This is a genomic window from Sutcliffiella sp. NC1 (assembly GCF_027594365.1).
GTDB classification, from domain to species: Bacteria; Bacillota; Bacilli; order Bacillales; family Bacillaceae_I; genus Sutcliffiella; species Sutcliffiella cohnii.
The window spans coordinates 385172-615857 of the sequence record NZ_CP115153.1 but is presented as its reverse complement, the minus strand read 5'-3'; the positions used below and the strand labels follow the sequence as shown (position 1 = coordinate 615857).

Annotated in this window: 213 protein-coding genes, 3 pseudogenes and 2 riboswitches (1 of these 218 only partly in view); of the genes and pseudogenes, 54 read left to right on the top strand and 162 right to left on the bottom strand. The window is 37.1% G+C overall.

Annotated features, from left to right (window positions below; all coding sequences use genetic code 11):
• Positions 1 to 290 precede the first annotated feature (290 nt).
• The 4 genes from O1A01_RS03065 to O1A01_RS03050 form a co-directional block, all read right to left on the bottom strand.
• Positions 291 to 491, bottom strand: coding sequence for a hypothetical protein (locus O1A01_RS03065; RefSeq protein ID WP_235858325.1), 201 nt, complete (start codon positions 489 to 491; stop codon positions 291 to 293).
• Positions 491 to 757, bottom strand: a complete 267-nt coding sequence (locus tag O1A01_RS03060) for a hypothetical protein (RefSeq protein ID WP_066421288.1) — start codon at positions 755 to 757, stop codon at positions 491 to 493. Before O1A01_RS03060 ends, O1A01_RS03065 begins: the two co-directional genes overlap by 1 nt.
• 126 nt (positions 758 to 883) lie before the next feature.
• Positions 884 to 1489: a YczE/YyaS/YitT family protein gene (locus O1A01_RS03055; protein ID WP_066421287.1), complete on the bottom strand. Its 606-nt coding sequence runs from the start codon at positions 1487 to 1489 to the stop codon at positions 884 to 886.
• Between the two features lie 323 nt (positions 1490 to 1812).
• Complete coding sequence (locus tag O1A01_RS03050; RefSeq protein ID WP_066421286.1) at positions 1813 to 2196, bottom strand: OsmC family protein; 384 nt, start codon at positions 2194 to 2196, stop codon at positions 1813 to 1815.
• 212 nt (positions 2197 to 2408) lie between these two features.
• Here O1A01_RS03050 and O1A01_RS03045 point away from each other — a divergent pair, with 212 nt between their 5' ends.
• Together O1A01_RS03045 and O1A01_RS03040 are read left to right on the top strand one after the other, a co-directional pair.
• Positions 2409 to 3572 carry an MFS transporter gene (locus O1A01_RS03045; protein WP_270065534.1) on the top strand — a complete coding sequence of 388 codons (1164 nt, stop codon included), beginning with the start codon at positions 2409 to 2411 and terminating at the stop codon, positions 3570 to 3572.
• Positions 3573 to 3884: 312 nt separating this feature from the next.
• Entirely contained in the window at positions 3885 to 5807 is a 1923-nt protein-coding gene (locus tag O1A01_RS03040; RefSeq protein WP_443081795.1) for a heavy metal translocating P-type ATPase, read from the top strand.
• Between the two features lie 114 nt (positions 5808 to 5921).
• Here the strand turns inward: O1A01_RS03040 and O1A01_RS03035 are convergent, their stop codons facing one another.
• The 6 genes from O1A01_RS03035 to O1A01_RS03010 form a co-directional block, all read right to left on the bottom strand.
• Complete coding sequence (locus O1A01_RS03035; protein ID WP_066421281.1) at positions 5922 to 6299, bottom strand: SET domain-containing protein; 378 nt, start codon at positions 6297 to 6299, stop codon at positions 5922 to 5924.
• Positions 6300 to 6484: 185 nt separating this feature from the next.
• Complete coding sequence (locus O1A01_RS03030; RefSeq protein ID WP_270065533.1) at positions 6485 to 7267, bottom strand: hypothetical protein; 783 nt, start codon at positions 7265 to 7267, stop codon at positions 6485 to 6487.
• Between the two features lie 14 nt (positions 7268 to 7281).
• Entirely contained in the window at positions 7282 to 7830 is a 549-nt protein-coding gene (locus tag O1A01_RS03025; protein WP_270065532.1) for a papain-like cysteine protease family protein, read from the bottom strand.
• A gap of 348 nt (positions 7831 to 8178) precedes the next feature.
• On the bottom strand, positions 8179 to 9012 hold the full coding sequence (locus O1A01_RS03020) for a YihY/virulence factor BrkB family protein (RefSeq protein WP_066421275.1): 834 nt from the start codon (positions 9010 to 9012) through the stop codon (positions 8179 to 8181).
• A 253-nt stretch (positions 9013 to 9265) separates the two neighbouring features.
• Complete coding sequence (locus O1A01_RS03015; protein WP_066421651.1) at positions 9266 to 9604, bottom strand: YtxH domain-containing protein; 339 nt, start codon at positions 9602 to 9604, stop codon at positions 9266 to 9268.
• A gap of 15 nt (positions 9605 to 9619) precedes the next feature.
• The gene (locus O1A01_RS03010) at positions 9620 to 10090 is read right to left on the bottom strand and encodes a low molecular weight protein-tyrosine-phosphatase (protein ID WP_066421649.1); all 471 of its coding nucleotides are present in this window, start codon (positions 10088 to 10090) and stop codon (positions 9620 to 9622) included.
• A gap of 133 nt (positions 10091 to 10223) precedes the next feature.
• Here O1A01_RS03010 and O1A01_RS03005 point away from each other — a divergent pair, with 133 nt between their 5' ends.
• The 3 genes from O1A01_RS03005 (at position 10224) to O1A01_RS02995 (ending at position 11728) form a co-directional block, all read left to right on the top strand.
• Positions 10224 to 10451, top strand: a complete 228-nt coding sequence (locus O1A01_RS03005) for a DUF1128 domain-containing protein (protein ID WP_066421646.1) — start codon at positions 10224 to 10226, stop codon at positions 10449 to 10451.
• Between the two features lie 157 nt (positions 10452 to 10608).
• Positions 10609 to 10761, top strand: a complete 153-nt coding sequence (locus O1A01_RS03000) for a hypothetical protein (RefSeq protein ID WP_270065531.1) — start codon at positions 10609 to 10611, stop codon at positions 10759 to 10761.
• A 103-nt stretch (positions 10762 to 10864) separates the two neighbouring features.
• Positions 10865 to 11728 carry a metal-dependent hydrolase gene (locus O1A01_RS02995; protein ID WP_270065530.1) on the top strand — a complete coding sequence of 288 codons (864 nt, stop codon included), beginning with the start codon at positions 10865 to 10867 and terminating at the stop codon, positions 11726 to 11728.
• Positions 11729 to 11742: 14 nt separating this feature from the next.
• On the opposite strand, the gene O1A01_RS02990 is transcribed toward O1A01_RS02995, so the two are convergent.
• Positions 11743 to 12174, bottom strand: coding sequence for a DUF1801 domain-containing protein (locus O1A01_RS02990; protein WP_270065529.1), 432 nt, complete (start codon positions 12172 to 12174; stop codon positions 11743 to 11745).
• A gap of 139 nt (positions 12175 to 12313) precedes the next feature.
• Between O1A01_RS02990 and O1A01_RS02985 the strand changes: the two genes are divergently transcribed.
• Both O1A01_RS02985 and O1A01_RS02980 read left to right on the top strand, forming a co-directional pair.
• Positions 12314 to 13114, top strand: a complete 801-nt coding sequence (locus O1A01_RS02985) for a DUF4397 domain-containing protein (protein WP_270065528.1) — start codon at positions 12314 to 12316, stop codon at positions 13112 to 13114.
• On the top strand, positions 13107 to 13646 hold the full coding sequence (locus tag O1A01_RS02980; protein ID WP_270065527.1) for a class F sortase: 540 nt from the start codon (positions 13107 to 13109) through the stop codon (positions 13644 to 13646). Before O1A01_RS02985 ends, O1A01_RS02980 begins: the two co-directional genes overlap by 8 nt.
• A gap of 27 nt (positions 13647 to 13673) precedes the next feature.
• On the opposite strand, the gene O1A01_RS02975 is transcribed toward O1A01_RS02980, so the two are convergent.
• Entirely contained in the window at positions 13674 to 14108 is a 435-nt protein-coding gene (locus tag O1A01_RS02975) for a DUF4275 family protein (RefSeq protein ID WP_333482923.1), read from the bottom strand.
• Between the two features lie 388 nt (positions 14109 to 14496).
• Here O1A01_RS02975 and O1A01_RS02970 point away from each other — a divergent pair, with 388 nt between their 5' ends.
• A complete protein-coding gene (locus O1A01_RS02970) occupies positions 14497 to 14664 on the top strand; it encodes a hypothetical protein (protein ID WP_157076722.1) in 168 nt (55 codons plus the stop codon).
• A 51-nt stretch (positions 14665 to 14715) separates the two neighbouring features.
• Here the strand turns inward: O1A01_RS02970 and O1A01_RS02965 are convergent, their stop codons facing one another.
• The 14 genes from O1A01_RS02965 to O1A01_RS02900 form a co-directional block, all read right to left on the bottom strand.
• Positions 14716 to 14877, bottom strand: a complete 162-nt coding sequence (locus O1A01_RS02965; protein ID WP_270065525.1) for a hypothetical protein — start codon at positions 14875 to 14877, stop codon at positions 14716 to 14718.
• 25 nt (positions 14878 to 14902) lie between these two features.
• Positions 14903 to 16129 carry a S1C family serine protease gene (locus O1A01_RS02960; protein ID WP_270065524.1) on the bottom strand — a complete coding sequence of 409 codons (1227 nt, stop codon included), beginning with the start codon at positions 16127 to 16129 and terminating at the stop codon, positions 14903 to 14905.
• 434 nt (positions 16130 to 16563) lie between these two features.
• The gene (locus tag O1A01_RS02955; RefSeq protein WP_270065523.1) at positions 16564 to 17982 is read right to left on the bottom strand and encodes a sensor histidine kinase; all 1419 of its coding nucleotides are present in this window, start codon (positions 17980 to 17982) and stop codon (positions 16564 to 16566) included.
• Positions 17979 to 18659 (bottom strand): response regulator transcription factor, encoded by a 681-nt coding sequence (locus O1A01_RS02950; protein WP_270065522.1) that lies wholly within the window; start codon positions 18657 to 18659, stop codon positions 17979 to 17981. The genes O1A01_RS02955 and O1A01_RS02950 overlap by 4 nt, the downstream gene beginning before the upstream one ends.
• Before the next feature lie 259 nt (positions 18660 to 18918).
• Positions 18919 to 20034: an RNA-guided endonuclease InsQ/TnpB family protein gene (locus O1A01_RS02945; RefSeq protein ID WP_270065521.1), complete on the bottom strand. Its 1116-nt coding sequence runs from the start codon at positions 20032 to 20034 to the stop codon at positions 18919 to 18921.
• Positions 20035 to 20849: 815 nt separating this feature from the next.
• The gene (gene fsa, locus O1A01_RS02940) at positions 20850 to 21512 is read right to left on the bottom strand and encodes a fructose-6-phosphate aldolase (RefSeq protein ID WP_270065520.1); all 663 of its coding nucleotides are present in this window, start codon (positions 21510 to 21512) and stop codon (positions 20850 to 20852) included.
• 81 nt (positions 21513 to 21593) lie between these two features.
• Positions 21594 to 23609: a transketolase gene (gene tkt / locus O1A01_RS02935; protein WP_270065519.1), complete on the bottom strand. Its 2016-nt coding sequence runs from the start codon at positions 23607 to 23609 to the stop codon at positions 21594 to 21596.
• 65 nt (positions 23610 to 23674) lie between these two features.
• On the bottom strand, positions 23675 to 24151 hold the full coding sequence (gene larC / locus O1A01_RS02930) for a nickel pincer cofactor biosynthesis protein LarC2 (RefSeq protein ID WP_270065518.1): 477 nt from the start codon (positions 24149 to 24151) through the stop codon (positions 23675 to 23677).
• A 22-nt stretch (positions 24152 to 24173) separates the two neighbouring features.
• A complete protein-coding gene (locus tag O1A01_RS02925) occupies positions 24174 to 25130 on the bottom strand; it encodes a nickel pincer cofactor biosynthesis protein LarC (RefSeq protein ID WP_270065517.1) in 957 nt (318 codons plus the stop codon).
• Positions 25130 to 25885, bottom strand: a complete 756-nt coding sequence (gene larB, locus O1A01_RS02920) for a nickel pincer cofactor biosynthesis protein LarB (RefSeq protein WP_270065516.1) — start codon at positions 25883 to 25885, stop codon at positions 25130 to 25132. Before larB ends, O1A01_RS02925 begins: the two co-directional genes overlap by 1 nt.
• Before the next feature lie 14 nt (positions 25886 to 25899).
• Entirely contained in the window at positions 25900 to 27375 is a 1476-nt protein-coding gene (locus O1A01_RS02915; RefSeq protein ID WP_270065515.1) for a gluconokinase, read from the bottom strand.
• A gap of 110 nt (positions 27376 to 27485) precedes the next feature.
• On the bottom strand, positions 27486 to 28289 hold the full coding sequence (gene larE, locus O1A01_RS02910; RefSeq protein WP_270065514.1) for an ATP-dependent sacrificial sulfur transferase LarE: 804 nt from the start codon (positions 28287 to 28289) through the stop codon (positions 27486 to 27488).
• Between the two features lie 172 nt (positions 28290 to 28461).
• Positions 28462 to 29232 (bottom strand): SDR family oxidoreductase, encoded by a 771-nt coding sequence (locus O1A01_RS02905; protein WP_066420565.1) that lies wholly within the window; start codon positions 29230 to 29232, stop codon positions 28462 to 28464.
• Positions 29233 to 29275: 43 nt separating this feature from the next.
• Positions 29276 to 30544: a nickel pincer cofactor-dependent isomerase, group 22 gene (locus tag O1A01_RS02900; protein ID WP_270065513.1), complete on the bottom strand. Its 1269-nt coding sequence runs from the start codon at positions 30542 to 30544 to the stop codon at positions 29276 to 29278.
• A gap of 279 nt (positions 30545 to 30823) precedes the next feature.
• Here O1A01_RS02900 and O1A01_RS02895 point away from each other — a divergent pair, with 279 nt between their 5' ends.
• On the top strand, positions 30824 to 31984 hold the full coding sequence (locus O1A01_RS02895; RefSeq protein ID WP_270065512.1) for an ROK family transcriptional regulator: 1161 nt from the start codon (positions 30824 to 30826) through the stop codon (positions 31982 to 31984).
• 108 nt (positions 31985 to 32092) lie between these two features.
• Here the strand turns inward: O1A01_RS02895 and O1A01_RS02890 are convergent, their stop codons facing one another.
• The 9 genes from O1A01_RS02890 to uxaC form a co-directional block, all read right to left on the bottom strand.
• A complete protein-coding gene (locus tag O1A01_RS02890; protein ID WP_066420562.1) occupies positions 32093 to 33571 on the bottom strand; it encodes an MFS transporter in 1479 nt (492 codons plus the stop codon).
• 435 nt (positions 33572 to 34006) lie between these two features.
• A complete protein-coding gene (locus tag O1A01_RS02885) occupies positions 34007 to 35473 on the bottom strand; it encodes an MFS transporter (protein ID WP_270065511.1) in 1467 nt (488 codons plus the stop codon).
• A gap of 2038 nt (positions 35474 to 37511) precedes the next feature.
• Positions 37512 to 38375: a sugar phosphate isomerase/epimerase family protein gene (locus tag O1A01_RS02880; RefSeq protein ID WP_270065510.1), complete on the bottom strand. Its 864-nt coding sequence runs from the start codon at positions 38373 to 38375 to the stop codon at positions 37512 to 37514.
• A 3-nt stretch (positions 38376 to 38378) separates the two neighbouring features.
• Positions 38379 to 39383 carry a Gfo/Idh/MocA family protein gene (locus tag O1A01_RS02875; RefSeq protein ID WP_270065509.1) on the bottom strand — a complete coding sequence of 335 codons (1005 nt, stop codon included), beginning with the start codon at positions 39381 to 39383 and terminating at the stop codon, positions 38379 to 38381.
• 70 nt (positions 39384 to 39453) lie between these two features.
• Positions 39454 to 40611, bottom strand: coding sequence for a Gfo/Idh/MocA family protein (locus tag O1A01_RS02870; protein ID WP_270065508.1), 1158 nt, complete (start codon positions 40609 to 40611; stop codon positions 39454 to 39456).
• Between the two features lie 2 nt (positions 40612 to 40613).
• Positions 40614 to 41501 carry a sugar phosphate isomerase/epimerase family protein gene (locus O1A01_RS02865; protein WP_270065507.1) on the bottom strand — a complete coding sequence of 296 codons (888 nt, stop codon included), beginning with the start codon at positions 41499 to 41501 and terminating at the stop codon, positions 40614 to 40616.
• A 23-nt stretch (positions 41502 to 41524) separates the two neighbouring features.
• The gene (locus O1A01_RS02860; RefSeq protein ID WP_270065506.1) at positions 41525 to 42427 is read right to left on the bottom strand and encodes an AraC family transcriptional regulator; all 903 of its coding nucleotides are present in this window, start codon (positions 42425 to 42427) and stop codon (positions 41525 to 41527) included.
• A gap of 253 nt (positions 42428 to 42680) precedes the next feature.
• Entirely contained in the window at positions 42681 to 44096 is a 1416-nt protein-coding gene (gene gndA / locus O1A01_RS02855) for an NADP-dependent phosphogluconate dehydrogenase (RefSeq protein WP_066421414.1), read from the bottom strand.
• Between the two features lie 100 nt (positions 44097 to 44196).
• On the bottom strand, positions 44197 to 45600 hold the full coding sequence (gene uxaC / locus O1A01_RS02850; protein ID WP_270065505.1) for a glucuronate isomerase: 1404 nt from the start codon (positions 45598 to 45600) through the stop codon (positions 44197 to 44199).
• 477 nt (positions 45601 to 46077) lie between these two features.
• On the opposite strand from uxaC, the gene O1A01_RS02845 reads away from it, so the two are divergent.
• Both O1A01_RS02845 and O1A01_RS02840 read left to right on the top strand, forming a co-directional pair.
• Positions 46078 to 47241, top strand: a complete 1164-nt coding sequence (locus tag O1A01_RS02845) for an ROK family transcriptional regulator (protein ID WP_066421401.1) — start codon at positions 46078 to 46080, stop codon at positions 47239 to 47241.
• Positions 47242 to 47425: 184 nt separating this feature from the next.
• Complete coding sequence (locus tag O1A01_RS02840) at positions 47426 to 48271, top strand: MBL fold metallo-hydrolase (protein WP_066421398.1); 846 nt, start codon at positions 47426 to 47428, stop codon at positions 48269 to 48271.
• Positions 48272 to 48328: 57 nt separating this feature from the next.
• On the opposite strand, the gene O1A01_RS02835 is transcribed toward O1A01_RS02840, so the two are convergent.
• From O1A01_RS02835 to O1A01_RS02820, 4 genes are all read right to left on the bottom strand, one after another.
• On the bottom strand, positions 48329 to 48559 hold the full coding sequence (locus O1A01_RS02835; RefSeq protein WP_066421396.1) for a hypothetical protein: 231 nt from the start codon (positions 48557 to 48559) through the stop codon (positions 48329 to 48331).
• A 401-nt stretch (positions 48560 to 48960) separates the two neighbouring features.
• On the bottom strand, positions 48961 to 49650 hold the full coding sequence (locus O1A01_RS02830; protein WP_066421392.1) for an N-acetylmuramoyl-L-alanine amidase family protein: 690 nt from the start codon (positions 49648 to 49650) through the stop codon (positions 48961 to 48963).
• Positions 49651 to 50176: 526 nt separating this feature from the next.
• Positions 50177 to 51595, bottom strand: coding sequence for an alanine/glycine:cation symporter family protein (locus O1A01_RS02825; protein WP_066421387.1), 1419 nt, complete (start codon positions 51593 to 51595; stop codon positions 50177 to 50179).
• Positions 51596 to 51841: 246 nt separating this feature from the next.
• On the bottom strand, positions 51842 to 52291 hold the full coding sequence (locus O1A01_RS02820; RefSeq protein ID WP_066421385.1) for a hypothetical protein: 450 nt from the start codon (positions 52289 to 52291) through the stop codon (positions 51842 to 51844).
• A 151-nt stretch (positions 52292 to 52442) separates the two neighbouring features.
• On the opposite strand from O1A01_RS02820, the gene O1A01_RS02815 reads away from it, so the two are divergent.
• Both O1A01_RS02815 and O1A01_RS02810 read left to right on the top strand, forming a co-directional pair.
• Positions 52443 to 53573 carry a winged helix-turn-helix domain-containing protein gene (locus O1A01_RS02815; RefSeq protein ID WP_066421382.1) on the top strand — a complete coding sequence of 377 codons (1131 nt, stop codon included), beginning with the start codon at positions 52443 to 52445 and terminating at the stop codon, positions 53571 to 53573.
• Positions 53574 to 53636: 63 nt separating this feature from the next.
• Entirely contained in the window at positions 53637 to 54923 is a 1287-nt protein-coding gene (locus tag O1A01_RS02810; protein WP_270065504.1) for an MFS transporter, read from the top strand.
• Between the two features lie 266 nt (positions 54924 to 55189).
• Here O1A01_RS02810 and O1A01_RS02805 read toward each other — a convergent pair whose 3' ends face one another.
• Positions 55190 to 55561, bottom strand: a complete 372-nt coding sequence (locus tag O1A01_RS02805; protein ID WP_066421466.1) for a DnaJ family domain-containing protein — start codon at positions 55559 to 55561, stop codon at positions 55190 to 55192.
• A 174-nt stretch (positions 55562 to 55735) separates the two neighbouring features.
• Between O1A01_RS02805 and O1A01_RS02800 the strand changes: the two genes are divergently transcribed.
• A complete protein-coding gene (locus O1A01_RS02800; protein ID WP_270065503.1) occupies positions 55736 to 57031 on the top strand; it encodes an NCS2 family permease in 1296 nt (431 codons plus the stop codon).
• Positions 57032 to 57355: 324 nt separating this feature from the next.
• On the opposite strand, the gene O1A01_RS02795 is transcribed toward O1A01_RS02800, so the two are convergent.
• Entirely contained in the window at positions 57356 to 57916 is a 561-nt protein-coding gene (locus tag O1A01_RS02795) for a hypothetical protein (protein ID WP_066421460.1), read from the bottom strand.
• 227 nt (positions 57917 to 58143) lie between these two features.
• Between O1A01_RS02795 and mreBH the strand changes: the two genes are divergently transcribed.
• Together mreBH and O1A01_RS02785 are read left to right on the top strand one after the other, a co-directional pair.
• Positions 58144 to 59148: a rod-share determining protein MreBH gene (gene mreBH, locus O1A01_RS02790; protein WP_066421458.1), complete on the top strand. Its 1005-nt coding sequence runs from the start codon at positions 58144 to 58146 to the stop codon at positions 59146 to 59148.
• Between the two features lie 114 nt (positions 59149 to 59262).
• Positions 59263 to 59508 (top strand): cytoplasmic protein, encoded by a 246-nt coding sequence (locus O1A01_RS02785; RefSeq protein WP_066421455.1) that lies wholly within the window; start codon positions 59263 to 59265, stop codon positions 59506 to 59508.
• A 41-nt stretch (positions 59509 to 59549) separates the two neighbouring features.
• Here O1A01_RS02785 and O1A01_RS02780 read toward each other — a convergent pair whose 3' ends face one another.
• From O1A01_RS02780 to O1A01_RS02750, 7 genes are all read right to left on the bottom strand, one after another.
• Complete coding sequence (locus tag O1A01_RS02780; protein ID WP_066421453.1) at positions 59550 to 59978, bottom strand: hypothetical protein; 429 nt, start codon at positions 59976 to 59978, stop codon at positions 59550 to 59552.
• A gap of 156 nt (positions 59979 to 60134) precedes the next feature.
• A complete protein-coding gene (locus O1A01_RS02775; RefSeq protein ID WP_066421451.1) occupies positions 60135 to 61220 on the bottom strand; it encodes a nitric oxide synthase oxygenase in 1086 nt (361 codons plus the stop codon).
• Between the two features lie 85 nt (positions 61221 to 61305).
• Positions 61306 to 62031, bottom strand: a complete 726-nt coding sequence (locus O1A01_RS02770) for a 5-formyltetrahydrofolate cyclo-ligase (protein ID WP_066421449.1) — start codon at positions 62029 to 62031, stop codon at positions 61306 to 61308.
• Between the two features lie 13 nt (positions 62032 to 62044).
• A complete protein-coding gene (locus O1A01_RS02765; protein WP_066421447.1) occupies positions 62045 to 63373 on the bottom strand; it encodes a polysaccharide biosynthesis protein in 1329 nt (442 codons plus the stop codon).
• A gap of 149 nt (positions 63374 to 63522) precedes the next feature.
• The gene (locus tag O1A01_RS02760) at positions 63523 to 64083 is read right to left on the bottom strand and encodes a hypothetical protein (RefSeq protein ID WP_270065502.1); all 561 of its coding nucleotides are present in this window, start codon (positions 64081 to 64083) and stop codon (positions 63523 to 63525) included.
• A gap of 142 nt (positions 64084 to 64225) precedes the next feature.
• Positions 64226 to 65356, bottom strand: a complete 1131-nt coding sequence (locus O1A01_RS02755) for a S1C family serine protease (protein ID WP_270065501.1) — start codon at positions 65354 to 65356, stop codon at positions 64226 to 64228.
• Positions 65357 to 65370: 14 nt separating this feature from the next.
• A complete protein-coding gene (locus O1A01_RS02750; RefSeq protein WP_066421323.1) occupies positions 65371 to 66537 on the bottom strand; it encodes an FxLYD domain-containing protein in 1167 nt (388 codons plus the stop codon).
• 248 nt (positions 66538 to 66785) lie between these two features.
• Between O1A01_RS02750 and O1A01_RS02745 the strand changes: the two genes are divergently transcribed.
• Positions 66786 to 67994 (top strand): cytochrome P450, encoded by a 1209-nt coding sequence (locus O1A01_RS02745; RefSeq protein WP_270065500.1) that lies wholly within the window; start codon positions 66786 to 66788, stop codon positions 67992 to 67994.
• A 49-nt stretch (positions 67995 to 68043) separates the two neighbouring features.
• Here the strand turns inward: O1A01_RS02745 and O1A01_RS02740 are convergent, their stop codons facing one another.
• The 9 genes from O1A01_RS02740 to O1A01_RS02700 all read right to left on the bottom strand — a co-directional run bounded on the left by O1A01_RS02740 (position 68044) and on the right by O1A01_RS02700 (position 77327).
• Positions 68044 to 69606, bottom strand: coding sequence for a hydantoinase/oxoprolinase family protein (locus O1A01_RS02740; protein WP_270065499.1), 1563 nt, complete (start codon positions 69604 to 69606; stop codon positions 68044 to 68046).
• The gene (locus O1A01_RS02735; protein ID WP_270065498.1) at positions 69606 to 70697 is read right to left on the bottom strand and encodes an S-methyl thiohydantoin desulfurase family protein; all 1092 of its coding nucleotides are present in this window, start codon (positions 70695 to 70697) and stop codon (positions 69606 to 69608) included. Before O1A01_RS02735 ends, O1A01_RS02740 begins: the two co-directional genes overlap by 1 nt.
• A 5-nt stretch (positions 70698 to 70702) precedes the next feature.
• On the bottom strand, positions 70703 to 72034 hold the full coding sequence (locus tag O1A01_RS02730) for a cytosine permease (protein WP_270065497.1): 1332 nt from the start codon (positions 72032 to 72034) through the stop codon (positions 70703 to 70705).
• The gene (locus O1A01_RS02725) at positions 72031 to 72630 is read right to left on the bottom strand and encodes a TetR/AcrR family transcriptional regulator (RefSeq protein ID WP_270065496.1); all 600 of its coding nucleotides are present in this window, start codon (positions 72628 to 72630) and stop codon (positions 72031 to 72033) included. Before O1A01_RS02725 ends, O1A01_RS02730 begins: the two co-directional genes overlap by 4 nt.
• Before the next feature lie 184 nt (positions 72631 to 72814).
• Positions 72815 to 72973 carry a hypothetical protein gene (locus tag O1A01_RS02720; protein ID WP_270065495.1) on the bottom strand — a complete coding sequence of 53 codons (159 nt, stop codon included), beginning with the start codon at positions 72971 to 72973 and terminating at the stop codon, positions 72815 to 72817.
• Positions 72970 to 73992 carry a nuclease-related domain-containing protein gene (locus O1A01_RS02715; RefSeq protein WP_270065494.1) on the bottom strand — a complete coding sequence of 341 codons (1023 nt, stop codon included), beginning with the start codon at positions 73990 to 73992 and terminating at the stop codon, positions 72970 to 72972. Before O1A01_RS02715 ends, O1A01_RS02720 begins: the two co-directional genes overlap by 4 nt.
• Positions 73993 to 74467: 475 nt before the next feature.
• Positions 74468 to 75718: a DEAD/DEAH box helicase gene (locus tag O1A01_RS02710; protein WP_084380767.1), complete on the bottom strand. Its 1251-nt coding sequence runs from the start codon at positions 75716 to 75718 to the stop codon at positions 74468 to 74470.
• A 77-nt stretch (positions 75719 to 75795) separates the two neighbouring features.
• Positions 75796 to 76749: an SDR family NAD(P)-dependent oxidoreductase gene (locus O1A01_RS02705; protein ID WP_270065493.1), complete on the bottom strand. Its 954-nt coding sequence runs from the start codon at positions 76747 to 76749 to the stop codon at positions 75796 to 75798.
• Positions 76749 to 77327: a TetR/AcrR family transcriptional regulator gene (locus O1A01_RS02700; RefSeq protein ID WP_270065492.1), complete on the bottom strand. Its 579-nt coding sequence runs from the start codon at positions 77325 to 77327 to the stop codon at positions 76749 to 76751. The genes O1A01_RS02705 and O1A01_RS02700 overlap by 1 nt, the downstream gene beginning before the upstream one ends.
• Positions 77328 to 77457: 130 nt before the next feature.
• Here O1A01_RS02700 and O1A01_RS02695 point away from each other — a divergent pair, with 130 nt between their 5' ends.
• Positions 77458 to 78999: an FAD-dependent oxidoreductase gene (locus O1A01_RS02695; protein ID WP_270065491.1), complete on the top strand. Its 1542-nt coding sequence runs from the start codon at positions 77458 to 77460 to the stop codon at positions 78997 to 78999.
• Between the two features lie 562 nt (positions 79000 to 79561).
• On the opposite strand, the gene O1A01_RS02690 is transcribed toward O1A01_RS02695, so the two are convergent.
• The 7 genes from O1A01_RS02690 to O1A01_RS02660 form a co-directional block, all read right to left on the bottom strand.
• On the bottom strand, positions 79562 to 80971 hold the full coding sequence (locus O1A01_RS02690) for an alanine/glycine:cation symporter family protein (RefSeq protein ID WP_270066365.1): 1410 nt from the start codon (positions 80969 to 80971) through the stop codon (positions 79562 to 79564).
• Positions 80972 to 81559: 588 nt separating this feature from the next.
• The gene (locus O1A01_RS02685; RefSeq protein ID WP_094366017.1) at positions 81560 to 81751 is read right to left on the bottom strand and encodes a hypothetical protein; all 192 of its coding nucleotides are present in this window, start codon (positions 81749 to 81751) and stop codon (positions 81560 to 81562) included.
• A 36-nt stretch (positions 81752 to 81787) separates the two neighbouring features.
• Complete coding sequence (locus O1A01_RS02680; RefSeq protein ID WP_270065490.1) at positions 81788 to 81952, bottom strand: hypothetical protein; 165 nt, start codon at positions 81950 to 81952, stop codon at positions 81788 to 81790.
• 106 nt (positions 81953 to 82058) lie between these two features.
• Positions 82059 to 83825, bottom strand: coding sequence for an ABC transporter ATP-binding protein (locus O1A01_RS02675; RefSeq protein ID WP_084380743.1), 1767 nt, complete (start codon positions 83823 to 83825; stop codon positions 82059 to 82061).
• The gene (locus O1A01_RS02670) at positions 83806 to 85545 is read right to left on the bottom strand and encodes an ABC transporter ATP-binding protein (protein ID WP_066421304.1); all 1740 of its coding nucleotides are present in this window, start codon (positions 85543 to 85545) and stop codon (positions 83806 to 83808) included. Before O1A01_RS02670 ends, O1A01_RS02675 begins: the two co-directional genes overlap by 20 nt.
• 149 nt (positions 85546 to 85694) lie before the next feature.
• Positions 85695 to 86456, bottom strand: a complete 762-nt coding sequence (locus tag O1A01_RS02665) for a TatD family hydrolase (RefSeq protein WP_066421301.1) — start codon at positions 86454 to 86456, stop codon at positions 85695 to 85697.
• A 12-nt stretch (positions 86457 to 86468) separates the two neighbouring features.
• Entirely contained in the window at positions 86469 to 87584 is a 1116-nt protein-coding gene (locus O1A01_RS02660; protein WP_235858327.1) for a D-TA family PLP-dependent enzyme, read from the bottom strand.
• Between the two features lie 112 nt (positions 87585 to 87696).
• Here O1A01_RS02660 and O1A01_RS02655 point away from each other — a divergent pair, with 112 nt between their 5' ends.
• The 4 genes from O1A01_RS02655 (at position 87697) to O1A01_RS02640 (ending at position 92840) form a co-directional block, all read left to right on the top strand.
• Positions 87697 to 88014, top strand: coding sequence for a TM2 domain-containing protein (locus O1A01_RS02655; protein WP_066421297.1), 318 nt, complete (start codon positions 87697 to 87699; stop codon positions 88012 to 88014).
• Between the two features lie 64 nt (positions 88015 to 88078).
• Positions 88079 to 89488: a 4-hydroxyphenylacetate 3-monooxygenase, oxygenase component gene (gene hpaB, locus O1A01_RS02650; protein ID WP_270066364.1), complete on the top strand. Its 1410-nt coding sequence runs from the start codon at positions 88079 to 88081 to the stop codon at positions 89486 to 89488.
• A 155-nt stretch (positions 89489 to 89643) separates the two neighbouring features.
• Complete coding sequence (locus O1A01_RS02645; RefSeq protein ID WP_066421290.1) at positions 89644 to 90882, top strand: MFS transporter; 1239 nt, start codon at positions 89644 to 89646, stop codon at positions 90880 to 90882.
• A 488-nt stretch (positions 90883 to 91370) separates the two neighbouring features.
• A complete protein-coding gene (locus tag O1A01_RS02640) occupies positions 91371 to 92840 on the top strand; it encodes an amidase family protein (protein WP_270065489.1) in 1470 nt (489 codons plus the stop codon).
• Positions 92841 to 92903: 63 nt separating this feature from the next.
• Here the strand turns inward: O1A01_RS02640 and O1A01_RS02635 are convergent, their stop codons facing one another.
• The 5 genes and pseudogenes from O1A01_RS02635 to O1A01_RS02615 form a co-directional block, all read right to left on the bottom strand.
• On the bottom strand, positions 92904 to 93800 hold the full coding sequence (locus O1A01_RS02635; RefSeq protein WP_270065488.1) for a macrolide 2'-phosphotransferase: 897 nt from the start codon (positions 93798 to 93800) through the stop codon (positions 92904 to 92906).
• A gap of 417 nt (positions 93801 to 94217) precedes the next feature.
• Positions 94218 to 95427: pseudogene (locus O1A01_RS02630) on the bottom strand (MFS transporter).
• 45 nt (positions 95428 to 95472) lie between these two features.
• Positions 95473 to 95883, bottom strand: coding sequence for a GNAT family N-acetyltransferase (locus O1A01_RS02625; RefSeq protein WP_270065487.1), 411 nt, complete (start codon positions 95881 to 95883; stop codon positions 95473 to 95475).
• 499 nt (positions 95884 to 96382) lie between these two features.
• Positions 96383 to 96613 carry an excisionase family DNA-binding protein gene (locus O1A01_RS02620; RefSeq protein WP_066418781.1) on the bottom strand — a complete coding sequence of 77 codons (231 nt, stop codon included), beginning with the start codon at positions 96611 to 96613 and terminating at the stop codon, positions 96383 to 96385.
• 29 nt (positions 96614 to 96642) lie between these two features.
• The gene (locus O1A01_RS02615; protein WP_066418783.1) at positions 96643 to 97602 is read right to left on the bottom strand and encodes a LacI family DNA-binding transcriptional regulator; all 960 of its coding nucleotides are present in this window, start codon (positions 97600 to 97602) and stop codon (positions 96643 to 96645) included.
• Between the two features lie 86 nt (positions 97603 to 97688).
• Here O1A01_RS02615 and O1A01_RS02610 point away from each other — a divergent pair, with 86 nt between their 5' ends.
• Entirely contained in the window at positions 97689 to 97853 is a 165-nt protein-coding gene (locus O1A01_RS02610) for a hypothetical protein (RefSeq protein WP_157076680.1), read from the top strand.
• Between the two features lie 182 nt (positions 97854 to 98035).
• Here O1A01_RS02610 and pssA read toward each other — a convergent pair whose 3' ends face one another.
• On the bottom strand, positions 98036 to 98737 hold the full coding sequence (pssA, locus tag O1A01_RS02605) for a CDP-diacylglycerol--serine O-phosphatidyltransferase (RefSeq protein WP_066418786.1): 702 nt from the start codon (positions 98735 to 98737) through the stop codon (positions 98036 to 98038).
• Between the two features lie 170 nt (positions 98738 to 98907).
• On the opposite strand from pssA, the gene O1A01_RS02600 reads away from it, so the two are divergent.
• Both O1A01_RS02600 and O1A01_RS02595 read left to right on the top strand, forming a co-directional pair.
• Positions 98908 to 99282 (top strand): DoxX family protein, encoded by a 375-nt coding sequence (locus tag O1A01_RS02600; RefSeq protein WP_066418789.1) that lies wholly within the window; start codon positions 98908 to 98910, stop codon positions 99280 to 99282.
• 76 nt (positions 99283 to 99358) lie between these two features.
• Positions 99359 to 99712, top strand: coding sequence for a hypothetical protein (locus O1A01_RS02595; protein WP_066418791.1), 354 nt, complete (start codon positions 99359 to 99361; stop codon positions 99710 to 99712).
• Between the two features lie 178 nt (positions 99713 to 99890).
• Here the strand turns inward: O1A01_RS02595 and O1A01_RS02590 are convergent, their stop codons facing one another.
• The 3 genes from O1A01_RS02590 to O1A01_RS02580 all read right to left on the bottom strand — a co-directional run bounded on the left by O1A01_RS02590 (position 99891) and on the right by O1A01_RS02580 (position 102543).
• Positions 99891 to 100643 carry an ABC transporter permease gene (locus O1A01_RS02590; protein ID WP_270065486.1) on the bottom strand — a complete coding sequence of 251 codons (753 nt, stop codon included), beginning with the start codon at positions 100641 to 100643 and terminating at the stop codon, positions 99891 to 99893.
• Positions 100640 to 101362, bottom strand: coding sequence for an ABC transporter ATP-binding protein (locus O1A01_RS02585; RefSeq protein WP_270065485.1), 723 nt, complete (start codon positions 101360 to 101362; stop codon positions 100640 to 100642). Before O1A01_RS02585 ends, O1A01_RS02590 begins: the two co-directional genes overlap by 4 nt.
• Before the next feature lie 131 nt (positions 101363 to 101493).
• Entirely contained in the window at positions 101494 to 102543 is a 1050-nt protein-coding gene (locus tag O1A01_RS02580; RefSeq protein WP_270065484.1) for an NAD(P)/FAD-dependent oxidoreductase, read from the bottom strand.
• A 192-nt stretch (positions 102544 to 102735) separates the two neighbouring features.
• On the opposite strand from O1A01_RS02580, the gene O1A01_RS02575 reads away from it, so the two are divergent.
• The 4 genes from O1A01_RS02575 to O1A01_RS02560 all read left to right on the top strand — a co-directional run bounded on the left by O1A01_RS02575 (position 102736) and on the right by O1A01_RS02560 (position 106573).
• Entirely contained in the window at positions 102736 to 103581 is an 846-nt protein-coding gene (locus O1A01_RS02575) for an ABC transporter ATP-binding protein (protein WP_270065483.1), read from the top strand.
• On the top strand, positions 103532 to 104458 hold the full coding sequence (locus tag O1A01_RS02570; RefSeq protein ID WP_270065482.1) for an iron-hydroxamate ABC transporter substrate-binding protein: 927 nt from the start codon (positions 103532 to 103534) through the stop codon (positions 104456 to 104458). The genes O1A01_RS02575 and O1A01_RS02570 overlap by 50 nt, the downstream gene beginning before the upstream one ends.
• A 97-nt stretch (positions 104459 to 104555) precedes the next feature.
• Entirely contained in the window at positions 104556 to 105566 is a 1011-nt protein-coding gene (locus O1A01_RS02565) for a FecCD family ABC transporter permease (protein WP_270065481.1), read from the top strand.
• The gene (locus tag O1A01_RS02560; protein ID WP_270065480.1) at positions 105563 to 106573 is read left to right on the top strand and encodes a FecCD family ABC transporter permease; all 1011 of its coding nucleotides are present in this window, start codon (positions 105563 to 105565) and stop codon (positions 106571 to 106573) included. Before O1A01_RS02565 ends, O1A01_RS02560 begins: the two co-directional genes overlap by 4 nt.
• 81 nt (positions 106574 to 106654) lie before the next feature.
• On the opposite strand, the gene O1A01_RS02555 is transcribed toward O1A01_RS02560, so the two are convergent.
• Positions 106655 to 107998 carry a GntP family permease gene (locus O1A01_RS02555; protein WP_066418809.1) on the bottom strand — a complete coding sequence of 448 codons (1344 nt, stop codon included), beginning with the start codon at positions 107996 to 107998 and terminating at the stop codon, positions 106655 to 106657.
• A 32-nt stretch (positions 107999 to 108030) separates the two neighbouring features.
• Entirely contained in the window at positions 108031 to 108927 is an 897-nt protein-coding gene (gene gnd / locus O1A01_RS02550; protein ID WP_270065479.1) for a phosphogluconate dehydrogenase (NAD(+)-dependent, decarboxylating), read from the bottom strand.
• Positions 108928 to 109070: 143 nt separating this feature from the next.
• Here gnd and O1A01_RS02545 point away from each other — a divergent pair, with 143 nt between their 5' ends.
• Positions 109071 to 109925 carry a MurR/RpiR family transcriptional regulator gene (locus O1A01_RS02545; RefSeq protein ID WP_066418816.1) on the top strand — a complete coding sequence of 285 codons (855 nt, stop codon included), beginning with the start codon at positions 109071 to 109073 and terminating at the stop codon, positions 109923 to 109925.
• 80 nt (positions 109926 to 110005) lie between these two features.
• Here O1A01_RS02545 and O1A01_RS02540 read toward each other — a convergent pair whose 3' ends face one another.
• The 10 genes from O1A01_RS02540 to O1A01_RS02495 form a co-directional block, all read right to left on the bottom strand.
• Entirely contained in the window at positions 110006 to 110890 is an 885-nt protein-coding gene (locus O1A01_RS02540; RefSeq protein ID WP_270065478.1) for a glycine betaine ABC transporter substrate-binding protein, read from the bottom strand.
• 62 nt (positions 110891 to 110952) lie between these two features.
• Entirely contained in the window at positions 110953 to 111807 is an 855-nt protein-coding gene (locus tag O1A01_RS02535; RefSeq protein WP_066418819.1) for an ABC transporter permease, read from the bottom strand.
• Positions 111800 to 112999, bottom strand: coding sequence for a quaternary amine ABC transporter ATP-binding protein (locus tag O1A01_RS02530; protein ID WP_066418822.1), 1200 nt, complete (start codon positions 112997 to 112999; stop codon positions 111800 to 111802). The genes O1A01_RS02535 and O1A01_RS02530 overlap by 8 nt, the downstream gene beginning before the upstream one ends.
• A 375-nt stretch (positions 113000 to 113374) precedes the next feature.
• Positions 113375 to 115339 carry an ABC transporter permease gene (locus tag O1A01_RS02525; protein ID WP_270065477.1) on the bottom strand — a complete coding sequence of 655 codons (1965 nt, stop codon included), beginning with the start codon at positions 115337 to 115339 and terminating at the stop codon, positions 113375 to 113377.
• The gene (locus O1A01_RS02520; protein WP_270065476.1) at positions 115329 to 116093 is read right to left on the bottom strand and encodes an ABC transporter ATP-binding protein; all 765 of its coding nucleotides are present in this window, start codon (positions 116091 to 116093) and stop codon (positions 115329 to 115331) included. The genes O1A01_RS02525 and O1A01_RS02520 overlap by 11 nt, the downstream gene beginning before the upstream one ends.
• A 119-nt stretch (positions 116094 to 116212) precedes the next feature.
• Positions 116213 to 117262 (bottom strand): sensor histidine kinase, encoded by a 1050-nt coding sequence (locus O1A01_RS02515; RefSeq protein WP_270065475.1) that lies wholly within the window; start codon positions 117260 to 117262, stop codon positions 116213 to 116215.
• The gene (locus tag O1A01_RS02510) at positions 117255 to 117956 is read right to left on the bottom strand and encodes a response regulator transcription factor (protein WP_270065474.1); all 702 of its coding nucleotides are present in this window, start codon (positions 117954 to 117956) and stop codon (positions 117255 to 117257) included. Before O1A01_RS02510 ends, O1A01_RS02515 begins: the two co-directional genes overlap by 8 nt.
• A 467-nt stretch (positions 117957 to 118423) precedes the next feature.
• Entirely contained in the window at positions 118424 to 119068 is a 645-nt protein-coding gene (locus tag O1A01_RS02505) for an LbetaH domain-containing protein (RefSeq protein ID WP_270065473.1), read from the bottom strand.
• Between the two features lie 128 nt (positions 119069 to 119196).
• On the bottom strand, positions 119197 to 120309 hold the full coding sequence (locus O1A01_RS02500) for a metallophosphoesterase (protein ID WP_270065472.1): 1113 nt from the start codon (positions 120307 to 120309) through the stop codon (positions 119197 to 119199).
• A 164-nt stretch (positions 120310 to 120473) separates the two neighbouring features.
• Entirely contained in the window at positions 120474 to 120647 is a 174-nt protein-coding gene (locus O1A01_RS02495) for a hypothetical protein (protein ID WP_169714863.1), read from the bottom strand.
• 136 nt (positions 120648 to 120783) lie between these two features.
• Here O1A01_RS02495 and O1A01_RS02490 point away from each other — a divergent pair, with 136 nt between their 5' ends.
• The gene (locus tag O1A01_RS02490; protein ID WP_270065471.1) at positions 120784 to 120915 is read left to right on the top strand and encodes a hypothetical protein; all 132 of its coding nucleotides are present in this window, start codon (positions 120784 to 120786) and stop codon (positions 120913 to 120915) included.
• A 308-nt stretch (positions 120916 to 121223) separates the two neighbouring features.
• Here O1A01_RS02490 and O1A01_RS02485 read toward each other — a convergent pair whose 3' ends face one another.
• The 6 genes from O1A01_RS02485 to O1A01_RS02460 form a co-directional block, all read right to left on the bottom strand.
• Positions 121224 to 122207: a hypothetical protein gene (locus O1A01_RS02485; protein WP_270065470.1), complete on the bottom strand. Its 984-nt coding sequence runs from the start codon at positions 122205 to 122207 to the stop codon at positions 121224 to 121226.
• A 166-nt stretch (positions 122208 to 122373) separates the two neighbouring features.
• Positions 122374 to 123375 (bottom strand): aspartate--ammonia ligase, encoded by a 1002-nt coding sequence (gene asnA, locus O1A01_RS02480; protein ID WP_270066363.1) that lies wholly within the window; start codon positions 123373 to 123375, stop codon positions 122374 to 122376.
• A gap of 146 nt (positions 123376 to 123521) precedes the next feature.
• Positions 123522 to 125537 (bottom strand): hypothetical protein, encoded by a 2016-nt coding sequence (locus O1A01_RS02475; protein ID WP_066418842.1) that lies wholly within the window; start codon positions 125535 to 125537, stop codon positions 123522 to 123524.
• Between the two features lie 101 nt (positions 125538 to 125638).
• Positions 125639 to 125833 (bottom strand): YwbE family protein, encoded by a 195-nt coding sequence (locus O1A01_RS02470; protein ID WP_066416289.1) that lies wholly within the window; start codon positions 125831 to 125833, stop codon positions 125639 to 125641.
• Between the two features lie 78 nt (positions 125834 to 125911).
• On the bottom strand, positions 125912 to 127753 hold the full coding sequence (locus O1A01_RS02465; RefSeq protein WP_235858126.1) for a YhgE/Pip domain-containing protein: 1842 nt from the start codon (positions 127751 to 127753) through the stop codon (positions 125912 to 125914).
• A gap of 2 nt (positions 127754 to 127755) precedes the next feature.
• Positions 127756 to 129699 carry an efflux RND transporter permease subunit gene (locus O1A01_RS02460; RefSeq protein WP_425319483.1) on the bottom strand — a complete coding sequence of 648 codons (1944 nt, stop codon included), beginning with the start codon at positions 129697 to 129699 and terminating at the stop codon, positions 127756 to 127758.
• Positions 129700 to 129970: 271 nt separating this feature from the next.
• Here O1A01_RS02460 and O1A01_RS02455 point away from each other — a divergent pair, with 271 nt between their 5' ends.
• Entirely contained in the window at positions 129971 to 130534 is a 564-nt protein-coding gene (locus tag O1A01_RS02455; RefSeq protein ID WP_066416284.1) for a TetR/AcrR family transcriptional regulator, read from the top strand.
• A 417-nt stretch (positions 130535 to 130951) separates the two neighbouring features.
• On the top strand, positions 130952 to 132175 hold the full coding sequence (locus O1A01_RS02450; protein WP_270064820.1) for an IS110 family RNA-guided transposase: 1224 nt from the start codon (positions 130952 to 130954) through the stop codon (positions 132173 to 132175).
• Between the two features lie 206 nt (positions 132176 to 132381).
• Here O1A01_RS02450 and O1A01_RS02445 read toward each other — a convergent pair whose 3' ends face one another.
• The 11 genes from O1A01_RS02445 to O1A01_RS02395 form a co-directional block, all read right to left on the bottom strand.
• Entirely contained in the window at positions 132382 to 133524 is a 1143-nt protein-coding gene (locus O1A01_RS02445) for a DUF2812 domain-containing protein (protein WP_066416281.1), read from the bottom strand.
• The gene (locus O1A01_RS02440) at positions 133521 to 133814 is read right to left on the bottom strand and encodes a PadR family transcriptional regulator (protein WP_443081806.1); all 294 of its coding nucleotides are present in this window, start codon (positions 133812 to 133814) and stop codon (positions 133521 to 133523) included. The genes O1A01_RS02445 and O1A01_RS02440 overlap by 4 nt, the downstream gene beginning before the upstream one ends.
• A 240-nt stretch (positions 133815 to 134054) precedes the next feature.
• Positions 134055 to 134579 carry a YcxB family protein gene (locus O1A01_RS02435; RefSeq protein ID WP_270065468.1) on the bottom strand — a complete coding sequence of 175 codons (525 nt, stop codon included), beginning with the start codon at positions 134577 to 134579 and terminating at the stop codon, positions 134055 to 134057.
• A 173-nt stretch (positions 134580 to 134752) separates the two neighbouring features.
• Positions 134753 to 135112 carry a hypothetical protein gene (locus O1A01_RS02430; RefSeq protein WP_270065467.1) on the bottom strand — a complete coding sequence of 120 codons (360 nt, stop codon included), beginning with the start codon at positions 135110 to 135112 and terminating at the stop codon, positions 134753 to 134755.
• Positions 135109 to 135846 (bottom strand): class I SAM-dependent methyltransferase, encoded by a 738-nt coding sequence (locus tag O1A01_RS02425; RefSeq protein WP_270065466.1) that lies wholly within the window; start codon positions 135844 to 135846, stop codon positions 135109 to 135111. The genes O1A01_RS02430 and O1A01_RS02425 overlap by 4 nt, the downstream gene beginning before the upstream one ends.
• Positions 135847 to 135858: 12 nt before the next feature.
• A complete protein-coding gene (locus O1A01_RS02420; protein WP_066416268.1) occupies positions 135859 to 136206 on the bottom strand; it encodes a hypothetical protein in 348 nt (115 codons plus the stop codon).
• Positions 136207 to 136739: 533 nt separating this feature from the next.
• On the bottom strand, positions 136740 to 137108 hold the full coding sequence (locus O1A01_RS02415) for a PH domain-containing protein (protein ID WP_066416265.1): 369 nt from the start codon (positions 137106 to 137108) through the stop codon (positions 136740 to 136742).
• Between the two features lie 144 nt (positions 137109 to 137252).
• Complete coding sequence (locus tag O1A01_RS02410; protein ID WP_270065465.1) at positions 137253 to 138323, bottom strand: M14 family zinc carboxypeptidase; 1071 nt, start codon at positions 138321 to 138323, stop codon at positions 137253 to 137255.
• Between the two features lie 269 nt (positions 138324 to 138592).
• Entirely contained in the window at positions 138593 to 138979 is a 387-nt protein-coding gene (locus O1A01_RS02405) for a hypothetical protein (RefSeq protein ID WP_270065464.1), read from the bottom strand.
• 45 nt (positions 138980 to 139024) lie between these two features.
• Positions 139025 to 139198: a hypothetical protein gene (locus O1A01_RS02400; RefSeq protein WP_157076650.1), complete on the bottom strand. Its 174-nt coding sequence runs from the start codon at positions 139196 to 139198 to the stop codon at positions 139025 to 139027.
• Between the two features lie 35 nt (positions 139199 to 139233).
• Entirely contained in the window at positions 139234 to 140943 is a 1710-nt protein-coding gene (locus O1A01_RS02395; protein WP_066416257.1) for a transglutaminase-like domain-containing protein, read from the bottom strand.
• A gap of 361 nt (positions 140944 to 141304) precedes the next feature.
• On the opposite strand from O1A01_RS02395, the gene O1A01_RS02390 reads away from it, so the two are divergent.
• Genes O1A01_RS02390 through O1A01_RS02380 form a run of 3 tightly spaced genes read left to right on the top strand, consistent with a single transcriptional unit; the run spans position 141305 to position 142605 of the window.
• On the top strand, positions 141305 to 141880 hold the full coding sequence (locus O1A01_RS02390; RefSeq protein ID WP_066416256.1) for a TetR/AcrR family transcriptional regulator: 576 nt from the start codon (positions 141305 to 141307) through the stop codon (positions 141878 to 141880).
• Between the two features lie 60 nt (positions 141881 to 141940).
• Positions 141941 to 142288 carry a DMT family transporter gene (locus O1A01_RS02385; protein WP_066416254.1) on the top strand — a complete coding sequence of 116 codons (348 nt, stop codon included), beginning with the start codon at positions 141941 to 141943 and terminating at the stop codon, positions 142286 to 142288.
• A 2-nt stretch (positions 142289 to 142290) separates the two neighbouring features.
• Positions 142291 to 142605: a DMT family transporter gene (locus O1A01_RS02380; RefSeq protein ID WP_066416252.1), complete on the top strand. Its 315-nt coding sequence runs from the start codon at positions 142291 to 142293 to the stop codon at positions 142603 to 142605.
• 208 nt (positions 142606 to 142813) lie between these two features.
• On the opposite strand, the gene O1A01_RS02375 is transcribed toward O1A01_RS02380, so the two are convergent.
• Both O1A01_RS02375 and aspA read right to left on the bottom strand, forming a co-directional pair.
• Positions 142814 to 143926: a DUF2974 domain-containing protein gene (locus tag O1A01_RS02375; RefSeq protein ID WP_066416250.1), complete on the bottom strand. Its 1113-nt coding sequence runs from the start codon at positions 143924 to 143926 to the stop codon at positions 142814 to 142816.
• A 151-nt stretch (positions 143927 to 144077) separates the two neighbouring features.
• Positions 144078 to 145508: an aspartate ammonia-lyase gene (gene aspA, locus O1A01_RS02370; protein ID WP_066416249.1), complete on the bottom strand. Its 1431-nt coding sequence runs from the start codon at positions 145506 to 145508 to the stop codon at positions 144078 to 144080.
• Between the two features lie 231 nt (positions 145509 to 145739).
• On the opposite strand from aspA, the gene O1A01_RS02365 reads away from it, so the two are divergent.
• Positions 145740 to 146117, top strand: coding sequence for a VOC family protein (locus O1A01_RS02365; protein WP_066416247.1), 378 nt, complete (start codon positions 145740 to 145742; stop codon positions 146115 to 146117).
• Positions 146118 to 146211: 94 nt separating this feature from the next.
• Complete coding sequence (locus O1A01_RS02360; RefSeq protein WP_066416246.1) at positions 146212 to 146421, top strand: hypothetical protein; 210 nt, start codon at positions 146212 to 146214, stop codon at positions 146419 to 146421.
• Between the two features lie 226 nt (positions 146422 to 146647).
• Here O1A01_RS02360 and O1A01_RS02355 read toward each other — a convergent pair whose 3' ends face one another.
• From O1A01_RS02355 to O1A01_RS25390, 8 genes are all read right to left on the bottom strand, one after another.
• The gene (locus tag O1A01_RS02355; protein WP_066416244.1) at positions 146648 to 146836 is read right to left on the bottom strand and encodes an HlyC/CorC family transporter associated domain-containing protein; all 189 of its coding nucleotides are present in this window, start codon (positions 146834 to 146836) and stop codon (positions 146648 to 146650) included.
• 205 nt (positions 146837 to 147041) lie between these two features.
• Entirely contained in the window at positions 147042 to 147848 is an 807-nt protein-coding gene (locus O1A01_RS02350) for a TerC family protein (protein WP_066416243.1), read from the bottom strand.
• Between the two features lie 389 nt (positions 147849 to 148237).
• Entirely contained in the window at positions 148238 to 148363 is a 126-nt protein-coding gene (locus tag O1A01_RS02345) for an FbpB family small basic protein (RefSeq protein ID WP_084380431.1), read from the bottom strand.
• A gap of 323 nt (positions 148364 to 148686) precedes the next feature.
• Complete coding sequence (locus tag O1A01_RS02340; RefSeq protein ID WP_084380429.1) at positions 148687 to 149628, bottom strand: D-alanyl-D-alanine carboxypeptidase family protein; 942 nt, start codon at positions 149626 to 149628, stop codon at positions 148687 to 148689.
• Between the two features lie 198 nt (positions 149629 to 149826).
• On the bottom strand, positions 149827 to 150273 hold the full coding sequence (locus O1A01_RS02335) for an SRPBCC family protein (RefSeq protein ID WP_066416242.1): 447 nt from the start codon (positions 150271 to 150273) through the stop codon (positions 149827 to 149829).
• A 17-nt stretch (positions 150274 to 150290) separates the two neighbouring features.
• Positions 150291 to 150719, bottom strand: coding sequence for an ASCH domain-containing protein (locus tag O1A01_RS02330; protein ID WP_066416232.1), 429 nt, complete (start codon positions 150717 to 150719; stop codon positions 150291 to 150293).
• A gap of 81 nt (positions 150720 to 150800) precedes the next feature.
• Positions 150801 to 151622, bottom strand: coding sequence for an MBL fold metallo-hydrolase (locus O1A01_RS02325; RefSeq protein ID WP_443081794.1), 822 nt, complete (start codon positions 151620 to 151622; stop codon positions 150801 to 150803).
• A 342-nt stretch (positions 151623 to 151964) separates the two neighbouring features.
• Positions 151965 to 152186 carry a YjcZ family sporulation protein gene (locus O1A01_RS25390; protein ID WP_066416230.1) on the bottom strand — a complete coding sequence of 74 codons (222 nt, stop codon included), beginning with the start codon at positions 152184 to 152186 and terminating at the stop codon, positions 151965 to 151967.
• 316 nt (positions 152187 to 152502) lie between these two features.
• On the opposite strand from O1A01_RS25390, the gene O1A01_RS02315 reads away from it, so the two are divergent.
• The 3 genes from O1A01_RS02315 (at position 152503) to O1A01_RS02305 (ending at position 156160) form a co-directional block, all read left to right on the top strand.
• Positions 152503 to 153486: a TAXI family TRAP transporter solute-binding subunit gene (locus O1A01_RS02315; RefSeq protein WP_066416229.1), complete on the top strand. Its 984-nt coding sequence runs from the start codon at positions 152503 to 152505 to the stop codon at positions 153484 to 153486.
• 141 nt (positions 153487 to 153627) lie between these two features.
• Positions 153628 to 154158, top strand: coding sequence for a DUF1850 domain-containing protein (locus O1A01_RS02310; protein WP_066416227.1), 531 nt, complete (start codon positions 153628 to 153630; stop codon positions 154156 to 154158).
• Positions 154151 to 156160 (top strand): TRAP transporter permease, encoded by a 2010-nt coding sequence (locus O1A01_RS02305; RefSeq protein WP_066416222.1) that lies wholly within the window; start codon positions 154151 to 154153, stop codon positions 156158 to 156160. Before O1A01_RS02310 ends, O1A01_RS02305 begins: the two co-directional genes overlap by 8 nt.
• 102 nt (positions 156161 to 156262) lie before the next feature.
• Here O1A01_RS02305 and O1A01_RS02300 read toward each other — a convergent pair whose 3' ends face one another.
• The 4 genes from O1A01_RS02300 to O1A01_RS02285 all read right to left on the bottom strand — a co-directional run bounded on the left by O1A01_RS02300 (position 156263) and on the right by O1A01_RS02285 (position 160509).
• Positions 156263 to 157165 carry a protein-glutamine gamma-glutamyltransferase gene (locus tag O1A01_RS02300; RefSeq protein WP_270065463.1) on the bottom strand — a complete coding sequence of 301 codons (903 nt, stop codon included), beginning with the start codon at positions 157163 to 157165 and terminating at the stop codon, positions 156263 to 156265.
• A gap of 232 nt (positions 157166 to 157397) precedes the next feature.
• Entirely contained in the window at positions 157398 to 158324 is a 927-nt protein-coding gene (locus O1A01_RS02295) for an IS3 family transposase (RefSeq protein WP_157729300.1), read from the bottom strand.
• The gene (locus O1A01_RS02290; RefSeq protein WP_270065462.1) at positions 158225 to 158773 is read right to left on the bottom strand and encodes a helix-turn-helix domain-containing protein; all 549 of its coding nucleotides are present in this window, start codon (positions 158771 to 158773) and stop codon (positions 158225 to 158227) included. Before O1A01_RS02290 ends, O1A01_RS02295 begins: the two co-directional genes overlap by 100 nt.
• 80 nt (positions 158774 to 158853) lie before the next feature.
• Entirely contained in the window at positions 158854 to 160509 is a 1656-nt protein-coding gene (locus O1A01_RS02285; RefSeq protein WP_270065461.1) for an alkaline phosphatase, read from the bottom strand.
• Between the two features lie 299 nt (positions 160510 to 160808).
• Here O1A01_RS02285 and O1A01_RS02280 point away from each other — a divergent pair, with 299 nt between their 5' ends.
• The gene (locus O1A01_RS02280; protein WP_270065460.1) at positions 160809 to 161303 is read left to right on the top strand and encodes a hypothetical protein; all 495 of its coding nucleotides are present in this window, start codon (positions 160809 to 160811) and stop codon (positions 161301 to 161303) included.
• A 112-nt stretch (positions 161304 to 161415) separates the two neighbouring features.
• On the opposite strand, the gene O1A01_RS02275 is transcribed toward O1A01_RS02280, so the two are convergent.
• The gene (locus O1A01_RS02275; RefSeq protein ID WP_270065459.1) at positions 161416 to 166599 is read right to left on the bottom strand and encodes an ATP-binding sensor histidine kinase; all 5184 of its coding nucleotides are present in this window, start codon (positions 166597 to 166599) and stop codon (positions 161416 to 161418) included.
• 113 nt (positions 166600 to 166712) lie between these two features.
• Here O1A01_RS02275 and O1A01_RS02270 point away from each other — a divergent pair, with 113 nt between their 5' ends.
• Positions 166713 to 166862, top strand: coding sequence for an anti-repressor SinI family protein (locus O1A01_RS02270; RefSeq protein WP_084380427.1), 150 nt, complete (start codon positions 166713 to 166715; stop codon positions 166860 to 166862).
• Here the strand turns inward: O1A01_RS02270 and O1A01_RS02265 are convergent.
• The 23 genes from O1A01_RS02265 to O1A01_RS02155 form a co-directional block, all read right to left on the bottom strand.
• Positions 166850 to 167566 (bottom strand): response regulator transcription factor, encoded by a 717-nt coding sequence (locus O1A01_RS02265; RefSeq protein WP_066416211.1) that lies wholly within the window; start codon positions 167564 to 167566, stop codon positions 166850 to 166852. The genes O1A01_RS02270 and O1A01_RS02265 overlap by 13 nt on opposite strands.
• Positions 167567 to 167756: 190 nt before the next feature.
• On the bottom strand, positions 167757 to 168518 hold the full coding sequence (locus O1A01_RS02260) for an RQC-minor-1 family DNA-binding protein (protein WP_066416208.1): 762 nt from the start codon (positions 168516 to 168518) through the stop codon (positions 167757 to 167759).
• A gap of 245 nt (positions 168519 to 168763) precedes the next feature.
• Complete coding sequence (locus tag O1A01_RS02255) at positions 168764 to 169609, bottom strand: MBL fold metallo-hydrolase (RefSeq protein WP_084380425.1); 846 nt, start codon at positions 169607 to 169609, stop codon at positions 168764 to 168766.
• A gap of 67 nt (positions 169610 to 169676) precedes the next feature.
• The gene (locus O1A01_RS02250; RefSeq protein WP_066416203.1) at positions 169677 to 170594 is read right to left on the bottom strand and encodes a nucleoside hydrolase; all 918 of its coding nucleotides are present in this window, start codon (positions 170592 to 170594) and stop codon (positions 169677 to 169679) included.
• Between the two features lie 49 nt (positions 170595 to 170643).
• Positions 170644 to 171525, bottom strand: a complete 882-nt coding sequence (gene rbsK / locus O1A01_RS02245) for a ribokinase (RefSeq protein WP_270065458.1) — start codon at positions 171523 to 171525, stop codon at positions 170644 to 170646.
• Positions 171526 to 171899: 374 nt separating this feature from the next.
• Entirely contained in the window at positions 171900 to 173657 is a 1758-nt protein-coding gene (acsA, locus tag O1A01_RS02240; protein WP_270065457.1) for an acetate--CoA ligase, read from the bottom strand.
• Positions 173658 to 173675: 18 nt separating this feature from the next.
• Positions 173676 to 174410 carry an ABC transporter ATP-binding protein gene (locus tag O1A01_RS02235; protein ID WP_066420720.1) on the bottom strand — a complete coding sequence of 245 codons (735 nt, stop codon included), beginning with the start codon at positions 174408 to 174410 and terminating at the stop codon, positions 173676 to 173678.
• Positions 174411 to 174421: 11 nt separating this feature from the next.
• Positions 174422 to 175267, bottom strand: a complete 846-nt coding sequence (locus O1A01_RS02230; RefSeq protein ID WP_066420719.1) for an ABC transporter permease — start codon at positions 175265 to 175267, stop codon at positions 174422 to 174424.
• Positions 175267 to 176268 (bottom strand): aliphatic sulfonate ABC transporter substrate-binding protein, encoded by a 1002-nt coding sequence (locus O1A01_RS02225; RefSeq protein WP_270065456.1) that lies wholly within the window; start codon positions 176266 to 176268, stop codon positions 175267 to 175269. The genes O1A01_RS02230 and O1A01_RS02225 overlap by 1 nt, the downstream gene beginning before the upstream one ends.
• 197 nt (positions 176269 to 176465) lie before the next feature.
• Positions 176466 to 176578: riboswitch (SAM riboswitch) on the bottom strand.
• A 508-nt stretch (positions 176579 to 177086) separates the two neighbouring features.
• The gene (locus tag O1A01_RS02220; RefSeq protein WP_270065455.1) at positions 177087 to 179303 is read right to left on the bottom strand and encodes a carboxypeptidase regulatory-like domain-containing protein; all 2217 of its coding nucleotides are present in this window, start codon (positions 179301 to 179303) and stop codon (positions 177087 to 177089) included.
• On the bottom strand, positions 179293 to 179604 hold the full coding sequence (locus O1A01_RS02215) for a hypothetical protein (protein ID WP_270065454.1): 312 nt from the start codon (positions 179602 to 179604) through the stop codon (positions 179293 to 179295). Before O1A01_RS02215 ends, O1A01_RS02220 begins: the two co-directional genes overlap by 11 nt.
• Positions 179597 to 180148 (bottom strand): RNA polymerase sigma factor, encoded by a 552-nt coding sequence (locus tag O1A01_RS02210; RefSeq protein ID WP_333482922.1) that lies wholly within the window; start codon positions 180146 to 180148, stop codon positions 179597 to 179599. The genes O1A01_RS02215 and O1A01_RS02210 overlap by 8 nt, the downstream gene beginning before the upstream one ends.
• A 207-nt stretch (positions 180149 to 180355) precedes the next feature.
• A complete protein-coding gene (locus O1A01_RS02205; RefSeq protein ID WP_066420709.1) occupies positions 180356 to 181105 on the bottom strand; it encodes an SDR family NAD(P)-dependent oxidoreductase in 750 nt (249 codons plus the stop codon).
• Between the two features lie 11 nt (positions 181106 to 181116).
• Positions 181117 to 184302, bottom strand: coding sequence for a hypothetical protein (locus tag O1A01_RS02200; RefSeq protein WP_270065453.1), 3186 nt, complete (start codon positions 184300 to 184302; stop codon positions 181117 to 181119).
• A 118-nt stretch (positions 184303 to 184420) separates the two neighbouring features.
• On the bottom strand, positions 184421 to 185428 hold the full coding sequence (locus tag O1A01_RS02195) for a LacI family DNA-binding transcriptional regulator (protein ID WP_066420705.1): 1008 nt from the start codon (positions 185426 to 185428) through the stop codon (positions 184421 to 184423).
• A gap of 39 nt (positions 185429 to 185467) precedes the next feature.
• Positions 185468 to 186070 carry a YesL family protein gene (locus tag O1A01_RS02190; RefSeq protein ID WP_066420372.1) on the bottom strand — a complete coding sequence of 201 codons (603 nt, stop codon included), beginning with the start codon at positions 186068 to 186070 and terminating at the stop codon, positions 185468 to 185470.
• A 135-nt stretch (positions 186071 to 186205) separates the two neighbouring features.
• A complete protein-coding gene (locus tag O1A01_RS02185; protein WP_270065452.1) occupies positions 186206 to 187054 on the bottom strand; it encodes a carbohydrate ABC transporter permease in 849 nt (282 codons plus the stop codon).
• 11 nt (positions 187055 to 187065) lie between these two features.
• Entirely contained in the window at positions 187066 to 187983 is a 918-nt protein-coding gene (locus tag O1A01_RS02180) for a carbohydrate ABC transporter permease (RefSeq protein WP_270065451.1), read from the bottom strand.
• Between the two features lie 199 nt (positions 187984 to 188182).
• Positions 188183 to 189475 carry an ABC transporter substrate-binding protein gene (locus O1A01_RS02175; protein ID WP_270065450.1) on the bottom strand — a complete coding sequence of 431 codons (1293 nt, stop codon included), beginning with the start codon at positions 189473 to 189475 and terminating at the stop codon, positions 188183 to 188185.
• 288 nt (positions 189476 to 189763) lie between these two features.
• Complete coding sequence (locus O1A01_RS02170; protein WP_066420357.1) at positions 189764 to 191107, bottom strand: GH1 family beta-glucosidase; 1344 nt, start codon at positions 191105 to 191107, stop codon at positions 189764 to 189766.
• A gap of 507 nt (positions 191108 to 191614) precedes the next feature.
• Positions 191615 to 192370, bottom strand: coding sequence for a MerR family transcriptional regulator (locus O1A01_RS02165; RefSeq protein ID WP_066420356.1), 756 nt, complete (start codon positions 192368 to 192370; stop codon positions 191615 to 191617).
• Positions 192371 to 192390: 20 nt separating this feature from the next.
• Entirely contained in the window at positions 192391 to 193215 is an 825-nt protein-coding gene (locus tag O1A01_RS02160; RefSeq protein WP_066420354.1) for a VOC family protein, read from the bottom strand.
• A gap of 145 nt (positions 193216 to 193360) precedes the next feature.
• A complete protein-coding gene (locus O1A01_RS02155; protein WP_066420352.1) occupies positions 193361 to 193915 on the bottom strand; it encodes a DUF1836 domain-containing protein in 555 nt (184 codons plus the stop codon).
• Between the two features lie 144 nt (positions 193916 to 194059).
• Between O1A01_RS02155 and trhA the strand changes: the two genes are divergently transcribed.
• Positions 194060 to 194707, top strand: a complete 648-nt coding sequence (trhA, locus tag O1A01_RS02150; protein ID WP_066420350.1) for a PAQR family membrane homeostasis protein TrhA — start codon at positions 194060 to 194062, stop codon at positions 194705 to 194707.
• 391 nt (positions 194708 to 195098) lie between these two features.
• Complete coding sequence (locus O1A01_RS02145) at positions 195099 to 197042, top strand: endonuclease MutS2 (protein WP_066420349.1); 1944 nt, start codon at positions 195099 to 195101, stop codon at positions 197040 to 197042.
• A gap of 165 nt (positions 197043 to 197207) precedes the next feature.
• On the opposite strand, the gene O1A01_RS02140 is transcribed toward O1A01_RS02145, so the two are convergent.
• Positions 197208 to 197390 carry a hypothetical protein gene (locus tag O1A01_RS02140; protein ID WP_066420348.1) on the bottom strand — a complete coding sequence of 61 codons (183 nt, stop codon included), beginning with the start codon at positions 197388 to 197390 and terminating at the stop codon, positions 197208 to 197210.
• Between the two features lie 521 nt (positions 197391 to 197911).
• Between O1A01_RS02140 and O1A01_RS02135 the strand changes: the two genes are divergently transcribed.
• Positions 197912 to 198265 (top strand): hypothetical protein, encoded by a 354-nt coding sequence (locus tag O1A01_RS02135; protein WP_066420347.1) that lies wholly within the window; start codon positions 197912 to 197914, stop codon positions 198263 to 198265.
• 418 nt (positions 198266 to 198683) lie between these two features.
• Here O1A01_RS02135 and O1A01_RS02130 read toward each other — a convergent pair whose 3' ends face one another.
• The 7 genes and pseudogenes from O1A01_RS02130 to O1A01_RS02095 form a co-directional block, all read right to left on the bottom strand.
• The gene (locus O1A01_RS02130; RefSeq protein WP_066420346.1) at positions 198684 to 198983 is read right to left on the bottom strand and encodes a hypothetical protein; all 300 of its coding nucleotides are present in this window, start codon (positions 198981 to 198983) and stop codon (positions 198684 to 198686) included.
• A 95-nt stretch (positions 198984 to 199078) separates the two neighbouring features.
• Positions 199079 to 200050, bottom strand: coding sequence for a DUF4179 domain-containing protein (locus O1A01_RS02125; RefSeq protein WP_270065449.1), 972 nt, complete (start codon positions 200048 to 200050; stop codon positions 199079 to 199081).
• 5 nt (positions 200051 to 200055) lie between these two features.
• Positions 200056 to 200591 (bottom strand): annotated as a pseudogene (locus O1A01_RS02115) (sigma-70 family RNA polymerase sigma factor).
• 113 nt (positions 200592 to 200704) lie between these two features.
• Positions 200705 to 202072, bottom strand: a complete 1368-nt coding sequence (gene mgtE, locus O1A01_RS02110; protein ID WP_066420342.1) for a magnesium transporter — start codon at positions 202070 to 202072, stop codon at positions 200705 to 200707.
• A 233-nt stretch (positions 202073 to 202305) separates the two neighbouring features.
• Positions 202306 to 203568 (bottom strand): group II intron reverse transcriptase/maturase, encoded by a 1263-nt coding sequence (gene ltrA, locus O1A01_RS02105; RefSeq protein ID WP_270065448.1) that lies wholly within the window; start codon positions 203566 to 203568, stop codon positions 202306 to 202308.
• A 637-nt stretch (positions 203569 to 204205) separates the two neighbouring features.
• Positions 204206 to 204372: riboswitch (M-box (ykoK) riboswitch) on the bottom strand.
• A gap of 70 nt (positions 204373 to 204442) precedes the next feature.
• The gene (locus O1A01_RS02100; RefSeq protein ID WP_066420340.1) at positions 204443 to 205090 is read right to left on the bottom strand and encodes an MOSC domain-containing protein; all 648 of its coding nucleotides are present in this window, start codon (positions 205088 to 205090) and stop codon (positions 204443 to 204445) included.
• 145 nt (positions 205091 to 205235) lie between these two features.
• Positions 205236 to 205418 (bottom strand): hypothetical protein, encoded by a 183-nt coding sequence (locus O1A01_RS02095; protein WP_066420339.1) that lies wholly within the window; start codon positions 205416 to 205418, stop codon positions 205236 to 205238.
• A 534-nt stretch (positions 205419 to 205952) separates the two neighbouring features.
• Between O1A01_RS02095 and O1A01_RS02090 the strand changes: the two genes are divergently transcribed.
• Positions 205953 to 206378, top strand: a complete 426-nt coding sequence (locus tag O1A01_RS02090) for a hypothetical protein (RefSeq protein WP_066416194.1) — start codon at positions 205953 to 205955, stop codon at positions 206376 to 206378.
• Positions 206379 to 206443: 65 nt separating this feature from the next.
• Positions 206444 to 207007, top strand: a complete 564-nt coding sequence (locus tag O1A01_RS02085; protein WP_066416180.1) for a hypothetical protein — start codon at positions 206444 to 206446, stop codon at positions 207005 to 207007.
• 85 nt (positions 207008 to 207092) lie between these two features.
• On the opposite strand, the gene O1A01_RS02080 is transcribed toward O1A01_RS02085, so the two are convergent.
• The 4 genes from O1A01_RS02080 to O1A01_RS02065 all read right to left on the bottom strand — a co-directional run bounded on the left by O1A01_RS02080 (position 207093) and on the right by O1A01_RS02065 (position 211687).
• On the bottom strand, positions 207093 to 207398 hold the full coding sequence (locus O1A01_RS02080) for a hypothetical protein (RefSeq protein WP_066416171.1): 306 nt from the start codon (positions 207396 to 207398) through the stop codon (positions 207093 to 207095).
• Between the two features lie 269 nt (positions 207399 to 207667).
• Positions 207668 to 209122: a protein adenylyltransferase SelO gene (locus O1A01_RS02075; protein ID WP_066416170.1), complete on the bottom strand. Its 1455-nt coding sequence runs from the start codon at positions 209120 to 209122 to the stop codon at positions 207668 to 207670.
• A gap of 180 nt (positions 209123 to 209302) precedes the next feature.
• A complete protein-coding gene (locus O1A01_RS02070) occupies positions 209303 to 211063 on the bottom strand; it encodes a dihydroorotate dehydrogenase (RefSeq protein WP_066416168.1) in 1761 nt (586 codons plus the stop codon).
• A 69-nt stretch (positions 211064 to 211132) separates the two neighbouring features.
• On the bottom strand, positions 211133 to 211687 hold the full coding sequence (locus O1A01_RS02065; protein ID WP_066416166.1) for a hypothetical protein: 555 nt from the start codon (positions 211685 to 211687) through the stop codon (positions 211133 to 211135).
• A 262-nt stretch (positions 211688 to 211949) separates the two neighbouring features.
• Here O1A01_RS02065 and O1A01_RS02060 point away from each other — a divergent pair, with 262 nt between their 5' ends.
• Positions 211950 to 213200: an MFS transporter gene (locus tag O1A01_RS02060; protein ID WP_066416164.1), complete on the top strand. Its 1251-nt coding sequence runs from the start codon at positions 211950 to 211952 to the stop codon at positions 213198 to 213200.
• Positions 213201 to 213235: 35 nt separating this feature from the next.
• Here O1A01_RS02060 and O1A01_RS02055 read toward each other — a convergent pair whose 3' ends face one another.
• From O1A01_RS02055 to rlmD, 5 genes are all read right to left on the bottom strand, one after another.
• On the bottom strand, positions 213236 to 214306 hold the full coding sequence (locus O1A01_RS02055; RefSeq protein ID WP_066416162.1) for a Gfo/Idh/MocA family protein: 1071 nt from the start codon (positions 214304 to 214306) through the stop codon (positions 213236 to 213238).
• 129 nt (positions 214307 to 214435) lie between these two features.
• The gene (locus O1A01_RS02050; protein ID WP_066416160.1) at positions 214436 to 215812 is read right to left on the bottom strand and encodes a DUF4179 domain-containing protein; all 1377 of its coding nucleotides are present in this window, start codon (positions 215810 to 215812) and stop codon (positions 214436 to 214438) included.
• On the bottom strand, positions 215805 to 216329 hold the full coding sequence (locus tag O1A01_RS02045) for a sigma-70 family RNA polymerase sigma factor (protein ID WP_066416158.1): 525 nt from the start codon (positions 216327 to 216329) through the stop codon (positions 215805 to 215807). The genes O1A01_RS02050 and O1A01_RS02045 overlap by 8 nt, the downstream gene beginning before the upstream one ends.
• A 171-nt stretch (positions 216330 to 216500) precedes the next feature.
• Positions 216501 to 216995, bottom strand: coding sequence for a YehS family protein (locus O1A01_RS02040; protein ID WP_066416156.1), 495 nt, complete (start codon positions 216993 to 216995; stop codon positions 216501 to 216503).
• A gap of 132 nt (positions 216996 to 217127) precedes the next feature.
• Entirely contained in the window at positions 217128 to 218516 is a 1389-nt protein-coding gene (gene rlmD, locus O1A01_RS02035) for a 23S rRNA (uracil(1939)-C(5))-methyltransferase RlmD (RefSeq protein WP_066416154.1), read from the bottom strand.
• 774 nt (positions 218517 to 219290) lie between these two features.
• Here rlmD and katG point away from each other — a divergent pair.
• The gene (gene katG / locus O1A01_RS02030; RefSeq protein WP_066416151.1) at positions 219291 to 221477 is read left to right on the top strand and encodes a catalase/peroxidase HPI; all 2187 of its coding nucleotides are present in this window, start codon (positions 219291 to 219293) and stop codon (positions 221475 to 221477) included.
• Positions 221478 to 221552: 75 nt separating this feature from the next.
• Here the strand turns inward: katG and O1A01_RS02025 are convergent, their stop codons facing one another.
• From O1A01_RS02025 to O1A01_RS02010, 4 genes are read right to left on the bottom strand one after another with little or no spacing between them, the layout of a single operon-like run.
• Positions 221553 to 222617 (bottom strand): YkvI family membrane protein, encoded by a 1065-nt coding sequence (locus O1A01_RS02025; RefSeq protein WP_066416150.1) that lies wholly within the window; start codon positions 222615 to 222617, stop codon positions 221553 to 221555.
• A gap of 14 nt (positions 222618 to 222631) precedes the next feature.
• A complete protein-coding gene (gene menC / locus O1A01_RS02020) occupies positions 222632 to 223738 on the bottom strand; it encodes an o-succinylbenzoate synthase (protein WP_066416148.1) in 1107 nt (368 codons plus the stop codon).
• Positions 223735 to 224550, bottom strand: a complete 816-nt coding sequence (locus tag O1A01_RS02015) for a GNAT family N-acetyltransferase (protein ID WP_066416146.1) — start codon at positions 224548 to 224550, stop codon at positions 223735 to 223737. The genes menC and O1A01_RS02015 overlap by 4 nt, the downstream gene beginning before the upstream one ends.
• Positions 224543 to 225682 (bottom strand): M20 peptidase aminoacylase family protein, encoded by a 1140-nt coding sequence (locus O1A01_RS02010; RefSeq protein ID WP_066416144.1) that lies wholly within the window; start codon positions 225680 to 225682, stop codon positions 224543 to 224545. Before O1A01_RS02010 ends, O1A01_RS02015 begins: the two co-directional genes overlap by 8 nt.
• Before the next feature lie 390 nt (positions 225683 to 226072).
• Between O1A01_RS02010 and O1A01_RS02005 the strand changes: the two genes are divergently transcribed.
• The 4 genes and pseudogenes from O1A01_RS02005 to O1A01_RS01990 all read left to right on the top strand — a co-directional run bounded on the left by O1A01_RS02005 (position 226073) and on the right by O1A01_RS01990 (position 230344).
• A complete protein-coding gene (locus tag O1A01_RS02005) occupies positions 226073 to 227194 on the top strand; it encodes an ABC transporter ATP-binding protein (protein WP_270065447.1) in 1122 nt (373 codons plus the stop codon).
• A pseudogene (locus O1A01_RS02000) lies at positions 227191 to 228086 on the top strand (carbohydrate ABC transporter permease). Before O1A01_RS02005 ends, O1A01_RS02000 begins: the two are co-directional and overlap by 4 nt.
• A 2-nt stretch (positions 228087 to 228088) precedes the next feature.
• Positions 228089 to 228898, top strand: coding sequence for a carbohydrate ABC transporter permease (locus O1A01_RS01995; RefSeq protein WP_412766326.1), 810 nt, complete (start codon positions 228089 to 228091; stop codon positions 228896 to 228898).
• 48 nt (positions 228899 to 228946) lie between these two features.
• Positions 228947 to 230344, top strand: coding sequence for an ABC transporter substrate-binding protein (locus O1A01_RS01990; protein ID WP_270065446.1), 1398 nt, complete (start codon positions 228947 to 228949; stop codon positions 230342 to 230344).
• 174 nt (positions 230345 to 230518) lie between these two features.
• Here the strand turns inward: O1A01_RS01990 and O1A01_RS01985 are convergent, their stop codons facing one another.
• Positions 230519 to 230686: the 3' end of an LLM class flavin-dependent oxidoreductase gene (locus tag O1A01_RS01985; protein WP_270065445.1), read on the bottom strand. It continues 891 nt past the right edge of the window; only the last 168 of its 1059 coding nucleotides appear in the window; its start codon lies beyond the right edge, outside the window; its stop codon occupies positions 230519 to 230521.

The window sequence follows — 230686 nt, the reverse complement described above, 5'->3', positions numbered from 1 at the left end:
AATTCTGTTCAACATGCGCTCCATTCTGGACAACTACTTCTTGTTCGGAGTTACAGCTCCCAGCCGATTTCTCTTTCTGTTCAACTCAACAGCATTTCTGTACAACAACTTGAGGGTTCTGTTCAACATGCCCTCCGTTCTGAACAACTACTCCTACTCAAACACAAAAAAGACCATATAAAAATATGGCCGCATATATGGAATATTTAATTAGTTTTCACCTGGGAAAAGGACGGCTAAAACAATAACATCCTTTTCTACCAATTTGTAATAGACTCTAAATTTCTTTACTACAACTCTTGAGATACCTTATATTTACCATATTCTTCTGTATACAATTTACCTATTACATTATTTTGCAGTAGTTCTTCGGTTTCTAAGATAAACTGAGAAATAAAATCAAGCGTTTCTTCTGGTGTAAACCTTTCACTTCTAAACGAAGTTAGTTTTTCCTTAACAGCAGGGGACCAAATAATATTTCGACCAATCATTACATAAAATCCTTTTTAGTAAGTGATTTTAATAACTCTGTCGTAGTCATACCACGCCCATTTTCGTACTGTTCCATACTCTCCTTTAACATAAGCTCGAGTTCAGGATTTTCTTCTGATTCAACCTTTATGGTTTTTTTATCTTCTTCTTGTAGGACAAGAGTAAATTTCCCTTTACCTGGAATAGAAAACTGAAATACAGAATTTTCACTATTCATATTAGCAATATGATTCATCAGTTCTTCGGAAGAATGTATTTTCCCCATAAAAATCACCACCATTATAATTCTTTCTATTATAATAACATATTGATTTCATGTAATATACTACAGATTATCCCCAAAGCGCTCTGTTTCACTGCTTAATATGCAAAAATAAAACACGAGAGATCCTCACCCCTCGTGCATCCATTTCCCATATAGTTTTTCCATTGTCGGAAAGAACAATTGAATGATTGGTCCTACTCCAAACGTAACGATAATAGTCCCTAATCCAATTGGGCCGCCGAAGATTAAAGCAAGTACTAGTGCAATTAATTCGCCTGTCATTTTTGCTGTCATTAGCTTAAATCCAAGTCGGTCTTGTAGTGCCAACATTAAGTTATCGATTGGGATAACTGGGAATTTCGCCTGTAAATACGTTGCAATTCCAAGGCTCAGTAACGTCATACCGGCAAGTAAAACGAGCAATTTGAATAGGAAGCCCGTTGGTTCTAAGTTGGACAACATATATAGCCAAAAATCAATAAACGATCCGACTAAAAAGATCGTAATGACTGCTAAATAATCAGGTTTATGTTTTCTTAAGAAAGCATTAACTACAATTAAAATAATACCTACGATAAATACCCAACTACCAACCGTTAGGCCGATTCTAATTGAGAGACCAACGTTTAACGCGTCCCACGCTCCTGCACCTAAATCTGACACAATCGTTAAACTAACGCCAAACGATAAAATGAGTAATCCTATTAAGTAAAAAACAGCTCTTTTTAACATGTGTATCTCCTTCTTGTTATACCTTGTCCTACTATTGTAAACAAAAAATATCTCATTTATGAAAAAAACTTTAAATTTATCAGAATATTTACAACTGTCCAACTATATAGTATAGTATACTTAAAGTGAGGGAGGGATATAGAGTAACTACAACCTTGAAAGGAGGTAGCATTACTCCGAACATCAGTTAACCTTTTAAAAGTTAAGTTCCTACTATCCTTCAGTGTAATACTTAAGAAATTTAATTTTTCACATTGTCCTATGTTCTTGAAGACTCTAGCGGCTTCCCCCCGCGGAGTCTTTTCTTTTTTTTGAAACTTAATTTATTCTACTATTTCAAATGATTCCGTTACTTCGATGCTATTGATAACAGATTGGACCATTGGACAGTTTTTTCGAGCAAGTTCCATTGCTTGCTCTACATGTTTTTCAGGCAAATTCTCACCTTTAATAATATAGTGCAAGTGGATTTTTTCAAGTCGATTTGCCTCCTGCTCGTTTCGTTCCACCTTTGTATGTATATGCATATCTTTTACGGTTAGACGCTTTTTTTGAAGTATTTTTCGCAAGACCCCTCCGCTACATACTGCAATGGATGAAACCATTAACTGGTATGGTCGAAAGCCGAACTGCTCATCACCTGATACGTGAAGTTCCCCATAAGGTAAATCAGCCAAGAATCCTCCGTCTTTCATTTTAAATTCCATCATTATCCCTCCTATTCTCTCTTCATTCAATTATATTACAATTACTTTTTAGTTACTTCTTTCTAGCTTGAACTAATTGATGAAAAACTCTTGTTTTGTCTACATTTTACAGTTAACATCTATTATGGTGTAAAGATAATATTATATCTTAATTAACAGCATAATTCTACAATTGTCGACAACAGGCAATTTCGTATATGTAGGAGGGTTTTATGAATCGGTTTCGGTTTTGGATTTTAGTTAGTATTGTTGCAATATCCGGTTTTAGTCAAGGGATGCTACTGCCACTTATTGCGATTATTTTTGAAAATGCAGGCGTATCTTCCTTTTTAAACGGAGTAAATGCAACTGCTTTATATATTGGAGTACTTCTCGCTTCTCCTTTTATGGAACAACCTTTACGGAAGTACGGTTATAAACCAGTCATTATTATTGGTGGCTTGCTCGTATTTCTTTCTCTTGCGATGTTTCCACTCTGGAAAACGTTTTGGTTTTGGTTCGTGTTACGACTATTAATTGGAATCGGTGATCACGCCCTCCATTTCGCAACGCAAACTTGGATTACTGCTTTTTCACCCGAACATCGCCGTGGTAGAAACATCTCTCTTTATGGGCTTTTCTTCGGAATAGGATTTGCTGCTGGGCCGTTAATGACTCCTTTAGTACAAATTAATGAGGCATTACCGTTTATCGTCTCGTCTGTTCTTTGTTTAATCGGTTGGGCGTTTGTATTCTTCCTGCACAACGATTATCCAGAACAAGATATTGAGATGAACTCGTTTTTCCATACGTTGAAAAGGTTTAAACTAGCATGGAAATATGGATGGATCGCGTTTCTTCCCCCGCTCACGTATGGGTTTTTAGAAGCTTCATTGAATGGTAGTTTTCCAGTTTATGCGCTCCGAATAGGGTTCGAAGTAAGCAATGTTTCCATTATATTAGCTGCCTTTGCAATTGGAGGAATTGTTTTTCAGCTGCCACTCGGGATGTTAAGTGATAAATGGGGACGGAAAAACATTCTTGTCGCTGTATTCCTTTTAGGATTTATCACCTTTACAACAGCGGGATTTTTAGAAGGCTACTTTTTCGGTCTTGCCATTACTATCTTTCTAGCCGGTATGTTTGTTGGCTCGACTTTTTCATTAGGGATAGCATACATGACCGATCTTATGCCTAAAAACTTATTACCAACCGGAAATTTAATGTGTGGGATCTTTTTCAGTTTTGGAAGCTTACTAGGTCCTATTCTCGGTGGATTGTTCATTCAACTGTTTGAAGGAATTAGTTTCTTTACCATTATTAGTACGTTATTTTTAGTCATCACTATACTTCTCATCACAAAAGGAAAAAAATCTTTAGTTGGGAAAACGGCTTAAAAGTAGTGACATAACGAGCTGTTGTTGTTTATAATAAAGGTAACTAAAAAATTAAATAATCTAAAAAAGAAAAGCTATAATGCTGCTATCGTAACCCGATGGCAGCTTTCGTCGTTTTATAGGGGAAGTGACGTTGATAATCATTAGCAAGAAGAAAAGCGGAGGTAGGTCGTTGGGTTTTTATAAAATAAAAAATAACTAGCTTTTTCCCTTGACTTAATTTATAATAATTACTATATTATAATTATTATAAATAAGAGCATCACTGTAAAATACAATCTATTAATCTTATACTAAGGAGCGTGGAAAAGGATGAATGCTGAAACGAAGCAAATGACTACACCTATTGCGATGAACAATGAAGAAAAAGTTAGCTTAATAGAAAAAGGGAAACAACATATTGAATTACTATTTGCCATTATTTCAGGTGTACTTATTTTAGTTGGTTGGTTATTAATGAACGTTGAGCTTACAGCCGTTTCCGTACCTATATTTATTTTAGCTTATGTTATTGGTGGCTTCTTCAAAGCGAAGGAAGGCATTGAAGATACAATTGCAGAAAAAGAATTGAATGTTGAAATGTTGATGATCTTTGCGGCGATTGGTGCTGCTATTATCGGGTATTGGATGGAAGGAGCTATCCTCATTTTCATTTTTGCATTAAGTGGTGCACTAGAAACGTACACGATGAACCGAAGCAATCGTGAAATATCTGCGCTAATGGACATTCAACCTGAAGAAGCATTGCGTATTGTTGGTGGTCGTGAAGAAAAAGTTCACATCTCTGAATTACAAATTGGCGATACGATTTTAGTAAAGCCTGGTGAGAGAATTCCAGCTGATGGCGCGATCCTTCAAGGAACTTCAAACATTGATGAAGCTGCTATTACTGGAGAGTCGATGCCACTAAGTAAAAAAGAACAAGATATTGTTTATGCAGGAACGATGAATTTAAATGGTTCGATTACAGTGGAAGTAAAAAAACGAGCAAACGAAACTCTTTTCCAAAAAATCATTAACCTTGTCCAAAACGCTCAAAGTGAAAAATCCCCTTCTCAACAGTTTATTGAACGTTTTGAAGGTCCTTACGTAAAAATCGTTCTAATCGTTGTCGGACTTATGATGTTTTTACCTGTTCTACTTCTAAGTTGGAGTTGGAACGAAACGTTTTATCGCGCGATGATATTACTCGTTGTTGCCTCACCGTGTGCCTTAGTTGCATCTGTTATGCCAGCAACTCTTTCAGCTATCTCTAACGGTGCTAGAAAAGGTATTTTGTTCAAAGGTGGCGTTCACTTAGAGAACTTAAGTAACCTACAAGCGATTGCTTTTGATAAAACTGGAACGTTAACGAAAGGGAAGCCTGAAGTTACCGATGTTATTGTTCGGGACGATTGGACAAAAGAAGATTTCCTATACACGGTTGGCTCGATTGAAAGCCATTCAAACCATCCGTTAGCACAAGCGATTACGGCGTATGCGAAAAAAAACAGCACGAAACCGTTACAACGTCCAGACCAACTAGAAGATAAGGCTGGTTGGGGAATTGTCGGAACTATAAATAATAAAACGATACTAATCGGGAAAGCTGATTTTGTTGGTAGAGATGAAGCGCTGAAATTTGCAGATACGTCAGCATTTGCCCAAGAAGGAAAAACAGTCGTATTCGCAAAAGATGATCAAGGAATTTGTGGTGTTCTTGCATTAAAAGATATTGTTCGTCAAGAAACGGCTGCAGCCATTAAACAGCTTACTTCCTTAAACGTTCAAGCTATTATGTTAACAGGTGATAGCAAAACAACAGCTAGTGCGATTGCAAAAGAAGCAGCCATTACTAACTATATTGCGGAATGTTTACCAGAAGAAAAAGTGAGTTCTATTAAAGATTTAAAACAAAAATATGCAGCAGTTGGGATGGTTGGTGACGGTATTAATGACGCACCTGCACTTGCTACTGCAAACGTCGGAATTGCAATGGGTGAGGGTACCGATGTTGCATTAGAAACAGCGGACGTTGTATTAATGAAGAACGATCTAAATAAAATCGCGGAAGCCATTGAATTATCGAAACGAATGAACCGGATTATTAAACAAAATGTTATTTTCTCCATTACCGTTATTATGTTACTGATTGCTTCTAACTTTTTACAAATTATTGACTTACCTTTCGGTGTGATCGGTCACGAAGGAAGCACGATACTCGTTATTTTAAACGGTTTAAGACTGTTAAAATAACGTAAGCAAAACAAAAAAGCTCGAAAAATAAATTAAAGGACGGGGTTATTCTAAAAGTCAGTCTTTACTGACTCTTAGAACAACCCCGTCCTTTCTTATTCAACTAACGATCGTTTAGTCCTGATTAAACCATAACGGATCTTTGTCATCGACATCGCCATTATAATTGATTAGAATCTCATCGCCCTTTTTAATATTTGTGAATGCATAGAATTCAAATGTATGATTTCTAAAATTAATTTCATAATTTGCATTAGGTTCATAAGAATGGTTAAATAACATTCCATATCCTAGAAGGATTGCTGAATGGTTTTCCCCATACTCAAAAGCGTAATCAGCGAGATTTGTTTTCTCGATATGTTGATGCTGGTCGTTCGGATAAGATAGTACAGGCGCTTCATGTATAAGCTCTCCTTTTTTAATATCACGTGTAGCAAATACCCCTCTATTGAATTCCCCATCACTAACTGAAGATGTTTTTACTTCAATCATGTTGTTCACCTACTCATTTTTAAGAATTAATCTTTCTTACTATAACATTAATTTTAACATGGGACTCTAAAATGATACTTTTAAACCATCGTAACCTTTCAAAAAATCACCATAAAGAATAGGATAAACAGTATTAAAGTATACTATCTATCCTATATGTAAATATTAGCACTTTTTTGCGTATTTTAACTCTCTTTTTTGCGATACCTTTCTCTCACGAAAAAGAATAACGTCATTACAATAGCTATTAGTGTAATCGATACTAAACCTTTTTCTGCCGATATTATAGGAGATGCTTCTTTCGATTGAGCCGTCTCAATTGGAAAAATTCCGCCATCAATTCCCCCACGCTCACCCGGCTTTAATTTTTTCACATTTTCTAGTAGCTTCTCACCGAAATCTTTAGCATCTACATCACTATACGTCGTAAATTCAGACGGTTCTGGAACCTTCATCATATACTCTTTTCCATTCACAGTTTCGTAAAGTATGTAATATTTATTTCCGATTACGATTAGTAGAGGATCTATTATCGAGGTTGACTTTTCTACTGAATGGATCATGCTTATAAGATTTTTTGCGTCGCCTCCAAACGAAACGGCACTATAGTTACCGTTATTAGCATCTTTCGCTACCCTTAGTATAGAAGACACATCATTACTAGAAGTAACGAAAAACTCCCACTCGTCCGTCGCAATTGTAGCTTCTCTTATTTTTTTATATTTTTTACTTTCTAGCACATCAAAATCTAATTGAAAAATTTCTACTCCAAAAGCTATTTTTGCCTCGTTTAGCTGTTGAACGCTTTCGTATCCGTAGCCAGCATACTCATGGGCAACGACGCGCTTAAACGTTTCTAGCCCTTCATTTGCCGCTTCTAGTAGTTCTTCGGATTGGTCGGAAGCTTTCGCAACATGTAAACTAAGCGACAATAAAATAACTAATATACTACCTATCCATTTCATCAAAATATCCTCCCCTCCTATCTAACGTTATATAAAGTACCATCCCAATGTCTTGATTTCGATGTTCCGCCACGAAAATCGTTGTACGCCATTGAATATCTAGTTCCATTAGCTGGATCCATGTAGGAAACATAATTAGTTCCTGATTCTGTTACGTATCCTCTTATGACAACGGCATGCCCACCCGTTCGATTTCCGGAGCTGTACCATGATAGCCCCGCATAAATGGGACGATTATTGTTTACTTGGTTGACAACTTCGTTAAAGCTGATCGCACTAGTAGATTGTGAACTACTAACACCCCAATTTAATAACCCTGACCTCACTTCTCTGTCTGTTGCTGATTGGTTCGCTGTTGACCCTTTTACAGTTCGAGCAAAACTAGACTGATTGATGTTTTTTCCTTTATACCCTAATATCGATACACCTGAAGCTGACCAGCACCAAAGTGATTGTTCCTGTTTAACATTCGGTACAGCTAAAAACTTAGAAGAGATATTGGCTTTTACTTCTATTGTCGTAACGATAAGTAGAAAGGTTACAAAGATGATTATTTTTTTCTTCACATACATTCCCTCCATTTCATTTCCACTTATATAAAATTTTTCCGTAATATGTAAGCGAAGTCAACATTCTTTTGGGAATAATACGAATATTCACACCCTTACAATTAGCAACAAAAAAACGCGTCATAGAGGCGTAAAGCTCTACAACGCGTTTTTCACTATTTAATGATATCCGTTTTGGCCGTTAGCACTTCCGGACGTTTTATTTTTTGGTTTTTGGTTTTTATTTTGTTTCGTACCGCCGTCTTTTTTCGTATGCTTTGCCATGAAAAAAACCTCCATTTAACATGTTGTGGTCTTTCTCTTATATCGTTCCCTCATGTCATGTAAAATTGACAGGTAATTTCTTCACGACTTTCTAATAATTCTTTCATGATGAATTTTTAACAATAGAGCATTAATTTCTCCACCTATAATAATGAGCAAGCCTGAAATGTAAAACCAAATAAGTAGGACGATTATTCCACCGAGTCCACCGTACATGGCGGAATAATTACCAAAATTGCTAACATAGTATCCAAAAAGGTAAGAAACTGCCATCCAGCCTATCGTCGTAAACAAAGCTCCTACTAGCACATGGCGAAGTTGTAGCTTCACATTAGGTGCAACGAAATACAGTGCGATAAAGACAAAGAAAAGAATAATCGCGCTCACTACTAGACGAGTGGCTTCCCAAAACGTTAAAAATTCCTGCGATAAGCCGAAATGAGAGAAAATAAACAAACCGATCTCTTTCCCGAAAACCGGAAGTAACAAGGCAACGATAATAATGAACACCATGGCAAAAGTTAATAGTACTGCCATTCCTCTTGCGATAAGGAAGGGGCGGCCTTCGTCAACATCGTATGCACGATTAAATGAACGTACGATGGCGTTTATGCCGTTTGAGGCAGCCCAAATTGCTCCGATTAAACCGAACGATAATAGTCCGCCTCGTTGTTCATTCATGATTTGTCCTAAGTTGACTTCAATGATTCGCATTGTGTCCCCTGGTGCGTATTGGCGGATGACGTTTAATACGTCTGCTTGAGAAATTGGAAGGTAGGCGATTAATGTTAGTAAAAAGATTAAGAAAGGAAACAGGGATAGGATGAAAAAGTAAGATAGTTCTGCCGCTCTTCCTAATGCTTCGTCTGTGTCTAAACGAAAGAGGATCGTTTTTGCGAAAGAAAAAATGTTCATCGTTTTGTCTCCTTTCGTTTTATTTTCTACCTTAATATTGAGTATATAGCTAGTCCGTTCCTCTTCGCTACGGGAACTTGCTTGGTCGACCGTAGCGCGACGTCCTGTCGCACGGTCCGACACTAGCACGTCCTGTGCGTCGCCGCGGGGAGGGAGTCAGGAGTCAAGTTCCCTCCGCTCCGATCCACTCATGGTTTCAAACTTTAATGCTTAAACCTCTACGACCACTCAAACTCTAATTAGGTCATATACCTTACTTATCCATTTTGTCTACTCGTTTGGAGATGACTTCGCTTGTGTCTTTTACGATTTCAACGATTTTTGGAGTAGTTTCTTTTAGTTCGTCCATTTTTCCTTTTAAATATTCAAGGTCGTCTGAAACGTCTTCAACTGCTTCTTTAATGTTGTGAAATTTGTCTCGAACTGACTGAGTGACTTCGTCTGGATGTTGAATAACATATTTCATTTTTTGCCCATATCTTTTGGAATTATGTATAACCGTTTCTCTCGTTTCGCGGTCTAATAGTGAGATTGCTGCTCCGACTACTGCTCCAATTAACATACCTTCTAATAGTTTGTTCCGATTACTCATTTATGTTTCTCTCCCTTAAAGTTGCTTTTCTTCTTTTATTTTTTGTAGTAGATTCCGACATCCTTTTCCCACTAACTCGTAAGTTTCCTCAAAATTACCTGTATAATATGGATCTGGTACATCTAGTATTTCACTTTCCGGAACAAAATCGAGCAGTCTTCCGATAAAACCTGTTTTCGTGTAACCAGCCAATTTACGAAGGTTTCCTAAATTTTCTGCGTCCATCGCAATTACGTAATCAAAAGCAGTTACATCTTCCGTTTGAACTTGGCGTGCTTTCATTCCTTCAAAGCTAATGTTATTTTTCGTTAATATCGATTGTGTTCCTTCATGCGGTGGTTTCCCAACATGCCAGTTCCCTGTTCCGGCAGAATCTACTTCTATTTTTCCAGCTAATCCTTCTTCTTTTATAAGAGATCTAAAAATAGCTTCTGCCATTGGCGATCTACAAATATTCCCTAAACACACAAATAATACTCGTACCATCTTTTCACATTCTCCCTTTTCATTTTCTATTCCCATTATATACAATTATGAAAACTTTCTCTCGATGTTTTCTTGATTACTGACTAAATTCTGATAGTATAAATAGTACGTATATACACGAAAGGATGATATTGTGAATCTTTCTGAAAAGTCTATTGAAAATGTAGAGTACATGATAGAAGAAATTAAACAAAAACTAAAAGTATTAAATTTAGGTGCCATTAAACCTTCTCATTTTGATGGTGAAATGTACGAAGAGCTAAAAGAAATTTATGAATTAGTAATGAAAAAAGATTCCTTTAGTCCTAACGAAATGCAAGCACTTGTGGAAGAACTAGGTAATTTAAGAGCAAATAAATAGATTGTAACGTGTTGGCCCATCTGCTTCCTAGCGATGGTGCTTTTTTTATGCTTTTAAAATCTATCATGTTTTCCTTCTTTGTCACATAAATTGGTTATACAGTGAAACTTCACAGTATAGAGTTCACGCTTTACTCACGACAAAGGGAGGGTTTATTTTGATAGGAGGATACGTTGCATTTTTTGGATTCATGTTAATTCTTGCTATTGGCGTTGGTTTATTTTACGGCACTTTATATTTAGGGTTAAACGGAAAAGAGTCTGTTGAAATTGACCCATTACCTCCAGAAGATGATAATGATAAGCAATAAAACAACCGCTTCTGGTTGTTTTTTTCTTTCCAGTTTGTATCGCTTTCTTTCATCCTTCCTTTTTCAGTATAATAAAGCAAACAGTGCTAGAAGGAGTTGAAAGATGGATACCATTACACATACATTATTCGGATTAACTATATACGGTTCTGTCGATAAAAGACAAGATGATATAAAAACTAAACGAGCTATGTTCGTCACCGCCATTGCCGCGAGTCAAATCCCTGATATTGATGTAATTTCGCAGCTTTGGGATACAGAAGGAATGTATCAATTATGGCATCGTGGCATAACTCACTCGCTCTTTTTAGTACCGGTATGGGCACTTCTATTCTTTTTATTAAGCATGATTTACTTAAAAAGAAAAGATTGGCGTTTCTTTTATGTTTCCCTCCTTGCTGTGTTTATACATAATACGAGTGATTTATTTAATGCTTGGGGGACAGGCTATTTAGAACCTTTTTCCAGTATCCGAATTACGTTTGGAACGATTCCAATTGTAGATTTAGTTATTTGGTTCATTATTGGGGTTAGTTTTTTCTCTAGACGATATTGGAAGTACAATCGTCATCAACTATATCGTCTCGTTTGGGTGCTCATTATTCTACACGTTACGGTTCAATCAGCACAAGGCTTTGCTCTTTATCAAAAATATAAAGACGATTATGATCAAATTGCTCTGTCCGCAAGCTTTTTACCTTGGCATTATTCTTTAATTGGTAAGCAAGATGATACCGTCGTAATTAAAGATGTTAGTTTATTTACAGATCCAACTTTACAGTACTCTTTACAGTCAGAAGAAGAGGCTGATTTAAATACGCTTTTCTCCGAAGTTCCAGAAGCAAGAACGTTGTATGAATGGTCGCCATTTGTCGTTATTGTTGATGATGACGAGCGACTTGGTATATATGACCCTCGCTTTTATCGGAATGGACAATCCTTTTTATTCGAGTATATGGAAAAGTAGCTTAAACTTCTAAGCTACTTTTCGTTTTTTGGAGGATATGTTTTTCTTAAAAATTGTATTGACTGTGTAATTAACGCCTTTAATACATCTACATCGATGTCGTTCACTTTATTAACATACACACAAGCCTTCCCTGCTTTATGCTTACCAAAGTTTTTTAGAAGCTCTTCTCGCTCTGTGTCTCCTGGTGCAAAATAAAGACTAAAATTCGCTTTCCGCGGTGAAAAGCCAACGAGCGGTGCATCTCCTTCATGACCTGAATTATATTTATAATGATAAGAGCCAAATCCAATAATGGACGCTCCCCACATTTTCGCTTCATAGCCAGACGTTTCTGTAAAGATGTCCAATAGTTTGTATGCATCCTCGCGCTTTTTCACATTTTCTACACTTTCGATAAATTCAATTACACTTGAATCTGTTTCCTTCGTTTTTAACTCGTACATGATTTCCCTCCATTCTTCTTTTCTAACCTTTCTATATGAACGTGAGATTTCCTTCTTATTATGAAATATTACCCTCCATTATGAATACTCTTCAAATATTTTACAAATGTTAATGGTAGATTTTGAAGGAGGTTTATATATGAAAAGAAAACTGTTTGCTTTTTTCACGTTGGTGCCACTACTATTATTTGCACTCTACATCCCATCTGCGCACGGAGAAGCAACGGACGGCACTTCTATGATTCGAGCTCTTCACGCTGTGCCAGATGCTCCTGCTGTTGATATTTATTTAGATGGAGAACTAATTGCAGAAGGAATTCATTTTAAAGATGCTTCTGAGTACATAAATGTGAATGAAGGTAATTACACAGTAGAAATTTATGAAACAGGTACGAAAGGTGAGAACGATGCACTTGCAGATACGACACTTTCCATTCGAGCTAACGAAGTTTACACACTAATAGTGGCCAATAGAATTGAAAACATCGATGTGAAATTAGTAGAAAATGCAATGGATGTACCACTAGGTCAAACGATGGTACGTATTGGACACCTATCTCCTGACACACCAACCGCTGATTTCGCTATTATGAATGACGCGATTCTATTTAGCGATGTTTCCTTTGGGGATATTACTGATTATGAAATTCTCGATGCAGGGGAATACGGAATTCAACTTCGTGGAGAAAATAGCAATGTTGATTTAGCTAACGTAGAATTTAAGCAAAATAATATTTATACGGTGTATGCATTTAATACAGAAGATGATTTAGAGCCGATCGTTTTAGTTGATTACACGATGCTACCAGGTAGCCTACCGAAGACGGGACTTGGAGGAACGGAACAACCTGCACCAAATGTTCTACCTCTTTTAATCGGACTTGGTGGCATGCTTATCTGGTCATTGTTTACGTTATTTAGAAGAAAGAAAAATGCGTAAGTCATTCTTTTTATTTGTTCTAATTTTGTTGTACGGTAATGTAGTTTCTGCTGAAGTTCATTCGTTTAAAGAAGCAAAGCCTGTACAAATCGTGATTCCAGCTATTGATGTTGCGGCATCTATTTACCCTTCTCATTTAAATGAAAACGGGGTTATGAATATTACCGATCAAACAGAGGAAGTAGCTTGGTTTGCTGATGGCGTTTCCCCTGGTGAGCCTGGTAATGCTGTTTTAGCTGGCCATGTGGACGGTTATGTTGGTCCTGCTATTTTTTACAACTTAAAAAAGCTTCAGCAAGGAGATTTTGTTTCCATTATAGATGAAAACGGGCATAAGCTAGTTTTCGTTGTGATCAAAAAAGAAACATTTCCTTATCAAGATGCACCACTGCAGCAAGTGTTTGGGCCAACTAATAAAAGAAGACTCAATTTAGTCACTTGCACAGGAACATGGAATCGCAAAATAAGAACACATATGGAACGACTAGTCGTTTTTACAGAGTTTGTTTATAAGATTGAGGCGCGGCAATAGAATTAAAAACAGTGAAAACGCTCGGATTTATTTTGAGCGTTTTTTACTTTTCCGAGATGCATTAATAAAATATGGTCCACATTCACTTTCGTGCGTCATTATAAACGTCCACTGACCATTCCAATCCATTACGTACATGTCCCCATAATACATGTGAAATTGGTCATGGGGTAAATCTTTAACAGATAAGTTTTTAGCGTTATCAATGAGATAAGCCTCTTCCGTATGTTCATAAAATATCGTACACTTCATTTTTTCCTGTTTCTCAAACATCTTGATTGCGTCGTGTTTTTCATAACAATCTACTTTCTCCCAGCTACATAAATGCCATAAAAAAGATTTAAAATAGATTGCTTCTTTTTCAACCGTTGATAAATGACTAGCGAATGATGCTTCCCATTTACCGCGTAAATAACGTCCCCATTTAGGAATTTCATAAAATTTTATCGTACTCTTACTCAATTGTTTTTTCTCCCTCATTGTAAGATTCTTGCTATAAAAATATTTTAACACGCGCCATGAAATCTGCTAGAATAAATCCCTATAGCATAGGGAACAAATTGTTCTCAATCAAACGTTTGTTTGACACGATAAAGGTAACTGTTACCATGCGAGAACCCGTCACACCTCCTAATCTTTTTACATAAAATACAACGTAAAACCGTTTACAAAATTTTTTTAATAATTTGTAACTTAATGAATAGGTTTACGTATTATAATAGAGTTGGATATTTCGCAATAAATCTAGTTAAGAAGACTCATTTCTTATCTTTTATGTATATAAATCTATGAAAATGGAAAAATAATAATAATACTACTAATCATTAAGGAAAGATGGCGGTGAGATAAGATGATAATTTCTAGAAAATATTTTTTGACAGACTATGAACGAGAAAGTGTAGAACAAACTTTAGTAGATTACGGATTTCATTTAGAAGAAGATTTGTTACCACTAGATGATGACCAAATTATTCATCTATATCAAAAAGTACAAATGGATCAATTAATATCAAAATAAAAAACGGCCAAATGTGATGGCCGTTTTTTTATGTTTATGTTTGTAGCTTCTTTATAATGAAATTTGTAAGTCTAGCTGTAATTCTTTTATTAAACTAATCCGTGGTTTACATACTTCTACTTTAAACCCTTTTTTACTATATTTCTCCGCAATTTTTCGAACATCTAAACATTTGGCTAATGGCTTCTTTACTTGCTCTTCTTTATTTTCCATCTAATCGCCTCAATTCGTTTTTTGATTAAAATACTTGTTCGATTAACGTCATTTCCGTTTCTTGTAACTTACCGTCCCGATAATATGTGACTTTCATCGTATCTCCGACATTTTTGCTGTTATATAAGTATTTTCGTAGTTCTAATGTGCCTTTTATTTCGGTATCGTCTAATTTTACGATAACGTCATATTGCTTTAACCCTGCATTAAAGGCCGGTGATTGCTGCTCTACACCTGTCACGACAATACCGTGGGTCACTTCTTCTGGAAGTTTCAATGTATTTCGTTGATGTTCTAGTGAAATATCAGCAAGAGACATTAGTCCTATACCCATAAATGGTCTTTTTACTTCATTATGCATTTCCAAATCTTCAATGATTGGTTTTGCCGTATTGATCGGAATCGCAAAACCGATACCTTCTGCTTGTGATTGAGCAATTTTCATGGAATTAATTCCGATGACTTCACCTCGTAAGTTTACGAGTGCACCACCGCTATTACCTGGGTTAATCGCTGCATCTGTTTGAATAACATCTGCTTCCCATTGTGGTTGGCCACTTCTATCATAAAGCACTGGTATCGTTCTTTCTGTACCACTCACAATCCCTTGTGTAACGGACCCGAAAAACTCTAATCCTAGTGGGTTACCAATTGCAATAACTGGCTCACCAAGCGTAATCGTATCGGAGTCACCAAAGACCGCAACTTGAGATACGTGCTCTTCTTCAATCGTTAAAACTGCTAAATCTGTTAAACTGTCACTACCTAACAATGTAGCTTCCACTCTCGTACCGTTAGATAAGCTTACTTCAATTTTGGATGCTTTATCAATTACGTGATGGTTTGTAACGATATACGCTTTGCCGTTTTCTTTTTTATACACAACACCCGATCCAGTTCCTGCTTCTGTCGCACCTGGTGGACTAAAGATGGAACCTCCACCTTGTTGAATATTTACAACCCCTACTACAGCGTCGCTTACTTTGCCAACTGCGTCTGTTACTTCTGTTTGGATTTGTTTAAATTCTATTTGTTCACTTGGGATCGTTGTTGTCGTTGCTACACTTTCCTGGGCTGATGCTTGATTGTCTGGTTGCATATAGGCACCCCAGTCGAGCAAAATTGGAAGCATCGCCACGACGATTAATGCTCCTACAATTCCACCAGAGATAGCAGCTATAAAAACTTTGCCGCTTCCCCCTCGCTCTTTTTTCATCTTTTCTGATCTCATATGATCATCGTAATAACCCATTGTAACTCACCTCATCGTGCTAATTGTTTTTATCTTCATCTCTATACTATTATTTAACCTTATTAAGTTAAAATTAACCTTAAAGTAAAATGAGATTTTGATTAAAAAACTTTCGAATCGCGTTGCTTTTGGTTGGGTTTCTACCATAAAAATAGGTTGGGTGGGTTTAAGTTAGTCCGTTTCACTTCGCTGCAGGTACTCGCTTTCCGCGGGGAGGGAGCCGAGCCTCCTCGGCTTCGCCTGTGGGGTCTCGGCCTTCCCTCTATTCCCGCAGGAGTCTCGCACCTTCCGCTCCGTTCCACTCTCGGTTCTAAACCGTAATACTGTACAAAAATGAAATCACTATTTTCATTCTCAATGGTAAAAAACTTAATTGCATAAATGCATTAGGTGCCTTCTGTCTAAGTGAAGCGAAGCAATGAGATATTCACTTATTATGGTGCGTTTGGGATGGTGACGATTACTTCTGTCCATTGTTCTTCTTTGCTTTCGGCTTTTATGTTCCCTTTGTAATGGGAGACGATTCGTTGTGCGATGGATAGTCCAAGACCGTGGCCACCTTTCGCTCTACTTCTTGCCTTATCTACACGGTAAAAACGATCAAAGATTTTTTCAATATCTTCTTTCGGTATCCCGATTCCATAATCCTTTATACGAAAGACCCATTCCTTCGACATTTCGTTCGTTTCCGCTGTAATCTCTAACAACTTTTTGTCTTGTGAATATTTAATGCCGTTATCTAGTAAAATCATGAGCAACTGTTCTAAATGGCGCTCTGCAACTCGAAGGCTATTGTTTTTCTTATCTTTTACTAAATTATGAAACACAAATTTAAAGTCTGGATGAACTAATTCGAAGTTAGCAATAGTCTTTTCGATAATCGTAACAGGGTCTATTTCCTCTTCACCTATTTCAAATTGGTCCGATTCTAGCCTTGTTAGTTCTAAAAGTTCCAATACTAGCTTTCTTAATCTCTCTACTTCTTGTTGGGACGCTTTTAATGATTCCTCTAACACTTCAGGGTCTTTTTTCCCCCAGCGATTTAATAGCGATAAGTGCCCCTCTAAAATTGCGATTGGCGTTCGTAATTCATGTGATGCGTCTTCCACGAATTGCTTTTGCTTTTGAAAAGATAATTCTACGTCATCCATCATTTCGTTAAACATTCGCGATAAGTCTGCCACTTCGTCCTTTTGATTAGCATCTAACGGTACCCGTTCTTTTAGACCGCGCATTTTTATTCTTTTCATCGTTTCTGTCAACGCCGCTATCGGTCGTAACAACTGTTTTGCGATAATCATTCCACCTAATCCACTAAGGAGGATTGCACCCATTCCTGCTGAAAAGGTGACTAAAAAGATTAAACCTCTTAGTCGTTCATACGTTTTTAAATCACGAATTACCTCTACATACCCAACAAAACCAGGCGTGATAAGCGGTCTGCGATAAATTAATATATGCTTTCCATCTATTAAAACTAACTCTAAATCTCCACTCTCAATGGGACTCACAATAATTTCTTCTGAAAAATTGTTGGCAACTCCAACGATTAAGTTGCCGTTGCGATCCATAATTCGAATCAATTCATCCGCTTCTACGATATTTTCTAAAAAGCGACTACTATTAATAATGGAATTCCGGTCTATTAAATGAGAAGGATCCGCAAAGAAGTTTTGGACCTCATTCATCTTTTCTTTTATGTGACGTTCTTCTTGATCCATCATCCAGCTATTTAACACGTAATATTGTAATGAGTTGTATGTAGCGAACAAACCGAATAATACGATAGAAGACCATAGTGCTAGCTTCCATCTAATCGGTAAATGTCCGTAAAATCTTTTTATTCCATTCATTCTCGCATCACATATCCAGTCCCACGCACAGTTTGAATATAGCTATCTTGTTTTGGCTTATCTAATTTATTGCGCAGATATCTAATATACACATCTACTACATTTGTCTCGGCATACGAGCCAAGGCCCCAAATTTTATCTAATAGTAGTTCACGTGTTAACACTCGGTTTTTATTACTCATCAGTGTGACTATTAAATCAAATTCCCTTTTCGTTAGCTCAATTTCCTCGTCCCCACGATAAACGGTTCGGGCACTTTTATCGATAACTAAATCTTTAAAGGAAAGTTTATCTTCTTCGCCTTCATGAGAGCGGTTTTCTGTTCTTCTTTTTAACGCGCGAATGCGAGCTAGTAGCTCTTCAATTGCAAACGGCTTGGACATGTAATCATCTGCTCCACTATCCAGCCCAGAAACTTTATCCATGACGCTATCTCGCGCTGTTAACATAATAATTGGTGTATCCTTTACCGCACGAATTCTCCGGCAAATTTCCATTCCACTAAGGCCGGGAAGCATTAAATCTAAAAGAATAACATCCCACTCTTCGTCAAGCGCAAGCGCAAGTCCTTCCCTACCTTCAAAGGCAGTTGTTACTTCGAAGCCCTCATATTGAAGCTCTAGTTCTACAAACCGCGCTAAGTTTTTTTCATCTTCTATTAATAACACTTTATTCATATGAAACACCTCAATGGTATTACTTATCTATCTTTAGTTTAGTCAACTTGCTTCTATTTTATCTTACGTCAACGACCCACCACTTAACAACCTTGCGGTCTGTTTGAAGTGGGGGCTTGCGTCTGTCAGAGTTTGACAGTGTTTCTGCCCTCGCAGAGAACAACTACGCTTATACCTACCCAGTAGTTCGACGAGCCATGCTCTCCTACCTTAGCGTGGCGGAACATAAGGACGGTTGACTTCGCCCCTACCGCAAGAGTTATACTCCTGTGGTAACTACACCAATATGTTCAATTCCTTTACGGTGTAGATTCATTGCACCAATACGGTCATCATTTGATTGATATTGGCAATTTTTACATGTAAAAGTGTGTAACTTTTTATTGCGATTTGCTTTTTCAATGTGTCCACATTTAGGGCAAGTTTGAGAAGTATATTTAGGGTCTACTGTTATTACTGTTTGACCATTTAATTCAGCTTTGTATTCAAGCATTTGACGGAACTGATAGAAAGCCCAAGATACAGAAACATAGCGGTTTTTCACACGTACTTTTTCTGTTGCAGAACGAACACCTGTTAAGTCTTCTAAAACAAACATCGTACCTCTAGGGTATTTATCAACGAGTGCCTTTGTAATTTGATGATTTACATCCGTTACATAACGGTTTTCTCTTGAACCGATTTGTTTTAGTTTCTTACGAGCAGATGGTGTTTGTCGCATTTGTAACTGTTTGCGAGTAGCTTTAAATACACCACGCTTATGCTTAACAACATTTCCGTTGTAATAAGTGGTTTTACCTTGACTATCATAAGTAGTCGCAAGAAAGTTAATGCCTAAATCAACACCAACGATATTGTTTACATTTACAAAATCTAGCTTTTGATAATCTTTAGTCATCGGAATATGTAAGAACCACTTCTTGGACTTATTAACTAATTTAGCAGTACCGAATTTCCAAGTGCCATTGAAGTATTTCTTCATAGCCTTTCGCTCATATTTTATCTTTAAACGACCATCCATTGTATTCACGCTAAATTGATTTTGGGTTAGGGAGTAATCACGATTCCACACAAGGTCATATTCTGGAAGTTTAAATCCAATAAAAGACCATTCATGTCCATTCGATTTAGCTGACTTGTAGCGAGCGATTACAGTCTTCATCACAGATTGAGCCATTTGGCTTTTTAGTCCAAATTTATTTCGTAAATCAAAATAATATAAGTCGTTAAGTTTTCCTTGATTTAGATTTTTTGTTTCGAATATGTGTTTCGAAATCCAGTTACAAGCCTTACGATAAGCATTAGTTGTTATTTTTAGACTTTCAGCTTGACTATCAGAAACATAGATTTGTATTTTTGCAGTAATGGTAGACATTATTTTCACCACCTTTCACTAACTAAATTATACTAAAAGTTTAGGTGAAAGGTACATAACGAAAATAGAGAAACGAGGGGCAAGGTGGAAGTTTCAGATACTTAATATGGTACAAAGTCTTACGATTTACTGTACCATACCGTATCTGATGGCAATTCCTCTCCCACTTATCGTTGGACTACGCCCTTCACACGATTGAAGCGGGGGTATCCTTGCCGATTTAGATAAAAAAGAGAGGAAAACATGAGAATTGGATTAGAATTGTGGGGTGTTTGGTGGCTCTGTAATGATCGGTTCATCGTTTTCCGGCTTCTACGGAGACGCGGGGACACATAAATGGATTCAAAACCCACATAAATCAGTCGTTGTCCCACATAAATTGGTTCATCTCCCACATAAACTGAGGGCGGACTCATTTAACGGACACATAGTACACATAAATTGGTTCATAACCCACATAAATCAGTGGTTGTCCCACATAAAACGTTTTGTCACCCACATTAACCGAGTACGGACTCATTTAACGGACACGTGGGACACATAAATTAATTTATTACCCACATAAATCAGTGGTTGTCCCACATACATTGGTTCATCTCCCAGATTAACCGAGGGTAGGCTCATTTTACGGTTACGCGGGACACATAAATGGATTCATATACACCACATAAATCGAGGTGATTACATCTATTCGAAGAGAAAATGGAAGGTTTTAACCTTAATATAGCTAAAAATAAGTACGTTCTACTTTAATACTAGTTAAAACAAAAAAAAGACCACACTTCCCATCAGAAGTGTAGCCTCAATGTCACTTATTAAAATGTTGTTTTCCAGTCAGCCGCGAATTTTTCTAAGCCTTGGTCTGTTAATGGGTGCTTAGAAAGTTGCTCGATTACGTTGTAAGGAATTGTTGCAATGTGTGCTCCAGCTAGTGCTACGCGAGTAACGTGGTCTGGGTGGCGAACAGATGCAGCGATGATTTGTGCATCTAAGTTATGAACACGGAATAATTCCGCGATTCTTTCTACTAGTTGTACTCCATCTTGAGAAATATCGTCTAAACGACCTAAAAATGGAGAAACGTATGTTGCACCTGCACGAGCAGCTAATAATGCTTGGTTTACTGTGAAGATTAACGTTACGTTTGTTTTTACACCTTTTTTCGCTAAGTAACGAGTCGCCTCTAAACCAGCTAACGTCATTGGCAATTTGATTGTGATTTTGTCATCGCCACCGTTAATTTTTAAAAGCTCTTCTGCTTCTGCGATCATTTCTTCTGCAGTTACTGCATTTGGGCTTACTTCTGCAGATACAGATTCTACTTCCGGTACTGCTTGTAGGATTTCTTCAATACGGTCTTCAAATTTTACGCCTTCTTTTGCTACTAATGAAGGGTTCGTTGTAACTCCAGAAAGAACACCCATTTTGTACGCTTTTTTAATATCTTCTAAGTTAGCTGTATCGATAAAAAATTTCATGTTTATTTCCCTCCACAATTTTTATATTAGGAAGCCTGGCACCATCGTTTATACGGTGCCCGGCCATCTCATTTACTATAATTAGTTATTTAATAATTGTTTAAAGTTGTTCACTACGTTTTCTACCGTGAATCCGTACTCTTCTAGTAGTTTGCTAGCAGGTGCAGATCCTCCGAATTGGTCGATACCTAGTACTTTCCCTTCGTCGCCAACGTACTCTCTCCAACCAATTGTAGAGCCCATTTCGATTGCAAGACGTGCTTTTACGTTTTTCGGTAAAACTGTCGCTTTGTATTCTGCTGATTGTTTTTCGAAACGATCCCAGCTTGGCATACTTACGACAGATACGGAAATACCTTCTGCTTCAAGTGCTTTTTGTGCTTCCATTGCTAGAGCAACTTCAGAACCTGTTGCAAGTAATAAACCACTTACTTCACCGTTCGCAGGAGAAACTACGTATGCACCGTTACTTACACCGTTATATACTTCTTCTTGGCTTACACTTAAAGTAGGTAACCCTTGACGAGTTAATACAAGTGCAGTTGGAGTGTCTGTGCTTTCAATAGCCAATCTCCATGCTGCTACTGTTTCTTTTGCGTCAGCTGGACGAATGACAGAAACTCCAGGCATTGCACGTAGCGCTGCTAAATGTTCTACAGGCTCATGAGTTGGTCCATCTTCTCCAACAGCGATACTGTCATGTGTGAACACATACGTTACTGGTAGTTTCATAAGTGCTGCTAGACGAATTGCTGGACGTAAGTAGTCAGAGAATACGAAGAATGTTGCACCGAATACTTTTACTCCACCGTGAAGTGCCATACCGTTCATTGCTGCACCCATTGCGAATTCTCTTACACCGAACCAGATGTTACGAGCTTCGTAGCCGTCCATCGCGTAGTTTTTCTCAAAAGTTAAATGTGTTTTATTTGATCCAGCTAAGTCAGCTGATCCACCGATTAGTTGTGGAATTGCTTTAGCTGCTGCATTTAATGCTTTTCCAGAAGAATCACGTGTTGCCAATCCTTCACCGTCTGCGAATGCAGGTAATGTTTCTTCCCAACCAGCTGGAAGTTCTCCATTGATTGCTGCTACTAATTGTTGAGCTAACTCAGGGTGAGCTGCTTTATAGCTTTCAAACAATTCGTTCCAAGCTGCTTCTTTTTGTTTACCTTCTTCAGCAAGCTGTTGGTAATGCTCTCTTACTGCAGCTGGTACGTAGAATGGCTCGTCGCTTTCCCAACCGTAAGATGCTTTCGTTAGGGCGATTTCTTCTTTCCCTAGTGGGGCACCGTGAGAAGCTGATTTACCAGATTTGTTCGGTGAACCGTATCCGATAACTGTTTTAATTTCAATTAAAGTAGGACGATCAAGGTCAGATTTTGCTTCTTGTAACGCTTTTTGAATTGTATCGATGTCTGTACCATCTTCTACACGGATTACTTGCCAGCCGTAAGCTTTGAAACGATCTTCTACACTTTCAGAGAATGATAGGTGAAGGTCACCGTCTAAAGAAATATCGTTAGAATCATACATAACTACTAATCTACCAAGTTTTAAGTGACCAGCTAAAGAAGCCGCTTCTGCAGATACACCTTCCATTAAGTCGCCGTCACCACAAATGCTATACGTAAAGTGGTCTACTACGTTATAACCTTCTTTGTTATATGTAGCTGCTAGATGTCTCTCAGCCATCGCCATTCCAACAGCCATTGCAATTCCTTGTCCAAGTGGACCTGTAGTTGCTTCTACTCCAGGAGTGTGACCAAATTCAGGGTGACCAGGTGTTTTACTACCCCACTGACGGAAGTTTTTAAGATCTTCCATGGAAACATCGTAGTTGAATAAATGTAATAAACTGTATAAAAGCATAGAACCGTGGCCTGCTGATAAAACGAAGCGGTCTCTGTTAAACCAACTTGGGTTATATGGGTTATGGTTCATTTCTTTTGCCCAAAGTGCGTAAGCCATAGGTGCTGCACCCATTGGCATTCCTGGGTGACCTGAGTTTGCTTTTTCAATTGCGTCGATTGATAATGTACGAATCGTATTTATTGCTACTTGTTCGATTTGTGTTTGCTTATCTGTTGTTGTCATACATCAACACTCCTATTCTATAAAAATAGTTTTTTAATTTATGTCAACCTAAACCGTTTTGCGATTTAGGTAGAGCTTTCCATTGTTTTCCAAACTTCTTCGTATACTGTTTTTAACGGAACATCATGTTGCTGTGCTATTTTTTTACACTCATCAAACTCTGGTGCTTTTTGAACAGCATTTTGTTCTAACATTCCTACCTTTACCGTAACTGGTCCCCATTTCGTTTCTACTTTCGTAAAACGCCTTTCGAGACGGTGTACCGATAATGGGTAGTATCTAACACCGAGAGTTGTTGTTTCTTTAAACAATATTTCCTTCATTGTCCCTACCTTCTGTTCGGAACAGAGGAGTTGTAGCTGTACGGCGGGACGATTCTTTTTCATGTAAATAGGGGTATAGTATACATCATTTGCCCCTGCTTCGAAAAGTAAGTCCATCACATATCCTAGCAGCTCACCGGAAATATCGTCCAAATTCACTTCCATTTTTACCATCTCGGAATCGATATGTTCTTTATTTGGTGGTAACGAATTATTCATTGCACACACACCTTTATAACGGCTATTCTCCTATTAACACTCGCAGAACGTTCGGATGGTCCTTAAACGTTTTTGTACCTGCACCATACCCAATTTTTTCGACTTTCATTGATGGAATCGAGCAAAATTCTTCCGCCAGTACAGCTACAATTGCTGCACCAGTTGGAGTGGTCAGCTCAAAACGAACGTCCGATTGTTCTAACTGGACTCCGCGTAAAATTTCTAACGTTGCCGGTGCTGGCACTGGATAAATTCCGTGGTCGATACGAATTTTCCCTTTGCCAACTGGAACTGGAGACGATTTTACGACGTCTACTCCTAGCTGATGGATTAGTATCGCTGCACCAATAATATCGACAATCGAATCTACCGCTCCAACTTCATGGAAGTGAACTTTATCTAACGGAACTCCGTGAATAAGTCCTTCCGCTTCGCCAATTTTACGAAAAATACGTTGTGCCGTTTCTTTCACATCATCTTCTAACTCAGACTGTTCAATCATTTCTACAATATCTTTGTAAGAACGATGATGATGGTGATGATCGTGACTGTGGCTATGCCCATGATCGTGATCATGACTGTGACCGTGCGAATGATCGTGATCGTGGTCGTGACTGTGATCGTGCGAATGATCGTAATCGTGGTCGTGACTGTGATCGTGCGCATGTGTGTGATCATCGCTATGGTCATGGCTATGCCCGTGGTCGTGATCATGTGTGTGATCGTTCCCATGACTATGTTCATGATGCGAATGGGAATGACTATGATGATTGCCTTCATTCCATAACACAACATCAAACTTTGTACTCGTAATTCCGTTTTTTACAACTTTCGTCCACTTCAGTTCGTACTCATCATCGATTTTTAATTTTTTCAGTTGTTGTACGAGATGGTTTGGATCTGCTCCAGCATCAATAAGAGCGCCAATAACCATATCTCCACTTATACCAGAAAAACAGTCAAAATAAAGAGTTTTCATTATTCACTTTTCTCCTTTTGTGCGAGTTGATGAATTAAAACAGCGTTGTATCCTCCGCCGAAGCCGTTATCGATATTCACAACACTAATTCCGGATGCACAAGAGTTTAACATCGTTAATAGTGCAGATAATCCTTGAAAGTTTGCTCCGTAACCGATGCTCGTCGGAACTGCTATAACCGGATGGGATACGAGGCCACCTACGACGCTCGGGAGCGCTCCTTCCATTCCAGCTACGACTACCGATACGGTTGCGTTTTGAATCTCTTCCGCATGACTTAACAATCGATGAATACCAGCCACTCCTACATCATAAATACGATGTACTTTACTGCCAAGCACTTCTGCCGTTATTGCCGCTTCTTCCGCCACTCTTAAATCAGACGTGCCTGCCGCTACAACCGCGATGTATCCTTCATTGTTACGAAGCGGTGCCTTTTCATCCTTCCAATAAAGGATTTGAGCTACTTCTGCATACGTGAATTGTGGAAGAACAGCCTTTACTAATTCTGCTTTATCCTTCGAAATTCTCGTTACTAACACTTGATTGTTTTTCTCGCGTAAAGCTTTAGCGATGGAAATGATTTGTTCCGCTGTTTTGCCTTCACCGAAAACAACTTCTGGTATGCCTTGTCTTTTTTTACGATGATGGTCCACTTTCGCAAACCCTAAGTTTTCAAACGTAGCTAACTTTTCTTTCGCTTGCTCTATTGTGATCGAACCTTGTTGTACTTTTTTTAAAATTTCTTCTAGCATAGGAGTCTTCCTCCCTAGTTAAAATGCTTTACCATATCTTTTGCAAGCTTCTCGTAATCTTTATACAGCTGTTTGTAAAGTTTACTTGTTTGCTCATCTGGTTTTACTGGTGCACTCATTGGAATGTTTTCTTTAATTTCTTCAAACGAGTTTACTTTTCCTATTCCAACTAAGCCTGTCCACGCTGCACCCCAAGCCGCACTATGGTGACTTTCTGGAACATATATTTCTGCATTAAATACATTCGCCATCATGCTTAACCATAATGGAGATCTAGCAAGACCACCGTTCACATAAATCTTCTCAGATTCACCAGCAAGTCTTTCTAAAGCATTCCCTATTTGGTATAGATTAAAAGTAATTCCTTCTAAAACTGCACGAATGAAATGCTCTCTTTTATGCGTTAATGTTACTCCATGAAAGCTACCTTTCGCTTTTTGGTTCCAGATTGGAGCTCTTTCGCCATTTACGTACGGTAAGAAAATAAGGCCGTCTGCACCAGGAGCAACTTTTTCTGCTTCTGCAAGTAACTCTTCAAAGCTTCCTTCAAAGTTTAATAGGTCTTTTGCCCATTGTAAAGCAATGCCACCATTATTGGTAGGACCTCCTATAATGGCAGTGTCCGCAGTAAAGGAGTAACAGAAAGTTTCTCTTTCCTCACTAACCTTCACACCTTTTGTTAATTGACGAATTGCACCGCTTGTCCCAACAGAAACAGCTACTTCACCAGGGAGGATTGCACCTATTCCTAAGTTTGCGAGCTGTCCATCTGCTGAACCGATGACAAATGGAAGGTCACGATTGATTCCCATTTCGGCTGCAACTCTTTCATCTATTTCTGTAAAAATTGTCGTTGGTGCAACAATTTCAGATAGTTGGTTTTCTTCAACGTTTGTAAGCTCTAGTAAACTTTTTTCCCAACTTAAAGTTGCTGGGTTAAAAAGACCTGTTGCTGAAGCCATCGAATAGTCAATTACTCGTTTGTTAAACCAACGGTAGAAAACATATTCTTTTACTGACATATAGTAAGCAGCGTTTCTATATGGCTCATACTCGTTTTCTTTCATCCAAAGCAATTTGTTTAGAGGCGTCATTGGGTGAATTGGCGTACCTGTCTTTTTGTACACTTCCTCTCCCATCTTTTCATCTAAACGTTGTGCTTGTCCGTCACTTCTACCGTCTGCCCATATAAGTGCTGGGGAAATAGCTTTTCCATCTTCTCCTACACAAAGAATCGAATGCATAGCTGCGGAAAAACCTATCGTTAATAATTCATCTTTAGTGATAGAAGCTTCTTCCATTACTTCTTTAATTGCTACTACTGCTGCTCGTTCAATCTCTACTGGGTCTTGTTCAACCCATCCTTGTTTCGGATAGTGGAACGTGTTCATTTTCTCCACTTCAGCCACTAGTTTTCCATTTAAATGAAAAACACAAGCCTTTACACTTGTTGTTCCGATATCAAGACCGATGACGAATTCTCTAGACACGATGCATCTTCCTAACATTTTTTATTACAGACTTTAAGCTGTTATCATCACGATTATTTTATACTTTCTCCCTAGTTTAGAAAAGGCTTTGGATTCCAAAGCCATTTATTTTAAAGAGATAACACTTTATTCATACTACCACTTTGATAGCCAACTAAGTCTAGTGTAATATATTTATAACCGAATTGTTGTAATTGCTTTGAAATCGTTTCGTGCTTTTGTAAAACAATCGGCATATCGTTCGGTTCTACTTCTATTCTTGCAATTTCTTCATGTGTACGAACACGAACTTGGCGAATACCTAAGCTTTTTAAATAAGCTTCGGCTTTTTCTACTTTTGTTAGCTTTTCTTGCGTAATATATTCTCCATAAGCAATTCGAGAAGAAAGACATGCAAACGAAGGTTTATTCCATGTTGGTAGGTCTTTTTCTTTTGAAAGCTCTCTTATTTCTTCCTTATATAAGTCAGCTTCTAACAATGGACCTCGAATTCCTTTTTCTTTTGCCGCCTTCATACCGGGACGGTGTTCATTTTTATCGTCCGCTATGACACCGTAAACGATATTTGTGAACCCCTTCTCTTCTAAAACAGGCAGTATGTGGTCGAATAAACTACTTTTGCAAAAATAACATCTGTTTTGCGTGTTTTCTGCGTAGCCTGGAATTGCTAACTCTGATGTTTCGATTACTTGATGCTCTACACCTATTCGACTAGCTAATGCTCGCGCTTCTTCTAGTTCACTAGATGGATATGTTTCAGAATCCGCTGTCACTGCTAATACTCTATCTTTTCCTAACGTATCAACCGCAACTTTTAATAGAAACGTACTATCCACTCCACCAGAAAATGCTACAACGACGCTTCCCATTTCTCGGAGAATAGACTGTAATGTTTCATATTTCTCAGTTAGCATTCTCCACTCTCCCTTCTAATTAGAAAACTTTCGCACCAAAAAATTCAAGGCGTTTATCGTTTCTAATAGTAGATGTTAGCTACTTACATTTTCAAATGTTTTTTCTATCTATTCGCATACCGTTCAAGTAGCTAACATTACATCCTCTAACTATTTTATTGTATGTGTTTTATTATATTGTCATGCTGCCAAATCCGCCATCAACACGGATTAACGCACCAGTTACGAAGCTAGAAGCATTTTCAGAAGCTAACCAAACAGCTGCACCTTGAAGCTCATCAGGTGTTCCGAAACGATTCATCGGTGTATGGTTCATGATAGACTCAATACGCTCTGGGCTTAAAATCTTTTTGTTTTGTTCTGCTGGGAAGAATCCAGGAATAATGGCATTTACACGAATACCATGTGGTGCAAATTCACGTGCTAAAAATTGTGTTGCACTGTTTAAACCAGCTTTTGATACAGAATACGTAAATACTTTAGATAATGGTGTTGTAGAAGATACGGAAGAAATGTTAATAATGCTTCCTTTTCTCTCTTGTTCAATCATTCTTTTCGCAAAGATTTGCGTTGTTAATACGATACCTTTTAAGTTAACGTCCATAATGTCGTCCCATTCTTCCATATCAAGATCGAAGAAAGGTGTTGAACTATTTTTACCTGGTGCATTTAATAAAATGTCCCAACCGCCAGACCATTTTTCAATTTCATCTGCAACTTGAACTATCGCTTCTTTAGAGCTAACGTCTGCTTGGAATGCTTTCGCTTTTCCACCATTGCTTTCGATTTCTTTTACTACTTCGTTTGCTTTATCTAAGTTACGTCCAACGATTGCAATGCTTGCTCCATGCTCTGCAAGACCGTGCGCGATTGAAGATCCTAGTACACTATTTCCACCGATTGCTACTGCTGTTTTTCCTGTTAAGTCAAATAAACGTGTCATAATAAATTCCTCTCCCTTTTCCATATCATTAAGTTTGTATAAATTAAACTAAGTTTCCTTCTTCATTAAACGACCAATCGTAAAGGTCTGAAACAACTTCCATATTCGGATGATTGTTCACATAATCTAGTAACGGTTCAGAAACCTCGATTTCACTAATTTCTAAAGTGTTATTAATACGAACTAATTTAACTGTTGTAAAATCTAAAATATTACAAGTTTTAATAGCAGCTTTAATTGTTTCGCGGTCGTTCGGTAACGTTGTCGCGATTTTCGTAGGAGCCACAACTGTTGACGTTAATCCGTTCGCATACGTTGCTTCACGGTCCATTTTGTCTACAAGGCGTTGCGTTGTAAAATCTGCTGTTCCTACTCCATTTGCATTTCCTTCTGTTTCAGGAGTTAAGTCTAGAACGACCATTTTATTTACTTCTGGGCCACCATGAGCATATGGAGTTGGATAACGACCAGTTATGTTCGGATCCATCCCATCGCCACTAATGTTTTTCCCAATTTGATTAATGACAAGTACATCTAAATCTTTGAAAAATAATTTAGGCAATAGCCCTTTCGCCTTTTCTTGTAAGGCTGATTCTTTTTCTTTAATTTCATCTGGAGTTAACACATCAACAATCGCAACTTTATCAAATGCATTTTCAACAGTTGCCACTCCAAATAAAACAGGCTTTTTTTCCATAATCACTTTTGCCATTGCGGGTACATTTTCCGCCATATATTTAAAGCCAAGCTGATGACAAGCTTCTGCTCCTTTTTGTTTCCCTAATCCAATACTAATCATTTTCATAATGCCACTTTCAACCGGACCTCTAAACGCTGTATGAGGTTTTACGCGATTGATGATGACAATTCCATCTGCTTCTGAAGCATATTTATCTACATAAATAGGTAACCCATTTTCAAGTTCATCAATTTTTACTACTTCCATAGATGAGCGAATTTCACAACCAGCGCTCTCTTCTGTAACGCCAAGATGAGCTAATACTTCACGTTGACCTTCCGCTGTTGCACCACCGTGACTTCCCATACTTGGGACGATAAATGGTTTTGCACCTAAGTCTTTCAAAAATTTCACCGTCACTGCAGTTAACTCAACGAGACGATCTAAACCTCTACTACCAACCGCTACTGCAATTTCCATTCCAGGCTTTACCGTTGCACGAATATGTTCTTGGTCTAATTTTTCCATTAAAGCAGACCCTAAATCTTCAATCTTTGATTCATCAAAATTCACTCTGACTTTCGCCATTTTCGGTACTGGAATATCTTTTAACAATTCTTGAAGAATTCCCATTCCTACCATCCACTCCTTCAACTACGTAGCTAAGATAAAATGAGTATCATTACAATTTTAATATTTACATGTAATCCCTTACAACATACAGAACAGCGGTTTCACACCAATGATAGCTCACAATTCACTATCATTAGTTATCTGCATCATTCTTAGTTTCTATTAGTTTGTTTAAAACATTTTTTAATTAATTTGTTTACCAAACAAACTAACTACCTGTATAATACCATTAGGAGATATTTCCGTCAAACAAAAAGTGAGATTTTTAGGAGGGGTATTATGGTTACGGGAGACGCTTCCTATATTAAGAAAATAAACCGCAGTATCATCATAAGCAAGATCATCGAACATGGAATGATTTCTCGCGCAGACCTTGCAAAAATAACGGGATTAAATAAAGCAACTATATCTGTTCAAGTTTCTGAAATGTTAAAGGAAGAACTTATTTTTGAAACACAGCTTGAACATAAAAATCTCGGCAGAAGACCGATTATGCTTTCGATAAATGAAAACGCTGGTTATGCGTTAGGGATAGATTTAGATCAAGAGACTATTTCCTTTAATCTTTCCAACCTACTTGGAAAAGAAGTAAGTAGCAAATGTATTAGTATAAATACTTCTGATTACGAAGAAATTGAAGAGTTGTTATTAGAACATATTATGAGCTTTCAAGACCAGTGCGCTCACTCTTCCTATGGTTTAGTCGGAGTGGTTATCGGGATTCACGGGATCGTCAATAAGGATGAGAAAATCTTTTTCGTCCCACATCATCAATGGAGAAATGTTGATTTAAAGAAAGGTCTAGAAGAAAAAACCGGTATTCCTATTTATATTGAAAACAACGCCAATCTTTGCTCTTTTGCAGAAAAAGTATTTAAGCATCATCAAAGTGATAACTTACTGTCCGTTACGTTATATTCTGGGATCGGTCTTGGTATAATCGTAAACGGTGAAACGTTAAAGGGACACCACGGTTACGCTGGAGAAATTGGCCATATGATTATTATGCCTGACGGAATACGCTGTAAATGTGGAAACGCCGGATGCTGGGAGCAATACGCATCTGAAGCAAGTTTTATGAAGCAATTATGTAAAACAGCACAATCAGAAGTTTTAACGTATGAAGAAATTGCTAACCTAATAGCCGAAGCAGACCCGCAAATTATGAATGAGTTAGAAAAATATATAAATTATTTATCAATCGGTGTTAACAATATTATTAATTTATACAACCCGGAAACGTTAATTATTAATAGTGAATTACTGCGATTATTCCCAGAAACAGAAGAAAAGATTAAAGCTAAGCTAAATTCATCTGTCGGCCATTTCAGCCGCTTGCTCATTTCCGATTTTGGAAATAAAGCGTGTATTATGGGTGCCAGTGCATTAGCAATTCAACATTTCTTTTGTATATCTGATTTGTGTTTGACGGTGGAATGATATTACTCTTGGGTCAGAACATTCTCTGACCCTACTTTGTATTTAGAACATAAAAAGAGAGCTCCGCTTAATTTTAGGAGCCCTCCATTATCTATTAAAAGCTTTTTATTACACTGCTTGTTTATTATCGTTATTTGCACTGCGTTTCACTTCTGCAATAGAAGCTTGAATTTCCTCCATCTTCGTTCCATCTAAGTTATAGAACTTCATCGCTATAAGGGAAATTGCGAGACCAACAGCTGGAATTCCAAACATTAGTACTAGTGTCATGACCATTAATGACGGTGTTAATGCTTCTCCAACTTGCGGTAAAGCATCCGTATATCCAATCGTTGCTACTAAGAACCCAACGATTGCCGGCGCTAACGATGAAACCATTTTATCCACAAACGAGAAGAGAGTACCTACCATACCTGGTACATATCGACCAGATTTATAAGTTTCATAATCTGAAACGTCTGCAATCATAGGGATAACAATTGAACTTGATAAACCAGTTAAACCTTTTAAAAGTGCATATAAAACTAAGAAAACGATCGTAGTTATGCCAATATTTGTTAGAGAAATTGTTGCAGTGTCTATCATCATTAAATATATGGATAGAGCGATTGCACTAATTAATCCTCCCCAAGTAGCTCCAACTAACGCTTTTTTCAGCCCTAATTTTCCAGCATACCTTACCCCAAGGAATGTAATTAAAATGGTTGGTATAATAACAATTAATGAAATAGTACCACTTAATGCATAGTCTCCAAGTAAAATACCGAAGAACATAACATATACTACCGGTTGGCGAAGTACTAAGTTTGCTAGTTTATCAGTTGATGCTGCAATAACTAACATTTGAAGTGGACGATTACTTTTTAATACTGGCCAATAATCACGAAATTTAACTTTTACCGCTTTTTCAGCTAATCCGAAATATTCTTTACGGTCTTTTGGAGCAATTGCTGTTACAGCTAAAATAGTAAATAATGCAGAAATAATTATTGCATAAGTATTTAATTCTGTGAATAATCCCATATTGAATTCGTTGCCATGTTTCACCATTAAATAGGAAGCCACAAATATTTGACCACCCGTAAATATACCAACATTATACGTTGCATCAAAAATAGTGAAAAGTGGGCGCTGCTTCGGATGATTTGTTAAAACTGTTTGCGCTGCTCTCGTTACTGCAGTTTGAAGCGTATATCCAACGATATAAATAGCATAAATAAATACAAAAAATAGAAATTGGAATGATTCTGGTAATAAATGTGTTACGTTATACATAATTAACACGGTAGACGCTAGTATAACGTTCCCTATAATCATCATCGGTCGGAACTTACCAAATTTCGTTTCCGTTTTATCGATGATAAATCCTATAATCGGATCTGTTACGGCGTCAAATGCTCTCATCGCTGTTAAAATCGAACTAATAATAACTACTGATAACCCTGCAATTCCAGTTGCGTAATATGATACGAAACCAACAATAAATAAATAGAGATTAGTAGCTGTGTTGTTTAATGCGAAAAAACCAATCTGCCACATTTTTGCTCTATGGTACTGCTCTGCAAATTCCCCTACTTTGTTTGCCATTATTTTTTCCCCCTTATTTAAGTTTGATTAAAACGCTTTCAAAACCCTTTGTAACTAGTTGAAAATCTATTACTTTACTTTTGTCCTCCCTATAGTGCTTGTTAAAAAGGATAGGGAATACGCTTACATTTTAAGGACAAAAGTTTATCTATCTCTCTTTTTTATCCCTTTATATGTAAGCCTTTACATCTCGGCGCTGAAAATAGCGAATTTTGCTAGTTCGCCCTTGATTTACCATTAGTTAGTATACTAAACTAACTAATGATTAAATATAGATTATCACCGTATGTATGCGTTGTCAATGCTTTTTGAAGAGTCTAAAAATTTTGTTTGCACAGTGCAAAATAGGATAGACAAATAGAAAAAATTATGATTAAAACCGCCCTTCGACAACGAAAAATCAGCCCCCTATTTAGAAGGCTGATTTTCACTAATCTATGAAGCTACTTTCGCATTGTTTTTTACTTCTGCAATAGCAGCTTGAATTTCTTTCATTTTCACATCATCTAGTGGGTAGAATTTCATTGCAATTAATGAAGTAATCCAACCTAAGATCGGGAATCCGAATTTTAATAGTAACCCGATCATTAGTAGTGACGTTGTTAATGAATCATCCACTTGTGGGAACTGCTCTCTAAAGCCAATCGATGCTAGCGCTACTCCGACGATAGTTGCTGCAAGAGAGGAAATTAATTTATCTACGAATGAGAATAATGTTCCTAACATTCCTGGGATGAATCTTCCTGTTTTATTCGTTTCATAATCCGAACAGTCGGCAATCATTGGAATAACCATGTTTCCAGTTAAACTGCCAAATCCTAAACCGATACAATAAAGAACTAGGAAGACTATCGTTACAAGGTTCAAACTAGTTAAGGAGATTTGTGTAGCGTCTATGAAGAAGAACATAACTAGTAAAATGGAGAAAGGTATTAGTGCTAACCAAGTACCAGCGACAAACGATTTCTTCAAACCTCTTTTTCTCGCATAACCTATTCCTAAGAACGTTAATAATAGAGTAGGAATTAGTGTAACTAAAGACACGGTACCACTTAGTGCGTAATTCCCCATCATAATCCCGAAGAAAATAACGTGTACTGCAGGTTGTCTTACGATACTACCAGCAAGCTTATCAGATGATGCTGAAATGACTAACATTTGAAGTGGGCGATTTCCCTTTAAAATTGGCCAGTAATCGCGAAATTTCGTTTCTACTGTTTGCTCAGCTAAACCGAAAAATTCTTTACGATCTTTGTCCCAAATACCGATTACTGCGAGTACTGTGAAAATGGCGGAAGCGATGATTGCGTATGCATTTAACTCTACGAATAGCCCCATTTGAAAGCCACCGTATTTTGGTACTAAATAAGATGCGACAACGATTTGCATACCAGTAAATAATCCAACGTTGTATGTTGCATCGAATATGGAGAATAACGGGCGTTGCTTCGGATGATTGGTTAAAACAGTTTGAGCTGCTTTTGTTACGGCAGTTTGTAAAGTGTAACCGATAATGTGAATGGCATAAATGAAGATAAAAAATAACAATTGCAAATTAGTAGGTAAAAGATGGGTGACACTATACATAATAATGACAGACCCAGCTAAAATAATATTTCCAAGAATCATTAACGGCCTAAACTTTCCAAACTTTGATTCCGTCTTGTCAATAACAAATCCAATGATTGGGTCCGTTACCCCATCAAATAAACGCATTGCTGTTAAAATTGTACTTACAATTACTACTGTTAAACCTGCTATTCCTGTTGCATAGTAAGCAACAAACCCCATTGCGAATAGATAAAAGTTAGTAGCCGTATTATTTAATGCAAAAAAACCTATCTTCCAAAGTTTTGAAGAATGATAATGTTGATCATTCATTGTAGTATTGACCGCTCCCATCGGATTCCCCCCATTAATCAATGTTTTTGAAGCCATTTCTGAATACGTTTACATTTTGCAATTTAAACACTAAACCCCTTTACCCCTTCAGCCCTTTCTTTAGAGTGTAAGCCCTTTCATACGTGAGCTAAAAATAACGAACCTTTCTAGTTCGTTTAACAATATTTGTTAGTTCAATAAACTAACAAAATGATTAAAATTAGATTACCACCATCTTTATGGTGTGTCAATATATTTTGAAAGTTCTAAAAATATTTTTTTTACACGTCCTAGAGGTGAGCAGGAGGTTTGGTAAAACAGCATTTCGTTTCTCGTTAATATCAGCTTGATTTTGTAATACTACGACTGGTTCGGGCATGGATTTTTTTAATGTTGTTTTCTCTTCTATACCGCTCAAACTGGGTTCTGTTTCACTTGTTCGGGTTTGTGTTTCACTTGTGTTTGGTTCTGAACCACTACGTATGGTCTAGGCGTGCATTTCCGAGCCAATTTTTACTTTCTGTTCCGCTCAAACCGGTTTCTGTTCCACTTCCACTCGGTTCTGAACCACTTCTCATCGTTCAGACGATATTCCTTATCCTCATTGTTGTTCTACGCTCTCCCTTTTGTTTATGTGATAATCCGACATTTTTATGTGGGTTATAACTTTTCCCTTTATGTCGTCCAACAGCTTGTTCTAGGCTTTCTCCGACGTTTATGTGCATTAACCGCTGTTTTATGTGGGTTACGCTTTTATTTATGTGGGTTATCTTTCCTTTTATGTGCGTCCAACAGCTTGTTCTAGGCTTTCTCCAACGTTTATGTGCATTAACCGCTCTTTTATGTGGGTTACGCTTTTATTTATGTGGGTTATCTTTCCTTTTATGTGCGTCCAACAGCTTGTTCTAGGCTTTCTCCGACGTTTATGTGCATTAACCACTCTTTTATGTGGGTTACGCTTTTATTTATGTGGGTTATCTTTCCTTTTATGTGCGTCCACAAGCTTGTTCTAGGCTCCAACAGACTGGTTCTGTCCAATATCTTGCAGTTTCTGGCCAACATCCGATTCATTCTGAACAACTACTCCTCTTCCAGTTGTACATTCCCTATGCATTCACATTTTCTAAACAACACAACGCCGGTTCTGTTCAATAACCTGCAGTTTCTGTTCAACATCCAATCAAATTTGAACAACTACTACATGGTCATACGTACATTTCCTATGCATTCTCAATTTCTGAACAACACAATGCCGGTTCTGTTCAATATCTTGAAACTTCTGTTCAACATCCGATTCAGTCTGAACAACTACTCCTCGGTCATACGTACATCTCCTATGCGTTCTCACTTTCTAAACAACACAACGCCGGTTCTGTTCAATAACCTACAGTTTCTGGTCAACATCCGATTCATTCTGAACAACTACTCCTCTTCCAGTTGTACATTCCTATGCATTCACATTTTCTAAACAACACAACGCCGGTTCTGTTCAATAACCTACAGTTTCTGGTCAACATCCAATTAAATCTGAACAACTACTTCTCTTCCTAACGTACATTTCTTATGCATTCACATTTTCTAAACAACACAACGCCGGTTCTGTTCAATAACCTACAGTTTCTGTTCAACATCCGATCAATTCTGAACAACTACTCCTCGGCCAGACGTACATTCCATATGCGTTCTCACTTTCTGAACAACAAAACGTCGATTCTGTTCAATACCCTGCAGTTTCTGGTCAACATCCGATCAAATCTGAACAACTACTTCTCTTCCAGACGCACATTTCCTATGCGTTCTCACTTTCTAAACAACACGATGCCGATTCTGTTCAATAACCTGCAGTTTCTGTTCAACATCCGAGCAAATCCGAACAACTACTACTCCTCTTCCAGACGTACATCTCCTATGCATTCCCACTTTCTGCACAACACCATGCAGTTTCTGTTCAACATCCGAGCAAATCCGAACAACTGCTATCGGATTAAAAAATTTCAATTGACACGGCAAAAAAAAGAAGACCCTATACAAAGGCCTTCCCAATAAGTTTATTTATCTATTAAAACCAATCCGCATATCCGATGCTTCTTAAATGTTCTGCTGAGTCTTTTAAGCAATCGAATGGATCGCGTCCGTATACGTCGTCTTGCTCGATTAAGAAGTATTGAGATCCACTTTCTAGGCCAGCATCAATAATCGCGTTAAAGTCTAAACTACCTTGGCCAAGCTCTGCGAATTGAACTGTATTATTAAACGCTTGGAAGAACTTATCTCTATCAAATCCGCCTTCCATTACACTTAAGTCCATTTGACCAATACGGTAATCTTTTAAGTGAATTAATGAAACGCGTCCTTCGTATTTACGAATTACATCAACCGGGTTTAAGCCGCCTCTATGAACCCAATGAACGTCTATTTCAAAGCCAAGCTTAGATGTGTTGTTTTTAATAATATCGAATAAATATTCGCCGTCGTATTTTTGGAATTCAATATGGTGATTATGGTAATAAAGGTCAATTCCGTGCTCTGCTAATCTTTCTGCTACCTCATCTGCTTTTTGAACGAATTCCATAATTTTATCTTTATGGCCAATTGTTGTGAGTGGTAGCATTCCGATGCGAAGGAAATTACAATTTAACGTTTTGCAGTCATTTACGATCTTGTCAAAATCAGCAGATAACGTTTCCCCTGGCATTCCTGGCATCATTGGTTCTAATGCTGCTGATAACGCGGCGATTTCAATTCCGAAGTCTTCGCTCGCACGTTTTAACTCTGCAACATTTTCTTCTGTCATTGGAATTTGTGATACTTCCACCGCACTGAAACCTAGCTCGTGTATCTTTTTCATCGTCTCGTACACACCAAGTTCTTCTACTTTATCTTTTAACATCATCATTTGTACGCCAATTTTACCTTTTTTCATTCCTTATCCCTCCATTTGAATTCGTTTGTTAGTTTCAGAAGACTTTCGAATTGCATCGATAATTGTTAAGGATGGTAAAGCATCTTTCGCATGTATATAATCGTTCGTATCATTTGCAATACACTTGTAAAAATGGTGAATGAGCTTCATATGACTTGCACCGTAGTAAAACTTTGTACCAGGTAATCTTGAATCTTCTATTAATCTTTCTTTTTTACCTTCGTCATCCACTCGAGTTAAAATACTGTCTTTAATCGTTAACTTGCCGTGCTCAAATATAACTTGTAGCTCGACACTAGAGTTACCATAGTTCGAATTTGTTGCGAAAAATAAACCGGTTGCGCCATTTCGAAATTGAATTCTAGCAGTTGCCGTATCTTCCACTTCAATGTTATAGTCTAGCAATTGGTCGATAGAGCCTTTAATCGATTCGATTTCTCCACCTAGTAATTGCATTAAATCTACAGTGTGTAACGCTTGGTTAATCATCACTCCGCCACCTGCTAAGTCCATTTGACCACGCCACGGTTTCGTTTCATAATAAGACTTCGGTCGATACCAAGTTACTAACCCTTTCACACCTAATACTTTCCCATACTTTTCTGTTTGAACAGCGTCGTGTAGCATTTCAAACGTCTCATTGAAACGATTTTGGAAGCAAACGCATATTTTTACATTTGGATTAGCTTCCTCTAGTTTCACGAGTTCTAGTCCTTCTTGTTCGTTCAGTCCGAGAGGCTTTTCAAGAAACACGTTCACGCCATGTTCCACACAAGTTTTTGTCACAGGGTAATGTAAATTGTGTGGTAAACATATATGAACACAGTCTAACGATTCGTTTTTTAACATCGATTCATAATCCGTATAAAATTGGATGTTAGAGTCATACACATTTTTCGTTTCATCTATATCACATACGGCAACAAGTTGAACATTTGGGTTAGCTTGTATCGCTGGAATGTGTATTTGAGATATATCTCCTAAACCTATAACTGCTATTTTTAGCATATGACGATCCCCTTTAGGAAACGAACTTAAGGGGAAAATGCGCCTTAAGTTCGTCTGTCTTTTATGAAGTTTACTTTACTTCTACTTTCTTTTCTTCTTCGATTTTTTTATTTAGCTCTGCAAGGAATACATCTTCGTCAAATGAAGTTTCTACTTCTTTACCTAACCAGCTAGATAAGTGAATCGCATTCGCTAAACGTACTCCGAAAATCCCATCGCTACCAGGAGCTAAAAGATCTGTTCCATCTAAAATAGCTGCCGCGAAGTTTTCTAATACCGCGGAGTGTTGAACGCCCCATGCACTACCGAACTCTAATACTTCTTCACTATAAATATCATCTGTGCTGCCACCCATGAAGATTCTCATCACATCTTGCATGCTCATGCTTGCGCTCATTTCGTTTTCTGGTTTATTTAAACGTTTAATCGTTACTTTTTTGCTATCTTCTACAACGATTTTCCCTTTATCTCCAAGGATTTCAAAGCGGTCTGTTCCGACAACGTCATGTGTACAAGTAACGAATACGCCTGTCGCACCATTTCCGTAGTCTAATACAGCTGTTACTTCGTCTTCTACCGCAATGTCACGTTGGTAACCGTATTTTACGTTTGAGTAAACTTTTTCAGGCATTCCACAAATCCATTGTAGTAAGTCTAATTGGTGAGGAGCTTGGTTTACAAGGACACCGCCACCTTCACCGCTCCAAGTTGCTCTCCACTCACTTTGGTCATAATATCCTTGTGGTCTCCACCAGTTCGTAATAATCCAGTTTGTACGGCGGATATTTCCGATTTCCCCGTTATCAATAATCTCTTTTAATTTTTGATAAAGTGGGTTTGTTCTTTGGTTGAACATGATAGCGAACTTCACTTCTGGTTTCGTTGCTGCATATTCGTTTAACTCTTTAACTTGCTTTGTATAAACACCAGCCGGCTTTTCTACTAGTACGTGTACATCACGTTTAATAGACTCGATTCCCATTTCTGGATGTAAGTAATGCGGTACGCACGTTACAACTGCATCAACGTCGCCACTTTCTAACATTTCAATATAGTTATCATAAAACGGAACTTCTGGATATTTCTCTTGAGATTCTTGCTTTTTAGCTGGATCGATGTCACAAATTGCACCGATTTCCATGTTTGGTACTCTACCTTCTTTAATAAACCCTGCATATGCTCCACCTTGTGCACCTAACCCGATAATACCTAATCTTACTTTTTTCATTATTACTCCCCCTTACTTTCGATTTGATTTAGTATATTTAATAGAGCTTCGTATTGAAGCTTATAACCGCCAGCACCGTCTAAACCTTTATCATCTTTAATTACTTCTGTAGCATCTTCTAGTTCTAAGTCTTTTAATGAGTCGAAAAGTACTAAATGTGGTTCTAATGTTAAAAATCCTTTATAACCAGAGGAAATAGCTTGTTCTAAAATCTCAGGTATTTTCCCTTCCCCTGTACCACATACAACGTTTTGACTATCTGTTGTTACTGCATCTTTTATATGAATGTACTCTACTAAATCTTTTAGTAGGTCGTAACAAACTTGGGTATCTTCTCCACATTGAACGAAGTTAGCGAAGTCGAAAATTGCTTTAAAGCTTGGAGAATTCACAGATCTTAATAGGTCGTCACAACGTCTGCCGGTATCACCGAAAATATCTTTCTCGTTTTCATGTAAAAGAACGATTTCGTGCTTTTCCGCAATTTGAGCAAATTCCTTCACTTTGCTAATAACATCATCGCGATACCCGTCTGGATTTTCCCCTTTCGGTATATAAAAACTGAAAATACGAATGTACTTACAATCTAGTAGTTTACTAATTTGACAAAGCTCTTCTAGCATACTTTTTTGCTTTTCAAAGCCTTCTTCATCATTAATGAACACTTTTCCAATTGGAGAACCGACAGAAGATACTTTAATTCCAGCAGCATTTAACCTTGGTAGTACAGATTCTTTTACTTCATCTGCTGTAAAATCCCCGATATTTTTCCCATCAATACCACGTAGTGATATATAGTTCATCCCAAGATTAGCGACAACTTCTAACTGAGTGTTAAAATCTGATGAAATTTCATCAGAAAAACCCGAAATATGGATTCCTTCCAACATTAAGTATTCCTCCCTACAAGCAATTACTGTAATCTTGTTTTACGATATTGAGACGGTGTCATCCCGACTTTTTCTTTAAAAAATCGACTAAAGTGGGCGACACTTTCAAAGCCTACTTCTCTTGAAATGTCGGCCAACGTTTCTTTTGGCTTCGTTTCTAATAAAAATTTCACTTCTCGTAATCTGCATCCCATTACATATTCCATCACGGTAAACCCGGTAACTTCTTTAAATACGTGGGAAGCGTAATATTTACTAAGATTTAGTTCTTCCGCTAGGCGATCTAAACTAATCTTTTCTTTAAAATGGTCATTAATCCATGTTGCGATATTTTCAGCATGTAACTCTTTTTCTGATTTCTTATTGGACACTTGAGCTAATTCTTCTTGGCTCATTTTATAAATTTTGACTAATAACTGAATGAGTTCCAGTTTTACTTCTGCTTTTAGTACTTCATTCTCTTTACCTGTTCGTTGCTTTTCTTCCCCTAATTGGGACTGCATCATTGCAATTCTTTTCATTTTTTCGTCAACATATTGACCTGACTCGTTATAGCCTGTTCGAATTAAAAAATTGTTGAGCTTTCGAAATGGATCAAGTAGATTCGGTATTCCTAAAGAAGGTAAAAGCTCCTTCACCCAATCTGGTGAAAAATGAAGCATACTTCTCGTATAAGCCTTATTTTTATTCGGATTTGGTTTATGCAACGTTAACCCATCTAACAAAATAATGTCGCCAGGCTCTAATTCATAAATGTGGTTATTTATTAAATATTTACAATCACCTGAGCAGAAAAAATAGATTTCATATTCGTGATGGGAATGAAATGGAAACTCATACGACTCTAGCCCTTGAATTCGATAAAAGGCGTTGAGCCAGTTATCTGTCATATTTAGTTGTTTATATATGTCGTTAAATTGATCCATTTTTCCACACCCTCATGTAACCGTTAACAATCATTTTTATACGTAACATCGCTTCTTGTTAAAGCAATGTATTTACTAGTAACGGTATAGTTATATTGTAATGTAACTGCTTACAAAAATCGTTTTCTACAAATGCTTAGTTTTTTATAAAATTTGACTGAGATTGCTCTATCATATCAATTTTAACTAAAAAAATGTTAAAAAAGAGGCAAAACAAGCTCTTTTTTGCTAGTTTTGCCTCTGATGTCACTTATTATTTACTCATCCAGTTTGTATGGAATACTCCTTCTTTATCAACACGTTGGTACGTATGAGCACCGAAATAATCACGTTGAGCTTGAAGAAGGTTTGCAGGTAATGTTTCTGTACGGTAGCTGTCATAATATGCAATTGCACTAGCAAATGACGGTACAGGTATTCCACGCTCTACTGCTACTGCCACAACTTGACGTAGTGCTTGTTGGTAACCTTCTACGATTTCTTTAAAGTATGGGTCTAATAAAAGGTTCGCTAAGTTTGCATCACGATCATACGCATCTTTAATTTTTTGTAAGAATTGCGCACGGATGATACAACCACCACGGAAGATCATTGCAATCTCACCATAGTTTAAGTTCCAATTACGTTCCTCACTTGCAGCACGCATTTGCGCGAAACCTTGTGCGTAAGAAACAATTTTACTCATATAAAGTGCTCTACGAACTGCTTCGATAAGCTCTTCTTTATTACCAGCAAATGGTTTACTTTCTGGGCCAGCAAGCATTTTACTAGCTTTCACACGCTCTTCTTTCATTGCTGAAATGAAGCGAGCAAATACGGATTCTGTAATGATTGGTAGTGGAACACCAAGATCTAATGCATCTTTACTTGTCCATTTACCTGTACCTTTTTGTCCAGCAGTATCTAAAATAACGTCTACTAACGGTTTACCTGTTTCTTCATCAACTTTCGTGAAGATATCAGCAGTAATTTCGATTAAGTAGCTATCTAACTCACCTTTATTCCAGTCAGCGAACACTTCATGAAGCTCTTGTGCGCTTAAGCCTAATACATTTTTCAAAATGAAGTATGCTTCTGAAATTAATTGCATATCGCCATACTCAATCCCATTATGAACCATTTTCACATAATGGCCTGCACCGTCTGGACCGATGTACGTACAGCAAGCATCGCCTTCTACTTTTGCAGAGATTGCTTCTAAAATAGGCTGAACTAGCTCGTAAGCTTCTTTTTTACCACCTGGCATAATAGAAGGACCAGTTAACGCGCCCTCTTCTCCACCTGAAACACCAGTACCAATGAAGTTTAGTCCCGCTTCTGCTAATTCTTTGTTACGACGAACTGTATCTTCGAAATACGTATTTCCGCCATCGATAATAATATCGCCTTCTTCAAGGTATGGTCTTAAAGAGTCAATTGTTGCATCCGTTGCATCCCCTGCTTTTACCATAAGTAAAATTTTTCTTGGTTTTTCTAAAGAGTTAACAAATTCTTCAACTGTTTCTGCACCAACGAAGTTTTTACCTTTTGCTTCATTTTGTAAAAATGCTTCTGTCTTGTCGAAAGAACGGTTAAATACTGCTACGGAATAACCTCTGCTTTCAATGTTAAGTGCTAAGTTTTTACCCATTACTGCTAAACCAATTACACCAATTTGTTGTTTGGACATATTATATTCTCTACCTTTCCTATCAAATGGTTTTAGTATTAGAGTGACCATCTCACCCGCAATACTATCGCGAGTAGACAGCCACCTTTATAAAAATGAATTAGCGCTCTAAGAAATATTTTTCAGCGTTGTTGTATCCGATATTACGAACCATTTCCTCTAAAAACTTCGGATCGTTTGGAGCTAAACCTCTCTCCATCCAGTCACCTAAAATGTTACATAAGATGCGGCGGAAATAGTCATGACGAGCATAAGATAGGAAGCTTCGAGAATCTGTAAGCATTCCGATGAAGTGGCTTAATAAACCAACGTTTGCTAAGTCTTTCATTTGTCTTTCCATTCCGTCGATATGGTCATTAAACCACCAGCCAGAACCGAATTGAATTTTTCCAGGTACTCCAGCTTCATAGAAGTTACCCATCATTCCAGCTAAAACGGCATTATCTTTCGGATTTAAGTTGAAAAGAACCGTTCTTGGCAATTTATTTTCCATTTCTAACGCATCTAAATATCTAGAAACGCCTTCTGCAAAATTCTTTTCGCCAATAGAATCAAATCCAGTGTCAGGACCGATTAATTCTTTCATTCTCGTATTATTATTACGCATTGCACCCATATGAAGCTGCATTACCCAGCTCTTTTCTGCGTACATCATACCTACTTGTTTTAGTAAGAAAGATTGATAAGCAGTTAATTCGTTATCAGTTAGTTCTTCACCATTTAAGCGTTTTGCAAAAATAGGAGCTGCTTCTTCTTTTGTTGTTTCTACATATTCTAACTTTTGAATGTCATGGTCAGATGCTCTACCACCATTTTCATGGAAGTAATCAACACGTTGCTGTAATGCTTGTAGGAAGCTATCTAAATCAGTAACTTTTACTGCCGATACTTCTTCTAACGTTTTTACCCAATTATGAAAAGTTGGACGTTCAATATATAACGCTCCATCCGGTCGGAATGTTGGTGCGATAATTGCATCAAATGTTTCATCTGCTTTTAATTTTTGGTGATATTCTAATGTAGAAACTGGGTCATCTGTAGTACCGATAAACTTTACGTTTGCTGTTTCAATAAATGATCTTGGTCTATAGTCAGGCTGTGCAAGTTTCTCATTACACTCATCATAAATTTCACGTGCTGTTTCTGGGCTTAAAATTTTCTCGATTCCGAAGAACATTTTTAACTCCATATGAGCCCAATGATGTAACGGATTTCCGATTAAATAAGGCATTGTTTTTGCCCAAGCTTCGAATTTTTCCCAGTCGCTTTTCTCTCCAGTAATGAATTCTTCACCAATACCATGCATACGCATAGCTCTCCATTTGTAATGGTCCCCACCTAGCCATAATTGCGTAATATTTTCGTAAGGTTTATTTTCCCAAACCTCTTCTGGTACAAGGTGACAATGGAAATCAAAGATTGGTAAGTCTTTCGCTGCATTTTCATATAAATCTACAGCAGCCTTCGTATCTAATAAAAAATGCTTATTTAAAAAAGTGTTCATTCATTCTCCCCCTCTTTCACACATAATGACCTATTTTATTTTCTGTAAACCTTTTCATAAATATAAAAAATTTGAAGAAAAACGATTTAAATTAACCTATTACTTTAATTTGTTTATTAAACAAATTAATTACATGTCTAATTTAACACTTTTTTATATATTCGTCAATCCGAAATGCGGAGGCGGCTCGTTTAGGTCCAATCAAACTGGAGGTTTTCCGCAGGAGATATAGGAAACACGGCGAACGTAGAGAGCCGATGTTGACTTATCGTACGGAGGAAAAGTGAAGTTTGAGCCGGACCTAGCCGCCGGAGCTGGACAATAGAAATGCGGAGGGCGTTTGGGTAGCGGCGTACAAACTGGACAATCCGTATTCTTTTCTTCCTATTTAATCTAACGCAAAGTTATCCGTATCTTTTCTTAGATGAAAACTGTTATAATGAAAGTAAACTTTTACGCTTGAAATGGAGGATTATTATGGTTACTGGTGATGCTTCTTTTATCAAACAAATAAACCGATCAATTATTATCGGAGAGATTGTGAAAGAAGGATTTATATCTAGAGCTGATTTATCAAAAGCAACAGAACTAACTAGAGCGACAATCTCAGCCCAAGTGGCCGATTTAATAGATGATGGACTTGTAGTAGAGACTCATGTAGAACATAATGCGGTTGGACGTAAACCAATTATGTTATCTATTAATCGTAAAGTAGGTTACGCACTAGGAATTGATCTCGATTATGGACAAGTAACATTTATGTTATCTGATTTATTAGGTAGCCCCGTTTCATCACATACGGTTGAGTTACATACTACGGACTATTCAGAAATTTTATCCATATTAGTGGAAGAAATAAATAAACTGAAGCATACGTTTACGGATACTGACCTTGGGATTATCGGAATTGTTATTGCCATACACGGACTTGTTGGAAAAGATGAAACCATTCATTTCGTACCTCGTTTAAAATGGAAGAACATTCATTTGAAAGTAGATTTGGAAAAAGAAATTGGTATTACTGTCCATCTTGAAAACAACGCAAATTTAAGTTCATTTGCAGAACGAGCATACATCCATCACGAAACAAATAATTTACTTTGTACGACGCATTATTCTGGAATTGGATTAGGAATGATGATGAACAATGAATTTTTCCGCGGTCATAACGGTTTCGCAGGAGAGATTGGGCATATGATCATCGTACCTGAAGGGATTACTTGTAATTGTGGAAATAAAGGGTGTTGGGAAAAATACGCTTCTGAATCAAGTTTTTTTGCTCATCTTTCCGAATTAAAAAACGAACAGATGACTTATGAACAAGTAGAAGAGTTCCTCGCACAAGGTGATGAAGAAGTTCAGCAATTAATGGACAAGTTTATCTATTACATCTCAATCGGACTTAATAATTTAATTAATATGTACAACCCGGAAGTAATTGTATTAGATAGTGAACTGTTACGTATATACCCGAACGCTTTAGAAAAGATAACGGCGAACTTACATTCATCTATTAGTCATTATCATTCACTATCGATTTCAACGATTGGGAAAAGATCTTCTGTGTTAGGTGCATGCGCTTTAGCAATAAAACATTTTCTAAATGTACCTACTTTAAATTTACCTGTAGAGCAAAAATGAAGTGTCTTTTAATGAAAACGCTTCCCTTTTTCAAAACAAAAGCTACCTATCATGTCTAAAATGTTCAGTCGCTAAAGGCTGAGCATTTTTCCTTTCTCCCCTTTAAATGACAAATGCCCGTTCATTTAAAAATGATTACTTTAGGGAATTCTAACTCCGAATTAGATTTTTTGGAGGGATTTTTTTGGAAAAGGAAATGAGTTATGGAAGTGATTATAAATTTATTCCAGCTACTTCTATTGGGAGTGGTGTCGGAATAGATATTTTACCTGACCTTTACAACTATACCATTCAAATAGTAAATATTCATTTAGTTGGTGATCCAAATACTAATGATTTTGTTTTGATTGATGCTGGTATGCCAGATTCAGCAGAAGAAATTATTTCTGTTATTGAAAATCGATTTGGAGAAAATAGCCGTCCTAAAGCAATTATTTTAACGCATGGCCATTTCGATCATGTTGGAGCAATTATTGAATTAGTAAAACGGTGGGAAATTCCTGTCTACGCACATGAACTAGAAATGCCGTTTTTATTAGGAGAAAAAAGTTACCCTGAACCAGACGCAACGGTCGAAGGTGGCATGGTTGCGAAAATGTCCCCAATGTTTCCTAATGAACCAATAAATTTAGGAAACCACATAAAACCATTCCCGTCTGATGGAACAGTACCGCATATGCCTGGATTTAAGTGGATTCACACTCCAGGTCATACTCCAGGTCATGTTTCTTTTTATCGAGAAAATGATGGTACATTAATCGTTGGTGATGCATTCGTCACTGTTAAACAAGAATATTTATATAAAGTATTTACACAAGAACTAGAGATTAGTGGGCCACCTAGATATTTAACAACGGATTGGAATGCGGCGAAGGCATCTGTTGCTAAATTAGCAGCACTTAAGCCAACTGTCGCAGTTACTGGACATGGTTTACCACTGTCTGGTGATTTGTTAACAAGTAGCTTAGAAAAATTGGTTCATGATTTTGATGATATTGCAAAACCTGATTACGGGAAGTATGTCCATTAAGGTTTCTTTTATCATGATAACGCCTCTGTTTTGAAAAGCAGAGGCGTTATTTTTTTGCTATTCGTGGACTAAGTGTTTCGTACCACTATATAAACCGCTCGCCGATAAACCAAATACTAGTCCGATTATAATCCCATCTTTGAAGGGGATATCCATATACAAAATTCCAACTAGTAACCCTATCAAGACAGCTATTACTGGAGCATACTTTACAGGCAATCCTAGTCTTTTAAACATCTCAACCAACCCTATAATTAGTGGAATGAACACTGCATCTGTTATTTCCATTTTTATACCGTCCTTTCTACCTTTGTGATATAGCCTTATTTAGGAAAATAGCATTTCATAATACATCAACAATACTTTATACTTTAAGTCTACATTGAAAATAGGTTGGTTTTCTTAAGTTTGTCCGTTTCACTTCACTGCAGGTACTCGCTTTCCGCGGGGAGAAACGGGAGCCTCCTCGGGCTTCGCCCTGTGGGGTCTCCCGATTCCTCTTCTTCCCGCTGGAGTCTCGCACCTTCCGCTACGTTCCACTCTCGGTTCTAAATTTCGAAAGGTAAAATATCGTAGCAACTCCCTAACCACCCGATTTCATATGCCATGGTGCAAAGTTCGTTTGCATGGTGGTCTACTTTGATAAAAATAAGAAGCAATGGCTATTGCCACTGCTCCGTTTTCCCATGTTACTTCACTCGTAAAACTTGTCCAACATAAATAGTGTAATTTGCATCTAAATTGTTCCATTCTCTAATTTGTTCAATTGTACTTCCATATTGTCTACTTAAGGAGTAAACTGTGTCACCGGAAACTACAGTGTGGTAAATCGCTGTGTTTTTCTTTGGGAGGTTAAAGCATTTCGCTACTCCATTTACATGACCTCGAGCTACTGCTGTAAGCCAACTATCACTTTTCATCTTTGTTGAATCACTTGAGTGGTCGATAAATCCGTTTTCTGTTAAAAGCGCAGGCATATACGTTTCTCTTAACACATGGAAGTTTTGTTGCTTCTTCCCACGGTCATTTAATTGATTGACCTTCATAATTTCATCGTGAATATTCGTTTGATACGTTGTTGTCGGTGCCCCAACACCTGGATAGACAAAACTCTCAAAGCCCGTTCCCCCACCTGCATTTACATGAACAGATAGGAAAAAGTCTGCACCCCATGAGTTTGCTTGATTTGTTCGCTCACTTAATGATCTTGTAGTATCACCTGTTCGAGACATGAGTATTGAGACGTTATCATACTCCGCTACTAAAATATCCCGAATCTTTGTTGAAATACTTAATGTAATGTTCTTTTCTTGAAGTCCATTACCGATTGCACCCGGATCTGTTCCCCCATGTCCTGGATCAATAAAAATTTTAACCATTTCTTCATCCCCTTGTTTAAAAATTAATTTATACAAACAATTTACCAGAACGCGCGTTCGTATTTATTGCTTGTACACTTATTTTAAGCAAACATATGTTCGTATGTCAACTATTAATTTTAAATTTTCTAAATACTTATTCTTGAGATATTAAAGTTCTTATTTAGTAATTCAGACTAATTGCGGGAAACCAGTTTATTTGTGGTAGGTAGACACCTTTTATTTGGGTTAAATCCTTTTTTATTTGCGATAAGCACCCTCTTATTTGCGATAAGCCCCCTCCTATTTGCTATACTCCTTTCTTATTTGCGATAAGCACCCTCTTATTTGCGATACTCCTTTTTTATTTGCGATAAGCACCCTCCTATTTGCGATACTCCTTTCTTATTTGCGGTAACCACCCGTTATTTTTATTTGCACTAAAAAAATGTTCACTCAACACAAAAACGACCAAATCAACAGCGATTCGGCCATACCATTTTAAAAGAAAAAAGAGGCCGAAACTAACTCGACCTCTCCTAGTACATTATTTTTTCTCTGAAGGTGATACGTCCTTCCAATGATCTAAATCACGTAATCCTTCAACGTTTTTAGAGTAGAAGACCGGATCTTGTCCAGCTTTTTTCTGCTCTAAGTAATCTTTTAATGCTCCAAATGCAAACTTACCTAGTAAAGTAATAGCAATTAAGTTTACGACCGCCATTAATCCCATAAATAAGTCGGCCATATCCCATACAATTTGAAGACTTGCTACTGAGCCAAATAGAACCATACCGACTACTGCTGCACGGTAAATAAATAACGCTGTTTTACTAGAACGGATAAACTCAATATTCGTTTCTCCATAATAGTAGTTACCGACAATAGAACTAAAAGCAAAAAACATAATAGCAATCGCAATAAAGCTGCTTGCCCAAGCACCAATATGCTCACTTAATGCTAATTGTGTTAGTTCAATTCCTTGGGCTCCACTTGCAAATCCATCTGAAAGTAAAATCATTAACGCAGTTGCTGAACAGATGATAATGGTATCAACGAATACACCTAAACTTTGGATGAAACCTTGTTTTGCAGGATGGCTAACATTTGCCGTTGCAGCCGCATTGGGCGCACTTCCCATCCCTGCTTCATTGGAGAATAGACCACGTTTAATCCCCATCATTAAAGCAGCACCTACTCCACCACCAATTGCTTGCTCTAAACCGAACGCACTTTTAAAAATAAGGGCAAACATCGCTGGAACTTCTGTAATGTTAATTATTAGTACATAGATCGCAACGACTAAATAAATCGTAGCCATAATCGGTACAACAATAGAAGAAACTTTCGCCACACGCTTTACTCCACCGAAAATAACAAGTGCAACGAAAGCAGCAAGAACAATACCTAACATTAGTCGGTCTGTTCCGAATGCGTTGTTAAATGCAAATGTAATGGTATTAGCTTGTACACTATTAAATGCTAAGCCAAAACAACAAATAATTAACACTGCAAATACGATCCCTAGCCATCTTGCCTTTAAACCTTTTTCAATATAATAAGCTGGTCCCCCACGGAAACCTTCTTTATCATTTATTTTATATATTTGAGCTAATGTACTTTCCACAAATGCTGTAGCAGATCCAATTAAAGCGATAAGCCACATCCAAAAAATAGCACCAGGTCCACCTAACGCAATTGCACTAGCAACACCTGCTAAGTTACCAGTACCGATTCTACTCGCGGCACTAATAAAAAATGCAGATAATGACGAGACACCTTTTTTCTTACCGCTTATTGCCGTATTTTTATCCCCTAATAAGCGGAACATTTCTAAAAAGTTTTTGAACTGGACAAAACCTGTTTTATACGTAAAATAAAGTCCTAAACCGATTAACATAACAATTAATAAATACGACCATAGTACGGTATTACCGAAGTCTAAAATCTTCACAAACCAATCCATACGTTACCTCCTTCATTTTTTCCCTTTTTCTAGGTTACCTCTTCATGAGAAGGATGTTCAATACAAACATTCTTCCAATTATATATGGATAACAGTTTCTCTCCACAATTAATTCATATAAAAAAATATTATAGTAGAAGAATCTATTTTAGTGAAGTTAGAAAATACCAATTCGATATTTAATGCACTATCTCGTTTTTAAAAATAAAAAATATGGCCGTAAATGAGTCGGCCATATTCCTTGTATTATCCGTTATTTTGTACAAACGTTTTAATCGGTTCACTTAATAGTACTTCATCATCATTAAAAAGCTCGATATAAACTGCATTTTCTTTTTCAATCTTTTTTTCTAGTTCTTTAACAGAATATTCTCCAGTCACCATTCGCATTTCGCCAACTGGGACAACTTCACCATTCCCTCTGAAATATTGCTCTGGTAGGACAATTTCCGTTGATTTAATGATATTTTCCACTTCGCCATCTTTTACAAGGAATCTAACAGAGAAGGGCTGGTCTGTATCTAGTTCTGTAACTTTTATGTTTCCAGAAAACTGTAGATATTCAATGTTTGTGTTTTCCATCTTTTTTAATGCAACTTGTCCATTTTCAATGACAGAAGATGTTTCTTCGTTATTATTACTACAACCTACTAATACAATAAATATCGTAATTATTATCAGCGCTAACTTTTTCATCTGTCTACCCCTCGTCCATAGTCTTTTTTATCTATTATAGTACAAAACAGAATGGTTTGAATAGTTAGTATTTTTATTTTGGAAGAATATCCAATTACTCTTTGAAAATGGTAATATAAAATATATTAGTCAAAAAAGAAGGGATGCCGGTATGTCGATATCGTTCAATCTAAATGAATATAGTATAACTATCGAGGGAACAACACTGAAGCTATTACGTAAAGAGTTTTTATTACTCGATTTCTTATATCAAAACAAGAATCAAACTTTAACTAGGGATCAGTTGTTACAAGCAGTATGGCCACTTCAAGTGCCCTCTGATCGAACAGTTGACGACCATATATATAGGTTACGAAAAAAGTTAAAAAAATGGGACAATGTGGTAACTATTGAAACTGTAAAGGGGTTAGGTTACAAATTGGTCTTATATGTACCTTTTCATGAAAGCCACGAAATAGCTCATGATATGGAGTTCCAGTCTTTAACGAAGAACCTTATTTCGAAGTATCATCTCTATGGTCACGGACAGGCAATACAGCAATTAATCGATGGGTCAACATTCGGTATTCAATTGGATGATAAACATAGACTGTTAGTGAACTTTTTACAGGGAGATTTTTTATCCATTCTCCATTCTGCCGAACTAACTAATAAGGAAAAAGCACTCCCGTTATTCGGTCTTTATTTACTGTTAGAAAAGGATACAAAACTTGTAGACTACTACTTAACCAACTTAGAATTAAAACAATACTTTGGTGAAGATGATAAAGAAGAAATTGACTTGATTCGAATTTTATTCGAACTTCGAAAAGGAAATAATGACCTGGCAAAGAGTCTACTAATACAGGCCGATTCGAACATATCACCAAAATTAGTCGGTTTTTACGGTTTTTTTCAAATTAATTGGCTTACATATGCAATCAGTATAAAGGATTGGGATTTAGCCGAACAGAAAATAGATGTGCTTAGTTCCTTTTTTGAGCAGCACCCTTTCCAACGTGAATATGGTTTATTTTTAACGCTAAAAGGAATTTATCACTTCTATGTAAAAAGGAAAGTAATTGCTGTAAATTATTTCACTCAAGCCTTTACTGTCCTGAAAAAGACCAAATTTGCTTTTCCGACCATTCACGCTCTATATATTGCTGATATATTACGTGTTAAGGACATATCAGAAGAGGCAAGTGAGATGTTAGCGATGAAAACAGAAGAAGTATATGAACAATATGAGCTACCATTATTAACAATTAAAATAAAAAAATTTCTTGATTCGATTCTCTGATATTCCTCTGACATTCCTACGATATCTTTTAAATACAAAGATTTCAGAAGGGATGTATGAAAGATGACAACAAATTTAAGAAAAGAAGAAACAATTTGGCAAAATTCGATATTTATGAGGCTTTTTGCTTCCTACTCGGTATCCATGCTTGGACATTGGTTCGACATGGTCGCTATTATTGTTTTATTCGGGTATGTATGGAATGCCGACCCAATGATGATTGCATTAATTCCGGTTGCTTATGCATTACCACAAGTAGTGCTAGGACAATTCGCTGGAGTGTTGAGTGATAAATTCCATAAAGTGAAGATCATGATGGTCGCTGATTTTACTACCGCTTTATTGACCTTTATTTTATTATTTTCGAATCATCCAATCACAGCTATTATCGTTATTTCATTACGAGCAACTGTAAATGTCGTGCACTCCCCTGCTCAACAAGGTCTAGTTAAATTAGTAGTAAAAGAAAACTTAATAATGAAAGCTATTACCTTAAACGGTTCGGTTAATCAATTATCAAAAATCATCGGGCCATTTATAGGTGCCAGTTTAGTCGGAATTGCATCACCAAAACTATGTATACTTATAAATGCTATCGCCTTTACCATTTCTGCCATTATTCTTCTTACTATTATCGTTAATAAGGAAATGGTTAAGAAAACAACAATGATTGGTCAACAAAATGCTGAAACAGAAAAGGAACATTTCTGGGGCTCTTGGAAAAAAGGCTGGGTGATTGTTTATCAAAAGAAAGTATTATTCGTTAGTTTGATAGCTTGTTTTCTAGCTTTTACAGCCATCCAAATGATTGACTTTCAATTTCCTGTTTTTTTCCGTGAAATTGCACCACATCTACCACAATTAGCTGGGTGGATTATGGGTAGCTCAGGTCTTGGAGCTCTAGTTATGATTCTTATGTTAAACCGCTATAAAAATCTAAAACAGTATGGGTGGCTTATTGGAGGTAGTTTAGTATTAATTGGTGGAGGATTTGGAGGGATTGGTTTTTTACAGGAAGGATTTATACTAGCTATTCCTTTAGCTCTCTCCTTTATTCTTGGTTTAGGAGTAGGTCTCCTTTCTATTACATCCCAATACATTATACAAATGGAGACAAAACAAGACGAAATCGGTCGTGTTACAGGTATCTCTAATTCAGTGATAAGCTTCACTGTATTAATATCTCCAATAATGGGTGGTGTATTAATCCATCATTTCGGCTTCATCCCAGTTTGCCTATGTGTCGCTAGTTTTTTAGTTATCATTGGTATTTCCCTTTTTGGTGGAAACAACGTTTTATTTAAAACACGTCGGGAAGAGGATGAAAAAGCAATTTCTTTGGCTGAATAGTTTCTATTTCTTTAGAGTTGCTTTGTCCTAAAAGAGGCTGAGACAAAACTAAATTTATCATGATAAAAAACGAACAATCGCAGGATTAGCGGAGGAAATATACGTAGACTCCACGGGAGGAAAGGCATAGGTGAGACCCCGCAGTGCGAAGCACGAGGAGGCTCACCAGCCGCCCGCGGAAAGCGAAGTATATTTCAGGAGCGAGTTTTCCCTGGATATTTTTTTGTTCGTTTTTTACTTTCATGAAAAAAGTTATGTCCCAACCTCTAATCAGAAAAACGATCATATATTTTGGATTGGTAGTTTTTAAAGGTGGCTGAGTTTGTTTCTTTTTTCTTTTTATCCATTATTTGATTAAAGCGAAGTAGTTTTTCATTTAGGCGTTGCGTTAGTCTTTGTTCTTCTAAATCATCGTGGGCATTTTTGATTAAGTCTTCTATATATTCAATTTCCGAACGAACTTGTTGCTCCTCCATCATTCCAGCGTTTTTCATCATTTTATAGGCCATTCGCATTTCTGGGGGAACATTCGAAAGGTCTTCTAGTTGCAGTTTTTTGCCGTAACCAGGTAAGTTTTCAAACTCACCTTCTTCATACGCTTTCCGAATTCGGTCATCCGTTAATCTTGAAAAATCCAATTCACTCACGTCCCTTCGCTCTCTTATTTTTATTTTACCCTATTTCCACTATGAAAAATGTGAATATTTTAAAAACTATTTTAAGTTTACGAATCCGGATTTCAGTTATATAATAATTGTTTGTGGGTCCTTTGAGGCCGGGCGGGAGAGGGAAACTGAATAAGGATGTTTTTCATGCTTCAATGGCTAAAGAGCTATTTTGATTTATCTGGACATGAAACGAACTTGAAACGTGAGTTCATGGCTGGTTTAATTTCTTTCTTTACCATTGTGTACATTATTGCTGTTAATGCTTCCATTCTTGCAGAAGCAGGAATTCCTCTTGAAGCTGGAATTATAGCCACCATTTTAACTTGCGTTGTTGGGTGTTGGTTAATGGGAATATGGGCAAATGCTCCAATTATTCTCGTTCCAGGTATGGGAATTAATGCGATGTTTACGTACACGTTAGTCCTTTCTATGGGGTTATCGTGGCAAGAAGCATTGGGCGTTGTAGTAGTGTCTGGGATTATTGTTACCATTGTTTCCTTCACACGTTTGTCCCAACTACTACTTGAAGCAATTCCACACTCTTTAAAGCATGCTATTACAGTAGGGTTAGGTTTATTTTTAACACTAATCGGATTAGAAAAAGGTGGCTTAATTGTTAAAGGAGAAAGTTCTCTTTTAGCGTTAGGCGATATGACAAATCCCTTTGTTATCGCAACGATCCTTTCTATTATCGTCACTGTAATACTATTCATTCGTAACGTTCCAGCTAATTTTTTAATTAGCATTATCGTTGGAACTGTTATAGCAGGATTGCTTGGTGTGGTTAACTTTTCAGATGTAGGCAATAGTTCTATTTCATTTGAAAGTTACGCTTCCTTATTTGGTGCTATTTCGTTTGAAAAGGTAGGTAGCTTCGCGTTTTTAGTTGCTGTCTTTTCCTTAACGATGGTCCTATTATTTGAAAATATCGGACTGATCAACGGGCACCTAAATATGATTAATCGACCTGACAAATTTAAACGTTCCTTCCAAGCAAACGGAATTTCTATTTTAACGAGTGGACTTTTCGGATCTAGCCCTACCGTTTCTACTGTTGAGACGGCTGCCGGAATTGCTGCTGGAGGTAGAACGGGTGTCACAGCAATTGTTACTGGTAGCTTATTTTTACTTTCCATTCTTGCTATTCCTTTCATGGCTATTATTCCTGGTAGTGCGATTGCACCAATTTTAATTATTATTGGTGTTCTCATGCTTCAAAGTGTGAAGCAAATCGACTTCCACGATTTATCAGAAGGAATTCCAGCATTTTTAGTGGTCGTGATGATTCCATTTTCGTACAGTATTGCAGATGGAATTGCATTTGGATTTATTGCTTACCCACTAGTAAAGCTTGCAATAGGAAAAGCAAAAGAAGTACCAGCAACCTTGTACATCATTGCAGCGCTATTTTTCTTAACATTTGTAGCGCACGTGTATTGATAAGAACACTTATCGGTTTAACTAACACTCAGACGTCATTGTCTGAGTGTTTTTTCATTAGAAAAAAATAAGCAGACCCGCATCTATAGAGGGTCTGCTCTGTTCAATCAAACGTTTGATTTAATTAGAATTTGTATTAGGATTATTATTTTTCTTTCTTTCACGTAAGTAACTAAAACCTTCTTTTATAATGATTGGTAGTGCCAAAATGATTACTTGTCTAACAAACCTTCCCATAAGGAATCTCCTCCTTGTTCTTCACAAGTATAGTTTCTATCGTAGAAATAAAAAGTATTCATTTTAGCCTAGCACTTCATACTTACATCATTTCCTTATGTAATATCTTATCGTTCCGTCTTCTAATAATTCGTATTTTATTTGTGCCGCTTCTAAAGAGGCAAATAATTGTTCTTTTTCTAAATCCACTAGTTCTTGTGATGCTGCCAATAATTCCTCAATCGTATTTACTTGATAATTATTTATTTCTACCATAAGTGCCGCTGAAGACACAACCGAATAACGCTTCAATATAAGCTGTTTAACTGCTTCTTTATGTTTAGTAAATGCGGAAGGTGCGTTTAAGCTTTGGGCAGTAGCAATCCACTCTTTTCCTGATGCTTCAATTATCGGTAATAATTCAACAGGGACATCTTCTCCTTCTTTAAACGTTTGCAGTGTTTGTTCACTTTCTTTTAATAACTGCTCCACTTCTTGTAAATAATGGTTTGTTCGTTTATGTTTATAAGCTTCTACTTGATCGATGCCAAAAAGTAAAGCAATTACTATTACCATTAAACTTACCGCACTTACGATGATCCAGACGATTTGCTTTTTCGTAAACAACCGCTCTTTCTCTTCATAGAGTACTTCTTCTCTATCTTTCATCTTTCCATCCCCCACTTTTTAGGAAAACTCGCGACTCCCTTGGACGAAGCGAGCTGTATTAGTTACACTTTAGAAATTTTATACATACATTCCTATAAATTAAAATATACCATAATTTTCCCTCTGGTGGTTTCCATATTTATCTAGAGTTTTAACCCCCAAAAATCGACAACATTTTTAGAACGACTATATGAGACTCCAATAATAAGGAAGATTAGGTGAATATTATGTTTTCAAATGCAGAAATTGGGATTGATTTAGGAACAGCAAATACGCTCGTTTATAGTAAAAATAAAGGTATTGTTTATAACGAACCTTCCGTTGTTGCTTTAGATATAGAAACAAAAACTGTACTAGCAGTAGGGCAAGAAGCGAAAAATATGATTGGAAAAACTCCGGGTAAAATTGTCGCTGTTCGCCCACTAAAAGACGGCGTAATTGCAGATTTTGACGTGACGACAAGTATGCTTAAGCAAATTATGAAAAAAGCAACGAGAACGTTAGGTTTTACTTTAAAAAAGCCAAACGTAGTAGTATGTACGCCTTCTGGCTCTACATCTGTAGAAAGAAGAGCTATTCAAGATGCCGTTAGAAATTGTGGAGCAAAGCACGTTCATTTAATTGAAGAACCTGTCGCTGCTGCTATCGGTTCTGACTTACCAGTAGAAGAGCCTGTTGCGAATGTTGTTGTCGATATCGGTGGTGGTACGACAGAAGTTGCGATAATTTCTTACGGTGGCGTTGTATCTTGTCACTCCATTCGAGTTGGTGGGGATCAATTAGACGAAGATATTATCCATCACGTTCGCAAACGATATAACCTCCTCATCGGAGAAAGAACGGCAGAACAAATTAAAATGGAAATTGGCTACGCTCTAGTCGAACATCCAGAGATGACGATGGAAATTCGTGGCCGTGATTTAGTATCGGGGTTACCGAAAACAATTGAACTTCAATCCACTGAAATTCAAAAAGCACTTAAAGAATCACTACTTCATATTTTAGAAGCCATTCGCGCAACATTAGAAGACTGTCCTCCAGAATTAAGTGGAGATATTGTTGACCGCGGTGTCATCCTAACAGGTGGAGGTTCTTTATTAAACGGCATGCAAGAATGGTTAAGCGAAGAAATCGTCGTACCTGTTTACTTAGCACCAAATCCATTAGAATCCGTCGCAATCGGTACAGGCCGTTCGTTAGCGGTTATTGATAAAATTCAAAAAGTGAAATAACAGTAAAAACGAAAACGTAGAGATAAAAGTCTCTACGTTTTTTTGCATGATACTTTTTCGTATACATTCTTATGATCAAAATGTAAAATTATCCTTATAATGAGGTGAGATATTATGAATGAATTACTTAAACAAGCACATCGGTTCAGTAGCAAAAATAGAAAAAGTTTAGAGGAGAGCAATGTTTGCGGCTGTTTTTATTGTTTAAAAATCTTTTCTCCAGCACTAATTGAGGAATGGTGGGATAATGAGGAAACTGCCGTTTGTCCTCATTGTGGTATTGATTCCGTTATCGGTGACAGCTCTGACTTCCATATAACGAAAGAGTTTTTACAAGAAATGCATGAGGCGTGGTTTTAAAACAAAATGAAAAACGTACAGTTTCAATAGCACTGTACGTTTTACCATTTAGTAGAAAGATACTCATATACTTCATCTGGTACTTTGAAGCTAAGGCTAACATTTTTTATAATAAATTCGATGTATGGTCCTGTTTCATACGTAATAATAGTTGAAATTTCTTTTAACTCTTCTTCATTTTTATTAGAATTAATGACTGTTTTCGTATCTTCTTGAAACATTTTATATATTTTTCCTTGCTTTTCACCGGAAGGAATTTTTTCACTTTCCCATTGTTCCACTTTTAACGATTCAATAAATTCATGGATATCCTCACCGTCTATAACAGTCACTACAGTATTCGGTTCCTCTAGAACTTCAATTCTTTGAGCTTTTTCCATCCCTAGTTCTGTCTCATTGTTATCCTTTACACTATTACAACCTACAACTGTCAAGATAATGAATAGAAGCAAGAAACTTAGTTTTTTCATCTTCAGTTACTCCCCCTCCTTTTTCAACTTTTTTCCACTAACATAACCTTAACGTTAATTGCACTCGGCTTCAATACCTCTGTAGCCTTTATTTATATAGCCCTTAAGGCTTAAAAACGTAAAAAAGGTATACGAAAAAAACGCATACCTTCTCTTCTACTTATATGGTAAATCTTGATAAAAATAATTCGGCGTTACAATTTTATCTTCATATGATTGATGGAAGATATGTGTTGCTGCTGGAGAAACCGGTGGAATCAGCCATGTCCAATCTCCTGTTACGTGCCGGCATTTCTCTCCTTCTTGACGTTCAAAATGTTGAAATTGCATCGAAGCCGTATGATGATCGACAATACTTACACCGTACTTTTTAAAAGAATGTAACACCGCAATGTTCAGCTCAATAAGCGCCTTATCCTTCCAAAGCGTTGCATTACTAGAAGTATCCAATCCCATTATAGACGCTACTTTCGGTAACATGTTGTATCGAAATGTATCCGCTAAATTTCTTGCACCAATTTCCGTTTCCATGTACCAACCGTTAAAAGGCGCAGCGGTGTAATGAATTCCACCAACTTCTAACTTCATTTCTGAAATAATCGGAACGCTATACCATTTCAAATTCAAATCAGCAAACTCGTTCAACTCTGGATGAGTTAACGGCACCTCGAGCACAACGTCTCTCGGAATTTCATACACAACCGGCTCCCGGCCTATCACTTGAATAACAAGAGGTAGAAGGTCAAAGTGAGTTCCTTCCCCTTTCCATCCTAGCTTTTCACATTGTTTTGTAAATGCTATAGATGCCGGGTCTCCAATTACTCCATATTCCGTCTCATATCCAGCGTACCGAAGTAGTTGATGATTCCATATTCGTATTTCTTCCTTATCGCGCTTTGGCTTGTAAATTGTAATGGCTGGTCGTATTTTTCCGTTATTCGTTGCAAAATCAATGTGCTCGATTAAAGATTGCGCTATTTCTACTTCATCGTTTACATGTCTCTTATCAAAAACATGAAGCGAGTTCCAAAAAAGTCGACCGATACAGCGATTGCTATTGCGCCAAGCCATTTTCGCTCCATGCGCAAGTTCTTCATACGTATGATCGTAATACCCAGTTTCTTTTATTTCTCTTTCCACTTGCATTAATCTTACTTGAAGCTCTTCTTCCCTTTTTCCAAGCTCTTCATAACAAGTGACGAGAAATTTTTTTGCTTCTTGCCATAATTCCTTCGCTTGCAAAAAAGCCACCTCATTATAATCTTGTCATACTTTTTATTATATAGCTTTGCCCAAATGAAAAGTATGAACAACAAATGAACATTGCCTAACGGTTCGTTAACCTTTTAATTTCTCGCAAAACTGGCATTTCTTCTAATTCTTCATCTGTAACTTTCTCCCAAACAATTCCTTTTGGCTTGTCGTATGGAGAATGGGTTTCCAGTATTCCTTCTTCTGTTACAATCCAATCTGCAGTTAAATCGTATTCATCACGAGGTATGTCGTCGTCCACAAGTTGGGCACTTTGCACCGTCGTAATGACCGGTACTAACGGGTTTCCAAGTTCTCTAATAATAGCATACTCTCGGTCGGCATAACCCTCTCCTTTTCCTAATCGACGACCATCCTTATGCATGGCGACAGAACCGACAACAATTAGATCTATTGGAGGAATTTCTGTTAGGGGGATCACTTTTCCGTACGAAAGAATATGCTTTAAGCTAGCTGCTTTCCTTTCTTCACCTGGAGGTACCCATGATGGCTTAACTTGAATAAAGCCATCTTTCAAACGCGGTGTTGGAACTAACAATGTTTTTCCATCTTTTAAAATTTGAGTTCTTAACGGTAACTGAGGCGAATCAGGATTCACTTTAATTACTTTCGCATCTTTATAAACTTGCATCGTCGTGACAAAGCTAGCAGCCTTTTCCGCTCCTTTAAAATTTGGAATGCGACCTCTTAATGGAAACGGAAACCTCCCTAACTTTTCGTCCTCTAATTTAGTCCATACTTTACTTCGAATCGAATCTTTTAGCTCTCGGGTTTGACTCATTTTTTCCACCTATCTATCTCCACTCATTTTTTGGTACTTGTAACGTAAAGGATACCCCAATTTTATTACATACTGTTAAATAATGCATCATCATTAGTAGTACCGTACCAGTGTTCATTCCGATAATGACTCCACCCATGTTAAAGCTAGACATTGACCCTAAGAAAAAGATAAGCGCAAAGCCTACGACGTGCGACCAAACGATATGAATAAACGCATCTTTTATTAAGCCAAGCCCAATCATAAACGCTTGTAACGGAATGACAATAAAGTTAAAGAGGAAATTCGGCCACAACAATTGTAAATAGGTGGATGCTGATGAATTTTCAAAAAAGATATGTGTTAACGGATCAGCGAATATGTAACAAACAATGACTGCTGGAATGCCGTATAAAAAAGTAATGAACATTACTTGTTGTAGTAGCTTTTGTAACTTGACATGGTCTCCTTTTGAATGAGCTTCTGACACAGTTGGGATAAGAACAATCATTAAAGAGTGAGCAATGAATGCTGGGAAAAATCCAATCGTAATTGCAACTCCAGCAAGTAGCCCGAATTGTTCTAACGCCATCGTTTCCGTAAAGCCTGCTTTTAATAAGGCAATTTTAATTAAAAACGGTTGAACTGCATGCGTTACAGAATGAAAAATTCTCATCGCTGTTGTTGGGATAGAGACTTGTAAAAGACTCGCATGTACTGTACTTTTTGCTAATTCACTGTTAGGCTCTGTTTTCATTTTTCTCCATTGAGTGAAATACATAAGTACTAAGTAAAGACAAACAACGAGCTCTGTTCCGATAAACGTACAGATTGCAATAAGGATCGAAGTTTGTAAACTAAATTGAAACAAGTAGTAAACGACTGTGAGTAAAACTAGTTGCACAGCTTTTCTTAAAAAGTTGGAAAAGGCGATTTTCCCCATCATCTGTTTTCCCATAAAGTAGCCTCTTACAATTGAAGTAAACGAGATAATCGGAATTAATAGTAGAACGAGCCACTTTACTAACGGATGATAACTTTGGAAAACTGGTATATTTGGTAAGACGATCGCTGCTAATAGTAAATAAATAATAGTAAATTTCAACGTTAATTTAAACGTATGACGAAGCATACTAACGTGATATTTTTGCTCTTTTTCCGCCACAAATTTCGAGACCGATACCGGCAACTCAAGACTTGCAATAATGACGACTAAAAAAATGACTGGCATAATCGACATGTAAAGCCCTAGTCCAACTTCTCCTAGCTGCTTCGCTAAAACCATGTTGACAAGAAACTCTAAACTTTCCCCTAAAAATGCTGCCAGCGCTAATAGGAGTACTCCTTTGTAAAACTTCTTCATGCTTCTTTCTCCCTTCTCCCATTAAGAGGTCGTCCACGTATTCTAGACTACTAACCATCATATGAGACAAGTTTTCAGATTATAGCTATCGATTGGAGAAAAAGTTAGACAAGGTCGAGTGAATTTGTTTGATTGTGTTGCAGGTTCTGCTATTTATGGTTTAGTTGCAAGTAGATTGCGTCTATCGGATTTTTATTTCGGCCAACCTCATGAGCTTTTTTTGCCAAGAGCACAAATTTTCGGCCATCTATCCGCGCTTTTACGCCAACTGGACACCTTTTTCGGCCAACCACCCGCGCTTTTGCGCCATCTGGACACTTTTTTCGGCCAACCACCCGCGCTTTTGCGCCATCTGAACTCTTTTTTCGGCCAACCACCCGCGCTTTTGCGCCATCTGAACTCTTTTTTCGGCCAACCACCCACGCTTTTGCGCCAACTGAACTCTTTTTTCGGCCAACCACCCACGCTTTTGCGCCAACTGAACTCTTTTTTCGGCCAACCACCCGCGCTTTTACGCCAACTGAACTCCTTTTTCGGCCAACCATCCGCGCTTTTGTGCCAACAGCACTTATTAATTGACGCACTTGGCGAACTTTTCGACGCAGCTGGATAAGTAATTGACGCACTTGGCGAACTTTTTGACGCAGCTGGATAAGTAATTGACGCACTTGGCGAACTTTTTGATGCAGCTGGATAAATAATTGACGCACTTAATGAGCTTTTTGACGCAGCTGTCCAAAATCGGTTTGGCTCCAACAGACCCCCGTGCTAAACGTACCATTCCAAACTCAAATGGACGAACAAAAAAAGCCCCAAAAGTCAGGCTTCTACTAACTTTTGGGACAACCACTTCTAGTCTATTTTTTCCCGATCTTTGGACAGTATTTTCATTTGATCATTTTCTAATCCAAGTACAAAATTGCATTCATAATTAGTGAAAGTTAGACCATCATCCCCACGCTGTTGAGTTTGGATGAGTACTGTTACGTTCACATTTCGATCCACCATTTCCGTGAACGTGCTGTTTATTTCAACAGCTAATACATTCATAAAATCGGCACGAAACTCTTCGTATGATAACGTTGATTGCAACTCACTTCCGAGTAAAGAATACGCAGTAACATAGTCTCGATGATTAATACTTTCAAAATAATATTGAGCAATATAGTTTGCAATGTCTTCGTTACTGGAAGATTGCCCGTTGTTGTTTCCAGGTACCGCTACACCCACTCTCGGCAGTGATGTCATCGGTGTTTCCGACCAACTTCTTATTAAACTAATGACATTGTTGATTGGAATACTAAATCCGATTACTCCTTGCTCCATGACAGCTGAATTAATCCCGATTACTTCGCCCGTTCTTGTATCGATTAATGGTCCACCACTATTTCCTGGAGCAATTGGTGCGGATATTTGGTACATATCCTCGTATCGGAAAGGCTCGATGTGAAAAGATCTGCCAACACCACTAACAATTCCAGTTGTGACTGTGTTTTGTAGCCCAAGTGGACTTCCTAAAGCAATTACTTCATCTCCGAGTTCTGCTTTTTGATTGTTTGCTATTCTTAACGGCTTCGTTCCTTCTAGTTCCGGTACACGAACAACCGCAATATCTGTATCCACGCTAATGCCAATCACTTCACCTGTTAATTCTTTTGAATCAACAGTAATTACTTTTACTTCTTTCGCATTCGCAACGACATGCGCATTCGTTATAATATCTCCTTGATTATTGTAGAGGAAACCTGACCCAAAAGATCCGTCCGCAATTTCTATTTTCACGACTAATTTTTGCGCCTCATAAATGATTTCCTTTAATTGAGGATTCACTTCCTCTTTTTTTGTTTCCTCTGCTTGAATATATAAACTAGATGGGGCCGCTAATTGTTTCGGTAACGTATTTTTCACCCAAGACCAAGCATATACACCAGCTGCGACTATTAATAAGGAGAGTATTGCGTTTAACACCCAAACTTTTTTCAATTACGTTCTCCTCCTTATTCTACAAACCAAGTAATGTTATCAATTTCAACCGTCACTTCATCGTCTACGTCAAAATAGTAGTCTTCAAACTTACCAGTTTCTCCAGGGCTTAGCGTATATGGGAAAACAGTTGTCGAACGTTCCTCTATTTCTTTCCGGTTTTTATCTAATATTTTGTAAGAAACAGTAATCGATGAAATGTCTGCTGTTGCCACATTTTTTATTTCTCCTGATACGACTAACCCTTTGAATTCATCCATTTCTGCTTCAAAAGAAACAACTTCAACGGCTGCTGTTCTATTTTTTAATTCTTCTTGTGCAGCAGCTTCTTTCGCTCGTTCTATTCTCTCTATTTCCGCTTGTTCAAATGCTTGTTGATCTAGCTGCACTTTCTCTTTAAAAGCTAGCAACCTTTCATCGTTTAACGCATATTGCAAGCCTCTATCCGCAATCGCAAGTGCTCTCGTAAATTGTCGATTTTCCAGCTCTTTTTCCGCATCTTCAATCGATAGTTGAACGATTCGATTCATAATTTGTTCTTTTACTACTTTCCCATCTTCGCTCGGAATTGAAGATAGTATTTGTAGCTGTTTTGCTAGTTCATCAACAGTCGTTAATTTTTCTAAGTCCATCACAATTTTGGCAATTTTTATCGATCCTTCAAGACTGTTAATTTCACTTTTAATTTTATCTGCAAGCGGGCCCTGTATATTATTCATCCCTTCTCGCATCTTTTGTAATTTTTTCTCTGCCTCTTCAAAGTCTCGCTCTTCTAGTAAGCTAGCTACTTTTTGTAGTTCCTCTTCATATTCTTCTACTATCGAAACTACTTCTAAATTATTTCTTAATACAAAATAATTCGGGCGCTTTTCTAACGCATCTTTTAAATACGTTTTTGCACGATCATAATCTCCGTCTAGTGCTAAGCTTTCGGACGTTTCCTTCCAAGCTAACACTTGTGCATTTACTTTTTTCTCATAGGAATAATAGGCGAATATAGAAGCGAACACGACAATAGCTGTTAGGATGGGTAAAAAGAACGGAACCATTCGTTTTCTTCTTGATGTTGTACTTTTTCTATTTCTCTCCAAAAGAGTAGGCTCTTCTTTTAAACTAACTCCACAATTGGAACAATAGTTAGCGTCTTCCACTACTTTCACACCACAGCGGTGACAGAACATTTACATTTTCCTCCTTAAAAAACTTACCCTTTGTTATGCAAGTAAAGGATCTGTTATTACAATGCGAATCTATCAATAATTTCAAAGTTAAAATCGAGTCATTCTTACTTCTATCATTTTAACGCATATTCATGTCAAATTGTGCAACATATACTTTAAAATTTAAAACTAACTGAGGGGATTTTTTCCATAAAGAAAAGGATACTATCATTTTTTAGCGAATATATTTGAAAAAAGGAGTGATGAATTTGAATAAAGAAGTTTTACAATCGTTTATACATAACCCGTTTCCGTATTTAGAACAATTTAGCCAAGGCAACAACGTTCAGTGGGTTCACCTTTTTAATACAACCGGCTGGTTAGTTACTGGCTACAAAGAAGTAGAAACGGTATTAAAAGATGGTAGATTTATGAAAGAAATCCGCAACCTATTACCTCCAGATCAAATCTTTACACCACCTGCTCATTTAATGCCCGCGGTCATGACGGTTAGAAATATGATGCTTTTTAAAGATGCACCAGACCATACACGATTAAGAAGCTTAGTAACGAAAGCTTTTACACCTCGAATGGTAGAAAAACTTCGGCCAACGATAAAAAGTTTAGCCTCTTATTTAATGGAGCAACGAAGAGGAAAAGAGCAACATGAAATTATTCACGATTTCGCTTATCTGTTACCTGTTATGGTAATAGCCGAGCTCATTGGGGTAGAAAAAGAAGATCGTGACCAATTTAGAATATGGTCCGAAGCGTTTATTAAATTCATTGATTTTAATACGACAGCAGAAGAATGGGAGGCTGCTACTCCACATGTTGAAGAAGCAAACAATTATTTTCGTGAATTAATTAAAAAAAGAAGGCTAGAGCCTGCAAATGACCTTTTAAGTGGGCTCATTACTGCAGAAGAAGCTGGCGATAAATTAACAGAGCAAGAAATTATTTCAACATGTTTACTTCTATTAATTGCTGGTCACGAAACGACAGTAAATTTAATTACGAACGGATATTATCAACTATTAAAGCATCAGGATCAGTATGAAAAAGTTCGGGAAGACCGCTCCCTTCTTTCCAATCTAGTCGAAGAAACGTTACGTTATGACCCACCTGTATTACTAACTTCAAGATGGGTTGGGGAAGATATGAATCTATTCGGTGTTGAGATGGAAAAAGCACAGATGGCTTTTGTCGTATTAGGAGCAGCAAATCGAGACCCAGCAGTAGTAGAGCGTCCTCACGAATTTGATATTACTCGTAGCACGATTAAACATTTATCATTCGCATCAGGACCTCATTTTTGCTTAGGTGCTCCTCTCGCTAGACTAGAAGCAGAGATAGCATTTGAAACATTGTTAGACCATTTTCACCAACCAGAATTAATCGAAGAACCAACACGGAGAGCAAATGTCGCTTTCCGCGGTTTTGAAACGTTGAAGGTGAAGGCTGAGGTAAAAATTTAGTTATAAAAAAAACCGCAAACCTTTTGAGTAGTTTGCGGGTTTTTTTCGTTTAATTTAAAAATAACGGGCCTGCAGCTTTTGCTCTTATTTTCGTTGCATTTCCTGGTAAGTATGCTAATGGAACATCTTCAAAATCTACGATGTATATTTGCTCCGGATCTGCTCCTGCTTTAATTGCTTCTTGACGGGCCATATCTTTTGCAAGTTCCATCGTTTTTTCTCTGCCTAGTTCATCTACGGAAAAGATTTTTTCAATTTGACCACTTACTTGAGAAATAGCAGAACCGATCGCATTGGCTACACCAGCATTTGTCGGCTTTATCACTTCTGAAGCGCCTTGAAGCTCGCCTGGGAATAGGACACTTCCTCCTCCAACTAAAATTACTGGGATAGGCTCTTGACTAGTCTTCATTTTATCAATCGTTTCTTCTACCATTTCAATCATTCGATCATAAATTTTTTGGAGTAATTCTTTGTTTAAGTGCGCGACTTTACTTGGGTCACCAAGTTTGACAATCCCTAAGGCAACCGCTACATCAGTTGTCGTTAACGTATCTCCACCAAAAATTAAACTTTTTTGTGGGAGCTTATGTCCGACACTGTCAGGTCCAATTTGGAAGCTTTTGTCTTCGGCAATTCGGACAATTGTTCCTCCACCTAGGCCAATTGCTGTTATATCCGGCATACGGAAGTTCGTACGAACACCACCAAGTTCTACCGCTAAAAACGATTGACGAGGGAAAGAATCAACTAATACTCCAACATCCGTTGTTGTTCCACCTACATCGATAACAAGGGCATCGGCTCTGTCTGATAAATAAGAAGCACCACGCAAACTATTCGTCGGTCCACAAGCAATTGTAAGAATCGGATATTTCACCGTATATTCTACCGACATTAACGTTCCGTCGTTTTGACCGAAAAATACTTGTGCATCAATCCCTTCTTGTTGTAGTGCATTAATGAAGCCAGAAGCTGTCGTACGAGCAACATTTACAATCGCTGCGTTTAAAATCGTAGCATTTTCACGCTCTAGTAAACCGACACTACCGATTTCATGCGAAAGCGATAGAGCAACTTCATCACCTAACACTTCTTGAAAAATTGCTGCCGCTCTCTGCTCATGGTCAGCGGATACTGGTGCAAACACGGATGTAATCGCAACAGAGTCTACTTTTCCTTTTACTTCATGAGCTATTTTGTATAAGTGCTCCTCATCTAACTCAGCAATTGTTCTTCCGTCGAATTCATGTCCGCCACGAACTAAGTAAACATGTTTTCCGAGCATTTCTCTTAAATCATCTGGCACTCCTACTAACGGTTTAATCGCTAAAGTAGCTGGGGCCCCAATACGAACGATTGCTATGTTATTTAATCTTTTTCTTTCTACAATTGCATTCGTACAGTGCGTTGTACCTAACATTGCGTGCTTTATTTCGTTTACAGGTACATTTGCAGAAGCAACTACTTTGCTTAATGCATCATATATTCCACTACTAACATCTTCGGTAGTTGAAGCTTTAACTTCAGCTACTACGTTATAGTTTTCATCTATCACTACGGCATCTGTATGGGTTCCCCCAACGTCAATTCCAATTCGGTAATTCGGCATTAGTTATTCTCCTTTCGTAACAGCTGTTCAACTGGTGTAAAATCTAGGTCATAGCCAAAATAGCGCGGACCGGCTACTTCAATCCCTTTTGGTGTACGCCATTTCTTGTCTGCTGGGATACCGATCACAACACAGCGCGCTCCGTATTTTAATCCTTCTGTCGTAATCGGCATTCCTGTTTCTTTGTCCAACACTGTTATTAAATCAGGAGTAACACATAACACATTATCTTTCGTTTCTGCTAGCAAATGTTCGTTTTGGAAGTGGAGGTAGCATTCTTCCCCTTTATTATCTTCCAGCCCTTCAATAGTCGCTGTTCCTTTCGCGAACCCTTGCTGTGTCTTTCGGTTTATGTCGGTAACTTTTCCTTTAAATAATGAATAACCGTTCGTTAAGGCAATTACTTCATCAATTGGGTTTTTATTATTTTTCTTCGCATCACGAATCGCTTTTCCAATTTGCTCTTCAAATGTTAACGAATCATGAATGGCAGATTGTTTTATATTTTTCCCCGTCATTGGATAGATAGATAGCATAACAGAACCACCCATTTCAATCGTAGCTCCGCGGGCAATTCTTTCCGCCCAAACACTATCAATCGTGTTAAATAATAAATTGTTTCCTTTTTCGTCGGATAAAACCATCGGTGTTGCCTTTACGCCATCTAAATGGAACGTCACCATTTGCAACTCAGGGAATGCTCTCCCCATCCCATCAGCATCGATGACTGGTAAACCTAACCTAGCAGCTAGCGCTAGCGGCAGAAGGGAATTCACCCCACCAGCTTCAATCGGCATCGTTGCAAAAATTTCTTTTCCTAAATAGTTTTGTAAAGTTTGAAAAGATTCAATTGCTTCTTCCCCGCTAGGTACTTTTTCGATCATAACAGTTGGTGCACCCATCATGGCAGTTGGCACGACTAATGCATCGTCGGGAACTTCATCGATACTTAAAAGTTTAATAGGCCCGTACTCTTCAATCGCTTGTAACGCCATAAGTTTTCCAATGTAAGGGTCACCCCCGCCTCCTGTACCTAATAGAGCCGCCCCAATCGCAATATTTTCAATCTCTTCTTTTCCTATATATCTCATGAATGTTATGCTCCTTTCGCCTTTAGTTCGATATCAGCTTGTTCATTTTTATTTAACGTTTTACTTACGATAAACTGAAGGATAAATGCTACTAAAAATGCGTCAAATCCAGATGCGCCGGTTAGTGTGAACCAACCGAAACCATTCGGACTTGGTGTCGTACTGAAAGCAACGAACGATGCGATTCCCCAAATTGCGATACTTACAAGATTAATATTTTTTACATTTGATAAGTTACTAAATTGATATTTAGATCTATTATTTAAGAAATCACCTACATAAATTCCTCCAATCGGAGGGATAAGTGCACTAAGGAAAATTAAAAATGGAATAAAGTTATCATAAATGCCACCGACCGCCATTAGTGTACCGATTGTTCCAGCTACTACTGTTAACATAGATTTTGGTACTTTTTTGAACACTACAGAAAAGCCAAGTGCCGAAGAATATAAGTTATTATCATTGGTTGTCCATTGAGCGAGAATAAGAATTAATAAAGCCGCTGATCCCCAACCTAAACCGAGCATAATCGCTACAATATCAACCTCTGTTGTTGCTTTCGCTAAAATTGCTGCAATAATTAAAACGATACTAAATCCAACGAAGAAGCCGACGAATGAAGAAATAACTGCATCTTTCGTAGAGCGCGCATATCGAGAAATATCTGGGCCGATAATCGCTCCAGTCGCTAATGAACCGATAATTAGCGAAACAGATAATCCTACCGTTAACGCATCTCCAAATAGTGGTGCATTTGCAACTGTTGAAAAATCACTATTGCTCATTACTTTTCCTAACGATGCAATTAGTAAAACCGCTAATAATGGCACTGCAACTAAGCTTAATTTTTCAATTGCTTTATAGCCGATAAATGCAGTAAGCGTCATACAAATTCCACCGATTACTACTAACAACTTCGGATGTACACTTACATTAAATACGGACAAAATAACGTTGTGTAACGTTGCTCCGAATATATCTAGCTGTACCCCGAACCATCCAAATAGCGCAATTGCGATGATGATGGAAACTGCATAAGAGCCGTAACGACCGAGGGCGAACATCGAAACAAACGATGTAGAAAGGCCTGTTTTTGCTCCAACCACTCCACATAAAGCACTTAAAATAGCTAAAATAAACGTCCCTACAAAGGAAGCGATAATTGCTTGTGATAGTGGCAATCCTCCACCTAACGCTCCACCTAGCGCCGTTGCGGAAAGAGCAACAATACCACCTAGCCACACGATGGAAAGCTTTAACCAACCTTTTCTTTGTTCTAACGGCACCGGTTCTCGTTCATAATCTTTTGTAATAGCTTGATCTTGTTTGTTTGTCATGAGATTGTCTCCTTTTCTTTTTTATCTAATCCGATAAAAAGTGATTGTATTAATGAATCTGCTAATTCCACTTGCTCTTTAAAACTTTCCCCTTCATACAAGTTAATTCCCCAAAACACACCGTTACCGATTAGCACATATTGCTTAATAATTCGATCTACCTCTTGATCTGATATTGTCGGGTAATCTTGTTTGATTAGAGTTTGCAATGAATCTACTAACCAATTATTAAACTTCAGCATGTACTTTTTTAAATAAGAATCTATTTCTGGTATTGGAGAAGTGACAAGGGAAATGAATGCAATCGTTCCTTGCATATCGCCTGTATGGTGAGAAGCTATACCGTGTAACATTTTTGAAAATATTTCTTCTACCGGATGATCCTCGTTCTCGGCTAACACAGTTTGCATCGCCTGAAAATGAGCTTCTAAAAGTTGTTCAAATGCAGCGATGAATAGTTCTTCTTTATTTTCAAAAAAGAAATATATAGATGCAGGCTTTATCCCAACCTCATCAGCAATTTTTCGCATCGTTGCTCCATGATAACCATGTAAAGAATATTGGTGCAGTGCCGCCTCAATTAATTTTCGCCTCATTTTCACACCACCTAACGTTTGTTAGGTAACATTATATTCTGATAATTAATAGAAATCAATGAAATATTTTTACAATTTTGATAACCTAGAATATTTCGTAAATTTTGTAAGCACAATCATTGCTTGTTATGGATTTTAATGGGTGATTTGTAAATAAAAAAAAGCCCGCTAACGAGAGCGAACTTTAGGTGAAACTTCTTGTGTGAAATTGGGATACTCCGTAATCTGACGAATATACAATGGCCGTACCCACTTGCCAATAATCTTTTGTAATCCAATAACTTCCAACGATGATAACTATTAAAATAATTATCATAATTGCTAGTAAATAGGCTGGTTTCATGTTTGGCCTCCGACTTCTTTTTTTAACGATGGATATTCAAAAATACAGTAATTATGATCATATTCAAGTAAATACACTCTATTTTTCTTACTCGTTCCAATATATTTATATCTCTTTAATATTCTAAAAATTGTATACGGCGAGTCAATATCAAAAAAGCTTCGAATGGAAGAATTTCTTGCTTCTATACCGAAAATTAAGTAATAATCATTCAACGAGTATCGATATATACTTCTGTCTGTTTTCTTACAACTTGGACAGAACCACTTTTTTTCCGCCCTTTCTATTGGTAAAGTTAAACATTCAGGGCATATTATACCTTTTATAATGTCATTATAATCAATTGAATAGTATAATAAAAAGTTTTCTGCTCTATAGGGTTCGTTAGCCTTTCTTAGTAACTTATCCATCTTTTTCAATTCTTTTGAAGAAAGGATATTTGTACGATATTTACTCTCTATATTCTTCAATATAAATGGGACGTTTTCACTCTTAATAATGTTCGGAGGCAATTTAATATTTTCAGGAATGGTTGTTATAAAAAGGTTAGAATTTGCGAAGACAACATAAGATAAAATGGGTAGATTGGGTAGGTTATTGGAGCTTAAAAAACTTTTAAATTGTGAAGCTTGTCTTCCTAATTGTAAAATCGGATTAGTGAAGACTTCTTTTACTTCACCGTTATCACGTATAAACTGATCATGAGTCTTATCATAAATGACTGTTCCACTAAAGTTTTTCACTTCAAATATTAATATATATTTTTTTGTTATTACGATTCTATCAATTTGAAAGTAGAAATCACTTTTGCCTTTTAATCGAAGTCCTGGTATGATAACTGCTTCCTCATTTAAAAACGATAAATAGTATTCCATTGATTGCTCGCCTTTGTACCCTGCGTAATAGTTGCGCAAATCATTCTCCACTATTCTTTTTGCACGGTGACTAGGTGGTAAACGTCTATGCAGTGCGTCCAGCTGAAGAAGATAAAGCGGTATTTCCTTTTGTAAAACTTTCATTTTTCTACTCCTTTCAATTATTCTATAAAAATAATACGACATGACCGTTTGAAATCCTGCTATAAAGTTATTTTTTTAAAAAATATATGAGTTGTACGTTTTTCATTTGCGGTACACATGCCTTTAATTTGTCGTTAATTCATTTCTATTTGCGGTACAGACCCACTTATTTGCGGTAAACCAGATTTAATTGCGATACTCATCTGCTTATTTGCGGTAGGACCGGTTTATTTGCGGTAGGGCCAGTTTATTTGCGATACTCACCCCTTTATTTGCGGTAAACCATTTTTATTTGCGATACACAACCGCTTATTTGCGGTAAGGCCAGTTTATTTGCGATACTCAAGCCTTTATTTGCGGTAAACCATTTTTATTTGCGATACCCACAACTTTATTTGCGGTACACCTGTTTTATTTGCGATATCCCTTTGCTACCCTCCCCATCCATATAAAAAAACCACCCTCTGAAGGATGGTTATTTCGAACGTGATTTAGTTTGTGAATTTCGCTTTGACGGTCCGGGTCCAGCATTTTTTGGACGGGTATTGTTGGATGAGTTAGGACGTTTTTCTTTCCCAGCAGGTTTTGCAGATCCTTCTTTCGGCTCGACTAAGCGCCCCCCGTAAACTTCGCGTTTGTTTAGCGTAAGGTTTAGGTCACGAGCGATTCTTTTTAAATCGCGTTCTTCCGTTGGAGCAACGAGCGAAATGACTGTTCCGGTTGCACCTTGACGGCCAGTTCGACCAGAGCGATGTGTATAGGCTGCTGCATCTAACGGTACGTCAAAATGAACAACGTGGGTTACTTCATTAATATCTAGTCCACGTGCTGCTACGTCCGTTGCTAGTAATATCGGATATTCTTCACGTCTAAAATCTTTTAAAGCCGTTTCTCTTTCTTTTTTAGAAGAGTCACCGTGTAAAACACCGACGTTTAGTTGTTTGTATGTTAATTTTTCCGTTACAACCGCTAAGTTTCCTATATCACGGACGAACGCTAGCGCTTTTATGCCTGGTTGGCGAAGAACGTTTGCTAGTACGTTCACTTTCTCACGTTTTTCACAAACAACGTAAAAGTGTTCCACTTGCGCTTTACTCTTTTCATCTCTTTCTACTTTCACTGTTACAGGGTCTTGCATGAACTCTTTCGCGACGGCATTTGCTTCTTCCTTAAGAGTTGCAGACACTAACATTACTTGGCGTTCACTCAACGTTGACTTCACAATATTTTTAACAGACTTCATATTCTCTGACGTTAATAGCTGGTCTCCCTCATCTAATACGACCGTCTTCATCTCATGCATTTTTATTTTCTTCATTTGAATAAGTTCTGCTAAACGACCTGGGGTACCGACGATGATTTCTGGCTTTTTCTTTAATTTTTCAATTTGACGTTTGATGTTTGCTCCACCGATAAAAGATGCACCAGTAATGTCTGTTCCTTCTGTCCATTTCTGGATTTGCTCTAAAATTTGCATCGCTAATTCTTTTGAAGGAACTAGTATGATTGCTTGTGGATGTTGTTTATTAGCCTCTACTTTTTCTAAAATAGGTAGCAAATACGCTAACGTTTTTCCAGTTCCAGTCGGAGATTCAATTAATAAATCTTTACCTTCTAAGGCTGCTGGAATTGCTTGTTGCTGTATAGCTGTCGGTTCTTGAAATTCACTTTTTTCCCATATTTGTTGGATAAATGGCTTTAAAGTTGAAATGAATGATGTTGTCATAGATTAACTCCTTTATATTCCGTACCTTTATTCATATGTTTTACAATGTTGTCTCACTCATTCTACTCTTTTTTCACCTATATTCCAACTTTCTCTAAAACTTCCTTCTTTAAATAGTCTAACGTTTCACGTAAACCGTCTTCGTAGCTCGTTTTCGGTAGTGGGCCAATGAGCTTTTCGTACTTACTACCATCTAAAATCGTTGGTTCTTCCGTTATATAAAGCATTTCGACTACTTCTCGCATTTGAGGCTGGAATAGACCTAGTGCCCCAATCATAAATTTATGAATTGTGTAAAAAGATTTTGTGTAATGAAAATGATTCCGTAGAATTGCTTCTACTTCTTTTCCGGTAATCGGCTTTGTAGCAGGAATGTTCCAGTTTTGTCCGTAAGCTGCTTCGGTTAACGATAGCTCTACGATAGCTTTCGCCCCATCTGGTGTAAAAATAAATTCCCGTTCAATTTGTTTATTGCCAACAAATCCTGCTTTTTTCCCTTCCACCACATCTTTAAGCGTATAGTGAAGTATGGCGTTTGTTGCGTTAGGTCCGTAAAAATCAGGGAAATGGGCAATGACGTATGGTACGGTTGAACTTTTAATAATATTTTCCGTTTGTAATCGAATTTTCCCTTTTTTCGTATGCGGGTTTTTCAAATGATCCTCAGTGATTTTCTTTCCACCACTTCGTCCAAAAGCGTAAATATTATCTACGACCGCAAGCTTCGCATCTACTAGTTCAGCTACTGAAAGAATATTTTTTACGAGAGAAGCTAATGACTTTTCCCACTGTTCGTACGGAATGTTCATCGCATGAAAGATAACATCTACTCCGTCTGCCGCCTCTTGTAAGTCTTTTAAGTTAGCAACATCTCCGGGAACAATAGACACACCAGTAATATTGCCAAATAAACTGTTCAACCTTTCTTCATTTCTAGCAAAAGCAACCACTTCTATTCCTCGACTTACTAGTTCATGAACAATCGCGTAACCCATTCCGCCAGAAGCACCTAACACTAACGCCTTTTTCACTACATCATCTCCTCTAATTTTAATCCTTTCCATATAAAATCAACATGAGATTCCGCCAACTGCTTCACGTCTTCAAATGTTTGATTTGTCCAACAGTATTGACTTACAAATCCGTGTAGAGCTAAAAAGACAGACCAAATTTGTTTTATAGAAATAGTGCCACCACCTAATTGATGAAGTGCATGAGCAAACTTTTCGTACGCTACATTTGGTCCCGCTTCACTTCCCCCGCCTTCTCTTTTCATTAAAAACATCACTTCATAATGACTCTTATTTTCCAACCCGAACTGAAGATAGCTAAATAGAATAGTTCGTAGCTTTTCACCGTTAGACTGATTTGATTGTAAAATAGAATCCATTAGATTGTTCAAAAGTTGGAAATCAGCGTTAATAATAGCATAGAGAAGCTCAGCCTTATCTTTAAAATAGTAGTAAATGGCACCGTGACTACAGTTTAACTCTTTCGCTATTACTCTCATTGATGTGTCTTTGTAGCCTTTTTTCACAAATATTTCTCTGGCCGTATCTAAAATCATTTCTTGCGTTAATTCGTCCTTCTTCGATTTTCTAGGTGTCATCTTAACTTTCTCCTTTTATTGACCACTGGTTAATAAAATTATATTCCTTCTTTTTGTTATTTGCAATATATAAATACATGTTTTTCTCTTTCTTGGAAAAATTATGAACATAGATGTTATAGGAGGAAAGATGATGAACGTACAAAACGACAATAACGAACTGCCGAAATCACCCGAGCCTTATTGGCGACAAAGTGTGGACTTACCCTCTTTTGAGAAATTGACCCATGACATTGAAGCCGAAGTTTGTATCGTTGGGGGTGGTATCACGGGAATTACAACCGCCTATGAATTAACACAAGCCGGGGTAAAAGTAGTACTTATTGATGCCGACCACCTTTTAAATGGGACTACCGGTCATACAACAGCTAAATTAACGGCACAACACGGCATCATTTATGATGAATTCATTAATCATTTCGGAGTAGAAAAAACAAAACTTTATTACGAAGCAAGTACAGATGCCATTCATTATGTAAAAAATCTTGTTAGTCAAAAAAGAATTGAATGCGACTTTAAAACACAAGACGCGATTATCTATTCCATTAGTGACGCAGACGATCAAAAGGTTAGAAAAGAGTATGCAGCCTATGAACGACTTGGCATTCCAAATGAACTGAAAAATAGCATTCCTTTTTCCATTGAGACACAATCAGTTCTTGCCATGAAAGAACAAGCCCAGTTTCACCCGTTACAATATTTGAACACGCTACTTACCGAAATAGTTAATAACGGCGGGCAAATATTTGAACATACTGTAGCAGTGGATGTAGAAGAGACACCAGAGCTAAAAGTGATTACAAGAGAAGGACCAAAAATTAAATGTAATTACATTGTGGCGGCTTCTCATTTTCCTTTTTATGATGCAAAAGGCTTTTATTTTTCTCGCATGTATGCAGAAAGATCATACGTGCTTGCAGCAAAAATTGATGCTCCATATCCTGGAGGGATGTATTACAGCTCTGATAGCCCTAAAAGGTCGCTACGTTCCGTGACAATTAAAGGGCAAGAGTATGTACTTATTAGCGGGGACGGCCATAAAACTGGTCAAGGGAAAAATACGAAAGAGCACTACGAAGCATTACAAACATTCGGCGAGCAAGTGCTTGGTATGAAAGAAATTGCCTATCGCTGGTCAGCCCAAGATTTATACACGTTAGACAAAATGCCGTATATCGGACATATTACCGAAAATAGCCCACGTATTTTAATTGCCACCGGCTATCGAAAATGGGGGATGACAAACGGCACATTTGCAGCCACGTTGCTAAAAGATATCATTCTAGAAAATGATAACAAATATAAGGAGTTATTCTCTCCTTCTCGATTTGTAGCGGATCCAAGCTTGAAAAAGTTTATCACTACTAACTTTGATGTTGCTGGACATTTAATTGAAGGTAAGCTTGAAAGACCTACAAGAGAGATAAAAGATTTAAAACTAGATGAAGGTGCAGTCGTTACTGTTAACGGGGAACGAGTTGGTGCTTACAAGGACGAACAAGGAAATGTTTATTGCGTTGATACAACGTGTACACATATGAAATGCGAATTAGAATGGAACGATGGAGAACGGTCCTGGGATTGCCCTTGTCACGGATCAAGGTTCTCCGTTAAAGGCGAAGTATTAGAAGGCCCTGCCGATAAACCGTTAAAACAAATTAACGTAAACTAGGCGAGTTCCACTTCAAACAAACGTTTGATTGATACATATTGTTGAGCCCACCTTTGTATGGTAAGGTGGGTTTTTGTTGCTGTTGGGTTGTAAACGTCTGACGGGTATGCGTTTGCCAATTGATTATGTGTGTCGCAAAATTCATGGTGCGGTGGGAAACTAATTTCTGTTTTACAGGAGGGCTGCCTTATATTTCTGCTTGCGCCCCACATAAACGGTGACTTGGCACACATAAATTCGCGGGTTCCCCACATAAATTGATTCACGACACACATAAATGGAGCACGTGCTCTTATTTCTGATCGTGTCCCACATAAACGGTCACTTGGCACACATAAATTCGCGGGTTCCCCACATAAATTGATTCACGACACACATAAATGGGAAATAGGGTCACTTTTCTGTTCGTGCCCAACATAAACGAAGACCTTGCACACATAATTTGACTGTTGGCCCACATAAATCGATTTGCAACACACATAAATAGTTCACTGGCTCATATTTCAGCTCGCAGAACACAAAAAAGGTGCGGGCTCTGCATGAACCACGCACCTTACATTGTTTACGAAACTTTATCTTCTTCTTTTTTATATTCTTCTGTCCAGAACTCTGCATTTTTAATACCTAGTTTTTCTGGATCAAAAGTCGGGTCTAAACCTTGCTTACGTTGTTCGTCGTAATCCTTCAATGTCTTCAACGCTGGTTTTGCTAAAATAACAATGGCTATTAAGTTGAGCCATACCATTATACCGAGCCCGACGTCACCTAAATCCCATACCGCCCCAGCCTCGTCAACCGTTCCAAGATAAACAGAGATTAATAGAATTACTTTTAAAGCAAGCATTCCATATTTATTCCATTTCCCTTTGAAAATATAGGCAACATTTGTTTCGGCAATATAGTAATAAGCCATGATTGTTGTAAATGCAAAGAACATCAGAGCGATACCTACGAATCCAGCCCCAAATCCAGGTAGAACGGATTCAATTGCGGCTTGCGTATAGGCAGGACCAGCAGAAACTGTTTCACCTAAATTACTTCGAAGCATCGTATCATCTGGACCTTGAACGTTGTACATACCTGTGAAGAGAATCATAAATGCTGTTGCTGAACAAACAAGTAACGTATCGATATAAACAGAGAAAGATTGCACAAGCCCTTGTTTTGCTGGGTGAGATACTTCCGCTGCCGCTGCTGCGTGCGGTCCTGTACCTTGACCAGCTTCGTTGGAATAAATACCACGTTTTACTCCCCAAGCAATGGCCATACCGATAATTCCACCAAAGGCAGAATCAACTGCAAAAGCACTTCTAAAGATTAAACCGAAAACTTCTGGTAATGCTGTAACATTCATAATAACGATAATAATAGATAAAAACACATACGCAATTGCCATAAATGGAACAACTACTTGCGCTACAGAAGCAATCCTTTTAACTCCACCAAAAATAATCGCTGCTAAAACTACTACTAAAATTACCGCAATCCACGTTTTGTTAAAACTAAAGGCGTTACTTAACCCTTCACCAATCGCATTTGCTTGAATTCCAGGCATTAGCAAACTCATTGCTAAAATTGCTGAAATCGCAAAAAGAATGGCATACCATTTCCAACCTATACCTTTTTCAATGTAATAAGCTGGTCCCCCACGATATTGCCCATCACGCTTTTCTTTATAGATTTGTGCTAGTGTAGACTCAATGAATGCACTTGCTGCACCAATAAAGGCAATCGTCCACATCCAAAATACTGCCCCAGGGCCACCATAAAAAATAGCCGTTGCAGTACCGGCAATGTTACCTGTTCCTACGCGTCCTGATAATGAAATCGCTAGCGCTTGGAACGATGAAACTCCAGCACTAGAACTTTTCCCTTTAAACATTTGAACGACCATGTCCTTAATAAGCCTTACTTGTACGAACTTTGTAAAAAACGTAAAGTATAGACCTACTCCTAGACAAAGCACAATCATTGGTGTGCTCCATAAAATGTCTACTAAAAAACTAACCACTTTTTCTAACTCTGTTTTTTCAGCCAAAATATTCCCTCCCCTTCACACATGTACAATTTCCACTTTTCAGAAAATTATATTAATTGAATTATAATTTAATGATATAAATAAGACAACACTTTTAGTAAAAAAAACAATTGATTTTGTAGATGTTTGTAGAAATGCACAAAATAGATAGTTATTCTTTATAATTTAACTGCTAATCACTTTCACATTCTGAATAACATTGCTGGTTCGAATGTAATTTTTCAAGCCTGATTTGCGGTTCTGTATTACATAACACGATTTCCGTTCAACATTCTCGAGTTTCTGTTCAACATCCTATCGGTTCTGTTCCACATCGACCGTTCGGACGGACTTTTCCCAGCCTGGTTCGTGTTTCTGTTTCACATAACACGATTTCTGTTCTACATCCTCGGTTTTCTGTTCAACATCCTATCGGTTCTGTTCCATATCGACCGTTCGGACGGACTTTTCCCAGCCTGGTACACGTTTCTGTTTCACATAACACGATTTCTGTTCTACATCCTCGGTTTTCTGTTCAACATCCTATCGGTTCTGTTCCAAATGGCCTGTTCGGACGGATTTTTCCCAGTCTGGTTCGTGTTTCTGTTTCACATAACACGATTTCTGTTCTACATCCTCGGTTTTCTGTTCAACACCCTGTCGATTCTGTTCCATATCAACCGTTCGGATGGACTTTTCCCAGCCTGGTACACGTTTCTGTTTCACACAACTCAATTTCTGTTCTACATCCTCGAGTTTCTGTTCAACATCCTATCGATTCTGTTCCACATCGACCGTTCGGACGGACTTTTCCCAGCCTGGTTCGTGTTTCTGTTTCACATAACACGATTTCTGTTCAACAACCTCTATTTTCTGTTCAACACCCAACCGTTTCTGTTCCACCACGAGCTTTTCGCAAATCGTTGCGGCCCCCATTCACTCCTTTGATACAAGCCAATCAGATAGCCACACCATTCAACAAAAATAAAAAAGCCCAAAAGCCAGTAACTCCTGACTTTTTGGACAGCCTCGACTCAATAATCTACCCAACTCTTTTTTGACTTGAAAATAACTCGTAGTAAAATCCTTTACTCTCCATTAACTCTTCATGGTTGCCTTTTTCGATGATTTGACCTTCTTTTAATACTAAAATTTGATCTGCTTTTTGAATGGTGTTTAGACGGTGAGCGATGACGAAGCTTGTTCGCCCTTCCATTAAACGTTGTAGTGCTTCTTGAATCTTCACTTCGGTAATTGTATCAATACTACTTGTTGCTTCATCTAGTATTAAAATAGATGGGTTGGCAAGGATGGCTCTCGCTATCGACAATAGCTGTTTTTGTCCTTGGCTAATACCGCCGCCGTCTTGGGATAAAACAGTTTCATATCCTTTCGGTAGTCTCATAATAAAACTGTGTGCGTTTGCCTCTTTTGCCGCTTCTACTATTTCTTCATCAGTTGCATTCAATCTTCCGTAGCGAATATTTTCTAAAATAGTCCCCTCAAACAGGAAGGAATCTTGGAGCACAAATGCCATATGGCTTCGTAAACTTGCTCTTTTCACTTTAGAGATGTCATGACCGTCAATAAGAATTTTCCCGCTATCTAAATCGTAAAAGCGTGAAATTAAATTAATAATCGTCGTTTTTCCTGCACCAGTAGGTCCAACAAATGCTACCGTTTCTCCTGGAGAAGCGATAAAGCTAACATTTTTAATCGTTTGGTCATCGTCTTCATATGAAAAAGTTGCGTTTTGAAACTCAATTTCTCCTTTAACAGAGGAAATTTCCACCGCATTCTTTTCATTAGCGGCTTCCACGTCTTCATCCAAAATATCAAATACTCTTTCCGCTCCAGCAATCGCTGAAAGAAGTGTATTAAACTGGTTCGCCAAGTCATTCAATGGACGAGTAAATTGGCGCGAGTACTCTGCAAAAATAACGATAACCCCGATCGTAATGCCACTAACACCGTTGAGCGCTAGCACTCCACCAACACCCGCAATAATGGCAAAGCTTAAGTTATTTAACATATTCATTAATTTTGGGATGAAACCGGAGTATGTTTGTGCCCAATAGGCTGTTTTTCTTAAAGTTGTCGCCTTTTCTTCAAACTCCTCCATCACTCTTTCTTCTTGTGAAAATGTTTTAACGATACGTTGTCCGGAAATTGTCTCTTCGATAAAGCCGTTTAGCTCTCCGAGATTTTTTTGCGTTTCTTTGAACAACGGGCCAGTTCTCTTCGTGATCCAACGTAAACCTAAAAACATTGCAGGAACAATCGTTAATGTAATGGCCGTCATTAAAGGGCTTAAGTACAACATAACAGACACTGTTCCGACTAATGTTAAGACACTTGAGAAAACTTGAATAACGGAGCTATTTAATGTAGAACTTACGTTTTCAATATCATTTGTTACTCTGCTCATTAACTCTCCGTGTTGTCGCTTATCGAAAAATGGAATCGGTAATCGATGGAGATGATGGAAAAGTTGCGTTCTCATCGTATATACCGCATCTTGGGCAATTCCAATCATCCAATAGTTTTGTAGCCACATCGATAAGGAATAAAAAATGTAAATGAACACGAGACCGATTAACACCGGAATGAAGCCACCAAGCTGTTGTTCTACAATATAGTCATCTATTGCCATCCCAACGAGAAACGGACCGAGTAACCCTAATGCCGAACTGACGATAACCATTAAAAATACTAAAATTAGAATGCCTTTTTTCACGGCAAGATATTGCCAAATTCGTTTTAGAGTCCCGAACATATCTTTTGCTTTTTTATTTTGCTGTTTTTGCATAAGATACCTCCTCTCCGAACTGTGACTCGTAAATTTTTTGATAGAGAGAAGACTCTTTCAATAGTGATTCATGTGTTCCTTGCTCGAGTAACATACCATCATCCATAAGTAATATTTTGTCCGCCTCTGTTGCGGTACTCACTTTTTGTGTAATGATAAATGTCGTGCATTCGTATTTTTTCAAAGCCTGTAACAGTTTACCTTCTGTTTTTAAATCTAGCGCACTCGTACTATCGTCCATCATTAAAATTTTCGGCTTTCTTATTAATGCTCGCGCAATAGAGAGTCGTTGCTTTTGTCCGCCTGATAAGTTAATTCCCTTTTGCCCTAATCTCGTTTCATAGCCTTTAGGTAATCTTTCAATCGTATCATGAATTTGTGCTGCTTTCGTCGCTTCTATCATTTCTTCCATCGTTGCATTTTCTTTTCCCCATGAAAGGTTGTCACTAACTGTTCCGGTAAAAAGAAGCGATTCTTGTGGAACGTATCCAATTAATCTTCTTAAATAAGCTAGTTTTAATTGTTTAATATCTTGCCCATCGATATAGATGGCCCCTTCATCAACGTCGTACAGCCGTGGAAGTAATTGAAATAAACTAGATTTCCCCGAACCTGTTGAGCCTAATATCGCCACTGTTTCACCAGGCTTTACTTCAAATGAAATATCCTCAATAACAGTAGTGTTCGTTCCTGGATAGCGGAAGGAAACAGCATCAAATTCAATATGAGGAGGGTCGACTGTTTCCATTTCCTTTGCTTGCTCTATGTCTACTAAATCAATTTCCTCCTCTAACACTTCTGCTAAACGTGTGGACGATGCTTTTGCCCGTGAGAATGCCATAATAATAAAAGATAAAATGGACAGTGCACCCGTTATTCTCGTTACGTAGTTAACAATCGCAACAATTTCTCCTACTCGTGCATTGTTATTTTGAACCCCGATATTTCCGAACCATAATACTGCAATGATTGTTAAGTTCATGACGAGTAAAAGAATTGGCATCGCAATTTCCATTAAGCGAAGTGCACGAACGGTTTTATCTTGTAGCTCGCCACTCGCTTTCGTGAACCGTTTACTTTCATGATCATGACGTAAAAAGGCTCTAATTAAGCGAATCCCGCCTAAATTTTCTCGCATTACATTATTTACTCCGTCTACTTTCTGTTGAACAGCAGTAAACAATCCAGATCCTTTCCTCATCACCCAAACTAAGAAAAAGAAAAGAAATGGAACAGCAATTAAAACGAATAAGGCTAAGCGGAAGTTAACGAATAGCGCCATAATTACTCCGCCAATAACAAGAAGCGGTGCACGGAGCATAATACGTAAACTCATAAAAACAGTATTTTGTATTTGGGTAACATCGTTTGTCATTCTCGTTATTAACGATGATGTTGGAAAAAAGTTAAAGTTTGCAAATGAAAATGACTGTATTTTTTCATACATTGCTCTTCTAATATCAAATCCAAAGCTTTGACTTACATGTGCCGCAAAAAAGGAGTTAATGATTCCCGCTGCAAATGCAACAAACGAGAGACCAACCATTATTCCTCCCCACTTCATGACGACAGACAGATCCCCTTGCAAAATACCGTCATCAATAATTTTCGCCATTAATAACGGATGAAACAGTTCTACAAATAGCTCTGTTAACATTAAAGCTAAAGCGATAAAAACGGCTATTCGGTATGGTTTAATAAATTTTAATACTCTTAACATACTTTATCCCCCAAACGTCTGAAAAACCATGTTGAAACTTACTTCTTTGTAAACCGAATATTTCGTAACACTTAATATTTTTCTTCTATTATTATCATACAATTATTTTCCTAATTTTTAAATAGTTTGACTTATGTTTTTTAACTGTTTTAAATTTTATAAAAACTAGATGTATTTAGTATTATTTGACGCTCCACTACTTCTAGCGGCACCATCTTTATTTCTGATATACACTTCATTGTTTTTTCGATTAACAGTGGAGTCGTTTGCTGCCCTTTAAATGGACCTTCAAACGGCCATGGTCCATCTGTTTCTACCATTAATAATGTTAACGGGTAATCTTTTACTAATTGCTGCGTTCTTTCCTTATAGACGATATCGGGAGTTATCGAAATATAATATCCGTTGTCTTCTAAACGTTCCAGCGTTTTTTTATCACCTTTGAACCAATGAAAATGAGCTTTTTCCACATTATGCTTTTCAAGTAACTCACATGTTAATGGTGCATCCTCATAAATCGAATGGAGCACGATAGGCTTATTTAATTGTTTAGCTAGTAGGATAAACTGTTCTAACATTTCTATGTACGGCTCCTGATTAGCCACTTTCCCCTCTTTTTCCAAATAATAAGGCAACCCAACTTCGCCAATTGCCACCATTTCCTCCCTATGATCTTTAATGAATTGAAAGATCGCTGTTTTCTCTTCTTCTGTAGGGAGTGCTTGTTCGGGATGGTACCCAAAAGCAGGCTTTACTTTTGGATGTTTTCGAGAAAGCAGTAAATTTTTCTCACAAGATGCAATATTATTTGAAACCGTTACGAGGGAATGTAACTTCGGATTTGCTAAAATTATATCCCGGTCCTTTTCTTCATATTGGTCGAAATGAATATGTGCATCGATGTAATTCACGAAAACACCTCCTTACTTGTTCATCCCACGTGCGTCTACTTTCCAACGGTTGATTACTTTTCCGTCGTCGTGTACAACATATTCATCAAATAGATTTGCGACCGTACATGCATGATTCGGAATGATTTGTACTTTATCATTCATTTGTAAGTTCGTATGACCATTAATCGTGCCTACTCCATGTTCTTCTGATAATCGTTCGATTGTTATTTCTTCATGTCCGACAACAGTCCCAAACCCGTTTACGGTACTATTCCCGTGTGCCCCTTTATCTAAATTCAAAGCTTTACTACCTGTGTCAAAAACGATTCGTTCCTCCCCATATTTACTAACAACCGATGCAAGTACTGTTAATGCACAATCTTCTTCTTTTGCCACACCTAATCCGACTTGGATGCTATCAAAGAACGCCGCATTTCCTGGTCGTATTTCTGTAATCCCTTTAACTTTTCCAGCGATTCGATATGTCGGTGTCGACCCAACACTTCTCACAGAAATCGGAATGCCAGCGGCCTCACATGCATTTGCACTTTCAATAACAGCATTTGCTTCTTGAGCACCAATTTGTTCTATTTTGTAGTAAGATGTCGCCCCATAAGAGTGACCAGCATGCGTAAAAATCCCACCTAATTTTAGTTTAGATAAAAACAGAATTGCTTGAGCAAGCTTTACGGCGTCTTTCCCTGGCTCTACTCCACATCGGTTAAGACCACTATTTACTTTTATCCACACTTCTAACGTAAATGGAGTTTCTTCTAATTCTTTTTGCAAATATTTTAGCTGTTCTACGCTATCAACAGCCAACTTCACATTAATGTTTTCCTGTAAAAGCTGCACAATACGCTTTATCTTTTGCGGACTTGCGATTGGATAAGCAATTAAAATATCCTTTATACCGCCGCTCGCCATCACAAGCGCTTCGTCAACTTTTGCAACGGTTATCCCGACTGCCCCATGCTCCACTTGCATTTTTGCAATATGTATACTTTTATGTGTTTTTATATGAGGACGGAGTGCGATTCCTTGCTCACGAGCAAATGAACTCATCTCTCCTATATTTTTCGTTAATTTTTTATAATCTACTAAAAGTGTTGGCGTATCTAACTCTTGAATATTTGAAGCCATCATCTTCCTCATCCTCTCTAAAAAAACTACTTGTTCTGAAATATTTTACTCCTTAATAAGCTATAAAAGTAAGTATATGGCCATTTTTTATTCGTTTTCTTAAGGAGGAATCAACATGAGCAATTTATCACTGAAGCAAAACCTCACTCAAGAACAACTTTCTATCCTTTCATCTGAACTAGAACATCGGAGAAAGTCTAAGCTTATAACATTTTTATTATGGTTTTTCTTAGGTATGTTTGGCGTTCACCGTTTTTATTTAGGTGATTTCGGACTTGGGATCGCCTTACTTTTACTCGGCTGGTTAACGTTTGGCATTTGGAATTTAATTGATGGCATTTATTGTTTATTAAAACGAGTCGATGAGATGAATAGTATGTTGGAACGTAAACTTATTCATGATATCGCCGCTGAAAGACAACATTCTTATTAACACAATCTGCTGACACTAGATTTTAAAGGGGTGGTAATTTGGGGCGGCTACAGGTAAGCAATATATAGAACGAATTCAAAATTTAAAGAGTAATGTTTGGGTTGATGGAGAGAAAGTGACAGACGTAACGACTCATCGAGCATTTCAAGGAGTCATTAAAAGCCAAGCATCATTATATGATTTACAACATGATCCAACGATAAAAGATATTATGACATTCAAGTCTCCTACAACTGGTAACCGTATTGGTACTTCTTTTTTACGACCTCTTACGAAAGAAGATTTAGAGAAACGGAGAAAAATGGTACAGTATTGGGCAAAAACGTCGGCAGGGATGATGGGACGATCACCTGACTATATGAATACAAACTTAATGGCATTAGCTGCTGCAAACAGTTTATTAGATGCCCAAGGATCTCTATTCGCAGAAAACCTCGCAAATTTTTATGAGCATGCAAGAGAACATGACCTTTCCTTTACTCATACATTCGTCACACCACAAGTGAATCGTTCCGAGTTATACTACGAATCAGAAGAAAGAATCGTCGCTGCAAGAATTGTTGAAAAAAATGCGGACGGCATCGTCATAAAAGGAGCACGCCTCCTCGCAACACAAGGTGGCATTACCGATGAAATTATCGTTTCTTCTTCCGGATTAAAAATGTTTGATGAGCCGTTTGCCTATTTTTTTAGTATTCCTAGCAATACTGACGGCTTAAAATTTCTTTGTCGAGAACCTTTTTCCTATCGTTCTTCCACGTGGGATCATCCGCTCGGAGCAAGATTCGAAGAGATGGATGCAATCGTTACGTTCGACAGCGTGTTAGTCCCATGGGAAAGAGTATTCGTCGTTGAAAATGTTGAAGTTGCTAATACGTTATATACGGAAAGTAGCTATAAACCGTTAGTTCTTCACCAAGTTGTATCAAGGCAAGTGGAGAAAACAGCTTTTATTCTCGGACTCGCCCAAGCAATTGTAGATACGATTGCAATTGGAGAATATCAACATGTGCGTGAGAAAATAGTCGAAATTATCGCCTTTTATGAATCAATGAAATCACTTTTACTCGCTTCTGAAATCCATGCTTCCTTTGATAAATGGGGTACGATGGTACCTGATTTAAACCCGTTAGCTGCGGCTATTACTTTATATCCGAAACAGTATCCGAGATTAGTAGAGATAGTTCAACTATTAGGTGCGAGTGGGCTCGTCTCTATTCCGACAGAAAAAGATTTTTGCTCTCCTATAAAAGAAGATGTGAAGCAATACATGCAAGCGGCTACCTGTGATGCCGCAACAAGAGTAAAGCTGTTCCGACTAGCCTGGGATGCTACGATGAGCGCTTTCGGGTCCAGACAGACTCTTTATGAACGATTTTTCTTTGGAGATCCAGTCCGCTTCGTTCACGGGACTTATCGCGAGTATGATAGGAAAGAATTTGTAGACGATATTTATAAATTTCTTGAAAAGTAAAGGGAGGAAGCAGTTACCGCTGCTCCTCTTTTCGTTTTTTGGTGAGTATCTCCTTAAGTACTTATGAATGGGATACGTCCTTGGACTTTTTTCCTCTGTTCCATTTACTTTTCTAAACACATACTGTAACGTCTTAACTAAAAGGGGAAATATGTATGAATGCACACTTAAAGGGATGGAGAGATCCTACACTGTTACTAACCTCCATTGGGATATCTAGTATTGGAGACTTTATTTATTTAGTAACGATTAATATTATTGTCTATCAACTAACAGGATCAGCAGCAGCTGTAGCAGGACTTTGGATAGTTAGTCCACTTACGAATATTGTTACGAAGTTTTGGACTGGTAGTTTTATCGATTATCGTAGCAAGAGAAAAGTAATGATTGTCACTTACATAATGAGAGCGGTCTTCATCTGCTTCATCCCTTTTGCACCAAATATGGTAGTGATATACGGAATATTAGTTGTATTAAGTGTGGCGAAAGCATTTTTCAATCCATCCTCTATGACATATATCGCCATGCTAGTCCCGAAAGAAAAAAGAAAGCGCTTTAACTCTATTCGTTCTTTTGCAAGTTCCGGAGCATTTATTGTTGGACCAGCAATTGGAGGCGCGCTTATTTTATTGACCTCTGTTGAAACAACATTATGGCTTAATGCATTATTTTTTCTGATTTCTGCCTTCTTATTAATTTTTCTACCGGAAAAAGAAAACATTGATAAAGGAACTATTCCACCGTTGACTATTCCCCAAGTGTTTAAAGATTTTACCGTTGTACAAAACTACATGTCTCATAATAAATATGTATCATTTATTTACTTTGGTTTTATTATCATTATGATTTTTTCTTTTGCGATGGATGCGCAAGAAGTTGTGTTTACTCAACAAGTGATTGGGCTATCTGAGATGGAGTATAGTTTGTTAATAAGTATTACTGGAATTGGTTCTGTAATAGGTGCCTTGTTGCTTTCCATTTTTTCGAATTTCTTTTCTCTTCGATATATGATAGTCATTGGTCTTATCATGATGACAATCGGTTATGTCATTTATGCTTTTTCATGGTCATTCTTATCGATTGTAGTTGGGTTTGTCATTTTAGGATTTTTTAATGTGTTCTTAAATGCTGGAATTACGACTTTCTATCAGAACAATGTTCCAGTAGAAATAATGGGTAGAGTAACGAGCATTTATCAGTTAATACAAAGCGCTATTCAAGTAGTATTTATTTTAGCAATTGGATTTACAGCAGATATTATTTCATTACGATTTACTATTATCACGTTAGCACTCGTCATGCTTGTCTCCTCTATCCTATTTGCATTTTTTGTGTTAAATCGAAGAAAAGTATATTTTTATCGGGAAGACAATACGGAAAATATAACATTTTAAATATTGCTAACAGAACAAATACTACAAGGTTGGGATATAACTATTTCTATCAAATTTATAATCGAACCCAAAAATAGTAGACGGGAATAAACCGCTTCGGAAATATACTTCGCTTTCCGCGGGCGGCTGGCTGGTGAGCCTCCTCGTGCTGCGCACTGCGGGGTCTCACCTATGCCTTTCCTCCCGCAGGACAAGGAAGGCTTCGGCAGCGAAACATCGCACGAAGAAAAATGCGGAGGCATTTTTCGAGGAGTCTACGTATATTTCCTACGCTAAACCTGCGATAGTTCCTTTTTTACATGATATAATATAGTTTTGTCTCAACCTCGTTCGTTTATTTATTATATTTATTACTAAAATCACTTTCCAACTCGAAACATTCGCAGAACGAAATAAATTGTTTTCAGACTAGTATTGTTCATGTAAAATGAGATTTAGATAATAGTAGAAATTAACATATTTTTTCATAGAAAGAGTAGGTGAACTCGATGCATAATCCTAGATTAGCATCATTTGCTGCAGAAAATTTATTAGAAGCTAATATTGAATCTCTTCAACAAGCTATGGATACTGGTACCATTACTTCTAAAGACCTTACTCTCATGTATTTACACAGAATTGCTACATATGACTCTATCAATTCCGTGTTAGAAATAAACCCTGATGCTGTACAAATTGCGGAGAGCTTAGATTTAGAAAGAAAACAGAAGGGTGCTCGAAGTTCATTACACGGGATCCCTATTTTACTAAAAGACAATATTGATACAGGGGATAAAATGCATACTAGTGCTGGCTCGCTTGCACTTGAAAATCATGTTGCAGTAGAAGACTCCTTTGTTGCCAAACAATTAAGAGAAGCTGGAGCCGTAATTCTTGGAAAAACAAACATGACAGAATGGGCAAACTTCATGACAGATAACATGCCTAGCGGATATAGTTCGCGCGGAGGTCAAGTGTTAAATCCTTATGGACCTGGAAAGTTTGATGTTGGCGGTTCTAGTAGTGGCTCAGGTGCTGCTATTGCGGCAAATTTTGCTGTTGCTGCTATTGGTACGGAAACTTCTGGATCTATTCTTAGTCCGGCAAGTTCAAACTCGATTGTCGGTATAAAGCCAACAGTCGGTCTAATTAGTCGAACTGGTATTATACCAATCTCCCACAGCCAAGATACTGCTGGGCCAATGACAAGAACGGTTAAGGACGCTGCCATACTTCTATCTGCTCTATCTAAAAAAGATGAACGTGATCCAGCTACATTAACGAACCCTTATCAACATATTATTTATACGGACTATATTAAAGATACAGACTTAACAGGAATAACGATTGGTGTAGCTAGTGAACCATTCTTTGCTTATTTAAATGAGGAAGAACGGGAATTAGTTAAAGACGCAATCACGAAACTTAAAGAGCTCGGGGCAACGGTTATTGACTCGATTGACATCCCTTCAGCAATGGAGAATTGGGATTACAATACACTCATTTACGAATTTAAAACGGATTTAAATGCATACTTGCAAAACACTGGTGTAAATGTACCCGTTTCTAATTTAAAAGAACTAATTGATTTTAATCTTGAAAACCCTAGTAAAATGCTAGCGTATGGCCAAACTTTACTAACAAAATGTGAAGAAACAAGCGGAACATTAACGGAAGCAGCGTATATACTTAGTAGAGAAAAAGATATCTACTTCTCCCAAGAGCAAGGAATTGATGCTGCATTACAAAACAACTCGTTAGATGCTATTCTGTTCCCAAACAACTTTGGTGCAGCTATTCCAGCTAAAGCAGGCTATCCTTCGATTACTGTTCCTGGAGGATATACTTCGGAAGGAAAACCGTTAGGCGTCACATTTACTGCTGGAGCATTTGAAGAAGGGAAATTAATTCAAATTGGTTATGCTTATGAACAAGCAACCCAACATCGAAAAGTACCAGAACTGACAGAAGCCGAATAATTTTTCTTCTTCTAACCGACAAAAAGCTCAGAATTGCTCTGAGCTTTTTCGCCGTTTATAACATTAACCTTCACTTGCAAGCATATGTTTAGCTGCTTCATGCATGTCTTCCATACGTGAAGCTTGAGCATATTCTGCAACTGTTATTCCGCTCGTTGTTAGAAGTTCCACAATATGTTCATCCATTCTCGACCAAGTTCTCCCTCCAGCATTGTCATACGCATCCATTAATTTTTTCAACCCCTCTTTACCAAAAAGTAGTTGATGTGACATGAAATCAACAGATACATCCCCAATTCCTACTTCTGTCCAATCAATTATGCCTGTAACATAGTTATCGCTATTAATGAGGATGTGCCCTGGATGTATATCTCCATGTTTCACCCCTATATGAGATGGCCAATATGAATCTTCCGCTAACCAAGCTTGCCAACGGTCCCATAGTGTTGGATTAACATCATATTTTTCTTTTACACGTTCCATTCTTGTTCTCATAGAGGATCTTAATTCATTTGTACGTACCATCTCCACACCGAAGTATGTGAACGGCTGCTGCGATAAAGAGTGTAAATTTGCTAGCACACTACCTAATGAGGAAAAATATTCGGCCGGTACATTGTTTTCGTCGAAGCTCCATACATATGCTTGTTTTTCCATATCAATTGTAGCGGCAGGAATACCATCTAGTTGCTTATAAGCAATTAAATCCTCTGAAAAAACGGACCAATTCGGAACTTGAAATGTTGTAACGTTGTTAATTACCTCTAATGCCTTTTTCTCTTGTAAAGCATGTCTCATTGATTGTAATCTGCGTGGTATTCGTAGTATCCATTTATCGCCGTTATCATCTGTTGCATGCGCTACTCTAAAGTCAACACCAGACTCATTTATTTTTATTGTTTCTTCTAAAATGTTTAACCCTTTACTGTTTGCTAGTTGTTTAATTTCTAATGTATTCATAACTTACTTCCTCCAATTAATTATTTATATCATTTCTATTTAACTTGAACTTGCATAAATGTTCTCATAAAAAAACCACAAACAAGCTTCTGTTTGTGGTAAAAGAGTAAACGGGCTACTAAATAGACGTCTCCCTTTTATATAAAAATAAAACACAAAAAAAGACAGATAGTATCTGCCTTTCCTCACGTAAGAACTGTAAAACTTCCCGTTGAAGATTATTAAAAATGTGCAGACTAATCCCGTTTACTCTGTTTTATGAAAACAGAGCCTTTGAACATATGAAATTACTTATTGTTCAAAGTTTGCTGGCGTAGTCTTCCTGCATGCATCATTTTTAACAACCCTCCTTTCAATATTTACATAAACTATACTCTATTATTATATAAATATCAATAATCTCTAAAAGGTAAAAAGTTACATCGCTGTGGAACTAGTACTTTTACCTTTTAGTGCTCTGTTTAATTTTTCCGTACTTAAAAACATTACTCCTACTAATATAACGACGCAAATTGGAAATATTCCCATTGTTGTATTTGATGCCATCACACCAAGAAGCGGTGGCACAAACGTACTTCCTGTATATGCAACGGCCATTTGATAACCCATAATAGTTTGGGAATGCTTTTTTCCAAAACGTGCTGGCGTTTCGTGTAACATACAAGGAAAAATCGGTGCTAATCCTAACCCTACCAAAATAAAGCCGGCAAGTGAAAAGTAGAGTGGTAAGGGTAAGAATAAGAGTGCTGCACCAATTAAGGCAATAAATTGTCCTGACCGAATAAGAACTACATTGTTTACTTTAAACGTGATAAATCCTGTAATAAATCTACCAATTGTAATTCCTCCAAAATAAAAGGAAACCCATTGTGCTGCTGTAGCGGCTGGCAAATCTTTAACATTCACTAAATAGCTACTTCCCCAAAGCCCAATCGTAGCTTCCACTCCGCAATAAAACAAAAACGACGCCAAAGCTAGCTTCACTCCACGAATTTTCAAAGGTTTGTCATTCACATTTTCATCTTTATATGATACATTTTCCACTTCCGACTTTTCGTTTGAGTCGATAGCGCTATTTTTATTTCCTCTGTTCCATAGGGGTAAACTGAGTAAAAGTATGATTGCTAACACAAATTGGATAACTGCAATCGTTAAATAACCGCTACTCCAGGAATTTTGTCTTGAAATATAGTATGCCATGATGAAAGGTCCTAATGTAGCCCCAACTCCCCAAAAACTATGTAACCAACTCATATGATGCGCTTTATAATGTGTAGCAACATAATCATTTAATCCCGCATCAATTGCCCCCGCTCCTAAACCAAGTGGGATAGCACATAGAAACAACCAAATAACGGAAGGCGCAAAATAAAATCCAAGTAAAGCCCCAGCCGTTATTAAAGTACTAACGAATGTTACTTTACCAGTTCCAAACCGTTTAAGGACCTTTCCGCTAAATAAGCTCGAGATAATCGTACCAGCAGCAATAGTCATGAAGAGCAATCCAGCGGTCTCAAGTGGAGCTTAGGTCTACCTGCATGACTGGCCACGCTGCTCCTAGCAATGAATCTGGTAAACCTAGGCTAATAAATGCTAAATATATAATTAGTAATAAAAAGGTTGCCATTTTCTTTCCCCATTTGCCTATTATTCTTCTATTATAAAGTAGTCCTTATAGGTACTTCTCCATTATTACGTTAGATTTTCCCCCTTTTATAAATGTGAAACTGGTCTCATCCAAACCGAATTTACTATAAAAATCGGCCTTATTCTGTCTGGCATTACACCATATTCTTTTTACACCGTGAACTTCAGCTTCCTTTAAAACATACTTAAGCAATGCGGTACCATAGCCTTTTCCTTGCTCTTCTAGAAGAGTTGCAAACTTCCTAAATTGGGCTTCTTCGTTGTTAACAAAAAGGGATACGACTGAAATTAATAGGGTATCATTGAAAAGACCAAAGTGAATACCAGCATCATCGTCTTTTAATTTTATGTATTCGAAAGGTTTATCTGGCCACATGACCTTATGCCGTATTTTCCAGGCTTCTTCCTTATCTATTTTTCTAATTACAGTTTCCATCGTTGCGCCCTCCTTTTGCAACTCTAATTCTATCTTTTCTACGAATATGGCTTCAGTTTGTTTGGACCTAAGCGGGCCGCCTCCGCTTTTCTTTTTGTCTAGCTTCGGGCGTTAGCGGCTATCAAACTTCACTTTCCTTCTGTACGATAAGTCAACATCAGCTCACTTACGTTCGCTGTGTTTCCTTTATCTCCGCCAGGAAAGCTCCAGTTTGTACGCCGCTAAACGAACGCCCTCCGCTTTTCTAGCTGTCTAGCTTCGGCGGCTTGGCCCTCGAGGTCATAAGCCAGTCACTTCCGGTGGACAAAAAGCGTCCACCTGCAGCGCCTGTCTTATGCTTGTCGGGCCTGAGCGAGCCGCCTTCGCTTTTCTATCTGTCTAGCTGTAGGGGCTAGCGGCTCGAGGTCACAAGTCAATCCGTCCAGAAGGTCAAAGAGCGACCTTCTAGCCGGCTTGCCTTGTGCTTGTCGCCGCTAAACAAGCCCCTTCCGCTTTTCTGTTAATCTTCGTCTTTTATGTCGGGGTCTTCTGGGATTGGTTCGTTTAGTATTTCTTCGATCATTTCTTTGTATTTTCCCATTTGTTCTAGATGGGTTTTGAATTGATCTTTGTTAATAATATATTGTTCTCCATCCCATAGTGCACGGATTTTTTTCTCTTTTACTAGTTTTTGAACAGCTTCTTCTGTAACCGATAAGTGTTCTGCTGTTTCTTTTATTGTTAAGTACATCCTATATATCCACCTTCTATTATGTATAGTTACACAGTCATTCGCTCAATTAGTTTCACCTTGATTTCCTCATGAGAAATAGTATGTTCAATCGACTGTAAAAACAACTTTTTTCCTAGTTCTACTAACGGAATTTCAAACGTTGTAATATTCATTACTTTTGCAATCGGTTGATTATCAAAACCTAATATTGCTAGTTCATCCGGAACGGGAATATTTTGCTCTTTACAACATGTTAAAATTCCTGCTGCTACTTGATCACTAGTAACGAGTAAAGCAGTTGGTTTATTATGCAAACTTCTAAGCTTATTGACCACTTTTTCACCGTCTTCGAAATATAAACAGTTATCGAAAATAAACTCTGGTAGAATTGGTTCCTTTATTTTTTCATGAAAATCTTTGTACGCTGCTTCTCGCTGTTTGCTGTTCAAGCCCGTTTTCCTTCCTATACAATACCCAATTTTAGAATGACCCTTTGTATGTAAATATGCTAGCGCTTTTGAAAATACTTCGTAATGGTTAATATACGTGGAAGAAACTTCTCTTTCTCTCGCATCTTCACATAATACAATTGGACCGTACGAAAGATATTCTTCCATAACATCCCATTGGCAAACTCTTGAACAAATAATAAGTGCATCAATTTGTTTATTTCTTAACATCATTAAAGCTTCCATTTCTCTTTCTTCCTTATAATTTGTTTGAAAAAGAACGAGCTTATAATTATTTTCCACTGCTTCCGTTGCAATTCCTTCTACTAACGATCCGAAAAAAGGGTGGTTCGAAAAAGGAATCACTACTCCAATTAAAAATGTTTTTCCTTTACTTAAGTGTACCGCATTAATGTTTCGCTGGTAATTGCTAAGCTGAATTGCTCTTTCTACGGCAGCTTTTTTTTCTTCACTAACGTACGGATGATTGTTTAATACTCTCGAAACAGTTGTGACGGAAACTCCAGCCATTTTTGCAATATCTTTAATATTTGTCAATACAATCACCTTCTGTTCAATCTTTTTCTTGCTCTGAAATGCGTTTCATATTTTATGCTTACATTGTAGAAAGGAGGCTGTCATAGATGGACATAATGATCGGTATCGTTAGTATTATCTTTATGTGTTCTGTCATTTTAGTGTTAACATCACTAGTTGCTTCACAATTACCGGAAGGAATAAAAAAATCTGCCCAAAACAAGAACGACCCTTATTCATATTTATTTAACGTCTATCAAGATTTAAAATAATGAAAAATTTCCGTTCAACTCTATTTTATCTCTTTTTTAGACAAATGGAAAAGGAGTGCTAAAATTCGAATGAACTTTAACACTCCTTATGCTACCCCGCAGTAGGGAGCTGATAGTAGTGGTCAGTGTTTTTTCATATCACTGTGGATTTTAACAAAAACCACTCTACTATTATCTAACCATTAATCGATGTGCTTTTTATTTTTTCCTTTTACAAATCGGTATGCTACAAAAGCGATATATAATGGAGTTGCTATATATATTAAATAAGGAAACTGAGCATATGTACCTCTATAAATTACATACAGTAATCCACCCATAAAAATGGTTATAATTGTACCGTATTTCGGTAGCGGCACTTCTTTAAAGCTAGGGATTTTAATACGACTTACCATTAAGAAACATAGTGCTGTGAATATAACAGTTGAAACAATTTGAGGAATACTGTTACCAAAAAGAGTGAGCAGAGCCATTATTCCCCCTGCTGCAGTAATCGGTACTCCTGTAAAGAAATTCGAGTTACTATTTGTTGCTGTGACGTTAAAGCGAGCTAGACGATACGCTCCAAACAACGGGAATAAGCCCGCAATAATTAACCCTATTAAACCGAACTGGTGAAAATACGTATAATATACTAAAAATGCCGGTGCTACCCCAAACGTAACGACGTCTGCTAACGAATCTAATTCTTTACCTAGTTGACTGTCTGCTTTTAACATTCTTGCAAGTCTTCCGTCCATACTGTCAAGCATCATACCTATTAATATTAATATAGCTGCATTGCTAAATTGCCCGCCAGCAGCATAGCCTACAGATAAGAAACCACAAAACAAATTTCCTAGCGTAAACATATTAGGAATCATCTTCACAAACCGCTTGTACATGTACAACCTCACTCCGTATTAAATCAAATTTTTCTGTATTAACATCATATCATTTCTTTTTCGATTATGGTGATTTTTTCTATATTCCTATCACAATTTATATCGTCGTTGTTCTTCGTTTCATATTTCATAGTTCGCTTTCATATGTTTGTTTCAGGAGGGATAAGCCTATGAGAAGATCAATTTCTAATTACGATTTAATTCGTTACGTTGTTGCTTTTGTGTTCATCGTTTCAGGACTAATGAAGTTAACACAACCAAATATGTTAACTACATTTAGTGAAATTGGGATACCGTTTCCTTATTATATGATGTACGTTCTCGCATTATTAGAAGTTATCCTTGGTTTACTTATTTCTATTAACAAATGGGTACGAAACGCTACGCTACCATTAATCATTATTATGATAACCGCGCTCGCTTTTACAAAACTACCTGTCATTTCTAACGGAATTATTCCGTTTTTATTCCAGTCAAGATTAGATCTAACGATATTAATTTTGCTTTTTGTTTTGTATCGTAGCTCCAATAAAATTTCTTTTTAAAGAGTACGCTACTTTTCTCTGAATTGGATTTATATAGAGAGTGAAAGATTTACAATCCATTGAAGGAGGAAATAACATGTCTAATGTAGCAAGTGAAGATTTTAAACCATTTCATTCTATGGAGGTGAAACCTGTATGTAAGTTTGATCATTGGCAATATTTCTTACCTAAAGATTTTATTGTTCACGCAGCACCTTATTTAAATGCAAATAATATTATTGAACTTTGGGATGTAGTTGTTTGTACTTACGAAGAAGTTAATTTAAACAAGTCTTTAGATGATGAACAAGTAATAAAAGCAATTGTAGAATCACTTCGGATAACAATTGAAAGGGAATTACAGCAAAAAATTCATAAAACATTTAAAGGTTATTTCGCAGCTGTCTTAATTAACGAACTACGCGATTTAAAATCGTATAAAATATATTAGATACTGGGCAGAATTTAAGGAATTTATGTTTGGTAACATATAATTCAATCTGCCTTCCAATTAGTGTCTTATTTGCGGTAATCGTTATTTTATTTACGTTAACAATGATCTTATTAGAGTTTACTTCTTTTATTGGCCTTTCAACAGGATCCCTTAACAAAAGGGAGCCTCATTTATTTCACCGCAGCCGCTTTAACTGCATTCGTTCATTGAACAAGCTCGGGTACGTCAATAAACCAAGCATGATACTCGTTACTGATGCAGTTGTTAATAGTAAGAACAAAATGAGTAATTGAAATTGAACAGCTTCAATAGGACTAGCCCCGGCAATAATTTGTCCACTCATCATACCTGGCAGTTGTACTAGTCCTATCGTCTTTTGACTTTCTATTGTTGGGATCATGCTAGCTTTAATTGATTGAATAAGTTGGGTATGAATAGCTTGCTTTGGGTTTCCACCGAGCGATAAAATGAGTTCAATTTCATCATCACGAGATTTTACTTCGGATGTAAATCGGTTAAGAAATAGGATCCCTAACACCATTGAATTTCCAATCACCATTCCGCTAATTGGTATAATATATTGAGCTGTTGCCGGAATAATACCAAACCCAAGTAGGATACCTTGTGTGAGTATCTCAATAAAAATAAGTGTTACTGTAGCTTTCCACGCAATTCCCTTAAACGGCATATCCTTTTTCGCAACGTTTTGTGCAGCAGCAGCAATCATTACGATTACCATTAAGATAATAAAAATTAAACTTTCTGCTGAAAATACGAACGTTAAAATATACCCAACTGCAAATAGTTGAATGATTGACCGAACAACAGCAATGACTGTATCTTTTCCTAAACCAAGGTTAAATGTTTTAGATAAAATAATCGGGATAAGAACGAAAACTAGTGCCATTATTAATGCGATTGGACTCATTCGATTTCCCCCTTTACGAACGCTTGTACATGTTCATTCGCGGAGGTATGTAACAGGTCGATTTTCCCACATTCTAACAATTCTCCCTCTTTTAACATCCAAGCGTATGTGCCGACTTTAAGAGCTTGCTGTAAATTGTGGGTAATCCAAATTATCGTTACTCCATAATTTTTACTTATCTTCACAATTAGCTCATCTATTTCTTTTTGTGACACTTGATCTAGCGAAGAAGTTATCTCATCGAGCAACATAATTTTCGGTCGATTTACTAATGTCCTTGCAATTGAAACTTTTTGACGCTGCCCCCCTGATAAATCTTTAATATTTCGCCTTAAATGCTCTCCCTCTAGTCCAACATCATCTAATAATTTTACCGCTTCGTTTTCGGGTAATGACTTTCCTTGCAATAGCATCGGCAACGCTAAATTATGAAAAACATCCCCTTCTACCATCGGAGCACTTTGAAGAGCCATTCCAACTTCTTTACGCAATTGAACTGGATCATAGTCATATACATTTTTATTTAATATTCTTATCTCCCCAGAAGTCGGGGAAAGTAGCCCATTACATAATTTTAGTAGCGTTGACTTTCCAGCACCTGAAGGACCAACTAATGTTGTAACTTCTCCTTCTATGATAGAGCCAGTAATTCCACGTAATATATGAATACCATCTTCTGATTTATAATGCACATCATGAAACTGAATTGCTCCGCTCAAATCTTCTTCCTGCCTTTCGATAGCTTATATGTTTCTTAATCTGCTCTTACTATACAAAATTCAGTCATTGACTGCACATAATTAGAATCGTATCAAACCTAAAAAAAGACAGAATCTGCTGATCTGCCTTTTCATACAAACATCTTTTTAATTAATTCTCTATTTCTTTTTTTGAAAACTTCATTATGGGATGATACCATCGCCACTTTATTCGCTTCTGGTTGGATAAATTGCTTCGCTCGATTTACCGCATTCGCTGCATCTTGGAACGCACCTGCAATTAGATTTAATTTACCTTCATGCATTAAGATATCTCCCGCCGCGTAAAGACCCGGTATCGACGTTTCTCCATTTGCTTGCCCTTTCAAATAAAAACTATCGACCATTTCGATATGTAAAGGACTATTTTGTAATAGCGTAGTATCTTGTTCGAATCCGTGATTAATAATCACTTCATCGATTGGTAAGTACGTAACTTCCCCCGTCTCCGTATTAGTAAGCTCTACTCGTTCAATCTTATCTTGATTAAACGTAGCCATTAGTTTTGTTATTTCTGTTTGAAGAAGACATTGCACCGAACTATTCATCAATTGTGCCACTTGTGCTTCATGACCCTTTAAGGCATCCTTCCGATACGTAATGTACACTTTTTTCGCAATCGGCTCTAATTCATTTGCCCAATCAATCGCCGAATTTCCACCACCAGAAATAATAACGGTTTTATCTTTAAAGCGTTTAATCGATTTAACCGTGTAATTTAAGTTAGAAACTTCAAACCGTTCTGCGCCCTCGATATTTAACTTTTGTGGATTCAAAATTCCACTACCTACTGCTACGATAACTGTTTTAGTAAGATGCACATTACCTGACGCCGCTTTCAAAACGAAGAGCACTTCATCATCTCTAGTAATAGCATTAATTTTTTCACTTAACACAACAGTTGGCTGAAAAGTTAACCCTTGTTCTACTAGCTGTTCAATTACTCTTGCTCCAGGCGCGGGCGTCAACCCACCAATATCCCAAATCATTTTTTCTGGATATATATGAATCTTCCCACCTAAATGAGGCTGATACTCGATTATTTTCGTTTTCATCCCACGAAGACCGCTATAAAAAGCTGAATAAAGTCCAGCAGGCCCTCCACCAATTATTGTCACATCATATAATTCTAACTCGTTCATTACTTCCACTCCTTTGAAAGCGAAGCTCTAAAATGATTATCATTCTCAATTAACATAAATATACGATACTTTTCTCATTCTTACAACCAAAAAAATAATTGTTGACGAATTGCTGAGATGGAATTATATTAAATGATATACATGAAATTGATAATCATTTTCAATTACGAAACAATTTAGAGGAGGTTAGTTATGATTCGTCTTTTCACGGATGAGCTAACCATTGGCTATGGCGAGCAGTTAATTGTTAAGGATCTTACTATTGAGATTCCCGACAAAAAAATTACAACAATTATTGGTCCAAATGGCTGTGGGAAATCTACTTTACTAAAAGCAATTACTAGAATTATTTCCTATCAATCCGGTTCTGTTATTTTGGACGGAGAAAATATTTTAAAAGAAAATACGAAAGAACTAGCGAAAAAGATGGCAATATTACCGCAAACCCCAGAAAGCACTAGTGGTTTAACGGTTGGAGAGCTAGTTTCATACGGTCGATTCCCTTATCAAAAAGGTTTCGGACGTTTAACCAAACGAGATTATGAAGTAATCGATTGGGCTCTTGAAGTAACTGGTACAACTGATTTTAAATATCGAACAGTAGATGCGTTATCAGGTGGACAACGTCAACGAGTTTGGATTGCGATGGCGTTAGCACAAGAAACAGAAATAATTTTTCTCGACGAACCTACTACCTATTTAGATATGGCTCACCAACTCGAAGTACTCGAGTTGCTTCAACAGTTAAATAAAGAGCAGTCTCGAACAATCGTTATGGTTTTACATGATTTAAATCAAGCAGCACGCTTCGCTGATTACATTGTTGCTTTAAAAAATGGCTCGATCGTTAAGGCAGGCACGTGTGAAGAAGTAATCACTAGTGAGGTTTTACGAGAAGTATTTCATATTGATGCTCTTATTAGTAACGACCCAAGAACAAATAAACCAATCTGCATGACTTACAACTTATTAAAGGGAGAACTGAACAATGAAGAAAATCTTATTTCCAATCATTCTAATCTTAGTGTTATTTATTAGTGCTTGTAGCAACAACTCTTCTACTACTTCCAATAACGAAGAAAAAGATACTACCGAAAAGAACGAAACAATCGTGTTCGAATCAGAAAACGGTCCAATTGAAGTGCCCGCTAATCCACAACGCGTCGTAGTATTATCATCATTTAACGCAGGTAGTGTCATGGCACTAGATGTAAACATCGTTGGCGTTGATACTTGGGCAAAAATGAATCCGAACTACGAGCCATATTTAAAAAATGCAGAAGAAGTTACAGATGAAAGCTTAGAAAAAATTCTTGAGTTAGAACCAGATTTAATTATTGCCGCTCCTTCTAACAAAAACCTAGACAAACTTAGTGATATCGCTCCAACTGTTACATTTACATATGGAGCAGTTGATTACTTAACTCAACATATTGAAATTGGGAAATTACTAAATAAAGAAAAAGAAGCAGCTGAATGGGTAGAAGATTTTAAAAAACGTGCACATGAAGCTGGTAATGAAGTAAAAGCTCATATTGGTGAAGATGCAACAGTATCTGTTATTGAAAACTTTAACAAACAGCTTTACGTCTTTGGAGATAATTGGGGGCGTGGTACTGAAATTTTATACCAAGAAATGAAATTAGCAATGCCTGAGAAAGTTCAAGAAATGGCACTAAAAGACGGTTATTACGCTTTATCTCTTGAAGTACTCCCTGAATATGCAGGAGATTATATTATCTTGAGTTCCGACGGTGTTGATATTTCCTTCCAAGAAACAGAAACATATAAAAATATTCCAGCAGTAAAAAATGATCATGTATTTACTTCAAATGCTTCAGAATTTTACTTTAACGATCCAATTACATTAGATTTCCAATTAGAATTCTTTAAGAACAGCTTTCTTGGAAACTGATTAATTTTTGTAGGGTGCGCAAAGGTGTCATTACCTATGGGACACCCTTTCTTTTTTTGTAAAAATACTTTATTTCATAAGAAAAGATGAGGATTAAATGAATAGAGAAAAGCTACCTATCATTTCTTTTACATTTAAATTAATCGTTGGCTGCTTACTATTGATGCTTGTGTTTATGCTAGCGATTCGTTTTGGAGCAGCGGATGTGACTATAAGAGACATTTGGTTAGCGATCACTACGAATACGGCTGGTGAAAAATTATCTATTTTGCGAGAAATACGTTTCCCTCGAGCTGTTGCTGCAATCTTTGTTGGTGCAGCCTTAGCCGTTGCTGGTGCAATCATGCAAGGATTAACGAAAAATGCATTAGCTGATCCTGGTTTACTAGGTTTAACCGCCGGTGCCAACTTAGCGTTAGCGGTAACGATGGTTGCAATCCCAGGTGCTAATTACTTTACGATTATGATTGCCTGTTTCATTGGAGCAGCAGTTGGAACTTTTATGGTCCTCAGTATTGGGGCAATACGAAAAGGAGGCTTTTCTCCTTTTCGCATAGTTTTAGCTGGTGCTGCCGTAACTGCCTTTTTATCTGCAATTGCGGAAGGAATTGGGATTTACTTTAAAATATCAAAAGAAGTTTCGATGTGGACTTCTGGTGGGCTTATCGGGACTACTTGGGGACAGCTGCAAATGATCATTCCATTTATTTTAGTAGGAATATGTTCTGCCATTCTCTTATCTAAACAGTTAACTATTTTAAGTTTAAGTGAAGAGGTGGCTGTTGGATTAGGTCAGAAAACAACACAAGTAAAAATTGTATTATTTATTACGATTGTAATTTTAACTGGTGCTGCTGTAGCACTAGTTGGTAATATCGCGTTTATTGGTTTAATGATTCCACATATCGTTCGCTCTTTTGTTGGTAGTGATTACCGATTTATTATTCCGATGAGCGTATTTATTGGAGGAAGTTTCATGTTGTTAGCGGATTTAGTAGGGCGCACGATTAGCGCTCCTTACGAAACACCTGTAGTAGCAATAGTCGCCATTATCGGGCTTCCTTTCTTCTTATTCGTTGTCCGTAAAGGAGGTAAAGCCTTTTTATGATCCATCCTATCCTTTTGAAAAAACAACGAACAATTATTCTATTATTAGTTTTGTTCATTATTATTACGATGTTCGTTAGTTTAGGGCTTGGTTATTCCTCCCTCTCCTATGACAGGCTACTGCCTACACTGTTTGGTCAAGGTACTTTTAAAGAAGAGTTTATTCTATTTTCTATTCGGCTTCCGAGAATGATTGTTGTCCTTTTGGCAGGAATGGCGCTTGCTTTATCAGGAGCTATTTTACAAGGTATCACTCGTAATGATTTAGCGGACCCTGGTATTATTGGAATAAATGCTGGAGCTGGGATTGGTGTTGCTTGTTTTTATTTGTTTTTCCCGATACAAAGCGGTTATTTTGTATATTTACTTCCTATTATCGCTTTTGGTTCTGCTCTGCTCACATCATTTGCTATTTATGCTTTTTCCTATAGTCGAACGGACGGGTTCCAACCAATTCGATTAGTTCTAACAGGTGTTGGTTTTTCATTGGCACTTTCGGGTGTCATGATTTTACTATTCTCTTCCTTCGATCCATTTCAAGTAGATTTTATCGCTAGATGGCTTGCCGGTAACATTTGGGGAGATGATTGGCCATTCATTTGGGCGCTTCTTCCGTGGTTAGTCGTCCTAATACCATTTACGCTATATAAAGCGAGTCGGTTAAACATTTTAAATCTAGGAGATTCGGTCGCCATAGGGGTTGGTATCGCAATCCAAAAAGAACGAATCGTTCTATTATTAGCTGCAGTAGCTCTTGCGGCGTCAGCAGTATCTGTTACAGGAGGAATTGCGTTTATCGGTCTGATGGCTCCACATATTGCAAAAGCATTAGTTGGACCAAGACATCAATTATTCATTCCGATTGCAATTTTATTAGGTGGGTTTCTATTACTTCTTGCCGATGTAATAGGTCGAAATATTATAGAACCTGAAGGAATTCCTACTGGTATTATGGTTGCGTTAATTGGGGCTCCATACTTTATGTATTTGTTGATGAAAAAAGCGTAAATAAGGGTAAGTAAAAAAGGTCAGTTTAAAAACTGACCTTTTTCTTCTAACTATTCATATTTTATTTGAAACATAACGTCCTTATGAAATAAACACACTTAAAATAAGAGCAACACTTAAACCTACAAGTCCGATAATCGTTTCCATTACTGTCCATGACTTTAATGTATCTTTTACATCTAAGCCGAAGTATCTACCTACAAGCCAGAAACCTGAATCATTTACGTGTGAAAGTACAGTTGCTCCAGAAGCAATTGCAATAACAATTAAGCCAAGAACTGGTCCTTCTAACCCCATTATTTGAATTAATGGTGAAATTAAACCTGCTGCTGTTACCATCGAAACGGTTGCAGAACCTTGTGCAACGCGGACTGCCGCAGCAATTAAAAATGCTAGTAAGATTGGTGGTAATGCAGAGCCAGCCATCATATTACCAATAACATCACCAACACCTGAATCAATTAAGATTTGTTTGAAAACACCACCAGCACCTGTTACAAGTATAATAATACCAGCTGGCTCTAATCCTTTATTAGCAATATCTTGTACTTCCTGACGAGATAAACCACGCTTTGTTCCTAAAAACACAAACGTGAGAATTGTAGCAAAAGTTAATGCAACAAATGGATGACCTAAGAAAGTAAAGATTTGTCTTGCCATATTACCTTCTTCTAATAACACACCTGAAACTGTATTAAGTAGTATTAAAACTAATGGCGTTAAAATAATTGCCGTGATTAATTTAAAACTCGGAAGATCACGATTATCTTCTACTTCTTCTATATTCATATATTCCGGTACAACGACGTGAAGTCGTTTGGAAATATAACGGGCAAATAATGGCCCTGCAATAATCATCGAAGGAATCCCTGCTAGTACACCGAATAAGATAACCCAACCTAATTCCGCTCCTACTAAATCAGCAACCGCAATCGGTCCTGGTGTTGGTGGAATAAAGGAATGCGTAACAGCTAATCCAGCTAGCAACGGAATTCCATAATACAATAACGATTTACCTGTTTTCTTCGCTAATCCGTAAACAATTGGAACAAGAATAATAAAACCAACATCAAAAAAGACTGGAATCGCTACCAGAAAACCTGTGAAACCTAACGACCATTGTGCTTTATCTTCTCCAAAACGATTGATCATCGTTTTCGCTAGTCTATCCGCTCCTCCAGAAACTTCTAGCATTTGTCCAAACATTGCACCAAGACCGACAACGACGGCAACGAATCCGAGAGTTCCGCCCATCCCACGTTCCATCGATTTAATTACTTCATCTAGAGGCATCCCTGCTAGAATTCCAACAATTAAACTTACTAGTAATAAAGCAACAAATGCATGTAATTTTGTACGCATTACTAAAAATAATAGTAAGAAAATCCCTGCTAACGCTATAAGTAGTAATAAATGATCTGCCATAATGTACTCATTTCCTTCCTATTCATTGAGGCTTACTTCTTTTCAACCGCATGGCCGCCAAATTCATTTCGAAGTGCAGCAACGACTTTCCCAGTAAATGTATCATCTTCTTGAGAACGGTAACGCATCAATAATGCTAGTGTAATAACTGGAGCTGCCATTTCTAAATCTAGTGCCGTCTCGACAGTCCATTTCCCTTCTCCCGAAGAGTGCATAACCCCTTTAATATCATCCAGTTTACTGTCTTTTGAAAAGGCATTTTCCGTTAACTCCATTAACCATGAACGAATAACAGAACCGTTGTTCCATACTTTTGCAACTTTTTCATAATCATAGTTAAAAGAACTTTTTTCTAAAATGTCAAAGCCTTCCGCTATTGATTGCATCATGCCATATTCTATTCCGTTATGAACCATTTTTAAGAAATGGCCACTCCCTACTTCACCTGTATATAAATAACCATTTTCAACTGTTAGATTTTTAAATAATGGCTCAATCTCCTTGAAAACCTTTTCATTTCCACCTACCATTACACATGCTCCTTGACGTGCACCATCTACTCCACCGCTCGTACCACAATCAAAGAAGTAAATCCCTTTTTCTTCACAACGCTTACTTCTCGCAATAGAGTCTTTATAATGAGCATTTCCGCCATCAATAATGCGGTCTCCCTCTTCTAAGTGAGCCAAAATGGATGTGAATACTGATTCTGTTATATCACCTGCTGGCACCATCATCCAAACAGTTCTTGGTTTTTCTAAAGATTGTACGAGTTGCTCAATCGTAGCCGTCGTTTTTCCACCGTCTATCGATAGTTTTTCCATTGCTTCTACATTTACATCATTTGCAACTACATCATATTTTTTATCTAATAGATTAAGAGATAACTGATATCCCATTTTTCCTAATCCAACAATACCAATTTGCATATATATCATTCCCTATCGAAAAAATTTTCTTATTAAGTTCATTATACGAAAAAATTTTTTTTTAGCAAGCGTTTTCAAAAAAATATTTTTTCTCGACCTGTTTTCTTGTATAATATAAAGAAAGCCTTATCAGAGGAGTCGTTATGAAAAAACAACAACAATCCGTTCTTATGAATGTCCGGACAAACTATCCAAGATTTAGTGTAACGGAGCGAAAGATTGCAGATTATATATTAAAAAATCCGAATAAAATTATTCATTCTTCTATTAATCAATTAGCGGAAGATTTAGATGTGGCAGATTCTACTGTATTTCGTTTTTGTAAACGAATTGGCTATAAAGGGTATCAGGCAATGAAAATCGCACTAGCTTCAGAAGTAGTTTCCCCGATAAAAGATATTCATGAAAATGTCGATGAAGGAGATAGCTTTGATACGATTGCGTCGAAAGTTTTTCGAGCAAACATTGAAACGTTGGAGGATACGTTACAAATTGTAGATGAAGAACAGTTGCAGCTTGCTGTTGATACGATCGTTTCTTCTAAATCCGTTCACGTCTTTGGCAGTGGCGGATCGAGTATTATCGCTTTAGATGCCTATCATAAGCTAGTTCGAACAGGGGTAAACGTTCACACCGTAACAGACACTCATTTTCAACTAATGGCAGCATCTCAATTAACAGAGCAAGATTGTGCTGTCCTTATTTCACATTCAGGTTCTTCGAAAGACATTCTTCATATTTTAAATGTTGTGAAGAAAAATAATGTAAAAACGATCGCTATTACGAATTTTGCAAAATCCACTTTGAGTGCAGCCGTACATGTACCTTTATATACTAGCTCGAAAGAAACAGATTTTCGTTCAGAAGCATTATCGTCGAGAATTGCACAGTTAACGTTAATTGATGTCCTTTACGTTAATATTCTTTTGAAAAAGGGCGAGGAAGGACAAGCAGCACTAAAAAAAATGCGTGAAGCAATTTTAGTTAAAAGAATATAATTTTTTCCACGAACAAAAGCATGAGTCCGATGTTATCGAACTCATGCTTATCTTTTTCCATATTATAAGCTGTTATATTATTATTCTAATCCTGCTGTCCATTCCGCAACGATATCTTCATTTGCTTCTACCCATTCAGCTGCCGCATCACTTGGGTCTTTTCCGTTTTGAATTTCTAGCATTACTTTTTCCATTTCTTCTGTTTCCCAGAAGAAGTTATCTAACACTTTGTACGCTGCTTCTAAATCTTCTTCTAGTCCTTCACGAACCATAGTTTTAATGACTTCTTCGCCACCAAATGTTCCTTCTGGATCATCTAAATATTTTAAGTCATACGCACCGAACTTCCAATGTGGAGACCAACCGGTTACAATAATATCTTCTTCTTTTTCATACGCTTGGCTTAAAGCTGTAACCATTGCACCACTTGAAGAAGTTTGAACTCTCCAATCGCTAAGATTGCTGTAATCTTCTAATGTTTGCTGTGCAGCTTGAACAACGCCAGCTCCAGGTTCAATCGCAGTAATGGATTGGTTTGCTTCACTTGATAGGTCTGCAATAGAATCAACGTCCATATATGATGGAACAACTAAACCAATTTTTGCTCCTTCTAAGTTAGCTCCTAAGTCAACCATTTTATCGCCATACTCAGCGAATTGAGCAGCATGTGTTGCTGGTAACCAAGCTGCTACCATTGCATCCGCTTCTCCGTTTGCAACTGCTTCCCACATAACAGCATTATCTAGTGGTCTTAATCTAACATCATACCCTAGGTCTTCTAATACTTTTCCAACAACATGCGTAGAGGCAATTTCCGTATCCCATTCTACATATGCTAACTCAATTCTTTCACCTTTTCCAATCGTGTCTTCCGATCCACTTGTATCAGAAGAACAACCTGCTGCAAAAACAGCTAATGAAAGTGCCGCTGCACCTAACATCTTTTTCCATTTCGATTTAAACATTTCGTAATCTCCCCTTCTATTATTATTTATGGAAACTTTTCACGTTGAAAAGATATACCAGTTTAATCATTTTTCTTATTTAAGTTTTGTGTGATTCGATCAATAATGATTGCCAGGATAACAATTCCGATTCCTGCAACAAATCCAGGTCCTACTTGCGCACGCTGTAAGGAAGAAAGAACAGCATTTCCTAATCCAGGCGCACCAATCATCGAGGCAATAACAACCATCGATAGTGCCAGCATAACTGTTTGGTTAATTCCTGCCATAATGGTAGCCTTTGCAACGGGTAGCTCCACTTTCATTAACTTTTGAAAGCCAGTACTTCCGAAAGCATCGGCTGCCTCTACTAATTCTTTCGGCACTTGGCGTATACCTAAATTCGTAAATCGTACAGTTGGCGGTGTCGCAAATATTAAAGATGCAAATACACCTGGAACCATTCCGATTCCAAAAAAGGCAACTGCAGGTATTAAATAAACGAATGCTGGCATTGTTTGCATAAAATCTAGTATAGGAGAAAAGATTGCATTTGCCGTTTTACTTTTCGACATTAAAATCCCAATTGGAACTCCTATAATAATGGATAAAATACTTGCGATTAGTACTAACGTTACCGTGTTCATTAAGTCGTTCCAATGACCTTGGTTATAAATAAGCCATAGTCCTAAAATTGTGAAAGCCGGTAATCCTAACTTTTTCTTTGATGCAAAAAATGCAATGACCGCTATAACGATGATGACGATAATAGGCGGAATCGGCATTAGCACATCTTCTGCTAGAAATTCCATGAAATTACCGAAATGTACTTTAATAGGGTTAAAGATAAATGCAAACACGTTCGTAATCCAATCAACAAAAGCTTTTATTCCTTCTGCAATTGGTATTTTTGGAATAAAATCTAATATACTATTCATTGTCCACATTCACCTCACCGTCTCCAGCAAGAGCAGCAATAACTGATCCTCTTACAACAATTCCTACTAATTTCTCATTTTCTAAAACAGCTACTGGAACTGGTGAATCATGAATAATCGAGAAGATATCATTCAATGTTTTATCCTTTTCCACTGTTGGTATGTCTGTTTTAATAATGGAGGTGATGTCTGACACGTCTTTTTTTCTTGCCTCCGACGCATCTTCAGCCGTTATGTAACCTTTTAAATTCCGTTTACTATCAGTCACAAAAATAATCGATATTCCTGACTCTCGCATTCGTTCTAACGCAACGCGCGGTCCATGCTTTTCTATGTTGATTGTTTCAGGACGCTTCATAATGTGCTGTGCTGTTAACACTTTTGAGCGGTCTACGTCTTCCACAAATTTTTCAACATACTCATTCGCCGGGTTCATAAGAATTTCTTCCGGTGTACCAATTTGTACGATAGACCCGTCCTTCATGAGCGCTATTCTGTCGCCTAATCGTAATGCTTCATCTAAATCATGAGTAATAAAAATGATTGTTTTTTGCATAGTAGATTGTAAATCAAGGAGTTCGTCTTGCATTTCTTTTCGAATAAGTGGATCTAATGCGGAAAATGCTTCATCCATCAACAATACCTTCGGGTCATTCGCTAATGCTCTAGCTAGCCCCACTCTTTGCTGCATACCACCTGATAGTTGCCCGGGTTTTTGATGAATATAATTACCAAGGCCGACGAGCTTTAATGCCTCTGTTGCCTTTTCTTTTCGTTCCTCTTTTGGAACATCTTGTACTTCTAAGCCATACTCGGCATTTTGCAAAATCGTACGATGGGGAAACAGACCAAACTGTTGAAAGACCATACTTAATTTTTCTCTGCGCACTTGACGAAGCGCTTTTTTATCCATTTTGGATAAGTTTTCTCCATCAATTAAAATCGTTCCAGAAGTTGGTTCAATTAATCTATTAAGTAATCTTACTAGTGTAGATTTTCCACTACCGGAAAGACCCATAATGACGAAAATCTCACCAGCCTCTACTGAAAAAGATGCTTGATTTACTCCGACGGTACAACCAGTTTCTTTTAAAATTTGTTCTTTTGTGTACCCTTGTTCTAAAAGCTTGATCGCTTGTTTCGTATTTTTTCCAAATACTTTTGTTAATTGACTAATTTCAATCGTTGGCATACCTTCACCTCTATCCTTCTAACAGCACGTATAACTTGTTACTAAGCGTAAACGAATCGAAGTTTACTTACTTAGGTAATTATCACTATATAACCTTAACCCTTTTTTCACCTTTGACACAAACGTGAAATTTTCGAATAATCTTACATATTTTGAGATGAATCACTTTGAGCTAAAATGAGAAGTGACATTCGTTCATTTCCTCTCAAATGCTACCAGATGCTAAACATTGCTTGAGTTAATCTACTGAAAATTGCGATATTTCAGGGGGTTATTTTACATTTTTGTAAACGTATGTACGTGATAACAATTAGTTCTTTTCTCACCGAAAAAACCAAGTACTTTTATTCGTACTTGGCTTAATAACATATATTCTTAATCCATTATTTTTACAACCATTTTTCTTCTTGCATAAAAGAAATAACTAAATTGAATAGCATGATAAATACTCGCTATTATAAAAAAGTTAACTAACAGGCTAGGATTCTCCATAATTCCACCTATATCAGTTGCTAAAATCATAATGTATAAATACGCAATCGTTGCTCCGAGTATAGTTGGTAAAAAGAATAAGAATGATAGCTCCTGTGAAATTACTTTTTTCACTTCTTTTACTGTTATTCCAACTTTATATAACTTCCTATACTTCACTTTTTCCTTCTCAATGTCAGAGAACAAATGTAAATATAGGAGAATAAACGTTCCAAAAAAGAAAATAACACTTAAGAAGATCGTGACAAAAAACATAATACCATTTGTATGCTTTTCCCTGTTATAATCAAACACTTTTGCTGATAGTTGTAGCAAATCTTCTTCTAAAGTATATATAGTACGGAAATCCTCGATTGGTGGTGTGGATGCGTTTTTGATACTTAACGTATTTTCTAATTCCTTGGCCGCATCTATTGTATTTTTCCAATTGTTCAAGTTGATTAATTGAAGATTGGCAGAATATGTTTCCAAGTTATTCTTTAAAAAATGGTAGTCTGATTCATTGACGACAATTATGTCGTTAACATAACTCAAATAATTTATATGTCTTTCCATTTTAGTATCCTTTAATTGATACGTAAGCTGGTTGTTTCCAACATGAAAGGTTAATCCTTGATCATAGTCGCTATTACTATATGCATACTCTGGGACACTATTTATATAGTAAAGATACTCACCGTCTTGTAGTTGGTCCTGACTAGACGTTAACGTGTTAAAGTCTTCAAGAGACATGAATGTGTATATATAATGCACACCTTCCCAATACGGATGCTCTTGAAAATAGTTGAAAATTGGTATGTCCAAATGTTGTGTAATTCGGTGCTCCTCTTGATCCAAAATGGTATAAAGATCATGGACCGAAATATTGTTTTTCGTCTCTGTTTGAATATAGGCGATATCAAACGGACTATGTTCCTTCACTTGTTTTTCTACAGAAGTATAAAAGAACAATAGTAACGTACTATAAAAAATCGTCACCATTACCATCACCGTGATGAGCATTAATAGAGATGTTAATTGTTTAAATTTATAATCTAAACTAGTTAACACTAATAATCTTCGATAGAAATACGACTTATTTCTTTTCGCTATATCGATATAAAAGCTAAAAAACTGATTAAGACACATATACAATCCTGCTAATAATATAATGGTCCAAAGAAGCAATAAACCACCTGCATCCCCTGCTGTTGCATAAGTGAAATAGAGTAATAAAATGGAACCGACAACTACCATTAACCCTATCCCACCTAATAGAGGACTTTTCATTTTAATCGTCTCTGCCACTTTATCACTCTTTAAACTATCCATTAAGTTAAAGTATAAAATTTGGATGAGCGATTTCCCAACTGAAAAAAGAAAGACGAGCATAAAAGCACAAATAGAGTACAAGAACATATTACTATTTATATGAAAGGATACTCCTTGAATGCCAACGCTGTTCATTAGTAAAAGGAAGAACAGCTTAGAAAAAACAGCTCCTCCAACAATTCCAGAAAAAATGGAAACAAAACCAATTACACCGTTTTCAACTAATAGTAGTTTACTAATATCCCGATTAGACATTCCTAGTGTGATAAAAAGACCAAACTCTTTTCTTCTACTTTTCATAAAAACAGTATGCGCATTGCTTATGAAAAATACAGTGAAAACAACAAGTGCAACAGCAGGAATGATTAACGCATCTTGAATGCTTTCTAGTTCCTTTACAGCGACAACTTGGTCGTTAAAATAAACAGTCGAAAACATAAAAAAGAACAAAACTGCAAAGCTATTACATAAGTAATAAAAAATATACTTTCTACTATTCACCTTTGCCATTTTCCAAACGAGCTGACTAAATGTCATACGATTTCCCTCCTAAAACAGCAAGGTTATCGATAATCTGATTTAAAAACTCCTTCCTACTTCCTTTTTTAATAATATAAGAATGAATGAGCCCATCTTTTATAAAAACAACTTTTCGACAGTAGCTTGCTGCAAATACATCATGTGTGACGACAAGAACTGTTGTCATAAGCTCATCAACGATTTTCTCAAAACATTCCATAATGGTAGAGGACGATTTTGAGTCTAAATTTCCAGTTGGCTCATCGGCAAAAATAATATTCGGGTCGTTTGCTAATGCGCGGCTAACAGCAGTACGTTGCTGTTGCCCTCCTGAAATGTTGTAAGGATATTTATGTAAAATGTCTTTAATTCCAAATAGATTGGTGACACTTTGAACTTTTTCTTCCATTTCTTCTATCGTTTTCTTTTCTAGTACCATCGGTAACATAATATTTTCTTTCACCGTTAAGCTATCTAATAAGTTGAATTCTTGGAACACAAAGCCTAATTGCTTTCGGCGGAACAACGCTAATTCATCTCCTGACATTTCGCTTAGTTCTCTACCAGCAATTACTATCTCCCCAGAAGATGGTTTATCTATCCCACTGAACATATTTAATAGCGTTGTTTTCCCACTACCAGAAGGACCCATTATGGCAATAAACTCACCCTTTTGAACCGAAAGGCTTATACCACCTAAAGCAGTTGTTGCTCCTTCCCCACTAGATTCGCCATATACTTTTACTATATTGTTAGCTTCTAAAATAACCATCCGTTTCCTCCTTATACCAAAACACTTTGCTTTCTTACTACCTATCGTATAAAACATAGAGGCTTCCAACCATCGGAAATGCTAAAAAAACCTTACAGTTTTGTAAGGTAATTTTGCATTTAAAGGGGAACGTTCAAGAACTTTCTCTGATCTTTCTCTTCGCCTTTTCCTGTCATCCATTGAACGGTTACCGTTGTCCCCACTGAAACTCTTGACTGAACCGTAATCGTATGGCCTAACTTATCCGCAATCCTTTTACATAAATAAAGGCCAATTCCTGTTGAGTTCGGATACTTCCTACCGTTTTCGCCTGTAAAAAATGGCTGGAATACTCGCTCTACGTCATATGGAGGCATACCGACTCCTTCATCTTTTACGGATAGCGTTGTATACGTTTCGCCTTGTTCAACCTTAAAAAGAAGTTTTTTATTGCCACTTTTAAAGCTCGAATATTTAATTGCATTGGAAACTACTTGCTCTAATAATACTTCATTCCATTTAGAGTCTGTAACGATTAAAGCTGACTCACCATCAAATTCAATAGTCGGAAAGATGGATTGGTAAATACACTCGCGTTTTCGTTCGTTCATTATTTTTCTTAAAACGTGTAACAAATCAACTGACTTTACTTCTAAATCATTCTCAACGTTCTCCATGCGGATCATCGTTAAGCCTTGCTCGATAGAAGAATGTAGTCGTTTATTTTCTCGTTGTATTTTTTCTAGTAGCCTATCAGAATCTTTTTCCTCTTTATTCAAAATAAGCTCTATAACTGAGACAGGCGTTTTCAAATGATGCATCCAATGAGATAAAAAGTAAACTCTTTCTTTATTTTTTTCATTCATCTCATAGTACTTACTCTTATGTTCACGATTCACCTTTTGGAGCAACAGTTGAAATGCTTTTTGTTCTTCTGTATGAGCAATCATCTCAGCAAAATCATCGTTTAACATTCGACTAACAGCACTGTTCGTTTCATAGTATCGAAGCCAATCTATTATGAGATAAATAGTTAGTAAGAACCCCCCTACAACTAGCGGGTAAAAGTACTCAGTATTCGCTGGCTCAGTAAGGTGAAAGTAGACGATAATAGCAGACATATTTAGCAAATAAAAGACGATGAGCAACAATCTATCTTTCAAAAAATTTACGAGTAACCCTTTAGTCATTGTTCATCCCCACAGAATATTGAAGCATATACCCTAGCCCTCTTTTCGTTTTAATCACCTGTCCTACACCTATCTCCACAAGCTTTTGCTTAATTCTCGTTATATTAACAGTTAGTGTATTATCATCAACAAACGTAAAGGAATCCCACACTTCCTCCATTAACTGTTCCCTCGTTACGTAAGCATTGTTATTTTCCATCAACTTTCTTAACAGCTTATATTCATTTTTGCTAAGTTCCTTGCTCTTTTCTCCGTACGTTATTGTTAAAGTTTGCGAGTCTATATAAAGTTCACCTATAGAAGTGTTCTGATTTTCTTTGAATGCATATTCCCCGTACACTCTTCGGACCGTTGCTTTAATTTTTGAATGTAATATATCAAACGTAAACGGCTTCGTAATATAATCATCTGCCCCAAGTTCAATCGCCATTATTTGATCCATTTCCTGACTTCGCGCAGAAATAATAATGATTGGGACATTCGATTTTTGGCGGAAGCTTCTACATAAATAATAGCCGTCATAATAAGGAAGGTTTATGTCAAGTAACACTAAATCGGGTTGGAAGTTCACAAATTCTTCTACTACATTCGCGAAACTTTTTGGTTGCGCTACTACATACCCGTACCGCTCGAGATTTTCTTGAATGATTTCACTTAACTGGGGATCATCTTCAATCAGCATTATTTTATGCATCATAACTCTCCTTTTAACAGTAGCTTCCCTTATCATACCATTTTCTTCTATTAAACTAGGAGAATTTTAAAGAGTAACACTAGCTGTCAAATTGCATATATTATTTCTTTTTTCCGATAAATCCAATACAATATTGTTAGAAAAAATGGTTCATTGAAGGAAGGTTAAATGTGAAGATTTTAGAACGGAGATATAGTGGCAAGATTAAGGACGTTAATAGGTAAAGAAATGATACAAAATAGTTTACATTAAGCATTTTTTTTCGAGAAATAACATAAAAAACTGCTTGTCCGTTTTCAACTTGGAAAGCATTCGTATGTGGATTTTAAGATCGTACAAGCGGACCGTGAGGAGCGAACTTATGTTGATATGATCATATCCGGTAACCCTAACAATGGATCCATTCAATCGGAAGCGAGAATTAGTTACGAATATACGTTAAGGGGCTAAAAAAATTTTGCCCCTCTTTAACTACACGCCAGTCCACAAGAGCATCTATTTTTCCCTAGGAGTAACGAATACGCTGCTGGAAATTCTCGATTAACTCGTTGTACTTCCAAAGCAAACTGTTGATTGTTTTCAGGAACACCTGACAGTGAGTCTGCCTTTTCTTGACTATCAATGCTAGCCCCAGGTGGAACAAATGAGTTCGGCCTAAGCTCGACACCGTCCGTAATGACCGCTCCAGAAGAAATAAAGCTATCTCGACCAACTTTTGCATTGAAAACGACCGATCCAAATCCAACAAACACATTATCTTCTATTAAACATGGTCCGTGAATAAGCGAACCGTGCGCACACGTTACTCCCTTTCCTATATAAATGGAATACCGTTTGTTATTTCTTGTGACAAATTCATGTTCAAGGCCATGTAAAATGACCCCATCCTGCAAATTGCTGTTACTCCCAATATGAAAAGGAGTTCCTTCATCCGCTCTTAACGAAACGAATGGCCCAACAAAAACATTATGTCCGACTCGCACATCGCCCACGATATATGTAAACGGACTTAAGTACGCAGTAGTAGCAATAGTAGGTATGCGGGAATAAGGATTAAACGTTGTAACCGGGTTTGGCCCGATAAACGTTAAATGGTTTCTGTTTTTCCACATCGACAGTCACCCCCTAAACTAGTGTTACTATCCTATGCTACTCTACCTGTTATTTTGCCTGGCCTTACCTTTAGGTGAAAAGTAAAAGAGCTCTATGCCCTATAAGCAAAAGAACTCTTTTCTTACATTTATTCAGTTAAAAAGGAAACGACAATTTGTACAATTTCCGAGCGTGACCCAATGCGGATTGGCGGTCCCCAAAATCCATAACCTGATGATACGATAGAATGAAGCTGCTCTAGTTGGAGGTAGCCCCAATCATTTTCATATATTCTTCCGGTAATTAAGTTTCCAGGGAACACTTGTCCATAATGTGTATGACCAGAAAGCATGAGATCTATCCCCTGCTCTTGTGCCACATCTAAATCGTACGGCTGATGATCGACAAGTATGAGCGGTTTGCTCTTATCTAAATTTGCTGTTAACACGGCCAACTCTTCTCTGTTTCTATCAGTACGGTCTTTTCGACCGATTATATAAAAGTGGTCATCTATTAAGATGAAATCATCATATAGAACCGTCACATTTCCTTCTTCGATTACATCAATTAATTTTTCAATCGGTCCATTATGCTTATCGTGATTTCCTAGCGAAGCGTAAACACCGTAAGGCGCATTAATTTGCGCAAGTACTTCCGCAATGTTTTTATCCACAAACGGATCAATATCATCATCTACAATATCGCCTGGAAAAATAACGACGTCTGGTTGAAGTGCATTTATTTGTTCCACCATTTTTTTAGCATGATTTTTTCCAGAAAGAACGCCAAAATGCATATCTGATGCCATGACAATATTAAGACTCTCCATCTCAACTTCTTTCTCCACTGTCACGTCGTATTGATTCACAGTAGGTGTGTATGCATTATAAACTCCGAAGGATATGACAAATATAACAACACTGAACACAATTACTCTTGCCCATCTATCAATATGAATTCTCGGTATTTTCGTAAAACCGAGAAGCCAAACAGTAAGATGGAGCACCGGTAATAGAATAACCATTAAGTAAAAAAGCGCCATCCAAAAGGAGCCGATAATATGAAGGATCGTATTATCGAAAAATCTCCCAACTATGAAGGAAGTGGAAACAACCGTCAGTGTAATAATGTACAATAGTTTAAACTTCCAGGAAACACTCCTTCTTCCTCTAACTAGCATCAATCCCCATACGCTTCTTCCAATGTAGTATACAAGCGCTGCATATACTACTAGAAAAAACAGTCCGAAAAATATCATCATTTAACTTCACCCGTTCACTTCAAATTTCCTCTTTTTACTATATACGATGGGGATTTGTGAAGCAAAGAATACACTTCACTCCATAATAAAAAGTCTGCTCTTTTTTTTTAGGGCAGACTTTTTTCATCGTCTAACGGGGTAAGCTTATAAATGGGTCGCAACCATTAGTCTTGGTAATTAGATAAATCTTGCTGTACGGAATGAAGAGCATCAATTGCTTGTTGAATCTTGTTTTTGTTCTCTGGTTTTTCGGCAGAGTTAAGAGCCTGTTGTAATGTTCCTACCGTATTTTGAACACTTGACATACTTTGATTCACATAGTCTTGCGCATTTGGCATTATGTACGCCTCCTTTCTGGGAAATTCAATATAGTTTTTGCAGAAAAGTGGAGAAATATTATTCTAGGTTGGAAAGAATAGCGGTGGTGTAGGTTGTGCGGCTGCTATTTTTCAGGAAGTTTGGATGCGGGGGGAGGTGATTGACGCAGTTCGTGAATTTATTGACGAACTTGGAGGAATTATTGACGCGGTTGGCCGATTTTTTGACGCAGCTGGAAAATTTATTGACGCACTTGGCGATTTTTTTGACGCAGCCGAAAAATTTTGACGCTGCTACAATGTCTCTCTGTATACTATACTCCCCACTAAAGTTGATGTAGCAAATATTACTTCATCAAGTTCGTCCTCGACTTAACATTAAAACAAACTAAAAAGGACAAATTTTCCCAATTAACATTTCTAATATAGCTTTTAAAAAAGTTAATTATAAGGGAGATGCTAAAAATGTTGACGCCTCACATTTTTTCCTATAGCTCAATCAAACGTTTGATTGAAAATTGCTATATTAACAAACTTCTTAGACCTTTTTAAAAAAAGAAAGAATGGATTAATTCTCCATTCCTTCTTACCGCTATATTATATCTTCTCTGCCGTATGTATTTGTCTTGTACTAGCAACTTTATTTACAATCCGGTTCCACAAAGGTTTATTTATGTATATTACGAGAAAAAGGCCAACAATGTAACCGAAAATTTTAAATTTCCCTTTTGTTGTTTCTGCTTCTTTCATCGTTACGCCCTTTACAACATAATCTTGACCAACTAAAAAGGCAGAAACGTTATACTCCATTTCGGAAGTAAGTGGTTCACCGTTTCGTTTTTCAAAAACGTTATAATAATATATTTGAGGATCGTTATTTATCGAAAATTGCTTATAATAATAACCGATTGTACCGAAGACATATCCTGACACTAAAAAGATAGCAAATGCAATTATTATTTGTTTCTTCCATTTTAAAAGAAAATCATAAATAGCACTATTAGAAAACTTCTTATAACTTTCCTTCGCGATTGCAGTAGCACGTCTTCTTACGAGTAATAATAACGAAAGGACAAAACCAAAGACACCAAATGTTACCTGCGTTTTAAACAAGCGCTCTTCGTATATTTGAACAAAATACGCGCCTACACTACGACTGCCCGAATGGTACATTTGTGCAATAACGGTCACATCTCTTATACTAGCATCCTTTCCTTCCGTTCTATGCATTAATGCTTCTTTAATTACAATAGCTTGCAAATGTTCTTGATCGGCATATTTAGATTGATATTCTATGTATCCAATTACGAAAAGTGTTCCTATAAGTACAAACAGGCCGGTAATTCCAACAACGATAACTAGTTTTCTAGTAAAACTAGAAAATTGATCGATTGACTTTTCTTTTCCTGATGATTCTTCTAACGTTGCTTCTTTTGATTTTATTAAAATAATAATAGCTAATCCTACAATTGTTGTTATTCCACCAATAATAAACCAAATTAGTGGATGTCGATTTTTTTTAATAGCTATATAAGCCGTTATAAGTCCAAATACAACAACAGCTAGCAACTCAATACCCATATCATCCCTCTTTCTGTTTCTATCTTTTTTCTTGCTTTTCCGACATTATTCGCCAGTAACTCCCGTATATTTTACCATTATACTAGACTAAAGTCCTAAAAAAGACAGTCATTAACCTCATTTAAATACAAAAAATGCCTAGCACTTTAAGCACTAGGCATACTGATTATAAAAGAAAAATATTTCCCTCTTCGCATTCCTTTATAATTTCATCATTCCATACTGAAACTTGCACTTCTCCGATATGTGCTTTTTGTAACAAGATCATGCACAGTCTTGATTGGCCAATTCCTCCCCCTATTGTGTAAGGAAGTTCTCGGTTTAAAACGGCTTGATGGTATTCTAATCCTAATCGGTCCTCACAGTTTGATTCATTGATTTGTCTGACTAATGCTTTGTCGTCGACACGGATACCCATTGACGAAAGTTCGACTGCTCGATCTAACGTTGGGTACCAAACGATAATATCACCGTTCAACGTCCAGTCATCGTAATCTGGAGAACGACCGTCATGCTTTTCTCCTGAACGCAATTTTCCACCTATCCCCAAAATAAATACAGCCCCGTATGCTCTCGCAATTGCCTCTTCTCTTTCCTTCGGTGTGAGTGAAGGGTACATTAATTCTAATTCTTGAGATGTAATAAAATGGATCTCTTTCGGTAATACCGGTTGAAGTGTTGGATATAACTTTTGAATGTTTTGCTCCGTTGCTACTAAGGCATTATATATTTTTCGTACTTCCCCTTTTAATGTTTCTGGCGTACGTTGATGTTTGGCAATCACTTTTTCCCAATCCCATTGGTCGACATACATGGAGTGAAGGTTGTCGAGCTCTTCATCCCGACGGATGGCGTTCATATCTGTATACAGTCCCGTCCCTACAATAAACCCATATTTTTTTAGGGCTGTTCTTTTCCATTTAGCGAGAGATTGAACAATTTCTATCTTTCCTGTGTTTACATCTAACGCTTGAAAAGAAACAACTCGCTCCACCCCATTTAAATTATCATTCAGTCCCGTTCCTTCTTTTAAAAATAAAGGGGCGGACACACGAACTAACTGTAATTCCTCTGCTAACTTCTTTTCAAAAAAATCCTTCACACGTTTTATTGCAATTTCGGTTTCCATTAAATTTAGTTTAGATTTGTACGCGGAAGGGATAATCATCGTTTTGGACACACTATTCACCTCGTCAGTTTTTTGAAAATGGATAATGTAATTTATGGTTAAAGCACCTAAATCGTTCTAAATTTGGGCAGTGGATAGCTTTGAATTAAATAAAAAAAAGCCAAGGAGTTAGCTCCAAGGCCTAATTAATATAATGGAATTTTAATTGGTTCTTCTAATTGAATAGTAGTATTCGCTCCACTAGCCTTTATATATACCGTTTCCACATTGTCCTCAAATACAGTGATTTGAAATTGTCCGTAGGCATCTGGATCATTTGAACCCCTATGATAATCAGGGTATGGAAAAACAGTAAAACCAAATTCATTATCAAAAAACCAATAATAATTACGTATACTTAAATTGTCATCTTCTTTCCCAAAAATATTCACATCATAAATGTTTGCCAGTTCTCCTTCTACCTTCCTCACTAGCACAATCTCAAAATGTGTTCCATCAAAACTATATTGTATCGATTCGTTTTCTATTTCGGAAAGCGGGATAGGAATAACGACATCTATTTCTTCAAAATATTGAACTTCATACAAACTTAAATACAAGCGCTCCTTGTCATCAAGAGGCTTTACTTGCTTCTCTTCGTTAGATGTTAATAAGTATGGAAGGAAAAGTTGCTCATTTGAACCTTGGTTAAAACCGTACCATTCTAGTTCATGATTATCATTACCTGACCCTCTACCGAAATGACGAGGGGATGAATAAGCAAAAGAAATTGGATGTGGTATAACTTTTTCACCGAGCTCATTTTCTAAGTTATAGTTTACTCGGACATCTGTTTCTATTACATCTTCCGATACATCCATTTTATATCGCAAGCTACTTCCTACCGAACCAGTCACCCATTCATCCAAGGAAATAAGGATATTGTCCTTGACCGTTACTGATTTTTCTAAGGCAACTGTATCTACTTTTTTCACACCTTCCTTATAATTGATTGGTACTTCTAACTCCCATGGTCCAAAGTAATTTCCAATTCGCGTAGTAAAGAAGAATAGATCAAAAACATCAGGAATGTCACCATCCATTTCTTTTAAATCTAAAAAGAAAGAGCCTTCTGTACCATCAAAATTTTTATTAAAAATTGTAATGTTGCGAATGGGTATAATCTTATCCTCTGTTTTTATAGTAAAGGTATTATGTCCAGCATATGATCTTATATCGAATAACGGCTTTCCTATTTGCTCAGAGAGCGGATGTTCATTTGGATACATAAAATCCCTTTCACTTTCAACTTGAAAATCAACACGCATCATAATTGGTGTCACTTCAACATTTGTTACCTCAAATGCAATATTGCTCACTTCTGTAACATAAGTACCTTCTGGCCAAACGTTATAAAATTCCCCATATTTCATGTAATTGTTGGCGAGTTCTGTCCAATGCTCTATTTTTGGCATGTTCCATATCGTAATACCGAAAATGGCTACGATACTTGCAGCGGCAATAATTTGGTAAAGGAAAGATTTCTTTTTAGTAGGTGGTTGTTGTTTATGTAATAAGGGAGTTAGTATGGATGTTTCTAACGGTACTGGTTGAAAATATAATTGTACTTTCTGTAAAACGTCTGTTGTTAACGCTAACTTAGTACGGCAAGAAGGACAAAACTCCAAATGATCTCGAGCTGAAGTAGCCGTTTCTTCAGGTAGCATTTCTTGTGAGTAACGGACTAGCTGTTCTATTTGTATGCAATCACTCCCCATCCCTTCGGACGAACGTAATTCTCCTATTAACTCTAACTGGAACGAAATAATCCGATTCTGTATATCTTCTATTGAACTATTTAGTAGACTACTAATAGATGCGATTGGAATAGAAAAAATATAATGTAAAATAACAGTTTGCTGGGAAAATGGTCCGAGTGCTTTAAAGGTTGAGTTTATTAATTCATCTTTTAAGTTAGGATGGTTTCTAAAAGAAAAGGAACCTTCTCTAAACATGTATGCTACAGCATTACTGACAAACCAATAATCAAAGGACGCATCTTTCTTCGGAAAGCTCGTAAGCTCGTTTTCCATATATAGAAAAGTATCTATAACTAACTTTTCGGCTTCTTCCCTATCCTTTTTCAATAAAGAGGCAACAAAAAACAAACTCTCTTCATATTGTTGGATTACATTTTCTAACTCATTAATTCCTGTCGTCATAAATGAACTCCTTACATCCTCTTTTTCAGAATTATAACATAATTATTAACCTAATTCTTCCATAAAAAAAGCATAGGGTATACTTTCCCCCTATGCTCGTCCTACTTTACTATTTCTTTCACTCTACCAACAATTCCACCCTCTAGCATTACTTTTATACCGTGTGGGTGCGATGGTGATTTCGTTAAAAGTTTGCTCACAATACCTTCCGTTAACTCTCCTGTACGTTGGTGATGTTTTTGTACAACTTTAACACGGGTGCCTATTTGGATATTACTTCGAATCGTTCCTGACATTCATTTCCCTACTTTCATGAAAAGTGCAAAAAAAGAGTTCAGCATGTAACACTGAACTCATTATAAACTTCTTAACGATTATTTGCGAAACAGGTCGAGTAGTCGAGTCCAAAATCCTTTCTTCTCTTCCTCTACAACCGCAACCGTTTCTTTCTCTTCTTTCTTTATTTTTTCAGTTTTAATGACAAATTGAACGGTGTTGATATTCGTGTTATCGGCTGAAACGAATGAAACGGCCTCAAAGTCTGATTTATCAAAGTCTGCCAACATTTTATCAATTTCTTCTCGCATTTGCTCTGGCATATCGTTGGTCGCTTCAAACAATTTTCTTGTTCCGTCTTTTAGTTCACCTACACCTTCTTCAAGCTCTCCAGTACCATTTGCAACACCGACAATTCCCGAATGTATTTGTTTGTAAGAGCTTGCTAGTTGGGAAACCCCATTTGTGTAGCTTACTAAACCTTTATGGAACTCCTCATAGCTCGCTGCGAACGTAGCCATTCCTTGTTCTAATTGCGTAATATAATCAACAGCATCCATATTTTCGAGCGCCTTTTCTAGTTCACTAGATAATGCCGTTAAACCGTTACTCCACTCCCGTAAATTGTTACGAAGTTCTTTAAGTGTTGCTTCATTTTCATTAAACCTCTCTCTAACAGTACGGTAGTTTTCCACAGCGGCTAAACTAGCCCTATACGTCTCTACTAATCGGTCTACTACTTCTTTATTTGCGCCACTTTCATATAAGCTTTGAATGTCTTCTTCCGATATCGAATAGGTTGGAATGCTATTCATCACACCATCTAATTCGGTAAGGGCAGCTGAATAATTTTTAGCTAAGCTATCTAATACATCCGCAATGCCGTTTAGTGATTGTGCAACTTGCTTTAAGGAGCCTGGCACGTCTTCTAAATCGCTTACGTCCCAATCACCTAAATCTATCTCTCCTAAACCATTACTGATCGAGCTACTAATGTCCGCTAACGTTTTATTAATTTCAGCAGAGCCATTAACGAGCTGTGAAGATGCTCCACTAATTTCGTTTACGCCATTTTGATATTGAGCAGAGCCATCGCGTAAAGACTTCACACCTTTATTTAAATCGGAAACACCGGAATGTAAACTCGATACACCGTTATGAATGTCCTCAATTGCTTCGGAAAGTGTTTGAATATCATCTGTTAACCCATCTACTTCTACATCGAAAGCCATTGAATATGGAACAGCCGATATTTCAATACTTTCCATTTCAAAATCTACTACATCAGCTTCCACCACAAAATTGCCTTCTTGTTCCGGTAGTCCAGTAAACGTAACTTGTTTATTCTTTCCTGCGTTTGCAATCATTCCGTCAGGGGCTTGTATATCACTAAAAATGTCCGGAGATAGAACGAGCGAGATTTGTAAAATATAATTCTCATAAAAAGCAAGGTCTACTCCGTCATTCGCCGTTGTAGAAATATCGATTTTTATTCGCCCCTCCGTACCAAGGAGTTCAGATGGTTGCTTTTCTTCTCCATCTAGGAAGTAAGAAATAGTAACATCCCAAGGAAGTTCATTTGTATTATCCATATTCCCTTGATAATAGAACTTCCCCTTTGGCGCTTCAAGAACAATTGCATCGTCTTCTTGGATGATCTCGGATAAATCTGTTAAGTTTTTTATACTATTGTAGTTGCCGTAATCTGTTATCGTTCCTGGTCTCAACACTTCTAAAATATTTACTACATATATTTCGTTTAATTTACCATTCGCGTTTAACGTTGCGTAAATTACTTCATCTTTGGAAGCGACTGCTCCGTTTTCATTTTCTGCTTTAACACTTTTTGTCGAACGACTTTCAGAAGCCGCTTCTACTAGAAATGAAGGCAAGAACAACATGATTACCAATATACTGAATAACAATCGTTTACGTCTCATCATCATTTCTCCTCATAAAAGTTTGCTTTTAACGTTGTCTTATTTATCACTTTATCAAAAACTAATAGCATAGCTGGTAAGAAACATACTACCATGATGAAGGCGAGTAATGCCCCTCTTCCTAACAATAGTCCTATAGAAGAGACAATCGGGTTGGACGATGTAATCCATAAAATAAACCCAACGCTTGAAAGGATCGAAGCAGAAATGGAAATCGAGAATATTTTCTCATCCAATGTTTTCTTAATTGCTTGCAGTGCTGGCATTTCCTTGCGATGCTCGTTATACGCTTCAGAAAGTAAAATTGCATAATCAACGGTTGCCGCAAGCTGCACGGTACTAATAATTAAGTAGCCTACGAATACGAGTGGTGTATTTGTAAAGTACGGTACAGATAAATTAATCCAAACCGCAGACTGAATCGTAATTAATAATACTAGTGGTATACTAATAGATTTAAAAGTTACTAGTAACACGATAGCAATCGTAACGACAGTAAGCGTGTTAACGACTACATTGTCTCTTGCAACCGTGTTTTTAATATCGTACAATGTTACGCTTTCTCCTAGGAGTAGTGCCTCATTATCATAATAATATGCTGCCTCTTCCTGTACAGTTTCCACAATGGAAAAAGGTACATCTCCTTCTTTTCCAACGCTTGTGTATAAAATAATCCGACTGTAATTTTCAGAGAAAAAATCTTTTGTGATGGTTTCATCTAAATATTCTGGTGGTATAACCGAACCGATTGCATTTACATAGGAAATAACACTCGTGACGTGGTCAACATTCTCCAGTTCCTCCACTAATTGTGCCTCTTTGACGAGATCACCCTTCGGAACTAATAGGACAAGTGGAGTAGATTCTCCGAATGTCTCTTCAATTAGTTTGAAATCACTACCTGCTCTTGTCGTTTCCGGCTGGTCGCCAAGGCCGTACGTAAATTGTGTATTACTTTGAGCTAAGAACGCTGGTACTAGTATCGCAAACACGAGAATCAAACTCGGCATTTTTAATTTCAACACCTTTTCTCCAGTGCCTTTGAAGCTTGGAACGAAGCTTTTATGCTTTGTTTTATCCATCCATTTATAGAACATTAATGTTAATGCTGGTAAAAATACCATTACACTAATAAAGCTTAGTAATATTCCTTTCACTAAGTTCAAACCTAGGTCAGATCCAATTTCAAACTGCATTAACATAAGTGCCGTAAATCCAAAGAAAGTTGTTGCCGCACTTGCAGTTATCGCTGGAAAAGATTTTTTCATCGCAAGCTGCATCGCTTCTTCAGGGTTATTTGTTTTCTTCCGATAATCTGCAAAACTATGAAGAAGAAATATAGCGTAATCTAAGGAAACAGCGAGCTGTAAAATTGGGGCAACTGATTGAGTTACGAACGAAATTTCGCCAATAAATATGTTCGTGCCTAAATTAATTAACACCGAAACTCCAATTGCTGTTAGGAAAAAGACTGGCTCAATCCATGAAGTTGTAGATAAGACGAGAATTAAAATAATGATCGGCACTAATAATGCAGCTGCATACATCGATTCTGTTCCAGCCATCTTTTGTGAAGTTGCTGTATCTACCGCTTCTCCAGCAATCGCATCATTTTCACCAATCATTTCATAAATAGCGTCAGTCGCTTCCACTTCTGCGCCATTATCTACACTTATCGAAAACAACGCCTTCCCATCTTTAAAATAGGATTCTACCGTCTCCTGGTCTGCCATTTCTAACGGCATTTTTAAATCCATCACGTCATCTAACCATATAACATCCGTTACACCTTCAATTTTCGAAAGTTGCTCTTTGAATAGGAGCGCTTCTTGAACGGTCACGTCATGAATCATCACCCGTGTATTAGGAACAGAAGCTGTAAATTCATCCTCCATGATAGTTAACGCTTGAGTGGACTGCGCATCTTCAGGCAAGTAATCTACCATATTATAATTTACCGACACAAAAAATTGAGCGGCGGTGGATATAACTGTAACAATCGCAAATACAATAACGACTAATTTTTTATGTTGAATAATTCGTGCTGCTATATTAATAATAGCCCACCCTCTCTTGCAAAATCTTCAATGTCACTTTACTATTATAAAGACACGGTGTTGGGTATTCAACAAACAGTTTAATTAGTTACGTACATTTTCCAACACTAAATCGCTCTCATGTTGAGTAAGTGTAAAATTGTAAGAAATAGGTGGAAGTATGACTAAAATGGATAGACGGAAAAAATATACAAGAATGGTATTAAAGGATAGCCTAATACAATTATTAAAAGAAAAGCCAATGTCGGCCATTACTGTAAAAGAAATATGCGCACTTGCCGATATTAATCGCTCCACATTTTATTCCCATTACTCGGACCATTATGACCTTCTTTTTAAAATAGAAGAGGAAATTATTGAAGATATGAACAAAACGCTCAGTCAATACAATTACACTACGGAGGAAGTAGAAGCACTACAAATGACAGAAAAGCTGTTAGAATATGTCGCCGAAAACCGCGATATATGTCAAACTTTACTTAGTGAGCATGGTGACCAATCGTTTCAAAAAAGAGTAATGATGATCGCACACCAATTCACCGTACAAAGCTGGATGAATAACAACAACATTGATAAAGAAATATCGGAGTATATTAGTATGTTCGTTGTTAGTGGTAGCATTCACGTTATTAAAAGTTGGCTTGAAAACGATATGAACAAATCACCGAAGGAAATGGCGGAGATTGTCATTAGGCTGACAAATAAAGGATTGGCTTCTTTTTAGAGGACAAGGTTGGGACACAACTATTTTTATCAAAGTAAAAAACGAACAAAAAATAGTAGAGTGGAAATAACCCGCTCCGGAAATATACTTCGCTTTCCGCGGGCGGCTGGTGAGCCTCCTCGTGCTAAAGCACTGCGGGGTCTCACCTATGCCTTTGCTCCCGCAGTCTTTCATGTATTACAAGCTATACACCACAGAGAATGAAAATGGTTTTTGCGTGGCTATACTAATGCTACGGCTGGATGAGGAAGGTCGTGACTCCTTGGTGTGTGTGAGCCCTCCCCGCAGTCTGACTCCTTCGACCACGGTGCATCACAGATTGTTGCTCCCTTTATGGGAAGCACTCATGGTAGATTAACCCTATTCTGGTTGTTGCACCAGCCTCAAATTTGCTTTGCCGTAGAAAGGATGTTTTCAATGGAAGTAATCATTGAGAATGCTTGTGGTATGGATGTCCACAAGGATAACATTACTGCATGTGCCATTACAGCAAAAGGAAAGGAGATTGAAACTTTTTCAACTAAAACTATATATCTTATAGAGTTGGTGGACTGGGTTAAGAAACACAACTGTACCCATGTGGCGATGGAAAGTACAAGTGTCTACTGGAAACCTATTGTCAATTTACTAGAAGCAGAAGGTATTGAATTTCTAGTTGTGAATGCTCAACATATTAAAGCTGTTCCTGGGCGTAAAACCGATGTGAAAGATGCCGAATGGATTGCCAAATTACTTCGTCACGGTTTACTTAAAGCTAGTTATATTCCTGACCGAAATCAGCGAGAATTACGTGAACTTGTGCGTTATCGTCGTAGCATAATTGAAGAACGTGCCAGACAATATAATCGGATTCAAAAAGTGTTAGAAGGAGCTAATATCAAGCTTGGCTCTGTTGTTTCTGACATTATGGGAGTTTCTTCTCGTGATATGCTTCGATCCATAGCGGAAGGGAATGAAGACCTTGAAGAGTTAACAAACTTTGCGAGAGGAAGAATGAAAAATAAAAAAGATGAATTGAAACTCGCACTTCAAGGGTATATTCAAGAACATCAACGATTTATGATAAAAACGATTATGGATCATATCGATTTCCTAACTGAGCAAATCGATAAACTAGACAAAGAGATAGAAAAAAGGATGGAAGACGATCAAGAAGACATAGATCGTTTAGATTCCATTCCTGGCATTGGAAGAAAAATGGCGGAACAAATGCTTGCAGAAATTGGTCCAAATATAAAAGAGCAATTCCCGACTGCACCCCAACTATGTTCATGGGCGGGTTTAGTTCCAGGAAATAACCAAAGTGCTGGAAAACGTAAGTCATCCAAAACGATGAAAGGAAACAAATATCTTAAATCAGCACTCATTGAAGCAGCTCATTCTGTTCGAGGGTCTAAAAACTACCTTGGTGCACTTTACCGTCGGACTGCTTCACGTAAAGGTAAAAAGCGTGCAGCAGTTGTTGTAGCCCATGCGATGTTACGAATCTCCTATTATCTCTTAACACGAAAGGAAATGTACGTAGATCTAGGAGAAGACTACTTCGATAAGCAAAGACAACAGTCCATTGTTAGACATTCACTACGAAGATTAGAAAATTTAGGCTACACCGTGACACTAGTTGAACCAAAAGTTTCATAAAGCGATCCCAAAAAGTCGATAGATTTTTGAGTATGACGCTCTCCTCAAAAAAACAAGAATAAGCTGCGTCTAATTTAGTATTGCCATTTTTCCATATTTTAGTGCTATATTTTCATGGTAGGAGTCTACGTATATTTCCTCCGCTAATTCTACGATTGTTCGTTTTTTATCATGATCATTTTAGTTTTGTCCCAGCCCCACTTTAATTACGCTCTTTTTAATCGATAATAATACATCCACGACCGTCCGATAAAAGAACCGAATACGAAGATTAATAGTAAAAACATGAAAGAATTAAATTCGGTTAAGGACCATGAGTCTGTCGTAAACATATAGCCTATATTTATTGAGAAAATAAACAGATACATTAAGGTCAACGGTAAAAATAACATTGTATAAGAGGATGCAACCCGCTTAGCATGCTTTAATTGGTGGGTTTTATCGCTATACATTTGCGGTTGTTCTTCCCCTGGATTATATTCCTTACTCCAAATCGTCCATTTTTGTAGAGCCCCTGTTGAACGGAATACCGCCTGCCAACCAGCCTGTCTATGAACCTCAAAATAACTATTACGGGAAAGACTTTGATAATCTGCACAATATTTTACAAGTCTCGGTTCACCTTTCAAAAAGTAAAACGTCGTCCCTAACTTGTTCACACGATATAGTTGGTAACCTTCACTCTCCATTTTTTCTAACCAATTTTCTAGTTTGTCCGGCGAATACATCCAACCGAACTTTCTTCGCTTCATTTCTTCCTTTACTGGCTGTACATCAGATTTCCATACAAGTTGATTTTCTATCGACAACTCTTTGTTTGATTTTCTAATTTTTAATACGGAATAGATTAAAAAAATGAGAAAAACGATGCCAACTCCAAAACCGATATACGTAATAATCCAATACGGACTTTCCACTCTTTCAACTGGTACATTAGAAAAGAATGCACTAGCAAATATCGTAATGTTAAGTAGTGCCATGCACGCTAAGTATAAAAGGATTGCACTGAAAAAGTACATCCAATAGTTATTTCGTTTCATAATTGCTTCTCTACTTGTCGTAGTTTTTATGTCGGACTGATTTCGTTCATTCACTAAAACGTACCATTTTCCACTTTGCGAAATCTTTTCCCAGCCATCGTCCACTAATGATCGTGATAAACTAGATGTTTGAAATTTGTCGTAGCCTATCCGATATGTTAATGATTTAGGCTCCCCTTTTTGGAAAGAAAAACTTCGCGTAAATCGATGGAGGTGGTGAAAGTGATAACCTTTTTCGGCTTGACGCGAAAGCCATTTCTCCGTTTTTTGAACATCGAAGCTCCACATCGGTCTAAAAAATGCACTCATAAAAAGTCCCCCTCATATTTTATTGCATTGTGATGAAGCTCTTTTACTCTTGTAACCTCATGAAGGATTAACTGTTTACCATGGTCGGTAATTTCGTACACTGTTTTTCTTTCCCCATCTGAAAAAACTGTGATCACCCCGTCTGCCTGCATTTTCGTTAATGTCCCGTAAATCGTTCCTGATCCTAATCGAATTCGACCGTTTGAAATTTCCTCTACGTGTTTAATAATGCCGTAACCATGACGTGGTTTTGTTAACGACAACAATATGTAAAATGCCGTTTCCGTCATTGGGATGTATTTTTTAACTATTTTTTCTATATTCAACGGCTACTCACCTCAAATCTAATTTATATCACAGTTAGATATGTCGTAACTCGACTATATCACGACGCGACATAATGAACAAGGAATATTTTTTCAGAATGGAAGCATATAACAAGAAAAAAGATCAGGATTTATACTCCTCCTAATCTTTTAGCTATATTTTGATAAACTTTTAGCTTTAGCTACCCATCGCTAGAAGGGAAACTAATTAAATTGTACTTTGCTCGCCTCCATATTCGTTGAAACTATCCCTTTAAATAAAACGATTTCGTTAGTTGAATCAAAAAAACTTTTCGGTAAAACTATAGCCTTATGTTTAGATATATATAAAAGAAACATCTCTTCTCGCTCTACCGCTAACAGAAAATCATTCCATTCGAAATAGTTACTCGACCTTCTAATTTTTTGTTCTATCCCTTCACTGCTAAATGTATACATTGCTTCTTTCTTAATAAGTTGATCGCTGTTAAACTCTTTAATGGCCCGTTGTTTATTAACTGTTTTTGCAAATAGAAAAAGTAAACTTGAAATGATTAGTGACGGAATACCAGCAAAAATAATAATCAAAAACAAATCACCTGACAAAGGTCCTTGAATAATCGCAAATAAAATGAAAAAACAAATGATAAAGTAAATTGTTACTGTTTTGTTTAAATGGTACTTATTATACTTTATAAAATCTTCTAAACTTAACGTTCCTTTTATGGAAAGCCTCTTATTATTACTCAAAAAATCTCTCCCTTATTTTTTTATATATAAATAACCATAACAAATACAAAGTAACTATTCACATTATTAAATTCTAAAAAACAAATATTAGTGAACAGAAAATTCATTCTCAAGTTTCTTTTAATAGTTCCATAACATGAAAAAAACCGAGTGCTTAAACACCCGGTAACGTATTATTCAAAATGTCTCATTTCATTCTCTAACAGCCAGTTATCTATCGCTTTTACTGGAAAATAGTACTGATGATTTATTTTCACGTAAGGGATTTGACTAATAGTTTCCCCACCAGATTCTCTAGGCATTAACTTAATTGCTTGGTCATCTGTAATACCTAAATACATTGCTAAACCTGATAAGTCCAATAACTGCGGCGTTTCGATGTTTTCATTTTCGTATTGAAGTTGATCTAATGTAACATGTTGTAAACGCATGGTTTCGGCGCTATCTCTCCACGCATTTCCTAATATCCAGGCACTTACGATAATAGAGACCCCAAGAATAACAGATGAAAAAACTATATAATTTGCTTTCAATTTTTCTCCCCCTTATGCCAATCCCCCTGTTTTTTAAAAGATTTTATGATGAGAAACTGCGGACGTTTCATTAATTTTATATATGCTTCACTTTTCATCCTTTTGAATGCTTCGGTAGGCTGAGGTTCAATTATTTTCTCTATCGAAAAATAGGTAGCAGTTACGTTCATTATGTCTTGTAACGGCCTTCGGTAAAAAGGAACGTCATATACTTTTCCTTCCTTATTCCACCGATCGATAATCAATTCTGTTGAAAAATAGCTAGGTTCTTCCAGCAATTCAATATCACTAAACGGGTGGTGAACGGAATATAACAAAATACCATTAGGCTTTAATATTCTTTGAAACTCTTGAAATGTATGGCTCCAGTCTTTTATATAGTGAAGCGTTAAGGAGCTGAGGATGTAGTCAAAAGTATGATCCGCAAACGGCAACTTCTCTTCTAAGTCTAAACAACGTACGTCGGCTCGATTGCCAATACGTCTTTTTGTGGCGCTCACCATCTCGGGACTAATGTCTGTTGCTTTTATCTTTGCGCCCCTCTGTAGCAATTGCTCTGTATACCAACCCGCTGCACATCCTGCATCTAGTACACTTTTATTCGTTAAGTCTGTTGGGAGTTGTTGTAACATGGCCGGTCTTTCGTATTCACTATTATACAAACTAGTAGTGTCGACAGAATGTTCATACACACTAGCAAGCTCGTTAAACGTTTCTGTTACTTGCTTTTTCATTGTTTCACCTCGTTATTGATGAATAGCTGTTGAATGTCTTCCAAACCTAATTAATAGAAAACTAACTAAATAGAACGCACTAGTTAAACCAAAAAGAGAGAAAATTCCCGGAGTAGCTATTAAGTAAATACTCATCGGTACAGACCATACAAAGGCGATAAACATTAATAGTTGGCTTAATTTAATAGAAGAAAAAATAGCTAAGCACGCAGGTAACAATAACATAAAAAACGTATTTAGCATCGGTCCCATCGTTGGGTCATTATAAGGATTTACAAAAGCAAAATTAATCCATAGAATAATGGATAACACACCTCCAGCGATTCCTACTACTGATATATTTTTAAAAATTGAAGCCACCTCCTATGCAAACTTTGATTATATTCTCTTCATGTAGAGTAAAGTCCTTCCTAAAGAGAAAAAACGTTACCCTTTCGAATTAACGTTTTTTCTGTAAAACATTATAGAAATCTACTTTTTAGAAAAAAGGTATCTTAGAGGAATTAGTATTTGTTAAATCAATTCCTGTTGTAACACAAAATGATTGGAAATTGTCTGTAAAGGTAACTTCACCTTCTAGTGTAAATGGTACTCTAATGGTAAGGTCCGTATTAGTTGGATTATAACTAGCTTCAAAATTACATACCTCTCCCACATTGACACAATTGATAAATGAATCTTTTAATTTTTGGGAACTAACATTGTAAATAATAGTTAAACAAACGTTTTGGGTTAAGCCAGGGCGAACACACGGCATTTGTTATCACACCCCCTTTTCTATTAACTACTAATAGATAATGCGAATGTGATAGATTTTGTAACGGCTAATTATATAAAGGAAATTATTTTAATAGATAGAATTCAAAGAGAAGGATGGTGAGTATCCCATCCCCCTATAAAATTGCATTCGCAATTAACTTATCGAATTTCCGAACGTCTACTCCCTTTTTCAAGTTCACTTTAATATGACCAGCTTTCGTCCAAAGCTCCACTTCGGCATTGACATCTAAAAAACTACCTGCATTTTCTGTAGACCACATGTAAATCGAGGAATACGGCAATGAATAGATCTCCACCTTTTTCCCGGTTAAGCCTTGTGCATCTCGAACAATTAATCTTTTGTTTGTAAATATCGCGCTGTCACGAAACGTTTTGTAAGCAGAAATTGCCTCTTCGCCGTCGACTAATAGATCATGCACATCGTTTGGAATCGGACATTCTGATACGAGCGTCCATTCTAATATACCTTTTGTAGCGACCATTTTACTCTCCCCTTTTCATTCAAATCAACTCTTATTATTATTCATTTTTTTTACGAAAAGTCCTCTTTTAGTTTGCCTACAAGTAAAAAAACCTATCCAAAAATGGACAGGTTTTTATTAATTTATAACGGTTTTATTTTTCTTTTATTCGTCGCCTTCTTCAGCTGGTCGAGTTGTTTGGAATGGTAATGTATCCCAGAAGCTAGTATCTACTGTATGGATGGAACCGTCGGCAATTGCTTTTACAGTAGAATCAAGCGTGTTAACTGTTTGTTTAATTAAATAACCGTTACTCTTTTGTCCTAAAACAGCTGACGGATTTGTGTGATCAGACATTCCGCGCATTTCAAAAAGTAGTGTCGCAATGTCATAGCGTAAGGCAATTCCGTTACGGCCAATATTTGCACCTGAACCACCATTATACTTTCCTAAGTGACCCCATCCTTTGGACTCAATCTCATGGAAAACAACTGCACCTAACTTTTTGGATTGCTCCACGATTGCTGGATCTACGTTAGGGTTCGTAGGATATAAAATCGATCCTGATACGTATTTCCCATCACGTTCACTTTGTGTACCTTGATGGTGTAAATCAATTAGGTAATCAATATCGTATACTTCAAACACATTTTCATGTAGGACACGCGCTTCAGGCTGCATTGCTGCCGTCGCCTTATCATGCTCACGGTTCAAATCATAATTATTTGCATTCGCGCGTGTTAAATGACGGTCACCATCTGCAATGTAATTATCCGTAGAGAAATTAACATCACCCATTGCGCCATCCGCATTTAACATCGGGATAACAAGAATATTTACATTTTCTAATACAGATCTCGTTTTACCAGTTCCTAAATGCTTAATAAATTCCAACGCACCTTCTGTCGTAAGTTGCTCGTTCCCATGTTGTTGAGTTAGGAAAAGAATCGTTGGATTGTCTTCATTTGTAATATATTTTGCCATGTAAATGTCACGGCCCTTTACTGTTTCACCAATTACTTCTAGTTCTAAAGCACTTTGCTTTGCTTCTTGTACATGTAGAAAATCAACTAGCTCTTCATATGTAGTAAGAATCGACGTTTGAATAGACTCATTACCATTGTAGTTCGGTCCATTTCCAACTGCACTTGCTGGTAAACTTACTGTCGTTAGTCCCCCAAAAGTCATGACGCCTGTTAGTGATAGCGCTAACATTTTTTTACTAAGCTTGTTCATAAGTAAAGTGCCTCCTCTAAACTATAATTTTATTATTTGATTCCTAATTTTAGACTAAATAATTTTGAATAGTCTGTAAATAAGAACAAGCGACTATTTATAAAAGGAGGGGTACTGTAACGATATCCCCATTATTATTACGAACGTATGATAATTGAATTAGTTGGAGCGGTGCTATATTTACTATAAGGTTTTGGAACCTAGCTCCTAATATATTTTAGTAGTATTGTTTTTTAAAAAGTTAATTCGTACTTTTTGATGGAAAAACCTTATTGGTCTAATACGTTTTTTATTGATAAAACAAACGATTGTTTGACATATTCTATTTTAAAATATGTTTTTTCTAGAGCTAGGATGTAAGAAACAGAACTGGTTGGATGTTGAACAGAAATACCTACTTCTCGAACAGAATGTTTAATAATTTGCAAAATCAACTCCCTGATTACTGGATTTGAATTAGAACTGGCTCGATGTTGAACAGAAACGGCTTCTTGTTGAACAGAAATAACCACTTCTCGAACAGAACGTACAATGATTTGCAATATCCAATCCCTGATTACTGTATTTGAAACAGAACCGGCCCGATGTTGAACAGAAACGGCTTCTTGTTGAACAGAAATAACCACTTCTCGAACAGAACGTACAATGATTTGCAATATCCACTCCCTGACTGCTTGAAGTGGAACAGAACTGGCTAGATGTTAAACAGAAACGGCTTCATGTTGAACAGAAATAATCACTTCTCGAACAGAACCTTTAATATTCCGCATTTTCCCTTTCCTGACTGAGCGAAGTGGAACAGAACTGACTGGATGCAGAACAGAACCGGCCCGATGTTGAACAGCCCCTCCACTTCCAATAAAAAACACCATCAAAAAAGGCGAAAGCACTCAACGCTCTCGCCCTTTTTTCAATATGCTACACCATTACGCTTATGTGTTTTTTCAAACTCTGCTGTATTTGGATCGAAATATGCTTCATTATACTCTGCGACAAATTCATTTCTATGAACATACCCGGCTCCCCACGTTGGGTCCATCGTAAGCCAGTCACCATCGACTAGTACTTCAACCCATGCATGTCGTTCTCTCGTAAACCCCTCTACATATCGTGCTTCCATATCTACTGCTCTTAATAGTGCAATTGCTAAATAAGCATAGTCTTGGCAAACCCCTGACTTTAACTCCAACGTTTTTAATGCACTATCGTCCCATTGAAAGTCGTTTGTTCTCAGTTTCTCGACATCGTACGAAATATTTTTCGCTACATATTCATACACTGCTTTTGCTTTTTCCCGGTCCGAACTCGCACCTTCTGTAATTTCATTAGCTAGCGCAATAATAATGGGATCGTCGGATTGAACACCTCGGGATGGTAGTAGATTTCGGTTGTCTACCGCCGCAACTGATTCTACCTCGAACTCAGCAAAGTGGAAATATCTAAACTCGTTACTATTTCTCTCCCTAATTTCCGGTACACTTAAGGTCACTTTATACGTACCTGGCCCGAAACGAAGATGGAACTCACCGTCAAAAACGAAATTTTCCACTGGAATAACTTCTAATGCTGTTTCACCATCTAACTCAGTCGTTATATAAAGATGTGTCGTTTCTTGTGCAAATTCAGCACTCTGATCAATCGTTCCCCGAACAAAATATGTTTGCTCTGCCTTTTCTCCCCCATATGAAGGAGATTCCAACGTAACTCCACGTTTAATATACATGTCATAATACGTAATCGGCATCATGACCTCATTTGAAAGATTGTGAATATAAATGACGGAGGCTGTTCGATAGTAATTATTTCGATTTTCATCTGGAACTAGCACTTCTAGCTCGTGCAAACCTTCTCCAAAAAACAACGGAACATCATAGGAGAACTGGCCATTCTTCACTGGTATCACATGTTTCCAATTATCCGAATCCTTTTTCAACGTGATCATAACAGTATCTTCATCAGTCAAATTTGCCGTCCCTTTTAAGGAAATTACGCCATTCTCTTCCACATAACTAGACGATAAATCTAAAGCTAATCCTGCTTCATACCCGTACGGCGTAAATGTTACATCTCGCTTCTTTTCTGGGTTCACATTAATAACATCAAACTTCGCTGTAGAATAGTAATAATTCTCTCGATCCATGCTCGGAAGCTGAACATTTACTTGGTACTCGCCTTCTCCATTATAAAAGTGAATTTCTTGTTTAAAAGTACCATTAATAATAGGTGTATAATATTCAAGGTTTTTCCCAGTCGGCCCATCTACGTTAGTCGTAACTTTAATCCACACAAAGTCAGTTTGCAATTCCGCGTGCTTTTCAATTTGCCCTTCCACGACTACTTGCCCGTCTACAGCAAATTTTTGATAACTAGGATTTGCAAAAGTTGCACCAACATCCTCACTATAACTAGTAAGCTCTAATGGTGTGAGCTCTATTTCTTCGTTTTTTTCCATGACTAGTGCTTCATATGGATCGATTTCAGGTTCTTCTACAACGGGCGATTCAATTTCCCCATTACCGGTCGTAGAACTACTATTAGAATTACTACATGCAGAAAGCAGTAGCATACTAGTTAATAAGATTATGAAAATAGTTAATAATGAATGTTTATTAATCATCATTGCCTCCTTATCATTGCCTTCGCACCGTTCTAACGTTACATGTATATGTACGCCTCAATTAATAATAAGTTTCTAAGCATTTAGTCCTTTTTAACAAACACGATACACATCTAAAGTCTGACAACGAAAGCTCAAGTTACCCATTGGATTTTTTATATAAAAATTAGTAAGGTGAATAACGATGAGGAGTATATATCTGTATATATTATAAATCATACAAAGTTGAAAAAACTAGATGAATAGAACATATCTGCTTGGGGACGGTCTTTTTCATCAGCAGCTGTTTGACAATGAAAATAACCTTGTGGTAGGATTATGACTGAATGACATTCAGTCATAAATGTGGAAGGTGATTGTTCAGATGGAAAAACGAAATCAAATAATAGATGCAGCTATTAAAGTATTCGTTGAAAAAGGGATTGAGAAAACGAAAATTTCCGATATCGTAAAAGAGGCTGGTATTGGTCAAGGTACCTTTTATTTATATTTCCCTTCAAAATTGTCGGTTATGCCAGCAATTGCTGAAGTGATGGTACAAAAAATAATTAATGGACTTAATGAACAAGTAACAAAGAAAGATTTCCTTGGCAGGCTAGAGCAGACCGTGGACGTTTTCTTTACACTAACAGATAAATATCGAGAAACGTTTACATTAATTTATGCTGGTTTAGCACAAACACAACATGTCCGAGAGTGGGAAATGATCTATACACCTGTATATGAATGGATGATTTCTTTCTTAAATACTGCAATCGAATCTGGTGAAATAAACTCTTCTGTAAATCCTGATTACATGTCTAAAATGTTAGTCGGACTTATTGAATCTTCAGCAGAACAAGTTTATCTATATGAAGAACAAATATCACCAAATGTTAGTAACACAAAAAAAGAATTACTTTTATTTATCCAAAGAGGATTAGGAGTACAATCTTTTTAACTGAAAGATTGTATTTCACTTAAAACTGAATGACATTCATTCATAAAAGGAGGAGAAAAAATGAATAAAGCTTGGATATACGTTATGCTGACATGTTTATTTGAATTACTTTGGGTATATGGCTTTAATACTGCTACTCAATGGTGGCATTGGACAATAGTTGTAGCTGTCATTTTAGTTGATTTTCACTTCCTAGCCAAATCATGTGAATCTTTACCAACTGGGACGGTTTATGCCATTTTTGCCGCAGTTGGTACGGTCGGTACTGCCCTTATGGACATATTTCTATTTGGAGGAAGCTTTAACTTTTTAAAAGGATTATTCATGGCATTCCTAATAATCGGTGTAATCTCTCTGAAACTTGCAGATAGCCGAGTGGAAAATAAAAGTGAGAAAGGAGCCGCTTAAAAATGGGTTGGTTATTTGTTTTTATCGCTGCAACACTTGAAGTTGTTGGTGTTGTTGGCTTGAAAAAATATAGTCAAAAGAAATCTGTATTCAATGGAATTCTTTTTATTTCTGGGTTTGCCTTCTCTTTTATCTTTTTATATGCATCTTTTAACTATATACAGTTAAGTGTTGCTTATTCCGTCTGGATTGGCATTGGTACAGCCGCATCTGTTTTAGTAAATATGGCTTTTTTTGGTGAATCAAAAGATATTAGAAGAATTATTAGTGTGATTATCATCGTGATAGGTGTAGTGGGATTGAAAGCTGTTTCGTAAAAGTAATGGAGAAAAGAGCCGAGATATGAAACCTCGGCTCGGCCTCTTTCAAATCTTATTCCTATTAAACAACGCCGCGCCATTAATAAGGATCCAACACGTGTCGTTTCATGAGTAAGTATGCACTTCCTCATCCTCCCGTACCGTTTTAACTTTCATTATCTATGTATCCTAAAAATTCAAGATATTTTTTGGACGAAAACAAGCGCTAATCTCCTTTACTTTTTGCTTCTTTATATACCCTCCGTCCCTCATCGAAAAGTAGCTTTAATGTTTTTGTTAAAACCTCTTTATGTTCAGGTGCCATATGATTAATGACAATTAGCATTTCACTCGCCTTCTTCCACTTGGATCGGGACAAGTCATCTAAACTTTCAATGTTCGCTGCGTGGAACACATAAGCAATCGCATCTACAAACTGCTCACGCTGCTCTTTATCCATCCTATTAACCCATGCTTTTAACGTCACATCTAATAGTTTACTTTCTTGTGTGACATGCCCAACATGGACGAACCCTTTCCCTAGCACTTCCCACGTCATCGCATCATGCTGCATAAAGCCTGTTTTACTACTTTTTACAACGTAATAATCTTCCTCGTGTTCTAGTAGCATACCTACAACAGATGATTCAGGAACGATTGTTTTCATACGACTTAACACTTCTTTATATTCCTTACTCTCTGTCATTTCTCTGTTAAATCCAGGTCCATCATTGTTGTACACTTCTAATATGTTAGCTTTAATCTGGGACTGGCACATAACCGATGCAAAAATTGCTAAATTTCCACCTTTTGAATGTCCACCTATTCTTAATTTCGTATCATATCCCCTAACCGTCTCATTTAAGTAACGTACAGCTTCTAGTTGAGCGGGAACAGGCATCATAAAGCTCATATTAAAGTTTTCTTTCCAGCCTACAATCGTATTATCTGTTCCTCTGAACGCCACGAAAATGGTTTCATCGCTAAGAGTAATATGTATCGCTGAAAATTGTTTTTGTTCATCTAGGTCAATTATGTTTACATATTGTGATAGTCTTGCATTTCCAAAACGATTGCTTTCTCCGAGCTTCTTTAACAACGGAACTGAAATACGGATGAGGAACCCAAAGTTCATAATTGTTTCTTCTTCGTACATTTTAAAATAAAACTCGGCTGCATCTTTAATCGAAATACTTTCGTCGTTTCCTCTAGGAGGGACTATTCCCTCAAAATTGACATAGGCCAGCTGTGATAGTATAAGGTTATCTACCTCATTAAATGGAGATTGGGCAAAAGATAAATCACCGCGCCAATCTAAGTAATCAAGCATGTTTCCCATAAAACCCCCTGCTTTCCTAGTCGTTTAACGTTCTTTTATAATATATTATGACAAAATGTCTCATTTGCTAAAAATGATAAAACTATACAAAAAAAGCCGAATTCAGCCCTTTGTACATGAAACAAAAAACTGAACTCAGCTTTGAACGAATCTATTCCCTATCAAACAACGCCGCACCAGCAATACCTGGTTTCGTCATTTCGTAAGGATCTAAAATAAGGTCTAGCTCTTCTTCTGTTAGAACATCAAATTGTAAGCATAGATCACGAACTGGAACACCTTCAATAATCGCTTTTCTCGCAATACGAGATGCTACTTCGTAACCGATATGTGGGTTAACGGCTGTAATGACTCCAACACTCTTTTCCACGTACTCTTTTAGTCTTTCTTCATTTGCTGTTATTCCTTTTAAACAATGTTCGGTGAAAGTACCAAAAGCGTTTGTCATAATGGTAATGGATTGAAGCAAGTTGAATATGAGAACTGGCTCCATTACATTCAATTCAAACTGGCCAGCTTCGGAAGCTAGCGAAATCGTTTGATCGTTTCCGATAACCTGGAATGCTACTTGGTTAATAAGCTCTGGCATTACTGGGTTTACTTTTCCAGGCATAATCGAAGAACCTGGCTGTCTTGCAGGTAATGTAATTTCTCCTAATCCAGCTCTCGGTCCAGATGCCATTAATCTTAAGTCATTGGCAATTTTCGACATGTTTATCATGCTAATTTTTAATACACTTGAAACTTCTGTATACGCATCAGTATTTTGCGTTGCGTCTACAAGATGATCTGCACCTGTTAGTGGAAGTCCGCTAATGTCTTGAAGATGTTTTACCACTTGTTCAATATATTTTGGATCTGCGTTTAAGCCAGTTCCAACCGCTGTTGCTCCCATATTCACTTCGTATAAATGTTGGCGCGATTGTTTAATACGGTTTATATCACGTGCAACGACACGACTATATGCTTCAAATTCCTGTCCAAGACGAATCGGAACTGCATCCTGTAAGTGAGTACGACCCATTTTAATTACGTGATTAAATTCATTCGCTTTTTGTTGGAAGGCAGCGTGCATTGCTTCCATTGATTTAATCAATTTTTCTAATGTGTTTAACACCGCAATATGCATCGCTGTCGGGAAAGCATCATTTGTAGACTGTGACATATTAACATGCGTATTTGGACTACAGTACGAATAGTCTCCCTTTTGTTCACCCATTAGTTCTAGGGCACGATTGGCAATGATTTCATTTATATTCATATTAATGGACGTTCCTGCTCCACCTTGGATCGGGTCCACGATAACTTGATCATGCATTTCTCCTGCCAACAACTCATCTGCAGCCTTCAGAATATTCTTTCCAATTCCGTCATAAAGACGTTTCGTATCCATGTTAGCAAGTGCAGCTGCTTTTTTCACAACAGCCATCGCTTTTATGAGCTCTTCATGAATTCGATATCCTGTAATAGGAAAGTTTTCAACTGCACGAAGCGTTTGAATTCCGTAATATGCTTCAGAAGGAACCTCCTTTGAACCTAAGAAGTCTTTTTCCATTCGCATTTGGCCCTTTGTTATTGACATATCCTTCATTCTCCTCTAGTAAGCTAATTTATTAGCTCTATTAATCTTTTAATTGTAGTACTATTGCTTATTAAAACAAAAGTTTAGAGAAACCTCAAGCAGTTAGGTTAGTGGATTAAAGAGGAAAAGTAATCCACCCTTATAATACCAACCATAGTCCAAAATAAAGGTGAAAATTTAGTTATATAGAATAGTTATAATAGATAAAAATAAGGTGAGGGATTATCCATAATGGAAACTAATACGATTCAGAAAATCGGACAAATCGGAGTGCCAGTTAAAAAGATAGAAAGAGCGATACATTTTTATAAGGATACACTTGGATTATCACTATTATTTAACACGGAGAATATGGCCTTTTTAGATTGTAATGGACTACGGATTTTGTTAAGCCTTCCTGAAAAAGAACAATTTACACATTCGAGTTCCGTCATTTACTTTAAAGTGGAACATATCCAGAAAACATATGATGAGTTATTACATAAGGATGTAAATTTTTTGGGTGAACCTCATGTTGTGGCAAAAATGGGAAATACTGAAACATGGATGGTATTTTTTCATGACACGGAAGGAAATACACATGCTTTCATGAGTGAAGTACTAATTTAACTTTATGATGAATACCAATCATGCTATAATGAGAAGCTTGATTCAAATGACGGAGAAATAGCCTCTGTCTTGGATAAATATGGAGGTCATTATATTGAATAAACGATGGACAATTGAGAAAATAAAAGAATTTATCGAGAAAAATTCCGAAAGTAAACTACTGTCGACAGAATATCACGGTTTTTCTCAGAAGTTACTTTTAAAATGTGCTTGTGGTACTAATTTCGAAAAAACATTTACGAAATTTAAAAATAATAATCAACGAAAATGTGAAGTGTGCCAACCACCAAAAGCATCTCGCTAATATATTTTATACAACGCCAATGCTAGTTGGCACTAATAACTAGCGTAAAAAGATACCTAATTTAAATAGTAGGTATCTTTTTCACGCTCTCTGACCAGCAACTTACTTCGACTTTGGAACTGCATTACATACATTTCATATTAGTAGCCTTTCTTATGTAACAGCTCTTCGTGCGTACCAGATTTCGATAATTTCTCCTTGAATAATAAACACCAACTATCCTATTTTACTTAGCATTTTCTTTTTTACTGTAATTTTCACTATAACATAATTGACCAATAATAAATCTACTTAATGTATCGTATTCATCCTTAGGAAATTCAACCTTTAATATATCTTCAACCTCATGCAAATTGAGCATTCCAGAAAGTACGAACAAATCTTGACCTATCTTCTTCACTTGACCTGAATCCATTTCAGGCTCATCGTATACATCAAAGATATTACCGACAATCTCTTAAATTAGATCCTCGATAGTCACAATTCCATCCGTGCCATTGGGATCAACACCAAACATACCTCCATAAAAATAACAAGCAGTTTATATAAATACTTTACTTTCTTTTACTATTGTTTGAAATAACAATTGTTTTATTCTTATCTATAATTGAGTTACCTTTTTACTTACCTACCTCTACGCTGCTCTCTTGTGATGGAGCGTTCGTTGTATCAGCTTTCTTTTCTTTGGAAAGAAACCAACCAAAAAGCGCAATTAGTAGAAGGATTACATAGAACGAAATTTTCCATTCAGGTGATTTTGCAAACCCTTCTGGCAAGATAGCTAATTCTGGGTGAGATAACGTATACACTAATAACTTTACACCAACCCATCCAACTATCGCGAATGCTGCAATTTCTAATCCTGGTCTCGTTTGTAGAAGTTTTACAAAATAGTTAGCCGCGAATCGCATAATTATTAACCCAATCAACCCCCCTGCAAATATAACGAGGAATTTCCCACCATCTAAGCCTCCAATTTCAGGAAGATTAGTGTTTGGAAGTGTAACAGCTAAAGCAACAGCTGCAAGAATAGAATCTACAGCAAAAGCTATATCTGCAAGCTCCACTTTAAAAACTGTTACCCAAAAACCTGACTTTTTCTTTTCCTTTTTTTCATTTACTTTATCTTTTTCTTTATTAACAATTAGTTTTCTAAATATGTGATTTGCCGCGATAAACAATAGGTAAAGTGCACCTATCGCTTGCACCTGCCACACATCCACAAGAAAAGATATCACAAATAGTGAACCAAAACGGAACACGAATGCTCCAGCTAGTCCGTAGAACAATGCCCTTCTACGCTGCTCTTCAGGAAGATGCCTCACCATAATAGCTAATACTAGTGCATTATCAGCTGCTAACAAACCTTCAATGGCTATTAATAATAGTAAAACCCATGCATACTCAAATAATATTGAAAAATCCACCTAAACAATGACCTCCTAGTTTTACTGTTATAATTTTGTTGTTTTGCTAGTTTTTATTGTTAATAGAATAACTTTGAATCACAGTTACGATACTATTTTGGAATCGAGGTGGATTCTTCTGGTCCTCACTTCCAGTTGATAGGAACTGAGTTTCCATCACGGTTCATAAAGTGAATGCGATGAATAAGTTTCTTACATATTGTTTCGTCAATTAAATTCGTTCTCCTTATAATGTAATAATTGTAAGAAATCGATTTTTTCTACACTAGAATACTTCCTCTCTGTTTTTATGTTATTTTTTGTATCTTGGGCGACACTTTCTCTTGTTTTAGTAAGGAAATATATTTTTATATTTTTCACCAAAAACTTAACAGCCTCTATTGCTTTTTTTATTTTTGACCAACATACTTTTCTTCTAAGCGTTTTTCAATTTTCTCCATTTGTTCACGGTCTTTTAGTAACTCTTCTTTGTTTTCCTTCATTAACTCTGAAAAAGAAAGTTTTACTTTTTTCAATATTTATCAACCTCTCGTTTAATTAGTCTAACTAGTTTTCTGATTTTCTTTAGAGAATCAACCTTATTTCTTTCATACGTTTGCTCCTTAATATATAAATAAAAAAACCTTTACCAAAACACGGTAAAGGTTTTTTATGCAAAAAAGACCTCTACCAATAGGTAAAGGTCTTGCTAACAACTGTTATGTTGCCAACAAAGCCGAGAGTGGTAAAACTCCGAGATGACGACTTTGCTGTAAAAGCTACTCCCCTTTAGGGAACCAATATTAATCTAAATTAAAGATATAGTAATTTTACAAAGCTGTCAACATATTTTTATATACTATATTAATTTACTTTCCAGTACTGTTTTGAATTTATATATAGTCGTATTAACGATATGCTCTAGTGTGACAGGAGCGTTTTCAAAGCCGTAAGCCATTAATTTTCTTGTCTCTACAAACCGTTGATCGGTCGTAGATGTGCCCATGATAACAGAAACAATTCGTTTATCTCCTTGTTTAGCTGTCCCTGCAAAACAGTACCCTGCTTCCCCGGTGTAACCTGTCTTTAATCCGTCAAGGCCGTCAAAAAGTATTTTCGGATTATCCGATAACAGCATGGCGTTTGTCGTTGTAATATATGTATTGTGATAACTTAATTGGTAGTTTGACAGTTGGGTAATCTCTAAAACCTCTGGAAAACGGTCCAACAGTTGAATAGAAAGGCTAGCTACATCATGAGCGGTCATCGTCGACTGTTGACTTATCTCATTCGGTAGTCCCGTTGCGTTCACAAAATTGGTTTCATCAGAAAGCCCTAACGACCGTGCTTTTTCATTCATAAGCTTCGTAAACTCTTCTTCGCTACCAGCAATATGTTCTGCAAGAAGTACTGTTGCATTATTAGCAGAAGGCATCACCATTGCGTAAAAGAGATCCTGAACAGAAATACGTTCCCCTTCCATTAACGGAATAGAAGCGCCTCCAGTAGATGCAGCCGTTTCACTTATGACGACATATTCATCCCAAGAAACATTGCCTCGTTCAATTTCTTCTAAAATGATATATTCAGTCATTAATTTAGACATGCTTGCTGGTGCTAACGGCACGTTTTCATTTTTTGAATAAAGCACATCCCCGCTCGTTGCATCCATCACAATGGCCGCACTCGCGTCAACGATCGGTTCATTCATAAATAATAATGGATTTAAAGCAAACATACTAAATAAAGCGGCTAACATTACAGGAAGTATGTAAACTTTATTTTTCTTTGTTTTGCTCATTGTTTTCCTCCAACATCTCTTTTGTAAACTTAACCAGTTGCTTTATGTGTAAAGCTATTAAGCATACAAAACCATCCTTTTTCATCATCTACAATTTTAGAAATTTTATTCATAGTAGATACTTTCTTTATTGAGACGGTGGAAAGCGAGAGAAGGTTCTTTATAGACAAAAAAAGCCATATTAGTTATGACTTTTGTTTAATTTTTATTATTTAAATACTTTTTTATCGCTCTTTCTCTATCTTTAAACATAAGATACAAACCTGCTTTTATAAGCCAAGGTGGAAGTTGGCTTTGAAACTCGAGTATATCCATCATAATTGTCTCGTCTTCCGACTTAGCAATAAACTGATGACGATGTTTCCATGCACTAAAAGGAAATGGTGGCTTGACGATTGTATCTTCAAACCATTCTTTTTCTCTCCATTCCGAAATGTAGGAGTCCCATGATGTTTTCCATATTCCAAAATGTAATTGCAATCTCATCGTTTTCCCTACCTCCACTACAGAAGAACCTTGAATGTTTACTTTTGGATAAGACGTAATGCGCGCTAGATTCTCCGTTGTTTGGAAAAAGTCCCAAACTGCATCGATGGGAACTTCTAATATTGTTTGGTTAGTGAAGACTCCTCGGAACCTCATCATATATATCGCCCCTAAAATTATTCTTCTTCGTACTCCCACAATCCAAGCTTTCCTTTTGCAGGAATAAAAGAATCTAACGTTCTCATACCCTCTATGACCCATACATAACCATTTTCGGGATAGTCTCCCAGGAAAAAATCATTCCCTGAAACTTCCCTTCCATCTTCAAGAATCGCACTCGTTTGATGGTTTTCCACTACCTTTAAACAATCGATAAGATTACAAACTGCAATAATTTTACCAGTTGGTAGACCTTCAACTGTATAACCATGCTTATAAAGCAATGCTTGTATTGCACGATGACTACATACTGCTTTGTTTATTTTTTTACTTGTATGTATGGCGAGTGGCCCTCTGTAGTTCGTTTTCCAACTTCTCGTTTCATATTGAGCTTCTCGAAGGACAAAAAGGCTTGCCCACGGCTGAATCATTGATAGTACTTTCACTTCTAAACCTCCAAAAGCTATTTTTCATTAGCTTTTCCCTGCTATTGTACAATATGATGTGAATTAATCTAAGCCTTAAGCTTAACAAACAGTCGAATGTTGCTTTATAACTGAGTGCACAATATGAATAGAATCCCATTCTCCTTGAGAGAAACGCATGATCGGGTATTTTTTTGGAAAGAGCTGGCTTTTTATTTCTTCTGAAGACAATCCTTCTTTATGCATTTTTAAAATATTACCTTGGAGATCTAACAAATAATTTAGCTTTCTTTGTAGAGCAATGCGTCCATTTTTCAAGTGGCCTGCATGGCTGCAAAACACTTCATCAAACTCGTAGGTTAATACCCTTTCCAACGATTCGATAATCATCGGAATGCTTTCCTCTCGAAGCACTACTTTCGTTTTTTCTTGACAATATAGGTCTCCTGTAAAAAGCTGCCCAGTTTCGCGATTTAAAAACGAAAGGTGATCTTTAGCGTGGCCTGGAGTTTCGATAACACTCCAAGTGGCATTCCGCGAATGAAACGTATCACCAATTCGGTGTGCATGGAACGGTTTACGCTTTCCCCAAAACAATTGTCGATAAAGCGGATAGTCTGCTTTTTCCTTGCATGATGCTATTAATTCCTTACTCATATAAAGAGGGAGCTTCATTTCTTTTTGTAAATACGCTGCACACCCTGTATGATCTTCATGATAGTGCGTTATCATTACTTGATCGATCGATAAGTTTTCAAAAAAGGGGATAAAAAATTTCTCTAGAGACCTCGCACCGGTATCAATTAACACTCCGTCAGTACAAAAGCTATGAACGTTAAGCTTTACACCTTGAAAAGCGATTGTTCCATTTCCCATCTGAACTCCATTTAGAGTTTTCTGAGTAAAATCCTTTTTAAATAACAATGTTCACTCCCCTTGCTTTCTTTTTTATTATCATAACACGTAGTGAGTGAATATTCATTCACTATTTTAAAGGAAACTTCTTGGGTTACAAAACTATCTATTAACTACATCTGATGATTAAATAAGTAAATTCGACATCTTGTAAAGTAATTTTTGAAACCTGTAAAATCACAAAAATATTCTATGAACAATAACTTAAAGAACAAATTTGGGATAAATGTCGGTTCTTTTATTGGGTGTAATAGGAGACAGGGCAGTTTAGGCGCTGGTACAAGTCAATTCATTTTACACAAATTTCAAAGGCGGTACCTTTTTTGAGATAGCCGCCCACTGATTCTTATATTAGCATTTAGGGAAACTGCATCCTACAATGATTAGTAATATAAACAACACAACAATTAGCAAAAACCCGTGCCCATACCCACAAGCTGGAGCAACAGGGCCACATCCATATCCGTAAGCTGGTGCTGCATAAGGAACATCCATTACACCTGCAACCATCGGCGGTACATTTGGTGGCATATTTGCGCCTGCCACCATAGGCGGTACATTATTAGCATACATATCTCAGTACTCCTTTTCGGTTTAGTATATTTACACTACATTATACTCACCTAGTTGGAATAGGGACCTGTTTGCCTAATAAATGGGTAAACGCCCTTGGTGGACAAGGAAGGTCAAGAATCAAGTCTTGTAAATGTTAATAAACCTAATAAAGACTTTTCTTTCGAATTTCAAAAAACTACTTAAAATTATCTCTTATTAGACATATTTTCTATTAGATTTGTACACTACTATATTTGTAAAGAAGGTTTGACAATTAATTGAATATTATATAAACTTTACTTGTAATTACTAAATAGACAAAGGGGGATTTAGTGTGAAAAAACAAAAGTCTATATTATTACTTTTAGTGTTGTTTATTTTTTCGTTGTTTTTAACAGCATGTGGTGGTAGTAACACTTCGAGTAGTGATGAAGGTGGAGACAATCCTGAATATTTAAGTATGTTAACTGGTGGTACTAGTGGTACATACTACCCATTAGGTGGAGCAATGGCAACAATTATTACTGATGAAACTGGAGTTCAAACAGACGCAGTTTCTTCCAATGCTTCTGCGGATAACGTAGTTGCGCTACAACAAGGAGATGCTGAGCTAGCATTTGTACAAACTGATGTTGTTTCATATGCAGTTGAAGGGGTAAATGCATTTGAAGGAAAAGCAGTCGATAATGTTCTAGCAATCGGATCTCTTTATCCAGAAACAGTACAAATTGTTACAAGAGCTGATTCCGGAATTACTAGTGTAGAAGATTTAAAAGGTAAATCGGTTTCTGTTGGTGCACCAGGATCAGGAACATATATGAACGCTACTCAAATTTTAGAAGTTCATGGCTTATCTATAGATGATATTAATGCACAAAATTTAGACTTCGGTGAATCTACAGGTGGAATTCAAGATGGGCGTATTGATGCAGCTTTCATTACTGCAGGTACTCCAACAGGTGCTGTTGAAGGTTTATCAGCTACTACACCTGTTTCTATTATTGGTATCTCAAAAGAAAAAGTTGACGAATTAATTTCAAAATATCCTTTCTATGCATCAGATGTTATCGCAGCTGGAACATATGGAATGAAAGATGAAGTTCAAACAGTCGCAGTTCTTGCAATGTTAGCAGTAACAGATAGCCTATCTGAAGAATTAGTTTATAATATTACGAAAGCTATCTATGAAAATACTGATAAAATTGCTCATGCAAAAAGTGAATTCATTTCCAAAGATACAGCTTTAAATGGAATTGGCATCGATTTACACCCTGGTGCTGAAAAGTACTTTAAAGAAGTTGGAGTAATAAAGGAATAGTAAAAGAGAGAAGGCCGGCACAACCCTACTTGTTTGTGCTTTCGGCCTTTCTTTTTTATCATATAATCCAAATTAAATGAATGATAAATGTGCATCAAAGATAACCTATTTTAAAAACTCTTATAATTGGTAGGTTCTACTATGAAATTTCTCAAACAAAATAGGTCATTATATATTATCTGTTTCACTATTTTCATTATGGGGGGTATATTTGTTTATCCCTTTCGGACTGCTTTAGTATTTCACTTTGAAAACACGAATCGAATTCAAGCAATTCTTCCAATTAATAAAGGGGAAGAGTTTACCATTATTTTTACTCATTCTATTCATTTAACCGATGTAACAGAAAAATACAGAGTTCTACCCAACCTTAATATACTTCAATATGAAATAGTTTATGAACAGTTTGGTATAGGAATGCCTTCTAACGCAAACGAGGAAGAGCTGTTTGTATATGAAAATGGTAAATATCATATAAAAAATATGAATAATATTTTCCCCTCTATGAATATACGAAATGGTAAAACTATATCCGAGCATCGTCTTGTATGGGACAATGGTAAAAAAATGGTCGAATTTAACGATTATTTTGAACCAGGTGCGTGGTATAAAGTTGAAATGAAAAAACTTACCGTTTGGCAATATTTGAAAGGAGTTAAGATACATGAGTGAAAAAGCTACAAATGATAAACAATTAACACCAGAAGAACATGAAGAATTACTAAAAAAGTATGACGCTGAATCTAACACTCGTAAATTAACTGGTTATTCTGCTAAAGTTGTTTTTATATTACTACTTTCGTTCTCTTTATTCCAGTTATATACAGGTATTTTCGGTCAATTCACTGCCTATATTCAACGAACTGTTCATTTGGGTTTTGCACTAACAGCGATTTTCTTATTATTTCCGGCAATTAAAGGTCGGGTGAAAAATAAGGTAGCTTGGTATGACTATATTCTAATCCTATTAACAATTATAGTTTGTTCTTACTGGCCATTAAATTACGACTCACTCGTCCAGCAAATTGGTAGGATTTCTACTGAACAGCTTGTAATCGGTAGTATCGCAATCTTGCTAGTTTTAGAGGCTGCAAGAAGAGCAGTTGGTATTCCTATTACAATTATAGCAGTAGTATTTTTAGCGTATGGCTATTTCGGCCCTTATATGCCTGGTATGCTTGCTCATCGCGGGCTTAATTTACACCAATTAGTACAATCTATGTTCTTTACTACAGAAGGGATACTTGGTACACCGTTACAGGTTTCATCCACCTTTATCTTTCTCTTCCTTTTATTTGGGGCATTTCTCGTCCAAACTGGTGTAGGTAACTATTTTAATGATTTAGCTATTTCAATAGCAGGTCGTCGTATCGGTGGACCAGCCAAAGTAGCGATTTTCTCAAGTGCATTGCAAGGGACTATTTCAGGAAGCTCCGTTGCCAATACCGTAACGACAGGTTCCTATACAATTCCATTAATGAAACGTCTCGGGTATCACAAAAATTTTGCTGGTGCTGTCGAAGCAGCTGCCTCAACTGGTGGTCAAATCATGCCACCAATAATGGGTGCTGCTGCTTTTCTAATGATTGAATTTGCGGGTGTACCTTATTGGGATATAGCAAAAGCTGCTGTTATTCCGGCAATTCTATATTTTTCAGGCATTTGGATTATGACCCATTTTGAAGCAAAAAAATTAGGTTTGCTTGGATTACCGAAAGAAGAGATTCCACCGAAAAAAGAAGTATTAAAGAAAATTCACCTTTTACTTCCGATCGTTGTAATCGTTGTTCTACTTTTCCAAGGAATGAGTATTGAGCGAACAGCATTATATGGAATTTTAAGTGCTATTTTAGTCAGTTTAATTAGAAAAGATACAAGAATTACTCCATCTAAGATTCTTTTCGCTTTAACTTCTGGTGCACGTACTGCGTTAGGAGTTGCTGCAGCAACTGCATGTGCTGGTTTAATCGTTGGTATTGTGACAAAAACAGGATTAGGCCTAAAGTTAGGTAATGGACTAGTTGGTATTGCATCTTCTATCACTTCTACACCAAGTTTATTATTGTTTTTAACATTATTTTTCACAATGATTACATCTATCATACTAGGTATTGGTTCACCAACAACTGCTAACTATATTATTACTTCTACGATTGCCCTCCCGGCAATTATTGCACTAAATGGGCAATTAGAAGTTGCTATTCCAGTTTTAGCTGCCCATATGTTTGTATTTTATTTTGGTATTGTTGCAGATATTACACCTCCAGTAGCACTTGCAGCCTTTGCAGCAACTGGTATATCAAAAGGTGACCCTATTCGAACGGGAGTAAATGCTTCAAAACTAGCGATAGCAGCATTTATCATTCCATACATGTTCGTGTTTCAACCTCAATTACTATTAATTGACACAACCTTCTTAGAAGTATCCTGGACCCTTTTTACTGCTATTATTGGGATGATTTCTATAGGTGCTGGATTAATTGGTTTCTGGTATAGAAAAATAAATTGGATAGAAAGAATTGTCACTATATTAGCTGGATTACTATTGATTTATCCGGAATCGTATACCGACACAATTGGATTAATCACTTTTATAGTATTACTTGCTTTCCAGTTACTTCATGTTCGCCGTAATAAAATGAATACCTCTGAAGTGAAAGATGTTAGTCTCTAGCATCGCTAAAGGGAGAAACGCATTGTTGAAAATGCGTTTCTTTTATTTTTACCACTTTTCTCAAGGTAGACATAAATTTGCACGTTCACTCATGTGTGACATTTAATTAGAATTCGATCCATTTACTTGTTTACAATAATGCTCATACTGTACAGACGATATCGAACAAAGATTATGATGCACAACCACTTTTGGCTTTTTATGAGCAATACGACTGCCTTGTAAGGTGAAAAGCTTATGCATCGTTGAAGACGAAATTCTTGTAACTATATTAGCTAAGTAAGCAGGCTGCGTGCTTCCTGGAAAACGTTGTGTATTTAAAAAATTTATAATCTGATCTGCAGTCATGATTCCAAACCCGTGACCGAAATATGTCCCATCACTTAATACAACCGCATTCAAACCTCTAAACCACGATACATTCGGATGAAACTCTGGATTATTGAAATACACAACATCTCCAGGTAGAAAATAATTCAGGTAAGATGAGTGTAATTCTAAGTCCGGGTCTGTATGCCAGCTATACAAGTAAAGGTTCTGAAAAAGAATATCAAAATTCGGTGACCCTATACTTTTCAAAACTGCATGATAATAGACAATTACCATTGCGGTTGCACATTCAAATGCGTAAAGAGAACCGTTACGATAAATATCTAAAACTGCTTCTGAAGGTCTTACACCTGGCCTTAATAAAAACCCTCCGGCATTGGTCAAATTCCAGTATGCAGGATTACAACGAGCGGTTTCAAAAATAGTAAACGCAGCCTTACTATCGCTCATCTCTCGTGCGCTATCCATAATATTTTTACGCATGTTGAGTTCAAACCGAAGTTCGTTCATCGTTCGGTAAGAAAATGTTTCAGGTGCATTCAACATTTGTTGAATAATTATGCTTTCATCCGCTCCAAACTCGGCTACACTTTCTGCAGTTAAAGGTCTTCCAGCTACTTGTATCATGCTATTCCCCATTTCGTTTGAGTAGATAAGTAGAATTTTCCACTCCATTGTTTTTACACTTTTCCCGATTGCGCTAAATTGTCTATATATTGATGTATATGTGGGCTAGGAGAGATAATTGCTTGTGGTTTAGGAATGGAGGGGTGTGGCTAACAGAAAAAGGCGTTTGCTAGTATATAGCGAACACCTTTTTGCCCTTCAATAATTTCTATATAATTATAAAATTTCCAAAAAAAGTGTGGACGAGGGATGATGTGACCCCCAAAAGTTAGAGTTTTTATTATGCAGCTAATTGGCTGGTATGGATGCGGAATTGAACCGGACTCATGCCATCCAATTTTTGCTTAATGCGTTTATTGTTATAGTAATCTATATATATATCAATCTTCTCTTTTAATACTTCAAACGAACACAACGGCTCTCCGTGATACATTTCTTGTTTTAGTATGCCAAAGAAGTTCTCCATTGGAGAATTATCCAAACAATTCCCTTTTCGAGACATACTTTGAAATATCTTATTTTCTTTTAGTGTTTTAACCCACTTTTTGTGTTGATATTGACATCCTTGATCAGAGTGAATAGTAGTTCGATACTTTGAATCTTTTACTATGTTTATTGCCTTCAAAAGAGGCTTCAACGTAAGGTCTAATGTTGGACTAGCTCCTATCTCGTAGGAGAGAATTTCCCCATTAAATAAGTCCATGATAGGGCTAAGATAAAGTTTAACACCATTCGTACATTTAAATTCCGTAATATCAGTAGCCAATTTTTGATGGCATACACTTGTTTTAAATCGTCGATTTAAACGATTTTTAGCTATCTTTCCTACATTGCCTTTGTAGGAGTTATACTTTCTAGTTTTTCTACTAAATTTTATACACTTAATCCCTAACTTGTTCATGATACGCTGTACAGCCTTATGATTAACCTTATATCCTTTGTTACGTAACTCTAATCGAACACGACGGTACCCAAAATTACCCCCATGCTCATTGAATATGGACAGAATCAAATCCTCTAGTTCCTGCTTTGGATTTTCCTTTTCCATTGCTTTTATATGATAATGGTAAGTGGATTCTGGAATACCCACTACTACTAAAACATCTTTTAATTTGAAGGTTTCTTTGAGTTCGAATGATAACGCTGCTTGTGCTTTTCGAGATAGCCTTCCGGATCCATCTGAAAAGCTCTTAACTTTTTTAGATATTCTACCTCTAAGCGCAGTAGTTCGTTCTCTCTTTCTAACCTTTGTTCATTCGTCATTTCTTCTTGTTTTTTCTTATTTTTAGACATGGGAGGCCGTCCTTTTTGTTTATTCAGGCCTTCCAATCCACCTCCAACAGTGACAGCTCTCATCCACCTAGATACGGTAGTTGAATTAGTTATACCAAAGTGAAGGGCGGTTTCCATAGCTGAAGAACCTGTTCTCTTCATAAAGCTTAATACATCTAGCTTGAATTGAACAGTATATGTTTCTGTGCTCCTTCTATTTTCTAAACCTTTTTCACCAAATTTCTCATAGGCCTTTATCCATCTATGGATCAATGATTTTGATTGAATGCCATACTTATTTGCCAGAGGGCGCAATCCGAGTTTTCCTTCTTGATACTCCTTAACCACCATTATCTTTAAATCTTCACTATATTTCCTAGTCAACTGACTCACCCCAAAGGTTAGATTTTGACTCTAACTTTTGGGGTTCACCACAGGACCTGTCCCCATGTCCACGCTGTCCATTATTTTGATAGATTTAATGCAGTTTTTGATACGTAGAAGTCTTTTGAGTTATAGACTGTTACGCCATCAAGTGTTTTAACGTATGATTTGTTATTTTGTGTAACGTAGGCAATGTTTTTATTAACAGGTAGTTCTATTTTAATTTTTTGTTTTTCTGCAATAAATACTGGGTTGTTTTCATCTGTTACATCGATACGAGTTGTATATCCTTTGTTCTCAAAGGACTCTCTTGCATTAACAAAAAGCTTGTCCGTTGTTTTATCTAAATCAACCCCTAAAAATTTAGCCATTGTTTTTGCAAGGTCGGTGTTATCTACTAAGCCAAACGGTTTAGATGGACCATATGCGTAAAGAAAAACGTCTTCCCCTGTATGTCCACCAGTTGAAAATCCAATGTTCGCGCGATCCGCTAGCATTTTCATCATATCAGCTTGTAAAGTTTTAGACGTTTTTAAATTTTCAATTTCTGTTGCTGTTAAATTGTCCAATCCATACAATTCTGCTACTTCTTTCATATTTGAGCGATCGGATTTTAATTGCCTTAATGCACCTTCAATCGTCATCGATGCTTTCTTTAACGGATCAATATATGCAGAAACTGGAATTTCTGGATAGTTAGAGTTTGTATTTACGTTCCCCATCGTAATTCCACTGTTTCCGTGGTCACTTACTGCGATTACCATTGTATTTCCATCTTTTTTAGCAAAGTCTAGTGCTTCTTTTACCGCGTCATCAAAAGCTAGAACATCACTTAAAATACCGATTGTATCATTGGCATGAGCTGCCCAGTCTACCTTACTTCCCTCTACAAATAGGAAGAAGCCCTTTTCATTTTGAGATAGAGTGTCAATCGCTTTTTTCGTCATTTCCGCAAGCGATGGTTCATTATTGTTTGTAGCCTGACGATCAAAGTCGTAAGCTAAAGCAGAAGGAGCAAATGACCCCCAAATTTTATTTGAATTTGTATTTAAAAGTTCATCACGTGATTCAACGAAGTCATATCCTTTATTTTCAAGTACTTCAATTAAATTTTCACCATCCACACGAGCATTTCTAGTTGTGCCTGGTTGTAGAGCTTCTTTTCCCCCACCTAGAACAACATCAATTTCTTGATACACCTGTTGCTCCGCTATATCTTGGTAGTTACTTCGATGTGTTGCGTGAGAAGAGAATCCTGCTGGAGTTGCATGTTGAATTTCAGAAGTAGAAATGATACCTGTTGACTTTCCTAATAATTTTGCCCCTTCTAATACATTCGCAACTGGCTTATAGGCATCTTCAGGGTCAACAGCGTCTACTCCAGGTGTATTTACTACTTCAGGAAGTAGCCCAATGACCTTATCATTACTTTTATATCCTGTTGCCAAAGCCGTTGCAGCTGGTGCTGAATCCGTAATCGCTGCTTCAGCAGAATGAGTACGCACTCCTCCAACAACAATTTCATCCATGGCAAGGTCCTCACCTTTATACCATCTTGCTAGAGTAGTAGCCCCTGCACTAGTTCCATCCATCACCATCATAATGACATTCGTTGGTTCATTCTTCTTACCCTTAGCTTCCGGAAAACTATTGTACCCAGTAAAGCCTAAAGTAGAAATAGTTACAGCTGTAGCCATTGAAATAATAGCTAATTTTTTACTCAAAATGCGTCTCATTTAACAATCTCCTCTCTTAGTAAAACTATTAAACTCGCATTTATCATAAAAGAAAACTATTAAACCTTGATGGGTATTAAGTAAAGAATATGTAAATTATCGTTTTTTTCCTTGTAACAAAAGAGGAACTGTGATAAAATGACTAGTTTTTAAAACTATGGATTAGTATGTAAGAACTAGCTATAGGGATAAAGGTGGACGGAGGGACAGTCCCTCGTCCACACATTTTTTGGAAAACTATTTCGCATTTCGGAACTTTTTTATATATAATTCGTAATAGAAATATGGGGGGATTAATAATGAAAAAGTTTCTTACGTTTAACAAAGCTCGAATAGTTACGCCATTGCTTTTATTTGGAATAATGTTATTTATGGCTAGTTGCTCTTCATCCGCTACTCAAGAAAAACATATTGAAGCCATCTCTACAGTTCTAAAACATCAACTAAATGGGCCAGACCTTGAAGTTATTGAGTGGGAAGATCCAGCTAAGATTGAAAGCTATTACGAGAATCTTTATAAGTCTTATTTCACTGAAGAGATGTATACGAGCTTTATTTCAACCTACGCTTTTCATTATCATTTAACGGCGTATAATGGAGGTTATGAAATGAAGGTAGATCACATCGAAGTGGATAGTAGCGAAACTACAGAAGGAACCTATGATTTTAAAGCCACTCTGTTAACCGAAAAAGAAGGAAGCGAACAACAAACAGCAGAAGTTTCTGGTAGAGTTACCTTCAACTCTGATGACAAAATAACTAGTATAAGGTATTTAGATGAAAGTGGGTTATAATTTGTGGACGGATGGATGACCATCCGTAAATTTACAAAAACCATTCGTATTAATTTACGAATGGTTTGTTTAAGATCAAATAAAATTCTTATCACACAGGTCCCTCATCCATTTAAACATCAACTAGACTATCCACTTGAAAAACAGGCAACTTAATAAAGAAGGTTGATCCTTTACCATGTTCACTTTCCACCCAAATTTCACCGTTGTGTAATAGTATTATTTCTCTACTTATAGCTAATCCTAGCCCATTACCCTCACTTGATTTGGAAAAATTCCGATCAAATATATAAGGGATATCTTCTACTTGTATTCCTTCTCCGCTATCTTGGATGGATATGTATGCCTCTTCCAAGTCTTTATTAAAATGAAGACTAATAGAAATCTCTCCTATTTTCGTGTGCTTCATCGCGTTTGTAATAATATTGGAAAATACTTGGTTAAATCTTTTCACATCTACTTGAACCATTGGGTAATGCTCCAGGCCAATATCTTCAATCGTGACTGTATAATTTAATCCATTTCTAATCACATCATATTCAAATTGTTCACTATATCGCTTAATCAAACGGTCAATCGGCACGAAATCAAACGAAAAATGGGTTTGTCCAGATTCAAGCTGAGCAAGTTCAAATATGTCATTAATCATCATATTCAAGCCATCTACTCGCTGTAAACACTTTCTTAAAATAGCATCTCGTTCCTCTTCAGAATCGATTAACTTATCTAATATTGCTTGTATATACCCGCTTACAGAAGCAATAGGTGCCCGCAAATCATGAGATATATTAGAAAATAAGTGGCGCCTTTCTCCTTCAGACTTTTCAAGCTCAATATTCATTTGTTCCAAGTGCTTATTAGCGTATTCAAGCTCCTTTGTGCGATCTTTTACCTTCTCTTCTAACTTTCCATATAGCTCGGCATTTTCAATCGAAATAGCTACTTGAGTTGAAAGAAACGATAAAAATTTAATTCTATCTTCCGTAAATACATGGGTTGTTCGATTATTTTCTAAATATAGTATACTAGTTAATTTTCCTTTAAATATAGCTGGTAAACATAAAATCGACTTCACATTATTTTTAACTACATATGGGTCTTCAACAAAAATCCCTTCTATCTTAGCATCGTTTAACACAACCGCTTCCTGGCTTTTCGCAACGTAACGAACAATTTTTTCAGAAAAGATGTTAGAATCTTCCACCGGTTGAAACGATAATTCCTCTATTTGCCCATCAATGTTAGCTATAGCAACGACTAGTAATTCAGCATCTCTGACAAGTACAAGCACTCCCCTCTCTGCTCCAGCATTTCTCATCGTTATATCCATTAATTTATGGACTAATCGTTCTTGAATAATTTCACTTGATATCGCTTGAGAAGCTTGGAAGCTGGCTTTCATATCAAATTCGAAGAGAGATGACTGAGACCCTCTTTCATTGGAAACGTTCATAATATAACTTGCATATCCCTCCCGTAATTTCCTTGCTTTTGCATAGGCACCCCACTTAATATAAGTACGATATGCTTCTGTCAAATAAGCACTTGCTACACTTTCTAAACCTCTTGAAATATAATAGTAGCCTGCAAGCTCATTACTTATTGCCACATCTTGAATAAAATTGTTTTCCTTTGCAAGCTGGATAGCGTCATCATAGTTTGTAATTGCACCATTATGCTTTCCTTCTATCCTTGCTATTTCAGCAATTAAGAGCTTCCATTTATGCTGGTAATTTTCTGGACAAAGCTTTGCCCAATCTTTCAGCTTTTTTGCATTCTTTTTTAATTTTCGATACAGTACTTTTTGTTCAAAAAGAGAAACATCATCATAAAACCTAGAAGCCCAAAGTGCATCATAAAAATAGTATTCAGAGATAATAACGAGTGTTAAACGATTACTTACTAATGGTTCTAAATGGTCGATCACTACTTTCGCGAATTCTTTCTGATTAAACAAATAAGACAGCTGTAATCTTATCGTGTAGTGAATAATTTTCGCAGAATCATCGTCTAATATTTGTTCAAAGTCCCAATTCATTGTTGCTTGTTCATTCTGGAGTACCTCAATCCATTGAACAAACTCATTTAAAAAACCTTTCGAAATAACGTAACGAATTTTATCAATAAATTTGAGTTGATTTTTAATACCGGTAAGCACGTCATATAAATACTCCCCCATCATGAAAAGGGTTATAGAAATAAATGAACTGTTCGCCCCCGCTAGGTGGATGTTTCCTGCATCTATACAATATTGCTGAGACTGCTTTAAATAGTTAAAATTACGTTTTAGTGGATGCTTCCAATGATTGATAAAACTGCCAAAGACAAAATAGGTTCTACCTTTTAATCCGATATTTCCACTTCTTTCCGCTACTTCAATTGCTAGCTTGCCAAACTCATAGCTTTTATGAAAATCATTAAACCCTGCACTTAAAATAAGCGCATAATTATTAAATACTAGTGATGTTATATCCGTCATGCCATGTTTTAAAGAAAAACGTAATGCTCTTACCATTAGTATCGTTGCAAGATTTTGATCGACATGAAAGGCTGGTGCATTCATCGTAATCATCGTATTTAATAATAAAATTTTTTCTTGATCTTCTAACGTAGGAAGCTTCATTAGATCTTTTGTGTTTTTCTTACGTAAGGCTATTTTTGCCTGTAATATCTCTACCGCAATTAACGCTTTACTTGGTTTTCTGTGAATCTTCCATCCAAACATTCTTAATCCAGCAATTCCAGATTGTACAGCCTCTCCCACCCGATGGACATGAGTGTAGAGTACTACCTTTAAATTATAGATGGATAATTTTTCGTGATTAGTTCGTACATTTTCTAATACTTGATTCAACGTCCATTCTGCTTCCTCAAACTTACTATTTAAATAACAACATTCCCCAAGTCCTGTCATTAGCTGTTTCGTTAAACTATAATGCGTATCCCATCTTGCACCAAACATTTCGTAAGCAGTTTGAAAATACTCTAGAGATTCTTTAAAGGCAGCTGATTCTTTCGCCTGTTCACCGGCTTTTACATTCCATTGAACGAGTGCAAGTTGTTCTTCATCCTTTAAATAGCTTCTACAAATATTCAAATGATTGACCATGTCAAATAAATGATGATCCTCTGCACTTAAAATCATGAGCAGCCTACCTATCTTAAGGTGCGTCTGTTCTTTTTCTTCTTTTGTCATGAGAGAGTATACTGCTTGTTGCACCCGGTCATGTAAAAATCTATATGTAGGTGGCTGATCCACAATATGTGGGGCTCCATCCGGATATATCCATTTGTAGATGGAGTCCTCCGGTAAAATTAACCCTGCTTCCAGAGACCTCCACAAAATTCCCCCTGTTGTAGCAAGATCTTTTTCGCAAATAGTGGACAATGTTTTTAAGTCGAATTCATTGCCAATACATGAAGCCTTCTTTAATAACTCTTGAGTTTCCAAAGGTAGCTGTTGAACTCGTTTAATCATTAGATCGATAATATTTTCCTTTTCTAGCGTTGTTTGAATTCTGTCAAAGCGGATGCTCCATTTCCCTAATTCTTCGTCAAACATAATCGATTCGTCATTGTAAAGGGATTGAAACAACTGCATTATGAAGAATGGGTTTCCTTGAGTAAGCTTGAACATAACATGAGCTAGTTGTCTCGTTTCTAAACCATCATCCATCAGTGCCTCTTCTACCCATTGAAGTAATATCCTATCCTCTAACGGATTTAACGTAATTTCCGTAATAACAACACGTTCTTTCTTTAAATTGTTAATTGTTTCTGTAAATGGATGATCCATCCCAATTTCATTATGGCGATATGCTCCTATTAATAAAAAGTAACGACTATCTATATGTGTAAGCAAATACTCAATTAGCTCTAGTGATGCTGTATCTGCCCATTGTAAATCATCAAGAAATAGAACTAACGGATGCTCCTTTGTTGCAAATGCATTTACGAATTTTTGAAAAATCAAGTGAAACCTTAAATGCGCATCCTTATTTGCTAACGTATTTTCCTCTAAATTTTCCCCTGTTATCCATTTTAACTCAGGAATGATCGATGTAATGATTGATTCATTATTGGACAATTGGGCTTTGATACTTGTTTTCCAACTTTGAATACGTTCGTCACCTTCTGATAAAATTAGTCTCATTAACGATTTAAAAGCTTGCAGGATTGGTGAATATGGTTTTTGCCTTTGAAGCAAATCAAATTTACCCGAAATAAAATACCCTTTTTCTTTTACTAATGGAGTTTGTATCTCATGTACAAGAGCTGTTTTTCCTATTCCAGAGTGTCCCTTTATGAGGACTAATTCAGCATTGCCATTACTTACACGTTCAAACGCCTTAAGTAACAACTCTTTCTCCAAGTTTCTACCGTATAATTTGATTCCTGGTTCGAATGTTGCAGCTGGATCATGTTGCCCAAGCTGAAAAGGTGCCACATTGCCAAATAACTGAAGTTGGTCATTACTCTTTTTTAGATCCTCCCGTAAACCAAATGCGCTTTTATACCTGGTCTCCGGTGTTTTCGAAAGAAGTCTCATAATGATGTCAGAAATAATTTGAGGAACACTATCGTTTTTATCAATAGGATCGGAAGGTCTTTTTGCTAGATGTGCATGTAAAAGCTCCATAGGTTCTTCATAGGTAAAAGGCAGTTCTCCAGTGATCATTTCATACAATACAACACCTAAAGAATATAAATCCGCCCTATAGTCAACTGAGCGATTCATTCTTCCGGTTTGCTCTGGAGAAATGTATGGTAGCTGTCCTTCTATTTCATTTGGTGTTATATTATGACGTTGATTTTCCTTTTTTAATGTTGTTGCATAATAAAAACCTGTAAGCTTTATTTGGCCAGTTGTTCGATGAATAACGATGTTGTCTGGATTTATATTTTTGTGGATGATTTGTTCTTTATGTAGGTTGATAAGTGCAGCTGTTAATTTAATCGCAATAGAAAGGAATTTTGAAAGGTCTAGTTGTTTTTTATCTTTAAGCATTTCTCGTAAAGTTACTCCGGGAAAATACTCCAAAATGATATATGGTTCGTTCAAATGCTTTTCTAATTTTATTGGATTAATTATACCGTCCATCCTTAAATCTTTCGTAATGTGATATTCATGGATACGAGATGCGACTTCTTGAAGAGTATGAGTGGGCTGTTTTGCTGATTTTAGTAGTATGAGTTTATTTTCACGTGTAGCATATCCTTTATACATAATCGAGGTACTATTTTCTATTTCAATGTTAACGAGTTTATAATCTGGCAATACAGGTATTCTTCTCACTTGCCTCACCCTTTAGGAATTTTCTAATTTCTTTAACAAAACTTTAACAACCCTTATACGTAACTTATAGTTATTCGACTACTATATACGTATGCTTAACTCATGGAGGTTGGATGATGGACAATAATAGTATACATATTAGTATTGATTCTAGTCAGGAGCTAGATAGTGAATGGGTAACGTTAATATTAGAAGCGAGAGCTTTAGGCTTAACGATTGAAGAAATATATAATTTTTTAAAATGGCACGGTTACTCTTTATGACTAATGAATTTATAGCCCATTCCTCTAACTGTTACAATGTACATAGGTTTATCTGATACTGGTTCAATCTTCTTACGTAAATTACTAATATGCACCATAACTGTTCGATTATCACCGAGGCTTTCTTCACCCCAAATGAGTTCAAAAAGATCATCTACACTGTACACACGATTTGGATGTTCCGCTAATAAACATAGGAGCTGATATTCTTTTGCTGATAAAAGGACGGGTGATCCATTTGCCTTTACAACACAACTTCCTTTATCTATGTGTAGACCTGGGTATTCAATCACTTCGCTTGCCTTTTCCTCTTTTGAGCTAGTATGTCCAGCGATATGGCGATTACGGCGAAGATGACCTTGAACTTTCGCTATTACGAGAGCCGGACTAAATGGTTTTGTTACATAGTCATCGCCACCAATTTTATGTCCTAGTATTTTATCAATCTCATCTTCCTTCGAGCTTAAAAATAGGATTGGGATATTTGTCTTTTGACGTAATAAGCGGCACACTTCAAATCCATCCATTCCTGGCAGGACGACATCTAAAATAATAACGTCAGGCTTTTTCTCATCTAACAGCCGTAACGCTGTCGTACCATCTTCCGCATGAATGATATGGTAGCCTTCCTTTTGTAGATACATTTGTAAAATCTCTCTAATATCACTGTCATCCTCTACCAACATTACTTTTTCACCAGACATCTATTTCACCTCTTTTCCGATAGCTCTACAACACTACTACTCTATAAATTATACCATTATTAACCATTACTGGATAGAGGGTTTGACAGTGGTTCCTTGTTCACACATTTTTAGGAAAACAATGTATAGGATGGGCTAGTATCAATAATGGAGTTGATAAAAAAGACGAGAAGAAAGTACTCGTCTTTTTTCAAAAATAATCTTCATACCTTTTTTTACGGCGGCAGCTTTTACATCTTTTCGGGTGAACAAATCCTTTTTGTCTATATAACTTTTGCTCTTCTACCGTAAAGGTAAATCGATCACCGCACTCCCAACATTTCAATAGGAAATCTTGAGGAGCTAATCCCTCGAGGGCTTTATTAATAGATTCCACCCTTGTATTCATTGATTGTTGCTCTATTATTTCGTCTGATTCTAAAATTTTGATGGTTGACCGAATTTCTGCCCTAACTTTCTTATAATCAATCTTTTCCCACAATTCTAAGTAAGGAATGAACTGTTTATTCCCTGATTCTTTTATTTTATCAAGAAATAACAAGATCATTTCTCTGTTGCGGTCTTTTAAATAGCTCATTTCTGGGTCTATCTTTCCTTCATCCAACCACTGTTCCCATTCTATTAAAAATTCATCCGCTCGTTGGTCCGCTTCAATTTGCCATCCTCGATCGGTAAATACAATCATCGGTAATTTTCCACTATATTCAATAGCTAAGAAATCATAATCTATCATCCAATCGATTTTCTTCGTGATCTCTTCTAATGTTTCTGATCGAAATGCACCGTAGACCGGACACTTATCCAACTCTAACTCTAGTACCTTTTTTTCTCGTGACCCTTTTAAAATTTTGGCAAGGAGAGTCCTACCACCCCGTGCAATAATTTCATCTGCTGCCCTTAAGACTACTTTAATCTCCTCACTAGATAAGTGATTAATAGTTGCATTGTTCATAAGAATACTCCTTTCAGTATGGAATGGACCCTTCTACAACACATTCTTTCCTCTAGTAAGCTACAAAAATTGTATAAACTATTCGTATGGGATGAGGGACAGTTCCTATATAATAAGTGTCTGTGAATAACCTAATTTTTGAGTCTATGTTCTTCCCACCGTTTAAAGTTTTGAAAGTAAGTGTTACCACAATTTAACAAAACGGGGCAAGGGACCTCCATCCACGGTACCTGTCCCTCTTCCCTTTATTTTTTTAAGTTGCCGTTTATGAAGTTTTGGATGAATTCTATTTGGTCTTCGGTTGGGTTTATTTTTCGTACGTCTGTAAATTTTGCGACCGCTTTTTCCAGTGATGTTTCTTGGCCGACGATTTCACCGATGCTTGTTAGGTCCTCAAAAAAATTCCACATTTCTGCATGAGTTTTCGGATCTTGGTGACCAAGCACATACCAGTTCGTGTCGTATTTCTTTATTTTCTCTAAAAGCGTGTGAAGCTCATCCAAATTATAGCTCCATTCACCACTATAAAAATCTTGATAAACGCAATCTGCGAGAAACATTATTTTTTCATCAGGAATGTATATAATTGAAGAATCATGTGCGTGAACCCCTCCAACATGCTCTACTACACAAGTCACACCACCTAAATCCATTTCCACCTTATGATCAAATGTGATGTTGGGAGCCTGTAACTCTAAATGTTCCCTCGTTGGCATTTCGCGTTTAATCATATCGCTACAAAACTCAATTTCTTCACCTGTCTCCACCCGTGCATCTAGTGAAGCATCGTCCCAATCTAACGTTTTTAAATAATCTATTTTCTTTTTCGTTTCTTCATGACTAATCGTTAATAAGTCCATCGTTTTAATACCGAAAATATGGTCCCAATGCCAGTGCGTGATGACGACAAACTTAACTGGTGCTATATCCATTTTTTCTACTAAATTTAAAAAATCCCTTGCATGGGCAGGTGAATTTCCAGCATCAACAATAACGCTAAAATTATCTCCACAAACTAACCCTAGTGCTGGACGATCTGTTTCGGAATAATGCGGCATATAATAAACTCTATTGGATAGTTTTTTTAACATATAATTGACCTCATCTTCTATTACGTAATAAATTTCTAAGCTGTTGTTAATTGGCACATTCTATTTTTCAGCCTACTACCCTACTAAGAAAGTGTTCTAAAAATCGTGCCGCATCGACTTTCGTACAAACACGAATTTTCGGCTCATCTTCAGGATAACCGACTGTTCTTCCTACTTCTTCACCTTCTAATGTAACTTTAACGTTCATCGATTCCGCTGACACTAAACTTGCATCAATGGCTACTCCTACTGCGAGTGGGTCATGAAGGGCACAACCGCCAATTCCAGGATAATAGGATTCATAGTAATTTATGTAGAAATCCGTAATATCTGCAAAAAATTGAGCCGTTTCTTTTCCAGTAGCACGCCATTCAGCAAGCTTGGATTTTGGCAATAACGTCTGCAACGTTATATCTAGTCCTACTAGGGTGATGTTTAATCCGGAAGAGAATACATAGTCGGCTGCTTCTGGGTCAGCGATCATATTTGCCTCTGCAAAAGCATTTACATTTCCGGGTACTGTTACTGCTCCACCCATTATTATTACTTCTTTTATGAGGGGAATAATTTCTGGCGCTTTCTGTATAGCAAGTGCAACGTTCGTAAGCGGGCCAACAGCAATGATAGTTATTTCTTGCGGACGCTTTTTCACCTGTTCAATCATAAAATCAGGGGCAGATTGGCTTTCTGCTTTAGTAGTTGGGTGGTGTTGCAAGGAGTTGCCTAAGCCGTCCTCTCCATGAACATGTTTTGCCCATACCTTCTTCTCCCCACGAATGAACATTTGAGCAGCACCTTCGTAAACAGGAACGTGTTTCCCGACTTTTTCTAAAACAGCAAGTGTATTACGGGTCGCTTCATCTACTGGTACGTTTCCAAAACAGGTTGTAAAACCGAGCAGCTCCAATTCAGGGGAATGCAGTGCGTAGGACATTGCTAAAGCATCATCAATTCCAGTATCAACATCAAAAATAATTGGTTTCATATAGAGTCACTCCATTATTCTTCTCTCATTTTCGGACAGGAGCCCGAATCTATTTTTTCGTTTGTAATCTACTCAAAACTTGCTCCAATGAAGGCATACCAGTTTGAGCACCTTTTTTCTCAACAGCTAAAGAAGCACTTGCATTAGCGAATTTTACAGCTTCTTCAAGATTTTTTCCCTCTGTTAAGGAATAAGCTAAGCTCCCATTAAACGTATCACCTGCACCTGTTGTATCAACAGCTTTCGTTTTAAAGCCATTTATAAACACATGCTCTTCCCCATTATAAAAACGGGCACCTTTTTCACCTAACGTTACAATTAATTTGTTCGGATAACGTTCTAACGACTTTTCGATATCTTCGCCAAAAATGCTTTTACATTCGGATTCATTTGGTGTTAAATAGGTCGCTATATCGATAAACTTCTGCTTAAAATGATTCACTGGCGCTGGGTTTAAAACGACAGGGATGTGGTGTTCGTTGCATAGTTTCAATATCGAATGAACAGTTTCCGACGGTATTTCCAACTGTAGGACGACCATTTTGCTTTTAATAATTTCGTCTTTCATTTCGTCTATTTCTTTAGGAGTTAATCGATTATTGGCCCCGGGAACAACAATAATCCGATTATCTGCATCCGATACAATAATAGACGCAATGCCCGTTGTTTCATCAGGAAATAAAAATAAATGATCAGTTTTTATGTTTTCTTGTTTTAATGTAGCAAGCGCTATTTTGCCATACTCATCCGTACCACAAGCACCAATCATTTGTACTTCTCCTCCCAATCTTGCAGCCGCTACTGCTTGATTGGCCCCTTTTCCACCAGTAAATGTAGAAAAAGAAGTTCCTAACGTCGTTTCCCCTTTATCAGGAACGTGGTTCGTACCAACAACTAAATCCATATTAATACTACCAATAACGGTAATCACACTCTCACCTCATTTGGGACATAGGTGGGACATGGGGACAGGTCCCTCGTCCACACATTTTTTGGAAATTCCATTGGTTGTAGCTATTTTTTATAGAATTGACTACACTCTGTAGGCACTCTTATTTTGCAGTAGGTATTATTATTAGATACTAAGTCGTTTATTAGTATACCAAAAAATAAAGAGATTAGTTCTTCAATAGGTTTTCCAAAGTCATCTTACACTCTATATACCAAACTAAAAAAGGGACAAAACTCTGTCCCTTTCACGTTTGACGAGCGATGTTATCATTTGCTGCAAATAGTAGTGCAAAATAGCATAAAACTCTACATGATAATTTAATGGTTGGGTTCATTTATGGAGAAGTGAGCTCACTATCTCCAGCTTCCATTTTCCAGTTTCTGTGTGGACGAGGGACCTGTCCCTCCGTCCACGGTGTCTGTCCCTCTGTCCACATCTTTGTCTTCGCGGAGTGCTCTTCTGAGGATTTTTCCGCTGATTTGGGTTTTTGGTAGTTCTCTTAAGATTTCGATTTCACGTGGCATTGCGTGGGCAGATAGTTTATTTCGGACAAAGGTCTGTATTTCCTTTTTCAATTCCTCGGTTTCTTCATACCCCTCTGCCAATACAATGAATGCTTTCACAATTTCTCCTCGAACTCGGTCAGGCTTTCCGATTACCGCTGCTTCCAAAACAGCCTGATGTTCTATTAGTTTGCTCTCCACTTCGAACGGCCCAATTCTTTCTCCTGAAGAATTAATCATGTCATCGTTTCTACCTTGAAAAAATATATATCCTTCCTCATCCATATAAGCTAAATCACCGGATATGTACCAATCGCCGACAAAGTAGGAATGATATTTCTCCTCGTTTTTCCAAATCTCCTTCATCATCGATGGCCAGCCCTTTTTGATCGCTAAAAGTCCTAGTTCATAGGGGTGCACAGTATTTCCTTCTTCATCAATTATCGCTGCTTTAATTCCAGGTATAGGCCTACCCATTGAACCTGGTTTGATTTTTGCAGATGGTAAATTGACAATTAACTGCGCTCCAGTTTCGGTCATCCACCACGTATCATGTATCTGCAAATTCAATTTTTCGACTCCCCACGTAATGACTTCAGGATTTAACGGTTCTCCAACACTTAAAATGTGGCGTAGTGAAAAAGAATAGTCAGGAATAAGGTCGGATTTATCCATAAGTAGACGGAAGGCAGTTGGAGCACTATACCACACCGTTACCCCTGTTCGTTCAAGTACTTCAAACCATTCTTTCGCATCGAACCTACCACCATGTACGACAATAGTTGCCCTATTTAACCATGGGGCAAAGATCCCATACGAACTACCCGTTATCCAACCTGGATGGGCCGTACACCAATATACATCATCCTCTTTTAAATCCAAAACCCATTGTCCTGTTTGATATTGTTGAATCATCACTCGATGTGCGTGTAAAACTCCTTTCGGCTTTCCTGTAGACCCAGACGTATAGTGAATGATCATGCCATCATTTAAATCTACCCATTCAACGATTTCGCCATTAACACTTACCTCTTCCACCAATTTTGGAATCGATTTCGCAATTGGATGCTCTATATTGTCTGTAATGTAAATAGATTGAAGATGTGGTAGTTTGCTAACTGGCACTCTTTGTAACAATTCCTCGTTCGTAATCAAAACGGATGCTTCACAGTCGTACATACGATCAAAAATTGCTTCCTCCATAAAGGCTTCAAATAACGGACCGACAATCGCACCAATTTTAATTGCAGCTAACACCGCAATATAACAGTCTGGATGCTTTGGTAAAAATACAAAAACACGGTCCCCTTTTTTCACACCTTGTGATTTTAATAGATAACCCCACTCATCCGTTTTCTTCTTCAAATTAGAAAAGGTATGCGTTTCTTTAAAGTGACCATTCATATAAATTAATGCAATCTTCTCCCCATATCCATCTTCCACATGGCGATCTATACATTCATAAGCCATATTCACCTTATTCGTACGATGCCAGCTAAATTGAGGATGAATCGTATCCCACGAAAATTGCTTAGAAACTTCCTCATAGTTTGAAAGATTAAAAGCCCCTTCTCCTTGTTTAAGCGCAGATGCTTCTCGCAGTTTCATACATACTCCCTTCCTCTCCTAATTCGAATTTTCTACATTTAAGAGCGATAAAATGACTTCCTTCTGTTTAGCTAACTGTTCATCTCCTCTAGAACGAGGCCTTTCTTTTGAAACGTTGATTTCTTCACATAACTCACCTGGCTGCCCTCTAAAAACTAACAGTCGATCACAAAGATAGAGTGCTTCGTCAATATCATGGGTTACTAATAACATCGTTGCTTTCTTTCTACCCCATATTGTTAACAATAGGTCTTGGAGCTGCATTTTTGTAAAAGCATCTAACGCACTGAACGGTTCGTCTAACAACAGTATTTCCGGTGAGGTGATGAGGGCTCTTGCGATGGCAACCCGTTGAGCCATGCCTCCAGATAATTCCTTCGGGTAGTGATGCTCAAACCCTTTTAAACCGACTTGCGCTAGTAGATTCATCGCCTCGTTTGTTTTACAATTCTTTTTCCCTTTCATACCAAAGACTACGTTCTCTAATACAGTTAACCATGGCATTAGTCTCGGTTCTTGAAACATAAACCCGATATTTTCATTGTTATCTCTCGCTTCTTTTTCATGAATAGAAATATTGCCTGTATACCCTTTATCAAGGCCAGATATCGTACGAAGAAGAGTACTTTTTCCACATCCGCTCGTTCCGAGTAAGCCGACAATTTCTCCACTATTAGCCGTAAAACTTACATCCGTAAAAGCAACATTTCCATTATCAAATTTTCTACTACTATTTTTGACTGATAAAAGCACGCCTTCACCCCCTATTGGTTCGTTAAACTATCTTGCCAATGTAACGCTTTCTTTTCCACGCCCTTTAACAATGCGTCCGATATTTTCCCAATTAAAGCAAATAAGATAATACTTGCAATGATAAGATCGGGAGAACTCATATTTTGACCAAATACTAATAAGTAGCCAAGACCACTACTTGCACCCATTAACTCGGCCGCAACGACAAACATCCAACCTAGACCTAATCCGCTTCTTAAACCAACTAAAAATGAAGGAAGTGATGCAGGCAAAATTATATTTTTAATTAATTGGTAAGTAGTAAATCCATATATTTTCCCCACTTCAATTAACTTACGATCTACCCCTTTAATCCCACTAACAATATTTAAATACACCGGAAAAAACACTCCAACGGCTATTAATGTAATTTTGGAAGTCTCTCCTATGCTCAACCATAAAATAAATAGTGGAACCCAGGCTAATGATGGGATGGAGCGAAATGCTTGAAGGATTGGGTCGAGCAATTGCTCCGCTAGTTTATAAAAGCCGACTATCGCTCCAAGCAAAATTGCAAATACCGCTCCAAGCAAAAAGCCCGCAAAAACTCTTGTTAACGTAATGCCAATATGTCCCCATAAACTCCCATCCTGAATCATTGACACTATCTTTTGAATAATTAAGGAAGGAGCTGGAAGTAAATGAGGAGGAAAAACTCCTACTCTACTCAATACCTCCCAAGCGATTACTAGTGAAATAGGAAGAACGCTACCAATAAAAACAGACTTAGAAGCTTGAAGAATTCGTTGAATAGGAAACCGTACTCTAAAAGTCGAACGAAGTGGCTTTACATAATTACTTCCTGATTGTTGTGCCATTATTCATCCTCCAATTTAATGACATTTGTAGCAAATGTGGATTGAATGAGTTCGGTCGCCAATTTTTCAACGTTAACGTTCGAGTCAATAATTCCACTAGTCTGTAAAACTTTTCCCGCTTCAATAAGAGCCTTCACTTGAACCTCACTAGGAATTGGATTAGAAAAATCATTTCTTGATAGTTGTAGTTTGGCAACCGCAGCGTCTAACTGGGCTTGCTCTGCTAGAATCTTAGCCGCTTCTTCTGGATTTTCGATTGTCCAAGCTCTCGCCTGTTCGTAAAGCTCAATTACTTTTTCCACATGTTCTGGATAGTTTTTGGCAAAATCCGTACGTACGTTTAGCGTTCCATACGTATTAAATTCTGTATTCCGATATATATAACTTGTTCCATTCTTCACTTCAAGTACTGCCATATGTGGATCTAACCCTGCCCAAGCACTTACTTGACCAGATACTAACGCAGACGCCCCGTCTCCATGCTGCAAATTGACGATCTCAACGTCTGTCGGCTTTAATCCAGCGTCAGCTAGTGAACGAAGTAAGAAAATATGTGGATCTGTTCCTAACGTTGCAGCAACCTTTTTCCCTTTTAAGTCAGAGACTGATGTTAGCTCGGTCTCACCTTGTGTAACGAGCGCCGTCCATTCTGGTTTCGAATAAATATAAACGGACTCAATCGGAGCATTGTTTGCTTTTGCAATAAGTGCAGCTGCACCCGCCGTTGAACCAAAATCAATACTATTACTATTTAAAAATTCTAGCGCTTTATTGCTACCAAGACTTTGAACCCACTCCACTTCAATGCCTTCATCTTTTAGGTCCTCTTCTAACCATCCAAATTCTTTTAAAACTAAACTCGTTGGTGAATAAAAAGCATAATCAAGCCTAATTTTCTCTAACTTCTTCTCTCCAGTTGCCGTTTGACCACAAGCGCTAAGTAAACCGATGGAAATACTCAGTATTATAGCTAGAAATATCCCATTCTTTCTTGTTTTCATTATTTAATCCCTCTTTCCTTATTTTTTTGGTCGGATGAAGAACTTGACTTTCCTTTTGTCACCTGGCTAACTAGTGTCAGTTTCTTTTCTTCCTATAACTTTCACCACCTTCTTTACTAACCTGCCTTACATAGCGACTTATTTAAACAATAAAAAACCCACTTCATAAGAAGAGGGTTTTAAATATCATCCATCTCTTCTTATCTGCCAGAGTAAATACTCTGCAGGAATTGGCACCGTGTTTTCTCTAAAAAAGAAAATCGGTTGCCGGGTTTCATAGGGCCAGTCCCTCCACCACTCTTGATAAGAAATACTTTATTCAATTAACGCATTGTCGCTATGTTTAATTAAGTTAATACGAATATAACACAGCCAAATTTACCCTGTCAAACAATTAATAAAATATTTCAAATTTTCAAAGTTATGGACATAGGGACAGGTCCCTTGTCCACACATATATTGGAAATTTATTATTCTAGCATGATAAAAACACTTATGCTAGAGCCAATCTTAATCCTCTGATTTCCCTATGAGAGCACCAATCTGACATTAATCGTCAGAAGTAGTTAGACCTATATGGTTCTTACTATATGTCATCTTAGAGAAAAAAATGCTATTTCACTATTTTTTGTAGGCAAAAAAACTCCTTCTCCTTTATAGGAAAAAGAGCTTCGCGACATGGTGGACGTGGGATAATTGTAGGCATTTACGAAAGTCGTCTCCAACCTATTCCCCCGCCCATATTTTCCATTTTCTGTGTGGACGTGGGACCTGTCCCTCCGTCCACGGTGTCTGTCCCGTTGTCCACACATTATTTTTTACCTTTTTTTATTTATATATAATTCTCCTAATTGGTAAATGTACTTTCTCATCTCTTGGTAGTCTGTAGATTGTCTCCATTCGCTTAAGCTTTTCTCGTCGTTTTCTAGTACAAATTGGATGACCTCTTGTAGAGTTTGAACGTATTGTTCCTTCCCTTTGCTTTCTTGCTGCATATCTTTTAAGAGTGATTCCCAGTCTGTGCTCGTTTCGTAAATATTTTCTTCTGGATAGTTTTTAGCTACTTCTAATGCTTTTGCAAACTGGTTATTGTCTAGTAGTTCTAGTGCAATCCAGTTACCTACGTACATATTGTAGTTATCCTTGTTCATTGCTTCCTGAAACACGCTTCTAGCTTCTTCATACTTTCCAAGTGTCATTAAAACCGTTCCGTGAATGGAAAGTTCAAAAGCATCTTCTCCGCCATTTGAAACAGCCTCGTACTTTTCGTACCATTTCATATATTCGCCCCAATTACCAACGCGATAATATTGGCGAACTACTTCAAAAATAATATGTGGATCTTTTGTTTTTTCCGCTAGTTCGATTAAATATTTACCTTCCTTTTTCACTTCCGCTAACCTATACAACATCCGTAAACTATGAAGGTCATCTGGGTTGCTCGCATAGCTTTTTTCATACGTTTCATATGCTTCTTCCCACTTCGAATCTAACAATTGCTCATCTGCTTCTGTTAGCTCTCGGTCCTGCAAGTAAAAGAACGGTAAGTTTCCGATCCTTTCTTCATCTAATCTGTAGCCGCTACTTCTAGTAATAAATTCCCCATCTTCTCTAAAGGCATCTACTGACCAGAGAATACGAATATTTGGATTCGATAAGGCAAGGATTGAACGCGGATCTGTTGGATGATCTGGATCTTCGTAATATGTTCCAATTGTTCGATTGTATAATTCTTCTGTTGAAATCGTAATCGTTTCCCCTTGAATATCCCCCTTTAACGAGCCGCTCATTATACTACCTTCGTCAAAGGAATATCCGATATTTAATTGGTAATAGTCAGCTCCCTCCACTCTATCCCAACGAAAAGTTATCTCGTCTGTTGTAATTTTCTCGTCGTTTATAGGTGACTGGACTTCAATTAACGGATTCAAGGTCATATCATAACTCGTATGCTCGCCGTTTTTTACGTGCACCCACGTTTCTTTCCGATTTCCGACTGCCCATCCATCAACTTGTTCTAGTTGTAACCCTAAAAACAGTTGATAGCGCCCTGGCATAACTTGTGGAAATTGATAGTTTCCATCACTATCTGTATATACTTGATAAAGTTCATCTTTGAACCGCATTCCGTACCCTGCATTATGTTCCGTTCTTAATATAACGACGGCACCCGCAACAGGGCTACCATCAGAGCGCGCTATTTTACCCGCAATAGAGCCAACAACGAGCTCTCCATTATCAAAACTTTTTTTAAGGGAAGCCTCTAATGTACGAAGCTCATCCCCAGGATTATATGCTTCAAAACCATCCTCTATATCTTCTTCTAGTCCTGCTACCATTTCATCGGACTGACGAATTCGATCTGAAAGTTTCGATAATGCCACTTCATACTTTCCTTCGGCTATATATGCCTTCGCCTCTAATTTCGCTAGCTCTCCTAACATATAATTGTTAGTTTCTATTTTACCTTCTAACAACTTGATGAATTGCTCCACTTCATCAAGCGGGCGAAACGTCACATACCATTTAAGCTGCTCCAAATACACTTCATCGAGGTAATAGCTTTCACTCACTTTGTTTAGCGTATCATTTATTAGTTGCTCTGACTTCTCTTCATTTCCGACTCTAATATAGTATTCAATAACTAGTTTCGCAGCTTCCGTATAGTATCCATCAATCGGGGCTTCCTCTAAATAAAATTGTAAATAATGCATTCTTTCTTCCTCAGACAGCTTTTCGCCTTCGTAACCGTAGTTAACTTGGTACATATGTGGACCAACGAGCACATCATATCCTGTGTTAGAATATTCCATCACATAGTTTCGGATAAGCGCTAGTTTTGACCCTTTAAAAATTTCCGCTTCGTCCAGTAAATAAACGACCTGACTTTTCTCTACTGGTTTTCCGTTTCTAATTTTATAATCAGTAATTACGTATTCTATTTGAGGCTTAATGAAAATAAACAACAACGGCGTCACTGTCAAGAATACTACTATTGTTATTAACAGATGCTTTACCTTCAATTTAATCTTCATCGATTTTCAGCCTCCCTTCTAACTCGTCTTCCCAGTAATAGCTTCCAGCAATTTCAATCATTTTTCTCTCTGACACGTTACTATTTTTAACGATTCCGTAGCTCAGTGGAAGGGCGATTAGCATGATAGCAAGAGATACAGGAATGATGTTTATTTCTATATCTTTATTTAATAATAGGTCCATCTTCTCTCGAAAACTTTTTTTCTCTATTTTTAAAAGAACTTGATTTTGTCTAGTAAATGTCACATCGTTTAGCTCTTCATCAAGTTTCTTTTTCATCAACACTTTCTCTCTACCCATGTTCATAGCCTCCTTTTAATAAGTTTTCCTTTAATAGAACACGGCCTCTTTTCAACCTAGACTTCACCGTGTTTTCTTTCATTTTCAGCAACTCGGCAATTTCGTTCGTTTTCAATTCGTTATAATAAAATAGGACGATTATTTCTTTATACTTGTAGGATAAGTTTTGAATTTCTTTGTAAATCAGCTTGTTATCCATTACATTTAGTAGCTTTTGTTCCAGTTCGTCTGTTGGCGAACCTTTACTCATTAGTGGGGTAGAATCAAAAGTTAATAATACATTTTTAAAGCTCCATTTTCTCATATGTGACCTGGCCAGGTTCATAATAATGGAAGTGAGCCAGCTCTTTATTTTGTCATTATCATGCAGCTGATCGATTCTTTTATATGCTAGAACGTATGTATCTTGAACAAGTTCCTCCGATAATTGGCGGTCTTTAACTAACAAGTACGCGGTTCGTGTTAAATAATCTCCATACAATTGCATTAACTCCACTAATGCTGATTCCTCACCAGCTCGTAACCGATCCACAACATTCAACACGGCTCACCTCCTCTTTCTTTTTGATTCTACTATGTAGATGACGGCTAAAGGGGAAAAGTTGCATTTTTTTTTACATATTTTTATTACTCCGAAAATGTTAGTTTAGGTCCTTTAATAAGGGATAGTTAAAATAATGTGAGAAGTTCCGTCTCCATAACAAACAAAAAAGCATGAAAACGTTTAGTTCTCATGCCTTAAGCATTCTAGTTATATACCATACGTATTCCCACCATTGACCGTAATGGTTTGACCTGTTATAAACTTTGATTGATTGGATGCTAAAAACAATACGGTTGAAGCAATGTCACTAGGCAGTCCCACTCTTCTTAATGGAACATTTTTAGCATATCCACTTGCATCTATTCCCTCATGCCGCTCGACTGGCACAAATCCTGGATTTAACATGTTAACAGTAATTCCAAACGGGCCTAACTCACTTGCCCATGAGCGAGTCATCCCAAGTTGAGCAGATTTTGCAGTAACATAAGATGAAAAATTAGGATTGCCTAACGTTATTACTTCACTACCTATATTAATAATACGCCCTTCTCCTTTTTCCTTCATTCCAGGTAATACTGCTTTAAGTAGAAACAAAGGTGCTTTGACAAAAAAGTTTAATTGGTCCAAATAATCTTCCCACGTGATTTCCTCTAATGATAACTCCGGTTGTGGTCCTGTAGCATTATTGACAAGGATGTCTATCGTTCCCCCAAGTTTTTCTTTCACCTCTACCACCAGTTGTTTCACAGCTTCTTCATTTGTTATGTCACTTTGAATAGCAATCGCCTTTCCACCTGCATCCATAATAATTTGAACAGTTTCTTCCGCTGCCGTAGTATTATGTGCATAGTTAACAATAACTGTTGCTCCTGCTTCTGCTAGTATAGTTGAAATACCTTTTCCTAAACCTCTTGAACCACCAGTAACTAAAGCAATCTTCCCCTGTAAAATCGTCATATAATAACTCCTTATTTCAATTCCACTGCAATTTTTTGTACTTTCCCTTTACGAATGGAAACAGCTAGCTCTCCAACTACCTTGCTATCTTCTACCTTTTTCTTCGTTCCATCTATTAGCTCGAGTTCCATTGATGTCGGTGAAACACCATCTCCCCCGTACGTATTACCCTTGTTCTTGTTTACATATGTTACTTCGGTATGACCAAGAAACGTGAACGTTACTTCACCATTTTCATCAAATAACCAGTTTGGTAATGTTGGAGACAAGTGACAAACTAATTCACCGTTTTGAACAAAAAACGGCTTTTCTCCAACCATCATTACAAACCACATGTTCATGAACTCAATAGTGGATCCACTTAAACGCGAAACGAAGCCACGACCGTGTAGTGCTGGATTCGGATTAGCACTACTTGCGATGAAGGAGGAGTTTTCTAATGGACTCCTTCCATACACCGCTGGGTCTAAAAACGGAATAAGCGCGGTCTTCATATCTTCAAAAAATTCATCTATTAATCCAGCTTTCAACGTTGCTAATAAATACTTATATTCCATGTGTAAAAAAATCGATTCGTTTTCTAACCATCCTGGAGTAAACGACTTCGCTCGTCCAAGCTCTAAAGGCTCCTCCGCTATACTCATTGATGTTTTATACATTTGAAGCTTTTCATCATAAATGTTAGAAGCTTTAACGATATCGTACAGCTCTTTTGCCCTTGCCTGATCGTCTGTTGTTTTTAACTGTTTCACAACACCTTCTAAAAACGGAGTAACAGCAGTTGGTTTCCATTCAATTGAAGAAAGGTCAAACTCTTCTCCGATTTCTACTTTCGGCTCAAAGTAAAAATAAGTTGGAATAAGCGGGTCACGATATGACTCTACTCGTTTGATCCCTTGTTCTACACGTCCCAATAATTTTGTTGCGTAATCTTTTACTTCATCTAGTGAGTAAACAACCTCTTCTCCACTAATTCCATGATATATTGCTTCACGATAGTTTTCTCTTAACGTAGAGATGCTGTTCCAGTAACGTTGCTCACTCTCCTCTGAATGACAATCAACTAACTGCACTTCTTCTATCGCTTGACGTAAAAATGTATCCACCTCTATTGGTAAAGAAATTTTTTCTGTTCCACTCACATTTACATGAAATAACAAATCTAACAACCTTTTTAACTCAAATAGTTCGGAAGTGCTTGCTCCTATCATTCCTGGTAGACCGTTTAAGGAATCATTCCATCCCGGCTTATCACCATCCATCTCAATACCAAGTCCGAACGGAGCCATCGTAGAAACCTTTACTAATCCTAAGATAAATAGTTTAGAGTATAAACTTGTATAATACGTTTCTCCGTCTCCGTACTGACCTTTAATCCATAACACTCCATCATTAGCACGCGCTTTTTCTAGCTTCCGTTTTATCTTTTCTACTGCATCGTACTGCCTTACCTTCCCATTTCGTTCAACATATTTCTCTTTCCTAGTCTTCACTCGTACAGGACTTTCGAAAAACTTATACTCTTTTTGCAAGAAAAACGGTTGTTCCTTATCAGGGTATATAGACAAATAACTGTCTATTAAATCAAGGTTATAAGTCCAGTGATCCATCCAATACCCTTCTCCAAATTCTGCTTGTTGCTCTTCCGATGATGCTAACAATACGTCCGTTAAAAATTGTTCAAACGACGTTGTCAACTCCAGTCCTTCTTCATCTACGAAATGCTTTAGTTCACCTGGTGTAAAACTGTTTTTGAAAAAATGAGAAAGTAATTCTTTACTCGTTTCATCTTGTACATACGATTCGTGTGAAAATGCATCCATTAACTGAAAACGTACACCCTTTACAGACAATGGATTATAACCGTCCAATTGGATTAAATTCATAAATTGCTGAACGTTAAAATTCTCCACTTTAGGTTCAAAAAACACATCACAACGACGATTTTGGTTAATATCTCGATAGTTCCCGTTACCTTGTGAATAGTAGGTAGGACTAATGGAAAAGAAATTATAATCCCTTTCTAGGTCTCCATGCTTCCTAGAGAATAAGTAATATATTTTTTTCTGTTTTCCATTTTCAAATACATGAGGGAAGCCACCACGTAATCCATTATCCAGGAAGCTCTGTTGTGCATAGGCATCAAACAATGGCATTCCTGTCCGAGTCTTTATTTTATTCGTAATCGCATGAGTAATCGTTCTTGCTCGCTCTTTTTTTTCCTCTAGCATCGAGATCGATAGTATATCTTTTACAGAAGACTTTACAATTTCTTCATTTTTCGCATGACCAATTACAGTATAAAATTCAAAAGTTTCACGAGGAGCTAGTTTTACCGCTCCTGCTGAAAAACCGGCTGATACTTTATTCGTTGATTGTTGAGGCTGTTGTAAAAGTTCATGTACAGATTGCTGTAAAAACAAACGAGGTACTCGTAATGACGTATCTGTTCCGAATATAATATCTCTATCAACAATTGGTTTTATCATTTGATCACCATGTTGTTGGCTTCGAGAAAAACTAACATAAAAATTACCTTGATGAATTTCTCTAACCTCCGAAGAATCTTCAATGCTTCCTCTTAATCGATAAAAAGGAATTTTCTCATCTACATATACGACATCAAACCAACTTTTTATCGTATTACCTAACTCTTTATAAGCCCCATTCGGAACGCCACATGGGAATAGTGCAGGTAGTCCATCGAGTATCTCAATCTCTCTCTTTTTATCAGTAAGGTTCGTTACTGTTACGTGACGAACTAGTCCTGCAAAAGCTTCCTCTGGTAAAATAAAATATTCAACATTCAGCTTTAACCCTATGTCGGCGTGTACATATTCTAATTCGAGGACATTTTCAGAAATTGTCATCTTTTCATGAATAGAAGAACCGATGGATGATTGTGCAGAAAACGGCTCCAGAAATGTTACCTTTCCGTCTTCCTCTATCACCTTCAAAAATGTTCGGAAGCCTTGCTGTGGAACGTGCTGATATGATTTATCTGCCGGCATAAACTCCATCATCGCATGATTTTTATCACCGATTCCAAAACTAGCAATCCCTTGCCCTCTGTTCACATAAAAAACCCACATTGGAATTCCATTAACACCAGCAATCCCAGGTAAAAAACTAGAAAAAGGTGCTAACTCCTGATAATTTTCCATTTCAAACGTACTTTTACTAGTCAACTCGTACATCTTATCACCCTCTTTTTAAAATAAAAGCTGTGTTAGACTCAATTTATTACTTTATGAAAAAGTTACGAAACCGCTTTCGTAAACAATGAAAAAATAAAAGTATCGTAGACCAATATATTTATATTGGTCTACAAGAATCTCTCTGAACAAGTGAGACCGGAATCTTCACGGACATAAACTGCTTCTTTTTATTATTCATTTGATCAATCAACATATTTGCTGCTGTTTTCCCAATCAACTTCGTATCTTGCCGAATGGTTGTTAGGGCGGGAGTAATATAACGAGCCATTTGTATATCATCAAAACCTATAATAGAAATATCTTCTGGAACGTTTAAACCATTCTCCTTAATCGCATCGATCGCTGCAATTGCCATCAAGTCCCCAGCTACATAAACAGCTGTCGGTCGATCCTTCTGTTTTATAAGCTTTTCCATCGCTTTTTTTCCACCATCATACGTAAAGTAACCGCCATCTACTACATATCCTTTAGGAACGGAAAGTCCGTGCTTTTCCATCGCCTGCGTAAATCCCTTCAGACGTTGAACACCAACGTACAATTCCTCGCTACCAGCAATATGTGCTATTTTTCTATGTCCTAATGAATACAAATAGCCGACTGCTAGTTCACTGCCATGGAGGTTATCGCTAAATACTACACTTACTCCCCTAGTATCTAAATCAATAACGACTGATGGAATATCCGATTCCATTAGTTTTTCTATATCTGGAGTATTCAACGTGGAACAAACGACAACTACCCCATCTACTCCTCGGTACATAAAATGATCTAAATATGGCTTTGACTCTTTTCCAATTTTACTGGAAGCGAAAAGAAGGTCATATCCTTCTTTCTCAGCGTTTTTCTTAAAGCTTTCAATCACTGCGTTAAAGAAAGGATGCTCCATGCCAATTCCGGAGTCCTCGACGAATACGACTCCAATCGTCCATGATTTTTTTGTTGATAATGTTCTGGCACTAGAACTTGGGAAGTATCCTAATTCTTCTACTGCTTGATTTATTATTTTTTTCGTTTTTTCTCCTACATCTGAACGATTATTTAACACTTTAGAAACAGTGCTGATCGAGTAGCCTGTCTTTTTCGCAATATCATATATCGTGGCCATTTTTTCTCCCCCTCTCTTCTACATAACGTAGTTGATAAGCTATACTGCATTATATTTTTTAAAAACGGAATAGTTGATACTCATAAGTACATATGCAAAAACACTAATACCGATTAAGATAAATAGTTTAGGAAAATTAATTGCGACTAAGAAATAAGCAACTAACCAAACTAACTGCATCATCGTATTAATTGGGCTAGCAAATACTAATCCAACTGCTACTTTCAAATACTGCAATGTTTTAAACTCAAAATGAGCCATCACAGAAAACAAATTGACAAACGTCATTATTACAATGGCAGAAACTCCAAAAATCAATAAATAAATGAAGAAATGTATAGATTCATCGTAAAAATATGAAACAAACGTGAAGTTTACATAAATAATATAAAATAATAGTAAGAAAATTGCACCATTAATATTAGAACGGAAAAACTCTTGTTTATAAAACTTAAAATAGTTTTTAAATAAAAATATGTCTTTTTCGCCTTTAATCCATTCTCTCACCACTCGAAATAGCGCTACGGTTGAAGGCATAAAACCAAAAACACCTAGTCCTAATAGAAAGAAACATACCCATAATATATTGAGTGCGATAAACTTATAAATGAACTCGGCAATTTGAACGATTAATTTCCCCAACTTTGCTTCACCTCGAAATGATAAGGTCAGCTAAAAAACTATATACTCGCTTTATAGCCAACCCTATTATATGGTAAATAGATTATTAACTCTTCTAATTTAAATGTTTCTGTTAACTATTGTATCCTTTGCCCATTACTTAACCGCACCTTCAGATAAGCTTTGGATAAACAAACGGTTGAATAGTAAGAATACAATTAATAACGGCACTGTCGCCCAGAATGTTCCAGACATAATCATACCATAATCCAATAATCGCGCATCATTTAATGAACGTAACGCAACCTGTAACGTATGCATCGATGGATCTCTTAACACTACTAGCGGCCATAAGAAGTCGTTCCATACAGCCATGAACACGATAATTCCTAACGTCGCGAATGCTGGCAATATCATTGGCACTACAATATTCCAATAAATACGGAAGTTAGAACAGCCATCGATTTTTGCCGCTTCGATAATTTCATACGGTACACCATCTTTAATATATTGTCTCATCCAAAAGATACCGAAAGCGTTAATTAGACCTGGAATAATGATCGCTTTAAAATCATTCAACCAACCTAACGTCGTAATGATATAATACTGTGGAATTAAACCTAATTGTGGTGGTACCATCATTGTAACTAAAATCATCCCGAACAATATGCTTTTCCCTTTAAAATCAAGCTTCGCGAACGCGTACCCGGCCAGTGAGCTTAAAAATAGCGTCCCTAACGTTACGGTCGTTGCTACGAAGAAGGAGTTCCACATCGCTCCAAAGAAATCAATACTGTTTAATACTTTCTGAAAGTTTTCTACCAAATGTTTTCCCGGAGTAAATGGAGGCGGCACTTGGTTAATCTCTCTATTTAAACGTGTAGCCATTACGAACATATAGTAAAACGGAAAGAGGGAAACTAAGGAACCAACGATTAAGCTTACATATACTAGTAATTTTTTAGGTGAGAATTTCCCTTCTCCTACTTCTCTTTTTCCTGCCATTTTTATCCCCCCTAGCTAACTTTTTTCGAACGTCCAAGTTGATTTGTAATTAGTAAGTTAATAGCTGTTAACGTAATAATGATCAAGAATAAAACAATTGCCGCTGCAGAAGCTGTTCCGAAGGAGTTATACACAAACGCGTCTCTCCAAAGGTAAGCAACCATTGTAATACCTTCTTCACGTAAGCCTCTTCCTAAGAAAATCAATGGTTCCGTGAATAGCTGTAAACTTCCGATTGTCGCTGTAAACACGACAAACATTGTAATTGGCTTCAACATTGGTAATGTGATCAGGCGAATTTGCTGACCAACTGTTGCACCGTCAATTTTTGCTGCTTCATATAATTCTCTCGGAATACTTTGCATACCAGCTAAGAAGATGATTGTGTTATATCCTACCCATCTCCAAAATACCATGGTCGCAATGGCAATTTTAACTGGCCAATAATCCGCGTTCCAACGAATTGGCTCAATGTCAAAGAAACTTAAAAAATAGTTAGCGAATCCGAAAGGTTGATTATTAAAAATAAGTCCAAATATTATAGCTACAGATACAATCGATGTAATATACGGTAAGAAAACTAACGTGCGGAACGTATTACGAAAGCGTAATAATACCGAGTTTAGTGCAAAGGCAATTAATAATGCTGCTACGATTTGTGGAACGGTTCCCATAATTCCAATAAGGAACGTGTTCTTTATAGAAGAGAAAAACACAGGATCATTAAAAATAAATGAAAAGTTTTTAAACCCATTAAACTCCATCGCATTTAAGCCATCCCAGCGAAAGAAAGATAAATAGAAACTAAATATCATCGGGAACAACCCAAAGATAGCAAATAAGATGAAGAATGGAGAGATAAATAAATATGCTGATAAAGCAGTACGCTTTTTCTCAGTTAAACCTTTAGACTTTTTTGTCGTAGCCACCTTTAATCCCCCTAACGGAAATAAGATTTAAAATATTGAAAACCTCTTGTTGGTTTTCGAGAATGCCCTATATCTGTTCACAACACCTCAAGGGTTAAAAGTGATAGGAGTCACTCTCGAAACAAGTTGTTAAATCCGAACCAACAAGATTATTTTTTAATAGGGTATGACAACAAGTTGCCACACCCTATGAACTATATTATCTGTCTAAAATACGTTGAATTCTATCAAGTGCTGCTTTCCACTCTTCATCACGATCGCTACCAGCAGAAACGTTATCAAGTGCTTGTTTCATTTCATCATCTACTGGGTAATATAATCTACCTTTGTAAACTGGCTCTACTTGTTGTGCAGCTTCAGAGAATACTTGTGCAGTTGCAATTCCGCCGAAGTATGCATCTTCATATTCCATAAACTCAGGCATATCATATACAGCCGGTGCAGATGGGAATAAACCGTATCCTAAGAATGCTTTTAATTGTTGTTCTGGAGCTGTTAACCAAGCAATAAATTTATAAGCTTCTTCTGCATGATCAGATTCAGCTGGAACTGCTAGATAAGATCCACCCCAGTTACCTGCTCCTTCTGGCATTGTTGTAATAGACCAAACACCTTCTTCAGGGGAGTTGTCTTTAATTACACCTTGCATCCATGCTGGAGCTAACATTGTTGCATACGTACCTTCACCCATACCTCCGAACCATTCTGGAGTCCATAATGGAATATCTCCAACTAGGCCTTGGTCAAATAAATCTGCTACATAGTTAAACGCGTCTTTAATTTGGTTGTGCTCATCCATAATTAACTCATCATCCGTATTGAAATACTGTTGAGTAGCTTGGTCACGCCTCGCGTTGAAAACAAGCTCTCCAGCGTCCGTCATCATTTTACCAGTTTTTCCCTTAATTTCTTTTGCTACGTTTTCGAAATCTTCCCAAGTAGTGATCAATTCTGATACAGCTTCTGGTGAAGAGTCAAAGCCTGCTTCTTCAAAAACATCTGTACGATAAAACATTACTGTTGGACCGATATCCGTTGGTAGTCCGAATAAGAAATCTCCAGCTGCATTTTCTCCATTTTGCCATACCCAATCAAGATAGTTCCCTGAGATGTCAGCTGCACCAAAGTCGAAAAGGTTTGCAAATGCGTGTTCCGCGTTACGATATCTCTCAATTTGTGCTTCTTCAATCATCGTAATATCTGGTGCACCTGAACCTGCAGAAATAGATGTAAATAGATTGTCATGTAAGTCGTTCATATCACTATTTTGAAGGTTGATTGAAACATGCGGATTATCTGCTACATATTCTTCAATTAATTTATCGTATCCAGTGTTACCGAACTCCCAAAATACTAGTTCCACATCACCGTTACCGATTTTTTCAGTAGACGTATCATCACCTGCGTTTGTACCACCATCATTATTATTACAAGCAGCTAATAAAGACACAGCTAAAACTGATGATGCTGCAAGTTTCCAAAACTTTTTCATATTGTTTTCCCCCCTGGAAAATTATTATAAAAAAACTATTATGACAAGAAATCTAATTACTGCTCTATTTCTTCACCTCCTTAAAAGACTAGGCTCTGTTATAGATAAGACTTAAAATTGTGTGAAAGATACTTCCTGTTGTAGTCTCACCTATATGGTAAGCGCTTACTATTAGTTGAAAAGCTTTATCGCATCTAAAGCGCTTTAGTAAAACTTATTATAATTCGAAGCGCCACAATTTTTCGTATGATGATTAGGCGCTCCGAGTTAACACACTAAAAACAGAATTTATACTTCAAAGAAGTTATTTGCTATCGTTTGTTTATACCAATAGAAGCTATCTTTTTTCGTACGTTCGAGTGTACGATAGTTTACGTGAACAATCCCGAAACGCATAGAATATCCTTCTGCCCATTCAAAGTTATCTAATAGAGACCAAGTTAAGTAACCTTTAATATTTACCCCATTCTCCATTGCACGATGTAAAGATACTAAATGCTGTCTCAAATACTCTGTACGTCTTTCGTCTTTCACTTGTCCATTTTCAGGCTCGTCGTTATAACAAGATCCATTCTCCGTGATATAAATTGGTACATCCCCATAAGTTTTACTAATATGTGTTAACACTTTATAAAAGCCTTCAGGGTAAATGTTCCAGCCGATATCCGTCTTTTGGTAGCCTGTGTCCACTCTTTCATGGTCGAACAAACCTTCATTTTCTTTATATCTTCCAACACTACCTGTGTAGTAATTAATGCCGATGAAATCAATTGGTTGGCTAATAGTCTCCATATCCCCATCTTGGATATTTAATGTAGCGCCCTTCGTGGCAAACCAATCAACCATAAATTGCGGATAGGACCCTTTAAATACTGGATCAAAGAACCAATCGATGAAGAATGCATTCGCTCTGTTACATGCATCAATATCTTCTTGTTTATCACTATATGGTTCATTCCACTCCACATTTGGAGCGTATCCAATCTTTCCTTCCATTCCTAATTCTCTAAAACGAATGACCGTTTTCCCATGCGCTACATGTAAATGGTGTGCTACATTCACCGCCAACTGAAGATCTTTGTTTCCAGGAGCATGAGCACCGATGAAGTTTGATAGAAACGATACACACCAAGGTTCGTTAAATGTAATCCAATACTTGATTTTCCCCTCAAACTCTTTGAACATTAAGTCCGCATACTCTACAAACGCATCAATTGTTTCGCGGTTATCCCAACCACCATTATCTTGTATCACCTGTGGTAGGTCCCAATGATATAGTGTACACATTGGCTCTATTCCCTTTTCTAGTAATCTATCTACTAGATTGTGGTAGTAATTCAATCCTTCTTGATTTACCTCCCCTGTGCCATTAGGGAAAATTCTTGGCCAAGCAACAGAGAAACGATAATAATCGACACCAAGGTCATCCATTATTTCTATGTCTTCGCCGTATTTATAATAGCTGCCACAAGCGACATCTCCATTATCACCATTTACCACTTTACCAGGTGTTTTAGAGAATGTATCCCAAATAGAAGGTCCTCTTCCACCTTCCTTAACAGCACCTTCAATTTGGTAAGAAGCAGTCGCAACTCCCCACTTCATATCTTTTGGAAATTGTATAATTGCCATGATGTAACCCCTTTCATAAGTAGATAAAAAAATATACTAAACCGCTTTCGTAATTTGGAAAAATTAAAAGGTTTACTAAACCGCTTTCGTAACTATCAAAAAAATATATTACTAGTTTACACAAGCATTCGTATTACCTTTTTATTATTATATACTCAGTTTCATTTTAAAATTGTATTACTTCAGTTTCAATATTACTGAAACCGCTTTCGTAAATTCATTATAAGTCCATTTTAATGTAAACGCAACTATTTTTTTAAAAATTATGAACTACATAAAAAAAGCCCTTCCTTAGAGAAAGGACTCCATTCATTTACAGCATCTTCGAGTAATTATTACAAAGGACGTGGTTTCTCTGTCCCATTAATTAATAGTTCATCCACATAAAAACCGTCAAAATTTTTCAAGATGGACGAAGGGACAGGTCCCTCGTCAACACAAAAATTGGAAATGTTCGAATTTAGGAGAGTTAGCAACCTTCTTTAAGTACAGTTTCCCTAGTCCCCCTCACTTTACGATTGGAATGAAGTAATCATAACTTTCCGCTGCGATATTTCGGTATCTTTCCAATTTATTATCCGCTGGTTCGAAGCCATAGCGAATGACAACTTGAATATAAGAAAAACATAGGAAAGCATCATCTGCTCGACAATTTTCTAACACTGCAAATAAAGAAGGTGGAATTCGTTCAAGTCGAATATTCTCACTGTCCACTGTAGAAAAGTTGGTGTCTACTTCAAAGCCAATTTCTCCGATTATTTTATTCGAAGTAATCGCTTCTGTTCTTACATAAACAAACTCTGAAACTACTTGTCCAGAAAACCGTTCTTTCGCTATACTAAAATATTGTTTGAATGGATGTGGTATTCGTTCTGCCTCGAACTTTTGCCAAACAAGATTTTTCCCTTTTTCCCACTTTGATAGTAGTAACGTGTGGGTGTTTTCTGCTTTTATCCCACCTACATATTTACGAGCCGCGATAATAGCTTCCATCCTTCTATCTAAGTCATTTTTCCACTGTTCGAGCATTGTCTTTTTTTCTAACTCATTTGCATCACAATATCGCTTTATGTCTTTTATCGCTATATCAGCTTGCCTTAACGAGTCTATCAGTTTAGCAAGATGAACTTGGTCCGGTGTGTACGCTCGATATCCATTTTCTAGTCTAGTAGACGGTTCTAACAACCCTTTTTTATCATAATATCGAAGCTTACTAGGAGGTAATCCTGTTCGAAGTGAAAATTCCTGTATAGTGAAATGCATATATACCTCCCCAGCCATTTTTAATTTGCAGTATAAGACCAAACATTAATACGATTATGATCCGGATCGTAAATATGGAAACCGCCCCAACCGTTTATTGGATCACCTGCAATTTCTGAAGGTTTAACACCATTCTTAATTAATTTATTATATTCCTTAAAGAAAACTTCTGGTCGAATATCGTAATACGTTCTTGCCTTATTGTCATTCGGTTTTTCTACTACTTCGTTTGTTTTTAGTAGCCAAATATTGTCCCAAAAACATTGATCCAATACGTTTCTGTCATATGCATCTTCTGTTCGTAGATGTGCATACCCCTTTTCCTCATCTACCTCCACAATGTCAAACCCTAGATGCTTTTTATACCACTCCGCTGATAGTTCCGGATTTGTTACATAAATAATAGTATTAACTGTTCCAAACCCTACAATGCCAGATGGTGGGTATTCTGTTTTATCTTCTCCTCTAGACTCCTCAGCAATGGTTAGTTTCGTATTTTCATAGGCAAAAATATCACAAAACCTTTGCCCATTCGGTAACGCTTTAATTTCGGTAAATTTCACATTTTTATCCTCTAAATACCGTAAAGTCTCGTCCAGATTGTACGTAGCAAATCCAAGCTTAACGTTTCCTTCCGCCTTCGCAGGATAAAAGTGGTCATACTCTCCTTCAAACGACTTAATAGTAACAACCCCAGATCGTGGTAATTTCATAAATGCTTTTCTTCCAACCCAGGAAGTTACTTTATCTAAACACTTCCACCCTAGCATCTCTTCATACCATTGAACTGCCTTGTCAAAGTTTTCAGGCTCCACCATTATAAATCCTCCATCCCAACGGTACATACAAACACCCCTTTAAAAATTATTTACAACTTAAGGATAAAGGTTAAACCTAGTTTAATGTCAATAATATATTTTCACTTTTTAGAAAAAAATAAAAAAAGCGCTTGAAATCATACAAGCGCTAACTACATATAAACTTATAATTCTAATCCTCTTCCATTTCTCTCACTAATTTTTCCGCAGCATTTTTATACAGCGTACTAATATGTGAAAGGGAAGCAATTAGCAAAGTGTTATGGATAAGCTTTGAGTCCTTCGTATCTTCCCCAATAACTTGTGATACTTCTTTCACTCGTTCTGAAACGTCTTCCTTAAAACGGTCGACGTTTTGGTCAACTATTCCTAAATAAGCAGAATAAAATTGTTCAAGATCAAACGCTTCTTCTACCGTTTTTTCATTTATTCCCTTTAATGTAGCCTTAATATCATTGATCGATAAAGTCCCTTTTAACTGATAGATTAAGCTCATAAGAATGATATGTTCTTTCGTATATTTTTTATTTTGTACAGAGAAAAAAAGTTTAGCTTTTGCGTAGTTATTGATCATCGTTTTTGTTAATGTTTTTTCTTTTCCATTTGAAAAAGAATGATCGAACAGTTGGATAACTTGATCCATATAAAGATCAATTGTCGGGATGTCTTCTAGTTTAATTTTATTGTCGAGCTTTAGTTCTTCCAAAAACGCTTGTATATTTTCCATTTGTTTTAACCTCTGCCATAAAAGTAGTTGTCACCATTTTATCATAAAAAAACAAAAGGTTAATAGTTGACGACGTGATATAGTATATATTATATTTACAAGTAGTTATTAAAACTACATACCATTATACAGAGGTGATAAAACTTGAATATCTATGTTAGAGAACCAATTAATACGTATACTCACTTAGTAGGTGCTGTTCTGTCGTTCATAGGATTACTTGCAATGGTCATTAAAGTAGCTAGTAATAACGGGTCGCCACTTCAACTTTTTACGGTCATTTTGTTCGGATTAAGTTTAATTTTTTTATATTCTGCTTCTACTATCTATCATCTTGTTCAAAGTAATGCGAAAGTCATTGCCAGTTTAAGGCGGATTGATCATTCGATGATTTTCATCCTAATTGCTGGAACGTACACACCCTTTTGTTTAATAAGTTTAAGTGGGACAACTGGATGGATCATGTTTACAATTATTGTTGGCCTAGCTATATGTGGTGTGTTATTTAAATTAGTTTGGTTTAACTGTCCAAGGTGGTTATCTACTAGCATTTATATAGCAATGGGATGGATTATTATAACGGTAGCAAGTCCTTTAGCTTCAGCCCTTGGTACAAAAGGAATGATTTTGTTAGTAACTGGCGGTCTTATTTATACAGTTGGAGGCATTATTTATGCGGTAAAACCAAGTTTCCTTTCCTTTAAAAATTGGGGCTTCCATGAAATTTTCCACCTATATATTTTGCTAGGCAGTTTCGCTCACTTTTTATGTGTTTATTTTTATGTTATTTAGTGACTTGACTTATAAAACAAGAATAGGATATAAAGGAAGAGTAAGGAAAAAACCTTTTCTAAAAAGGAGTAGAAGTTTATGTTATCGGTGGTTCTTGACTAATCCATAATTGGATAACTGGAAGAAGCAAAAATATAGCAAAGGCTATGTTTATTTCACTATGGCTTCTTTTGGAACGTTAAGAACACGCATCATACCTATCAAAAATAGACCATGGTGATGTATGTTTGCCTATGGTTTTTTTATATTTTAAAAACCTTGGCAAACTATTACATGCCCAAGGTTTATCTTTTGCCGTCATGAGCGCTTTGTTCATGGCGGCTTATTTATTTTCATAAGCCCTTGAACAATTCCTCATGAAAATTATTTATTATTAAAGGAGGATTTACCATTGAACCATCAAACAATGGAAGCACTAGGTTATTATCAAATACTAAATGAAATATCACAATTCGCACGAACGAACAGAGGAAAAGAAACGATTTCATTATTAAGGCCATCTCAAAATAAGAAGAAAATAGAGCACTCTTTACAAGAAATTAAAGAAGCGATGAACATCCTTTCTATTAGTGGTAGCGTCCCTATTCATTCATTAGACGATATCGGTCATTACGTGACCCAAGCTAAAAAAGGTATCGCCTTAAAAGTGGATCAACTCACGAGAATTGTTTCGTTTCTAGACCATTGTCAAAAGCTGAAGCAATTTATGAAAGATAAGGAATATGCAGGTCCTAATGTGAGTATATATGCCGCATCTATCGGAAATTTATCAACAATAGAAAATGAAATAAGTCGCTGTCTACGGAATGGGCAGGTCGACGATTATGCTTCGAGCGATCTTATTTATTTACGTAGACAACTAGCAAACCATTACGAAAAGTTAAAAGAAAAGGCGCAATCATTAGTAAAGAGTGGTAGAATTTCACCTTACTTGCAAGATACAACAGTCTCCGAACGAAACGGTCGCTACGTCCTAGCAGTAAAAAAAGAATATCGGAAGAAGATAGAAGGAACTGTGCTTGATACGTCCGCTTCAGGAGCTACCCTTTTCATGGAACCAATACAATTAAGTGCCATTCAGGAAGAAATAGAATTAGTAAAGCTTGCAGAAGAATCAGAAGTAGAGCGTATCCTATACGAACTTACACAACTTTTCATTGAACACGAGCAAGAGATCATCATTGCCGTTGAAACAATGCATCATTATGACGTGCTTTTCGCAAAAGCGAAGTACAGTCAGACGATAAGAGCAGAAATTCCTATCATCAATGAAGAGTTCCTCATACATTTAAAAGAAGCGCGCCATCCCATGCTTGGAAGCAATGCTGTCCCTCTTACGATTCCGTTTGGTGATAAAGAACGAGCTCTTGTCATTACCGGACCGAACACCGGCGGTAAAACGGTTACGTTAAAAACAGTAGGGCTCTTAACGCTAATGGCGCAGGCTGGCCTTCCGATTCCTGCAAAAAAGGAGAGCGAGATTGCCATTTTCCAACATATCTTTGTCGATATTGGCGATGGTCAAAGTATAGAACAAAACTTAAGTACGTTTAGCTCGCGCTTAGTGAACATTATTGATATTTTGCAAACAACGAACGATGCGTCTCTCGTCTTAATTGATGAACTCGGCTCCGGCACAGATCCACGGGAAGGAATGGCACTCGCAATCGTTATTTTAGAACAGCTATATGATAAAGGGGCAACTTTATTTGCCACTACGCACTATAGTGAAATGAAGAAGTTCGCTGATGAAAAAGAAGGCTTTTTAAACGGTTCGATGGAGTTTGATTTGAATACATTACAGCCTACTTATCGATTATTACTCGGCAAAAGTGGTCAGAGTCAAGCGTTTGACATTGCAGCCAAATTAGGAATGCATCCAACACTAATCGAACGTGCGCATGAAAAGGCATATCAACAATTTAAAGATTTTCATCAAAATGTAGACGATGAGAAACTGCAAACGCCGAACTATCAGAAGCAAATCATTGTAAATAAATATGCTCGAACGAATTTGAAGAAAAAACCTCAGGAGCAAGCATTACATTCCAAGGTTACGTTATATAATCAAGGCGATAACGTCATCCTACTTGCAACTAGTGAAACAGGGATCGTTTACAAAGGACCAAATGATCATGGCGATTACATCGTTCAAGTAAAAGGAGAAAAAAGAACGATTAATTACAAACGAATCGAATTAAAAATCGCAGCAAAAGAGCTTTATCCACCCGACTATGATTTTGACATCATTTTCAAAAGTAAAGAATACCGAAAAACGAAAAAAGACATGAACCGGAAATATGTAGAAGGCATCTCGTTAGAAGAGGAGAATTAGTTCTATAAACTCAAGAGAGGTTGGGACACAACTTTTTTTATAAAAGTTAAAAACGAACAAAAAATAGTAGAGTGCAAATAACCCGCTCCGGAAATTCTGCAATTGTTCGTTTTTTATCATGACCATTTTAGTTTTGTCCCAGCCTCCTCTTTGTAGAGCATGACTTTATTTTCTTTTAAAAATTTCGGTATTTTCAATTCGAATAGACTGCACTTCTCCACACTGTAAACAAAAAGTAAAAATTTTATTTGCACCACTGACAGATAATTTGCTTGGTTTTAACGGCATATAATCTGTCGCTTCTACAAATTCAGCATTACCACACTTAAGACATTTTTCGTTTTCCATAGAAAAACCCTCCCTTTTCATATCCCTGTCTAATAAATACGATTATTTTTTAAATATGTTTCATCAAGCATGAGCCATCTGTGTGGATAAATCCGATTCTTATTTAATTTTTTCAATAAAACGCATGTGGATAACCGCCATCAACTACATTTTTGGGGATAAAGCTGTGGGAAAACTAGCTTCTTATTGGATAAGTTTGAAAGGGATTACATATGGTTAATCTAGCGTTGTGGATAAAGTACTTTTTCTAGTAAAAAAAGCCCAGTATTAAGTACTTAAGTAGTTCAGTTTTGGAGTACAAAACTATAAATTGTAGTCCAAAATGGACTACTTTTTAATTTAAAATTGCACCACTATTTTCTTATAAAATGAGTATGTAATTGTATTATCATCTGTAAATTAAAAGATAATTGGGAAATTTGTGGTATTATATAGATATGAAATTTTTTCTTATTCCATTAAAGGGCAAAATGTAGAGAAGGTCTTTTAGCTGTATTAATAAAAAAAAGGAGAAGAGTAGAATGTATTTACTTTTGTTCACCATAATTTATTGTGTTGTAACACAGCTTATGAATATGGCTTATGGACCTGCTATGGGAATTTATTTAATAAGTTTAGGATTAGTCAAAGGATTTTTTAGTGAGGAATTAAAAGATGTATTTAATTTCAAAAAAACTAAATACTTGTACAAGGAAAATGGATTTAAAAAATCTTTAATTGATTTATTGTCTTTAATGTTAATTTTTGCTAATTCATATTCAATCGATTATGAGCCCTTCTCTCTTTTTGAATTTGTTTATATTTTTTTTATTATTGCAATTGTATACCGCTTTATATTTTGGGGAACTACGCGAACTATTTGTAAAATAATCTAACTTTATGGTGTGAAAGCCCATGTTCAAGTAAATGGTGTAATCGTCGTTTAATGTCATTTATCTTCTTCAAATAATTGGAGCGATTGTAGAAGAAGAACAATACAGCGAGTGACAGCTTGGATATAAGCCAAGTTCTTTTTTTATTGCCTATAAATCAATTTGGTAATAGTTAAAACACCGTATTTGTACTTTAATCTGCAATCGAATTTGCAAGCCTACAATATTTATTTCATCCTTGCAAATTAGTCTACATTTTTAGTCGCATTTCAAAGTGCATTTCCGTAGTAAACGTTGGTATCACAATAAAAAAAGAACATCAAATCATAGTGCAATTTGATGCTCATTTTATAATACATTTTTAGTTTTTGTACACCAAAACTGAACTACTTGTTAAGTACTGAGCATGTTATTTAATGGACTAATCAAATCGCTCTGAATCTACACCTTCCAACATATCCTCTAATTCTGTTAAAAAGTTTAGCTGTACTGGTGCAGGAATTTTGTCCATCCACTTTTTTATTTCTGGTAACTCTTCCAGTTCTTCTATCGTCGTCGGTTTTGAATCTAGAGTCATCCACCACTTTTTTAATTCCTCAATAAACTCATAAAAATAGCGCTCAAATCTTTCCGCCCATTCTGCCCCTTCATCACCAGAAGTCTTTTGCATCATGCCCCAAGCTTCCATCGTTGTTTCGAAGTGTTCATCAATCTTTTTCATAGCAACCTCCCCTTTATATTTGATTATATCTCATAGAATACACTTGATTAAAACAAAAAAATGCACTGTCCAATCACAGCGCATTTTTTCTCTACTTAGTTAATAGGAATAGGTTCGCTCAATACAGTACCGTCATTAGCATTGTACGCTACTAAGAAATAATGCCCTTCTCCTAATGAAACATATTCTGTATAGGATATTTCTCCACTCTCATTCGACCGATAAGATGTTCCACCTTCATGAACAATTCCATTAGCAGATTCAATTCTAAAGTTAACTTCTTCCGTGCTACTTTGAGATAAATCGAAGTAAATAGTAGTCGATATCGGTGTTGCTACAACCTTTTCAATGGTAACAATCTCTCCATTTTTTAATGTCATTTCTTTATCCATTTCATAAATTTTCTGTTCTGCAAGTAATTTCTGTTGAGATACTACTGTTTGAAATGTCCACGGTTCTTCTACAGCAGTAGTTGTATCCCATGTATCGTAACTAAGTTCGATTGTAACGTTTTCTGTTGCAATCGGTTGAGTAAACTTAATATCATTATAAATCGCAAACATTTCATTATTTATTTCGATGGATTGAGAACCAGTAGTAAATGTGTAGTCTTCCCCATTTATTTTTACCTTAGGCGTAATTACCGTTTGATAATCAAACTCTACATGTTCAGCTGGCTCAAACGTTGCACTTAAAAATAATTTTTGATCATCCATCATTACTTCATTTAACGTTAATTTACCTAAATCATTCTCTGTTGTTTCCCCAATAGCTGTTTTGTATGGAGAATAGTCTGGTGTATTTATTTCATTTATATATTCCTCAATTGGTTTACCTACAAATGGCATACTCGCAATCGTTCCTTTATCAAGTGTCAACGAGATGCTGAGTATTGTAGCAGCTACAAGCGCCATACTAACACCTAGCCATTTCCTCTTAGTTTTTCGTGGCGTAAGTTTTTGATTTACCCGCTTTAACAACCTTTTTTCTTCATGCTCTGATAGCGCCGTCTCTTCAAACTCACTCACATCTAGCTTTATATCGTTTAATTCTTTGAAAATAGACATTTGGGTTACACCTCACCTTTTAATAGTATTGTTTTTAACTTTTTCCTACCTCTCGATAACTTGTTATGTACCCACGATTCTTTTTTATAAAATTGTGTTGCAATTTCTCTAGAGGGTACACCATCTACATAATATTTCTTAAAAATTGCTCGCTCGTCTCACTTAATTCATTTAACAAATGGGAAATGTCGTACTGTATTTGCTCTTCAGATGGTTGTCGATATACCATTTCATTAAATTCAACATTACTCCTATACTTCATAGACCTTTCACCTTTTCTTACATAATCAAGTGCTCGGTACTTCGCAATCGCTGCGATCCATTGCTTAAATTCATTTTTAGACGCATCGTACGACTCAATATGATACCAAATAGATACGATTACATCCGATAAGCATTCTTCGATATCCTGTTGATTACCATGCAAATATTTACGGACAATCGCTTTAAGTAGACCACCGTACGAACTTATAAGAAAGGTTAACGCTTCTTCATTCTTTAACTTAATTTGTTGTACAACATTTTCAGCTGTTATTTTCAAACGTATCGCTCCTTCTTGCTATAACTCGGTACCTGCCTATTAATACGTATTTAATATTAAAATCCTATCAAATAAAAAAATAAACCGATAGAAAAATTTCTATCGGCTAACTTTTATTTTGGCAAATAATCTAATAACGCGGTTGCAATGGAGAAGTAAATGAGCAACCCCATAATATCATTTATCGTTGTAATAAAAGGACCTGATGCAACTGCAGGATCTATTTTAAGTTTATTTATGATTAATGGTACTGTTGCACCAACAATAGTTGAAAAACAAAGAGTAAAGAATAGTGAGACACCTACAATACCTGCTAATAATAATCCTCCCTCTGGATAAATGAACGGAACTAATATTAACAAAGTAATTGCGCAGATTAGTCCGAGCATAATTCCTGTCCCAAACTCACGTTTCAACATTTTTCCTATCGAAGTACGGTCGTTACCTAATGCAAGATTACGGACTACAACAGCAAGCGCTTGTGTTCCTGTATTCCCAGCGGAGTCCATAATTAAAGGAATAAAAACGGCTAACAGTATATATTCTTCCAACGTTTCTTCAAATCCACCAATTACTCCTGCCGTTATTAAGCCTAAAAACATTAACATAATAATCCACGGTGAACGTTTCTTTGCAGCAGAGAAAGCAGATACTTTTGTATCAAGGGAACCTCGTACTGCAGAGATTTCTCCAAAGTCTTCTTCCGTTTCTTCTTCTAGAACATCGATAATGTCATCAACAGTAACAATCCCAACTAGTTTTTCGGATTCTGTCACTGGCAATGCGAGGAAATCATACTTTTTAAAAATACGAGCAACTTCTTCCTGATCCGTATTTGTTTCTACATGTTTTACTCTCGAGAGCATCACTTCTTCAATTTGCTCATCTAATGGTGCAATAATCAAGTCCCTAAGAGAAACTACCCCAACTAGCTTTTGATTGCTATCTACAACATACAAGTAATAGATTGTTTCTGCATCTGGAGCTTCCTCTCGCAACTGTTCCAACACATGCTTAACTGTCTCTGTGGAGGAAATTGACACAAACTCTGTTGTCATAATGGCTCCAGCGGTTTGTTCTTCAAACTTTAACAATTGAATGACATCTTGGGCATCTTCTTTATCCATTTTGTTAAGATACAATTCTTTCGTTTTTTCCGGTAATGCTCCTAAGAAATCCGCCACATCGTCGTCATGCATATAATTTAGAACATCAATAGCATAGTTTTGTTGTAACTCACCAATATACATAGTCTGAGTTTCTAGGGAGAGCCCCTGAAATATTTCTGCAAATTCTTTTGGATTTACATATTTATAAAAAATACTACGTTGTTTCTTCGTTAATGTATTCAATACATCAATTTGATCAGTTGGATGCAACTCAAAAAACAGTTCCCTAAAAAGAGGCATATCCTGCTTTGTAATAGCATCAACTAACTGACTTGTATACTCTTCAAATGTTTGTTTATCTAACTTCACCATAACGAATCCCCCTAAATCGGAATCCATCATTACCAAACATAACAGGAGTGGAAATGGATATCCGTCATTACTTTGTTTTTATTATTTTGTAAAAAAATCATTTCTAACCAATACAAACTACAACTATCGGAATCCATTTCCTCACCTCCCAAATTGAGATAGGGGGAGGCGACTAACCTCCATTTATCCCTCTCACACCACCGTACGTACGGTTCCGTATACGGCGGTTCCAGTTATGTCGAACGTTGTAAATCATATCTCGCAGTAATACTTTTCAATCCAAGGGAAAGCCAATATGCTTTCCCTAGTGTTTTGTGTAGTATAGGACTTTTGGATATTCTCCAATAAGCCTTCCTCGTATTGCCCCATTCGTGTGCTTTCCATTTCGGTATACCCAGTTCGATGAGTCTCTTGACCTTTGTACGCGGGAGTTTCCATTCCTTCCAGCGAATCATTCTTAATCTTCGGTTAAGCCATCCTTCAAGTTTAACGATTACAGAACGAGTGTCAGCTAAATGGTAGTAGTTAACCCATCCAACGAGATATTCGTTAAGTTTAAAAAGTCTATCTTCCATAGCTATTGATCTACGTCTGCTTGTAAGTTTCCTTATTTTATCTTTAAACCGTTTTATTGATTGAGGTGATATTCTCACCTTCGGTTTTCGGTTATTTGTAAAGCTGAATCCGAGGAATTTTCTTTTCCAAGGTCGGTCTACAGCACTTTTCTCTCTGTTAACCTTTAACTTAAGTTTCCCTTCGATAAATTGAGTCATAGCTTTCATAACCCTTTCACCGGCTCTTTTAGATTTCACGTAGATATTACAATCATCGGCGTATCGGACAAAACGGTGCCCTCTGCGTTCCAACTCTTTATCTAGCTCATCCAAAACAATATTTGAAAGTAATGGGCTTAGTGGTCCGCCTTGCGGTGTGCCTTCAAGGTTTGGACTGACAAGTCCGCCTTCCATAACGCCTGAGGTTAGAAAGCGTCTAATTATTCTTTGTAAAGTTCTGTCTTTAATCCTCGTAGCTAACTTACTCATTAATCTATCATGATTGACCTTGTCAAAGAACTTCTCGAGGTCGATGTCCACTACCCATCTATATCCTTCTTCTATGTAGCTTTGAGCCAGCTTGACTGCTTGATGCGTTCGCCTGTTTGGGCGAAAACCAAAGCTACATTCAGAGAATCCAGGGTCGTATATTTTGGTAAGCACTTGGGTAATTGCCTGTTGAATGAAACGGTCTGTCACGGTTGGGATTCCTAGTTTCCTCTTCCCTTTGCCATCTGATTTCGGGATTTCGACTCGACGGACAGGGGAAGGGATATAGGTTCCCTCGGAAAGGGATTTGCGTAGATCATTCCAATTGAGCATAATATGTCCGCGAAGAGCAGTAACTGGCATTTCATCCACTCCATGCTTTCCCTTGTTCCTTTCTACTCTCTTAATTGCGTTAAGTAGGTTTTCCCGTGACAGGATTTGTTCCATTAACATTGATATAACCTCCATCGTAAATAGGTTTTCTGATTGTGTTCTTTCCAATCTCCACCCTATTCATCGTCCCCCATGGATTCACCATTTCCTCCGATAAACAGGTACCTTGTTTTCTGTTTCATTGAATGGAAGATACGCCTAGTTCCTATTTTCCATAACCAGTTCAGCCCTTCCTTATCCTCTTAAGCGAATAAGTACTATGGCTTCTGCTGACGCCTGTCGTTCAACCTATCCTCACAGATAAGCTTACCGTATGAGTACGGCGTATCGACAGGTTCTCCCCGGGTAAGAGTGTAGACTTTCCTTCCATGTCTCCGCCTCATTTACTCTGTGACACCTTCGGCAGTATGGACTTTGTCTTGTATTGCAGACTCATCCAGTATCACCTAGCCTTATATGAGATTCGTGTTCCTCGGAGCAGAAGTTTGCCGCCGACTTCCTTCAGATATGAAGGTCACCCCGCATATCCTTGTCTTGAGCTACGGCTACTACTGCCTTCGCCGTTCGGGACTTGCACCCTAGAGCCTACACCCATGCCGGGCACACAATAAAAAACACCCTCATCTACGGATGAAGGTGTTTTAAGCATAGACAAATAGACATGTTTAATCATATAGATTACACACATAGTATCTACAAAATTCCTCCATTCGTAGAGCTTTAGCACTGTGCGGCATAGGACTTTATCCAGCTACATTAAAAACCACCTTATGTCGATGGTTCCTGTTGACCCATTGGCGTCTTTGGACGTTTTTGGGCAGCAGCGTATCTCCAGCACAGGAGCCTCACCTAACGAGGATATATTATATTGTTACTTACTTCCTGTAAAAATCTACAGGAGTTTTACACATTTGTCAACAACCAACAAATAGATTTATGACATTGCAGCATTTATTCGATTTCTCAATTTTTCTTTCCAAACTTCTGCCATTTCCTCAACCTCTAGCATTCTTTTCATGCCTTCTACATCGCTAGGTCTATGAAAGTACAACTCATTCCCAAACAGAACGGACAATTGTTTAGGGTGCGATTCCAACAACGTGATAGACGAATCTTTTCGCACTTTCCCTTCTTGTAAAACTCGGCATAAGTATCCCGTATATCCCGTTTCGACCATTCGTTTTAGTAGGGGATCATTGTTGTTTCGTTTCGAAATGGTGCTACATGGAATTCTCCCTTGCGTTATTTGAATGACTGCTTCTCCAAGTTGAAAAACATCCCCAACATGAACATCCTTTTCGAGCATGTTCGTTACTGTTACGTTTTCACCAAAGGCGGAAGGTGGCAACTTTTGTCCAAATTCCTTTTCCCATAGTGAATAGTGCTCGTAAGGATATACACAAACAGCTCGATCTGGACCACCATGAAACTTTGTGTTAGCGACTCCGTCTCCAATGAATCCATCCTTCGTCAGCAGAGCATCCTCTACCGTTTCTTTACATATACCCGTTTCAATTTCTTTATTGTCCCCGTACTCCATTTTCTTCGGTTTTCCTATTGAAAAATATATAAGCTCTTTCATTTACTTAAGTACCTACCTTCTATGGTCTTCATAATATCAGTCTATATAGAGTATTCAACAAAAGTGGCTTATATCCTTTTTAGAGCTTCACTTGTAGTTTCTGTTTTAAAAATCGAAAAGGCAGGACTTTATTGTCCTACCTTCATTAATGCATTCCGTTCCATTCACCTTGGTTTTTCGATGCTTTTTCTTTTTTTGCTTTTTCTTTATGGGCACGATTTGCAGCTGCACTTCCAAATTCATGAGAAAATTCGGAATCTGTTTGGCTAGAGTCAAATCCTTGTTTGTTTTTTTGTTGTGGATCTGTTTTGCCATTTCGTTTTGCCATCTATTATCACTCCTTCTCCTATATTATGAGGTGGATAAAGAGAATTATTCTTTGTTATTATACGTTTTTAAGTTAGTCCGCTTCACTGCGCTACAAGGTGTTCGCTTTCCGCGGGGAGATGTCTAGCTCCGGCGGCTAGGTCCGGCTCAAACTTCACTTTTCCTCCGTACGATAAGTCATCATCGACTTAACTAAGTTCGCCGTGATTCCTTTATCTCCTGCGGAAAAGCTCCAGTTTGATTGGACCTGAGCGAGCCGCCTCCGCTTTTCGTGGAGCTGAGCCTCCTCGGGCTTAGCCCTGTGGGGTCTCAGCCTTCCCTCTTTTCCCGCAGGACAAGGAAGGCTTCGGCAGCGTTACATCGCACGAAGGAAAATGCGCTAGCATTTTTCGAGGAGTCTCACACCTTCCGCTACGTTCCACTCTCGGTTCTAAATCTTGGAAGGCAAAGCATTACTCTCGTTATAAAACGCACATACAATCTTTTTATGTGTTAAGACTACAACGTATGTACTACTTTGAAGGGTGGGTATACTATGCTTTCATTTCGGGGCGATGCACATAAAATTTATTTGCAACTGAAGAGGGCATCACAGAAAAACAAACCGTTTTCTACCATTAAAGATCTAAATGAAACGGAAGAAATTATTAACTTTTATCAACAGCTGAAGAGCACTACTTTAAAAACGATTAAATATCGAATGATAAAAGAAAAAAACGGGTCAGGCATTATCCCTATTTTTGTAACAGCCGTCCCATGGTTTTTCTTTCTATTCTCCAAGCAATTACAACAATTTCTTTTTAAAAATGGTAGTACGCTTTGGATTTACTTTGTACTATTTTACTTTATAACATTGACTACAAGTGTTATTTTACATTTTCGCGAAAAAGCGTGGGCTGCGTTTCATATTCAAATTATCGAAGACATTATAAAAGAAAGAGAAAACGTTAACTGCAATTGATTATAAAGCTACAGAGAATTATAATTTGGAGAGGACTATAAATAGGTAAAATAGGAAGTGTTACGATGAATCAAGAAGATATTTGGACTGGAAGTTATTATGACTTATCAATAGAGTTCCCACTAGAAACAAAGCCCCATCAGTTAAAGGATTCCCTATCGTCTGCAACGCAATTAAAGGAGTTTTCCCTTTCCATATTGGACGAACCTCTTTCTCCTGGAGAATTAGTTTATTTACAGGGTTCCTTAGGGGAATTTCCTTGTATGCTCTCGGTTATGGTAGTAGAAGGAGAAGCTACTTGGCTTGATTTTTCTATTCCGGTTCAATTATTTGAAAAAAGGTACGACGTGATTTACCCGCTAACAGTAGATAAAAATCGGTGGCTCATGGAAATTAATGAGTTATATATTGCTTTAGCACAAACAATTTATAACTCCCTCCCATTTCAATTAGCAATGATCGGTGAAGAAGTCGCAGGAATGACGACTTCCACGACAATTGATATAGCAACATCCAAAACAATGTCGACTATTCTACCGCCAAGTTTACAAGATAAACTTCAACTTGAAACGACAGGGGAAACACTTTCAAATAATTTAAGGTTTTACCTTCCAATAGAAGGGGAATAAAAGTTAATGATGAAAGGTTTCTTATGGAAAGCCCTTTTATATAGGAACAAAGGTACTATGTATAAGGGCTTAGCCTTTATTTTAACTAAAGTTCTAACCGGTCTAACAACCAATCTTGCAATTCATCCTTTTCATCATGACCCACTTTAATTGTCCCAAGCACAACACCTTTTCCGATTATTTGCAGCTCTGGTACAGCAACTTCTTTCGTAATATTAACGCTATACACAATTGTTTCGATATGACGAATTGGAATTCGATTTATATTAATAATCCCATCACTTAGTAAATATCCGTCATCCGTTAGTTCGATTTTATTTTTGTTCCAAGCATATTCTTTCTCTGTTACGATCTTCTTTTTTGTATTTTTCGAAGAACTGAAAAGACCCACCTTTTATTCACCCCATTATGTAAAAATTTCATCGTCCATTATTATATACGTAAAATTTTGTAAAAAGTTTCACATGTTAGTTAAAAAGTAGATAAAACTTTAGTAAGAAAGCTTTTTAAAAAGTTAGATCATAAAATAATTCTACAATACCTAGTGCTATCCTATTCCTACCGTTAGCCAATCAATCGTTTGTTTGATAATTGCTATTTGAGTATAAACAAAGGCCTGTTCTAGATTCGTATAAACGATGAACAGACCTTTTATTCCTATTAAGTTCCACAAAATGTTCGGTAGTTTTCATCTGGATTCTCCGGTAGTTTACAATACGTCCCTTGCTCTTCTTTATAAGCAAACGGATCGGAGAGAACATCCAACAATTTACCTAATACTGTTAAATCTCCACTTTCAGCCGCTTCTAACGCCTCTTCCACTCGATGGTTTCTTGGAATAATAGCTGGATTACTTTTCTTCATTAACTCATGGACATCCACTTTCGAATGGCCTTCTTTTTCTAATCTCGCTTGCCAATCTTTATACCATGACTGAAATTCTTCCTTTTGACCTAACTCTGAAACGTCTATTTTATCCAACGTTAAAGCACGGAAAGTGTTTGTAAAATCTGCACGATTCTTTTCCATCAATTCAAGCAAATTTTTGATAAGCGTTTCATCTTGTTCTTCCTCGTTAAAGAGGCCAAGTTTTGCCCGCATTCCTCGATGCCAATTACTTTCAAATAGCTTTGCAAATTGCGAAAGTGCCCCTTCTGCTAGCTTGACGGCTTCATCTTGATCTTCATGAAGCAACGGTACTAACGTCTCGGCAAAGCGTGCTAAATTCCATACTGCGATATACGGTTGATTTCCATATGCATACCGACCTTGTGTGTCAATTGAGCTAAATACTGTTGCAGGGTCGTACGTATCCATAAAAGCACATGGACCGTAATCAATTGTTTCACCTGAGATCGTCATGTTATCTGTGTTCATCACACCATGAATAAAGCCGACAAGCTGCCATTTTGCAATTAAATCCGCCTGTTTCTTAATGACCTCTTGAAGAAAACTTAAATACGGATTATTTTGTTCCTTTACATCTGGATAATGGCGATTTATCGTATAGTCTGCTAACGCTCGTAAATCTCCCTCATCTCCAAAGTTGATTGCATATTGGAAAGTACCAACACGAATATGACTTTCCGCCACTCGTGTTAAAATTGCACCAGGTAAGTAAGATTCACGTGCGACAGGCTCCCCAGTTGTGACAACCGCTAAACTCCGAGTAGTTGGGATTCCGAGAGCATGCATCGCTTCACTAATAATATATTCACGCAACATTGGTCCAAGTGCTGCTCGACCATCACCACCTCGTGAATACGGTGTTCGTCCAGGTCCCTTTAACTGAATGTCAAAGCGGTCTCCGTTTGGAGTAATGTGTTCACCTAGCAAAACCGCTCTCCCGTCACCTAACATGGTGAAATGACTGAATTGGTGTCCTGCATATGCTTGTGCGAGTGGCTCCGAACCTTCTGGTATTTTATTACCTGCAAATACTTCAATGCCTTCCTCACTTCTTAATCCTTCACCATTTAACCCTAAAAAGTTTGCTAAAGAGGAATTAAAAATCACTAACTCTGGCGCGGACACAGATTTAGGAATGTGAAGCTTGTAAAAAGATTGAGGGAGACGAACGTAACTGTTATCAAAGTTCCAACCTATTTTTGTCATTACAATCTCCTCATAAGGTCTGTCTTTTGCAATAGACCGATTTTTGACTTCCTACATAGTATTATACCCTTATCGGTTATGGTCGTATGTTTTTAAGTACTGTCATTTACTCGAAATAGAGCGAAACTTTTCCTTTTTAAAGAAATGGTGAGGAACTGAACTTTTTTTCCTCACCGTAGTCTAATTATGTTTTTTATGCAAAAATGTAAAAGATAAAGCTAAACCTAATACATATAATAGTAGTGCTACATATGCTGGCAGAAGATGAATAAATGTCGTATATCCAATCGCAAAGTGCACGTAAATTCCTGCAATAAACGCTGGTAATCCCCCAATGAAATACGTCCACCAAACCCACTTGTTTCCTTGGTGATATCCCCAAAGGGACAGCATTAACACTAATAGTCCGACACTTAATAAAGCACTGCCAAAACCAGCTCGGTCATGTGCAAGTACGGGCAATAAATTCTCATTAAACGCATTCATCATTTCTGGCGTCATGCAAATGTAAGCTAAGTCTGTAGAAACGAAAATTGTTGAAACTCCAATAGAAGAAATAACGATACCACCAAGGACGAAGGCAAAACCTAATAAAACAAAGGCAAGTTGGCCGTAAATCGCCCGTTTCCATACAGCATCATTGTTCCGATTGGCCGATGCTGGGGTACCTGCTATATTTTTTGTTTTGACAAAACCATATATATAAACGGGCAACAACACTAACCAAAAAAGTAAATGCAACCAATCAAAATATCCGTAGCCGATAAATGCAAAAATACCAAGAAACCCGACAATTGCCGCTGCATCAATTGCTTGTTTAGCCCACTTTAGTCCTTTCTTTACGCCGAACTTTGCGAGCTGCATGTATAAAATACCACCTGAAATCATCGTCCCAGCAAGCGTCATCCGGTCATGAGCCATAAATAACATTATTCGCTCATTAAACGACGAGATGGACTGCCTACTCATCTCTAGGAAAAACTCATCGTACGGTAAAATTACCGTTGTCATACTAAAAGTGAGGGCAAGCAAGCCACCGATGACAATAAACAAACCAAACAACCAATATGCGAACCATCCTGATTGTGGTGGTGGTGTATATTGAATTCGATCTAGCAACGCTTCATTGATTCTTTTCGTTAAACCAGGACCACTAAATACATAACCATCTGAAACGATCACTAAATCTGCACCAGCATCTAAAATATTTAAAGCATGTTGGGGCTCACTTACTCCACCAACCGTTATGATTGTATGTTCGTAACCCTTTCCCCTAAGCTTCTTTACATTCTCGACTACATCCTCTTCAATGACAACACCGGAAAAACTATCTATTTTTGTTAACAATTCTACATTTATGCCATCAATGGCCAAATAAATCGGCTTTTTAGTTTTACTTAATAATGTCGGCTCCGCTATTTCTAAAATAAAGCCTTCTACATATTTTTCGAGCTTACTTATCATGTATTCCAGCTCTTCAAAGCTTCCAGATAAGCGAGCGAAAATCGGTTGTTTTTTTCTTAATGCACTTAGCTTTTTTATCGTTTCTTCTACACCAATCGATTCAGCCCTAGTCGGAAAAATAATTTCATTTTCTTTCCTATTAAAGATTGGATCTGTAAACTTATCTGTCTTCTCTACTGTAACTGGCCCTATCTCTAAAAAACCGAACCCTAAATTCGAAAAGGCTTTTGTTCCTGACAATAAAGGGTCTATCTTTCCAGACAGTCCAATCGGATTAACAAATTCCACCGTGTTTAGTTTTTTATGTAATAAAGGTGAACTTTCTTCTCTTCCTAAAAAATTGATTACATGTGAGCCCATACCAAATGGAAGAGATGCTATTACGTTCATCCCTCTGTGTATAAATTCTCGCGATAAAGTTGGAGGTAATGCAGATAGTATCGGTTTAAAAATTCCGTGATAGGACCAATCTGGCATAAAAAATCCCTCTCCATCTAGTTTTTCTTCATTGTAGCACGAAGTACGTAAGGAAAGGGCTGTTTTATTCTAGTCTCTTTTTATCGATTCGTAAGCAAATCCGTAATTATTTTTTGCTTCGATAAACTTATTATAAAAATCTAAAAAATGCTCATCTCTTTCAAATTCAACATAATTTCCGTCTTTAAAATAAAACTCAAATTTTTGTTTACCGTTCGTTTCCTTTGGAAGAGCAAGTAGCACTTTATCCACGTCTTCCCAATGATACTCATACTTGTGCTTCGTACTAGTTCCGCTCCACGCTACTCCGTTATCGCCTAAAATTTTATATTCGTTACTACCTAAATATATACATAACAACGTAACACATGCAGCAGATAAAGTGATGAACACTCCATATCGTTCATAAAAGTATCCCAAAAGAAGTGCTACACCGAGAACTCCCCAACCTATTGCGTAATAGAAATATACAGTATAAGGCACGTTTATGTACCAAACAGTACGGTCATCGTACATTATTCCATGAATAATAATTGGAATAAGGACGATTAGAATCGGTGCAAGCATAAAAAGAGCAAGCACACCAGCAATGTAAAAATGCTTCTTTTCGTAGTATTTAATCATCACCTCAACCCCCTTTACATAATTATACAATATTTTGTAAAATTAAGGAATAATGTATTCTGAATATTTAATCTTCTTAACACTCGAGGCAAAACATAAAACAATTTCTTCTGACGAGTGCATGATAGGAACCTATAATTCAAAGTCATATTATGAATAACTTCCTGTTCAATCTCATCCGAAAGTGCCCTTTTTGAAAATTTGTTAATACAATGAGAAAAGAATCATATATAGAAATAAATACAAACTGGAGTAGATGCAATTGGACAAACAAAATAATAAGTTTAGATGGATTGTATTTGCTTCTGTCCTATTCACTTATGCGCTTATGGCGAGCCAACGAACCGCACCAGGATTAATTACCGATCAAATCATGATTGATTTTAACATTACTGCCACAACGATTGGTTTATTAACAAGTATTCAATTTTTCGTTTACACTGGTTTGCAAATTCCGATGGGTATTTTAGTCGATCGGTACGGACCTAACTTTTTCCTTATAAACGGTGCCCTTCTAACAGGTTTAGGTACAATCATTTACAGTGTCGGTACACATGAATATGTTTTATTTATTGCTAGAGTACTAACCGGAACGGGAGACGCTACGATATGGGTTAGTATGGTACTTATTTTAGGGCAATGGTTTAATGCAAAAGAGTTTACACGATTAATCGGGGTAGCAGCGATGACCGGAAGTCTCGGTTTTCTTTTAGCAACGGTCCCTTTCTCCTTACTTATTACGTTACTAGGTTGGCGACTAGCGTTTTTTTCGTCAGGACTGCTGTTATGCATATGTGCCGTGCTGCTTTATTTTGTTCTTATAAAGAAACCGAAACATTCATTATTTAGAAAAAAAGAAATACAACAAGAGAAAACAATTGCCCTTCTTAAAAGAATATTTTCCAATCGGCAAGCATGGGCTTTATTTTGTTGCCACTTCGGAATAGTTGGAACGTACGTTGGATTTATTAGTTCGTGGGGGGTACCGTATGGCATGAGCATGTACGGAATGACTCGCGCAGATGCAAGTCAACTCATTATGATTGGATTAATTGGCGCACTAATTGGTGCACCTCTAGGTAGTTGGATTAGTAGTAAATTAGAAGCTATTAAAAGGCCATATATTGTCGTACACCTTATCCTCATTATAAGTTGGGCTATTTTTCTACTATTTAACGGAAGCCCGCCGTTTGTCCTATTAATTATTTTGTTTTTTATTATCGGCCTTGCATACGGAGCAAACGCCTTAACTTTTGCACTCGCTCGACAAACTTTTCCTATCGGAGAAGCCGGTATCGTATCAGGGTTTGCCAATACTGGTGGATTTCTTAGTGCTGTTTTACTACCTAGCATTTTCGGTAAAATTCTAGATTATTTTCAAGCAGTTTCGGGAAGCATCGTTAATGGGTATTACTACGGTTTTATTACTCCCGTTATATTCTCCTGCATTGGATTAATCGGTGTGCTTCTCGCAGTGGAAAAGCGCCATGAGGAAAGCATTGTAGAAAGTTAAAAGAAGCCTTTCAAACGTCGAAAGGCTTCTGCATTCTACTCTATACTTATTACTCTTTTTTCTTCATGAGATTTTTTAATTGCATCCATCATAGTTTGCACTTTTTGTCCTGCCTTTAAAGTAGGCAAGTGTGGATGAATATCTCCGTCTGACACCGCTTTATATAATTGATCAATTGAACGATAGAAGGCATTGTAATAGCCTGCCGCGACTGCGTTCATCCCCTCTGGAATGGAGAGCGCACTTTCTATTTCTACCTCCTCTAACGGACTATTTTCTAAACCGAGCAACACTTTATCATCTTGGGACATTTTTAATGTGCCTTCTGCTCCAAAAATTTCTAACGCCCAGCCATCTGCATGGCGAACTGCAATGTTAGAACCGATGTTAAATGTTCCACCACCAACAAAGTTGCCAAACGCTTGGAAAGCATCATCAGCTGTTCTTACTTCTTTTTCTCCATTTTCATCTACAAACTCGGGTACATGCGTAGTTAATTGACCAGAAACCGATTCTACTTTTTTATCCGTCCACCATAGTAACGAATCGATTAAATGAGAACCTACTGCCCCTAGCATTCCTCCTGCTTGGTCTTTTTGACTTAGCCAGCCTCTTTTACTTGTGGCGTACCGCTCATATCCGGCAATGTTTAATGAGAAATTAACATGGAGCACATTTCCAAGTTTACCGCTCGCTACTATTTCTTTTACCTTTTGTCGTGCCGGTAAGAATCGATACTCAAAATTTATGAACCCTAACTTTCCTGCATCTTCCTGAGCTTTAATCATCTCCCCGGCTTCCTGCACATTAAATGCCATCGGTTTTTCGCACAAGACGTGACATCCCTTTTCGTATGCTTTCAACACCATATTATGATGTAACAATGGTGCAGATGCTACCGCAACTAAGTCTAGCTCTTCCTTCTCGAGCATTTCCTCCCAATTAGCGTACACAAGGTTAACACCTGTTTCTTGTTTAATTTCTTCTAGCCTTCCTCTTCCAACACTTGCAATCGAAACAACTTCAAAACCTGGATGACTTTGCATAACTGGTGCATGTACTTTCGCACCAAAACCCGCTCCGATAATACCTACTTTTATTTTCATATAAGGCTCCTTTTATGTAAGAAAATTAAAATTTCGACTAACGAAATTTATCTACTAACTTATTCTACTCTTCATAAAAAAAACCTTCTACTTAGGAATAAAATATAGAGTTCTTTACGTACCTTCTACTTAAAATTCATTGTTATAGGTTTCTTCCAAATCATTAAAAGAAATCCCTTTAAACGTTTTTTCTTCTACTATTACCCATTCATTATTTATATTTTCTATAACCGTAACAACATTTTCACCGCTACTCTTTTTGTAAATAATAATCCCACTACTATCCTTCAAAAGTGCGATCGGTTCTACCATTCCATGCACAAGTCTTTGCTTTTTTTGATATTCGATTGAAAACTTAGTATCAAGAGCAGAAAGTTCAGCGATTAAATATTCCCCAAGCTCAATTTGTAATTGTTCTGCTACCTCTTCCACTATCTTATCTTCCATATACGTTCGCATATCCGGGATAATATGGACTAGATCTAAAATATCGTTTGTTAGAATTTTATTTTCCAATTCAGCGATGTCAATGTTCATAGATAGACGGTTTAATTCAACCAACTTTTTATTAGCTGAAAGGTAACCAGGGACAATAGTTATTTTATCGTCCTTCTTAATCGGAGCAAAAAAGACTGTTCCACTCCATATTTCTATTCCAGACTTACTATCTCTTTCTTTTTGTAGTTTCGTTTCTATTAATTCTAATTTCTTACCATTCTCTCCATAAATAGAAAAAGAAAGTTCCTCTTCCTTTCTAGCAAACGGTGTGTGAACATTCACAGTAATTTTAGTACCACTTGGTGTTAAAATCATTTCCTCCATGTGAAACTCATAGCCTTCATCCTCTATCGTACTATGGACGAGATAATATTCGTAATCATCATTTACGAAAACTGGTATCGTAAAATCCCAGTTACCCATTGTATTGAAAACCTTATTAAAAGAAACTTGAAGTGTAAAGCTATCAGGTAGTGTACTGCTAGTCTGAATTAGCCCTTTAAATTTATTGTCTTCTGCCGCACCTGTACTTTGAGAACTAAGGAGCGTCAATCCATTTATCGTTATATTATAGTTAAGAATCCCAACTTCTGCTCCTTCATCGTCTAGAGGGATTTCGTAACCTATTACAAGCCGTGATTGATCATAATAAACGTTAGTAATGGTGATAGGTATGTCCTTATCAACTATAGTCTGATTAACAGGAAAAACTAGCCCCTTTTCCAACGCTTCTTTTAGCCCAACATCCTCATGAACAAAAACGGAACCAATGATTGGAATATGTGTAAGCATGTTTGCCATAGCTGGTGAAATAAAACCCGATCCCATTATTGCTAGCAATAGTACGACAGCTATTGCAAAGCTATATATGTATCTCTTAGCCCTTTGGAATTTCGATTTCGCTTTCTCACCTTTTTTCATCGCTTCATTTATAGCAGTTGTTAATTTTTCTTCAGGAATATCGATTTGTTCGACTCTCTGTTGAAACTGTTTCTTTTCACTATTCATTCACGCAATCCTCCCTTAGTATTTTTCTAAGAACATGAAGAGCACGATGAAGACTCGACTTTACCGTACCTTCAGGACACTCTAAAATTTCTGCTATATCGCGATTCGGTAAGTCTTCGTAATATTTTAATATAATGATTGTTTTATATTTCTCATCTAACTGATCAATAGCATGAAACAGATCAAGCCTACTCTCAACAGCAACCTCTTTCGCCTCCATTGCTTCTATTATTTCCGCATGGATTGGAGTAACTTTTTTCTGTCGAGCTATAAAATCTAATGCACTATTAATGGCTATTTTTTTTAACCAAGCATAAAGATAGGATGGATTTTTTAACGTATGAATAGATACAAATGCCTTATAAACCGTTTCTTGTACAATCTCTACTGCGTCATTTTCATTTTTGACGTACAAATAAGCAAGTCGATATATTTTTGCTTTTTCTGCCTCCATAATCATTGCGAACGCTTTTTTATTCCCTTTTATCGCTTTCTTAACATCTCTTTCCGTAAACATGGCGCCCTCCTTTCCTATACAAGACAGAGTAGGGTTACATTTCGTTCCAACTTTTTTCATAAAAGATAGATATACTGCTAATTTTAAAGTTAAAATTACTTTTTGACCAAAATAACACGAAAAAAAAAGAGCACTTTCCTTTTTGCAGAAAAGTACTCTTTCTATTTACGATTATCCTCTATACTTTATCGCTAGTCCTTTTAAGAAATTTCTCGCATATTTGTCGCCACATTCTTTATAATTTTTATGGCCCTCTTTTCGTAAGAGAGCACCTACTTCACCTTTTGTAATTGTAACTCCAGCTTCCGCTATAATATCAATGATGTCTTCGCTAGTTAATACTAGAGCAATTTTCACTTTCTTTAAAAGCTGGTTATTCATATGTTCACGAGTTAATGGCGGAAACCCTGTTTGTCCTGGCTTTGGTCCTCGTTTAAACGTAATTAAGCCGTTAAGAAACTTCTCTAACGTTTCGTTAGTACAACGTTTAAAGTCTTCATCCTCATCTATATCTTCATAATCGTAGTCGTCCTTAGGCTTTGTTAACATCTTTTTCACTTCTTCCAATGTTACGTCAACGCCACCAAGTTTAAATATTTGTACCATATCCATATCTTTTATATCTAGTGCATATCTTAATCGAATCAAAATATCGTTATTTGTCATGCGTGTACCTCCATTTTTATTCCCTTATCTCATCCCAATAGCTTACCATTGTTAAACGTTGACATCAAACTGTGAATTGAGATTGTAAAAAAATAGAAAGAAGTCATTACAACTTCTTTCTTTTACCTACTCTTATTCCAATTCCAACAACGCAACTGCTTCACAGTGTACAGTATGCGGGAATAGATCCACCGGTTGGACAACTTTTAATTTGTAACCGAATGGTTCTAATTCTTTAATATCTGTCGCGAATGTATCTGGGTTACATGATACGTACACGATACGCTCCGGTTTAGAACGCCCGATTCTTCTCATTACTTTCCCACCCGCACCAGAGCGTGGAGGGTCTAGTAATAGTAATTCTGGATTACCGAAGCTCTCTAATACTTCGTCAATTCCTTTTCTAGCATCTTTTGCTAGGAAGTATGTGTTTGTAAGACCGTTATCCTTTGCATTACGCTTTGCAGATTCAATCGAACTTTCGACAATTTCAATACCAGCTAATTTGTCTACTCGACTTGCAAACGGTAAAGAAAACGTACCTACACCACAGAATAAATCAATCATTTTTTCTGTTTTCTTCGGTTTACCGATTTCTAATGCAATATCAACTAGTTTTTGTGCTTGTGTTGGATTCGTCTGGAAGAATGTATCGAACCATAAACGGAAACGATAACCTGCAATTTCATCGTAAATAAAATCTCTACCAGCTAATACATGCGTATTTTCTGACTGAGTACGATCTGCCCAATCTGTGTTTTCCATCCATAATAAGCTTTTTACTTGTGGGAAATTCGCTTCAATACGTTTTACTAAATCGTCTGTTGCAGCTTGCAATTCATCTTTCGGTCCTTTTGTCGCGAAAATAGCGAGCATCATTTCTCCCGTAATAAAAGATTGTCTCACCATTAAATGGCGAAGTAATCCTTCATGCTTATCTTTATTATATCCTTTTAAATTGTGGTCTTTAACCCAGTCTGCAACCGTCATTGCAGCCTCCACCATTTCTTTCCCTGCAATTAAGCATGTTTCTAATGAAATAACTTTTCTAAAGTTACCTTGCTCATGCAAGCCTAATGCACCAGCTGGCGAAAATGTAAACTCCATTTTGTTTCGGTAATGCCAAGGGTTGTCCATTCCGATTGCATCTAGAACAAGATCAGAGTCAAACCCTTGCCCCTCTACTGCCTTTTTCACATGTACAGTTTTTTGCTTCAACTGACCTTCATAATCCCAGTGTTGCCATACACAACCACCACATTTTTCAAAATGAGGACATTCTGGACCAATACGCTCAGGGTGTGTTTCTAGTATTTCTTCAGCTACTGCCCTTCTTCTTCTACGTTCTGGTTTGTCTACAAAAACACGCACTTTTTCACCTGGAAGTGTTTGCGGGATAGTAAGTTTTATTTTTCTTTTCGTACCGTGTTCCGTTTCTCGCCAAACTTGTGCTTTACCGGAACCTTTTTCATCTAATCCATTTATTTCAGCAACAAAAACTTTGCTTTCTATTTCTTTCATCTTATTTCCTCCTTGGTAATCATTCTATCTATTATTTAGTAACTTTAGTATCGTTACATGAATTTATATCGTTTATCACATAAAAGGAGAGGGTGTTTTCATCCCCCTCCAATTCCAAACGTAACAATAATGTCATTTAGCCAAAAGACAATCCCTAGAAGGTTAATTCTATCAAAAAATGGGGAATAGTTCACTCTAAATATATGGAAACGATGTTTGAACAAAATGACAAAAAATCAGCATAGAAATACCATTCTAAGAAGGCTTCATTCTTGACTATACCGTTTTTTGCCAATATGATGGAAATAAGCACACTTGCATAATAAAAGGGCGAAATAAATATTCTTGTACAGTCATAGATTCATATTATATGGCTAATAAATTTCGTCATAATAAATTAATGTGTGTTACATCCTCTATGTCTTTATTAGCAACTACATACTGACTGATAAGGCAACATCACCTTAGTTCTTTTCTCATTTAACAAAGATTCTTCTTAACTAGTCAAAACGTATAATACGCCATAGTAAATAACTAGTAGACTACAACAACACATTTTTTTATTTACTCCAAGAAAAACACCTAGAGAATACTACTTTATACATATCATTCGCTTTTTATTTTTGTATACCCTATACTAATTACAATAATAATTTATTAATAATTATTGTAATCTAGAATTCTTTTTAGTATAATTATAAAGTAATAATGATTATCATTATTGTTTTGTAAGTTTTATATAAAAATAAACTTATATTAGAGGAGGAACTATCCATGAAATCATTTGATTCTACTAACACGGGAAAATGCCCTTTTTATCACGGTGGAGCTACTAGTCCAGAAACTAGTGGTACAACAAACCGTCATTTTTGGCCAAATCAATTAAACTTAAATATTTTACATCAACACGATAAAAAATCTAACCCAATGGGAGAAGATTTTAATTACGCGCAAGAGTTCGCAAAACTAGACTATGAAGCTCTTAAACAAGATCTTCGCGAATTAATGACAGACAGCCAAGATTGGTGGCCAGCAGACTACGGTCATTACGGCCCAATGTTTATTCGTATGGCTTGGCACGCAGCTGGTACATACCGTATCGGTGACGGCCGTGGAGGCGGCGGAACTGGGAACCAACGTTTCGCTCCATTAAACAGTTGGGCTGACAATGCTAACATTGATAAAGCACGTCGTCTTTTATGGCCAATCAAGCAAAAATATGGAAACAAAATTTCTTGGGCTGACTTACTACTGTTAACTGGGAACGTTGCAATCGAATCTATGGGTGGTAAAACATTCGGTTTCGGTGGTGGACGTGCTGACATTTGGCATCCAGAAGAAGATATATATTGGGGTTCTGAAACAGAAATGTTAGCTGACGAGCGTCACTCAGATGATGGTGTACTTGAGAATCCGCTTGCTGCTGTGCAAATGGGTCTTATTTATGCAAACCCAGAAGGTCCAGACGGAAAACCAGATCCACTAAAAAGTGCGGATCAAATCCGTGAAACTTTTGCCCGTATGGGTATGAACGATGAAGAAACTGTTGCATTAATCGCTGGTGGACATACATTCGGTAAGGCACACGGTGCTGGGGATGCTGCTCATGTTGGTCCAGATCCTGAGGCTGCTCCTATTGAAGCACAAGGTTTAGGTTGGATCAGCTCATTTGGTAGCGGTAAAGGTGGAGATACTATCACTAGTGGTCTTGAAGGTTCTTGGACTGCTAATCCTACTACATGGGATAATGGTTTCTTTGATCAATTATTCGGTTATGAATGGTGGCTTACTAAGAGTCCTGCAGGAGCATGGCAATGGATGGCAGTAGATCAAGATGAGAAACATCTAGCACCTGATGCTGCTGACTCTAATAAAAAAGTTCCAACAATCATGTTCACTACTGATATGGCATTACGCTTTGATCCAGAATATGAAAAAATTTCTCGCCGTTTCCATGAAAACCCAGAGGAATTTGCAGATGCATTTGCTCGTGCATGGTTCAAACTTCTACACCGTGACATGGGGCCTCGTTCAAGATATTTAGGTCCAGAAGTTCCAACTGAAGATTTAATCTGGCAAGATCCAGTTCCAACTGTGGACTACGAATTATCTGATGAAGAAATTGCAAAAATTAAAGTATTAATTTTAGATTCTGGATTAACAATTGGTGAATTAGTAACAACTGCTTGGGCTTCTGCATACACATTCCGTGGTTCAGATAACCGTGGTGGTGCGAATGGCGCACGTATTCGTCTTGCTCCACAAAAAGAGTGGGAAGTTAACCAACCAGAACAATTAGCGAAAGTTTTAGCAGTATATGAAGAAATTCAAAATCATTTAGAGAAGAAAGTTAGTATTGCAGATCTTATAGTACTTGGTGGTTCTGCTGCAATCGAAAAAGCTGCACAAGATGCTGGCTTTGACGTAACAGTACCATTTGCTCCTGGACGTGGTGATGCAACTCAAGACCAAACAGATGTTGAAAACTTTGAAGTACTTGAGCCTGTTGCTGATGGTTTCCGTAACTATCAAAAACAACAATATAGAGTAGCTTCAGAAGAGCTTCTTGTTGACAAAGCTCAACTATTAGGTTTAACTGCACCAGAAATGACTGTACTTATCGGTGGTATGCGTGTATTAGGTACTAACTACGGTGGTACTTCTCATGGCGTATTTACAGACCGTGTTGGTACATTAACAAATGACTTCTTCGTAAACTTATTAGATATCGGTGTAGAATGGACGTCTGTAGACGGAAGCGTATATGAAGGTCGCGACCGCAACACAGGTGAAGTTGTTAAAACGGCAACTAGATTCGATCTTATTTTCGGTTCTAATTCTGTTCTTCGTGCGATTGCAGAAGTTTATGCGCAAGAAGATAACCAAGAAAAATTCGTTCGTGATTTCATCTCTGCATGGGTGAAAGTAATGAACGCTGACCGTTTTGATCTAAAAAAATAATATAAAATGAAAGGCACACTTCCCTTAGGGGAGTCGCGTGCCTTTTCTTTATTTGAATACTTTCTCTACTACTTTTTACGCGGTATAAGCATTTTCTTTTTTCCCTTTTCGTGCCCAAGCGATGATGATCGCTACAATAAAGGCAATTCCTATATACCCGACCGTGGAATATACCTTTCCAACAAGAGTCGTAAACCCTACGAAACTTGCAAAAAAGCCAACTAAACCAGTTAGAACAATTGCAGATTTGAATTTTTTGTGATTTGGCTTAATTAACCGGACGGTAAAGCTATAGAACATTCCTACTGCAGTGTTATACATTAAGCCTAGTAGCGCAATCGCCATTAATACGCCGACAAACGGATGAATTTGGCTAGCTAGTTCAAGTGTTGGCATTGCGACACCACCGACAACATCTACTTTTACTAACAACGCGATATGAATTAATATAATGAGTACACCTAACATTATTCCACCAAGTAAACCACCCATACCAGCAACTTTACGGTCTTTCTCCGTTCCCCCCATTACAATCAATAATGCTGCACCACATGCTATATTATAGGAAACATAAAGAATTGAGCCTACTATCCAGTTAGATGCTGCTGCAGTTTGTTCTTGTGCTAAAGCGTTCGACTCTTGTAGTGTTAAGTCCATTGTGAAAATAGAATAAATGACAATGGTAAAGACTATTATCATTAAGTACGGGGTCGCAACGGCAATGATATTAATAATCTTTTTGATGTTCAATAATAATGTAAGGATTGTAGCAGCAACCATTATAATGCTCCCAATCATAGGATGGATACCGAACATTTGCTCAAAAGTGGAGCCAGACGCCGCGAACATTACAACGGCTACGCCAAATAAGAAAAATGTAATGACGATGTCAAAAATAAAGCCGAAGTAACGTCCTCCGATATGATAAATTACATCTTTATGTGACTGAGTTTGGAGTTGGGAGCCAAGCTGTGCTAGCGTATAGCCTAAAAAAGCAAAAAGAATCGTTGCGATAATGCCTCCAACAGTCCCCCAAATACCAAAGCTAGTGAAATACTGCATTACCTCTTGTCCCGAAGCAAAACCTGCCCCAACAATGAGCCCAACGAAGGCACTGCCAATCTGAAAGCTTTTCTTCATCTGGAGTCCCCCTTTTAATTGTAATTTTTCTTAGCGATTGTAAAAGACTCCACTGCCTCCCGATCTACTTCATATCCAATACCTACTGTTTGAGGAACATCAATGTAACCGTTTGTTGCTACAACTTCTGGTAGTATAATGTCCTTTTCCCAATAGCGATTAGAACCAGCAGTATCTCCAGGTAAAATGAAGTTAGGTAAGGTTGTTAAGGCTACATTATGTGCACGTCCTATACCTGATTCCAACATGCCACCACACCATACCGGAACATTGTTCGCCGCACAGTAATCATGAATTTTCTTCGCTTCTGATAGTCCACCAACACGTCCAATTTTTATATTAATTATCCCTGTACTTCCGAGTTCTACTGCTTTCCGTGCATCCTCTAGAGAGTGAATACTTTCATCTAGACAAATCGGCGTTTTAAGCTGTTTTTGAAGTTGAGCGTGGTCAATTATGTCATCTGATGCTAGAGGCTGTTCTATCATCATTAAATCAAATGCGTCTAGTTGTTTTAAAAGCGCCGTATCCTCTAAACGATAAGCGGAATTTGCATCTGCCATAATCGCAGTGTCTGGGAATTTTTCACGTAATGTGCGCATTACTTCTATATCCCAGTCCGGCTTTATTTTTACTTTTATTCGCTTATACCCTTCCTTCACAAATCCGTCTACTAAAGCTACTAAGTCTTCAATTGATTTTTGTATCCCAATACTAATACCTACCTCAATTTTGTCTTTCTTTCCACCTAATGCAGCAGCGAGAGATTGGTTCGTTTGTTGTGCATAAATATCCCATACCGCACCTTCAATCGTAGACTTTGCCATATTATTTTTACGAATGGAGGAGAAAATTTCACTAACCTCATCTGGATGATTCAACTCTTTATTCAAGATGAGCGGAATTAGAAAGTCTTCGAGCATATGCCAATTCGTTTTTAACGTTTCCTCGTTATACCAAGGTGAATTAAATGCTACGGATTCTCCCCATCCAATTGTCCCTTCAACATCACGTGCCTCTAGTAATAAAAATTCTTTATTCGTAAATGTCCCAAAGCTTGTTGTAAAGGGATCTTTTAATTTCATTTGTAAATGACGAATAGTAATGTCGGTTATTTTCATTGTGCTTCTCCTCCAAGTTCTAACGATTCTTTTTTAACAAAAATGTATTCATTATAGGTCTCATTGATTTGTAAACGAACAACTGCATATCCTGCATGAAATAGCTTTTGAAAATGTGTACGTGTTTGCAATCTCCAGTCCAATGCAAGTTCTTTGCTTGCTGATTTTAAACCCTGAAAGTCCTTTGGTACTGCTAGGGAATAGGCTAAACGTGTTAACGGTTGTTCTTTACTAGCCACAAATACTGGTAAGTTTTCCTCATTAAATGTAACAGCGTTTAAAGCAGTGGCCCCCTCTGTATTTGGTATATGCCCTTCCACTACATGCGGACTAGTCAAATGCCAATGCAGTTCAAAGCGGTCAGATGGTAAACCTTTATTTAAGCTATCCTGCATTTCACCGTAGCAATTTTCCACATAAGTATCACAAATACCATTAAGTTTTGTTAAGTTTAAATATCCATTTCGCGTTTCAAGTGGATCGTAAGTCCACTTCATCATGTCATAGCCTTTTTCTATTGCTATTTCACGTTGTTTTCGTTTTAGATTTTCGCCAACGCCTTGTGAACGATACTTTTCAGCGATGCCAAGCATATGAGAGCATAAATAACTTTTGCCATTGCGGAACCCGGCAAACCCATAGCTAAAACCGATTAATTCATCTCCATCATAGGCACCTACCATAATTCCCCCGTTTTTTACTGCTGTTAACGTTTGGTGTGTCGGAACTACTTCTGTACCCCAAATGTTTCGTTCAAGCTCTTCTACTTGTTGCATTTCTTCGATTGTTTGAAGTTCTCGTAATTCAATCATTTTTTCCGCTTCTTTCTACATGTTGTAATGCTAACATTAGCGCTCTTGTCACTATTTCAGCACCCGTCGTTAGACGTTCTCGGTTGAAAGTCATTTTCGGATGGTGAAGACCTGGGGTAACTCCACAACCAAGCCCAAGCATCGTTGTTTGAAGCTCCGGTTTTGAATAAGTGTAGAAGTGGAAATCCTCGCCACCAGGAGTTACGACATCCTGTGCACAATTTTCTTCCCCTGCCACATCTATTATAGCTTGTTTCATCATGGCTTTTGCCTCACCATCGACTTGAGCAGCAGCAATATGTGATTCTACCTTATAATCAATTGATACTCCATACAACGTACTAACGGCAGCTACTACTTTTTCAAACCCTGTAGTTAATGCTTCCATCGTTTCGTTATTTTGAGCACGTGCATCAATACTAAACGTTGCATTACCTGGAATGATATTAGTTGAACTGCCACCTGCCGTAATTTGCGTCATTTTAATAGAAGCAGACTGAGTAGGACTAATCCATATGCGCTTCATACCGTCCACTAATGAAGCCGCTACCTCAATCGCATTCACTCCTTGTTCTGGTCGTGCTCCGTGTGCATCCACTCCGATAATTTTCCCTATGAAAAGTTTCGCAGCCCCATGGTATAACGCTGGTGCGTAATTGCCATCTTGTAATTCGACTAACGGACGTACATGTGTGCCGAATAAAAACTGTAATGAATCTATTATCCCTTCTTTTACAAATGCCATTGCTCCTTGTGCTTTTTCTTCAGCTGGTTGAAAAAGGATTCGAACGGCCCCAGGTAAGCTTGATTCCATCTCTTTTAGCATAAAAATAGTGCCAAGTGCCATCGTCATATGCCCATCATGTCCACAAGAATGATTAGCACGAAACTCTCCATCTACTTCTTGCCATAATGCATCAATATCAGTCCGAAACCCTACTTTCGGAGTTCCTTTTCCAATGTCTACATATAACCCTGTCATATTATCGAAAGTTTTTGGTTGCAAACCTTCCTCTTTAAGAATGTTGGCAATATATGAGGTAGTATTAACCTCGTTCCAGCTTGTTTCTGGATTATTATGAAGGTATTCAAAAATTGTTTGTAAACGATTCTGTATTGTTTGATTTGCCATCCTGTTCAACTCCATCTGTCTGCATAAAACTATTTATAAAACTATAACTTATACAAATTGATTTTTAAACAACATATTTATCAGTTAATAAAGTTTAAACTTTAATTTTTAAGTTAACACAAATTTAACAGAGAGACAACAAATATTCTGAAAAGTGAAAACTAGAAAAAACTTCGGAAAATCAAACATCCCAAGTTTAGGTATATAGTCTTAAGGAAGAAATCTTCTACTGTAATTAGCCTCATACTCTAGTAAAAATTAAGTAAATTTTGTCAATCTACTATGTCCTTATTTATTTAAATGTAAAAGTTTGTCAAGATTCTGTAAATCGTCTCTCTAATTGAAAAAATTATGCTTAAATGTGTTTGTAACGAAGAAAGGGGGCTCTTTATGAGTAAGGTTGAGTTAAGAAACATCTCCAAATCTTATGATAAACAAAAAGATGTATTAAATGGCATCGATTTATGTATAGAAGAAGGTGAGTTTTTTGTACTAGTTGGCCCTTCTGGTTCTGGAAAAAGTACTTTGCTTCGCATGATTGCTGGGCTTGAAGACATTTCCGGAGGGATTTTAAAAATTAACGAAAAAATCGTAAATCATGTCGCTCCAAAAGAACGAGATTTATCGATGGTTTTTCAAAACTACGCACTGTACCCACACTTAACGGTTGAACAAAACATTTTATTTGGACTAAAGGCGAGAAAAGTAGACAAACAAGAACAACAAAAAAGGTTAAAAGAAACTGCTGAAATGCTCGGCCTTACAGAACTGTTAAAACGAAAGCCAAGAGAGCTTTCAGGCGGTCAAAGACAACGTGTTGCACTTGGACGCTCCGTTGTTAGTCATGCACCTCTTTGCTTGATGGACGAACCACTTTCTAATTTAGATGCGAAACTGCGTGCTAATATGCGTGTACAAATCCGAAGATTACAGAAACAGTTAGGCTTGACGATGATATATGTTACGCATGACCAAGTGGAAGCAATGACGATGGGTGACAGAATTATGGTATTAAATGAAGGAAAGATTCAACAAGTTGGCAAGCCTATCACACTATATAATGAGCCTGAAAATTTATTTGTCGCTTCCTTTATTGGCTCACCAAAAATGAACTTAGGGAAAGCTGTTTTTACAGAAGATAAAAAGCAGCTAATTATAGAAAACGAACTTCACCTTTCCATTGATTCTTTGACAACAATCGATTTACCTCAGACAGAAAACTTAGTTGTTGGCATTCGTGCTGAGCATTTGTTACCGGCACAAGGAGACGAAGAACATTGTGTTCATTTAGAAGCGGTTAATGTCGAACAGCTAGGCAATGAAACTTCTATTGCGTTTGACGTTGGGACGGAATTATGGACAGCTAAATGGCCTGGTCAATGGACGATTGAATTTGGCCAAAAAGTTCCTGTGAAGATTTCACCACAATACATATTATTTTTTGATGGAGCTAGTGGGAAGTTACTCCAATCGGCTCAAGTTGGAAAAAGACAAGAGGTTGTAGCGATATGAGTAAGACCAATCCTATAGCGGAAGGAAATGAAGCAATAACCGTTCCATTCGAACAAGCTAACAAACAAAGACGGATAAATAGTTTTATAAAAGGTATTTTATTTTTACTCCCTTCCATTCTATTATTCGGTATTTTTCTGTTTTATCCATTGTTTAAGACCATCTATTTAAGTGCTTTTTTAACAGATGCGAAAGGTGCTACTACAGTTTTTGTAGGTTGGGAAAACTATCAATATATGTTTACAGACCCTATTTTTCTTAAAAGCATTAAAAATACGTTTCTCTTTGTACTATATACAGTTCCAGCTACTGTTTTAATTAGTCTCTTCTTGGCAATAATCTCGAACGAAAAATTAAAAGGTATTGGTTTTTTCCGGACTATTTTTACTTCCACAATGGGAGTGTCCGTTGCGGCTGCTTCTGTATTTTGGTTATACCTGTTCCACCCTTCGGTTGGCTTACAGATCCGAAATGGGCGTTAACCGCGATTGCCATTACAACGATTTGGATGAATATCGGGTTCACGTTTTTAATTCTTTTAGGCGGCCTACAATCTATTGACTCTTCATTGTATGAGAGTGCTGATATTGAAGGTTCGAGTTACTTTTACAAACTGAGAAGAATTACCGTACCGATGCTATCACCGACCTTGTTTTTTGTTATTACTGTTTCGATTATTAATGCGTTCCAAACGTTTGGTCAGATTGATATTTTAACCCAAGGTGGACCAGCAAATGAAACGAATTTAATTGTATATTCCATTTATCGTGAGGCTTTCACTAACTATCAGTTCGGAACCGCCAGTGCCCAAGCAGTTGTGTTATTCGTCTTTATTTTAATAATGACAGCAATACAGTTTAAATTGGGCGAGAGGAGAGTGCATTATCAATGATGATGTCCATTACTAAAAAGGCCATTTTTTATGTATTGCTCATCTTTTCCGCCTTTCTTATAGCTGGCCCAGCGGTTATGGCAATTGGAATGAGCTTTATGACGAACCAAGATATTTTAACTGGAAGTCTACCATCAACATTAACGTTTGATAATTACTCGAAAGCCTTTAGCCAATTTCCATTAGTCCAATATTTATTTAATAGTTTTGTCGTTTCTATCGTCATTACGCTAGGACAACTACTTTTAGCAAGCCTAGCCGCTTATGCTTTTGTTTTTCTAGAATTCAAAGGTAGAGACCTCTTATTCTACCTATTTATCGCTACGATGATGGTACCATTTGAAGCGTCAGTTATTCCAAATTTTCATATTATCCGTGATTTAGGTTGGATTGATACGTATCCTGGTCTAGCTGTTCCATTTTTCGCAACAGCTTTTGGAACCTTTTTATTACGACAAAACTTCAAGCAAATTCCTAAAGAGTTAAAGGAAGCTAGCCAAATTGCAGGTATTGGAGATTTTAAGTTTTATCTTACGGTCGTCCTTCCTGTTTCGAGGACAAGTTTAATCACCTTAGGCATATACGGCTTTTTAACATCTTGGAACATGTACTTATGGCCACTTTTAGCTACAACAAACGATACGGTAAGAACGGTACAAATTGGCTTAAAACAATTGCAAACTCAAGAACAGTTAAATGAATGGGGTGTGATTATGGCAGGTGCTGTCATTGTAATTATCCCTACATTAATCTTACTTTTCTTCGGTCAAAAGAAATTACAATCAGGCTTAACAGAAGGAGCTATTAAATAAGTTCCTTCGTAGCTATACTATTAAACTTTAAAAAAAGGTGGAGAAAAAATGAAAAAAATCATGATGGTTCTAGCTTTAGGTATTGTACTATTATTAGCAGCTTGTTCGGGCGGAGATTCTACGTCTAGTAATAGCACTAATAACAACAACTCTAATTCAAACAGTGGGACAAGCAACTCAAGCACAGACAATAATAATGATAGTGAAAACGAAGAAAAGCAAACTGTGACATTTTGGCATTCGATGGGTGGAGGATTGCAAGAAGCATTAGATAGCCTTGTTGATGAATTTAATGAATCTCAAGACAAAATTCAAGTAAACGCAGAATATCAAGGTTCCTATGACGAATCTTTAACAAAGTTTAATGCGGTAGCAGGAACAAATAGCGCTCCAACAATAATTCAAACGTTTGAAATTGGGACTATGTCGATGATTAACAGTGGGAATATCGTTCCGATACAAGACCTTATTGATGCAGACGGTTATGAGATGAGTGGATTAGAGGAGAATATCATCAATTATTACTCATTAGATGGAAAATTTTACTCGATGCCTTTCAACTCCTCTACGCCAGTAATGTATTACAATAAAGACGCTTTTGAAGCTGCTGGTTTAGATCCCGAAACACCACCAGCAACTTACGAAGCAATCGAAGAAGCGAGTAAAAAAATCGTTGAAGCAAATGATGGCATGAAAGGTTTTGCCCTTCAAGCATATGGCTGGTTGTGGGAACAACTATTAGCAAATCAAGGTGCTCTTCTTTTAAATAATGATAACGGTAGATCAGACACTCCAACTGAAATTGGTTGGACAGAAGAGGAAGGTAAGTCTATTCTTGAATGGGTAAAACGCATGGTAGAAGATGAGACCTTTGCTAATTATGGAACGAATGGCGATAACATGGTTGCAGGATTTTTAGCTGGTGATGTTGCTATGTTTTTACAATCTTCTGCAAGTGCTAGAAACGTTATTGATAATGCACCATTTGAAGTAGGTATTGCGTTCCTTCCACATCCAGAAAACAAAGAGCGTGCAGGTGTTGTTATTGGTGGAGCTAGTCTTTGGTTAATTGATGAAAAACCAGAAGAAGAAACAAAAGCTGCTTGGGAATTCATGAAGTTTTTACAAACTCCAGAAGTTCAAGCTAAATGGCATGTTGGAACAGGTTACTTCGCCATTAATCCAGATGCTTATAACGAAGAAGTAGTGAAAGATGCATGGGCAGAAAAGCCACAATTAAGTGTTACGGTCGAACAGTTGCAAGCAACAAAATCATCGTTTGCAACACAAGGAGCGTTAATGGATATGCTTCCTCAAGGCCGTAAAGTAATGGAGTCTGCGCTTGAAACAATTTATAATGGCGGGGATATTGATGCTACCTATACAGACGCGGTAGCACAATTCAATCGAGCAATTGAGCAAGCAAACAGAGCTCGCGGAAATTAAACATGTGGAAAAGGATCTCACGTCCGATAGTTTATCTTTCTTAAATATATAGATAAAAAGAGCCCGTTTTCTCTGGGCTCTTTCTCTCATATCTGATTAGTAGTCGCTTTTAAGGAAGGCATAGAAGTCAGTATGTTTCTCTTCGTTACAACTTGCTCTTAAATGCGTTTATTTTTAACTTAATGCTCTCTCTAACATTGGCTTAACTTCAATTGCTAACAATTCTATATTTTCTTTTACTTTGTCAAACGGGATTCCGCCAATATCAACTTGGGCTAGAAAACGTGTATGTCCATATAGTTCATGTTGACGAACAATTTTCTCCACCACTTGTTCAGGGCT

Bases quoted from the DNA above. Each gene is read 5' to 3' on its own strand.
- O1A01_RS02305 (WP_066416222.1), top strand. From the start codon at position 154,151: ATGAGTGAAAAAGCTACAAATGATAAACAATTAACACCAGAAGAACAT.
- O1A01_RS01995 (WP_412766326.1), top strand. From the start codon at position 228,089: ATGTCCATTACTAAAAAGGCCATTTTTTATGTATTGCTCATCTTTTCC.
- O1A01_RS02905 (WP_066420565.1), bottom strand. From the start codon at position 29,232: ATGACACGTTTATTTGACTTAACAGGAAAAACAGCAGTAGCAATCGGT.
- O1A01_RS02100 (WP_066420340.1), bottom strand. From the start codon at position 205,090: ATGAAAGAGCTTATATATTTTTCAATAGGAAAACCGAAGAAAATGGAG.
- O1A01_RS02065 (WP_066416166.1), bottom strand. From the start codon at position 211,687: ATGATTAAATACTACGAAAAGAAGCATTTTTACATTGCTGGTGTGCTT.
- O1A01_RS02485 (WP_270065470.1), bottom strand. From the start codon at position 122,207: ATGGGTATTGAGTTGCTAGCTGTTGTTGTATTTGGACTTATAACGGCT.
- O1A01_RS02535 (WP_066418819.1), bottom strand. From the start codon at position 111,807: ATGAATAGTATATTAGATTTTATTCCAAAAATACCAATTGCAGAAGGA.
- O1A01_RS02300 (WP_270065463.1), bottom strand. From the start codon at position 157,165: ATGGAGTGGAAAATTCTACTTATCTACTCAAACGAAATGGGGAATAGC.
- O1A01_RS02555 (WP_066418809.1), bottom strand. From the start codon at position 107,998: ATGGCAGATCATTTATTACTACTTATAGCGTTAGCAGGGATTTTCTTA.
- O1A01_RS02365 (WP_066416247.1), top strand. From the start codon at position 145,740: ATGGAAACTAATACGATTCAGAAAATCGGACAAATCGGAGTGCCAGTT.
- O1A01_RS03045 (WP_270065534.1), top strand. From the start codon at position 2,409: ATGAATCGGTTTCGGTTTTGGATTTTAGTTAGTATTGTTGCAATATCC.
- O1A01_RS03065 (WP_235858325.1), bottom strand. From the start codon at position 491: ATGATTGGTCGAAATATTATTTGGTCCCCTGCTGTTAAGGAAAAACTA.
- O1A01_RS02220 (WP_270065455.1), bottom strand. From the start codon at position 179,303: ATGAAGATTAAATTGAAGGTAAAGCATCTGTTAATAACAATAGTAGTA.
- katG (WP_066416151.1), top strand. From the start codon at position 219,291: ATGAAATCATTTGATTCTACTAACACGGGAAAATGCCCTTTTTATCAC.
- O1A01_RS02495 (WP_169714863.1), bottom strand. From the start codon at position 120,647: ATGCCAAATGCGCAAGACTATGTGAATCAAAGTATGTCAAGTGTTCAA.
- O1A01_RS02965 (WP_270065525.1), bottom strand. From the start codon at position 14,877: ATGGAAAATAAAGAAGAGCAAGTAAAGAAGCCATTAGCCAAATGTTTA.
- O1A01_RS02565 (WP_270065481.1), top strand. From the start codon at position 104,556: ATGAATAGAGAAAAGCTACCTATCATTTCTTTTACATTTAAATTAATC.
- O1A01_RS02475 (WP_066418842.1), bottom strand. From the start codon at position 125,537: ATGACGACAGGAATTAATGAGTTAGAAAATGTAATCCAACAATATGAA.
- O1A01_RS02925 (WP_270065517.1), bottom strand. From the start codon at position 25,130: ATGAAAACTCTTTATTTTGACTGTTTTTCTGGTATAAGTGGAGATATG.
- O1A01_RS02045 (WP_066416158.1), bottom strand. From the start codon at position 216,329: ATGTTTACGGAAAGAGATGTTAAGAAAGCGATAAAAGGGAATAAAAAA.
- O1A01_RS02995 (WP_270065530.1), top strand. From the start codon at position 10,865: ATGGATACCATTACACATACATTATTCGGATTAACTATATACGGTTCT.
- O1A01_RS02880 (WP_270065510.1), bottom strand. From the start codon at position 38,375: ATGAAAAAAGGTAAAATTGGCGTACAAATGATGATGTTAAAAGATAAA.
- O1A01_RS02460 (WP_425319483.1), bottom strand. From the start codon at position 129,699: ATGGTAGATTACTTGCCTGAAGATGCGCAGTCCACTCAAGCGTTAACT.
- O1A01_RS02860 (WP_270065506.1), bottom strand. From the start codon at position 42,427: ATGGATCAATTTAACGACATATATAAACAACTAAATATGACAGATAAC.
- O1A01_RS02970 (WP_157076722.1), top strand. From the start codon at position 14,497: ATGATAATTTCTAGAAAATATTTTTTGACAGACTATGAACGAGAAAGT.
- O1A01_RS02200 (WP_270065453.1), bottom strand. From the start codon at position 184,302: ATGTACGAGTTGACTAGTAAAAGTACGTTTGAAATGGAAAATTATCAG.
- O1A01_RS02185 (WP_270065452.1), bottom strand. From the start codon at position 187,054: ATGGCAGGAAAAAGAGAAGTAGGAGAAGGGAAATTCTCACCTAAAAAA.
- O1A01_RS02140 (WP_066420348.1), bottom strand. From the start codon at position 197,390: ATGGAAAACGAAAAATGTCTTAAGTGTGGTAATGCTGAATTTGTAGAA.
- O1A01_RS02515 (WP_270065475.1), bottom strand. From the start codon at position 117,262: ATGACTAAAGGGTTACTCGTAAATTTTTTGAAAGATAGATTGTTGCTC.
- asnA (WP_270066363.1), bottom strand. From the start codon at position 123,375: ATGATTATCCCTTCCGCGTACAAATCTAAACTAAATTTAATGGAAACC.
- O1A01_RS02895 (WP_270065512.1), top strand. From the start codon at position 30,824: ATGGTTACGGGAGACGCTTCCTATATTAAGAAAATAAACCGCAGTATC.
- O1A01_RS02310 (WP_066416227.1), top strand. From the start codon at position 153,628: ATGAAATTTCTCAAACAAAATAGGTCATTATATATTATCTGTTTCACT.
- O1A01_RS02440 (WP_443081806.1), bottom strand. From the start codon at position 133,814: ATGACGGAAACGGCATTTTACATATTGTTGTCGTTAACAAAACCACGT.
- O1A01_RS02815 (WP_066421382.1), top strand. From the start codon at position 52,443: ATGTCGATATCGTTCAATCTAAATGAATATAGTATAACTATCGAGGGA.
- O1A01_RS02135 (WP_066420347.1), top strand. From the start codon at position 197,912: ATGTATTTACTTTTGTTCACCATAATTTATTGTGTTGTAACACAGCTT.
- O1A01_RS02765 (WP_066421447.1), bottom strand. From the start codon at position 63,373: ATGAAGAAGTTTTACAAAGGAGTACTCCTATTAGCGCTGGCAGCATTT.
- O1A01_RS02770 (WP_066421449.1), bottom strand. From the start codon at position 62,031: ATGAGTCAAACCCGAGAGCTAAAAGATTCGATTCGAAGTAAAGTATGG.
- O1A01_RS02625 (WP_270065487.1), bottom strand. From the start codon at position 95,883: ATGGAAACTGTAATTAGAAAAATAGATAAGGAAGAAGCCTGGAAAATA.
- mgtE (WP_066420342.1), bottom strand. From the start codon at position 202,072: ATGGTGAAGTTAGATAAACAAACATTTGAAGAGTATACAAGTCAGTTA.
- O1A01_RS02730 (WP_270065497.1), bottom strand. From the start codon at position 72,034: ATGACAAACAAACAAGATCAAGCTATTACAAAAGATTATGAACGAGAA.
- O1A01_RS02955 (WP_270065523.1), bottom strand. From the start codon at position 17,982: ATGAATGGAATAAAAAGATTTTACGGACATTTACCGATTAGATGGAAG.
- O1A01_RS02165 (WP_066420356.1), bottom strand. From the start codon at position 192,370: ATGCATTTCACTATACAGGAATTTTCACTTCGAACAGGATTACCTCCT.
- O1A01_RS03060 (WP_066421288.1), bottom strand. From the start codon at position 757: ATGGGGAAAATACATTCTTCCGAAGAACTGATGAATCATATTGCTAAT.
- O1A01_RS02985 (WP_270065528.1), top strand. From the start codon at position 12,314: ATGAAAAGAAAACTGTTTGCTTTTTTCACGTTGGTGCCACTACTATTA.
- acsA (WP_270065457.1), bottom strand. From the start codon at position 173,657: ATGAAACTGCGAGAAGCATCTGCGCTTAAACAAGGAGAAGGGGCTTTT.
- O1A01_RS02960 (WP_270065524.1), bottom strand. From the start codon at position 16,129: ATGGGTTATTACGATGATCATATGAGATCAGAAAAGATGAAAAAAGAG.
- O1A01_RS02795 (WP_066421460.1), bottom strand. From the start codon at position 57,916: ATGAAAGATAGAGAAGAAGTACTCTATGAAGAGAAAGAGCGGTTGTTT.
- O1A01_RS02005 (WP_270065447.1), top strand. From the start codon at position 226,073: ATGAGTAAGGTTGAGTTAAGAAACATCTCCAAATCTTATGATAAACAA.
- O1A01_RS02740 (WP_270065499.1), bottom strand. From the start codon at position 69,606: ATGCCGAATTACCGAATTGGAATTGACGTTGGGGGAACCCATACAGAT.
- O1A01_RS02040 (WP_066416156.1), bottom strand. From the start codon at position 216,995: ATGACAAATAACGATATTTTGATTCGATTAAGATATGCACTAGATATA.
- O1A01_RS02670 (WP_066421304.1), bottom strand. From the start codon at position 85,545: ATGTTAAGAGTATTAAAATTTATTAAACCATACCGAATAGCCGTTTTT.
- O1A01_RS02445 (WP_066416281.1), bottom strand. From the start codon at position 133,524: ATGAGTGCATTTTTTAGACCGATGTGGAGCTTCGATGTTCAAAAAACG.
- gnd (WP_270065479.1), bottom strand. From the start codon at position 108,927: ATGCAAATTGGTATTGTTGGATTAGGAAAAATGGGATATCAGTTATCT.
- O1A01_RS02825 (WP_066421387.1), bottom strand. From the start codon at position 51,595: ATGGATTGGTTTGTGAAGATTTTAGACTTCGGTAATACCGTACTATGG.
- O1A01_RS02170 (WP_066420357.1), bottom strand. From the start codon at position 191,107: ATGGCAATTATACAATTTCCAAAAGATATGAAGTGGGGAGTTGCGACT.
- O1A01_RS02470 (WP_066416289.1), bottom strand. From the start codon at position 125,833: ATGTCAGGAACGATTCGAAGTAATATCCAAATAGGCACCCGTGTTAAA.
- O1A01_RS02980 (WP_270065527.1), top strand. From the start codon at position 13,107: ATGCGTAAGTCATTCTTTTTATTTGTTCTAATTTTGTTGTACGGTAAT.
- O1A01_RS03035 (WP_066421281.1), bottom strand. From the start codon at position 6,299: ATGATTGAAGTAAAAACATCTTCAGTTAGTGATGGGGAATTCAATAGA.
- O1A01_RS02560 (WP_270065480.1), top strand. From the start codon at position 105,563: ATGATCCATCCTATCCTTTTGAAAAAACAACGAACAATTATTCTATTA.
- O1A01_RS02335 (WP_066416242.1), bottom strand. From the start codon at position 150,273: ATGATGAGGTTCCGAGGAGTCTTCACTAACCAAACAATATTAGAAGTT.
- pssA (WP_066418786.1), bottom strand. From the start codon at position 98,737: ATGTACAAGCGGTTTGTGAAGATGATTCCTAATATGTTTACGCTAGGA.
- O1A01_RS02380 (WP_066416252.1), top strand. From the start codon at position 142,291: ATGGGTTGGTTATTTGTTTTTATCGCTGCAACACTTGAAGTTGTTGGT.
- O1A01_RS02270 (WP_084380427.1), top strand. From the start codon at position 166,713: ATGATGGACAATAATAGTATACATATTAGTATTGATTCTAGTCAGGAG.
- O1A01_RS02890 (WP_066420562.1), bottom strand. From the start codon at position 33,571: ATGGCAAACAAAGTAGGGGAATTTGCAGAGCAGTACCATAGAGCAAAA.
- O1A01_RS02010 (WP_066416144.1), bottom strand. From the start codon at position 225,682: ATGGCAAATCAAACAATACAGAATCGTTTACAAACAATTTTTGAATAC.
- O1A01_RS02160 (WP_066420354.1), bottom strand. From the start codon at position 193,215: ATGTACCGTTGGGATGGAGGATTTATAATGGTGGAGCCTGAAAACTTT.
- O1A01_RS02025 (WP_066416150.1), bottom strand. From the start codon at position 222,617: ATGAAGAAAAGCTTTCAGATTGGCAGTGCCTTCGTTGGGCTCATTGTT.
- O1A01_RS02425 (WP_270065466.1), bottom strand. From the start codon at position 135,846: ATGAAAAAGCAAGTAACAGAAACGTTTAACGAGCTTGCTAGTGTGTAT.
- O1A01_RS02520 (WP_270065476.1), bottom strand. From the start codon at position 116,093: ATGGTTATTTTAGAAGCTAACAATATAGTAAAAGTATATGGCGAATCT.
- O1A01_RS02355 (WP_066416244.1), bottom strand. From the start codon at position 146,836: ATGGATTCAGGTCAAGTGAAGAAGATAGGTCAAGATTTGTTCGTACTT.
- O1A01_RS02900 (WP_270065513.1), bottom strand. From the start codon at position 30,544: ATGGGAATTCTTCAAGAATTGTTAAAAGATATTCCAGTACCGAAAATG.
- O1A01_RS03050 (WP_066421286.1), bottom strand. From the start codon at position 2,196: ATGGAATTTAAAATGAAAGACGGAGGATTCTTGGCTGATTTACCTTAT.
- O1A01_RS02595 (WP_066418791.1), top strand. From the start codon at position 99,359: ATGTCTAATGTAGCAAGTGAAGATTTTAAACCATTTCATTCTATGGAG.
- O1A01_RS02640 (WP_270065489.1), top strand. From the start codon at position 91,371: ATGCATAATCCTAGATTAGCATCATTTGCTGCAGAAAATTTATTAGAA.
- O1A01_RS02545 (WP_066418816.1), top strand. From the start codon at position 109,071: ATGAAAAAACAACAACAATCCGTTCTTATGAATGTCCGGACAAACTAT.
- O1A01_RS02385 (WP_066416254.1), top strand. From the start codon at position 141,941: ATGAATAAAGCTTGGATATACGTTATGCTGACATGTTTATTTGAATTA.
- O1A01_RS03010 (WP_066421649.1), bottom strand. From the start codon at position 10,090: ATGGTACGAGTATTATTTGTGTGTTTAGGGAATATTTGTAGATCGCCA.
- O1A01_RS02195 (WP_066420705.1), bottom strand. From the start codon at position 185,428: ATGGCCACGATATATGATATTGCGAAAAAGACAGGCTACTCGATCAGC.
- O1A01_RS02055 (WP_066416162.1), bottom strand. From the start codon at position 214,306: ATGAAAATAAAAGTAGGTATTATCGGAGCGGGTTTTGGTGCGAAAGTA.
- O1A01_RS02280 (WP_270065460.1), top strand. From the start codon at position 160,809: ATGAAAAAGTTTCTTACGTTTAACAAAGCTCGAATAGTTACGCCATTG.
- menC (WP_066416148.1), bottom strand. From the start codon at position 223,738: ATGAAAATAACCGACATTACTATTCGTCATTTACAAATGAAATTAAAA.
- O1A01_RS02395 (WP_066416257.1), bottom strand. From the start codon at position 140,943: ATGATGATTAATAAACATTCATTATTAACTATTTTCATAATCTTATTA.
- O1A01_RS02260 (WP_066416208.1), bottom strand. From the start codon at position 168,518: ATGAACAATGCAACTATTAATCACTTATCTAGTGAGGAGATTAAAGTA.
- uxaC (WP_270065505.1), bottom strand. From the start codon at position 45,600: ATGAACACTTTTTTAAATAAGCATTTTTTATTAGATACGAAGGCTGCT.
- O1A01_RS02255 (WP_084380425.1), bottom strand. From the start codon at position 169,609: ATGTTAAAAAAACTATCCAATAGAGTTTATTATATGCCGCATTATTCC.
- O1A01_RS02635 (WP_270065488.1), bottom strand. From the start codon at position 93,800: ATGAATACATTAGAAATTAAACAACTAGCAAACAGTAAAGGGTTAAAC.
- O1A01_RS02945 (WP_270065521.1), bottom strand. From the start codon at position 20,034: ATGTCTACCATTACTGCAAAAATACAAATCTATGTTTCTGATAGTCAA.
- O1A01_RS02710 (WP_084380767.1), bottom strand. From the start codon at position 75,718: ATGACAACATCATTCATTTCAACTTTAAAGCCATTTATCCAACAAATA.
- O1A01_RS02600 (WP_066418789.1), top strand. From the start codon at position 98,908: ATGAGAAGATCAATTTCTAATTACGATTTAATTCGTTACGTTGTTGCT.
- O1A01_RS02990 (WP_270065529.1), bottom strand. From the start codon at position 12,174: ATGTACGAGTTAAAAACGAAGGAAACAGATTCAAGTGTAATTGAATTT.
- O1A01_RS02050 (WP_066416160.1), bottom strand. From the start codon at position 215,812: ATGAATAGTGAAAAGAAACAGTTTCAACAGAGAGTCGAACAAATCGAT.
- O1A01_RS02265 (WP_066416211.1), bottom strand. From the start codon at position 167,566: ATGTCTGGTGAAAAAGTAATGTTGGTAGAGGATGACAGTGATATTAGA.
- O1A01_RS02450 (WP_270064820.1), top strand. From the start codon at position 130,952: ATGGAAGTAATCATTGAGAATGCTTGTGGTATGGATGTCCACAAGGAT.
- O1A01_RS02465 (WP_235858126.1), bottom strand. From the start codon at position 127,753: ATGAGACGTAAACGATTGTTATTCAGTATATTGGTAATCATGTTGTTC.
- O1A01_RS02075 (WP_066416170.1), bottom strand. From the start codon at position 209,122: ATGACAAAAATAGGTTGGAACTTTGATAACAGTTACGTTCGTCTCCCT.
- O1A01_RS02070 (WP_066416168.1), bottom strand. From the start codon at position 211,063: ATGCCAGATTGGTCCTATCACGGAATTTTTAAACCGATACTATCTGCA.
- O1A01_RS02845 (WP_066421401.1), top strand. From the start codon at position 46,078: ATGGTTACTGGTGATGCTTCTTTTATCAAACAAATAAACCGATCAATT.
- O1A01_RS02720 (WP_270065495.1), bottom strand. From the start codon at position 72,973: ATGAAACCAGCCTATTTACTAGCAATTATGATAATTATTTTAATAGTT.
- O1A01_RS02390 (WP_066416256.1), top strand. From the start codon at position 141,305: ATGGAAAAACGAAATCAAATAATAGATGCAGCTATTAAAGTATTCGTT.
- O1A01_RS02130 (WP_066420346.1), bottom strand. From the start codon at position 198,983: ATGAAAAAGATTGATGAACACTTCGAAACAACGATGGAAGCTTGGGGC.
- O1A01_RS02610 (WP_157076680.1), top strand. From the start codon at position 97,689: ATGGACATAATGATCGGTATCGTTAGTATTATCTTTATGTGTTCTGTC.
- O1A01_RS03055 (WP_066421287.1), bottom strand. From the start codon at position 1,489: ATGTTAAAAAGAGCTGTTTTTTACTTAATAGGATTACTCATTTTATCG.
- O1A01_RS02785 (WP_066421455.1), top strand. From the start codon at position 59,263: ATGAATGAATTACTTAAACAAGCACATCGGTTCAGTAGCAAAAATAGA.
- O1A01_RS02230 (WP_066420719.1), bottom strand. From the start codon at position 175,267: ATGGCACAACAATCAGGAAGTAATTATGTAAAGCCACTTCGTTCGACT.
- O1A01_RS02580 (WP_270065484.1), bottom strand. From the start codon at position 102,543: ATGAACGAGTTAGAATTATATGATGTGACAATAATTGGTGGAGGGCCT.
- O1A01_RS02590 (WP_270065486.1), bottom strand. From the start codon at position 100,643: ATGAGTCCAATCGCATTAATAATGGCACTAGTTTTCGTTCTTATCCCG.
- larB (WP_270065516.1), bottom strand. From the start codon at position 25,885: ATGCTAGAAGAAATTTTAAAAAAAGTACAACAAGGTTCGATCACAATA.
- O1A01_RS02575 (WP_270065483.1), top strand. From the start codon at position 102,736: ATGATTCGTCTTTTCACGGATGAGCTAACCATTGGCTATGGCGAGCAG.
- O1A01_RS02690 (WP_270066365.1), bottom strand. From the start codon at position 80,971: ATGATTGTGCTTTGTCTAGGAGTAGGTCTATACTTTACGTTTTTTACA.
- O1A01_RS02870 (WP_270065508.1), bottom strand. From the start codon at position 40,611: ATGAAAAAAGTAAGATTAGGTATTATCGGGTTAGGTGCACAAGGTGGA.
- O1A01_RS02500 (WP_270065472.1), bottom strand. From the start codon at position 120,309: ATGATGATATTTTTCGGACTGTTTTTTCTAGTAGTATATGCAGCGCTT.
- O1A01_RS02700 (WP_270065492.1), bottom strand. From the start codon at position 77,327: ATGACACCTAGAAAATCGAAGAAGGACGAATTAACGCAAGAAATGATT.
- O1A01_RS02570 (WP_270065482.1), top strand. From the start codon at position 103,532: ATGAAGAAAATCTTATTTCCAATCATTCTAATCTTAGTGTTATTTATT.
- O1A01_RS02215 (WP_270065454.1), bottom strand. From the start codon at position 179,604: ATGGGTAGAGAGAAAGTGTTGATGAAAAAGAAACTTGATGAAGAGCTA.
- gndA (WP_066421414.1), bottom strand. From the start codon at position 44,096: ATGTCCAAACAACAAATTGGTGTAATTGGTTTAGCAGTAATGGGTAAA.
- larC (WP_270065518.1), bottom strand. From the start codon at position 24,151: ATGAATAATTCGTTACCACCAAATAAAGAACATATCGATTCCGAGATG.
- O1A01_RS03020 (WP_066421275.1), bottom strand. From the start codon at position 9,012: ATGAACATTTTTTCTTTCGCAAAAACGATCCTCTTTCGTTTAGACACA.
- O1A01_RS02155 (WP_066420352.1), bottom strand. From the start codon at position 193,915: ATGGAAAATATACAAGCGTTTTTGGAAGAACTAAAGCTCGACAATAAA.
- O1A01_RS03015 (WP_066421651.1), bottom strand. From the start codon at position 9,604: ATGAGTAATCGGAACAAACTATTAGAAGGTATGTTAATTGGAGCAGTA.
- O1A01_RS03040 (WP_443081795.1), top strand. From the start codon at position 3,885: ATGAATGCTGAAACGAAGCAAATGACTACACCTATTGCGATGAACAAT.
- O1A01_RS02835 (WP_066421396.1), bottom strand. From the start codon at position 48,559: ATGGAAATAACAGATGCAGTGTTCATTCCACTAATTATAGGGTTGGTT.
- O1A01_RS02250 (WP_066416203.1), bottom strand. From the start codon at position 170,594: ATGAAACCAATTATTTTTGATGTTGATACTGGAATTGATGATGCTTTA.
- larE (WP_270065514.1), bottom strand. From the start codon at position 28,289: ATGCTAACTGAGAAATATGAAACATTACAGTCTATTCTCCGAGAAATG.
- aspA (WP_066416249.1), bottom strand. From the start codon at position 145,508: ATGTCAATAACAAAGGGCCAAATGCGAATGGAAAAAGACTTCTTAGGT.
- ltrA (WP_270065448.1), bottom strand. From the start codon at position 203,568: ATGTTAATGGAACAAATCCTGTCACGGGAAAACCTACTTAACGCAATT.
- O1A01_RS02175 (WP_270065450.1), bottom strand. From the start codon at position 189,475: ATGAAAAAGTTTTGGAAACTTGCAGCATCATCAGTTTTAGCTGTGTCT.
- O1A01_RS02340 (WP_084380429.1), bottom strand. From the start codon at position 149,628: ATGAGCAAAACAAAGAAAAATAAAGTTTACATACTTCCTGTAATGTTA.
- O1A01_RS02415 (WP_066416265.1), bottom strand. From the start codon at position 137,108: ATGGTCGCTACAAAAGGTATATTAGAATGGACGCTCGTATCAGAATGT.
- rlmD (WP_066416154.1), bottom strand. From the start codon at position 218,516: ATGAAAGAAATAGAAAGCAAAGTTTTTGTTGCTGAAATAAATGGATTA.
- O1A01_RS02225 (WP_270065456.1), bottom strand. From the start codon at position 176,268: ATGAAAACAAGAAAGAATGGGATATTTCTAGCTATAATACTGAGTATT.
- O1A01_RS02865 (WP_270065507.1), bottom strand. From the start codon at position 41,501: ATGTTGGAAGGAATCCATATTTCGGGTTTTTCTGATGAAATTTCATCA.
- O1A01_RS02830 (WP_066421392.1), bottom strand. From the start codon at position 49,650: ATGGTTAAAATTTTTATTGATCCAGGACATGGGGGAACAGATCCGGGT.
- O1A01_RS02820 (WP_066421385.1), bottom strand. From the start codon at position 52,291: ATGAAAAAGTTAGCGCTGATAATAATTACGATATTTATTGTATTAGTA.
- O1A01_RS02680 (WP_270065490.1), bottom strand. From the start codon at position 81,952: ATGGGGGCCGCAACGATTTGCGAAAAGCTCGTGGTGGAACAGAAACGG.
- O1A01_RS02810 (WP_270065504.1), top strand. From the start codon at position 53,637: ATGACAACAAATTTAAGAAAAGAAGAAACAATTTGGCAAAATTCGATA.
- O1A01_RS02875 (WP_270065509.1), bottom strand. From the start codon at position 39,383: ATGCTAAAAATAGCAGTTATAGGTTTAGGAGATATATCTCAAATACAC.
- O1A01_RS02540 (WP_270065478.1), bottom strand. From the start codon at position 110,890: ATGTTTAAATCGAAATGGAAAAAGATGTTAGGTGCAGCGGCACTTTCA.
- fsa (WP_270065520.1), bottom strand. From the start codon at position 21,512: ATGAAATTTTTTATCGATACAGCTAACTTAGAAGATATTAAAAAAGCG.
- O1A01_RS02375 (WP_066416250.1), bottom strand. From the start codon at position 143,926: ATGGGAAACATGCTTGATTACTTAGATTGGCGCGGTGATTTATCTTTT.
- O1A01_RS02620 (WP_066418781.1), bottom strand. From the start codon at position 96,613: ATGTACTTAACAATAAAAGAAACAGCAGAACACTTATCGGTTACAGAA.
- O1A01_RS02735 (WP_270065498.1), bottom strand. From the start codon at position 70,697: ATGAGATATATAGGAAAAGAAGAGATTGAAAATATTGCGATTGGGGCG.
- O1A01_RS01990 (WP_270065446.1), top strand. From the start codon at position 228,947: ATGAAAAAAATCATGATGGTTCTAGCTTTAGGTATTGTACTATTATTA.
- O1A01_RS25390 (WP_066416230.1), bottom strand. From the start codon at position 152,186: ATGTATGCTAATAATGTACCGCCTATGGTGGCAGGCGCAAATATGCCA.
- O1A01_RS02205 (WP_066420709.1), bottom strand. From the start codon at position 181,105: ATGACGATTTTACAGGGGAAGATTGCTTTAGTTACTGGTGGTTCAAGA.
- O1A01_RS02750 (WP_066421323.1), bottom strand. From the start codon at position 66,537: ATGTTCTGTCACCGCTGTGGTGTGAAAGTAGTGGAAGACGCTAACTAT.
- O1A01_RS02095 (WP_066420339.1), bottom strand. From the start codon at position 205,418: ATGGCAAAACGAAATGGCAAAACAGATCCACAACAAAAAAACAAACAA.
- mreBH (WP_066421458.1), top strand. From the start codon at position 58,144: ATGTTTTCAAATGCAGAAATTGGGATTGATTTAGGAACAGCAAATACG.
- O1A01_RS02125 (WP_270065449.1), bottom strand. From the start codon at position 200,050: ATGTCTATTTTCAAAGAATTAAACGATATAAAGCTAGATGTGAGTGAG.
- tkt (WP_270065519.1), bottom strand. From the start codon at position 23,609: ATGACAACAACAGATAAGCAAACACAAATCGAACAAGTAGCAATAAAT.
- O1A01_RS02800 (WP_270065503.1), top strand. From the start codon at position 55,736: ATGCTTCAATGGCTAAAGAGCTATTTTGATTTATCTGGACATGAAACG.
- O1A01_RS02510 (WP_270065474.1), bottom strand. From the start codon at position 117,956: ATGCATAAAATAATGCTGATTGAAGATGATCCCCAGTTAAGTGAAATC.
- O1A01_RS02410 (WP_270065465.1), bottom strand. From the start codon at position 138,323: ATGAACAAGCTTAGTAAAAAAATGTTAGCGCTATCACTAACAGGCGTC.
- O1A01_RS02950 (WP_270065522.1), bottom strand. From the start codon at position 18,659: ATGAATAAAGTGTTATTAATAGAAGATGAAAAAAACTTAGCGCGGTTT.
- O1A01_RS02645 (WP_066421290.1), top strand. From the start codon at position 89,644: ATGAATGCACACTTAAAGGGATGGAGAGATCCTACACTGTTACTAACC.
- O1A01_RS02085 (WP_066416180.1), top strand. From the start codon at position 206,444: ATGAATCAAGAAGATATTTGGACTGGAAGTTATTATGACTTATCAATA.
- O1A01_RS02505 (WP_270065473.1), bottom strand. From the start codon at position 119,068: ATGTGGAAAAACAGAAACCATTTAACGTTTATCGGGCCAAACCCGGTT.
- O1A01_RS02675 (WP_084380743.1), bottom strand. From the start codon at position 83,825: ATGCAAAAACAGCAAAATAAAAAAGCAAAAGATATGTTCGGGACTCTA.
- O1A01_RS02285 (WP_270065461.1), bottom strand. From the start codon at position 160,509: ATGAGACGCATTTTGAGTAAAAAATTAGCTATTATTTCAATGGCTACA.
- O1A01_RS02780 (WP_066421453.1), bottom strand. From the start codon at position 59,978: ATGAAAAAACTAAGTTTCTTGCTTCTATTCATTATCTTGACAGTTGTA.
- O1A01_RS02455 (WP_066416284.1), top strand. From the start codon at position 129,971: ATGACTAAAATGGATAGACGGAAAAAATATACAAGAATGGTATTAAAG.
- O1A01_RS02015 (WP_066416146.1), bottom strand. From the start codon at position 224,550: ATGATTGAATTACGAGAACTTCAAACAATCGAAGAAATGCAACAAGTA.
- O1A01_RS02725 (WP_270065496.1), bottom strand. From the start codon at position 72,630: ATGAGGCGAAAATTAATTGAGGCGGCACTGCACCAATATTCTTTACAT.
- O1A01_RS02715 (WP_270065494.1), bottom strand. From the start codon at position 73,992: ATGAAAGTTTTACAAAAGGAAATACCGCTTTATCTTCTTCAGCTGGAC.
- O1A01_RS02530 (WP_066418822.1), bottom strand. From the start codon at position 112,999: ATGCCAACGATTGAAATTAGTCAATTAACAAAAGTATTTGGAAAAAAT.
- O1A01_RS02525 (WP_270065477.1), bottom strand. From the start codon at position 115,339: ATGACATTTAGTCAGCTCGTTTGGAAAATGGCAAAGGTGAATAGTAGA.
- O1A01_RS02695 (WP_270065491.1), top strand. From the start codon at position 77,458: ATGATGAACGTACAAAACGACAATAACGAACTGCCGAAATCACCCGAG.
- O1A01_RS02885 (WP_270065511.1), bottom strand. From the start codon at position 35,473: ATGGGAGCGGTCAATACTACAATGAATGATCAACATTATCATTCTTCA.
- O1A01_RS02660 (WP_235858327.1), bottom strand. From the start codon at position 87,584: ATGATGGCTTCAAATATTCAAGAGTTAGATACGCCAACACTTTTAGTA.
- O1A01_RS02090 (WP_066416194.1), top strand. From the start codon at position 205,953: ATGCTTTCATTTCGGGGCGATGCACATAAAATTTATTTGCAACTGAAG.
- O1A01_RS02655 (WP_066421297.1), top strand. From the start codon at position 87,697: ATGAGCAATTTATCACTGAAGCAAAACCTCACTCAAGAACAACTTTCT.